This is a genomic window from Nocardia sp. NPDC050697, from assembly GCF_040654395.1.
Classification (GTDB): domain Bacteria; phylum Actinomycetota; class Actinomycetes; order Mycobacteriales; family Mycobacteriaceae; genus Nocardia.
The window spans coordinates 1-225,910 of the sequence record NZ_JBFAHY010000007.1 but is presented as its reverse complement, the minus strand read 5'-3'; the positions used below and the strand labels follow the sequence as shown (position 1 = coordinate 225,910).

The window sequence follows — 225,910 nt, the reverse complement described above, 5'->3', positions numbered from 1 at the left end:
GACGATACCCCCGCCCGGTATGGAACCGCAATGTGCCTGAGCCGGGCATCCGGCCGGGGCACCGGTTAGGCTCGGCTACCGTGCTGTCAGTTGTGCCGAGCCCCCTCACCGTGCGCGCACCCTCCAAGGTGAACCTGCACCTCGGCATCGGCGATCTACGCCCGGACGGCTACCACGATCTCACCACCGTCTTCCAGGCGCTCTCGCTCACCGACGACGTCCGGATCGCCCCGGCGGGCTCGCTCACCGTGAAGGTTTCCGGCGAGGGCGCCGCCGAAGTCCCGACCGACCGCACCAACCTGGTGTGGAAGGCCGCGGTCCGGCTGGCGCACCTGGCCGGGCGGGCGCCGCTGGTGGAGATCGCCATCGGCAAGGGCATCCCGGTGGCGGGCGGCATGGCGGGCGGCAGCGCCGACGCGGCGGCCGCGCTGGTCGGGCTGGACGCGCTCTGGGAGCTCGGGCTCGGCCGCGACGAGCTCGCGGGCATCGCCGCCGAACTCGGCAGCGATGTGCCGTTCGCGCTGCACGGCGGGACCGCGCTCGGCACCGGCCGCGGCGAGCGGCTGCTCCCGGTGCTGGCCAGGAACACCTTCCACTGGGTGCTGGCGCTGGCCAAGGGCGGGCTCTCCACGCCCGCGGTCTTCGCCGAGCTGGACCGGCTGCGCGCGCAGGGCGAGCCGCCCCGGCTCGGCGAGCCGCAGCGCCTCATCCAGGCGCTCGCGGGCGGTGACGCCGCCGCGCTCGCCCCGCTGCTCGGCAACGACATGCAGGCGGCGGCGCTCTCGCTCAAACCCGAGCTGCGCCGCACGCTGCGTGCGGGCGTCACCGCCGGTGCGCTGGCGGGCATCGTCTCCGGCTCGGGCCCCACCTGCGCCTTCCTCTGCGAGAGCGCCGACGCGGCGGTCAACGTCGCCGCCGAACTCGCGGGCGCGGGCGTCTGCCGCAGCGTGCGCACGGCCACCGGCCCCGTCCCCGGCGCCCGCATAGTCCCGGCCGACGACGCGAAGTAGCACCGACGGTGCCGGCAACCGGGGCATTGCGATCCCGGCCGCGGGGACGTCGCACCCGGGTCGGGCCGCACCGAGCGCCGCGAGGTGCCCGGATCGTCCGCGCCGAGCGCTGAGCGCCGCCGCAACCCCGCGCCCACCGGCGCCGAGCGGCTCCTCGGTAATCTGGACCGTCGCCTCTCCCGCATGTCCCCGGAAGGATCCATGTCCAACCTGATCAACCTGGAGCAGGTCTCGAAGAGCTTCGGGATCACGCCGCTGCTCGACGGCGTCTCGCTCGGAGTGCACGCCGGGGAGCGGATCGGCGTCGTCGGCCTCAACGGCGGCGGCAAGACCACCCTGCTCGAGGTGCTGACCGGGCTGGAGCCGCCGGACGCGGGCCGGGTGAGCAGGCTGGGCGGGCTGCGGATGGCGGTGGTGACCCAGCGCGGTGTGCTGCCTCCCGGCGCCACGGTCGGCTCGGTGGTGCTGGCCGGGATCGCCGACGAGGCGGGGTTCGCGCACGCGGGCGAGCTGGCCGAGCACGAGTACGCCGCGAACCCGCGGATCCGCGGCGTGCTGGAGGGCATCGGCATCGCCGGGCTCGGCCTGGAGACCCCGGTCGACTCGCTCTCCGGCGGCGAGCGCCGCCGGGTGGCGCTGGCCGCCGCGCTCGTCCGCGAGCTGGACCTGCTGGTCCTGGACGAGCCGACCAACCACCTCGACGTCGAGGGCGTGCAGTGGCTGGCCGAGCACCTGCTGTCCCGGCGCAGCGCGCTCGTCGTCGTCACCCACGACCGCTGGTTCCTGGACACCGTCGCCACCCGCACCTGGGAGGTCGTCGGCGGCAAGGTGGAGAGCTACGAGGGCGGGTACGGCGACTGGATCTTCGCCCGCGCCGAGCGCGCGCGGCAGGCCGACGCCACCGAATCCCGCCGCCGCAACCTGGCCCGCAAGGAGCTGGCCTGGCTGCGCCGCGGCCCGCAGGCCCGCACCTCGAAGCCGCGCTACCGGGTGGAGGCCGCGGAGGCGCTGATCGCGGATGTCCCCGAGCCGCGCGACAGCGTCTCGCTGGCGAGCTTCGCGCGCAAGCGGCTGGGCCGGGTGGTGGTCGAACTCGAGGACGTCGCGCTGGCCACCCCGGACGGCCGCGAGCTGCTGCACGACCTCACCTGGCGGCTGGCGCCCGGCGAGCGGGTCGGGCTGGTCGGCGTGAACGGCAGCGGCAAGACGACGCTGCTGCGCGCGCTGGCCGGCGACACCGAGCCGACCGCGGGCAAGCGCATCCAGGGCCAGACGGTCCGCATCGGCTGGCTGCGCCAGGAGCTCGACGACCTGCCGGTCGAGATGCGGGTGCTGGAGGCGGTGCAGCAGGTCGCCCAGCGGATCGAGCTCGGCGACGGCTACGAACTCTCCGCCGGGCAGCTCGCCGAGCGGCTCGGCTTCAGCGCCGCGCGCCAGCGCACCCCGGTGCGCGACCTCTCCGGCGGCGAGCGGCGCCGGCTGCAGCTCACCCGGATCCTGATGGCCGAGCCGAACGTGCTGCTGCTCGACGAGCCGACCAACGACCTGGATATCGACACCCTGCAGCAGCTGGAGGACCTGCTCGACAACTGGGCGGGCACGCTGGTGGTGATCAGCCACGACCGCTACCTGATCGAGCGGATCTGCGACTCCACCTGGGCGCTCTTCGGCGACGGCGGCCTCACCAACCTGCCCGGCGGCATCGAGGAGTACCTGCGCAGGCGGGCCGCGCTCGGCGCCGCCCCCGGCCTCCGCGCGGCCGCCGCCACCGCGACCGACGCGCCGAAGTCCGCCGTCGACCCGGCCGCCTACCGGGCCGCGCGCAAGGAGCTGTCCAAGCTGGAGCGCGCCCTGGACAAGCTCACCGAGCGCGAGCGCACCCTGCACGACGCGCTGCTCGCCGCCGCCACCGAGCCGGACCGGCTGGCCGACCTGAACGCCGAGCTACTCCGGGTGACCGCCGAGAAGGCGACCACCGAGGAGCGCTGGATGGAGCTGGCCGAGGAGTTCTAGCTGGATTCCGCGGTGCGGCCGTCCACCACCACGGGCAGGCAGGTGCGCACGAAATCGGCGCCGAAGCCGCTGAGCAGCACGCTCCGGTACTGCACCTTGGCGCCGCGCCCCGATCGCTTGAGCAGGTCCCGCACCACGGCCTGGGCCTCGATGATCTGGTAGCGGTTCGGGTTGCCGACCGGCTCCCGGTCGAACTCGATCAGCCCGAGCCTGCGCAGGTTCGTCTGGTACTGCTGGATCCGGTTCGGGAAGCGCAGCCCGGCGTGCTCGCCGAGCACCGTGATCCCGGTGATCTTGCGGTCCGAGCCGAGCGTGCGCGGCCGGCCGAGCCGGATGTCGATGGCGGGCTGCGGGCCGTCCAGGTGCAGGAAGCGCAGCACCCGGGCCTCGTCGGGGGTGAGTTCGGCCAGGATGCGCGCGAAGGCCGGGTGCATCTCCGTGCTCTCGGCGCTGGTGCTGGCGGAGAGCCGGAGCAGCGCGGCGCCCTGCTCGCGCAGCGTCGGCACCCCACCCTGGCCGCCCGCGTGCTCGGCATCCACCCCGAGCACCCGGCGCAGCCGCTCGCGCACCTCGGATTCCGCCTCGGCCAGCACCTCGCGCGGCGGCGTTCCCGCCATGCTGCCCCTGACCACGGTCGAGGTGACGCCGAGCGCGGTGTCCACGGTCCAGGTGGTGACCTCGGAGGCGGCGGTCCAGGCCACCTTGGCGACCCCGGTGGCGGCGCGCACGGTCTCCCGCGGCGTCACCGGCACGATGCGCCGCTGCCCGCGCAGCGCGAGCTCCCGGCGCGGCGGGGCCCCGAGCACCTCGGGTTCGGCGTCGTTCCCGGCGGGAGCCCCGCCGCTCTCGGGCGCCGCGCGACCCGGATCGCTCACAGCCATGTGGTTGCCACTTCCGTTCCGAAGACCAGAATATGAGCGTATCCGGCAATCAGCCCGAGCACGCCGCCATGGACGAAAAGCAGCCATTCGTCCTGTTTGATCGCGGCGCGCAGCATGTCGACGAAGTCGGGTGGGGAGAGCGCCGACATCTGCTTGGCGATGTACTCGTTGACCTGCTTGCCCTGCTGCTGGTTGAAGTCCGGATCGGCGAAGGCGATCGGCGCGATGGCCATCGCCTCGCTGGTGAAGGTGTTCTGCAGGGTGTCGTAGTCGCGGCTGCCGAGCATGAACTTGACCGCGGGGCGGGCCGGGCCGAGCGCGCGGTCGGCGGCCGGGCGCAGCGTGTCCTCCAGCATCTGCATGGTGCGGTCCGAGCGCGGGCCGTTCAGCAGCTCGTCGCCGATATTGGCGAGTGTGATCACCTGGGTGGAGACCAGCTCGGCGTAGCCGTCGGTGATCTCGTTCTGCCGCTTGATCAGCAGCCCCTGCCGCCAGGGGCACCACCACTTGGGGTAGGCGGGGGCGAAGATCATGTTAAGCCCGACCCAGTTCACCACCCAGCCGATCACGATGCCGCCGATCGGCAGCACCGCCAGGCTGGACCAGCCGGTCAGGTGCAGGATCCCGACCAGCACGACGCCCATCGGGGCGCCGAAATAGAAGCCGAAATTCTGCATGAAGCGCAGTTCCTTGGCGCCGAGCACCTGGAAGAGCTGGTTCAGCAGTTGCGGCCGGGCCTGGAAATAGCGGATGACCATCTGCTTGACGTCGAGCAGCTGATCGATGTTCTCGCCCAATTCCAGGGTGAGCTCGCGGAGAATATCCGGCAGCTGCTGCTTCACCCGCTCGTGCACCTTCTCGCGCACCTGCGCGGGCAGGTTGAACCAGAGCTGCGGATGCTCGCGGCGCAGAATTTCCTCGACGATGTCGCGGATCTGCGCGTCGGCCACCCGGGTGAGATGTTCGGCGAGCTTTTCCGGGTCCAGCTCGCGGTAGAAGTCGGAGACGCTGCCCAGTTTGGAGAGCCCCTTGTCCACCGCGATACTCGCCATCTTGTCGGCGCGCGACGGGACGATGCCCTGCCAGCCGAGCCTGCCGTCGTAGCTGAGCAGCGGCAGGATCTGAATTCGCTTGGGCAGGTAGGGAAACAATGCGCGAAGGCCGGGCAACCGGAAGCCGTGGAACGCGATCGGCTTGAACAGCATGAGGATGCCGGTCCAGTTGGTGATATAGCCGATGACGCCGGTGAAAAGCGGGATGGTCAACAGCTCGAGGAGAATGGTCGGATGGACCCCGAAAGCACTCTCCAACACGACTTCCTCCTGCCGACACACCAGTGACCGCCGCCGCACCGGCTCCTCAAACTAGCACCAGGGCGGCGGCGGAACCGCACTGTGCGCCGAATGCGCGGGTCCGGCATACCGGTCGCGGGTGCGGGGCAATATTCTGGGGACGGTTTCCATCGGCGGTCGAGGAAGTTCGGAGTGGGACGTGGCAGACGACAGAACCGGACGGGCCGCCACCGGGCAGGCCGCACCGGGCCAGAACCTGATTCGGCCGGGCAGCCGCGAGGTGGAGCGCAGCGCTGATGTCGAGCAGCGGCAGATCAGTAACGAGGCGCGGCTGATCCGCGGGGTCTTCCGGGCCGCCGGGGTGGCGGCGGGGTCGGTGGTGCGCGGCGGGCAGTGGGCCGTCGGCACCGGCTACGAGGTGACCCGCGAGATCGCGCAGGCGGCGCTGGACGGTGAGTCCTCCGCCGATATCGCCGAGCGCACCGGCAACGCGCTGCGCTCCATCGCGCGCAGCGCGCTCGGCGTCACCGAGGGGTCGGTGCGCGAGATCGTCAGCTATGTGCCGACGCCGAACGGCGGCGGGGGCAGCACGCCGCAGCCGCAGCAGCAGGCGCTGGTGATCGGGCAGAACCTGCGCTCGGCCAGCTCCCAGGAGCTGCGCAGGCGCGGTGACGCGCTGCTGGCCCGCTCGGCCGACGTCTACTTCACCGAGGACGTGCACCCGGCCTACGACCGGATCCTCGACGAGCTCGCCCCCGACGAGGCGCGCATCCTGCGCTTCATGGCGCTGAACGGCGCGCAGCCCGCGGTGGACGTGCGCACCAACCGGCCGCTCGGCATCGGCTCGGAGCTGGTGCAGGGCGATCTGACCTCGGTGCCGGAGCAGGCGGGGGTGCGCTACCCGGACCGGTCCCGCGCCTACCTGATCAACCTGAACCGGCTCGGGCTCACCCGGACCTCGGACGATCCGGTGGTGCTCAGCCGCTACATGGTGCTCGAGGTGCAGCCGTCGGTGGAGGCGGCGCTCAAGAAGGCCGGGCGGGCGCCGAAGATCGTGCGCAAGAGCCTCCGCCTCACCGAGTTCGGCGAGGACTTCTGCCGCACCTGTTTCACGATCGCGACCTGACCATCGCGGTGCGTCGCCCGCTGCGGTGATAGCGATCTGATACAAATCTTCGCGATTCGGTCGAGCGTGCCCGAGCGGATGGGATCGTGGAGTCATGGACCAGGAGCGCAGCGAGACGGCCGGTGCGGCCGCGCCGCGCGGGGCAACCGCCCCGGGCGGTGCCCGCTCGCGCCCGGCCGCCGTATCCGAGCGGCCGGCGAATCGGGACGGCGCCCCCATCTCCGCCGGTGACAGGCAGGTGGGGCCCGCGGGCCAGGCCGCGGGCGGGCGAATCTCCGCGGACGACAGGCGGGCCGACGCGCCCGGCTCCGCCGCCCCGCGCGAGGAGCCGCGAGCCGACGCGGGCGGCGCTGCCGACGAGCGGCGGCCCGCCGGGGCCGATGGCGGCGCGTGGCCCGACGGGCAGAATCGGATCGGTGCGGACTCCGACCTCTCGCGGGTCGGGCTCGGCACCCCGGCCGGGCCACCGCGCACCGGCGGCACCGCGGACCGCAGCGCGGCCGACGATATCGCCGCGATCGAGCGGCTCAAGTTCCGCTACCTGCGCACCCTGGACACCAAGGACTGGGACGAGTTCGCCGACACCCTGATCCCGGAGGCCACCGCCACCTACAGCGAGTACCTGCAGTTCGAGTCCCGCGAGGCCTTCCTGGCCTTCCTGCGCAACACCCTCGGCCCGCACGTCATCACCGAGCACCGCTGCGACCACCCGGAGATCGACGTGGACGGCGACACCGCCGCGGGCACCTGGTACCTCGCCGACACCGTGCTCATCCCGGCGCACAATATGCTGCTGCGCGGCGCCGCCTTCTACACCGACCGCTACCAGCGCTGCGACGACGGCCGCTGGCGCATCGCGCACACCGGCTACGAGCGCACCTACGAGGTGGTGCTCTCGCTCAGCGACCTGCCCAGCCTGCGGCTGACCTCCAGCCGCTGGGGGCTGCTCGCCCGCGAGGACGGCATCGCCCCGCTGCAGCGCGACCCCGGCGGCACCCCCTAATCGGCGGCGGCGACCAGCGGCTCCAGCGTGAGTCCCTTGTGTTCCTTCTCGATGTACTGCAACCGCCACTTGTCGCTGAAGAGCGCGAGAATCGCGCCGTCGCTGCGGGTGAAGACCTCGACCCCGCGCTGCCGATCCAGCTCCTCGGCGGAGGCGGCGTCGGTGCGCCGCGCGATGGAGTAGCCGAGGAAATCCAGCTTGGTCTCCACGCCGAACTCGGCCTGCATGCGCGCCGTGACCACCTCGAACTGCATGGGCCCGACGGCGGCGAGCACCGGGGAGGCGTCGCCGCGCGCGTCGTTGCGCAGCACCTGCACCACGCCCTCGGAGTCCAGCTGGTCCATGGCCTTGCGGAACTGCTTGTACTTGCCCGCGCTCTCCGCGCGCAGCACCGCGAAGTGCTCCGGCGCGAACGACGGGATCGGCGGGAACTCCACCTTCTTGTCCACGAAGAGCGTGTGCCCCGGCGCCAGCGCGGTGGCGTTCACCAGGCCGACCACGTCACCGGGGTAGGCGGTGTCGACGGTGGTGCGCTCGCGGCCGAAGACGGTGAGCGCGTACTTGGTGGCGAACGGCCGCCCGGTCTGCGCGTGCGTCACCACCATGCCGCGCTCGAACTCGCCGGAGACGATGCGCATGAAGGCGAGGCGGTCGCGGTGCGCGGTGTCCATCCCGGCCTGCACCTTGAAGACGACGGCGCTGAACGGGTCGGTGGTCTCCCGCGGCGTGCCCGCGACATCGGCCCGCGCGCGCGGCGGCGGGGCCAGCTCGATCAGCGTCTCCAGCAGCTGCCTGACCCCGAAGTTCAGCATGGCGGAGGCGTAGATCACCGGCGAGGTCTGCCCGGCCAGGAAAAGCTCCTGGTCGTGGTCCTGCCCGGTGGCGGAGAGCAGCTCGCTCTCCTCGGCGGCGGTGCTCCAGGCCTCGCCCTCGCGCTCGGCCGCGGCGTCCGGGGTGATCGACTCCTCCGGCGCGATGGTGGCGCCGCCCGCGGTGCGGGTGAAGTGGATGTACTCGGCGGCGGCGCCCTCGGGGCCGCGGCGCAGCAGCCCGCGGAAGTCGCCCGCGATGCCGACCGGGAGGAAGAGCGGGGTGGGGGTGAGCCCGATCCGCTCGTCGATCTCGTCCAGCAGCTCCAGCGGAGCGCGGCCGGGGCGGTCCCACTTGTTGATCACGGTGATCACCGGGATGCCGCGGTGCCTGCAGACCTGGAAGAGCTTGAGCGTCTGCGGCTCCAGCCCCTTGGCGGCGTCGATCAGCATGACCGCCGCGTCCACCGCGGTGAGCACGCGGTAGGTGTCCTCGGAGAAATCGGAGTGGCCTGGGGTGTCGACCAGGTTGATCACATTGTCGATGTCCGAGCCCGCGGTGCGGTAGTTGAACTGCAGCGCGGTGGAGCTGACCGAGATGCCGCGGGCCTTCTCCATCTCCATCCAGTCCGAGACGGTGGACTTGCGCCCGGCCTTGCCGTGGATCGCGCCCGCCTCGGAGATCACCCGCGCGTGCAGCGCCAGCGCCTCCGTCAGGGTCGACTTGCCCGCGTCCGGGTGCGAGATCACCGCGAAGGTGCGCCTGCGCGCGACCTCCGCCGGCAGCCCGCGCGGGACGGAGACGACGGCGCCGTCGGGGGAGGCGGTCACGGTGATCGGCCCTTTCGCGTGCGGGATCGGCAACCTGTCCAGCGTACGTGATTGCGGCGTGACCTCCCGATTCCAAGGGCGCTGCCCAGCTGGGGTATGGTGGTCGGGTTGTCTCGGCGAGGGTGACCGCCCAGCGTGCACCGTGATCGACGCGGCTCGGCCTTCCGGCCGTCCGGTCGTTTCCATTCGCCCGACGAGCAGACCATCGCGCAGGACGTCCCGCGCGTAGCCCGTGTCCAGCCCCGGAAAAGCCGTAGGAGTATTTCAGTCATGTCCGACGTCAACGTCCTCGAGGCCGTAGTACGCACCGAGTTCGGTAAGGGCGCAGCCCGTCGCACCCGCCGTGCGGGCAATGTTCCGGCCGTGCTGTACGGCCATCAGTCGGATCCCCAGCACCTGGCCGTGAACGCCAAGGAGTTCGCCGCGATCCTGCGCCAGCACGGCACCAACGCCGTGCTGAACCTGGTGATCGACGGCACCCCGCAGCTCGCGCTGACCAAGTCCGTTGTCGTGCACCCGATCCGCCGCTACATCGAGCACGCCGACCTGCTGATCGTGAAGCGCGGCGAGAAGGTCACCGCCGACGTGAACATCGTCGTCACCGGCGAGGCCGCGGCGGGCACCCTGGTCACCCAGGACGCCACCACCGTGTCGATCGAGTCCGACGCGCTGAACATTCCCGAGTCCATCGAGGTCTCGGTCGAGGGCGCCGAAGAGGGCACCCAGATCACCGCCGCCGACCTGTCGCTGCCGAAGGGCGTCGAGCTGGCCGTCGATCCGGAGACCCTGATCGTCAATGTCATCACCGCGCCCGTGGTCGAGGACCCGGAGGCCGACACCACGGAGACCTCCGAGGCGGCCGAGGGCGACGAGGCCACCGAGGCCGACGCCGAGAGCGCCGAGTAACACCGGGTCGTGTCCGAACCCGCCGCCGGACCGGCGCTCGTCGCCGGCCTCGGCAACCCCGGGCCCGAGTACGAGCGGACCCGGCACAATGTGGGCTTCCTGGTCGCCGACGTGCTCGCCGAGCGCGTCGGCGGCCGGTTCACCGTGCACAAGAAGTCCGGCGCCGAGCTGCTGCAGGCCCGGCTGGACGGACGGCAGGTGCTGGTCGCCAAGCCGCGGTCGTTCATGAACGTCTCCGGGCGGCCGGTCGCCGCGCTCGCCCGCTTCTTCTCCGTTCCGCCCACCGAGGTGGTGGTGGTGCACGACGAGCTGGATCTGCCGTTCGGCACCATCCGGGTCAAGCGCGGCGGCGGCGAGGGCGGCCACAACGGCCTGCGCAGCGTCTCCTCGGCGCTCACCACCAAGGAGTACCTGCGGGTGCGGGTCGGCATCGGCCGCCCGCCGGGCAGGCAGGATCCGGCCGACTTCGTGCTCAAGCCGTTCGCGGCGCCGGAGCGCAAGGAGGTCCCGGTCATCGTCGAGCAGGCCGCCGACGCCGTCGAGCTGCTGCTCCGGGTCGGGCTGGAAGCCGCGCAGAACCAGCTGCACTGAGGGGTCATGGCTTCGAACGCACAGCGCGCCGCCGCACACCGGCTCGCGCCCTTCGTCCTCGGTCCCGTCGGCGGCACCCGCCGGGCGGATGCGGTGCGCCTCGACGGCACCCGCATCCTGCTGACCGGCGCCTCCTCCGGAATCGGCCGGGCCGCCGCGCTGCGCACCGCCGCACGCGGCGCCGAGCTGCTGCTGGTCGCGCGCCGCGCCGGTGAACTCGAGCAGCTCTGCGCCGAGATCGCCGCGCACGGCGGCAAGGCCGAGTACCGCGTCTGCGACATGGCCGACCAGGCCCAGGTCGCCGAGCTGGTCGAGAGCCTGGACGGCCCGGTCGACGTGCTGATCAACAATGCCGCGCGCTCGATCCGCCGCCCGCTCACCGAGTCCTTCGACCGGCTGCACGATTTCCAGCGCACCATGGCGGTGAACTACTTCGGCGCGGTGCAGCTCACCCTCGGCGTCGTGCCCGGCATGCTGGCCCGCGGCGGCGGCCACGTGCTCGACGTCTGCACCTGGACGGTCGCCGCCGACAGCTCCCCGCGCTTCGCCGCCTACCACGCCTCCAAGGCCGCGCTGGCCGGCTTCAACCGCAGCGCGGGCGCCGAACTGGCCGCCGCCGGAATCGCCTTCACCACCATCGGCTACCCGCTCGTGCACACCGCCATGAGCTCGCCCACCGAGCGCTACCGCCGCCTCCCCGGGCTCACCCCCGACCAAGCCGCCGACTGGATCCTCACCGCCCTGCGCACCCGCCCGGTCCGCATGGTCCCGCGCTACGCCGCGCTGCTCCGGGCCGTCAACCAGGTCTCCCCGCGCACCGTCGACCGGCTGCTGGCCCGCCGCTCCTGAAGCTCAGTCCAGGTGCGCGGCGGTGGCGGCGCGGCGCAACTTCCCGGACGAGGTCTTGGGCAGCGCCCCCGGCCCGAGCACGGTGACCGAGCGCGGCCGCACCCCGACCTCGGAGAAGACCGCGTGCACCACCTCGCGCTCGATCCGCTTGACCTGCTCCTGGTCCTCGTGGTCGTTGCTCTCCACCACCACCGCGAAGCTCTCCCGCTTCTGCCCGGCGTCCAGCCGGACCGCGACCGCGTTGCCCGGCCGCACCCCGGCCACCCGGCCGGCGGCGCGCTCGATATCGGTGGGGTAGATATTGCGGCCGCCCATGATGATGACGTCCTTGATCCGCCCGCAGACCACGATCAGCCCGCGCTCGGTGAAGTAACCGATATCGCCGGTGTCCAGCCAGCCGTCGGCGTCCCGCGCCGGGCGGAAGCCGTCGACGGTGACATAGCCTTCGGTCACTGCGGGGCCGCGCAGCTCGATGACGCCGACCGAACGGGTGGGCAGCGGCTGCCGCTCGGCGTCCACGATCCGCCCCTCCAGCTGGTCCACCAGGTAGCCGAGGGTGGGCAGGGCGCGCACCGAGCCGTGGTGCGCGCGCTGGTCGCGGATCGGGACCGCCTTGCCGATGGCCTCCAGTAGATCCGCGTCCACCACGTCGACCACCTGGCCCAACCCGGGGTCGGGGATGGAGACGGCGAGCGTGGTCTCGGCCATGCCGTAGACCGGGGTGAGCGCGGCCGGGTCGAGGCCGAAGCGCTTGCCCGCGACGGCGAGCTGGTCCATGGTGTCCGGGTCGACCGGCTCCGCGCCGTTCCACATGTAGCGCACGCTGCTCAGGTCGTAGGCGCCGTCCTCGGCGCGGGAGAGCCGCCGGGCCAGCAGCGAGTAGGCGAAGTTGGGGGCGGCGGTGACGGTACCGCGGTACTTGCCGATCAGCTCGGCCCAGAGCAGCGGCTTGGCCAGAAAGTCGAGCGGCGTCACGCAGACCACCTCGGCGCCGAGCTGCATGGGCACGCTGAGGAAGCCGACCATGCCCATGTCGTGGAAGAGCGGCAGCCAGCTCACCATGACGTCCTGGTCCAGCTGGAACTTCACCCGGTCGAACATGGCGTAGGCATTGACGAAGAAGTTGCCGTGCGTGATCCGCACCGCCTTCGGCGAGCCGGTGGAGCCGGAGGTCAGCTGCTGCAGCGCGATGTCGTCCTCGCCGGTGGGCAGCGGTTCGGTGTCCGGGCCGTCGTGCAGCCGGTCGATCCGCACCACCGCGATGCCGCGCTCCAGCAGCAGCGGCTCGGCCGCCTCGAAGGGCGCGCCGAGCACCACCGCCTTGGCCTCGATCATGCGCAGCACGGTCTCGGTGTCCTGCGCCCAGACGGCCAGGTCGGTGCGGGGCGTCGGCTGGTGCAGCATGGTGATGGAGGCGCCGCGCATCCAGACCGCCTGGCAGGCGGGCGCGATATCGACCGGCATCCCGGCCAGCACGCCGACCGCGTCGCCGTGCCCGATCCCGGCGGCGGCGAGCCCGCCCGCCATCCGCCTGGCCTGCCCGTGGATCTCCCCCCAGGTCTGCCTGCGCGGCTCGTTCGGCTCGCCGGTGACCAGGCCGCGCTGACTCGCCGCGGCGGTCGCGTACATCTCCTCGGTGAACCTGCTCACGTTCCACTCCCTCGGCTCGGCCCTGCCCTGCTATCCCGCCGCAGCGGGCGGACGTTAACTCCCGGTGGTGATTCGCCCGGAGGTAGCGAGCGGACGAGTCAGCGCCGGGGTGGCAGCGGTACCCGCAGCAGGTCGTGCGCAACCACGAGGTGACCGTCGAAGTGCCGCGACGCCTCCCTGCGGTGCTCCTCCAGGGTGCGGTAGCGCTGCGAGAAATGGGTCAGAACCAGCGTCCGGACCCCGGATTCGGCCGCGACCCGCGCGGCCTGGGCCGCGGTGAGGTGCCCGTACTCGGCGGCCAGGTGCGCGTCGGCCTCCAGGAAGGTGGCCTCGATAACCAGCATGTCCACCCCCGCGGCCAGTTCGAGGACGCCGGGGCAGAGCCGGGTGTCCATGACGAAGGCGAAGCTCTGCCCCGGCCGCACCTCGCTCACCTCGGCCAGCGTGACCTCCCGCTCGCCCACCCGGAGCACGCCGGTGCGCTGGAGCTCGCCGACCTGCGGCCCGCGCACCCCGAGCGCCGCCAGCCGCTCCGGCAGCAGCCTGCGGCCGTCCGGCTCGGTGAGCCGGTAGCCGAACGCCTCGACCGGGTGCGAGAGCGCCGCGGTCGTGAGGGTGAACGGCGCGCCGGGAGCCGCCAGCGGGCCCGCCGCCGCGATCGGGTGCTCGGTGAGCTCGACGGTCCGGCGGAAGGCGCTGGCATCGCAGAGGTTGCGGAACCAGTGCGCGCCGGAGGCCGGGTAGTAGGCGTGCACCGGGTGCGCCACCGCGTCCAGGCTGATCCGCTGCACGATGCCGGGCAGCCCGAGGCAGTGGTCGCCGTGGAAGTGCGTGAGCGCGATCCGGGTGATCGCCGACGCCGCGACGCCGGCGTGCGTGAGCTGCCGCTGGGTGCCTTCGCCGGGGTCGAAGAGCAGCCCCTCGCCGTCCCAGCGCAGCAGGTAGCCGTTGTGGTTGCGCTGCCGGGTCGGCACCTGGCTCGCGGTGCCGAGCACGACCAGCTCGCGGGCCGACATCTACAGCGCGGCCACGGCGGCGACGAACCGGTCCAGCTCGGCGTAGGAGACGAAGCAGTGCGGCGAGGCGCGCACCACCGCGTCCAGCCCGCGCTCGGTCATGTCGAGCAGCGTCGAGCTCGCGCGGCTCACCGTCACGGTGATGTTCCGCTCGGCCAGCCGGTCCCGGATGGCCTCGGGGGCGATCCCCTCCTTGGTGAAGGAGACGATGCCGCCGCGAGCGCCCTGCTCCCCGCCGAGATCGCGCACCGTGACCCCGGCCAGCGCGCCGAGCGCCGCGCGCAGGTGCGCCGAGCGGTCCGCGATCGCCGCGTAGACCGCCTCCGGGCCCAGCTCGAGCAGGTAGCGCACGGCCGCGCCGAGCCCGAGCCGGGCCGCCACATCGTGCTCCCAGAACTCGAAGCGCCTGGCATCCGGGGCCAGCTCGTAGCTCTCCGGCCCGGTCCAGGTGGCGCTGTGCAGGTCCAGCCGCTGCGGCTCGATCGCCGCGACCAGCTCCGGCCGGATGTACAGGAAGCCGGTGCCGCGCGGCCCGCGCAGCCACTTGCGGCCGGTGGCGGAGAGCGCGTCCACGCCGAGTTCGGTCACATCGAGGGGGAGCTGACCGGCGGCTTGGCAGGCGTCGAGCAGGACCAGCGCGCCGCTCCCGCGGGCCAGCCGCGCCGCCTCGGCGACCGGGTTCACCACCCCGCCGTTGGTCGGCACGTACACCAGCGAGACCAGCTTGACCCGCTCGTCCAGCATGGCGGCCAGCGCCTCCAGGTCGAGCAGCCCCGACCCGTCGCTGGGGATTCGCTCCACGCTCGCGCCCGCCGCCCGAGCGCGCTGCAGCGTGGCGATGGCGTTCGCCGCGTAGTCGATGCCGCAGATCAGCACGCGGTCGCCGGGGCCGAGCGGTACCGAGTAGAAGAAGTCGGTCCACGCCCTGGTCGCGGAGTCGCTCAGCGCGATGGCCCCCGGCACCGTCCCGAGCAGCTCCGCGATCGAGCCCCTGACCCCGTCCAGGTCGTCGATCCGCTCGTTCGCCGCCCGGTAGCCGCCGACCTCAGCCTCGCGCCGCAGGTGCGCGATCACGGTCTCGGTGACGACCCCCGGCGGCAGCGAGGAGCCCGCGCTGTCCAGGAACACGTGACCGGAGGCCGGGGCGGAGGGGTCGAGCCCGGAGCCGAGGCCCGGGGTGTCGGCGCGGAGCCTGGCGTCGTCCATGCCGCGACCCTAGCGGTAGCGGCCGACGGAGATTCGGCCCTTTTCTTGTCGGCGGGCGCCGCTACCCTTGACGGTACGACGCGATCCGGCCCCGTCCGCGAACACTCGACCCCGCTGCCCCGAGCTCGAACGACAACCCGCCGACCCCGGCCCATCGCAGTGCCCGCCGGATCGAACCCCTTGCACACAGCAGTACGGATACGAACAACGCACCACGGTGGAGGTTGGTATGTCGGTCACGCTCGAGCACCCGGAGCCGCCCGGTCAAACGGTCGATCAGGAGGATCTGTCGTCCCGCGCGGCGGCCGAGGCGTACGTCGGCGGGGTCTGTTTCAAACTCGGTCCACCAGCGCTGATCGGCGCCGAACTGGAGTGGCTCACCGTCCAGGGTGAATCTTCGGCGTACTCGACGGACGCGCCCCGTCCCGCCCTGGACGATCTCGCGGGCGCACTAGGGCCGCACGCCCCGCGGTCGCTCGCCCCCGGCTCGCCGGAGCTGCCCCTGCCCGGTGGTAGCCGCGTCACCGTCGAACCCGGTGGCCAGATCGAACTCTCCAGCTCCCCCTACCCCGATGCGCAGGCGCTCTCCGCCGCACTGCGCGCCGATGCCGCCGTGCTCCGCGCTCTGCTCGCCACCCGCGGCATCCGCACCGTCTCGCTCGCCGCCGACGCCTCCCGTCCGCCGCGGCGGCTCCTCGAACTCCCGCGCTACCGGGCGATGGAACGGCACTTCGCCGGGATCGGCCCGTTCGGCAAGCTCATGATGTGCAATACCGCGGCCGGCCAGGTCAGCGTGGACGCCGGCGCCGACCCCGCCGAGGTGGCCGCGCGCTGGCACCTGCTGCACGTCGCCGGCCCCGCGCTGGTCGCCGCCTTCGCCTGCTCGCCGCTGCTGAAGGGCGCGCCGGGCGGGGCCTGGGCCTCGCAGCGCATGCGCACCTGGCTGCGGCTCGACCACAGCCGCACCCGGCCGCCCGCCGAGCAGTGGGCCGACCCCATCGCCGGGTACGCGAGCTGGGCGCTCGACGTCCCGCTGCTCTGCGTCCGGCCCTGCGGCCGGGACCCGGAGGCCCCGAAGTGGACCGCACCGCCCGGCGCCACCTTCGCCGACTGGCTCTCCGGCGCACTGGACGACGAGATCGGCCGCCGCCCGGCCCGCGCCGACCTCGACTACCACCTGACCACGCTCTTCCCGCCGGTGCGCGCCTCCGGCTACCTGGAGGTCCGCTACCTCGACGCGCAGCCCGGCGACACCTGGAGCACCCCGGTGCACGTCATCGAGGCCCTGCTCAGCACCCCGGCGGTGGTGGCGGAGGCCACCGCGCTGGCCGCGCCGACCGCGGGCCGCTGGCAGGAGGCGGCACACGCCGGGCTCGCCGATCCCGAGCTGCGCGCGGGCGCCGAGGCGCTGCTGCGGCTGGCCGCCGCGCACTCCGCGCAGCCGGGCGAGGTCGAGTCCGCCGCCGCACGATGTCGCGCGGGGCGCACCCCGCACGACGACGACCCGGGAGTGAAGGCATGACCATCCAGTTCTCCGACAACGCGACCACCGACCGGCTGCGCGGCGCGATCGCCGAGGTGCTCACCAGGGCCCGCGCCCGCACCCTAGCGCTCACCGGCTGCCTGGACGATGCCGAGCTGGCCGCGCAGCACTCCCGGCTGATGAGCCCGCTGGTGTGGGATCTCGCCCACATCGGCAACCAGGAGGAGCTCTGGCTGGTGCGCGATGTCGGCGGCCGGGCCGCCGTGCGCGGCGATATCGACGAGCTCTACGACGCCTTCAAACACGCCAGGGCCGCGCGCCCGGAGCTGCCGCTGCTCGACCCGGCCCAGGCCCGCGGCTACGTCGGCTCGGTGCGCGACGAGGTGCTCGATGTGCTCGCCGGGGCCCCGCTGCACGGGAATCCGCTGGTCGAGGGCGGCTTCGCCTTCGGCATGATCGCCCAGCACGAGCAGCAGCACGACGAGACCATGCTCGCCACGCACCAGCTGCGCAGCGGCCCCGCCGTGCTGGCCGCGCCGCCGCCGCCCGCCGCCCGGGTCGCCGTGCGGGGCGAGGTGATCGTGCCGGCGGGCGAGTTCGTGATGGGCACCTCCACCGACCCGTGGGCGCTGGACAACGAACGCCCGGCGCACCCGGTGCACGTCCCCGGCTTCGCCATCGACGCCGCGCCGATCACCAACGGGGAGTACCTCGCCTTCCTCGCCGACGGCGGGTACGAGCGGCCCGAGCTGTGGTCGCCGCGGGGCTGGCAGCACCGCACCGAGGCCGGGCTGGTCGCGCCGCAGTTCTGGGAGCGCGACGGCGCGGGCACCTGGTGGCGCCGGGCCTTCGGCACGCTCACCCCGCTGCGGCCGCGGCAGCCCGTCGTGCACGTCTGCTACTTCGAGGCCGAGGCGTACGCGAACTGGGCGGGCAAGCGGCTGCCCACCGAGCCCGAGTGGGAGAAGGCGGCGCGCTTCGACCCGGAGACCGGGGTGACCCGGCGCTACCCGTGGGGCGATGCCGACCCCGGCACCGCGCAGGCCAACCTGGGGCAGCGGCACCTGGAGCCCGCCGACGTCGGCGCCTACCCGGCCGGTGCCTCGCCCGCCGGGGTGCACCAGCTGATCGGGGACGTCTGGGAGTGGACCTCGTCCGGGTTCGAGCCGTACCCCGGGTTCCGCGCCTTCCCGTACGCCGAGTACTCCGACGTCTTCTTCGGCGGCGACTACCGGATGCTGCGCGGCGGTTCCTTCGGCACCGACCCGGTCGCCTGCCGCGGCACCTTCCGGAACTGGGACCACCCCATCCGCAGGCAGATCTTCTCCGGCTTCCGGCTGGCGCGCGACCTGCGCTCCGGCGAGGGCCGGTGATCGGGCCGGAGCGGCCCACGTCTCGCCCCGGGCGGCGCTGATGTGCCGTCACCTGGGGTACGTGGGCCCCGCCGTGCCCGTCGGCAGTGTGCTGACTCGCGGGCCGCACTCGCTGCGGACGCAGGCCTGGGCGCCGCGGGATATGCGCGGCGGCGGGACCATCAATGCCGACGGGTTCGGTGTGGCGTGGTGGCGGGAGGTTTCTCCGGCCCCGCCTGCCGGGCGCTCGCCCGCGCCCGGGGGGCCGGATGGTCCGCCGCGTGAATCCGGTGGGCCGGATGGTGCCTCGCGCGAGCCCGGCAGGGCGGACGACGCCCCCCGCGGGGCTGTTGCCGCGCCCGGGCCGGCGGGTGCCGTCGCGCCGGGGGAGACGCCCGCCGACGGGCAACCCCGGCCGGAGCCGGTGGTCACCCGGTACCGCAACCCCGCCCCGATCTGGACCGATCCCGCGGTGGACGAGGTGCTCCCGCAGCTCAGCTCCACCGCGGTCCTCGCGGCGGTACGCTCGGCGACGGTCGGCACGCCGATCGAGCGCAGCGCGTGCGCCCCGTTCACCGACGGCCGCTGGGCCTTCAGCCACAACGGCGTCATCCCCGAGTGGCGGCTCGCGCTCTCCGCCGTCCTCGCCGACCTCGATATCGCCGCCACGACCGCGGGCGCCACCCGCCGCTTCCAGACCATCGACCTGCTCGATGCCGAGGCCCCCACCGACGCCGCCGCGCTCTGGGTACTGCTGCGCGGCCTGCTCGGCGCCCTCGACCCCGGCGACCCCGCGGGCCCGGCCACGGCCCTGCGCGACCTGGCGACCGCGGTACTCAGGCACTCGCCGCAATCCCGGCTCACCCTGCTGCTCGGCAATGGCGAGCGGCTCTGGGCCACCACCGTGCACCACGGAATGAGTGCCCTGGTCACCGCCGATTCCGCGGTACTCGCCTCGGAGCCCTACGACGACGACCCCGGCTGGCAGCCCGTCGCCGACCACATGCTGGTGACCGCCGCCCCCGGCGACCTCACCATCCAGCCCCTCTCCGACCCGAAGGAAGGCGCCCCGCGATGACCGCACCGACGCTGGAGATCCACCTGTCCGACGCCGACCTCACCGCCGCGCTCCGCGCCGACGCGACCACCGGCCTCACCGCGACGCCGAAGACGCTGCCACCCAAGTGGTTCTACGACGCCCGCGGCAGCCGGCTCTTCGAGCAGATCACCGAGCTGCCCGAGTACTACCCGACCCGCACCGAACGCGCCCTGCTCGAGCGCGTGGTCGACGAGATCGCCGCCGCCGCCCAGGCCGAGGTCCTCGTCGAGCTGGGCGCCGGCTCCGCCGCCAAGACCCGGCTGCTGATCACCGCCGCCCGCGCCGCCGGACCCCTGAAAACCTATGTGCCGCAGGATGTCTCCGCCGCCGCGCTGCGCGAGTCGACCCGGGAGATCGCCGCCGAGTTCCCCGACCTCGCGGTGCACGGCGTGGTCAGCGACTTCACCGACACCCTGCACAACCTGCCCGGCGGCGGCAGGCGCATGGTGGTCTTCCTCGGCGGCACCATCGGCAACCTGGTCCCCGCCGAGCGCGCCGAATTCCTGGCGAGCATCCACGACGTGCTGGAGCCGGGGGAGCGGCTGCTTCTCGGCGCCGGTCTGGTCATCGACCCCGCCGTCCTCGTCCCCGCCTACGACGATGCCGCCGGGGTCACCGCCGAGTTCAACCGCAATGTGCTGCATGTGCTGAACAACCGCCTCGCCGCCGACTTCGAACCGGAGAAGTTCGAGCACGTCGCGCGCTGGGATGCCGAGCGGGAGTGGATCGAAATGCGCCTCGCGGCGACCGAGGACATGACCGTCCGGGTTCGCGAACTCGACCTCGAGGTGCGGTTCGCCCGCGGTGAGCAGATGCGCACCGAGATCTCCGCCAAGTTCCGTGTCGACGGCCTGCGCACCGAACTCTCGGCCGCCGGCTTCGACACCGAACACACCTGGACCGACCCCGACAACCGGTTCTGTGTTGTTTTGGCCGAGCGGAGCTCGGCAGGATTCGCGCCTTGATGGCTCACATCCGAGCGGGCGAGACTCGCGCCCGCGGCGCATGCACTTCGCCCGCTCGGATGCGAGCCGGCGCGAATCGGGGCTCGTAAGACTCGCCCCCGGCGGGCTGAGTCGTCAGCGGTCGCCCGCGCCGCCGACGACGGCGGAGAGCCAGTCGACCAGGGGGCGCACGGCCTCCCAGGCGGCTCTGACCTCGTCGGCGGTGCGCGGCGTCTCCAGCCACTCCGGGGCGCCGAACTGCCTGCCCGCGGTGATCGACTTGTGCCGCAGCAGGTCGATCCGCGGGTGGTCGGCGTCGAAGCCCCTCGGCTTGGTCTTGAGCTTCTCACCGCCGATGGTGAAGCCCGCGGCGGCGGTCGCCTCCAGGATCTTGCGCAGCTCGGTGCCGCGCACCTCGTCATCGACGGTGCTCCGCAGCTGCGCCAGCTGCCCGGGCGTGCCCTGGTAGAAACCGCCGCCGACGAAGAGCCCCGGCGCCCCGACCTGCACGTACCAGCCGACGCCCGGCGCGGTCCGCACCACCGCCCCCTGCGCCGTCTTGTACGGCGTCTTGTCCTTCGCGAACCGCACGTCCCGATACGGCCGAAACACCTTCGCCGGGCCGAACTCCGGCTCCAGCAGCGCGGTCAGGGCGAGCATCGGCTCGCGCACCGCGCTCTCGTACACGTCCCGGTGCGCCGCCCAGAACGATTTGGAATTGTCCGCCTCGAGATCCTCGTAGAAATCCAGGCCGGCCAGCGGGAAACCCGAGAAACCGCTCATAGTCGCAAACTACGCCGCGCTCACGGCCAATTCACGCCGGGGATCACGTTGCGCCCGAACGCCAGCTGCACGGCGAGCCCGACAATCATCGCGCACCCCGCCGTGACCGCCGCCCATTTCCCGCGTTCCTCCGCGCGGGTATGACCGGTGATTCCGAGTGCGATACCCGCGGGGCCGAAAACGACGGGGACCAGGAACAGTGCGGCGAAGGCGCAGACGAAACCGAGGATGGCGAAAAGCTGGATCTCCGTCTTCTGCCGTTCCAGGGGTTTGCCGGGCAGGTTCGGGTCCTGCTGCTGCCAGTCGCTGGGAATGCGCACGGTCGCGCCCGCGTCCGGGGTGAGTGCGCCGCGCGGAATGCGCACCGTCTCGCCCGCGCCCTGGTTCAGCCAGTTCCGCTGCGCGGGCCGGTCGGTCGCGCGCGGGGCCGGGGCGCTTGGGCTGCCCAGTTTCCAGCCGGTGGCCGGGGCCGGTGGTGGGGCAGGGGGGTGGGCGCGGAACGCGCTGTGGGGGGTCGGGTCCTTGGTCGGCGGGGGGACCGCGGGGAAGCCGGTCGGTGGGCCCGCCGGCGCCGGTACGCCGATCGCCGATGCGGCCGGTCTTCCCGGCACCGGTCCGCCGGGGCGCAGTGGCGAGGGGCCCGGTCTGCCGGGTACGGACGGGCTGTAAGGCGGGGGCGGCGGGCCGGTCGGAGCCGCGGGTGCGAACGGGGGCGCAGGAAGCGGCGGGCCGGTGGGAGCAGCCGGGGCGGCGGGTGGCGGGCTCGCGGGACCCGCGGGTGCGGACGATGGCACCGGAGGTGGCGGGCCGATCGGAGCCGCGGGTGCGGGGGGCGTGCCACCGAGTGGACGTGCGGGTTGTGGCGCGCCACCGGGCGGGACGGGCCCGCCCGGTCGGCTCGTGGGTGCCGGACGGGCCACCGGCGGGCTGCTCGGTTGTTTCGTGGGCGACTGCGGGCCCGCGGCCGCCGACGGCTGCGGGGGCGCGCCGGGTGGGGGCACCGTCGGATCGTGTCCGATCGGCCCGCCGAAGACCGAGCTCGGGATGAGAACGGTCGGCTCGGCGGTGGCGGCCGGTAGCGCCGGCTTCGGCCCGGCCGGCGGGACGTCGTCCTCGACAGCTCCCTGGGCGACCGTCGGCACGTCGGCCACGTCTCCCGCGGAGAGTTCGACGGTGCCCACATCTTCAGCCGATTCCGTCGGCTCCTGGGGCGTCGCCGCGCTATCCCCGGCCTCGCCGGAGACCGGTGCGTCCTCGGGCGCTGCCGGTACCTCGGATTCCGCCACGCTCGTACTCGCCTCGGCGTCTTCGTCCGGCGCGTCGTGCGCTGCCGGTACCGCGCTGACGTCCGATTTCGCAGCGCTCGCACTCAGCACGCCGTCCTCGGCGCCCTTGTCCGCCGCGTCCGCCTTCTCCGGCTCGGCGGAACCTGTTTCGTCGCTGGTAGAAGCCGGGGAACTCGCACCCGGCCGTGCGGAATCATCGCCCTCGGCGCGCACCGCAGGGTCGGCGCCTGTCACATCCCGGGCAGCTGTCGTTGCGACGCCCGAGACCGGCGCTTGGAAGTCGGATGGAGGCGCGCCCTCCGCCGCCTCGTCGTCGATCGGCGCTGCGGAATCATCCGCAGCCGCGTCACCGCCTGGTGCCAGGTCTTCGGGCTGCGCGTCCGCGCTCAGCGGCTCGTCTTCGACGGGCTTCGCGGGGGCAGCGGTGGGTGGGCGGCCAGGGGTAGGCGCTGCGGCACTCTCCACCGGCGCCCGGTTATCGGCCAGCGGCGCGTCACCCGCCGCACGCTTCTCGTCTTCGACAGACTCCGCCCCTTCAGCGGCGGTTGCGTCGACGGGCGCCGGGGGTTGCGCATCACTCGCCCCCGGCTTCGCGCCCTCGGCAGCCGAACTGTCGGCGGCCGCCGCCGGAGCGTCCTCGCCAGAAACCTCCGCCTTCTCCCCGAGCGCCCCCACTCCCGACGCTCCACGCTCGACGAGCGCACGATCCGGCCCACCACGAGACCCTCCCGCACCGGCCCCGGGCGACGACCCCGGCTCCGGCTCGTGCGGTCGCCGCCCCTGCGGTGTACTCATCAACGCCTCCGTTCGGTCGATCTCCCGGCGGGGTACCCATTCGGGCCGCCACTGTACGTGCGGTAGCTGAGAGCGACCTGGGGCGAAAAACACCGACGGGCCCTGGGTCGCGAACGACCCAGGGCCCGTCGAGGGGAAGAACTCAGGCGTTGCCGTTGAACAACCCCGTCACCGAGCCGTTCTCGAACACCTCGCGGATCGTCCGCGCCAGCAGCGGCGCGATGGAGAGCACCGTGAGCTGCGGGAACTTCTTGTCCTCGGTGATCGGCAGGGTATTGGTCACCACCACCTCGCGCGCACCGCAGGCGGCGAGCCGCTCGGCGGCGGGGGCGGAGAGCACGCCGTGCGTGGCGGCGATCACGACATCGACGGCGCCGGCCTCGCGCAGCACCCGCACCGCCTCGGCGATGGTGCCGCCGGTGTCGATCATGTCGTCGATCAGGATGCAGGTGCGGCCGTCCACGTCGCCGACCGGGCGGTGCGACTTGACCTGGTTCGGCACCAGCGGGTCGCGGGTCTTGTGGATGAACGCGACCGGCGCGCCGCCGAGCGCGTCGGCCCACTTCTCGGCGACCTTCACGCGGCCCGCGTCCGGCGAGACGACGGTGACGTTCTCCAGGCTGTAGTTGGCCCGCACGTGCTCGGAGAGCTGGAAGAGCGCGTGCATGTGGTCGACCGGGCCGTCGAAGAAGCCCTGGATCTGGTCGGTGTGCAGGTCGACGGTGATGATCCGGTGCGCACCGGCGGTCTTCAGCATGTCGGCGACCAGGCGCGCGGAGATGGGCTCGCGGCCGCGGTGCTTCTTGTCCTGCCGGGCGTACGGGTAGAAGGGCAGTACCGCGGTGATCCGCTTGGCCGAGCCGCGCTTGAGCGCGTCGATCATGATCAGCTGCTCCATGAGCCACTGGTTCAGCGGCGCGGGGAAGCTCTGCAGCACGAAGGCGTCCGAGCCGCGCACCGACTCCTCGAAGCGGACGAAGATCTCGCCGTTCGCGAATTCCCGCGCGGTCTGCGGGGTGACGTGGACGTCGAGCTCCTTCGCGACCTGTTCGGCCAGCTCAGGATGGCTGCGCCCCGCGAAGAGCATGAGGTTCTTCTGGTTGTCGGTCGAGAACGCGGTCACTGCTGTTCGCCATCCTTTTGCTCTGTTGCCTGACTCGCTGTGTCGCTGGCCGCGTTGGCCTCCGTCGCCGCGTGCGCCGCCGCGGTTCCCGGCCGGTAGCGCGGCACCCAGTTGTCGATATTGCGCTGCGCTCCGCCCGACACCGCGAGTGCGCCGGGCGGCACGCTTCTGCGCAGTACGGTACCTGCTGCCGTATAGGCGCCGTCACCCACGGTGATCGGCGCGACGAACATGGTGTCGCTGCCGGTGCGGACGTGCGAGCCGACCACGGTGTGGTGCTTGCGCACCCCGTCGTAGTTCACGAAGACGCTCGACGCGCCGATGTTGCTGTGCTCGCCGATGGTCGCGTCGCCGACGTAGGTGAGGTGCGGGACCTTGGAGTGGTCGCCGATGGTGGCGTTCTTGGTCTCCACGAATGCGCCGAGTTTGCCCGATTCGCCCAGTACCGTTCCCGGCCGCAGGTAGGCGAACGGCCCGACCGTCGCGCCGGCTCCGATGGTGGCGCCGGTGCCGTGCGTGCGCACCACCGACGCCCCGTCGCCGACCAGCACGTCGGTGAGCGTGGAGTCCGGCCCGATCTCGGCGTCCTCGCCGATCACGGTGCTGCCGAAGAGCTGCGTGCCGGGCCGCAGCACCGCGTCCCTGCCGATCCGGACGCCGGCGTCCACCCAGGTGGTGGCCGGGTCGATCACGGTGACGCCGGCGCGCATGTGCCGCTCCAGCAGGTAGCGGTTCAGGGTGCGGGTGGCGGCGGCCAGCTGCACCCGGTCGTTGACCCCGGTGACCTTGGCCTCGTCCACCAGCCGGGCGCCCTGCACGGTGTGGCCGTCCTCGCGGGCGAGCCGGAGCACGTCGGTGAGGTAGAGCTCGTGCTGGGCGTTCGCGGTGGAGAGCCGGGTGATGGTGCTGCGCAGCACCTGGGCGTCGAAGGCGTAGACGCCGGAGTTGACCTCGGTGATCGCGGCCTGCTCGGGGGTGGCGTCGGCGTGCTCGACGATCTCCAGCACCTGGCCGTCGGCGTCGCGGACGATCCGGCCGTAGCCGTTGGCGTCGTCCGGGACGAAGGTCAGCACCGTTACGGCCGGGCGCTCGGCGTAGCTGCGGTGCTCGTCCAGCAGCGCGGCCAGGGTGTGGCCGTCGAGCAGCGGGACGTCGGCGGAGGTGACGAGCAGGTCGCCGTCGAAGTCCTCCGGCACCGCGCGCAGTGCGCACTGCACCGCGTGTCCGGTGCCGAGCTGCTCCTCCTGCAGCGCGGGCAGGATCTCCCGCCCCTGCTCGGCGGCGACCGCGGCGACGGCGGCGCCGACCTGTTCGCGGTCGTGCCCGACCACGGTGATGAGGTACGCGGGGTCGATCTCGTTCGCCGCATGCAGCGCGTGCGCGAGCATGCTCCGGCCGGCCAGCGAATGCAGCACCTTGGGGGTCTTCGACCGCATTCGTGTCCCGGCGCCAGCGGCGAGAACGACGACGGCGGTCTGCTGTGGCATGGATCTCCCTCGGCTGCCTGTCATCGTGCTGGGCCAAACGCGGGGCCCACGATAGTCATATGTGCGTGCTCCGCCGCCAGGACTCGAACCTGAACTATCTGAACCAAAATCAGAGGTGCTGCCATTACACTACGGCGGATCGTCACACCGGCCGGCTGTGCCGTTTCGGCACGACCCGCCGCTGTGCCCACGGCACGGCATGAATCCTCGCATGCCGACCTCGCTTCCGTCGAACCCGCGCGGCCGTGAGGGTGTGCCCCGCCGACACGCCCTGGACGCTGTCTGGAACAGTTGGAAGTCTCGGACGACCCGGACGCCGTGACCGCGGTACCACCACATCGCAGGAGGCGAAGCGATGCCATCGGGTGAGCCCCAGCGGCCGCAACGGCCGCGCATGACGGGTACCCAGCGGCGCCAGCAGCTGATCGAGATCGGTCGCGCGCTCTTCGCCGAGCGGGGGTACGACGGCACCTCGATCGAGGAGATCGCGCTGCGCGCCCAGGTCTCGAAACCCGTGGTGTACGAGCACTTCGGCGGCAAGGAGGGGCTCTACGCGGTCGTGGTCGACCGGGAGATGTCGATGCTGCTCGACATGATCACCTCCTCGCTCACCCGCAACCGCTCGCAGGAGCGGCTGGAGCAGGTCGCGCTGGCGCTGCTGACCTACATCGAGGAGCGCACCGACGGGTTCCGCATCCTGGTCCGCGACCAGCCGGCGGCAACCGCCGACGGGCGCTACTCCAGCCTGCTCAACGAGGCCGTCAACCAGGTCGCGCACATCCTCGGCAACGACTTCGGGCGGCGCGGTTTCGACACCAGCCTCGCCACCCTCTACGCTCAGGCGCTGGTCGGGATGGTCTCCACCGCCGCGACCTGGTGGCTGGACGTGCGCGAACCATCGAAGGAAGTGGTGGCCGCGCATCTGGTGAACCTGTGCTGGAACGGTCTGAGCCACCTGGAGGCGGAGCCGCGGCTGACCTCGCAGCGCCGAGCCGATGCCGGGGACGCGGTCGAGTGTTAGCTCGCGAATTGCGCGGTGCGCCCGGGCGAATGCGCGAATTGCCGGGGGCGGTGCCGCCGGGTGGTACGGTTCACGCATCCTCTCAGTGCTGTTCGGGTGGTAAGTCGGTCTACTTCGGGATGTCGGTCTACTTCAGGATGGCTGGTTTTTGGATGACAGGCGGATCTGATGGCTAGGCAAGCGCGCGCGGAGATCACCCGCGATTCCGTTCTGGCGGGCGCTGCCGATGTCTTTCTGCGCTTGGGATATGCGAACGCGAGCCTGAGCGAGATCATCGCGCAGTCGAACGTCACCAAGGGCGCACTGTACTTTCATTTCGGCTCCAAGGAAGAACTGGCCCGTGCCGTCGTCGATCAGGGCAACGAACGGCTCATCAGTTCCTGCCAGGGGTTCTTTGATTCCCGAGTCCCCGCTCTGGAGGCTTGCATCGGCATCACCTACGTGGTTGCCGATCTATCGATGAACGACCCGATGGTCGGGGCCATGCTCAAGCTGACCCACCAGATCGGCGACTACCGCGGCGCCCAGGGTGACAATATCGCCAAGACCTGGGGTGAAACGTACCGCGTCCTGGCCGAGCGGGCCATCGCCCAGGGCGACCTGGAGCCCGGCCTCGACGCCGAGGTGATCGGTTTGCTGCTCCAGGAGATGACGGCGGGCGTGCACATCACCGCCGTCGGCACCGAGTCCATCGACCAGATGGCCGTCCGCATGGAGCGCGCCTGGTACTTCCTGCTCCCCGCAGTGGTCCCCGCGGAAAAGCTCTCCTACTTCCGAGAGTTCGCCGCCCGCCGCCTACGCCGCTACGTCCCGTAGAGGGTTAAACCCCAAGCGTCGAGCGCCCCACCCCTCTCTCCCCGCACGGGGCGAGTCTTACGAGCCCCGGCTCGCGTTCGAGCGGTCGAAGCGCACGCGCCGCAGGCGCGAGTCTCGACCGCTCGAACGCGAGCCATGGGGGCGCGGGCCCGCCGAGCGCAGCGAGGCCAAAAAACACAGCCGGTGAGTTCCGCGCCCAACCTGCCCCGATAAACTCCAGACCATGTCTGCCCACCTCCCACCCCTCGCGGGGCTGGCCGCGGCGGCCGGCGCCGATCAGGCGCTGCGCACCGTCGCCGATCTGGTCGGGAAGTCCTCGGTCGCGCTGGTCGCGCCCGGCCCGGCGCGGCCGTTCGTCGCCACCGCGCTGGCGAACGAGGAGAGCCGCCCGCTGGTGGTGGTGACGGCGACCGGGCGCGAGGCCGACGACCTGACGGTGGAGCTCACCGAGATGCTCGGCGCGAGCGTCGCGCAGTTCCCGTCCTGGGAGACGCTGCCGCACGAGCGGCTCTCGCCGGGCGCCGACACGGTGGGCCGCAGGCTCTCGGTGCTGCGCAGGCTGGCGCATCCGGAGGATGCCGTCTCCGGCCCGCCGCTGCGCGTGGTGGTGACCACGGTGCGCTCGCTCATGCAGCCGATGGCGGCCGGGCTCGGCGATATCGAGCCGGTGGTGCTGCGGATCGGCGCCGAGTTCGATTTCGACGAATTGCTCACCCGGCTGGTGGAATTCGCGTACTCGCGGGTGGACATGGTCGGCAAGCGCGGCGAGTTCGCGGTGCGCGGCGGCATCCTGGATCTCTTCCCGCCGACCGCCGACCATCCGGTGCGCGTCGAGTTCTGGGGCGACGAGGTGAGCGAGCTGCGTGCCTTCGCCGTCGCCGACCAGCGCTCGCTGCCGGAGATCACGGTCGAGACCGTGGTCGCCCCGCCCTGCCGCGAACTGCTGCTCACCGAGGCGGTGCGCGCCCGCGCGGCCGAGGTCGCCATCGACAACGCCGCCGACGCGGCGCTGAGCGAGATGCTGGCCAAGCTCTCCGACGGCATCCCGGTGGAGGGCATGGAGGCGCTGCTTCCGGTGCTGCAGCCGGGCGCGCTGCGGCTGCTCACCGAGGTGCTGCCGGAAGGTAGCCACGTCCTGCTCTGCGACCCGGAGAAGGTGCGTACCCGCGCCGCCGACCTGGTGCGCACCGGCGAGGAGTTCCTGGAGGCGTCCTGGACCGCGGCCTCCTTCGGCGGTACCGCGCCGCTCGGCGGCCACGGCCTCGATCTCGCGGCGTCGGGGTACCGCCCGCTCGAGGTGATCCGGGAGAGCGCCGACCGCAACGGCCTGCCCTGGTGGACGCTGAGCCCGCTCGCCTCCGGCGACCCGGCCGAGGTGGAGCTGCCGATCACCGCGGGCGCCGCCGCGCGCGGCTCGGACGAACTGGTCGCCACGCTCTTCGCCTCGCTGCGCGCGCACCTCGCCACCGGCGGCAGGGCCGTCGTGGTGGTGGCCGGGCACGGCACCGCCCAGCGCGTGCTGGAGCGGCTCGCCGATGCCGAGGTGCCCGCCGCCGCACTGGATCCCGGCGCCGAGCCGGCCGCCGACGTGGTCGGCGTGCTCTGCGGCTCGCTGCACGACGGCGTGGTCTTCGGGGGCGCGGGGCTGGTCGTCGTCGCCGAATCCGACCTCACCGGCAATCGGGTGGCCGCGCCGGGCGAGGGCAGGCGGCTGCCCGCCAAGCGCCGCAACCAGGTGGATCCGCTGGCGCTGAGCGCGGGCGACATGGTGGTGCACGACCAGCACGGCATCGGCCGGTTCGTGGAGATGATCGAGCGCACGGTCGGCGGCGCCAGGCGCGAGTACCTGGTGATCGAGTACGCGCCGGGCAAGCGCGGCCAGCCCGGCGACCGGCTCTTCGTGCCGATGGAATCGCTGGACCAGCTCTCCCGCTACGTCGGCGGCGAGATGCCGAGCCTCTCCAAGCTCGGCGGCTCGGACTGGGCGAACACCAAGCGCAAGGCGCGCAAGGCGGTGCGCGAGATCGCCGGCGAGCTGGTGCAGCTCTACGCCGCGCGGCAGGCGGCGCCCGGCCATGCCTTCGGCCCGGACACCCCGTGGCAGCAGGAGATGGAGGACGCCTTCGCCTTCACCGAGACCGTCGACCAGATGACCGCCATCGCCGAGGTCAAGTCGGATATGGAGAAGGCGGTGCCGATGGACCGCGTGGTCTGCGGCGACGTCGGCTACGGCAAGACCGAGATCGCGGTGCGCGCGGCCTTCAAGGCGGTGCAGGACGGCAAGCAGGTGGTGGTGCTGGTCCCGACCACGCTGCTGGCTCAGCAGCACCTGCAGACCTTCGCCGAGCGGGTCGCCGGGTTCCCGGTGAACGTCAAGGGGCTCTCCCGCTTCACCGACCCGGCCGACGCCAAGGAGGTGCTGCGCGGGATGGCCGACGGCGAGGTCGACATCGTGGTCGGCACGCACCGGCTGCTGCAGACCGGCGTCCGCTGGAAGGACCTCGGGCTGGTGGTCGTGGACGAGGAGCAGCGCTTCGGCGTCGAGCACAAGGAGCACATCAAGGCGCTGCGCACGCACGTCGACGTGCTCACCATGTCGGCCACGCCGATCCCGCGCACCCTGGAGATGAGCCTGGCGGGCATCCGCGAGATGTCCACCATCCTGACCCCGCCGGAGGAGCGCCACCCGGTGCTCACCTACGTCGGCGGCTACAACGACAAGCAGGTCACCGCGGCCATCCGGCGCGAGCTGCTGCGCGACGGCCAGGTGTTCTACGTGCACAACCGGGTCTCCTCGATCGACAAGGCCGCCAAGCACCTGCGCGACCTGGTGCCGGAGGCGCGGATCGCGATCGCGCACGGCCAGATGAACGAGGACACCCTGGAGCGCACGGTGCAGGGATTCTGGGAGCGCGAGTTCGACGTGCTGGTCTGCACCACCATCATCGAGACCGGGCTGGACATCTCGAACGCCAACACCCTGATCGTGGAGCGCGCCGACAACCTCGGCCTCTCCCAGCTGCACCAGCTGCGCGGCCGGGTCGGGCGCAGCCGGGAGCGCGGCTACGCCTACTTCCTGTACCCGCCGGAGAAGCCGCTCACCGAGACCGCCTACGACCGGCTCGCCACCATCGCGCAGAACTCCGACCTCGGCGCGGGCATGGCGGTCGCCATGAAGGACCTGGAGATCCGCGGCGCCGGCAATGTGCTCGGCGCGGAGCAGTCCGGGCACGTCGCCGGGGTCGGCTTCGACCTGTACGTGCGGCTGGTCGGCGAGGCGGTGGAGGCGTACCGGGCCGCGGCCGACGGCAAGCCGATCACCACCGAGGAGGTCAGGGAGGTCCGGATCGACCTGCCGGTCGACGCGCACATCCCGCCGGACTACGTCGCCAGCGACCGGCTGCGGCTGGAGGCGTACCGCAAACTCGCCGCCGCGCAGGACGATTCGACGCTCGCCGGGGTGATGGAGGAGCTGGTCGACCGGTACGGGCCGGTGCCGGTCGAGGTCGGGCGGCTGGTCTCGGTGGCGAAGCTGCGGCTGCTCGCCCGCGAGTACGGGGTGACCGAGATCGCGGTCACCGGGACCACGGTCAAGATCGCGCCGCTCACCCTGCCCGACTCCAAGCAGCTCCGGCTCAAGCGGCTGCACCCGAGCGCGAGCTACCGCGCCGCCTCCGGCATCGTGCAGCTGCCCATTCCGCGGGTCGAGGACAGCGTCGGCGCCGACCGCATGCGCGACGTGCCGCTGCTCCAGCTGATCGCGGACCTGCTGCTCGCGCTGGACGGCAAGGCCGCGGGCGCGGTGGACCTGCGGGTGCGCACCGAGGCGACCGCGCGGTGAGCGCCGATCTGGACGGCGCGGTCGAGCTCATGGACCGGCTGTGGCGGTTCGGCGGGTGGGAGACCACGCAGACGCACGATTCGCTGCGGCCGTACCTGCTGGAGGAGACCTACGAGCTGCTCGACGCCATCCAGCAGGGCGATACCGAGACCATCAAGGAAGAACTCGGCGATCTGCTGCTGCAGGTGCTCTTCCACGCCAGGATCGCCGAGGCGGCGGGCGAGTTCACCGTCGCCGACGTGGCGGCGGTGCTGATCGCCAAGCTGGAGCACCGCAGCCCGCACCTGGGCGCGCCCGAGGCGTTCGCCGGGGTCGCCGAGCGGATCGCGGCGCAGGAGCGGGCCTGGGAGGAGCGGAAGTCCGCGGAGAAGGCGCGGCGCTCCTGCCTGGACGGGATCGCGCTCGCCCAGCCCGCGCTGGCCCTGGCCGAGAAGGTGGTCGCGCGGGCCGGCCGGGCCGGGTTGCCGGACGAGCTGATCCCCGAGGAGCTGCGGGTGGTGCGGCTCGGCGGTGACGAGAGCGCCGAGGAGCGGTTGCGCAAGGCCACGCTCCGCTTCGCGGACACCATCCGCGCCACCGAGGACGCCGCCGAGCGCGCCCGCGACGCCCGGCTGTCGCTCACCCCCGACGACTGGCGTGCCCACTGGCCGGGGTGAATGTCGGGGCCTGTGCGCGCTACCGCGCACGTCGGCGGCGCGCGCAGCGCCCCGTGCGGGGCCGATTCCCGCCGACGGGCGCGGCCTGGAGCGCCTGACCTCCACGCCCCGCGTGACCTCGGCCTCTCGTGCGGCCTGTGCCAGGCCGCGTTAAGGGTCCTTCGCTATCCTGGCCCCAACGTCGAAGCGAGGGCGGCGGAGTCCGCCGGGAGGGACGTTCGGGTCGATGCGCATCGACAGGGTCGCGGAGTACCCGCGACCGGATCACGTTTTATTCCACTTCAGCGATACCCACCTGGTCGCCGAGGGCGACCTCTACGGCGATGTCGACGCCGAGCGCCCGCTGCGCGCCCTGCTCGCGCACGCCGAGGCGACGGGGATCGTCCCCTCCGCCATCGTCTTCACCGGCGACCTCACCGATCGCGGCGAGCCCGGCGCCTACGCCCGGCTGCGCGCCCTGGTCGAACCCTTAGCGGCGCGGATCGGCGCCCCGGTGATCTGGGTGGCGGGCAACCACGACGACCGCGGCGCGCTCCGCCGCGGCCTGCTCGACCGCCCCGGCTCCGCGGAGCCGCTGGACGAGGTGCACCTGATCGACGGCCTGCGCATCATCGCGCTCGACACCACCGTCCCCGGCCACCACCACGGCGAGCTCACCGACGACCAGCTGACCTGGCTGCGCGACGTCCTCGCCGAGCCCGCCCCCCTCGGCACCATCCTGGCCCTGCACCACCCGCCGGTGCCCTGCGTGCTCGACCTCGCCGTCACCGTCGAGCTGCGCGACCAGCGCCGCCTCGCCGCGGTGCTGGACGGCACCGACGTGCGCGCCATCCTCGCGGGCCACCTGCACTTCTCCACCAGCGCCACCTTCGCGGGCATCCCGGTCTCGGTGGCCTCGGCCACCTGCTACACCCAGGACCTCGCGGTCGAGCAGGGCGGGCTGCGCGGCCGGGACGGCGCCCAGGCCTTCAACTACGTGCACGTCTACCCGGACACCGTGGTGCACTCGGTGGTCCCGATCGACGCCGGCCCGACGGTGGGCGAGCCCGCCACCCCGGCTCAGGCGGCGGCGCGGCTGGCCGCGGCGGGCATCGTGATCCCGCCCGCGGCCCGCATCCCGCACGTCATGCGGCGCCCGGCGCGGACTCCGGAATCGGGTGGCGAGGCGGTGCGCTGATCCGCTCCCACGGGGCGGGCTCGGGGAACCAGCCCTGCAGGAAGGCCGCGACCCGCCGCACCCGCTCGGCCTCGGTGACCTCGGGGAAGCTGCCGTCGTTGAGGCAGAAGAAGTCGACGTCCCTGGTCGCGCTGAGCTGATCCAGCAGCGCCAGCCCGGACTCCGAGGTGGTGTCGACGTAGCGCACCCGGGCCGCCTCCTGCGGCACCGCGCGCCCGCTGAGCAGCGCGTAGTAGTGGTAGAGCGAGTTCGTCACCGAGATATCGGTGGCGGCGCGGAAGCGGCTCGCCGCGGTGCGCGCGAAATTCGCGGCGAACTCGCGCTCCATCTCGTGCAGCACGCTGCGCCGCAGCGGCACCGGGGTGTGCTCCAGGTGCCGGGTGATGACGGTGCCGAACCGCTCCGCGAGCAGCGCCCGGTTCACCCGGGCCGCGTTCTCGAATCCACTGCGCCGCTCGGTGTTCCGGCCGGGGCCGATCCGGGTGTCGGCCTCGATGAACCGGCTCACCCCGGCCGGGGTGAAGAACATGGAGGGCCGCACCGGGCGGGCGAAGAACATGTCGTCGTTGGAGTACAGGAAGTGCTCGGCCAGCCCGTCGATGTGCTGCAGCTGGCTCTCCACCGCGTGCGAGTTGAAGGTGGGCAGCCCCGCGGTGTCGGCGAAGTGCGCGAGCGCGGGTACCACGGTGACCTTCGGGTGCTCGGCCAGCCAGGACGGCGGGGTGGAGTCGGTGCAGAGGAAGATCCGGCGGATCCAGGGCGCGTTCTTCGCCACCGCGCGCAGCGCGTACCGCAGCTCGTCGATCTGCCGGATGCGGGCGTCGGCGTCGTCGCCCTCGCCGACCACGACCTGCGCGAGCAGTCCGGCGCGGCGGGCGCGGAACTCCGGGTCGGAGCCGTCCACCCAGGAGAAGACCAGGTCGATGTCGAACTCCACATCGGTGCTGTGCGGCGCGAACATGCCGGTGAGCGTCGGCCAGACCCGGTCGAAGAGCCGCACCTGGCCGAACTCCACGTCGGCGAGGTCGAAGACCGGGCGGGTGAGCGCGTTGGGGCGCGGGCAGGTGACGGTGTCGCCGTGGTAGCCCCACAGCTCCAGCTCCACGTGGTGCGCCGGATCGGCGTCCCGGCCCAGCCGGAACACCGCGGGGCCGAGCGGCTCGACCCGGAAGCCGGCGGCGGCCGCCGAGCTCACCACCCGCGTCACCATGGCGCCGTGCGCGGCGTCGGCGGCCAGGATCAGCCGGTGGTCGCGATCCCGGACCAGCAGGAACGGCACCTCGGCCGCGGCGAGCTCGGTGCGCAGGTGGACCAGATCGGCCAGCGTGGCGTCGGAGACGGCGAGGTTCCCGGCGGTGCGGTGCGCGGCGATCGGCACCGGCGTGATGTCGGGGGACACCTCGCGGGGCAGGTCGGACGAGAAGACCATGGCGCACTCACCTCACTCGGGACGGACGCCTGCGGCGTCGGCTTACTGTCGTGGCCGCTGGTGTTCGCGCAGCCGAGCCTCAGGGTTCTTACCCGTGAGTGGCGCGTCGAATCAGGCGACCGTTGCCGGACGGTCATCGGCCGGTAACCAAGAAGCCCCTGCTGAGCAGGGAACTGTTCACGATGATGCAGGCGTTTCGAGGATCCGTCAATCGGCCCGGAATCGACGGCGCCGGCGGCGGCACGGGCGCGCGCCGCCGAGCCTCGAACTCGCCACGGCCTGAACGCATCTGCCCGGCGAGATCGCACCGGGCGCCAGCGGCGCTGTCGGCCGGGGACTTAAACTGCTGGGGAAGCGCGGGAACAGCCCACCGCGCCGCAGCGATCCCCACGAGGTGACGAAAATGGCAGCAGGAGCGAGCCTGACCGAGCACGACCACTCCGCCGACGAGCATCCGGAACTCGACGCCCTGCCGGTGTGGCCGACCGAGACCATCGCGGTGCTGGTGACGACCGACCCGGCGCCGCACGCCATCCCGGTCTCCTGGCCGGTGCGCGCCGGCGACCGGCGCATTCTGATCAGCCTGAAGTTCGACCGGGGTTCGCTGGCGCGGCTGCGCGAGCGGCCGCAGGTCGCGCTGCTCATCCTCGGCGGCGGCGATGTCGCGCTCTGCGCGCGCGGCACCGCGACGGTGCTCGCCGACGGGATGCCAGGCGCGAGCGACTATGTTCCGGTACAGATCGATGTCGACACCATCGACGATCATCGGCAGTCGGCGTTCACGGTCGCGCAGGGCATCCAGCGCACCGTGCTCGACGAAGCCGAACTCGACGCGCTGCGCGGCCGGGTGGCCACGCTGCGCGAATGGGCGGAGCAGCAGAACCCGAACACGGAAGGATGACATGAGCGTCACGCTGGCCAAAGGCGGCAACGTCTCGCTGTCCAAGCAGGCACCGAACCTGACGAAGGTCTCGGTCGGCCTCGGCTGGGATGTCCGCACCACCACCGGAGCCGACTACGACCTGGACGCGAGCGCGCTCGCCACCGGGCCGAACCTCAAGGTCCTCTCGGACCTGCACTTCGTCTTCTACAACAACCTGCGCTCGCCCGAGGGGACCATCGAGCACACCGGTGACAACCTCACCGGCGAGGGCGACGGCGACGACGAGACGATCAATGTCGACCTCGCGGCGACGCCCCCGCACATCACCAATATCTTCTTCCCGGTCTCGATCCACGACGCCGATGCGCGCGGGCAGTCCTTCGGCCAGATCCGCAATGCCTACATCCGCGTCACCGACGCCGTGACCGGCGCCGAGCTGGCGCGCTACGACCTCTCCGAGGATGCCTCCACCGAGACGGCCATGGTCTTCGGTGAGCTGTACCGGAACAACGCCGAGTGGAAGTTCCGGGCCATCGGCCAGGGGTACGCCTCCGGCCTGGCGGGCATCGCCCGCGACTACGGCGTCAACATCTGAGACGGGTTCGCCGTGACGCACGCGGCTCGTCGGCTCCGACCACTGGGTCTCCGGTCGGGGTCAACGAGCTGCCGATGTTTTCACGGGTACTGGGAAGGCAGTAGCAGGACCGCGATGAAGACCAACGCCGGAATCCCCGCTGTCAGCAGGATCGCGGTCACGGCGCAGCCTCGTGCCGGTTGCTGATCACTGTCGACCTTCCACCTCGGCGCGCACCCGTAAGCCGCCCCAGCCGCATGACCTGCATGTTCCGGGACCGGCGTGGAATCGGAGGCGTCCATCGGCGACCTCGACCGGTGTGGTGCAGGCGATAGCCGGGCATCTCGCGGCGAGCAGGGTGCCATCCCGTCGGTCGAAGGACACCGCACCCAGTTGGGAGGCGAAGACCCAGGGACCCCGGATGAGTTCGCGCGCCTGCGACCAGTGATCGATCGTGCCCTGGACGAGTTCGAGCGGTAGCTGACCCACCGCTATGGCTTCGCCCAGGTTCAACGCTTCGGGGTAGGAGAACTTGGTGCCGTCGGCCGCGCAGACGGCGACGATCCGGAGCCGATCACCGTCGTGGATCCAATGCACGGACCTCCCGGAGGTGAACGACGCGATCCGCACCGGGACGAAACGTCGCGTCGCCCCGGTCATCGGCGTGCTCCCGGCGACTCGAACTCGACGAGCCATTGACGGACGCGGTGCAGAAGCCGGAGACGAGCGAGAGTCGCGCACGCATCCGGATCGCGCCGCTGCTGAGCCGCAGCTTTCGGCACCCGTTTCGGCAGTGCCGTGGGCGCGGTCTTCTCGCGAGCTTCCGAGCCCCGATGCCGTGCTGGTGTCGCCGCCCGACGGTCGCCGATGGTCGAATGTAGCTGGTTCACAATGTATTGCCTCCGTTGCCGCCCGAGGGTGGTGAGCCGTACCTTGAAGCCAACCGCTCGCATCGGTCCTCGACCAGAGCGTCCGCTGTGCACTGACGGGGCGCGAAAGAGGCAATGCAGCGCTGAGCTGGGGTGTTACGGGGAGGAAGGGGAAGCGTGTGGCGGTTGCCGGGCGCCAAGCTCGCCACGAGTTCGCACAGCGTCGCACGGCGTTGGGGTTCACCCAGGAATCTCTGGCTGCGCTGCTGCGGCTGGAGCGGTCGACCGTGGTCCGCTGGGAGGCGGGTAAGAGCCGCCCGCGCGCCGGACTGTGGCCGAAAATTGCCGCAGCGCTCGAAGTCGCACCAGAGCAGCTCGCGGTTTTGCTCGACGGTGGCCCCGCCGACGTGGAAAACAATGCACTGCCCCGGCAATCTGCGCTGACGACCTACGTCAGAGGCAGTGCTTCTTCGGATGATCTGGACGATCGCGATGTATCGCAGCTGCGTCGCGTGATCATGGGCTGTATTCCAGATACGGCGCCGGGCACACCGGTGCGGATTTCCGACGCGGTGGCGCGAGCATGGGAGTTGTTCTTCTCGGCCCAGCTCGGCGAAATGGAGCGGATGCTACCCGTTGCGCTGGCCGGCGCGTACAACGCTGCTGGTGCAGCGGCAGGCGAGTCTCGGCGGCAGATATTTGTCTCGCTCGCGCAGCTGCTGCACGCCGCCTCCAACCTCCTGGGCTACGTGGGCCAAGAGGACTTGGCCGCTATGGCGCTCCTCCGCGCGGACGCACTTGCCGCGGACAGCGGGGACGAGCTAACGCAGGCTGCCATCAAGGGCTCCCACTCGTGGCTCCTCGCCAAACACGGGATGTTCGACGATGCGGCGGGGTATGCCGAAAATGCTGCCGCCGCCATCGAGCCACGATTGTCCACCGCGAGTCCGCGCCACATCGCCATCTGGGGTGAACTCCTGTGCTACGCGGCCTTCGCGGCTTCTCGAACGGGCGACTTCCGCGAGGCACGGCGATATCTCCGGCTCTGCGAATCGGCCGGTACGCAACTGGACGACACGTATGCCGACAGGCCGGAGATATCCAATGTCTTCGGCCCCACCTCGGCTGCCAGTTTCGGCGTCATCAACGAGACCGGCGCCGACCGGCCGCGCGAGGCTCTGAAACTTGCCACGCTTGTCAGTGGTGGTGGCACCGGGATTCCGCCTACGCTGCGCAGTCGCAGGCTCATCAATATCGCACAAGCCCAGCTTCACAACCGGGACGACGCCGAAGCCGTGGATACGCTTCGACGTGCGTACGCCATGGCCCCGGAGTTCGTCCGACATATCCCTCTGGCCCACACGGTGACCGATGAACTGCTCGCTCGTCGAGGTGCGCAACGGCTGACTGGCCTCGTCGGCATTGCCGAACGCCTCGGAATATCTGTAGGGAACCGATCGTGATCGTCAATCCTTGCGCGTTCACCATCCTGTGCTTCGGTGACTCCAACACCTTCGGTCATCCAGCTGAGGGGCGTGGCCGCTGGCCCATCGATGTGCGCTGGACAGGGCGGCTGCAGGAACTTTTGGGTGCCGAGTACGCCGTTATCGAGGAAGGTCTGGGCGGCCGTACCACCGACTTGGACGACCCCGATCGTAATGACCGCAACGGCCGTACCTATTTTCAACCGTGCTTGCGCAGCCACTCACCCTTGGACATGGTGGTCGTCATGCTGGGGAACAACGACCTCAAAACCAAGTTCGGTAGAGAACCAGACGCCGTCGCAAGTGCGCTCGATGGCTATATCGACATCATCGAGAACATCGCTTGGACTCGCGCCGGCGGGGTGCCCGTGGTGTTGCTGGTCAGTCCGATCCATCTCGATGACGACGGGCCCGGGTTCGCCGAACGGAGTTCCGAGTACGACACCGCCTCCGCACGAAAATCGCGTGACCTCGCCCCGTTGATCCGTCGTGTGGCCGAGAACCGCAAGGTCCTGTTCGCGGACGCGGCATCCGTCGCGTGTGCGGGTGACGACGGGGCCCACCTCAGCCGGGATTCACACGAACCACTCGCGCGGCTGATCGCTCGGGAAGTGAGCAGCGCAGCCGCCCGGCTGCGAGAATTTCGCTGAGAAATATTCCGCAACTCCGAGAGTTCTCAGGTGTTGCCCGCGGGCAACCCCAGCGGTGGCGTGGGGATATGCAATCGTTCCCTTTCCTGTTCGCGCTGGTCGACCAGGGCCAGGTAGCGGTGCAGCATGAGCCCCGCGGTTGCGGCGAGCCCCGCGGTGAGGCCCCACCAGATGCCGGCGGCGCCGAGTCCGGCCGGGAAGGCCAGGAGCAGCGCGGCGGGGAGCCCGACGCACCAGTAGCCGACGAGCGAGAGCCGGAACCCGGCCGAGGTCTCCTTGAGCCCGCGCAGCAGCCCGGTGCCGATGTTCTGCGCGGCATCGAAGAACTGCAGCACGATGCCGATGAGCAGCAGGGTGTGCGCCAGCGCGACGGTCTGCGCGTCGCCGGTGTCCAGGAACGGGGCGAGCACCAGGTCGGGGGCGAGGACGTACACCAGGCCGGTCACCACCGCGACCAGCGCGGCGCCCTGGAGCGCCAGCCGCGCCTGGGTGCGCGCGCGGTCGAACTCGTCCCGCGCGGTGGCGTCGCTGACCAGGATGGAGGCGCCGTGCGAGATGCCGATGGCGACCTGGAACACGATGTAGATGATCTGGTAGACGACATTGTGCGCGGCCAGCGCGGCCGGCCCGATACTGCCCATGGCCAGCGCCAGCACCGAGAACATCCCCGCCTCGGAGCCGTAGGTCAGCGCGATCGGGAAGCCGAGCTTCAGCTCGGCGCGCACCGTGCGCGCCCGCACCGGCCACGGCGTGCCCGGCAGCGCACCGGCGAGTCGCCGGTCCCGGCGCACCAGCACCGCGAAGGCCAGGAACATGGCGAGGAAGACCAGCGTGGTCGCGATGCCGATTCCGGTCAGCCCCAGCGCGGGCAGCCCGAGCCAGCCGTGCGCCAGCGGCAGCGCCAGCCCCAGGTTCAGCGCCACCGAGCCGAGCGTCACCAGCAGCAGCGCCTGCGGCCGCTGCATGCCGACGGAGTACTGCCGGAGCACCTGGAACCACAGGCAGGGCAGCAGCCCGGGCGCCAGCGCGATCATGAACGGCCGCGCCGCCGCGAGCACCTCCGCGTCCTGCCCCAGCCACTGCAGCGAGTAGCCGAGCCCGACCAGCACCGCGCCGCCGAGCAGCCCGGCCACGGTGGCGATCAGGAAGCTGCCGCGCACGATATCGCGCACCTCGGCGTCGGCGGAGTCACCGCGCTTGCCCGCGGCGCTCACCGCGCTCGCGATCCGGTTGCCGCTCGCGGTGATCAGCCCGACGCCCATGGTGCGGATCTGGTTGAACAGCACCAGTGCCAACCCGCCCGCCGCCACCGCGCCGACCCCGAGCGAGCCCATGACCGCGATATTCGTCGTGGAGACCGCGATCTGGGCCAGCTGGGTGGCCGCGATCGGGGTCGCGAGCGCGGCCAGCCGCCCCGCGTCCGAGCTGCGCATCCGGTCGATCACCGCGCCGCCACGAGGTCCGCGCCCGCGAGCGCGGGCGACCAGCTGTCGAGCATGGCGCCCACCGCGCGCTCGGCGGCGGGGTCGAGCAGGTCGCGCTCGGCCATCCAGGTGTCGTCGAAGACGGTGTCCAGGTACTTCTCGCCGCCGTCGCAGACCAGCGTCACCACGGTCGAGCCGGGCGGGAACTGCTCCAGCCGGACCAGCGCGGCGTGCACCGAGCCGCCGGCCGAGCCGCCGATCAGCAGCCCGAGCTTGGCGGCGACGGCGCGCGCGGTGGCGAAGGCGTCGGTGTCGCTGACCTTCACGCCCTCGTCGAGCAGCGCGTAGTCGACCGCGGTGCCGATGGTGGCGCCGGGCGGGGTGCCGGTGCCGGACTGCCAGTACGGCCCACCCTGGCCGCCGAAGGCGATCGAGCCCTCCGGCTCCACCCCGACCACGTACGGCGCGTGGCCGAGCTGCCGCAGCCGGGTCGCGGTGCCGAAGAGCGAGCCGCCGGTGCCGACCGCGGAGAGCAGGATGTCCACCCGCTCCACGTCGGCGAGCAGCTCGTCGGCGACGGCGTGGTAGCCGACCGCGTTGGCGTCGTTGTTGTGCTGCTCGGTGAAGTACGCGCCGTCCTCGGCGGCCGCCATCGCCTCGGCGAGATCCTCCCGCGCCGAGGTGGCGAGGCTGTCGTCGCCCTCGTCGGCGACGTACACCAGATTCGCTCCCATGGCTCGCATCGCGCGCAGTTTGTCCTTACAGGCGTGGTGGTCGACGACCGCGGTGAAGCGGTACCCACGTTCGGCGGCGACTACCGCGAGGCCGAGCCCGGTATTGCCGGACGTGGACTCGATAATATGCCCGCCAACTCCCAGCAAACCACGGCGCTCGGCATCGAGCACCATCTCCCGCGCCATCCGGATCTTGGCCGTCCCGGTCGGGTTGAAGGTCTCCAGCTTGAGCAGCAGCCTGGTGCCGGTCGCGGTGCGGGCGAGCTCGAACAGCGGGGTACGGCCGATGAGGTCCGTCACGCGCGTGACGAGCGGCATGGATCTTCTCCTTGGATCTCAGGTGGGGGCCGAGTCGAGGCGCCAGCGCAGCGCCCCCGCGTGCTCGGTGAGCACGATCTTCGGCGGGACGGGGAGGTCGTGGAAGGCGGATTCGTTGGAATCCATCTGGTACCCGGCGGTGTTCGGGTAGACCAGCAGGTCGCCGGGCTCGGCCCGGCGCGGCAGCGGCACCCGGCGGCGGCTGAGCAGGTCGGAGTCGAGGCAGGTGGCCGCGCCGACGCTGGTCGGGGTGCGGACCCCGGGGCGCGCCGGCCACACCACCGGGTCCGGCAGGTACTCGCTGTCGAACCACTGCTCGGAGAGGCTCAGGCTGGTGCCGTCGACGGTGAGCAGGTCGTAGGGCTCGCCGTCCGAGCGCCGGGTCTTCCGGCCCTGGACCCGGAACACGGTGCAGCCGGCCCGGTCCAGCAGGGCGCGGCCCGGCTCGACGGCGAGCACGGTGCCGGTGGCGATCAGCCGCTCGGCCAGCCCGCGGTGGCGCAGGATCGCGGTGAGCATGGCCGCGCCGGGGACCGGGAAGTGGTACGGGTAGTACGAGCCGGGCTCGGCGCCGCCGTGGAACCAGTGCGGCCCGGCCGCGGCGGTGAACTCGGCCCAGGCCGCGGCGGGCACGTAATCCACCCCGAAGCCGCCGCCGATGGAGAGCGTGCGGGCCGGGTGCCCGCTCGCCACCGCGCCCGCCAGCCGATCCAGCAACTCGTGCGCGAACTCCGCGCGCTGCTCGGCGTCGTAGCCGGAGAGGTGGAAGCTCAGCCCCTCCCAGCGGACCCGCCCGGCGAGCCGGTCCAGCCGGGCGTGCGCCTCGTCCAGCTCCGGCTCGGTGAGCCCGAACCGGCTGGTGGAGCCGGCGGGGAGGGCGCGAAGGAGAATGCGCGGCGGCGGCGCGCCGTCGGTGGCGGCGGGCAGCCGGTCCAGCTCGTCCAGCGCGTCCACCGCGATCAGCGCGCCGTGCCTGGCGGCCAGCCAGAGCAGCTCGTCCGCCTTGGCCGGGCCGGTGACCACGAGCTCGCCGCCGCGCACGCCCTGGGCCAGCGCGCCGACCAGCTCACCGGTGCTCGCCACATCGATCCCGGCGCCCGCCCGCGCGCAGGCCCGCGCCACGCAGGCCGCCTTGTTCGCCTTCTTGCCGTAGTAGATCGCGCCGGTGACGCCCGCGGCCTCGAAGGCCGCCCTGAACTCGTGCACCGCGTGCACCACCCGCTCCGGGAAGAGCACGTGGAAGGGGCCGCCGACGATGCGCGCGAGCTCGCCGAGCAGCGCGGGATCGGCCAGCAGCCGCTGCTCCCACCGGTCGCGGTGGGCGGGTAGCGGCGCGGCGGCGATCCCGGTCAGTCCCACAGCGGCACCTCGACGCCGCGGCCCTCCGCGATCGCGCGCTCGGCCAGCGCGTGCGCCACCGCGACATCGGTGAGCACCAGCCCGCTGTTGTAGACGAAGATCTTCTCGTCGTCGCCGCGCCTGGCGACCGCGCGCCTGCTCAGGATGCGCGGCAGCTCCGCGTCGACCGCGCGCAGCACGCCGTCCGGCCCGGCCATGTCGGTGCCGGTGAGCGCCATCTGCTCGGCGCTGGTGGCGATCACCCGGTCCGCCCGCACCAGCGCCGACGGCGCCAGCCCGTACCCGACCAGCACCGCGGTCGACCCCGGCGCCAGATCGTCGGCCTCCAGCGCCACTTCGGTGCCCGGCCCCGCGGTCGCGAGCACCACGTCGGCGCCGCCCGCCGCGGCCACCGGATCCTCGACCACCTCGAGCAGCGCGTGCGGCTGGTGCACCGCCAGGTTCTCCCTGACCGCGGCGAGCCCGTCGGGGTGCGTGCCGTAGACCATGAGCTTGCGGAGCTGCGGATTCGCGGCGAGCAGGTGCGGCAGCGCGTTCCGGCCCTGGGTGCCGGTGCCGATCAGCAGCACGCTCTCCGCGCCGCGGCGCACCGTCTCGCGCACCAGCAGCGCCGAGACCGCGGGGGTGCGCAGCGCGCCGACCCTGGCGCAGTCCATCATGGCGATCGGCGCGCCGGTGGTGTCGTCGTAGAGCGTGATGGTGGTGTAGTACCTCTTGGTGCTGCGGTCGTGGCCGGGATCGAACTTGTACGAGGTCTTCATGGCGACCACCCGGCGCCTGCCGTCCCGGCCGAGCATGGCGTAGGCGACCGACCAGCCGTCCGGATTGGCCACGCTGAGCTTGCGCGGATTATCCGATTCCCCCGCGGCCAGCGCGAGATACGCCTCCTCCACCGCGCGCACCACGTCGCCGGGGGAGATCGGCACATCGGCCAGATCGCTACGGCTCAGCACCCGCAGGGGCGTGCTCCGGTCACGGTTGCTCATCGCGTCCTCGATCATCGGAGGTGTCCCGTTCTGTCACCGCGCGAAACGGGGCAACGATCTGCTGCCCGTATCCATTCTCACGGCTCTCCGCGGCGCGCCTGCGCCGCTCGGGAAGACGAATATTGACGCGTTTGAGCCACCGGTCGGTGCCGTCGTAGCGCGCGGTGAACGGTACCCGGCCGTGCACCGCCACATCGTTGTCGACCAGCAGCAGCTCGCCCGGGGCGAGCACGGCGACCCGGCTGACCCGCTCCAGCTCCGCGCTCAGCCGGGCGTAGGCGCGGCGGTACCCGGCATCGGCGTCGTCCAGCGGGGTGTAGGCGGGGTCGTAGCGGGTGGTGAGACCGGTTGTGGCGGCGTCGGATTCGATATCGCCGTCGTACCAGAGCGTGGGCAGCGCCGGCGCCGTCGCGCGGTCGTGGGTGTCGCCGTAGGAGACGTCGGGCAGGATCGGCAGCACCGGTTCGGCCAGCACCCGGCGCTCGGCGGCGGTGAGCTCGACCTCGCGCACCGAGGCGACGGTGGTGCCGACCCCGTCGTGATTCCGCAGGCAGCCCAGCATGAGCAGGTGCGCGCGGTCGGGGTGGAAGGCGTCCTCGGTGTGCGGGGCGAGCAGCGTGCTGCTGCTCGCGCCGGACTGCTCGTGCTCGTGCCCGGCCGCCGGGACGATGTTGTTCACCAGCCGCCCGCCCTGCTGGCCGCGCCAGCCGAAGGGCTCGCCCGCCGCCGCGGCGAGCAACAGCATGGCGATGTCGAGGCGCAGCGAGGCCGTGGCGGGCGCGGCGGCGCCGTCGCGCCCGGAGGCGATGCGCCAATTCGCCGGGGTGCGGCCGATTTCCGCGTCGCGCAGCGGCAGCCCGCCGACGATGGCAGCGCCCGCGGCGGTGCCCGGCGGGCGCACCGCGGCCGCGACCGCGCCGGGCAACCCGGGTGCGTACCGGCGCACCGCGGCGACCACCCTGGGATCGGTCAGCGTCTCGGCGGCGACCCGATCACCGTCCAGGCCGAGTGTGATGCAGATCGCATCGGCGGCGGCGCGGATCGCGGCGCCGGCGGCCGGCGGGATCTCGCGTCTTTCGATGGTCTGCGGGTGAAACGTCCGACGTTCGGAGAGAACGCTTTTCACCGAGTGGGGTCCCTTCTTCGGATCGAGCCGGAGGCGGATGAGACGAGCCGATGCCGAAGGTAGTGGGTCGGGTATTGGTTAAGCAAGGCTTGCCTAATTTGAAAGAACACACATAGCGGTGTGACATGACCGGAACGGGCGCCGATGATACCCTTTTAGCAACTTTTGGGCGAATCTCGGCGGCGGCGAGTCGCGCATACGCCGGTTGCCGCGATCGCCTCGCCATTAGGCTAGCCTGGCCTTGCCGGTGCGTCGACGGCGCCCGGCACGAGGATGCCTGTCACGCACCGGGTTACGCGACGAGGCGGCCGCACCGCCGAGGGCCAGCGGCCCGGATCGGCGGGTGCTCGCTGACATCGGGCTGAGATCGCAGCTACGGACCGAGGAGTCCGGCGTCTTTTACGCGCACGCTGCCCTCCTCCGGCTCGAACCGCGATGAATCCGCCCTCCGCAACGCAGAATTCGACGCCGCGACCGCGCGACGAGACCACCGCCGCCCTCAGCTACTCCGCCACCGCCCTCCTCACCCTCCGCACCTGGGGCACCGCCCTTCTCGTCATCTCCGACGACATCCCCCTCCACTGCCTGCCTGCCCTCGTCCTCGACCGGGGCAGCGTCGTGGGGCCCGGCCCCACCGCCGCCCTGCTTTCTGCTCCGGCCCACCCCGCCAACCGGGCCCTGCTCGGTCGCGCGAGAATCTCCATCGAGCGGGGATGAGCAGGTAAAATCTAGGGGGAGTAATGGCGGAGGTGACCCGATGGCCAAGCGACCGGCTGACGACCGCACGCGCCGCGCGCGCGTCATTCGCGCTGCCCGGACGACCAGCAAACTGGAGGGTGCCCGGAGTACCGACGCGACCCGGGCCGATCAGGACGCCTACGTCCGCGGAGAGATCGATCTCGCTCAGCTCGGCGCCCGGGTGCGTGCCCGCTACAACCTCGACTGAGGGCGCCCGTGCCCGGCGGTGACCCGCGTCCGCCCTGGGACACCGGCGACGCCGAAGCGAATTGGGTCGGCTATTTCCTGCCAGGCACCGAGGTACTGCGCAATCGGGTCGGCGCCACGACCAGGGACGACCTCTTCGATGCCGAGAACGACTTGGTCGAGATCCGCGTCGCCGAGTTGCGCGAAGCGCCGGAGCTGGTCCAGCGCAGCTACGACCTGGCCCAGCTGCGAGCGGTTCACGGTTTTCCTGTTCCAGGATGTCTACGAGTGGGCCGGAGAATTGCGGACCGTCGGTCTGGAGAAGGGCGGCGAGTCCTTCTGCACCCCGCTCGAAGCGGGTCGCGCGGTCGCGCATGTGGCCGACCGGATCAGGGAGCTCGATCGGTTGCACAGAGTGCGCGATCGGGAAGTGCCAGGGGTGCTCGCCTACCTGTACGACTACGTGAACTTCGCCCACCCGTTTCGGGAGGGCAACGGTCGCGCGCAGCGAGAGTTCTTCGACCAATTGGTCTCGGAGTCCGGTCGCGGCCTGGCCTGGGATCTGATCGACAAGACCGAGCTGCACACCGCCTGCCACACGGCCCGCGCGGAGGGCGATCTCACCCTGCTCGAGGGCATGTTCACCACCATCCTCGACGACCAGCCCGCCTACTTCTACGACTGATCCGCAGCTGACCTGCCCTTTCCCCCACCCCCGGCACAATGGACCGCGTGGTGTGGAGAAGAGCGGGCGCGGCGACGGCCATCGTGGCGACCCTGGTGCTCGCCGGGTGCGGGTTCGGGCCGGAGCGGGAACCGCTACCGGAGGGCATCCCGCCCGGTCCAGGCACCCCGCTGCCGGTGATCGATGTGCACGCACCGGGCCGGGCGGCGCTGCAACTCAGGGGCTGGGCGGAGGAGCAGGCGGATCGGATGGCGATCCCGGTGCAGGCGCTGGAGGCGTACGGGTACGCGGCGGCGGTCATGACGAACTCCCGCCCGGACTGCGGCATCGCCTGGACCACCCTGGCCGGCATCGCGAGCGTGGAGAGCAAGCACGGCACCTACCGCGGCTCGCAGGTGGGGGAGGACGGCGCGGTCCGCCCGCCGATCATCGGAATCTCCCTGGACGGCGCCCCCGGCGTCGCCCGTATCGCCGACACCGACCGCGGCGCGCTCGACGGCGACCGCGAGTTCGACCGCGCGGTCGGCCCGCTGCAGTTCATCCCGGAGACCTGGAAACGCTGGGGCGTCGACGCCAACGGCGACACCGTGGTCGACCCGCAGAATATCGACGACGCCGCGCTCACCGCGGCCCGCTACCTCTGTGCCAGCGGCGGCGACCTCACCTCCGAGCTGGGCTGGCAGCGCGCGCTCATGACCTACAACCAGTCCAACAGCTACCTGCTCACCGTGCGCGACCGCGCCGCCGCCTACAGCATCGGCCGCCGGGTATGAACCGCCCGGAGTGCCGATTACCGAGGTCCGGGCCGGAACGATAGGCTCGCAGCGCACGGGTCCGTCCCGTGTGACCATGCCTGTCAGCTGCCGAAGGAGTTCGTTTTCGTGGCCATCATCGAACAGGTCGGAGCACGCGAGATCCTGGATTCTCGCGGTAACCCCACCGTCGAGGTCGAGATCGCCCTCGACGACGGCACCCTGACCAGGGCGGCCGTGCCGTCCGGCGCCTCCACCGGCGAGCACGAGGCGGTGGAGCTGCGCGACGGTGGCGACCGCTACCTCGGCAAGGGCGTCCAGAAGGCCGTCGAGGGCGTGCTGGACGAGATCGCCCCGGCCGTGATCGGCCTGGACGCGGTCGAGCAGCGCACCGTCGACCAGGTGCTGCTGGATCTGGACGGCACCCCGGACAAGTCCCGGCTCGGCGCGAACGCCCTGCTCGGCGTCTCGCTGGCGGTGGCGCGGGCGGCCGCGGAGTCCTCCGGGCTGGAGCTCTTCCGCTACCTCGGCGGCCCGAACGCGCACGTGCTCCCGGTGCCGATGATGAACATCCTGAACGGCGGCGCGCACGCCGACACCGGTGTCGACGTGCAGGAATTCATGGTCGCCCCGCTCGGCGCGCCGACCTTCAAGGAATCGCTGCGCTGGGGCACCGAGGTGTACCACGCGCTCAAGTCGGTGCTGAAGAGCAAGGGGCTGGCCACCGGGCTCGGCGACGAGGGCGGCTTCGCCCCCGACGTCGCGGGCACCCGCGAGGCGCTCGACCTGATCGCCACCGCCATCGGCAAGACCGGGCTCACCCTCGGCCGCGACGTCGCGCTCGCGCTGGACGTCGCCGCCACCGAGTTCTACAACTCCGCCAGCGGTTACACCTTCGAGGGCACCGCGCGCACCGCGGAGGAGATGGCGCAGTTCTACGCCGAGCTGCTCACCGCCTACCCGCTGGTCTCCATCGAGGACCCGCTCTCCGAGGACGACTGGGACGGCTGGGTCGCGCTCACCGACCTGATCGGCGACAAGGTGCAGCTGGTCGGCGACGACCTCTTCGTCACCAACCCGGAGCGGCTGGAGGAGGGCATCGTCAAGGGCGCCGCCAACGCGCTGCTGGTGAAGGTGAACCAGATCGGCACCCTGACCGAGACCCTGGACGCGGTCGAGCTGGCGCACCGCAACGGCTACAAGACCATGATGAGCCACCGCTCCGGCGAGACCGAGGACACCACCATCGCCGACCTCGCGGTGGCGGTCGGCAGCGGCCAGATCAAGACCGGCGCCCCGGCGCGCAGCGAGCGGGTCGCCAAGTACAACCAGCTGCTGCGGATCGAGGACGCGCTCGGCGATTCCGCCCGGTACGCGGGCGACGTCGCCTTCCCGCGGTTCGCCGCCGAAGGCTGACGACCGGTGATCGGCGGTAGGGGATGACGGAGCGGCGGACGCGCGGCGCCGGCCCCGGTGGCCGGGGCGATCGGCGCACGTCGCGCTCCGCCCGCTCCCGCCCCGCCGCCGATCACGGCAGGGCGCCGCGCAGGCGCTCCGAAGCGGAGAAGAAGCGCGCGCAGAAGCTCGCCGACGGTGGTCGCCGGTCGCGCCGCGCGGACCGGCCGGAGCGCACCTTCCTCGGCCTCTCCACCGGCCGCGCGGTCATCCTGGCGATGGTGGTCTGCGGGCTCGCGCTCACCCTCGCGGTGCCCATGCGCACCTACTTCTCGCAGCGCGCCGAGGCGGTGCAGCTGGCCGCCGAGCGGCAGCGGCTGGAGGACGACGTCGCGCTGCTCCGCGACCGCCGCGTGCAGCAGCAGGACCCCGCCTACATCCGCGCCGAGGCCAGGGACCGGCTGCGGCTCGTGCTCCCCGGCGAGACCCCCTACATCGTGCAGGTGCCCGGTATCGAGGCGCCGCCGGTGGCCGCCGCGCCCACCCGCTCGCGCGAACCCGACCCCTGGTACACCGACCTCTGGCGCAGCCTCGACCGGCCCGCCCCCACCCCGGAAGGACCCCGGTGACCGCCCCCACCCAGCACGACCTGGAGATCGTCGCCCGGCAGCTGGGCCGGGAGCCCCGCGGCGTGCTCGGCATCGCCTACCGCACCCCCGACGGGCTGCCCGCGGTCGTGCGCACCGCCCCCAAACTCCCCGACGGCACCCCCTTCCCGACGCTCTACTACCTGACCGACCCCCGGCTCACCGCCGAGGCGAGCAGGCAGGAGTCGGCGGGCGTCATGCGCGAGATGACCGAGCGGCTCGGCACCGACCCCACCCTGGCCGCCGCCTACCGGGCCGCGCACCGCAGCTACCTTGCCGAGCGCGACGAGATCGAGCCGCTGGGAACGGATTTCACCGGCGGCGGCATGCCGGACCGGGTCAAGTGCCTGCACGTCCTGATCGCGCACGCACTGGCCAAGGGGCCCGGCGTGAACCCGCTCGGCGACGAGTCGGTGGCGCTCGCCGCCGAACACGGGCTGCGCGGCACCGCCATCCCCGCCGACTGGCCCGAGTACCGGGACCTGCGAGAGGAGAACTCATGAGCAACCGGGTAGCGGCCGTGGACTGCGGCACCAACTCCATTCGCCTGCTGATCGCCGACGTGCAGCCGGACGGCACCCTGGCCGACGTGCACCGCGAGATGCGGATCGTCCGGCTCGGCCAGGGCGTCGACGCCACCGGCGCCTTCGCCCCCGAGGCCATCGAGCGCACCCGGGTCGCACTGGCCGACTACGCCGCCGCCATGCGCGAGGCGAAGGTCGACAGGGTGCGCATGGTCGCCACCTCCGCCACCCGCGACGCCTCGAACCGCGAGGAGTTCTTCGGGATGGCCCGCGAGCTGCTCGGCACCGTCGTGCCCGGGGCCGAGGCCGAGGTCATCACCGGTGACGAGGAGGCTCGGCTGTCGTTCGCCGGGGCCATCGGGGAGCTCGCCGCCGACGAGGCGCCGTACGTGGTGGTGGACCTGGGCGGCGGCTCCACCGAGCTGGTCTTCGGCGACGCCGACGGGGTGCGCGCCGCCTTCTCCGCCGATATCGGGTGCGTGCGGATCACCGAGCGAGCCATGCCCGGCAACCCGCCCACCGACGAGCAGGTCGACGCCGCCACCGAGTTCGCCCGCGAGCGGCTGGCCGATGCGTTCGCCGCGGTGCCGGTGGAGCAGGCGCGCACCTGGGTCGGGGTCGCGGGGACCATGACCACCATCGCCGCCGTCGCGCTGGAACTCCCCGAGTACGACGCCTCGAAGGTGCACCTGAGCAGGCTCTCGCTGGACCAGGTGTACGCGGTGGCGGACCGGCTCACCTCGCTCGACCACGACCAGCGCGCCGCGCTCGGCCCGGTGCACCCCGGGCGGGTCGACGTGATCGGCGGCGGTGCCGTCATCGTCCGTGCGCTGGCCGACGAGCTGTCCCGCCGGGCGGGGATCACCGAGCTCGTGGTGAGCGAGCACGACATCCTCGACGGGATCGCGCTCTCCATCGCCTGAGCCGTGCTGCGCTACCTGGAAGCCGTCCGGCACGGTGAGACGCCGATCAATGCCGCTGATCCCGCTGCGGCACGGCCGTACCTGCCGGACTCCGAGGTCTTCCTGACCGAGCGCGGTGAGCGGCAGGCCACCGATGTCGGCCGCCGCTTCGCCGCGCTCCCGGAGCTCCCCGACCTGGTGCTCTGTTCGCCGTACCCGCGTGCCCGCCGCACCTGGGAGCTCGCGGTGGCCGAGCTGCGGTCTGCGCCCGAGTTCCGCATCGATGACCGCCTGCACGATCGCGACCGCGGCCGGTTCCGCGTGATGTCGCAGCAGCGAGCCCGGCTCCTGCACCCCGACGAGGCCGCCGCCGAGGACCGCGACCCGCTCGGCTACCGGCCCCCGGAGGGTGAGTCGTTCCGCGACGTGGCGGATCGGGTCGGCGCCGTCGTCGCCGAGCTGCTCGGCCCCGGCCCGGAGCGGGTCCTGATCGTCGCCCACGACGCCGTCGTCCTCATGCTCCGCCAGGTCCTGGAACACCTCCCGGACGCCGAGATCCTCGCCCTGGCCGAACGCGGCCTGGCCGGCAACGGCTCGGTCACCTCCTGGCAGCGTGACCCCGCCACCGGCTTCCGATTGCTCGCCTACGACGTGCGCACCCATCTGACCAGCTGAAACCCGCCTGGTTTCGACCTGATCATGGGAGGTATTCGCGATCCGTGCGCCTCCTCCGACTCCCGGGCGTCTACCGCCCGCAAGCCGACACCTGGTTGCTGGCACGGGCCCTCGCCGATGCCGCCCTGCCCCGGAACCCCCGGGTGGTCGACATCTGTACCGGAACCGGCGCCCTGGCGGTGACCGCCGCCCGCGCCGGAGCCGCCGAGGTAACGGCCGTCGACATCTCCCGCCGCGCCGTCTCCACTGCCTGGCTCAACAGCCGGGCCCGCGGCCTCCCCGTCGAACTGCTCCGCGGCGACTTCCGTGAGGTGCTGCGCGACCGCACCTTCGACGTGGTCCTCTCCAACCCGCCCTACGTCCCCTGCGCCGACCCCGACCCGGCCCGCGGGGCCGACCGCGCCTGGGACGCCGGCTTCGACGGCCGCTCGGTGCTGGACGACCTCTGCGCGACGCTGCCCACGCTGCTCGCCCCCAACGGCGTCGCGCTGATGGTGCACTCCGAACTCTGCGACGAGCAGCGCACCCTGCGCATGCTCCGCGAAACCGGGCTGAAGGCGTCCACCGTCGCCCGCTCGCTCACCTCCTTCGGGCCGGTCATGCGCGGGCGCGCGGACTGGCTGGAGGAGGCGGGGTTGATCGCGCCCGGGCAGCGGGTGGAGGAGCTGGTGGTGATTCGTGCCGACCGCATCGAGCAGTGAGCGTCGGCGGGTCACCCTGGAGCAGGGTGGCCCGGCGCTGATCGAGGGGCCGGCGGAGATCGTCGGCGAGGACGGGTCAGTCGTGCGGTCCGACCGTTTCCTCGTCGCGCTCTGCCGCTGCAAGCGCAGCGCCATCTACCCGCTCTGCGACACCAGCCACCGGCGGCGGGCGCGTCGCACCGAGGACTGAGCGCAGGCTGAGCGAGCGGACCAGGTCCGGGCAAGCTTCCGCTCGATAAGGGCGAGGGGGCGCGGTGCGTGCAGCGCAGGTTCACGGTCGCCGCTGCCTGATCGTTCCCACGGACGGGGCTTCTCGAAACACACCCCGGCCCGTGCCCCCAGTCGGACTCGAACCGACACTTGGCGGATTTTAAATCCGCTGCCTCTGCCAATTGGGCTATGGGGGCGCCCCGGAGAAGAGTACCGGACCCGTACGCCTGTACCGGAATTCGACCGCTGGGTCCGATACCGAGCTCACACCGCGGGGTCGGCGCGGATGAAGAAGCAGGAGTCGACGATGACGGCGGCGGCGGGGAGGCCGTGCACGTCGGCGACCTCGCGGAGGTCGGGGCCGACGCGCGGGTCGGTGGTGAGGGCGCACAGGGCGATCTGGAGTGCCTCGCCGAGGCCGGTGAGGTGCTCGGCGATCTGCACCGCGTCGGCGGGGCCGAGTTCGTCCCAGCCGAGGGGGGTGCGGGTCTGGGCACGGTGTCTGCGCAGGGTGTCCTCGCCGAGGAGTTTCATGAACTCGATGGCGCCGGTGAGGCAGCGCTGGTGCACGGCGCGGTACTCGGGGCACGGCCTGCCGCGCTCGACCATGACCGCGGCGACGGTGGCGGCGGTGAAGAGGGCGTCGCAGGCGCGGGCGGCGGCGGCCTCGGGTTCGCGGCGGTGGTCGCAGAGGCCGGTGGCGACGGCGTCGATCCAGTCGTTGACCTGCGTCACCCCGGGGAGACGGCGCGCGGCGGGTCGCGGTGCGGGGGAACGCCGTCTCCACAGGTTTCGCATGATGCCTCTATTCCGAAGCGGGACTCGATGTCGCCGTGCGGTTGAGCAGGGAATGCCGTCGTCCGTAGGCAAAATACACCAGCAGGCCGATCGCCATCCAGAGCAGGAAGCGCACCCAGGTCTCGACCGAGAGGTTGACCATGAGCCACAGGCAGGCGAGCACGCCGAGGATCGGGATGAACGGCACCAGCGGCACCCGGAAGCCGCGCTCCAGATCGGGGCGGGTGCGGCGCAGGACCAGCACGCCGATGGAGACCAGCACGAACGCGAAGAGCGTTCCGATGTTCACCATCTCCTCCAGCGTGCCGAACTGTACGAAGCCCGCGAGCAGCATGCACACGACGCCGACCAGCACGGTGAGCCGGGCGGGGGTGCCGAAGCGGCCGGTCTTGGCGAGGCCGCGCGGCATCAGCCCGTCGCGGGACATGGCGAAGAGCACCCGGGTCTGGCCGAGGAACAGCACCATGACGACGGTGGTGAGCCCGGCCAGCGCGCCGATGGAGATCACCGTCTGGGCCCAGTCGGCGCCACGCAGCGCGAAGGCGGTGGCGAGGGTGGAGTCCTCGCCGGCCAGTTCGGTGTAGGGCACCATGCCGGTGAGCACCAGCGAGACCACCACGTACAGCACGGTCACGATGGCCAGCGAGCCGAGGATGCCGCGCGGGACGGCGCGCTGCGGGTCCTTGGTCTCCTCGGCGGTGGTGGCGACGACGTCGAAGCCGATGAAGGCGAAGAACACCAGGCTGGCGGCGGCGAGGAGCCCGTACCAGCCGAAGTTGCTGCTCCCGGCGCCGGTGACCCAGGAGAAGAGCGACTGGTGCAAGCCGCCCTCGCCCTCGCCCGGCTGCGACGGCGGGATGTAGGGCGACAGGTTGTCCTTGTCGAAGTAGGTCAGCCCGACCACGACCACCAGCGCGATCACGCCCAGCTTGATGGCCACCGCGATGGCCGAGACCCGGGACGACACCTTGGTGCCGATCACCAGCAGCACGGTCAGCACCGCTAGCAGAACCACCGCGCCCCAGTCGAATTCGACTGGCCCGAGGTGGACCACCGGCTCGACCCCGGTGAATACCTCGCCCAGGTACTGCGACCACCCCTTGGCCACCACCGAGGCGGCGAGCGCGAACTCCAGGATGAGGTCCCAGCCGATGATCCAGGCGACCAGCTCGCCGAAGGTGGCGTAGGAGTAGGTGTAGGCGCTGCCAGCGACCGGGACGGTGGAGGCGAACTCGGCGTAGCAGAGCGCGGTGAGCCCGCAGGCGACGGCGGCGAAGACGAAGGCCAGCGAGACCGATGGCCCCGCGACATTGCCCGCGGTGCGCGCGGTCAGCGTGAAGATGCCCGCGCCGACCACGACGGCGACGCCGAAGACGGTGAGGTCCCAGGCGGTGAGTTCCTTGCGCAGCTTGGCGTCGGGTTCGTCGGTGTCGCGGATGGACTGCTCCACCGACTTGGTCCGGAACAGCCCGCCGGTGCGGGTCGTGGTCATGGTGACTCCATTCCTCGAATCAATGCACGCCCTCCATGTGCCTGCGCACCCACGGTGCGAGGGCGGCCATGATCAGCCCCGCGACGACGGCGACCGCGCCGATCAGCCCGAAGTACGCGAATTCCCGATCGGTCTCGTAGTACCCAGCCAGCACGCCCGCCATCGAGGTGCCGAAGCCGACGGAGAAGAAGTAGAGCGCCATCATCTGCGCGCGGAACGCCTCCGGCGCCAGCTGGGTGGTGACGGCCAGCCCGATCGGCGAGATCAGCAGCTCCGAGACGGCGAACCCGGCCATGATGAGCAGCACGAACACCGCCGGGGTGCTGCGCCCCTCGCCGCCGGCGAACGGCAGGAAGAGCCAGAACGAGAGCCCCATGCCGAGCACGCCGAGCGCGAACTTGGCGGGGGTGCCCGGCGCGCGGGTGCCGAGCCGGGTCCAGAGCGCGGCGAAGAGCGGGGAGAGCGCGATGATCCACACCGGCTCCACCGAGCCGATCCAGCTGGACGGCGCGGTCCAGCCGAAGATGGACCAGTTCATCCGCTCGTCCGAGTACACCGCGAGCACCGTGAAGATCTGCTGGAACAGCGACCAGAACACCGCGTTGGCGATGAAGAGCGGGATGAAGGCGCGCACCCGGGTGCGCTCGACCGGCGTCACCTTGGGGCTGCGCAGGATGATCGCGAAGTAGACCACCGAGGCGACCGCGATGACGCCGGTGGTGACGTCGGCCAGGTTGCCGAGCCGCACCCAGCCGAGCGCCCAGACCAGCGCGACGAGCACCGCGACCGCGACGAGCGCCCCGGCGATCGGTCCGATGGCCCGGCGCGGCAGCGGGTTCGGCACCTCGCGGCCCGCGGTGCCGAGGTTGCGCCGGAAGATCACGTACTGGGTGAGGCCGAGCGCCATGCCGATCGCGGCGGCGGCGAAGCCGTAGTGGAAGCCCCACTCGCGCTGCAGCAACCCGGTGAGCAGCGGGCCGGTGAAGGCGCCGATATTGATGCCGAGGTAGAAGAGGGTGAAGCCGCCGTCCACCCTGGGGTCGCCCTTGGGGTAGAGCGTGCCGAGCAGCGAGGAGGCATTGGCCTTCAGCGCGCCGCTGCCGAGCGCGACCAGCACCAGCCCGACGCCGACCCCGGCGAGCCCGGGCAGCAGGGCGAGCGCGATGTGCCCGGCCATCACGACAACGCCGCCGTAGAAGACCGTCCGCTCCATTCCCAGCAACCGGTCGGCGATCCAGCCGCCGAGCACCGTCGAGAGGTAGACCAGGCCGCCGTAGGCGCCGACGATGCCGACGGCCGTGTCCTGCGCGAGCCCGAGCCCGCCCTCGGACACCGAGTAGTACAGGTAGTAGCCGAGAATGGTGAGCATGCCGTAGAAGGAGAAGCGCTCCCACAGCTCGACGCCGAACAGATTGGTCAGGCCGATCGGATGGCCGAAGAAGGTGCGCGCCGGCACTTCCGCTTGCTCGATATTCGCTGTCTCGGCCATGAGCCTCACCTTCCCACACCGCCGGACTCGGTTCGGTCACCACTCCCGGCAAGTTTCGTCCGGTCGGGCGGGGGCATTCGGGGCCCGTGATCGAGATCGGTGTCACCGTGGAAGTACCCATCGACGAGGCGTTCGCCACACTTACCGATGGCTGGCTGTACTCGTCCTGGGTCGTCGGCGCCTCGCACATTCGCGCCGTCGACCCGGAGTGGCCCGCCGTCGGCTCGCGCATTCACCACAGCGTGGGGCCGTGGCCGTTCACCATGCGCGACCACACCACCGTTCGCGCTGTTCAGCAGCCGTATCGGTTGGAGCTGGAGGCGCGGCTGTGGCCGTTCGGGGCCGCCTATATCCGGCTGACCCTCCAGGAGGAGGGGCCGGGGCGGACCCGGATCGAGATGGCGGAGAAAGCCGTCAAGGGGCCCGGCGTGTTCGTGCCGGACGTCGCTCAGGGGCTTCTGCTCGCGCCGCGGAACCGGGAGTCGCTGAATCGGCTCGCCGATTTGATGCACGGGCGGGCGGATAAGGGGTCCGGGGTCCGGTAGAGCTGCGTAATCGGGGTAGTCGGCCACTATGACGACCAGCGTTCGCACCCGTCTCGCCCTGCCGCGCGCCCGGGGTGCCCTTTCCGCCGCCGTGCTCGCGGCGCTGCGCTCGGAGCCGGGAAGCTCCATTTCCGTGCCCGCGGACGACGTCGATCCGTACGGCGATGATCTGCACCTCGCGCTCTACACGCTGTACGAGCTGCACTATCAGGGGTTCGACGGGGTGGCGCCGGGGTGGGAGTGGGACCCGGGGCTGCTCGCGGTTCGCGCGGAACTCGAGCGTCGCTTTCTCGCCGCTCTGCGCGCCGATGTCCCCGGTGGGGATGATCTGGATGCCGAGCTGAGCGCGCTGCTGGTGCAGCCGGGAGAACCCGCCGGGGTCGGGGCGTTTCTGCTGGAGCGGGCCGAGTGGTGGCACGTCCAGGAGTACTTCACGCATCGGTCGATCTATCACCACAAAGAGGCGGATCCGTATGCGTGGGCTATTCCGCGGTTGCGGGGTGAGCCGAAGGCGGCGCTGGTTGCGGTGGAGTTCGACGAGTACGGGGGTGGGCATGCGGATCGGGTGCACGCTCGGCTCTATGCGGAGCTGATGGGTGCCGCCGGGTTGAACGACGACTATCTGCACTACCTGGACGTGGTGCCCGCGCCGATGCTGGCGCTGGTGAACATGATGTCGCTGTTCGGGTTGCATCGGGAGTTGCGGGGGGCGCTGGTCGGGCACTTCGCGACGGTGGAGATCACTTCTTCGCCCGGGTCGCGGCGGATGGTTTCCGTACTGGAGCGGTTGGATGCTGCGCCTGAGTGTGTGCGGTTCTATGCGGAGCATGTCGAGGCGGATGCGGTGCACGAGCAGGTGATGCGGCATCAGGTGATCGCGCCGCTGGTGGCGGAGGAGCCGGAGCTCACCGAGTCGGTGGTGTTCGGGATTCAGGTGACGAATCTGCTCGAGGAGCATGTGGATCGGGTGCTGTTGGAGGCGTGGGAGGCGGGAAAGAGTTCCCTGCTCGAGCCGCTGGAGTAGGTGGGTGCATTGCCCGGGGCCGCCACTCGGCGCCTCGTGCACGCGGGAGTTCGATGCCGATTCGAGTCGGCCCGGCGCGCCCTCTCCATGCAGGAGCTGCGCCGGCACCACCCTTCGGTTGCCGCTGCCGCGTCAGCGCACCGCTCGGTGGTCGCAGATGCCCACCATTCGACCGACCGCCGAAGCGCCGCGCGTCCGAGTCCGGCTGCTGCATACTGCGTTACGCGGTTCGACGGTGGATACCACTCAGGCTCGCGGTGGCTGTCGTCCGGTTATCCACAGGCTGATTTTGTCACCAGGTGCCGAATGGCGCAGCGGACTGAATTTCAGCAGGTCAGAAGCCCCTTCTCAAAGCCATGCCGTGACTGGGAGGTGCCAGATTTGTCATCTGTTTCGCCTACAATCAGGACAAACATGAGCACAGTGCACGACGCAGGACACGGCAGGAGAGGAGGTCGCAGCATGGCTCACGTGGTGGACGTTGCCCGCTACATCCTCAGCAAGCGCAGTCCGATGTCCGCGATGAAGCTGCAGAAGCTCGTGTACTACTCGCAGGGTTGGCACCTTGTTTTCGATGGTGAACCGCTGTTCGACGCCCCGATTCAGGCGTGGGCGAACGGTCCGGTGGTGCCCGTGCTCTACGCCCAGCACCGCGGGCAGTTCGTAGTGGACGAAGACACCTTCGCGCCCGTCGGCCAGCTCGCGGAGTCCGAGTTGCAGACCGTCGACGCTGTCCTGGCTTCGTACGGCCACTTGGACGCACACCAGCTGAGCAATCTGACCCACACCGAGCGTCCGTGGATCGAGGCCCGCGAAGGGGTGCCCGACGGGGCTCGCTCAAACGCGGAAATCAGCCTCGCCACGATGCTGGAGTACTACCAAGGCGTCTTCGACGCTGCTCAGTACGGGTAGGCGTTGGGTCGCGACAAGCAGCGCGAGAAGAAGGTCCCAGCTCCGAAGGTCGGAATTCCGGCGAAGGGCAAGTCTGTGCCCCCACCGAACTTCAAGGTCTTCAAGCCGAAGGGCAAGGCCGGGTGCCTGCGTATTCGGCTGACAACGCTCGACGTCGGCGGCCCCTGGTGCCTGAGCGGGATCGGCCGGACCGAGCTGGGTAATCTGCTCGATCGTCTACAGAATTTCGAGACGATGCAGCGTCAGCACGTCTTCGCGCCGGGGCAGGACGAGGGCAAGCAGTATGACGTCGACAAACTGCCTTCGAAGGCCGCACGGGACCGTTTGACGGAGCTGGAGTTCGATGACGAGACCAAAATTGCCAGGCTGCGGATCGGCGGCAAGCCTCGTCTGTACGGATTCCTCCGTGACGGCTCGGACGATTTCTGGGCCCTTTGGTGGGATCCGGAACACGAGATCTGGCCCTCGGCCAAGCGGAACACCTGAGGGACATTCCCGGTCGCCTCAGGGCAGGAACATCGGAGGTCAGCGCGTCAAGCCGGCCGGGCCGCGGCTGTGTAGGTGTCGAACCGCTCCTCGAACGTGGCGACGTGCTTCGACGGATCGTCCGATTTGATCGGCGGTTCTGCTGTTCTCGCAATTTGTGCAGCCCCATACTTTCCCCGCACAGAAACCCGTGTGCCACCCGGGCAGATAGGGAGCGCAACGTTCTGCCTATTTTCGCTGCGATAAAACATTTCAGCGCCGTGGCCGCATGTATCGGAGACTGGTGTCGCAGAATATACGACACCGAGACGAGGCAGGTTTGACCCACTGGCCCGGAGTTCGAAGTTCGGTCGAACGATCGACAGAGCGCAAAGGGATGTCGTGCTAACTTCTCTCGAAACGAAAGGGTTGAATCGGTGGCATGGGGTAACAAGGGACGGACCGATGTGCAAGTTCCGGTCGAGTTCGATATCGCAGGGAGAACGTACCGAGTCGAGATGACAGAGGCTGAAGTCAGCCCGTACTTCGTTGCCAATCAGCTGTTGAAGGAAGTGTCCGTGAAGACGGATCTGCTCACCGGTCAGCAGGTGGTGATCAACTGGTCGCTGGTCGGAGTGATCCGTAGATTGTGACGGGTGTGGAGAGTTCCCGAATTGCTTTATCGACCGGCGTGATGTCGGCACCGATCGGGCGGGCGGTGGAGACGCTGTGGGAGTACAACCGGCTGCGGCACGAGCGGCGGGTGACCGATGTGGGGATCGGGCTCGGTAGCCACGATCCGAGCGTCGCGACCCACGCGGCGGAGCTTTACCACGCGGGGCTGATTCCACTGGTCGTCTTCAGCGGAGCGACTACGCCGATCACCGCGGTTCGATTCCCGCGTGGGGAGGCGGTGCATTATCGCGAGATCGCGCTGGAGCTCGGCGTGCCGGACGGGGCGATTCTGGTGGAGCCCGAGGCCACGAATACCGGGCAGAACATCGAGTTCTCTCGGGAGTTGCTCGCTGGGCGCGACATCCGATCGGTCACGCTGATCACGAAGCCGCAGCAGGCTCGGCGCGGCTATGCGACCTGCCGGAAGGTGTGGCCGGAGGTCAAGGTGGTGTGCTCGTTCACCGCGCTGCCGTTCGACCAGTACGTGGAGTCGATCGGAGACCTGGATCTGGTGCTCACCTCGCTCGTCGGCGAGACGCAGCGGGTTTGGATGTACGCGGAGCGCGGGCTGGCCATCGAGCAGGAGGTACCCGCTGGCGTGCGGGACGCCCTCGACATCCTGGTCGCGGCAGGCTACACGGATCGGCTCATTCGATGAGGGGAGCAAGTGGTGTACGGACTCTGGCGCACCTGCCAGCACTTCGCGGAGGCGAATTCGATCCCGGACGTCACCGCGTCCGAGCGCGACACCGTCCTGGCCGCAGCCGCCACGCTGCCACCGCAGGGGCGCAAGGATCAGTTCCTGGCCAAGCGCGGCGGGTGCGGCTGGGTGGCGGAGGGCTTCGTGCGAGACGGCAACCTGCGCGTCACCTCCGCACCGCAACTGCGTAAATACGAGGCGGTGCGTGAAGGACGCATGAAGTGGTCCAATGACAGTTACTCGCCGCTTCGGACCGCCGACCATCCGCAGCGGACGGTCGACCTGGATTCGTAGCCGAACTGATCGGCCGATCGACTCGAACATATGTTCGCCAGGGTGTAGCGTCGTGCCATGCCTGAGCCATCCCCACTCGATCGGGCCACCGAGAATCTGCGGCAGACGCAGCGGCAGCTGCTGGACGCGGCCGCGTTCGGCAAGCAGCTCTCGCCCGAGCAGCTGGAGCGGGCGGCGGGGCGGATCGGGGAGGCGCTGCGGGCCTATGCCGGGGTCACGCCCGCGCCCGCGCGGCAGGTGTGCGACCGGCCGCGCAGGCATCGGTGATCAGCGGGCGCCGGTGACCTGGGCGTAGGAGTCGGCGACCAGGAAGCCGGAGTGCTCGATCACGACCAGGACCGGCAGCGGGTGGTCGAGGAGCGGGCGGATGCCCTGCTCCAGGCGGTAGTGGAACTCGGCCGCGGCGGGGACGTCGCGCTCGGTGACCGCGCCGTTCTCGTCGCGGTACGAGCGGTGCGGGGTGAGCAGCACGGATTCCGGGCCGCTCTGCACCCAGCGGAACAGGATGCGGTCGGACGAACCGGGCCTCGCGTACGCCACCGAACCCTCACCGTCCGGGCAGAACACCAGCTCTTCGTCCTGCATAGAGGAGTGGTACCCGTAGTCGGAGCTCCAGGTACCGATGAGATCCTCGGTCACTCGGCGAGGTGCTCCGCGGCCTTGGCGAAATCGCTGCGGAGTTTGTCCTCGCGCTGGGCGCGGACGGCTTCGTCCTGGGTGAAGAGGGCCTGCTTGCTGGTGTGGTAGGTAGGGATGACGACGAGTTTGCCCGCGACCTCGGGGTGCTGGCGTTCGAAGCGGCGCCAGGCGGCCTGCGCGTCGAGGCCGTGGGCCAGGACCACCTTCAGCTTGGGGAGCAGGGCGATGACCTGTGCGAGGGGGGCGATTCCGCGGTCGATGTCGGCGGTGGAGGGCTTGCGGGTCGTGTACCAGGGGTAGGCGTTCCAGGTGATGAGGTCGCTGATGCGCAAGCCGGAGGTTTGGAAGAACTCCAGGTAGCGTTCGGCGGCCTGGTCGTCGTTCTCCAGGGAGAGGAGGCCGCTACTTTCCTGGCCGGAGCGGGTCTTGGGGCCCGGGTCGCGGAAGAGGGAGAGGACTCGGGCTTCGGTGCCGCCGTAGATGGGGGCGAGGTGGGGGAGGGGTTCGCCCGACTCCTCGGCGAGGCGGTCGACCAGGTGGTTGAAGGGGGTGATCGGGCCCTCGTAGCGGGTGGCGAGCTGTTCGTCGCGGTAGGTGCTGTCCGCCAGGCGGCGGGGGGTGAGGATGCGCTCCTCCACCGTGGGGGCGGCGGTTTTGCGTGCGGTCTTGCGCGGGGTGGTGGACTTCGCCGCTGCGGTCTTCTTCGCGGGCGCCTTCTTCGCCGGCGCCTTGATTGCTGCTGCCCTGGCCGCGGTGGCCTTGGTCGGCGCTGCTGCCGGGCCGGGCTCGGCGGTTCCCTCGGGCGCGGGCGCCGCTTCCGGCGCGGGTGCCGTGGTCTTGGCCGCGGTGGTCTTCTTGGCTGCGGTCTTCTTGGCCGGTGCGCTCGGGTCGGCGGTCTTCGCCGCTGCCTTCTTGCGCGGAGCTGCCTTCTTGGCCGGGGCGGGCTCGGGCGCTGCGGGCGGAGTGGGCTCGGCCGGCGGTGTCGCGGCGGCAGCGGGGGTGGACGACGGAGCGCTGTCGGCTTCGGGCGCCGGGGTACTCGGCGCCTCCGCCGCAGGGGCGTCACCTGCCGGCTCGGCAGCGGCACCATTGGTCGACGTGGCCCTGTCCGCATCGGCGGCGGGCGCGGCACTCTCCGCGGACTTCGCCGGCGCGACATCGGCCGCTTCGGCACCGGCGGCGGCAGTCGGCGCCGAGGACGAAGCGGAAGCCGGGGCGGGCGCGACCTCGGTGACGGGCGTGGCTGCGGCAGTAGAACCGGTCGGCTCCGCCACGGGGGCAGCCGGCTCGGCTGCGGAACTGGTCGGTTCGGCCAGGGAACTCGCCGGCTCGGCCACGGAACTCGCCGGTTCGGTCACCGGCGCGCCGCCGGCAGCCGCGGTGTCGGCGGGCGCGGCGGAAGACGCGGCGGACCCGGCCGGGTCCACCGCCGCCGGTGCGGCGCCCGCGGAATCGGCACCGCCACCGTCCCCTGCCGACGAATCCTTCTTCCAGAACATCAAGGCCGCGATAGCGCGCTTGGTCACCCCGCGGGGCGCGTTCCTGCCGGTGGACATCGGGTGAAACTCCGTTTCTCGTCGGCGCTCGCAGTCGGTGACACCGACGGGGTATCCGTATCCTCCTGGCGAGAAACCTGGTCGGTACGGACTACGAGGGTAGCCCTGCCGGGGCTGGAATGAACCCCGACATCAGGAATTCCCGGACATACCCTGCCAGAACGTCCCGGTCGACGGGTCGGCGGCGCACGCCGGTGCCTGACAGCATCGCCTGTGTGTGGTCGTCGCGCCAGTCGAGATGCACCGGGAGTCCGGCGAAATCGGTGGTGAGCAGGGCGGCGCGGGTGAGGGTGTCATCGCCGAGCGCCTCCCTGCGCCGGGATTCCCGCTCCAGCGCGTCCCGCACCCGCTCGAGGGGGACGGTCTCCACCGGAACCCCCTGCTCCCGCAGAATCTCGTAGATCGCCTGCACCGCAACGGGTTCCGGGTTCACCAGGTGGTAGACGGTCTCGGTGCCCGCCCGCCCGGCCATGGTGACGACGGCGTCGGCGACGTAATCCACCGGGACCAGCGAGACGGCGGTGTCCCCGAGATCGGGCGCCATGCCGAGAACGGCGGTGGCGCGCAGCAGGTTCCACAGCGCGTCGGAGGTGCTGTTGATTCCCGCCGACGCCGTGCCGCTGATGGTGCCGGGCCGGTAGATGCGGGCGGGCAGCCCGCGCGCGGCGGCCTGCCGCACCAGCTCCTCGGCGGTCCACTTGGACGCGATGTATCCGCTCGCGGGCAGCTCGCCGGCGGTGAGCCGGGTGTCCTCGGTGACCGGCCCGCCGTCGGCGCGGACGGCGGTATTGATGGTGGAGACGAAGTGCAGCGGCTTGATCCGCCCGGTGCGGGCGAAGCGCAGCACCTCGCGGGTGCCGTCGACATTGGCCGCGCGCAGCCGGGCGTACGGCTCGATGTGGTTCACTCGGGCCCCGTTGTGGTGCACCACGTCGATCTCGGCGGCGAGCCGCTCGTAGTCGGCGGGGGCGAGGCCGAGCCGCGGCGCGGCGAGGTCGCCCGGCACCGGCCGGACCCGCTCGAAGCCGTCCTCGCGCAGCCGGTACTGCCGCAGCGCCGCCAGCACCCGCTCCACGGCCTGGGCGTCGGAGCCCGCGCGGACCAGGCAGTACACCGTCGCGGGGGTGCGGTCGAGCAGCGCGCGCAACAGGTGCGCGCCGAGGAAGCCGGTGGCGCCGGTGAGCAGCACCGCGCGCGGGGTCATGGTGAAGGGCGAGATGTCGTCGTCGAGCAGCGCGTCGTCGGCGGGGTTCGCGGCGGCCGCGGTGTCGGCGCCGCTGATGTACCCCGCCACCCCCGCGGCGGTCGGGTCGCCGAGCAGCGCGGCCATCGGCACCCGCCGCCCGAGATCCCTGGTCAGCCGCTGGTGCAGCGAGAAGGCGAGCAGCGAGGAGCCGCCGAGCTCGTAGAAATCGTCGGTCACCCCGACCTCGGGCAGCCCGAGCACCTCGGCGAAGGCGGCGGCGACGGTCTCCTCCAGCGGTGTCCGGGGCGCCACCAGGGAGCGCGAGGCGAAGACCGGGCTCGGCAGCGCCGCCCGGTCCAGCTTGCCGCTGGTGTTCACCGGCAGCTCGGCCAGCACGACCACCGCGGACGGCACCATGTAGGAGGGCAGCGCGGCGGTGACGGCGGTGCGCAGCGCCTCCGGGTCGAGCGCGGCGCCGGGCTCCGGCACGACGTAGCCGACCAGGTGGTCGCCGGTGTCGCCGGTCTTCACCACCACCGCGGCCTGGCCGACCCCGGCCAGCGCGAGCAGCGCCGCCTCGATCTCGCCCAGCTCGATCCGGTGCCCGCGCAGCTTGACCTGGAAGTCGGTGCGGCCGAGGTAGTCGAGCGTGCCCTGCGGGTTCCAGCGCACCAGGTCGCCGGTGCGGTACATCCTGGTCCCGGCGTGGTCGTACGGGTTCGCGACGAAGCGGTCCGCGCTCAGCGCCGCCCGGCCGTGGTAGCCGCGGGCCAGCTGCACCCCGGCCAGGTACAGCTCGCCGACGGCGCCGACCGGCACCGGGCAGAGCCGGGAATCCAGGACCAGCACCCGGGAATTCCACTCCGGGACGCCGATCGGCACCCGCGGCGCGGCATCGCAGGCGGGGTCGACCTGGTGCTTGGTGATGCTCACCGCGGCCTCGGTCGGGCCGTAGACATTGTGGACGCGGGCGGCGCAGCGCTGCGCGAAGGCGCGGGCGGTCTCCGGGGGCAGCGCCTCGCCGATCACGAAGATGTCGCGCAGCGTGCGCAGCTCGGCCGGTTCGCAGTGCGCGGCGAAGGCGGCCAGCATGGATGGCACGAAATCGGTGAGCGTGCAGCGGTATTCGGCGATCAGGTGGGAGAGCGCGCCGGGGTCGCGGTGCTCGTCCGGCCCGGCCAGCACCAGCGTGGCGCCGGAGCGCAGCGGCAGGAAGTGCCCCCAGAGCGAGACGTCGAAGGTGCCCGGCGTCTTCTGCAGGTAGACATCGGCGGCGGTCACCCGGTACTCGTGCCGCATCCACTCGATCTGGTTGACGATGGCGCGGTGCGTGATCACCACGCCCTTCGGCTTGCCGGTCGAGCCGGAGGTGTAGATGAGGTAGGCGGGGTTGTCCGGGTGCAGCGGGGCCGCGCGCTCGGCGTCGGTCACCGGGTAGCGGGCGTAGCCGGCGAGGTCGATGGTGTCGACCAGCACGGCCGGGGCCGCGGTGAAGGCGTCGGCGGTGGTGGAGAGGACGCAGACCGGGCGCGCGGAGTCCAGCACGTAGCCGATCCGCTCGGCCGGGTGGTCCGGGTCGATCGGCACCCACGCGCCACCGGCCTCGACCACCGCGCAGAGCGCGATGTACTGCGCCAGCGAGCGGCGCATGGCGACCGCCACCACCGTCTCCGGCCCGACGCCGCGCCCGATCAGCCAGCGCGCCAACCGGCTGACCGCGCCGGAGAGCTCGGCGTAGGTCAGCGTCCCGCTCGCACCGGTCACCGCAACCGCGTCCGGGCTGGTGGCGGCGAACCGGTGCACTGGCGCGAGCAGCGATTCCGCAGGCACCGGCCGCACCGGCCCGGTCGACCAGGCGCGCAGCAGCCGCAGCTCGCCCGGCTCGATGATGTCGAGATCGCCGACCACCCGGCCCGGCTCGGCGGCGATCTGCTCCAGCAGCCGCAGGTAGCCGCCGACGAAGCGCTCCACGGTGGCGGCGTCGAAGAGGTCGGTGGCGAAGGTGAAGCGGACCACGATCGGCCCGGGCGCGCCGTCGTCGGTGCGCGACTCCACCACGGCGATGTGCAGGTCGGTCTTGGAGGTCCTGGTCTCCAGGTCGAAGCCGGAGAAGGCGACGCCCGCCATCGACATGCGCGCCTCGGAGAAGTTCTGGAAGGCGAAGCCGACCTGGTAGAGCGGGTGCCTGCCGGGCGAGCGGAGCGGGTCGACGGCATCGACGACGTGCTCGAACGGCACCTCGGAGTGCGCGAAGTTCACCAGATCGCGCTCCCTGGTGCGGCCGAGCAGCGCGCCGAAGCTTTCGCCCGGATCCACCCTGGTGCGGGAGACCGTGGTGTTGACGAACATGCCGACCACGTCGTCCAGCGCGGCCTCGGCCCGGTTCGTCATCGGCACCCCGATGGTCACGTCGGTGACGCCGGAGAGCCGGGCCATGAGCACCGCGAGCGCGGTCCGCATGACCATGAAGACGGTGGCGTTGTGGCGCCGCGCGACGCTGCGCAGCGCGCCGTGCAGCGCGGCCGATGCCTCGCGCTGCACCGAGGCGCCGCGCAGCGAGGCCACCGCGGGGCGCGGGCGGTCGGCGGGCAGCTCGAGATCGTCCGGGATACCCGCGAGCTCCTGCTTCCAGTAGGCGAGCTGGCGGGCGAGCGGGGACTCCGGGTCGTCGCGGGAGCCGAGGACGTCGCGCTGCCACAGCGAGTAGTCGGCGTACTGCACGGCGGGCGGCTTCCAGGCGGGCGGGGTGCCCGCGCTGCGCGCCGCGTAGGCCGCCGCGATGTCGCGGGCGAGCGGCGCCAGCGAGGAGCCGTCGGCGCAGATATGGTGCATGGCACAGACCAGCACGTGCCGGTCGCCGGTGCGGAGCAGCCCGACCCGCAGCGGCACCTCGCGCGCGACATCGAAACCGCGCCACAGGATTTCGTCCACCCAGGCGGCGACGGCGGGGGAGTCGGGTTCGGCGGTGGCCTCGTGCACGCGGAGCGCGGAGAGCGCGGCGTCGGCGTCGAGCACCACCTGGTGCGGGCCGTCGGCGTCGGCCGGGTACCTGGTGCGCAGCGATTCGTGCCGGATCACCGCGTCGGCGAAGGCGGCATGCAGCGCGGGGACGTCGAGCGCGCCGGTCAGGGTGAGCGCGAAGCCGAGGTTGTCCACCGCGGAGGCGGTGTCGAACTGGTTGCGCAGCCAGAACCGCAACTGCGCGGGGGAGAGCGGGATCCGGTCCGGCCGCGCCCTGGCCAGCAGCGGCGGCCGGGCCGGGTCGAAGAGCTCGGTGCGCACCGCCACCGCGAGCCCGGCGACGGTCGGGTGGTCGAAGACCAGCCGCGGCGGCACCTGCGCGTTCAGCGCGTCGCCGAGCCGTGCCGCGACCTGGGTGGCGAGCAGCGAATTGCCGCCGACCACGAAGAAGTCGTCGTCGGCGCCGACCCGCGGGCGGTCGAGCACCGCGCGGAACGCCTGGGCGACCAGCTCCTCACCGGCGCCGGAGGGCGGGCGGTAGGGCGACTCGTCCACCGGGCGGGCGCGCAGCGCGGTGCGGTCCGCCTTGCCGGAGGTGGTCAGCGGGATGCGGTCGAGCAGCGTGATGGAGTTCGGCACCATGTAGCGCGGCAGCACCCTGGCCATCGCGTCGGCCAGCGCGGCCGGGTCGGGGGCGGCGCCGGGGTCCGGCTCGAGGTAGGCGACCAGCGCGGTGTCGCCCGCGGCCGAGCGCCGGTCGACGACCACCGCCGCGCGCACGCCGGGCTGCGCGCCGAGCGCGGCCTCGATCTCGCCGAGCTCGATCCGGAACCCGCGCACCTGGACCTGCTGGTCCAGCCGCCCCAGGTACTCGAAATCGCCGGTCCCGCCGCGCCGCACCAGGTCTCCGGTGCGGTAGAGCAGGGCGCCGTTCGCGTCGGCGACGAAGCGCTGCGCGGTGAGCGCGGGCCGCCCCCGGTAGCCGCGGGCCAGCCCGGGACCGCCCAGGTAGAGCTCCCCGGCCACGCCGACGCCGACCGGGCGCAGTTTGGCGTCGAGCACCCGGCAGTGCACGCCGGGCAGCGCGGCGCCGATGGTCACCGGGGCGCCCGGCGTCATCGGGCCGGCGAGCGTCGCGGCGATGGTGGCCTCGGTGGGGCCGTAGGCATTGAAGAGCGCGGTGTGCGCCGCCCAGCGGTCGGCGAGCGCGGGCGGGCAGGGCTCGCCGCCGACCACGAGCACCCGCAGCTCCGGCACGCTCGCGGGATCCAGCGTGGCCAGCGTGGACGGGGTGAGGAAGGCGTGCGTGACCCCGTGCCCGGCCAGCAGCGCGGCCAGGTCGCCGCCGCCGAGCACGGTGGGCGGCGCGATCACCATGGTCGCGGCGGCGCCGACGGCGAGCAGCAGCTCCAGGATCGAGGCGTCGAAGCTGGGCGAGGCGAAGTGCAGCGTGCGGGCGTCCGGGGTGAGGCCGAAACGAGTGACCTGCTCCACACAGAGCCCGGCGAGCCCGGCGTGCGTGACGGCGACGCCCTTGGGTTGCCCGGTGGAGCCGGAGGTGTAGATCACATAGGCCGCGTTGGAGGAGCGCAGCACCGTCGGGCGGTCCAGGTAGGAGATGGGGTCGGCGGGCTCGGCGGCGACCAGCTCCGCGGTCTCCGCGGTGTCGACGGCGAGCCAGGGCAGCCGGTCCGGCAGCGCTCCGGCGTGCGCCCGATCGGTCACGCCGAGCAGCGCGCCGCAGTCCCGCACCTGGTAGTCGAGGCGCGCGGCGGGCAGCGCCGGGTCGATCGGCACGTAGGCGGCGCCGGTCTTCGCCACCGCCCACAGCGCCACCACGGCGTCGATCGAGCGCGGCAGCGCCACCGCGACGGCGGACTCCGGAGCCGCCCCCCTGGCCAGCAGCACCCGGCCCAGCCGGGTGGAGCGGTCGTCGAGCGCGCGGTAGGTGAGCGACTCGTCCCCGCAGCGCACGGCGATACCGTCCGGGTTGCGCTCCGCGGCGGCCGCGAGCAGGGCGGCGAGCGTGGCCGCGCGCGCGGCAAGCGCCCGCTTGCTCCGGGCACGGCGCGCGGACGGTGGCGTGTGCCGGGTACTGCTGGTCACGATGAACGTCCTGTCGAGCGAGGCCTGAGCGCGCCGAATACTACGGCTGTCGACACCCGCCCGCTACTGCGCGCTTCCCCGTGCGGGGGTTTCGGCGGTGCCGATAGTTTGCCGAGGGAAGAATTCCGGCAATAGCCGTTCGGTATGTAGCCAGGAATTCGCGGTGCGATTCGAGCACTTCCGAATGGAGGCGCCGGGCCATGTTCGGGGCGTATTTCGTCAAGGCCGGGGCGGCCGTTTCGCGGTGCCGGGCGGGGGCATCCGGCCGGTACGGCTCGACGAACGAAGGTGTGTGTGATGACCGAAGCGCAATGGGAGATCCCGCCGCTCGACGGCGCCGCCGATATCGCCCGCGGCCGGAGCCGCGGGGCCGGTTCGACGCTCGCGGACTCCAGGAACTGGGCGGGGTTCGGGCTGCTCGGCATCGGTGGCCTTGCCGCCGTGATCGCCGCGATCACCTCGCTTGCCGGCTGGTCGGAGGGGGCGCTCTTCCTGGTGGTGATCGCGGTGGTCGCCGCTCTGACCGGCGCCGCGCTCGTCTTCGAGCAGCGCAGGAAGCAGCGGCAGCGCGAGCGCAGCCGGGAGCTCAACAGCGAGGTGTGGCGGGAGACGGTGCCGCCGCGGGTCTGATCGTCAGCCCCTGAGGTCGCGCGCGGCGGCGGTCTCCGCCTGCCGCGTCGTGACGATCTCCCTGGCCAGTGCCTGGGTGTCGCCGTCTATCCCCGCCGCCAGCTCGGACTGCGCCAGCGCGACCGCGCGGCCGTGGTGCTCGATCACCAGATCCAGCCACTGCCGGTCGAATTCCGCGTCCGAGGCTGCTGCCACCGCGGCGATCCGCTCGGCGCCGAGCAGCGCGAGCTGCCCCGACCCCTCGGTGTTCGCGCCCGCCCGCTCGCCGAAACCGGCGAGCAGCGCGGTGATCCGATCCGTCTCCGGCCCCCGCTGCCGCCGCAGCGCGGCCGCGAGGTCGCGCACCCGCTGATCCGCGGCGCGCTTCGCGGCCAGCCCGGCGATCTCCGCCGACTGCTCCTGCTGCGCGGCCAGGCCGTGCAGGAACTCGATATCCCCGCGCTCCAAGCCGTTTCGCGCGGTGGCCGGGGCGGGGGCAGGGGCGGAGTCGCCGCCACCGCAGCCGGTGGCGAGCAGCGCGGCCGCGGCGACGAGCGCGGCCGAGAGCAGGCGGACGATGATCTTCACCCGGGGTACTGTGCTGACTTCCCGATCCACGGGGAACGGATCGGCGCCGCTCCGGCGGTGAAGATCAATGCCGGTCAGGAGGATGCGATATCCACGATCAGCCGGGTCGGGCCGGTCGCGGTGCGCACCTCGAAGGGCGGCCGGTCGCCGCGCACCCCGATGAAGGACTGCGTCTCGCCCTCGAACACGATGGTCCGGTACACCCCGAGCACGCCGGGCGCCTCCGGCTCGCGCACCGGCTCGGAGTTGTCGAACGGGGTGACCCCGGTGTCGAAGGGGTAGGCGGAGCCGAGGATTCGCACCTCGAGCACCGAGCCGCCCTGGATGTCCAGCACCGTCCCGCTGCCGTCCTGCACCGCCCGGTCGGTGTACTCGACCACCCAGCCGGGGGTGCCGGTGCCGCCGAGGTCGTAGACCACCCGCTCGAAGCCGGGGTGGTGGCCGATCCGGATACCGGTGACGGTGAGCATCGCGCCGCGGCTCTTCTCCCCCTGCTTGGGCTGCGCGTCGGTGGGGGCCGGCTCGGGCGCGGCGGTCGTCGTGGCCGCGCCCAGCGTGTCGGTGACCGCGTTGGGGGCGGGGGCGAGCCCCGTCGGGCCGCTGTCGTCACAGCCGGTGAGCACGGCGGCCACGGCGAGAATCGTCAGCAGCATCGGAGTCCGCATCGGCCGATGCTATGCCCGCGAGCGGGCCGGATCCGGGATTTGGGCGCGCGCCGCGGTTCTCCCGGGCGGGGTCGGTGCGACGCGGGGGCAACGATCCAGCACACTTGAGCCGTGGGCGATGTGGACGACGTGCTGGGCCGGCTGCGCCGGTATCCGGATGTGGAGGCGGCGAACCTCTATGCCGTCGACGCCGCCGACCGCCTCCTGCTCGACGTCGCGGCGGACGCGCTCGCCGGGGCGGGCGCGGGGCAGGTCGCGGTGCTCGACGACGGCTACGGCGCGCTCACCCTCGGCGCCGCCGTCTCGCACGACCTGCACGGCATCCGGGTGCACCAGGACGTGCTCACCGGGGAGCTGGCGCTCGCCGCCAATGCCCGCGCGCTCGACCTCGCCGGGCGCTACCGCAGCCACCCGCTGGACGCCGCGCTGCTCACCGGCGCCACCGTCGTGCTGCTCCGGCTGCCCCGCGCGCTGGCCGGGCTGGCCGAGACCGCCGACGCCATCGCCCGCCACGCCGACCCGGGGGTGCTGGTCTTCGCCGCGGGCCGGGACAAGTACCTGACCCCGGCCATGAACGAGGTGCTCGGCGAGTACTTCACCGAGGTGCGGGCCAGCCGGGGCAGGCAGAAGTCGCGGGCGCTGCTGGTCGCCGGGCCGAAGCCGGTGAGCGAGCCGCGCTTCCCGGTGCGCGAGCACCTGGCCGAGCTCGGGCTCGACGTCGTCGCGCACGGCGCCGCCTTCTCCGGCCCCAAGCTCGATATCGGCACCCGCTTCCTGCTCCGGCACCTGGATCGGATGAAGCCGGACGCCCGCGACGCCGTCGACCTGGGCTGCGGCACCGGCATCCTCGCGGTGGCGCTGGCCCGCTCGCGGCCGCGGATCGCCGTCACCGGCACCGACCAGTCCGCCGCCGCGGTGGCCTCGGCGGTGGCGACGGCGGCGGCGAACGGGGTGGCCGAGCGGGTGCGGGTGGTGCGCGACGACGCCATGGCCTCGCTGCCGCCGCAGAGCGCCGACCTGGTGCTCTGCAACCCGCCCTTCCACATCGGCGCGGCCGTGCACACCGGCTCCGCGATCAAGATGTTCGCCGCGGCCGGCCGGGTGCTCCGCCCCGGCGGCGAGCTGTGGACCGTGTACAACAGCCACCTGAACCACCGCGGCGTGACGGCGCGGCTGGTCGGCCACACCGAGGTCATCGCCCGCAATCAGAAATTCACGGTGACTAGATCGGTACGTGGTTTGCGGGACGTAGAACGGTAGAGTCCGAATTGTCCGCTGACTCCGGAACTGTTTTCCGGGGGCGGACGTTGTACGGAACAGAAGTAGACGCGATCCGGACTCGAGAAAGGGATCCCTTGCGTACCTCCTCCAATCCAGTCTTCCGGCGCCTGCCTCGGCAGGAGGGAGTGGGCGGTTACGCGAACTTCGGTTCCGGCGTAGCCGGTGCCGGCCAGTTCGGCCAGCAGCAGCAGCCGTACGGCCAGTACCCGCCGCAGCAGTACGGCGAGGCGCCGCAGTACCAGGCGCCGCCGGCCACCCGCTCGATGACCATCGACGACGTGGTGACCAAGACCGGCACCACGCTCGCCGTGCTCGCCGTCTCCGCCGTCATCTCCTACGTCCTGACCAATGCCAATACCGCGCTGGCGCCCGCCTTCGTGATCGGCGGCGGGCTCGTCGGGCTGGTCCTGGTGCTGGTCGCGACCTTCGGCAACAAGATGGACAATCCGGCCATCGTGCTGGCCTACGCCGTGGCGGAGGGGCTCTTCCTCGGCGCGCTGTCCTTCATGTTCACCAATGTCGAGTTCGGCGGCGCGGGCGGTAGCGCGCTGATCGGGCAGGCGGTGCTCGGCACCTTCGGTGTCTTCGCCGGCATGCTGGTGGTCTACAAGACCGGCGCCATCCGCGTGACGCCGCGCTTCACCCGGATGATCGTGGGCGCCCTGATCGGCGTCCTGGTGCTGGCGCTGGGCAACCTGGTCGCGAGCTTCTTCATCGACGGCGGCCTCGGCCTGCGCGACGGCGGCCCGATCGCCATCATCTTCAGCCTGGTCTGCATCGCCATCGCGGCGTTCAGCTTCCTGCTCGACTTCGACGCCGCCGATCAGCTGATCCGCGCGCAGGCGCCGGAGAAGGCGGCCTGGGGCGTGGCCTTCGGGCTGACCGTCACCCTGGTCTGGCTCTATGTCGAGATCCTGCGGCTGCTGAGCTACTTCCAGAACGACTAGTCATGACAGAAGCGGGGCGGTCGCCGATCGGCGACCGCCCCGCTTCGCGTTTCAGCTCAGCTGAGGCGTTCGATGATGAGTGCCATGCCCTGGCCGCCGCCGACGCACATGGTCTCCAGCCCGAACTGCTTGTCGTGGGTCTGCAGGTTGTTGATGAGCGTGGTGGTGATGCGGGCGCCGGTCGAGCCGAACGGGTGGCCCAGGGCGATCGCGCCGCCGGAGACGTTGAGCTTGTCCTCGTCGATCTTCAGCTCACGCGCCGAGCCCAGGACCTGCACGGCGAAGGCCTCGTTGATCTCGACCAGGTCGATGTCGTCGATGGTCTTGCCCGCGATCGCGAGCGCCCGCTTGACGGCCTCGATCGGGCCCAGGCCCATGATCTCCGGCGACAGCCCGGACACGCCGGTGGCCACGATCCGCGCGAGCGGGGTGAGCCCGAGTTCCTTGGCCTTGGTGTCGCTCATGATGACCAGGGCGGCGGCGCCGTCGTTGAGCGGGCAGCAGTTGCCCGCGGTCACGGTGCCGTCGGGGCGGAAGACCGGCTTGAGCTGCGAGACCGCCTCGTAGGTGACGCCCGCGCGGGGGCCGTCGTCCTTGGTGATGACGGTGCCGTCGGGCAGGGTGACCGGGGTGATCTCGCGCTCGAAGAACCCGGCGGCGATCGCGGCCTCGGCGCGGTTCTGCGACCGCACACCCCACCGGTCCTGGTCCTCGCGGGTGATCCCGGTCGAGGTGGCGACGTTCTCCGCGGTCTGGCCCATCGCGATGTAGACATCGGGCAGCAGCCCGTCCTCGCGGGGGTCGTGCCAGGCCCCGGCCCCGCCCTTGGCGGTCTCGGCCGTGCGGGCCTGGGCCTCGGCGTAGATCGGGTTCTGGGTGTTGGGCCAGGAGTCGGCGGAGCCGTGCACATACCGGGAGACGGTCTCGACACCGGCGGAGATGAAGACCTCGCCCTCGCCTGCCTTGATGGCGTGGAAGGCCATGCGGGTGGACTGCAGCGAGGAGGCGCAGTAGCGGTGCACGGTGGTGCCGGGCAGGGTGTCGTAGCCCAGCTGGACCGCGACATTGCGGCCGATGTTGAAGCCCTGCTCACCACCCGGCGAGCCACAGCCCAGGATCAGGTCATCGATCGTGGCCGGGTCGAGGTTGGGCACCTTGTCCAGCGCGGCGCGCACGACCTGAGCGGTGAGGTCGTCCGGGCGCAGGTCCACCAGCGAGCCCTTGCGGGCCCGGCCGATCGGGGAGCGCGCGGTCGAAACGATGACGGCCTCTGGCATGAGGACTCCTTTGTCGTGGTGCGAATTCGATTACTCGCCGGTAGAAATCTACGTGGCGCCGGCTCGGTCGGGAATGTGATCCGTGCCGGGCGCGGGTGCGTCCGGCGCCTCGGCCTGGTGCAGCAGCCCGGCCTCGACGCCGAGCGCGTTCAGCAGCGCGGGCAGCAGGTGCTCGGCGGCGAGTTCGTAGCCGGCGGCCGAGGGGTGGAAGCCGTCGGCGGCGAAGAGCAGCTCCGGGGCCGCGCGGAACCGCGGCGCCAGCAGATTGCCCATCGGCACCGGGTGGCCGCCGGCGGCGCGGGTGGCCGCGGTCTGCGCCCTGGCCAGCCGGATACTCCAGTTCTCCACCACCGCGCGCAGCGGCTGCGCGATGGCGGTGACGATGCCGAGATTCGGGCAGGTGCCGACGACCACGATGCTGTCGGCCTCGCGCAGCCGGGTCACCGCGGCGCTGAGCCGGGCGGCCGAGGCGCGGATCGAGTGCTTCTTGGTGACATCGTTGGCGCCGACCAGGATGACGGCGGCGTCCGGCGGCGGGCCCGCCACGAACATGGCGTCGACCTGGCCGGCCAGTCCTTTGGAGGTGGCGCCGGAGATGGCCTTGGTGCTGAGCCGGATGCGCCGGCCGGTCGCCTCGGCCAGGCCGCGGGCCAGCCGCACGCCGGGCACCTCCTCGGCGCTCAGCGCGCCCAGCCCGGCGGCGGTGGAGTCGCCGAAGATCATCAGGTGCAGGTCGAATGCACGGCCGGCGCGCCAGCGCTCGGGCGGCTCGCCGCCGGGGGCGTAGATGCCGTCGGCCTCGGGCGGCTTCGAGCTGTCCCGGCCGATCACGCCGCGCGCCGCGCCCGCCTGCGCCATGAGCATGCGGTACCCGAACCACCAGGCCGTGCCGGCACCGGAACCGGCGAGCACCGCGCCCGCTCCCGTCGCCGCGGCGGTACGCCAACCCATGCGAGGTACACCCACGTTTGTGCATTCTACAAACCGGGCGCCCCGAGCGGCGGTCCCGGTTTGTCCGGGTAGACGGAGGGCGGGTGCCCTCAGCCCGCGACGTCGAAGCTGCCCCTGGCCGGAACGCTCGCGTTGTCCGTGGTCACGGTGACCTCGATGCGGCCGGGCCCGGTGTCCTGGAAGAGCGCGTACTGGATGCTGCCGTAGATCCCGGTGACCACCAGGTTCTCGTACACCCCCGCCGCGCCGGTATTCAGGTTGCGCCACGCGATGGTGGTGCGGACCTCGCAGAGCGGGGCGAACGGGTAGATCCCCGGCCCGACCCCGGCGACCGGCTCGGCCCGCATGTTCAGGATCGCCCGGCCCGGATACTGCGGGCTGGTATCGGCCCAGGTCCGCACGCTGGTCCAGCACAGCCCGCCGCGGGCCAGCGTCGGCACCTGCGGGAACTCCACGGTGGCGGCGGTGGCCTGTGCCCCGGCGCCGAGCGTCGTCGCCACGGCCGCCCCGGCCAGGACGGTCGCGGCGCGGGCGATGGTGAGCTTCCTCATGCCGCCGATCCTAGGGGGTCGGCGGGGTCCGCGCCGGGGTGCCGGGGGCGGTGAGTCCGGGGCTGCCGCGGCCCCCGACAGCGCGGAGACGCCCAACGCGCCCGGCGGTCGCGCGGGAGCGGGGAATGTCGGTCGACGACCTGCTCAGCCAGGCGCCCCGGCGCTGAGCGGAATGCGGAGAAGCAGGTTCCGGCGGCTTCTGCAACGATGGAGCTATGCGCATCGCGGAGCACGTCGTCGACCTCATCGGCAATACCCCGCTGGTCCGGCTGAACTCGGTGGTCGGTTCGGACGCCGGGCTGGTCGCGGCCAAGGTCGAGTACCTGAACCCGGGCGGCAGCTCGAAGGACCGGATCGCGGTCAAGATGATCGAGGCGGCGGAGCAGTCCGGCGCGCTGCGGTCCGGCGGCACCATCGTCGAGCCGACGTCCGGGAACACCGGGGTCGGGCTGGCGCTGGTGGCGCAGCAGCGCGGCTACAAGTGCGTCTTCGTCTGCCCGGACAAGGTGAGCGAGGACAAGCGCAACGTGCTGCGCGCCTACGGCGCCGAGGTCGTGGTCTGCCCGACCGCCGTCCCGCCCGAGCACCCGGACAGCTACTACAGCGTCTCGGACCGGCTGGTGCGCGAGATCGACGGTGCCTGGAAGCCGGACCAGTACTCGAATCCCGGTGGGCCGCAGAGCCACTACGAGACCACCGGGCCGGAGATCTGGGCCGACACCGAGGGCAAGATCACGCACTTCGTGGCCGGCGTGGGCACCGGCGGCACCATCACCGGCGCGGGCCGCTACCTCAAGGAGGTGTCGGAGGGCCGGGTGAAGGTGATCGGCGCCGACCCCGAGGGCTCGGTCTACTCCGGCGGCACCGGGCGGCCGTACCTGGTCGAGGGCGTGGGCGAGGACTTCTGGCCCTCCGCCTACGACCCGCAGATCGCCGACGAGATCATCGCGGTCTCCGACGCCGACTCCTTCGACATGACCCGCAGGCTGGCCCGCGAGGAGGGGCTGCTGGTCGGCGGCTCCTGCGGAATGGCGGTCGTCGCCGCCATCGAGGTGGCCCGGCGCGACCCGGAGGCGGTCGTGGTGGTGCTGCTGCCGGACGGCGGCCGCGGCTACCTCTCCAAGATCTTCAACGACCGGTGGATGAGCTCCTACGGCTTCCTCCGCGAGCGGCTGGACGGCGCGGCCGAGCCGCTCGTCGGCGACGTGCTGCGCGGCAAGTCCGGCGCGCTGCCCGACCTGGTGCACACGCACCCCTCCGAGACGCTGCGCGACGCCATCGAGATCCTGCGCGAGTACGGCGTGTCGCAGATGCCGGTGGTCGGCGCCGAGCCGCCGGTGATGGCGGGCGAGGTGGCGGGCAGCGTCTCCGAGCGCGACCTGCTCTCCGCGGTGTTCGAGGGGCGGGCGCACCTCACCGACTCGGTGGCGCAGCACATGAGCAGCTCGTTCCCGCTGATCGGCGCGGGTGAGCCGATCTCCGCCGCCACCAAGGCGCTCTCCGAGACCGATGCGCTCATGGTGGTGGAGGAGGGGAAGCCGGTCGGCGTCATCACTCGGCACGACCTGCTCGGGTTCCTCAGCGTCGGCGCCATCGGCAAGTAGTCAGCGGCTGCCCACCGACGCCCGCTCGGGCAGGTAGCCCGCGATCAGATCGCTCCACTCGTCGGCGAGGGTGGCCAGCCGATACCACGCGGTGTGCACCCTGGTGTCGGAGACCCGGTCGCAGTGGTGCAGGAGGTGGTCGGCGTGCACGTGCGCCGCCGCCATCCGGTCGAGCAACGCGCCGAGCGAGATGCCGCGCACGCGTGCGGGTCTGGCCGCGCCGACCCAGCGGTCCACGGCGGCGACGAGTTCGGCTCGGCGACAGTCGATTCCGGCGGCGGCGAGCGGATCGCGGTGCCGCTGCCGGTGCAGCTCGGCGAGCATGGCGGCGGAGCGCGTCACCGGCTCGTCGCCGGCTTCGGCGGGAGCGGCGAAGGCGGCCAGGAGTTCTCGGCGGTCCGGGAGTTCGGCGTCACGCATCGGAGACTCCGCGGGCGGGGGGAACAGCGAGCGGCTGTGTGCACATGGTGCACCTCCTGGAACGGCCGGTGGAGCGTGGTCGTTCCAGGATGCGGGAAATTCCCGGCCACCGGGTGACCGCGGGGTGGCCCCGCGATGACGTTCGGTAACACTGTGCTCAGCGGAAGGCATTGCTCCCGGTGAGGGCCTTGCCGAGGGTGAGCTGGTGCACCTCGGCGGTGCCCTCGTAGGTGAGCACCGACTCCAGGTTGTTGGCGTGCCGCAGCACCGGGTAGTCCAGCGTGATCCCGTTGGCGCCCAGGATGGTCCGGCACTCGCGGGCGATGGCGATCGCCTCCCGGGTGCTGTTCAGCTTGCCTGCGCTCACCTGCTCGGCGGTGAGCTCGCCGCGGTCCTTGAGCCGCCCGAGGTGCAGGGCGAGCAGCTGCCCCTTGCCGTACTCCAGCGCCAGATCGGCGAGCTTCGCCTGGGTGAGCTGGTAGGCGGCGAGCGGCTTGTCGAAGACCTCGCGGCTGCGCGAATACTCGATCGCCGCGGCCAGGCAGTCGCGGGCCGCGCCGAGCGCGCCGAAGACGATGCCGAAGCGCGCCTCGCCCAGGCAGGCCAGCGGCGAGGAGAGCCCGCGCGAGCCGGGCAGCACCGCGTCGGCGGGCAGCCGGACCCCGTCGAAGTTCAGCTCGGCGGTGATCGAGGCGCGCAGCGAGAGCTTGCGGTGCATCTCCCTGGCCACGAAGCCGGGGGCGTCGGTGGGGACCAGGAAGCCGCGCACCACCGGGCGGCCGCCCTCCCGCTCGGGGTCGGTGTAGGCCCAGACCACCGCCACATCGGCGACCGAGCCGTTGGTGATCCACATCTTGGCGCCGTCCAGCACCCAGTCGTCGCCGTCCCGCTTGGCCCTGGTGCGCATGCCGCCGGGGTTGGAGCCGAAGTCCGGTTCGGTCAGCCCGAAGCAGCCGAGCAACTCGCCCGCGGCCATCCCGGGGAGCCACTGCTGCTTCTGCTCCTCGGAGCCGTAGCGGTGGATGGCGGTCATGGCCAGCGAGCCCTGCACCGAGACCATGCTCCGGATGCCGGAGTCCACCGCCTCCAGCTCCTGGCAGGCCAGGCCGTAGGCGGTGGCGGAGAGCCCGGCGCAGCCGTAGCCCTCCAGGTGCATGCCGAGCAGGCCGAGTTCGCCCAGCTCGGGGGCGAGTTCCCGGGCCGGGAAGGTGCCCGCCTCGAACCAGTCGGCGACGTGCGGGCGCAGCCGCCTGGCCGCGAAGGCGGCGACGGTGTCGCGGATCTCCCGCTCCTCCGGCCGCAACAGGGCGTCGATCGCGAACAATTCGTCCAGGGTCACGGGTGTGTCGGGCGCCATTCCGTCAGCGTAACGAGGCGGGCGGACGCACCCCCCGGAAAGGGGACGCCGGTGGCCGGTTCTAGGCTGGGGCCATGAGCGAGCTGGGATTCTCCACCCGCGCCGTGCACGCCGGGTTCGAGCCGGACCCGCAGACCGGCGCGGTGAACGTACCCATCTACGCGAGTTCGACCTTCGCCCAGGACGGGGTGGGAGGGTTGCGCGGCGGTTACGAGTACGCCCGCACCGGCAACCCGACCCGTACCGCGCTGGAGGCAAACCTCGCGGCCCTCGAGCTCGGCCGGTACGGCCGCGCCTTCGCCTCCGGGATGGCCGCGACCGACTGTGCGCTGCGGGCGCTGCTGCGCCCCGGCGACCACATCGTCATCCCGGACGACGCCTACGGCGGCACCTTCCGGCTGATCGACAAGGTGTTCACCCAGTGGGGCATCGAGCACTCGCCCGCGCACATCGCCGACCTGGACGCCGTCCGGGCCGCGGTGCGCCCGAACACCAAGCTGATCTGGGTCGAGACCCCGACCAACCCGCTGCTCACCATCGGTGACATCCCGGCGCTGGCCGACGTGGCGCACACCGCGGGCGCCAAGCTGGTGGTCGACAACACCTTCGCCACCCCGTACCTGCAGACCCCGCTCACCCTCGGCGCCGACATCGTGCTGCACTCCACCACCAAGTACCTGGGCGGGCACTCGGACGTGATCGGCGGCGCGCTGGTCACCGACGACGCCGAGACCGATCAGAAGTTCGCCTTCCTGCAGAACGGCGCGGGCGCGGTGCCCGGCCCGTTCGACGCCTACCTCACGCTGCGCGGCGCCAAGACGCTGGCGCTGCGCATGGAGCGGCACTGCGACAACGCCGAGCTGATCGCCGAGTTCCTCTCCCGGCACCCGGCCATCTCCACCGTCATCTACCCGGGGCTGCCCGAGCACGCCGGGCACGGCATCGCGGCCAAGCAGATGCGGCGCTTCGGCGGGATGCTCTCGGTGCGGCTGCACGGCGGCGAGGAGGCGGCGCGCCGGTTCTGCGCCGGGACGAAGGTCTTCACGCTGGCGGAGTCGCTGGGCGGGATCGAGTCGCTGATCGAGCACCCGGGCGCCATGACGCACGCCTCCACCGCGGGGTCGCAGCTGGAGGTCCCCGCCGACCTGGTGCGGCTCTCGGTCGGCATCGAGGACGCCGCCGACCTGCTCGCCGATGTCGAGCAGGCGCTCGCGCAGTAGGGATACCGGAACATGAACAAGCGGCCGCACTCGAGTGTCGAGTGCGGCCGCTGCTGTTCAGGCGGCCCGCTCGGGCGGGGGCGCGGCAGCGCGGGGCCGCCGCGCTCCGCGCCCCCGCGGCGCGGCTCAGCTGTGGTAGGGCTCCGCGCTGACCAGCGTCACCTTCATGGTGTTGCCGTTGGGCAGCGTGTACTCCCTGGTCTCGCCGACCTTGGCGTCGATGAGCGCGCCGCCGAGCGGCGAGTTCGGCGAGTAGGTCTCCAGGTCGGAGTGGCCCAGCCCCTCCTCGCGGGTGGCGATGAGGAAGGTCTCGGTGTCGGTCTCGTCGCCGTCGTAGTAGACCTTGACGACCGAGCCGGGCAGCGCGACGCCGGACTTGGTCGGCGCGACCCCGACCTTGGCGTTGTTCAGCAGTTCCTGCAGCTGCCGGATGCGGGCCTCCTGCTGGCCCTGCTCCTCCCGCGCCGCGTGGTAGCCGCCGTTCTCCTTGAGATCGCCTTCCTCGCGGCGCTCGTTGATCTCGGCGGCGATGACCGGACGGTTGGCGATGAGCGCGTCGAGTTCGCTCTTGAGCCTGTCGTGCGACTCCTGGGTCAGCCAGGTCACATTCTCGGTCATCTCGATCACTCCCTAGTAGTTGTTCCCGGCGCGCCGGGATTCCCTGAACACCGCTGCTGTACCCACCGGGGCAGGCGGGCACGCATCGGCCGACGGCTGGACGCGATCGCCAGGGGTGTCGTGCGTTCTGGAATCCACCGCGTTGGCCGCCAATGCAGCAAACACGGCTCCGGGTTCCGGAACCGTGTGTCAGGCTATTTTAGCATGACTCACAAATATGCAGGTCAAGTCGATTTTGCGCGCCGGGTTCAGCCCGCGCGCAGGTACCCCGGCACGCTGGTGGAGCAGGCGTAGACGCTGCCGGAGGCGGGCCGCGCGGAGGCACGGATCCGCGTGCCGACCTCGACCGTGCCGCTCTCCGATGGCAGCACCAGCACCTCGCGCCGCCCGGTCTCCTCGCCGTCGCGCGACATCGCCCGGACGATGCAGACCACCGGCTGCGCCGGATCGGCCCTGGTCACCTTGATCCGCAGGTCGAGGGTGGAGTCGTCGACGATGACGTAGCCGAGCTGCTCGGCCTCGACATCCTTCGGCCCGAACTTCTGGTACCCCAGGTAGCCGATGCCGACCCCGGCGGCGGCGACCAGCACGCCGAGCCCGGCGGCGACCCGGCGGCGGCCGGACACCCCGCTCCGGCGTGTGCCGTAGCGCTCGGCCCGGCGGGCGGCGCGCCGCTGCTCGTCCTGCGCGGCGTCCGCGCGCGCGTCCGGCTCGGTCATGGTCTCGGTGCTCCCGGGGGTGGTCGGAATACGACGGGGTCTGGATGGAACTATAGGGAAGCGAGGATCGGACGCCCACGGCACCGAGGACGAGACGGCGGAGAGCGCGAGGTAGAGACGGTGAGCGACGGAGTGAACAGGACGTGAGCGGGCTCCGGCTGATGGCGGTGCACGCGCACCCCGACGACGAGTCCTCCAAGGGCGCGGCGACGACGGCCAAGTACGCCGCCGAGGGCAACGAGGTACTGGTCGTCACGCTGACCGGCGGTGAGGCGGGCAGCATTCTCAACCCGGCCATGGACACGCCGGGGGTACTGGAGCGGATCCACGAGATCCGGCGCGAGGAGATGGCCGCCGCCGCGGCCGCGCTCGGGGTGCGGCAGACCTGGCTCGGCTTCGTGGATTCCGGGCTGCCGGAGGGTGATCCGCCGCCGCCGCTGCCGGAGGGCAGCTTCGCGCTGGTGCCGCTGGAGGAGGCGACCGAGGCGCTGGTGCGGGTGGTGCGGGAGTTCCGGCCGCACGTCATGACCACCTACGACGAGACCGGCGGGTACCCGCACCCCGACCACATCCGGTGCTACGAGGTCTCGGTGGCGGCGTTCGAGGCGGCCGGCGACCCGGAGCGGTTCCCGGACGCGGGCGAGCCGTGGACCCCGCTCAAGCTCTACTACAACCACGGCTTCAGCCTGCGCAGGCTGGAGCTCTTCGCCGAGGAGTACGACCGGCTCGGCGAGCCCTTCCCGCTGCAGGAGTGGCTGGACCGCTCGCGCAAGTACGCGGTGGAGCGCGGGGACGTGATGTCGCGGGTGACCACCCAGATCGAGTGCTCGGAGTACTTCCCGCAGCGCGACGGCGCGCTGCTCGCGCACGCCACCCAGATCGACCCGAACGGCGCCTTCTTCGCGATCCCGCTGGAGCTGCAGCGGCGGGTCTGGCCGACCGAGGAGTTCGAGCTCGCGCAGACCCGGGTCAAGACCGCGCTCCCGGAGAACGACCTGTTCGCCGGGATCGGGGACGAGCACCGGTGATGTCCGCGCTACCGCTCGTCACCGCGGTGCTCGCGCAGACGCCGGGCACCCCGACCGGGCCCGAGTTCGGCAAGGCGTCGCCGCTCGGGCTGATCATCGTGCTCGTGCTGCTGGCCGGGACGTTCCTGCTCATCCGCTCGATGAACCGGCACATCAAGAACCTGCCCGCGACCTTCGAGCCGGAGCATCCGGAGCCGGATCAGGAGGCCGACGACGGCACCGAGCACGGCATCACCCGCACCGAACCGGAGTCCGGCGGGAAGCGGCGCGAAGGGTCGGGCTGACCGACAATCCCGGCCTGCCTTGTCAACCCGGGCGGCTGTTCGGTGCGCGCCGCACAATTTCGGGTTCCCATTGGTGAGCGATGCGTATTCCGGGCGGCATCGCCTCGATCGACCAGAAGGATTCCCATGAACCGTGTGCAGGACCCCGCGATCGGCCGCATCGAGACGGAGACGGTGGTCGCCGCGATCGACCGCGCCCTCGACACCGCGGGTGCCGCGGTCGCCGCGCTGGAACCCGGATCGCTCGGCGCGGCCACGCTCTGCGCCGACTGGGATGTGCACACCCTGCTGGACCACCTGGTCGGCGTGATGTACGGCGCGGTGGCCGCGCTCAGCGACATCACCGCAGACACCGAGCTGCCCGATGACGTGCTGGGCTCCGACCCGCAGGGCGCCTTCGCCACCGCCGCCGAGCTGGATCGCGCCGCCTGGAGTCGTCCGGACGCGCTGGAGAGCGCGGTGCCGACGCCGCTCGGCGAGTTGCCCGGCCCGAGCGCGGCGCTCGCGCACCTGCTCGAGCTCGCGGTGCACGGGACCGATCTGGCGCTGGCCGTCGGGCGGCCGGAGCTGGCCGACGACGCGCTCTGTGCCGCGCTGCTGGATGCCGTCGTGGAGGCCGGTGGGCTGGATCCGTACCGGCAGCCGGGTTGGTTCGACGCGGCGGTGCCGGTGGCCGACGACGCCCCCGGACACGTACGGTTACTCGCCTACACTGGCCGCCGCGTCTGACAGCAGGTGTTAGCAGCTGTAACGGCCATCGACACTGGGGTGGGGAATGCGGGGCGAGAGCATTCGGGAGGCCCGTAAAGCGCGGGGATGGCCGGTGCCGGTGCTGATCGCGGCGCTCACCTCGGCCGCGGCTGAGCAGGGGCACAGCCTGATGTCCGCTCCGAGCCTGCGTATCGCGATCTCCCGATGGGAGAACGACAAGGTTCGTCCCGATGAGTTCCATTCGAGGTTGCTGTCCCGGGTTCTCGCGATTCCGTATGGCGGTGATCCGATCAGTGCGGGCACGGCCTACCAACGCGATGTCGTCGATGCGATCGGTCTGCTCGATGATCTGGCAGCGTTGGACGATGTGGCCACGGGCGACCTGCGGGCGGCACCGTTGACCGGAATCGCGGCGTCACAGGTCGTCACCGGGTATTTGTTCGGAGACTCCCCGGACCGCGTCCGGCCCGAGCCGGTGTTCGGTGTCGGTGCGGCACAGCGCATCCGTGATGTCACCGCCGAGATCACCGCGCAGGATTTCGAGCACGGCGGAGGACATGTCCACCCCGGTCTGCTCGAGTTCTTCAGGACCGATGTGGTTCCGGTACTGCACGCTGTTCACTCGGGACAGACCCGCCGGGAGGTCTTCGCGGCTGCCGCCGAGACCGTCCAGCTTCTGGGATGGAGCAGCTATGACGCAGGCCGTCATGCCGTTGCGTCACGGTACTTCGTGCAGGCGTTACGGCTCGCCCAGGAGGCAGGGGATCGTCTGCTGGGTGCGCAGATGCTGGGCAATCTGTCACATCAGGCGAACTTCCTCGGCCGTTTCGACGACGCCTTGATGTACGCGCGTGCCGCGCGCACATCGACGCACCACGGTGGAAGCGCGGTCGTGGAGACGATGTGCGTGATGATGGAAGCGCGTGCTCTGGCGAGCCTGTCCGACCGCCGTGAGGCCGTCGCGGCCATCGTGCGTGCCGAACAGTTGATCCAAGCTCCTCGCAGCGACGAACCGGCCTGGATCGCCTACTACGACCCATCCGAATTGGCAGGCGATTCCGCTCACTGCTTCCGTGACCTCGGCATGCCGATCGAAGCCGCCCGAGTCCTCGAAGCGGCTGTCGTCGACAGCACACCGGCGCGTACTGCCGCGTTCCTGGGGATGGTCGCCTCTGATGTCGCCGTGCTCGCCGGCGACCTCGACACGGCGAGCACGCTGGCGACCGAGGCGCTCACTCGCTCGACCGGACTACGTTCGGCACGTTTCGGTCGCTACGTCAGTGATTTTCGTCAGCGGCTGCCGCGTCACGTCGCCCGGCAGCGTCGTTTCGACGCTTTCCACGAGGGCCTCCGCCGCCACCGTGTGCCGACTTCCTGATCAGAACCCCCGCCACGGCGCGGCCAGGACACCGGTGCGGATGGTCTCGATCCGCTTGCGGTACTCGTCATGGATCCGACGGGAATGCTGGACGTTCTGGGCCAGCCAACTCACCATCTTGACCAGCTGGACTTCCCGTAGAACAGGCCAGCCCGACCAGGTGGTGACGTCGTAGCCGTACGCGGTGGCGAAGTCGTCATAGTGGCGCGGATCTCCCATTCCCACGCTGTATTCGGCCGCGATCTTCGCCAGGTCCCATTCCGCCGGACCCCACGCGAACGCCTCGAAGTCGAGCAATACCGGCCCGCTTTCGACGATCATCAGATTGCCGACGTGTGCGTCCCCGTGCACCGCCGCTGACGGCAGCTGGAAATGTAGCGAAGCCACGTCTCGCTCGAGGTGAGCCATCCGCTCGCGCAGCAGGTCGCTGTCGGCAGACGGAATCGGCGCTGTAGCCAACCGGGTCGCCACCCGGGGAAATGGCCGGACCTCGGGAAGATCGAACGCAGGTCGCTCCAAACCGTGCACAGTGCGCAACAGCGCACCCAGGGCGCGCGAGTCGTCCTCGTCACCGGGGCGGCCCGGCAGCGTCGCCCAGAACGTCACCGGGAATCCATCGACATCGAGCGGTTGCTCGCATCCGGTCTCGAAGACCGTCGCGGCCGCGACTCCCTGCGAAGCGAGCCAGCCGGCTACCGCAATCTCCTTGCGGACGTCCACTCGATACTCTGCTCGTCGCGCGATCCGGACTACCACCGGAGCCGAAAACAGCTGGTAGAGCACGTTTTCACCCAGTCGCAGCAGTGTCGCGCCCTTCGGGTCGAGGCCAGCTCGGTGGCACGCCTCGTGCAACGTTTTCTCAACGGTCTCGGGCAGAAACGGGGAACCGGCCACGCGCCCCAGCCTAGGACGAAGCCGGGGAGCGGCCTGTGTGCCCCCGCAAGCCGGTGCTACCAGGGCCAGGCGGTGCTACCAGCTGCTACCTAGCGACACGCCGGACTGCTCCACCACGGTGATGGCGTAGCCGTAGTTCCCGGCGGTGGCCGGTTGGGGCAAGGGCGGGACGTAGCGACAGGGGAACGCGATGGATTGGCTCACCGATTCGCGGACATTGCGCCGCGTGGCCGCCGGGCTGCGACGGCTCGACATTTATCCAGCCGCGTGTAAGTGGACGGACCCGCTGCGCGGACGGTCCCACGCCCACCACCTGATGGCCATTCACGCGGGGCACCGCTGTCCCCGGTACAGCATGGCCGTGGCGTACCTGGAACAGACGAGCTGGTCGTGATCGCGATCGGATGGGTAATCGTCGTTGGCTTACCGCTGGTCGTGCTGGCGCTGGCGGTGTGGTGGCCCGAACAAGACCGCGACGAAGACCCACCAGATGAGCCCTGACCAGAGAAGCGCGGCTGCGATGCCGGGCGCCGGACGGACAAGGGCTCCGGTACCCCGCACTGGAAGGACCCGTGCGGGGCCGGAACTGCAAGAACTACGAAACCAGCTCCATGGTCCCGCGCGGATCCCACGGCATGGGCCCGGTGGGGAAACCGAAGCGGATCATCCGGTGCGGCGCCGCCACCTCGATGTGCGCCACCGCGGGGGGCAGGAACCCGCTGAGCATCTTCTCCAGCAGCGCGTTCAACCCGGAGAGCCGCGGCCGCAGCCGCACCTGCCAGCACTCCACCTCCCCGGCGGGCACTTCGAGCACCGCCCGCTGCTCCACCTTGGCGGTCACCGGCACGTGCACCGAGAAGGCCAGCCAGAGCGCGAGCTCCGCCTCCAGCCCCTCGGTGAAGTCGAGCCCGCGGAGCAGGGTGAGCCCGCCGGCCAGCGGCATGAGGTCGGCCGGGAAGGGTGCTACGCCGCCGCCGAACTGCAGGTGCGTGGTGCCGACGAAGTTGGCCTCCTCGCGGCTCACCACGGTGCCGCCGGACCTGGTCTCGGCGCGGTAGCTGGCGGCGCGCAGCCGGTCGCCGACGCGCTGGAAGCGCTGCTCGACGGTCACCGCGAAGTCGCCGGAGCCGACCTGGGTGATCGTCCGGTACCCGTCGCGGTCGTGCCCGACCGCATTGACCAGCTCCTGCGCGGAGGGCTGGTTCGCCACCCGCACGCTGTAGACCGACTTCTCCCCGTCGGGGATAAGAGGATCGCGGAACACGGTGTCGATCATGACTTTCCCCCCGAAGCCGCCGTCTCGAAGACGCGCTGCAGCACCGTGACGTACCGCTGTACCGATTCGTGCGCCACCGGGGTGTCCGGGTAGATGACGCTCAGCGTGGTCTCGGTGGCCAGCCGGTTGATCCAGATCAGAACCTGCTCCGAGGCAGCCCGATTGGCGTAGAGACCCGCCGAGGCCGCGTCGAAGAACTCGTTGCCGAGCAGCTCCCTGGCATCCACGAAGGAGATCATGGGGCAGGACCAGCCGGGCTTCAGGTCCAGGTCGGAGTCGGCGGGCAGCAGCTCCACCACGCGCTGGAACGAGGTGGGCGCCAGCCGGAGCCCGTTCTCGTAGGCGTGCTGGGCCAGCTTGACCACCCGGTCGAACGAGGTGGCGCCGAGCGGGAAGGCGACCGGGAGCAGCGTCACGTACCAGCCGACCGAGGCGCGCTCCGCGAGGCTGCTGCGCGTGCTCACCGGGGTCATGCCGAAGTAGTAGTCGCTGTCGATCAGCTCCCGCTCGACCAGCGCGGCGGCGGCGAAGATGCCGCCGACGAACTCGGCGCCATTGGCCCGGCAGCGCTGCTCGAAGCGGGATGCCGTGTCCTCGTCGAAGAGCGTCACCGTGCGGTGCGCGCTGCGGTTGTAGCCGTCCGTGCGCTTCCCCAGGTCGAGCGGGAAGGACGGCAGCCTGCCCTCGTTGCCGCGGATGAGCTCCAGCCACTTGCGCACGCCGGGCGAGGTCAGCGACATCTGCCCGGTGTAGGCGCGCTCGGCGGTGCAGTAGGCCAGGTAGCTGGCGGCCGGTTCCAGCATGTCGGGGGCGTCCGGCCAGACCTCGCGGGTGTAGAGCATGGCGAGGTCGAAGCCGGAGAGGTACTGCCCGAAGCCGTCGGTGTGCAGGTGGTCGACGGCGAGGTAGACGGTGGTCGACTCCGCCCGCTCGATCGCGCCGAAGGTGAAGCAGTCCCACTCGAACGGCCCCGGCGTGGTCTTCTGCACGTGCTCCCGGACGGTGGCCGGGTCGTCGACCCGGCCGTGCTCCACCGGGACGAACTCCACGTCCTCCGCGGGCACCAGGTGCCGCTGGACGGCGCCGCCCTCGATCCGGAACCAGGTCCGGAAGGTGTCGTGCCGCTGCAGGAAGGCGTTGACCGCGGTGGTCATGGCCGCCCGGTTCAGCTCGCCGGTCGGGATCTCCGCTGTCACCAGGCAGAGCCCGGAGTAGCGGAACTCCGCCGCGGCGTGCTGCGCGGCCGCCTTCAGGTACTGCTCCTGCTGGTGCGAGGGCGGGGCCGGGTGGGCCGGCGCCCGCCCGGCCCGCGCCACCGACTCCGGTGACGCGGTCCAGGTGGTCAGCCGGCCCGGTGCCGGTGCCCAGTCGTCGATCAGGCCGAATTCGACCATGGTGCAACCTCGTTTCGACGGGTGCCGGTCACGATGGCGCGCCCACCGGCACCGGCTCGGCCGCGGCCTCGGCGATCAGCTTCGACGGGTCCAGCCCGCCGCCGCTCGCCGACTCCGCGGCCAGGATCAGCTCGGCCACCTTCGGCCCGGCCTGCTCCAGGCTGAACGAGCGCCCCATCTGCAGCGACATCAGGTCGATGCCGAGCGTTTTGGTGACCCGGGCGCCGAGCTCGACCGCCATCAGCGAGTCCAGCCCCAGCTCGGGCACCGGGACCGTCATGTCGATGGACTCCACCGGCACCCCCATGACGACCGCGAGCTCCTCGGCCATCTTGCGGGCGACGAAGGCGCCGCGCTTGCCCTCCTCGATGGCGGCCACCTCGGCGCGCAGCTGCGCCAGCTCCGAGGTGTCCTTCGCCGAGACCTGGGCCAGCGCGATGGTGCGGCCGGTCCGGGTGAGCTGCGGGAAGGTGCCGGTGAGCTTGGACCAGTCGGTCGGGATGATCCCGGCCCTCGGGTCGCCGAGGCGCAGTGTCTGCTCCAGGTAGGCGGTGGCGTCGGCCATGTCGAGCGGGTCGAAGCCGACCAGGTCGAGGTACTTGACCGCGGTCTCGTCGGCCGCCATGCCGCCGGTGGCGCCGGAGAGGTGCCCCCAGCCGATGCAGAGCGCCCGCTCGCCGCCCCGCGCCCACTCCTGCGCCATGGTCTCCACCGCGACATTGGCGGCGCAGTAGTTGTACTGGCCGTAGATGCCGTACATGGAGCCGCCGGAGGAGCAGAGCACGAACATGTCCAGGGTGATCCCGGCCTCCGCCACGGCCCGGTGCAGCACCCGGGCGCCGTGCACCTTGGGCCGGTACACGATGTCGAGCTCGCGGTAGGTCATGGCGGCGAGGCGGTTGTCCGCCACCGAGCCCGCCGCGTGGAACACGCCGCGCAGCGGGTGCTCGGCGGTGTGCGCCCTGGCCACGATGGCCGCGACCGCGGCGGCGTCGGTGATGTCCGCGCGCTCGTCGACCACCTCGACCCCGGCGGCGTGCCAGGCCTCCAGCTGCCGGTGCGCCTCGTCGGTGCTCGGACCGCCGCGGCTGACCAGGACCAGCCTGCGGACCCCGCGCAGCGAGAGCCAGCGCCCGATCGCCATGCCGAAGCCGCCGAAGCCGCCGGTGATGAGGTACGTTCCCGCCGCGTCGAATTCGACCTCCGGCAGGTACGGCCGGACCGCGGGCAGCGGGGAGTCGATGCGCAGCGCGATGCGGCTCAGCCCGGTGGAGCGGATGGTCTCCTCGAAGGCGCTCGCCACCTCGTCGGTCTCGAAGGAGCGGTAGGGCAGCGGGGTGTAGGTGCCCGCCAGCACCTTCTCGTAGACCCGCTGCAGCAGCGAGATGAGCCGCTGGGCGTCCACCGCGACCAGGCGGTCCAGGTCCATGGAGAAGTAGGCCACGTTCTTGTCGAAGTTGGCCAGCTCCAGCAGGCCGCCGGTGTAGATGTCGGCCTTGCCCACCTCGACGATGCGGCCGAACTCGGCCACCGCGTTGAAGTTCTGCCGCAGGATCTCGCCGGGCGCGCTGCTCAGCACCACCTCGACGCCCTTGCCGCCGGTGATCTCCAGGACGTCGTCCACGAAGTTCAGCGAGCGGGAGTCGATGGCGTGGTCGGCGCCGAGCGAGAGGACGTGCGCCCGCCGCTCGTCGGTGCTGGCGGTGCCGATGATCCGCGCCCCGCGGTCCTTGGCGACCTGGATGGCCGCGGTGCCGACGCCGCCGGCGGCGCCGTGGATGAGCACCCACTCGCCCGGCTCGATCCGGGCCAGGTCGTGCAGCGCGTACTCGGCGGTGCCGAAGGCGATGGTGCTGGTGCAGTAGCCGGGGTCGGCGTCGGCGGGCAGCGGGATGGCCCGGTTCCGGTCGGCCAGTACGTAGCGCTGCATCATGCCCTTGGTGGCGATGGCGACCTGGTCGCCGACGGCGATGTCGGTGATGCCGGAGCCGACCCGCACCACCTCGCCGACGCCCTCCATGCCGGGCACGGTGCCGAAGTAGGTGGGGGCCAGCTCGCGCTCGCCGAGCAGCCCGATCACCTTGAGCGGGTCCTTGTAGTTCAGCCCGATGACCTTCATCCGGACCTCGACCTGGTCGGCGCCTGGCTCCGGCCGGGGGCACTCGCGCCAGGCCAGTCCGGAGAGCACCCTGGTGCGCGGCATCTCCAGCGCGAAGTTGGCCTCCGGGTCGGTGAGCGGGGCCGCGGTGTCGAGCGCCTCCAGGCGGTCCGGGAGCGGCTTGGTCACCAGCGGGGCCCAGCGGGTGCCGGACCGCAGCGCGACCTCGTCCAGGTTGTCGTTCCAGAAGGCGCCGGGGACGGCCAGCTCGGTGACGAGATCGGCGGTCTCGGTGGCGGGTTCGACATCGATGAGCCGCCAGCGCAGCGTGGTCTGCTCGTTGAGCAGCACGCGGCGGGCACCGGCCAGCGCGGCCTGGCTGGTATCCGGCAGCGCCGGGTTGTCCGGGATGGCGAAGGCGTGCTCGGTGACCAGCGTGACGTGGCACTCGCCGTCGCCGAAGACGCTGCCCGGCCCCTGCTGCTCGGCGTCGGCCGGGTGCGCGAAGGCGTCGATGGCGACCGCGACCTGCTCCAGCGTCCAGAGGTCGGCGACGTCGTCCTCGACGGCGCCGGCGACCACCACCACGTGCAGCCGCTCGGTGCCGTCCGCGCGGGTGGCCGCGAGGGTGTCGGCGAGCCCGGCGGCGGGCTCCTCGCCGGGCAGCCCGGCCAGGTGCAGCCGGGCGCCGGGGACCGCCTCGGCCAGTGCCTCGGCGCGGCTGTTGGTGCCGCCGAGCGCGACCACGACGGTGCTCACCGAGTCCTGCGGCAGGGCGGTGGGGTCGAGCGGGTCGCGCTGCTCCATGGTCTCGACGTAGAAGAAGTCGGCCATCCGGCGCAGGGGGTCCTGGCCGGGGGTGAGCGCGCCGATCTGCAGCCCGCTCAGCCGCATGACCAGGTTGTGGTCGTCGTCCAGCAGGTCGACGTCGGCGCGCAGCTTCGCCTTGGGATCGCGCCGGGCGACCACGGTGACCCGCTCCGGCAGCGGCGCGACCAGGCGCGCCGCCGCGACCCCGACCGGCACCAGCGTGCCCTCGTCGATCCTCGACTCGGCGAAGAGCAGCGCCGCGGTCTGCATGGCGGCGTCCACCACGGCGGGGTGCGCCAGGTGGCCGGAGCCGGCGGCGATCGAGCCGTCGACGGTGGCGACCACCGCGTCCTGCCCGACGCGGGCGGTGAGCACCCGCTGGAAGGCGGGGCCGTACTGCAGCCCGGCCGCGGCCAGCCCGGTGTAGAACATGGCCGGGTCGACATCGACGCCGACCGCGATCTCCGGCACCTCGACCTTGGTCTGCCGGTGGCTGCCGGTGAGCGTGCGGCCGGTGGCGTGCAGCGTCCAGGCGGTGCCGGTGGCCGAGCGGGAGCGGATGACGAAGCGGCCGCTGGCCTCCTCGATGGTCAGCGCGAGCAGCGGGGTGTCCGGGGCGCCCATGATGAGCGGGGCGACGAAGCGCACCTGCTCCAGCGCGACCCGGTCCACGCCGAGCCGCTTGGCGGTGGCGCTGAGCGCCGCGTCCAGGTAGGCCGCGCCCGGCATGATCTTGATGTTGTTGACCACGTGATCGGCGAGCCAGGGCAGCAGCTCGGTGCCGACCTGCAGCAGGTAGTCCGGCCTGCCCTCGACATCCGGGTCGCCGAGCATGGCGTAGCCGCCCGGCGTGCCGAGCCGGGCCTGCTCGAAGAGCGGCAGCGCGGAGTGCAGCCGGGTGCGCTGCCACGGGTAGCGCGGCAGCGGGGTGTGCGGCACCGCGCCGTCCGCGGCCGGGAAGAGCGCGTCCAGGTCGAGCACGCCCGCGCCGTACAGCCCGATCAGGGTGCGGCGCAGGCTCTCCGAGTCGGGCTGCTTGCGGTCCAGCGTCGGCACCGTGGTGCCGTTGACGTCGGCGCCGAGCAGGATCTCCCGGATATTGCCGGAGAGCACCGGGTGCGGGCCGACCTCGAGGAAGACCCGGCGCTCGGCGATCAGCTTCGCGATGGCGTCGGCGAAGCGCACCGGCTCGCGGACATTGGCGCACCAGTACTCGGCGTCCCAGTCCGGGCCGGTCACCTCGTCGCCGGTGACCGAGGAGTACAGCGGGATCGTCGGCTGCTGCGGATCGAGCTGGGCCAGCACCGTGCGCAGCTCGTCCAGGATCGGGTCCATGAGGCGGCTGTGGTAGGGCACCTCGACCCGCAGGCGGCGCGCGAAAACGCCGTCCTCGGTGAGCTTCTCGGCGATCTCGTCGAGCCGGTCGATATCGCCGGAGAGGGTGAGCGAGCTCGCGCTGTTGATGGCGGCGATATCCACCCGCGGATCGTCCGCGACCAGCTCGCGGGCCTGGTCGGCGCCGAGCCCGACGGCGAGCATGCCGCCGGTGCCCGCGGTGGTGGCCTGCAGCCGGGCGCGGTGGTAGGCCACCAGCACGGCGTCGCGCAGCGAGAGCACCCCGCTGACGTAGGCCGCGGAGACCTCGCCGACGCTGTGCCCCACGATGGCGGCGGGCGCGATGCCGTACTGCGCCAGCTCGCGGACCAGCGCCACCTGCACCAGGAAGTTGGCGGGCTGCGCCACCTCGGTGCTGGTGACCCTGGACTCCTCCTCGGGCTTCAGCAGCTCCTCGATGATCGACCACCCCGCGAGCGCGCGGAACTCGTCGTCGATCTCCTTCGCCGCCTCCGCGAAGGGCCCCTCGGTGGAGAGCAGTTCGCGCGCCATGCCCCACCACTGCGGGCCCATGCCGGAGAAGACGAAGACCGGCTCGGTGGTGCGGGCCACGATGGTGCGCACCGCGTCCCTGCCCTCGCCGCCCGCGAAGGCGCGCAGCTCGCGCACCAGGTCGTCGGTGTCGCCGAGCAGCATGCCGGTGCGGTGCTGGTGGTGGGCCATCCGGGTCCAGGCGGCCTCGGCCAGCCGGGCCGGGTCGGCGCCGCCGGTGATCAGGTCGGCGAAGCGGCCTGCCAGTGCGCGGGCCGCCGCGGTGCCGCGGGCCGAGATCGGCAGCACGCCGTAGTGCTTGGGCTCGCGGGCGGGCTCGACCACGGTGGCGGGCCGGTACTCCTGCAGGATGGCGTGCGCGTTGGTGCCGCCGTAGCCGAAGCCGTTGACCGCGATCGACATCGGCGGGGCGTCCGCGGGCAGCGGCTCGGCCTCGGTCTGGACGTGCAGCCCCAGCTCGTCGAAGGGGATGTCCGGGTTGGGCTGCTCGATCCAGCCCTGCGGCGGGATCGTGCGGTGCTTGATCGCGAGCGCGGCCTTGATCACGCTGGCGACGCCGGCGGCCGCCTCGGTGTGGCCGATGGTCGACTTCACCGAGCCGACGCCGAGCGATTCGGTGCGCCCGGATGGCGAGCCGAAGACCCGCCCCAGCGCGCGCAGCTCGACCGGGTCGCCGACCAGGGTGCCGGTGCCGTGCGCCTCCACGTAGGTGATCGACTCCGGGGCCAGCCCGGAGCGCACGCACACCTGGCGGGCCAGCGACTCCTGCGAGTCCACGTTCGGCACGGTGATGGCGGTGGTGCGGCCGTCCTGGTTCGAACCGGTGGCCTTGACCACGGCGTAGATCCGGTCGCCGTCGCGCACCGCGTCGTCCAGCTTCTTCAGCGCCACCATGCCCGCGCCCTCGCCGCGGCCGTAGCCGTCGGCGGAGGCGTCGAAGGACTTGCAGCGGCCGTCGGTCGCCAGGAAGCCGCCCTTGCACATGAGGACGAAGGTCTCCGGCTGCAGCATAACGTTCACGCCACCGGCCAGCGCCACCTCGCAGTCGCCGTTCGCCAGCGCCTGGCAGGCCAGGTGGAAGGCGACCAGCGACGACGAGCACGCCGTGTCCACGGTGATCGCGGGCCCGACCAGGTTGAGCGCGTACGCGATCCGGTTCGAGAGCATGGTGTACGAGGCGCTGGCCGGGGTGTGCATATCGGTGTGGAACAGCGCGGGGCCGACCACGCCGATCACCGACTGGTCGACCACGAAGCCGCCCACGTACACGCCGACCGAGTTGCCTGCCGCGTGCCGCGCGATCCCGGCGTCGTCCAGCGCCTCCCAGGTGACCTCGAGCATGAGCCGCTGCTGCGGGTCGAGCACGGTGGCCTCGCGCGGCGAGATGCCGAAGAAGTCCGGGTCGAACTCCCACGGATCGGTGGTCATGAAGGCGCCGTGCTTGGTGTAGCTGCGCCCGGGCGTCCGCGGCTCCGGGTCGTAGTAGCGGCGGTAGTCCCATCGGTCCGCGGGCATCTCGACGACACCGTCCCGCTTGTCCAGGACGAAATCCCAGAAAGTGTCCGGTGAATCGATTCCACCTGCAAAACGGCAACCGATGCCGACAATAGCGATATCCGACATGCACATCCTCCCGAGCCGGATTGATTCGAGCGCCATCCATTTCGGGCGACTCGTGAAATTGGCCTGCGCAGCTGGCGACTGGGGTCAGCGTAACCACGCTCACAGGTGCCGCTCGATGTTTCAGGGACACTTCACAACACGGTCTCGAAATGGTTGTGGAATCTCGAACCGGTCGAATCGGGGGGCTGTGGAAGCCGTTGCCGGTGCTTATGTTTCAGGAGTCCGGGAGTGCGGTGCGAGGGTCGGGAGGTGGCTTTGTCCGGTGGATTCGGCCGGTGGATCGCGCTGCTCGTCCGGCGGCGATTCCTGGTGCTCACGGTGGTCGTCGGCGGGCTGCTCGCGCTCGGCGGGTACGGCCTCGGGCTGCCCGCGCACCTCAGCGTGAGCGGCTGGGACGACCCCGGCTCGGAGTCGGCGCGGGCGCTGCGGCTGAAGGACGAGGCGTTCGGCCACAACCACGTCGCCGACGTGCTGCTGGTCTTCGCCGCCCCGGCCGGGAAGACCGTGGACGACCCGGCGTTCGCCGCCACCGTCACCGGCTTCCTGAACGGGCTGCCCGAGCGCTTCCCGGACCGGATCGAGAAGATCAACGGCAGCTACTGGGAGACCACCACGGGGCTCGCGGTGCCCGACGTCTTCGGCACCCCCGACCGGGCGCACGCCTTCGCCTCGGTCGCGGTGCGCGGCCGCGACGACACCGAGGTGCTGAACAACTACCGGCAGGTCGCGGACGAGTTCGTGCTGCCGGGGGTCGACCTCGAGGTGGCGGGCGCGCAGCCGGTCGCGCTGGCGCTCAACGACACCATGGCGCACGACCAGCGGCGGATGGAGCTGGTCGCCATCCCGGCGGTGGCGGTGCTGCTCTTCTTCCTGTTCGGCGGGGTGGTGGCGGCGGCGCTGCCGCTCATCGTGGGCGGGCTCACGGTGCTCGGCGCGTGGGGCGTGGTGCGGCTGCTGACGCACGTCATGGAGGTCAACTCGTTCGTTTCGCCGGTGGTGTCGATGATCGGGCTCGGGCTCGCCATCGACTACGGGCTCTTCATCGTGAGCCGATTCCGCGAGGAGCTGGCCGCGGGCCGCCCCGCGCCGGAGGCCGTCGCCCGCTCGGTGGCGACGGCGGGCCGCACCGTCGCCTTCTCGGCCACCATCGTGGTGGTCGCCTCCGGCGCGATTCTGCTGTTCCCGCACGGTTTCCTGCGCTCCTTCGCGCTCGGCGCCATGATCACGGTGGCGCTGGCCGCGGCGGTCTCGGTGACCGTGCTGCCCGCCATGCTCGCCATCCTCGGCCACCGGGTGGACCGGCTCGGCTTCAACCGCTTCCACACCCGCCGCGCCGATATCGAGCAGCGGAACAACCCGTGGGGCCGGATCGCGGGCCGGGTCATGCGCGGGCCCTGGCTGGTGGCGGTGCCGGTGGTGGCGCTGCTGCTGCTCCTGATCGCGCCGGTGCGGGAGGTGGCGTTCGGCGGGATCTCGGAGCGCTTCCTGCCGCCCGAGCACCCGACCCGCACCGCCCAGCAGCACTTCGACGAGCTCTTCCCGCTGCGCCAGATCAACCCGGTGGACCTGGTGGTGATCACCTTCGACACCTCGGTGATCGGCGAGGTGGTCGAGCGCGCGAACGGCGCGCCCGGATTGGAGGCGCCGTTCCCGGCCGCGCTGCAGGCGCAGTCGGACCTCGGCGTCTTCACCACGAACACCGTGGTCGCGGATGCTCACGATGCCGACGAGACCATCGACTACCTGCGTTCCATGCCCACCCCGCCGGGGACGACGGTGCTGGTCGGCGGGCAGCCCGCGAGCGAGCGGGACAGCGTGGACGCGCTGCTCGACCGGCTGCCGCTCATGGTGCTGCTGGTCTTCCTGATCACCACGGTGCTCATGATGGTCGCGTTCGGCTCGATCGTGCTCCCGCTGCAGGCCGGGTTCCTGAACCTGCTCGGCCTCGGCTCCACGCTCGGCGTGCTGACCTGGATCTTCGTCCAGGGCAACGGCGCGGGGGTGCTCGGCTTCACGCCGCAGCCGATCATGGCGCTGGTCCTGGTGCTGATCGTCTCGGTGATCTACGGCCTCTCCACCGACTACCAGGTGTTCCTGCTGGCCAGGATCGTGGAGGCGCGGGCCGAGGGCGCCTCCAGCACCGAGGCGGTGCGCGACGGCATCGCCCGCACCGGCTGGATCATCACCGCCGCCGCGCTCATCCTGCTCGTCGTCTGCGGCGCCTTCGCCCTCTCCGACCTGGTGATGATGCAGTACATCGCGGTCGGCATGGTGACGGCGCTCTTCATCGACGCCGCGATCCTGCGGGTGCTGCTCGTCCCCGCCGTGATGCGCATCTGCGGCGACGCCTCGTGGTGGGGAATTGGGAAACGTATCGAACCGTCGCGCAGCGGAATTGGTAGCGACCACAAAGTTCCGCGAATTCCGGTCGGGGCGGGTCATGAACACCGTTGACTACTGTCCGGGGGCAGGAGTGGATATGCCGAAGAATCTGCGACGGACGGGCGCCGTGCTGCTCGCTTTTTCGCTGCTGCTCGCCGGGGTGTGGTCGGATGCGCACGCCGAGCCGGAGACCGCCGCGGAAATCGCCGAAATACGGCCCGGCCCCGGCAGGCAGCAGCAGGTGGAGGTGTATTCCGCCGCCATGGATCGAATCGTGCGCACCGCGGTGCTGCCCGCCGCCGATCCGGAAAAACCGGCGCCCGTGCTTTATTTGCTGAACGGCTCCAGCGGCGGCTCCGACGGGAATTGGATCGACCGCACCGATATCGCCGAATTCTTCGCCGGCGAGCAGGTCACCGTCGTCGTGGTGCTGGACGGCGCGGGCAGCTACTTCACCGACTGGCGCGCCGACGACCCGGTGCTCGGCAAGCAGCGCTGGACCACCTTCCTCACCGAGGAGCTGCCGCCGCTGGTCGACGCCGAGTTCGACGGCACCGGCGCCAATGCCATCGCCGGGGTCTCCATGGCGGGCACCTCGGTGTTCCAGCTGGCGCTGGCCGCGCCGGGGTTCTACCGCGCCATCGGCTCCTACAGCGGCTGCGTGCGCACCAGCGACCCCGCCGGGCAGACGATCGTGCAGGCCGTGGTGACCACCCAGCGCGGCACCCCCGCGAACATGTGGGGCCCGCCGACCGACCCGGCCTGGCGCGCCAACGACCCGTACCTGCAGGCCGACAAGCTGCGCGGCACCGCCGTCTACGTCGCCACCGGCACCGGGCTGCCGGGGCCGAAGGAGAACCTCGCCGACGCGGGCGATCTCCCGCACCTGCTGTACCAGCTCATGTTCGGCGCCCCGCTGGAGGTGGTGGCGAACGTCTGCACCAGGCAGCTGCAGGACCGGCTGCGCGCCGCGAATATCGCGGCCACCTTCGACCTGCGGCCCGCCGGCACCCACGCCTGGGGCTACTGGCAGGACGACCTGCACAAATCCTGGCCGATGTTCGAGGAGGCGCTGCGGTGACCCGGCAGGAAGCGACCGTCGCGATCGGGGCCTTCAGCGCCTGCCTGCTCTCGGTCTTCATGCAGATGATCGACGTCACCATCGTCAATACCGCGCTGCCGGTGATCACCACCGAGCTCGGGGCCTCGCGCGCGCAGCAGCTGTGGGTGGTGGCCGGGTACTCGCTGGCCTTCGCCTGCGCGCTGCTCACCGCCGCCCGGCTCGGCGCGATCACCGGGCGGCGCCGCATGTTCCTCTGGTCGGCGGCGGCCTTCACCGCCGCCTCGGTGTGGTGCGGAATCTCCGGCGGCGCACTGGAGCTCGTGCTCGCCCGGATCGTGCAGGGCGTGGCGGGGGCGGGGATGGCGGCGCAGACCATCGCGGTGATCACCGCGACCTTCCGCCGCGATCACCAGCCCTACGCCTTCGCCGTCTACGGCGCGGTCGCCGGGTTCGCGGGGATGCTCGGCCCGATCCTCGGCGGCGTGCTGATCACCGTCGACCCGTTCGGGCTCGGCTGGCACGTCATCTTCCTGATGAACCTGCCGCTCGGCATCATCGCCATCGGGCTCGCGCTGAAGTACCTGAAGATCGGCCCCGCGCCGGAGCGGCCCCCGCTCGATCTGCGCGGCTCGGTGCTCGCCACCGCCGCGCTCTTCCTGCTGCTCTTCGCGCTCGCCGACAGCCAGCAGGCCGGGTGGCGGCTGCCGCACCTCGGCAGCGTCGCGGCGGCGCTGGCGCTCGGGGCGGGTTTCGTCGCCTACGAGCGGGCCACCCGGCGGCGCGGCGGGATCGCGCTGGTGCGGCTCGATCTCTTCGGTGACCGCGGCTTCGCCGTCGGCTCGGTGCTGGTGACGGTGTTCTTCGGGCTCTTCACCGCCTTCGTCTTCACCGTCTCCATCCTGCTGCAGGATGTGCTCGACTTCTCCGCGCTGCGCACCGGCATCGCCATGACGCCGTTCGCCATCGGCGCGGGCGCGGGCGCCATCGTCTCGCCGATCCTGGTGAACCGCTTCGGTATTCGCACGCTCGCCGCCGGGATCGCGTCGTTCGGGCTCTGGGTCGTGGTCGGCGTCTGCTACCTGCACATCACCGGCGGCGCGGTGAACCTGCTGCTGGTCTGCGGCCCGGTCTTCCTGGCCGGATTCGGCGTCGGGGTGTTCGGGATCCCGCTGCAGCCGATCATGCTGGCCGGGTTGAACGACCGCGATATGGGCGAGGCCTCCGGGCTGCTGCCGACCGTCGAGCAGATCGGCAACTCGGTCGGGCTCGCGGTGCTCGCCGCGCTCTTCTTCCGGGCGCACACCCTCGGCGGGAGCATGGTCATGCTCGGCGCCATCGCGGTCGTGGCGGTGCTGCTCGCGGGGGTCACGCTGGCGCTGCCGGAGCGCAGGGCCACCCTCGGGGCCACGCCGTGGGTGCTATCGTCGCGGTGATGACTACCTCTCCTGAGCAAGGAACGGGGGTTTCGTTCGCACACGGGGTGTGCTGATGGACGAAACCCGAATCTCCCTCTGGCTGCGCGTCCGCGAATTCGCGGTACCCGGTGCCATGATCGAAACCTGTACCGCCCGGCGGCTCGCCGGGGACTGGGCCGGGGCGTGCGCCGCGGCCGGGTTCGATCTCGACCTCGATCCGCGTGCCCTACCCCCGCCGGTTCGCGCCGATCTGCGGTATCTCGCGCCCGAGCTGCTGCGCTGGCACCTGCCCCGGATCGCCCCGGACGGGCTGCTGCGGCCCGGGCTGACCATGACGCTGGCCAGGTACGGGCCGGTGCACCTGGTGGTGCGGACCGCGCCCGCCTGGGCCGATGCCGGGCAGCGGGTGAGTCTCGCGCTGTGGGGCAGGGGTGGGGCGGGGGCGCATCCGCACCCGCGGCCCGACCGGCGGTTCCGGCTCGATCTGCACCGGCACCTGTGGGATGTGCGGCGGGCGGGGGAGTTGGGGGTGCGGTGTGGTGCCGATGTCTCATCGGCGTCCGTAATAGCCTGTGGTGCTGTTGATTTCAGGGGACAACCACCCCCCTCGGGCTGCGCGACGAACCGCTGGGCGGACGAGGCGCGCATCCTCCTCGAGGCCGACGACCGCCCGCCCGGACCCGTGCTGGTGCGGCTGGGCGCCCGCCGCCGCGCGATCGTGAACCTCTCACCCGGCGTGCCCTGCCCGCGCGGCTCGCTCACCGCACTCCCCGTCCTCCCGGACGCCGCCACCTGGACCCTCCCCGACCTCGAACTCCTCCGCACCGGAGCCATCACCCCCGACCGCCTGCACCCCCTGGTCGCCGCGGCACTCGCCCCCGGCCACCCCCCGCCCGAAAAGCCGGACGCCCCGGAGCAACTGCTGGTCGAGTGCCGAGGCGAACAACACCGCCTCGGCCTGCGCAACGGCACCCTCACCGCCCTCGACCACACCCCGGCCGAACTCCGCCGCGAGGAACTCCTGATCGCCCTCACCGGCACCCCGCTGCCCTGCCTGCGCGTCATCGACCAAGCGCACCGCAACCCGGATGCCCTCGCAGGCGTCGGGGAACGACTGCGCCACGGCGACATCGCCGGAGCGCTCGCCATGGTCGAGAACCTGCTCGGCCCCGACACCCTGCTCCGCGACGGCCCGCTCCGCGCCGAACTGGACGCCGCCGCCGAACGGCGAATCACCCACGGCCGCTACCGCGCCGGGCTCACCCCGGCCTGCCCGCCACCCCGGCGCACGGAACGCCGGACCACCCGTGCCCACCCGCGGCACGCCACCCAGCGCTGACCCCCTCCCTCCTCTCCCCACGGTGATGCCGACATGTCCCAGCTGAACGCTGCCCGCACCCTCCTCGCCCTGCTCGCCGCGACCACCACCGAACCCCGCCCCGACAGCCAACTCGACGCCCTCACCCTCGCCGTCGCCGCCGACCTCCCGGTCCTGCTCTGGGGCGAGCCCGGCATCGGCAAGACCGCCGCGCTCACCCAGCTCGCCGAGACCCTCGACCTCCCGCTCACCACGGTGATCGCCAGCGTGCACGAACCCTCCGACTTCTCCGGGCTGCCCGTCGTCGGCGCCGACCCCGCCACCGACGGCGTCCCGATGGCCCCGCCGGACTGGGCCGTCCGGCTGGTGCGCGCCGGTCGCGGCCTGCTCTTCCTGGACGAGCTCTCCACCGCGCCGCCCGCCGTACAGGCCGCCCTGCTCCGGCTGGTGCTGGAGCGGCGGATCGGCGCGCTGCGGCTGCCCGACGGTGTCCGGATCGTCGCCGCCGCCAATCCGCGCGCCTCCGCCGCCGACGGCTGGGAGCTGAGCCCGCCGCTCGCCAACCGCTTCGTCCACCTGTACTGGACGCACGACCACGACGTGGTGGTCCGCGGGCTCGGCGGCACCTGGCCGCGGGCCACCCTGCCCACGCTCGACCCCGATAGATTCGGCGAGGCAGTCGCTTTCGCGCGCCGCGCGGTATGCGAGCTACTCGCCGCCCGGCCCCTGTTCGTGCACCGGCTGCCGAGCGGGGAGACGCAGCGCGGCGGCGCCTGGCCCTCCCCGCGCAGCTGGGAGATGACGGTGCGGCTCATCGCCTTCGCCACGGCGGCCGGCGTCGGGCGGGACGTGCTCTCCCTGCTCGTCCGCGGCGCCGTCGGCGACGGCCCCGGCTTCGAGCTGCTCAGCAGCATGGACCGGATGGACCTGCCCGACCCGGAGGCGCTGCTCGCCGACCCGGGCGCCGCCGAGCTGCCGGACCGCGGCGACCTGCGCCAGGCGGTACTGGACGGCGTCGTCGCCGCCGTGCGCAAGCGCCCCGAACGCGCGCGCTGGAACGCGGCATGGGAGCTGCTGGTGCGCGCCGTCGAGACCGGACCGCCCGACCTCGCCGTCGTCCCCGCCACCACCCTCGCCACCCTGCGCCGGGACGACTGGGTGGTGCCCGAGTCCATCGAGCGGCTGGCCGGGTTGGTCGCCGTCGCCGAGCGCGCGGACCGCGCCGCCGCCGAGGTGAGCCGATGACCACCGAGAAGCTGTACTCCGCCCGGTTGCTGGCGGCCAAGGCGAGGCCCTACCTCGCCACCGTGCTCTACGCACTACACCTCGTCGAATCCCGCCGGGTGCCGACCATGGCCGTCGACCGCTACTGGCGCTGCTACATCTCGCCCGCCTTCGTCGAGCGCACCCCCGTGCCGGAGCTGGCGTCGGTGCTGGTCCACGAGGTCTCGCACCTCATCCGCGACCACCACGGCCGCAGCGACCGCTTCGCCCGCGCGCACGACCTCTCCGGCCCGGCCGAGCGGCTCCGGATGAATATCGCCGCCGACGCCGAGATCAACGACGACGCCTTCGGTGACGGGCTGGTCCAGCCCGAAGGCGCCGTGCTCCCCGCGCTGCTCGGGCTGGAGAGCGGCCAGCTGATGGAGGACTACCTGCGCCAATTCCGCCTCGGCAGGCACACCGAGGCCATGGCCTGGCTGGACTGCGGCAGCGGCGCCGACGGCCTCGACCGCGACTGGGAACTCGGCCCCGACGGCGCCGACGCCCTGAGCGAACAGGAGCGCGAAGCCGCCCGCTTCCGGGTCGCGCAGAGTATCGCGGGCCACCCCGGCACCGCCTCGCGCAGCTGGCGCCGCTGGGCCGACGAGGCGCTGCACCCGCCGCAGCCCTGGCGCGACCTGCTCGGCGCCGCCCTCCGCGCCGCCACCTCCGCCGCGGGCACCGGCGACGACTACACCTACGGCCGCCCCGCCCGCCGCTCCGCCGCGCTCCCCGGCCTGGTCCTGCCCAGCCTGCGCCGCACCCCGCCGCGCGTCGCCGTCGTCATCGACACCTCCGGCTCGGTCTCCGACGCCGACCTCGGCAGCGCCCTCCTCGAAACCGCCGCCATCGCCCGCGCCGCCGGCGGCCGCCGCGACCTCGTCACCGTCCTCTCCTGCGACGCCGCCGCCCACATCGCCGCCCCCCTCTGCCGCGCCTCCGCCATCCCCCTCATCGGTGGCGGCGGCACCGACCTGCGCACCGGCTTCACCCGCGCCCTCCGCCTCCGCCCCGACGTCATCGTCGTCCTCACCGACGGATACACCCCCTGGCCCGGCTCCCGTCCGCCCTGCCGCACCGTCGTCGGGCTGTTCGGGGCGCAGCCGCGGCAGTACTCGGAGCATTCTGGCTACTTGCCGAGCCGGCCGCCGCCCTGGGCCCGGGTCGTGCAGATCGGGTAAATGCGCCTGTCGCCCGATCCGAGCGGAACCTATGCTCGTCATATCGCGCGCCGGGGGGTGCCGCCGTGAGGCAGCTGAAGGGGGGAGCAGTGATACCTGCGTTCGACGAGGTGAGCGGTCATCTACCGCCGGGGCGATACGGGTGCAGTCTCGACGAGGTTCGGTCGGCATTGGTGCAGGCACCGGCGTTCGCCGACTCCCGGACCCGCCCGCGGTTGTTCGGTGGCCTGGTTCGCTATCTGGCGAACTGGGAAATGACGGCCGACAGGCTGAGATTCTCCGTCCCAGTGCTCCGCTGCTTCTGGATTGCGGGCAGCTTCGCCTCCGCCAAGGTCGATCCGGGCGACATCGATATCTCCCCGGTCGTCGACGGCATGGTCGCTGATCGGGCCCGCGGCAGACCCGGCTCGAAGATGATCGCCGAACTCACCCAGCACCGGGATGGAATCAAGGGGGAATATGGTCTGGAGGTGTTCCCGCTTCGCTGGTTCCCCGTCGTGCACCCGCACCGTCCGGATGCGGAACTGGATGGCGACCAGCAGGCGTACCTGCACGATCGTGGGCGGCTCGACGACTGGTGGGAACGCTGTCGGATCGGGGAATCCGACCTACCCTCGGTAGCGAGCTGTGCCAGTCGACGCGGCTACCTGGAGGTTCGGCTGTGAGCATTCGCGACCAGTTCTCCGAGTACCTGGACGGGTTCGAACCGGATCCCGACGTGAACGAGGCGGACGACGCTCCCGCTTCGTCGTTTCTTCGTGCCGCGATGCTGGAAGGCTTGCGGAGATTCGACCCGGCCGCTTCGTTACCCGGTTTCGCCAGTATCAGGCTCGTCGGCGAGCGTTTCGACAGAGGCGTGTTCGATGCGGCCGCGGCCGAGATCTTCGGTCTCATCGACCGCGAGGTTCGCGCCGCTGCTCCCGCCGACGTCGCCGACGAATTGGCGATCGGATTCCGGGAGGTTCGCCGGGGCAGCGTCCTGCTGCCGCTGGTGCCGTTCGGCGCCGACACTCCTGCCGAGGGTGAGATCGAGGTATCGGGACCATCGCCCCTTGAAACAGCCCTGGAACGGGTCATCGCACTCCACGACACCGTCGAACAGGGCGAGCAGATCGGCTCCGATTTCTCGTCGGGTCTCTGGCACCGGCTGCGGCTCCTGATCGACTCCCTCGACAAGACCGACGCCGGTGTGGAGATTGATTTGTCCGGGCACGATGGACGGCGGCGGATGTCCCGGCTGACGGAGCGAGGGCGGGTCAATGCGCGTCGCCTGCTCGAACCTGTGCCGCGGGTCGACCTCGGTATCAAAGCCGGGTTCCTGTCCGCCATCAGCCTGCAGGAGGAGTTCGCCCGAATTCAGCTGCTGCACAATCGGCGTAGGACAGAGATCGAGCGGATACCCGCGGCGATCGCGAAGACCCTGCCGTGGGACGCGTTCCTGCGGATCCAGGTGCGTACGGAGATCTCCGCGGACCGATTCGGTGAACGCAAGCGCACCGAGCACCAGTTCATCCGGCTGCTGGAACAGGAGGACCCCATCCCCGAGCTGGACGGTGGGAGCTGACGGGCCGGTGTGTGGGTCCGGCGGGCTGTGTGCACAGCTTGCGAGCTCGTCGTCCGGACCATCGAGGCGGCGTCCAAGTGCCCACCAACCGTGCGTCCAGGTGCCCACGAACCGTGCGTCCAGGTGCCCGAGATATGCGCCGCGCCGGTGCCGATGGAGGCGCTCCGGTACTCGGCCCCGTGAAGGACGTGTGCACCCCGACTTCTGTGGAACGCTGAACGTATGAACCGGCTCGGAACCGCGACCTCTCCGTACCTCCGCCAGCACGCCGACAACCCCGTCCACTGGCGCGAGTGGAGCAGCGAGGCACTGGCGGAGGCGAAGGAGCGGGATGTGCCGATCCTGCTCTCGATCGGCTACGCCTCCTGCCACTGGTGCCACGTGATGGCGCACGAGTCGTTCGAGGACGAGGCGACGGCGGCGCAGATGAACGCGGAGTTCGTCTGCGTGAAGGTGGATCGGGAGGAGCGGCCGGATCTGGACGCGGTCTACATGAACGCCACCGTCGCCATGACGGGGCACGGCGGCTGGCCGATGACCTGCTTCCTGGCGCCGGACGGGTCGCCGTTCTACTGCGGCACCTATTACCCGCGGGTGCCGCGCGGCGGCTCGCCGTCGTTCACGCAGGTGCTCACCGCCATCATCGACACCTGGCGGAACCGGCGCGACGAGGTGGATCAGGCGGCGGCGCAGGTGACGGAGGCGCTGCGGGCGCAGGCGACGGGGTTGCCGGATGCGGGCGGGGCGATCGGCGCCGACCTGCTCGATCATGTGGTGAGCGCGGTGCGGAAGGACGAGGACACGGCGTTCGGCGGGTTCGGCGGGGCGCCGAAGTTCCCGCCGTCGGCGCTGCTGGCGGGGTTGCTGCGGAGCTGGGAGCGGACCGGGGATCCGGAGACCTACGCCCTGGTGCGGCGGACGGCCGAGGCCATGGCGCGGGGCGGGATCTACGACCAGCTGCGCGGCGGGTTCGCCCGGTACTCGGTGGACGAGCGGTGGCTGGTGCCGCACTTCGAGAAGATGCTCTACGACAACGCGCAGCTGCTGCGCGCCTACGCGCACCTGGCGCGCCGGGAGCTCCCGGCCGAGCCGGGCAGCGGCGGGCAGTCGCTGGCCGCGCGGGTGACGGCGGAGACCGCCGCCTTCCTGCTGGACGATCTCGGCACCGAGCACGGCGGGCTCGCCTCCGCGCTGGACGCCGACACCCCGGTGCGGCCGGGCGAGCCCGGCGTCGAGGGCGCCACCTACGTCTGGACTCCGGCCGAGCTGACCGCCGTGCTCGGCCCCACCGAAGGAGCATGGGCCGCAGCGCAATTGGGCGTGACCACGGCGGGCACCTTCGAGCACGGCACCTCGGTGCTCACCCGGCTCGCCGAGCCGGACGACCCGGAACGGCTCGACCGGGCGCGCACGGCGCTGCGCGAGGTCAGGGACCGCCGCCCGCAGCCGGAGCGGGACGACAAGGTGGTCACCGCCTGGAACGGCATCGCCATCACCGCACTCGCCGAAGCCGGAGCGGCGCTGGATGTTCCGGCGTGGATCGCGGCCGCCCGGCGCTGCGCCGAGTTCCTGCTGCGGGTGCACGTGGTGGACGGCCGGGTGCTGCGAGCCTCGCTCGGCGGCGCGGCCGGCACCTCGCCGGGGGTGCTGGAGGATTACGCCTGGCTGGTCACCGGGTTGCTGGCGCTGCACCAGGTGACCGGGGAGCGGGAGTGGCGGGTGCGGGCCGAGCAGCTCCTGGACGCCGCGATCAGGCACTTCGCCGACCCGGACGAGCCGGGCAGCTGGTTCGACACCGCCGACGATGCCGAGACGCTGGTGGCGCGGCCCCGCGACCCGATCGACGGCGCCACCCCGGCGGGGGCGTCGGCGCTGGCCGAGGCGCTGCTCACCGCCGCCGCGCTGGCCGAGCCGGAGCACGCGGTGCGGTACCGGGAGCTGGCCGATCGCACGCTGGCGCGGGGCGCGGTGGTGCTGGCGCGGGCGCCGCGCTCGGCGGGGCAGTGGCTGACGGTGGCGGAGGCGGCGTTCCACGGGCCGCTTCAGATCGCCGTCTCGGTGCCGCCCGATGGTGATGCCGCCGAATTGCTCGCGGCCGCAAGGGCTTCCGCGCCCGGCGGGGCGGTGATCATCGCGGGCGAACGAGACTCGGCCCCGCTGCTGGCGGACCGTCCCCCGGTCGGCGACGAACCCGCCGCCTACGTCTGCCGCGGCACCGTCTGCGACCTCCCGGTCACCGGCGCCATCGACCTCACGGCGGCTCTGGCTCGCCGCTGACCGCATCCGTCCAGCACGGCGTCGGCTCACCCATGCCCCGCAGCTGAATATCGGCGAGATGAACCCAGTGCTCCCGCTCCTCGGCCGCCGCCGCCTCGATCACATCCACGCTCACCAGAATCCGCCGCGGCACCCGCTTCGCCTCACCGGTGAGGCGGGCCGCCCGGTTCACCGCATCCCCGATCACGGTGAACTCCAGCCGGGTATCGGCCCCCACATCGCCGGCGAAGACCAGCCCGCGCGCCACCCCGATCCCGATATCCAGCTCCCCGGCGGCGCGCACCTCGTCGCGGATCCGGCGCGCGGCGCGCAGCGCGGGCGTGGCATTGTCCGGCAGCGCGATCGGCGCGCCGAAGACGCAGAGCGCCGCGTCGCCCTCGAACTTGTTGACCAGCCCGCCGTGCTCCTCGGTCGCCGCGATCACGGTCGCGAGGAGCCGGTTCAGCTTGGCCACGAACTCCTGCGGCGGCAGCCCGGTGGAGAGCGCCACCGACCCGGTGACGTCGACGAAGAGCGCCGAGACCACCCGCACGTCCCCGGTCAGGTCCACACCCCGCGCCACCAGCGCCCGCTCCGCCACCTCGGCCCCGACGTGCCGGCCGAACACGTCGCGCAGCCGCTGCCGGTCGCGCAGGCTGGCCGCGAGCTCGTTCACCGAGTGCTCCAGCCTGCCGATCTCGCCGACGCTGCCCACCGGCACCCGGACATCCAGCTCACCGAGGGTGATCCGGTCCAGCGCGAGCCGCAGCGTGCGCACCGGCGAGGCCACCGCCCTGGCCAGGAAGGCGGTCGCCAGCGCGCCGACCGCGAAGCCGACGGTGGAGAGGTAGAGGGCGGTGCGCACCCGGTCCGGCGCGCCCGCGACCGGGTCGGCGAGCACCGTGATGAGCAGCAGCATCGGCATGGCCGCGGCCACCGCCCAGGTGACGAGCACCCGGGCCAGCACCGAGGAGCTCCAGTGCATGGTCGCGCCGAGCACCGCCGCCACCACCGGGATGGCGGGGCGCACCAGCCGGTCCACGATCAGGAAGGTCAGCGCCGACGACTCGAAGGCGCCGAGCGTGAAGATGGCCGTGGTGACCGCCGGATTGGTGCTGTCGGCGAAGAGCGAGAAGAGCACCGCCGCGATCACCACGCCCGGTATCCACAGCGCGAGCGCGCGCACGGTGATCGCCACCGGCAGCCGGAGCAGCGCGCGCGCCTCCTCCTCGGTGGGTTTGCGCAGGTCGTCGAGCCAGCCGAAGTGCCTGCGCCGATCCCGCACCGCGAGCACCACCCCGGCCAGGAAGCCGATGGCGGGGTAGATCGCCACCAGCAGCAGCGCCGTGCGCCAATCCGGGCCGAGCCGGCCGAGGAAGCCGTTCAGCCACATCGCCGTGACGATCACGCCGAGGCCGCTGAGGTTGGCCGCGATCACGACGACGGCGAGCCCCCAGCGGGCCTGCAGCGCCCACAGCATGAGGCGAGCGATCACGGGGTGAAACCTACCGGGTCAGCGCAGCAGGACCAGCCAGATCGCGGCATAGTGGCTGAGCGCGGCGAGCACGGTGGCGGCGTGGAAGAACTCGTGGTGGCCGAAGACCTCGGGCCACGGATTCGGCCACTTGGTGGCGTAGAGGATGGCGCCGCCGCTGTAGATGAGGCCGCCGATCACCAGCAGGACCAGCGGCGCCGGCCCGACCTGGTCGTACAGCTGCCCGGCCACCGGCACCACCGCCCAGCCGAGCAGCAGGTAGAGCGGCACCCCGACCCAGCGCGGCGCGGTCGGCCAGAGCAGCTTGAGCGCGACCCCGGCCAGCGCGCCCGCCCAGACCACCGCGAGCAGCGTCCGCCCGGTCGAGCCGGGCAGCCCGAGCAGCGCGAACGGGGTGTAGCTGCCGGCGATGAAGACGAAGATCATGGAGTGGTCGGCGCGCTTCATCCGGATCCGGGTCTGCGGGGTGCGCCAGGTGACCCGGTGGTACACCGCGCTCACCCCGAAGAGCGCGCAGACCGTGATGCCGTACACCAGCGTCGCGAAGACGGCCCTCGCCGAGATCGTGGCCGCCACCCCGACCAGCGCGAGCACGGCGATGGCGGCGATACCGACGGCCCAGGTGTGGATCCAGCCGCGCAGCCGTGGCTTGCCGAGCGCCTCGGCCAGCTCCTCGGCGGGCGACGCGGCGGCGCCGACGGTATCGGACACGGAATGCCTCCTAGTGAACTCCTCGGTAACCTACGGAACCGTAAGTTAATGGTGGCAGCAACCCTACCGGCCCGCAATCGGCGGATGCTGTGTTCATGGTCTCGAGGCGTAGGGTGACCCGGGTGGAGCTTGGAAGTCAGGTGCGGGGGTTGCCCTATCGCCTCTACGAGTCCCGGCTGTCGAAGCAGCTCGCGGGCAAGGAGCACCCCCGGCACGTCGCGGTCATGTGCGACGGCAACCGGCGCTGGGCGCGGGAGAACGGGTTCACCGACGTCAGGCACGGGCACCGCGTCGGCGCGCTGAAGATCGCCGAGCTGGTCGGCTGGTGCGCCGACGAGGGCATCGAGATGGTCACCGTCTACCTGCTCTCCACCGAGAACCTGCGGCGCGACCCGGAGGAGCTGGAGACGCTCTTCGAGGTCATCACCGACGTGGTCGAGGAGCTCTCCGCGCCGGAGCAGGACTGGAGCGTCCGGCTGATCGGCTCGCTGGACGGCTTCCCCGAGCTGATCGCCAAGCGGTTGCGCACCGCGGCCGAGCGCACCATCGGCAGGCCGGGGGTGCACGTCAATGTCGCGGTCGGGTACGGCGGCAGGCAGGAGATCACCGACGCGGTGCGCTCGCTGGTGCGCCAGGAGATCGCCGCGGGCGAGACCGGTGAGGACCTGGTGCAGTCCATCACCGTCCCCGCCATCGGCCAGCACCTGTACACCTCCGGCCAGCCCGATCCGGACCTGGTGATCCGCACCTCCGGCGAGCAGCGGCTCTCCGGATTCCTGCTCTGGCAGAGCGCCTACTCGGAGATCTGGTTCACCGAGGCGTACTGGCCGGAATTCCGCCGCGTCGATTTTCTCCGCGCGCTGCGCGATTTCGCCGCGCGGCACCGCCGTTTCGGCGTCTGAGCTGTCGGATATCTCACAATTTCCGGAGCCGGAGCCGATTGATGGTGTGATCCGCGTCCTTGCGCAGCACCAGGGTGGCGCGCGGGCGGGTCGGCAGGATGTTCTCCACCAGATTCGGCCGGTTGGTCGAGTTCCAGATATCCCGGGCCGCGACGACCGCCTGATCGTCGGTGAGCGCCGAGTAATGGTGGAAATGCGCCCTCGGGTCGGCGAAGGCGCCGTCGCGCAGCGTCAGAAAGCGCTGCACGTACCAATTCTCGATGTCCTCGATCCTGGCGTCCACGTAGATGGAGAAGTCGAACAGGTCGGAGACCATGAGCCGGGGCCCGGTCTGCAGCACGTTCAGCCCCTCGACGATCAGGATGTCCGGCTGGTGCACGCAGTGCTTCTCGTGCGGCACGATGTCGTAGGAGACGTGCGAGTACACCGGCGCGCAGACCTCGGCCGCGCCCGACTTCACCTCGGTGACGAAGCGCAGCAGCTTGCGGCGGTCGTAGCTCTCCGGGAAGCCCTTGCGGTGCATGATGCCCCGCCGGGTCAGCTCTGCGGTGGGGTAGAGGAACCCGTCGGTGGTGACCAGGTCGACCCGGGGGTGGTGGTCCCAGCGCGCCAGCAGCGCCTGCAGCACGCGGGCGGTGGTCGACTTGCCCACCGCGACGCTGCCGGCCACCCCGATGACGAACGGCACCTGGCTGTCCGGGTGCGTTTCGCCGAGGAAGGTCGCGGTCGCCGCGAAAAGCCGCTGCCTGGCGGCCACCTGGAGGTGGATCAGCCGGGCGAGCGGCAGATAGACCTCCGCCACTTCTTCCAGATCGATCTGTTCACCGAGCCCGCGCAGCCCGAACAGTTCTTCCTCGGTGAGTACCAGCGGAGTCGATTTGCGGAGTTTTCGCCATTGCTTCCGGTCGAATTCCACATACGGACTCGGCTCGCCCATTCGTGCCACTTCCCGATGCCTCCTCCGTGCAAACACGCTCCGTCGCGCGCCGGCGAGGTGAAAGTCGCCCGTCACTCCTCGCCGCACAGGCGAATTGTGCTCCGCGCCGCGGCCGCACCGCACGCGGGGTCGCGAACGGCGCCGCCCCCGCGGCGTGTTTCGCGCTAGTCTCGGCCGAATGGAAGCGCATCCGCTCGTCACCGAGTACCTGCGGCTCGGCCTCGCCTTCGACCGGCTGGAGGAGGGCTTCGTCGACGCCTTCACCGGCGACCCGGAGCTGCGCCGCGCGGTGCAGAACGCGCCCGCCCCCGAGCCCGCCGAGCTGGCCCGAAGGGCCGCGGCGCTGCGGGCCGAGCTGCCGGGCGCCGGATTGCCGCCGGAGCGCGCCGAATTCATCGACGTGCACCTGCGCGCGCTGGAGTGCTCCGGCCGCAAGTTCGCCGGGGCCGAGATCGGCTTCGTGGACGAGGTGCGGGCCTACTTCGACGTCGAGATCGCCCCCGGCGACGAGGCGGTCTACCGCGAGGCGCACCGGCGGATGGACGAGGTGCTGCCCGGCGACGGTGCGCTGGCCGAGCGGATCACCGCGCACCGGAAGGCCGACGAGATCCCGCCGGAGCGGCTGCGCGACTGCGTGGCGGCCTTCTCCGGCGCGCTGCGCGAGCGGGTGCGCGAGCGCTTCCCGCTGCCGGACAGCGAGCACGTCACCTACGAGGTGGTCGGCGACAAGCCGTGGTCCGGCTTCAACTACTACAACGGCGGCTACCACTCCACCGTCGCCATCAACTCCGACCTGCGCCAGCAGATGGCGAACCTGCCGCACCTGATCGCGCACGAGGCGTACCCGGGGCACCACACCGAGCACTGCCGCAAGGAGGCCGGGCTGGTCGCCGCCGGGCAGGACGAGCAGACGCTCTTCCTGGTCAACACCCCGCAGTGCCTGATGGCCGAGGGCCTGGCCGATCTGGCGCTGCAGGCCATCGTCGGCCCCGGCTGGGGGCTGTGGGCGCAGGAGATCTACGCCGACCTGGGGCTGCGCTTCGACGGCGAGCGCGCCGAGCAGCTCTCCGCGGCCTCGGCCGGGCTGCTCGGGGTGCGGCAGGACGCGGCGCTGCTGCTGCACGACCGGCACCGGGACGCCGACGAGGTGGCCGGGTTCCTGGAGCGCTGGGCGCTCACCACCCCGGAGCGGGCGCGGCAGTCGCTGCGCTTCCTCTCCTCGCCGCTCTGGCGCGCCTACATCAGCACCTACGTCGAGGGGTACCGGCTGCTCGGCGGCTGGCTGGACGAGGCACCCGACCCCGCCGCCCGCGCCGACCGTTTCCGCCGCCTGCTGGACGAACCGCTCACCCCCGGCGCGCTGCGCCGGGAGCTCGCGGCCGCCTGATCAGATCGGGGTGGGGCAGCCCGAACCGGCGGAGAGCGTGCAGATCAGGCTGACGAACAGCTGGAGCAGGCTGCCGAGCCCGCCGTCCTGGATGGGGGTGGCAATGAACACGATCGGTCCTCGATTCGGTGAACGGCACGTGACGGGACACGGTCGTCCCCCGAGATGCACGCCGGTCGTCGGCCGGATGTCCGCTCCGTGAATTCGCGGGCGCCGCGGGCGCACCCGCCGCAGGGTGGTGAGCAGCGGGTCCATAGAATCGGCGGGGTGACGCAGACGACCGCTTCGGTGAACACCCAGTCCCTCGCAGAGCTCGACCCCGAGGTCGCGGCCGCGGTGGCGGGCGAACTCGCCCGCGAGCGCGACACCCTCGAGATGATCGCCTCGGAGAACTTCGTGCCGCGCGCGGTCCTGCAGGCGCAGGGCAGCGTGCTCACCAACAAGTACGCCGAGGGGTACCCGGGGCGCCGCTACTACGGCGGCTGTGAGCACGTCGACGTCGTCGAGAACCTGGCGCGGGAGCGGGCCAAGGCGCTGTTCGGCGCCGATTTCGCCAATGTGCAGCCGCACTCCGGCGCGCAGGCCAACGCCGCGGTGCTGCACGCGCTGCTCGAGCCGGGCGACAAGCTGCTCGGGCTCGACCTGGCGCACGGCGGACACCTCACGCACGGCATGCGGCTGAACTTCTCCGGCAAGCTCTACGACGTGCACTCCTACGGGGTGAGCAAGGAAGACCACCGGATCGACATGGACGAGGTGCGCACCATCGCGCTGGAGTCCAGGCCGAAGGTGATCGTCGCGGGCTGGTCGGCCTACCCCCGGCAGCAGGATTTCGCCGCCTTCCGCTCGATCGCGGACGAGATCGGCGCCTACCTGTGGGTGGACATGGCGCACTTCGCCGGGCTGGTCGCCGCCGGGCTGCACCCCTCGCCGGTGCCGCACGCCGACGTCGTCTCCTCGACCGTGCACAAGACGCTCGGCGGCCCGCGCTCCGGGATCATCCTGGCCAGGCAGGAGTACGCCAAGAAGCTGAACTCCGCGGTCTTCCCCGGCCAGCAGGGCGGGCCGCTCATGCACGCCGTCGCGGCCAAGGCGGTGGCGTTCAAGATCGCCGGCACGCCGGAGTTCAAGGAGCGCCAGGAGCGCACCCTCTCCGGCGCCGCGCTGCTCGCCGAGCGGCTGACCGGCGCCGATGTCGCGGGTCGGGGCATCAGCGTGCTCACCGGCGGCACCGACGTGCACCTGGTCCTGGTCGACCTGCGCAACTCCGAGCTCGACGGCCAGCAGGGCGAGGACCTGCTGCACGAGATCGGGATCACGGTGAACCGCAATGCCGTTCCGTTCGACCCGCGCCCGCCGATGGTCACCTCCGGGCTGCGCATCGGCACCGCCGCGCTGGCCACCCGCGGCTTCGGCGACGCCGAGTTCACCGAGGTCGCCGACATCATCGCCACCGCGCTCGCGGGCGGCGAGCTGGAGCCGCTGCGGGCCAGGGTGCGCAAGCTGGCCCAGGACTTCCCGCTCTACTCCGGCCTGGAGGAGTGGGGCCTGCTCGGCTAGGGCTGTCGCCGTCGCGGGTGACCGCCTATCGTCGGTGCATGGCCGACGATCTGGAGACCACCCGCAACGGCGGCACGGCGCCGCAGTCGCTCAATGGCAGCAGCCCCGGCACGCAGTCGGTGCGCACGGTTCGCGCCTTCCTGGAGGCGATGGAGCGCGGCGCCACCGACGAGGCCGTCGCGCTGCTGCACGCCGACGTGGTGTGGAAGAACACCACGCTGCCCGACGTGCGCGGCGCGCGCCGGGTCGCCGGGGTGCTGCGCGGCCTCGACCGCCCCGCCTTCGGCTTCGCGGTCGAGGTGCACCACATCGCCGCGGACGGCGCCGTGGTGCTCACCGACCGCACCGATGTGCTGCGCTTCGGCCCGGTCGCCATCCGGTTCTGGGTGATGGGCACCTTCGTGCTCCGCGACGGCAAGATCGTGCTCTGGGACGACCACTTCAGCTGGGAGAACTTCCTGCGCGGCACCGTCGGCGGCGTCTTCCGCGCGGTGTTCTCCCGCCGCTGAACCCTCGCTACCCGGAGCGCTCGGTGAGGTACTCCAGGTAGAAGGGCCGCAACTGCTCGGCGACCTCGCCCTCCCCGGCGTGCAGGTAGTCGTCGATCAGCGGCAGCACGTAGGTGATGTCGGCCTCGCTGTCGCCGGCATTGCCCGCCGCGGCCTCGGCCGCCGGAATGCGCTTGAGCAGTTGCCACAGGTACTTCACGTCGCCGTGGCGCACCGCCAGTTTGACGGCCCGGTCGTGCAGCTCCTTGGACGACAGTGCGGCGAGATCCTCTGGTACGGCCATGCCCGCGACTTTAACCGCAGCCTGACCGAAATGCCGCTGCCAGCTCGTTAACGACATATTCACCGCCAGTCCCGCGCTACATGCAGCGCGGTGTCGGGGGTCGGCGGTAACTTCGTTGGTGCGGATCGCGTCGTTGTGATCCGTACGGGAGGTCCTGACCGTGACTGAGGCAATCAGTACGAGGGGGCCGGCACCCGGCCCTCGTGGCGGTTGACGCAAGTCGGCCTTCATCAGGACGGACCGGTCCAGCGCGATCGTTCGTGCGGGTGCCGTGCGAACACTTTAGGAGCCCACCGTGACTGCTGCACGCTCCGTTTCCGCTCCCGCGTCGTCCATTTCACCGGCTGAAGCAGATTCCCCGCGAGGGGAAGCCGGGGACGGCTGCAAGACCTTCGTCATCGACACCTCCGTCCTGCTCTCCGATCCCTGGGCCTTCACCCGGTTCGGCGAGCATCACGCCGTCCTCCCGCTGGTGGTGATCGGCGAGCTCGAGTCCAAGCGGCACCACCACGAGCTGGGCTGGTTCGCCCGCGAGGCGCTGCGCAACCTGGACGATCTCCGGTTGCAGCACGGCAGGCTGGACGAGCGGTTGCCGATCGGCACCGAGGGCGGAACCCTCCAGGTGGAGTTGAACCACACCGACCCCGCGGTGCTCCCCGTCGGCTTCCGCACCGACACCAACGACTCCCGCATCCTCGCCTGCGCGCTGAACCTGGCCGCCGAGGGCGCGCGGGTGGTGCTCGTCTCCAAGGACATCCCGCTGCGGGTCAAGGCCTCCGCGGTGGGGCTGGCGGCCGAGGAGTACCACGCCCAGGACGTGGTGACCTCCGGCTGGTCCGGGATGGTCGAGCTGGATGTCGCCGGTGATCGGGTGGACGCGCTCTACGCGGAGTCCTCGATCGACCTGGAGGAGGCGCGCGAGCTGCCCTGCCACACCGGCGTCCGGCTGCTCGGCCCGAACTCCAGCGCGCTGGGCCGGGTCACGCCGGACAAGCGGGTGCAGGTGGTCAGGGAGCGCGAGGCGTTCGGGTTGCACGGCCGCTCCGCGGAGCAGCGCATCGCGCTGGATCTGCTGCTGGACGAGAGTGTGGGCATCGTCTCGCTGGGCGGAAGGGCGGGCACCGGCAAGTCGGCGCTGGCGCTGACCGCGGGGCTGGAGGCCGTGATGGAGCGGCGCACGCAGCGCAAGGTGGTGGTGTTCCGGCCGCTGTACGCGGTGGGCGGCCAGGAGCTGGGGTACCTGCCCGGCAGCGAGAGCGAGAAGATGGGGCCGTGGGCGCAGGCCGTCTTCGACACCCTCGACGGGCTGGCCAGCCGCGAGGTGCTGGAGGAGGTGCTGAGCCGGGACATGCTGGAGGTCCTCCCGCTCACGCACATCCGCGGCCGCTCGCTGCACGACTCCTTCGTGATCGTGGACGAGGCGCAGTCGCTGGAGCGCAATGTCCTGCTCACGGTGCTGAGCCGGCTCGGCAGCGGCTCAAGGGTGGTGCTCACGCACGACGTGGCGCAGCGCGACAACCTGCGGGTGGGCAGGCACGACGGCGTCGCGGCGGTGATCGAGAAGCTGAAGGGGCACCCGCTCTTCGCGCACATCACGCTGACCCGCAGCGAGCGCTCGCCGATCGCGGCGCTGGTCACCGAGATGCTGGAGGAGTACGGGCCGAACTCCTGAGCCGCTGAGCCGGCCGGCGGTCCCCCGACGGGGACCGCCGGTTGGTGAGCGCCCCTCGCGGAAGCGGGGCCGCGCTGGGGTACTGCCCAGTTTCTGGACCGGGCATCCCCGTATCGGGCGCCGACCCGCTACCTTGTCTGCGTGCACACAGTGTTGACCGACCGCGAGTTGCTGGAGTCGCTCACCGACGAGGTGGAGCTGACCATGCACCGCCACGTCCAGATCGCCGACGGCTGGCAGCCGCACGACCTCGTCCCGTGGTCCGACGGGCGCAACTTCGGCTTCCTCGGCGGCGAGGACTGGGATGCCAGCCAGTCCGAGCTCGGCGAGACGGCCAAGCTGGCGCTCACCGTGAGCGTGCTGATCGCCGACAACCTGCCCTCCTACCACCGCGAGCTGGGCAAGTCGCTGCGCAGCGGGCCGTGGTGGCGCTGGGTCGGCCGCTGGACCGCGGAGGAGAACCGGCACGAGATCGTCATCCGCAACTACCTCATGGTCACCCGCTCGGTGGATCCGGTGGAGCTGGAGCGGCTGCGCATGGACCACATGACCAGGGGTTTCCGCCGCGCCCCGCTGCACCTGCTCGACGTGCTGGCCAATGCCGCCTTCGAGGAGGCGGCCTCCGGGATCCGGCACCGCAATACCGCCGCGCTGAACGAGAACCCGATCGTCACCGCCATCGCCGAGCGCATCGCCCGCGACGACGAGCTGCAGTCCGAGTTCTTCGCCGACCTTATTTCCGCTGCCTTCGACCTGGCCCCGGACCAGACGCTGCGCGCCGTCGCCGACCGGATCGCCGACTTCCGGGTGCCCACCGTGGCGCTGCCGGACGGCCGCAACAGTGACGATGTGCTCGCCGAGGCCGGGATCTACAACCCGGCCGACGAGAACCGGCTGGTTTTCGCCCCCCTGCTGGATCGGTGGAAGGTGTTCACCCGTACCGACCTCGGCGACGAGGGCGAGAAGGCGCGCGCCGAGCTCGCGCACCTGAAGGGCTGATGCTCGTAGTCCCGGCCGGGTAGTTCCCCGGCCGGGGCCGAGCCGCCCGGGTGGGCTCGCTCCCTACTTCTCCTTCACCCGAGCCATCGACAGCACGTCCAGCCGGCGATCAAGCTCCTCCTCGCTGAGCTTGTCCCCGATGAGATCCCGGTCGATCACCGTCTGCCGGATCGTCTTCCCCTCCTTGAGCGCCTCCTTGGCGACCGCCGCCGCCTCCTCGTACCCGATCGCCGAGTTCAGCGGCGTCACGATGGACGGCGAGGACTCCGCCAGCGTGCGCAGCCGCTCGGTATTCGCGACCAGCCCGTGCACGCAGCGATCCGCGAAGAGCCGCGAGACATTCGCCAGCAGCCGGATCGACTCCAGCAGGTTGCGCGCCATCACCGGGATGTAGACATTCAGCTCGAAGGCGCCGCTCGCCCCGGAGAACGCCACCGTGGCGTCGTTGCCGATCACCTGCGCCGCCACCTGGGTGACCGCCTCGGGCAGCACCGGGTTGACCTTGCCGGGCATGATCGAGCTACCCGGCTGCAGGTCGGGCAGCTGCAGCTCGCCGAGCCCGGTGAGCGGCCCCGACCCCATCCAGCGAATATCGTTCGCGATCTTGGTGAGGCTCACGGCCACCGTGCGCAGCGCGCCCGACGCCTCCACCAGCCCGTCCCGCGCGGCCTGCGCCTCGAAGTGGTCCTCGGCCTCGCGCAGCGCCTCCAGATCGGTGCTGCGGCGCAGCTCGGCCACGACCCGCGCGCCGAAATCGGCGGGGGCGTTCAGCCCGGTGCCGACGGCGGTGCCGCCGATCGGCAGCTCGCCGAGCCGGGGCAGCGTGGCCAGCACCCGCTCGATCCCCGCCGCGACCTGCCTGGTGTAGCCGCCGAACTCCTGCCCGAGCGTGACCGGCACCGCGTCCATCAGGTGCGTGCGGCCGGACTTCACCACGGTGCGCCACTCGGCCGACTTGTCCTGCAGCGCCAGCCGCAAATGGTCGAGCGCGGGCACCAGCTGGGTGACGACGGCCTCGGTGGCGGCCAGGTGCACCGCGGTGGGGAAGGTGTCGTTGGAGGACTGCGACATGTTCACGTCGTCGTTGGGGTGCACCGTGACGCCCGCGTTCGCCGCGATCGAGGCGATCACCTCGTTGGCGTTCATATTCGAGCTGGTGCCGGAGCCGGTCTGGAACACGTCGATCGGGAACTGGTCGTCGTGCTTGCCGTCCGCGATCTCGGTCGCCGCGGCCACGATGGCCTCCGCCTTGGCCGGGTCGAGCAGCCCGAGCTCCCTGTTCACCGTGGCGCAGGCCGCCTTGAGCAGCCCGAGCGCCCGGATCTGCGCCCGCTCCAGGCCGCGGCCGGAGATCGGGAAGTTCTCCACCGCGCGCTGGGTCTGCGCCCGCCAGAGCGCGTCCACCGGAACGCGAACCTCACCCATCGTGTCGTGTTCGATCCGATACTGCGTGTCCTCGGTCATACATTCGACCCTAGGCCGCGCTCCGGCGGGATGGGGGAGCCACGGTCGAGAGGAATCGCACAGCCCCGGCGCGGAATGTCCGGGCGCCGGGGCGGTGCCGATCAGAACTGCGGCGGGTTGGCGTTCTCGTCGCCGTCGAAGTCGACCGAGGAGTACTCGCGCAGCTTGGTGAGGCGGTGGTAGGCGTCGATCATGCGCACCGTGCCGGACTTCGAACGCATGACGATGGAGTGCGTCGAGGCGCCGCCGCCGAAGTAGCGGACGCCGCGCAGCAGGTCGCCGTCGGTGACGCCGGTAGCGCAGAAGAAGACGTTCTCGCCGGAGACCAGGTCCTCGGTGCCGAGCACGCGGTCCAGGTCGTGGCCCGCGTCGATCGCCTTCTGCTTCTCCTCGTCGTCCTTCGGCGCCAGCTTGGCCTGGATCTCGCCGCCCATGCAGCGCATGGCGGCGGCCGCGATGATGCCCTCCGGGGTGCCGCCGATGCCGACCAGGATGTCGGTGCCGGAGTCCGGGCGGGCCGCGGCGATGGCGCCGGCCACGTCGCCGTCGGAGATCAGCCGGATCCGGGCGCCGGCGTCGCGGACCTGCTGGATCAGGTCGGAGTGGCGCGGGCGGTCCAGGATGCAGACGGTGAGGTCGGACTTGTGCAGCCCCTTGGCCTTGGCCACCCGGCGGATGTTCTCCGAGATCGGCACCGAGATGTCCACCACACCGGCGGCCTCCGGGCCGACCGCGATCTTGTGCATGTAGAAGACCGCGGAGGGGTCGAACATGGCGCCGCGCTCGGCCACCGCGAGCACCGAGATGGCGCCGGGGGAGCCCTTGGACATCAGCGTGGTGCCGTCGATCGGGTCGACCGCGAAGTCCACGTCCGGCCCGGTGCCGTCGCCGACCGCCTCGCCGTTGTAGAGCATGGGCGCCTCGTCCTTCTCGCCCTCGCCGATCACCACGATGCCGCGCATCGACACCGAGCTGACCAGCTGGCGCATGGCGTCGACGGCCGCGCCGTCGCCGCCCTCCTTGTCCCCGCGGCCGACCCAGCGGCCCGCGGCCATGGCACCGGCCTCGGTGACGCGGACCAGCTCGAGCGCGAGGTTGCGGTCGGGTGCCTCACGGCGGCTCGGTGCGGGCGAAGTTGCCGTCATCGCGGGGTGCCTCCTTGGTTCGGGAAATCCACCGCGATTGTCTCATCACGACCGGTACGCCCGTACACCCCTGTGCGCGGGCTGCGCCGCAGGTGGGGATACTGGGAGCCGTGCCATCTTCGAAGCCACGCATCCTGCACGACTACAAGGATCTGTTCCTCTCGCTGATCCCGCTGGTGCTGATCGCCGTGGTCTTCGCCGGGCTGGCCAGCCAGTGCAGCTTCACCGCGACCGGGCCGACCGCGGGGCGGATCCCGCACTTCGACGTCGACGCGGCGCTCGGCTCGGACGCCCGCACGCTGCCCTTCCCCATCCGCAACCCGGAGCTCCCGGCGGACTGGACCCCGAACTCCGGCAGCCGCGAGACCATCACCGGCGCGGGCGGCGGGCCCATCAGCTCCGTCGGCTACATCACCGGGGAGGGCACCTACCTGCGGTTCTCGCAGAGCAGCGCCGCCGAGGAGCAGCTGGCGCGGTTCGTGCTCGGGTCGCGGTACCCGACCGGGACGGTCGACGTGGACGGCACGAAGTGGGTGGTCTACAGCGAGCCCACCGAGGAGAACGCCTGGGTCGCCGACCTCGGCGCGGTGCGGGTCCTCGTCACCGGCGCCGGGAACGAGGAAGCCTTCCGCACCCTCGCGGGCGCGATCACCGCGGCACAGCCGCTGACGCCGCCCTCCCGCTGACCCGGCTTCACTCCTCCTGGTCGAGGTCCGCGCGGGCGAGTGCGTTCTCGACGCGCTCGCGGGCACCGGCGAGGTGCTCCTCGCAGCGATTCGCCAGCGCCTCCCCGCGCTCCCAGAGCGTGAGCGATTCGTCCAGGTCGAGCCCGCCCTGCTCCAGCATCTTCACCACGGTGGCGAGCTCGTCGCGGGCCCGCTCGTAGCCGAACCCCGCGATCTCGTCGGACTCGTCCGGCACGATCAGGCCCCTCCTGTCCTCTCGGTTCCCAGCGCGGCCGCGCTGATCGCGCCGTCCGCGACCCGGATGCGCAGCTGGCTCCCGGCCGGTGCCTCGTCGACGGCGCGCACCACGTGCCGCTCCGGCCCGCTGACGCGCTGCACGACAGCGTAGCCGCGCGCCATGGTGGCGGCCGGACCCACCGCGACCAGCTTCTCCCGCAGGTGCCGCAGCGTCGTCTCCTCGCGGCCCACCCGGTGCTCCGCGCACCGCCGGGCCGCGCTCCGCAGCCGCTCCACCTCCTCGGCGCGCCGCTCGACCTCGCGCAGCGGGTCGGCGAGCACCGGCCGCGAGCGCAGCTGCGCCAGCGCCCGCTCCTCGCGGCGCACCCAGCCGCGCAGCGCCCCGGCGGCGCGCTCGCGCAGCTCGCGCACCCCGGCGAGCTCGGCGGCGGCATCCGGCACGATGCGCTTGGCGGCATCGGTCGGGGTGGCGGCGCGCAGGTCGGCGACGTAGTCGCTGAGCGGGCTGTCCGGCTCGTGCCCGATCGCGCTCACCACCGGCGTGGTGGCCGCGACGATGGCCCGGCACAGCGCCTCGTCGGAGAAGGGGAGCAGGTCCTCGACGCTGCCGCCGCCGCGCGCGAGCACGATCACCTCGACCGCGGGGTCGGCGTCCAGCTCGGCCAGCGCCCGCAGGATCTGCGGCACCGCCGCCGCGCCCTGCACCGCGGTATTGCGGATCTCGAACCGCACCGCGGGCCAGCGGTTCCTGGCGACGGTCAGCACATCGTGCTCGGCCGCGCCGCCGCGCCCGGTGATCAGCCCGACGGTGCCGGGCAGGAAGGGGATCGGCCGCTTGAGCCGCGGGTCGAAGAGCCCCTCGGCGTCGAGCAGCGCGCGCAGCCGCTCGATCCGGGCCAGCAGCTCCCCGACGCCGACCGCGCGGATCTCGAGCACCCGCAGCGAGAGGCTGCCGCGCGCCGGATAGAACTGCAACTTCCCGTAGACCACCACCCGGGTGCCCTCGCGCAGCGGCACCGGCGCCGACCGCACCAGCTCCGGATCGCAGGTCACCGTGAGCGACATATCCGCCGACGGGTCGCGCAGCACCAGGAACGCGGTCCGCGTCCCCGGCCGCAGCGAGATCTGCGTGATCTGCCCCTCGACCCAGACGCTGCCCAGCTTGTCGATCCACTGCGCGACCTTCATCGAGACGGTGCGCACCGGCCACGGCTGCTCCGCGGAGTTCGCCGGGCTCGAGGTCACTGCGCCCGCACGGTGGCGATCCGGTTGGTGAGCATGGTGAGGAAGGGCGCGCGGGCCAGGGTCTGCTCCTCGTAGGCGAGCAGCGCGGAGAGGTCGTCCACCGAGAGCATGCGCAGCCGGGCGCGCAACTGGGCCAGCGTCATGCCGGGGTAGTCGTACTTGACCGCGACCTCGGGCAGCTCCGGCCCGCTCGGCTCCGGCGCCGCCGGCTCGTCGGCCGGCTGCGGCGCGGAGCCGGTCTCCAGCGGCTGCTCCGGGGTGATATCGGTCACCGTGGCGATGGGCTCGTCCGGCGCGGGCTCGGCCGCGATCTCCGGCGCGCTGTAGCTCGGCACCGCGGCGCCGTGGCCGTTCCCGCTGCCGATGTCGTCGCCGGTGTAGCGGTCGAAACGGCTCACCCCGGGGTCGGCGATCCCGCCGGGGGCGAAATCGTCCCGGTATTCGTCGAGATCCTCGTCGAAGGTCGCCCATTCCGGTTGCTCCACCGGATTGCCGCCGAGGCGCTCGAATACCGCGTCGCCCTTCAGCGCCAAACTGGTGACGAACTGCTGCACGTGCATCGACGTCTGCAGCAGCTGGCTCACCGCGGTGATCGGGAAATGAATTGCCGCGCTCGGCAACCTGCGGCTCTCTTCGAGGGCGTACACGGCGGCGCCGGCCGCGACCCTGGCCAGGAACGGTGGTCGGAACATGGTCCCAGCCTGCCCGAAACGATGTGTGATGCAAAGGACGAGTGTCACGGGGTGTGATTCTCCCGTGCGCCACCGCCGCGGGCGGCACCCGGCTCGGGTCCGTATTCTGTGGGCATGTCCTCGGCTATTTCCCTGAACGTCGGAATCGCGCGCTCCGCCGGTTCCTCCGGTGCGGCCGATGCGAAGCGGGTGCTGCTCGCCGAACCGCGTGGGTACTGCGCCGGCGTCGACCGCGCGGTGGAGACCGTGGAGAAGGCGCTGGAGAAGCACGGTGCGCCCGTCTACGTGCGCAAGGAGATCGTGCACAACCGGCACGTCGTCGAGACGCTGCGGGAGCGCGGCGTGATCTTCGTCGACGAGACCGACGAGGTGCCCGCCGGCGCCCTGCTGGTCTTCTCCGCGCACGGTGTGTCGCCCGCGGTGCACACCGCGGCGGCCGAACGCAGCCTGCGCACCATCGACGCCACCTGCCCGCTCGTCACCAAGGTGCACCAGGAGGCCAAGCGCTTCGCCCGCGACGACTTCGACATCCTGCTGATCGGCCACGAGGGGCACGAGGAGGTGGAGGGCACCGCCGGTGAGGCGCCCGACCACGTCCAGCTCGTGGACGGCCCCGCCGGGGTCGACGGCGTCACCGTGCGCGACGAGAACAAGGTCATCTGGCTCTCGCAGACCACGCTCAGCGTGGACGAGACCATGGAGACGGTCCGGTTGCTGCGGGAGAAGTTCCCGCTGCTGCAGGATCCGCCCAGCGACGACATCTGCTACGCCACCTCGAACCGGCAGACCGCCGTGAAGGCCATGGCGCCGGAGTGCGACCTGGTGATCGTGGTCGGCTCGCGCAACTCGTCCAACTCGGTCCGGCTGGTGGAGGTCGCGCTGAACGCCGGCGCCAGGGCCGCGCACCTGGTGGATTATGCCCGCGAGGTGGACACCGCCTGGCTGGACGGGGTCCGCACGGTCGGCATCACCTCCGGCGCCTCGGTGCCGGAGATCCTGGTCGACGGGGTGCTCGAGCTGCTGGCCGAGCACGGCTTCGCCGATGTGCAGCCGGTGACCACGGCGAACGAGACGCTGGTCTTCGCGCTGCCCCGCGAGCTGCGCCCCGCTCGCCGCTGAGCTCGGAGCGCGCGCATGCCGCTCCTGGAAGCAGGCGGGCGTCGCCGCTCGGTTCCGCTGTGTGTCGGCGTAGTCGCCGCTCGGCTCCGCGCGATGTCGCTCGCGCGTGGCGGCTCCGGCTAGCGTTTGCGCCGGTCGTCGCCGCGATCGCGGTACCGCACCGTCGGCCGCGCCGGCGCGGCACCCTCGCGGCGGCGCGGCGCCTCACCCTCGCGCTCCCGCGTCGCCGCGCGCCCCCGCCCGGACCCGCGCGGCTTGCGCGGCGGCACCGCCTCCGCGGGCGGCGGCGCGGCGGGCCGCCGGGACGGGCCGGGCAGCAGCTCCGTCTTCATATCGCTGACATCGTCCTCCGGCTCGCCCCGCGTCCGCCGCGTGCGCTCCGCCGTGTCGCGCAGCGAGGATCCGCGCCCCCAGCTGGTCCCGCGCCGCCCCTCGCTCGCCTTCGAGCTCACCTCCTCGCGCCGCCGCTGCCAGATCCGCGCGCCGCCGACCGCGAGCGTGAGCACCGTGGCCAGCAGCATGGAGGGGAACCGGTTCACCAGCGGAATCGCCAGGTTGAGCAGGATGTCCTTGATCGAGGTCGAGCCGCCGTCGACGAGGAACTGGTAGGCCAGCGGCACCGAGGCGAAGAGCAGCAGCGGCGGCAGCACCATGGTGGTGAAGAGCCCCCGGTACCGCACCGCGAGCACCGCGGCGAGGCAGCCGAGCACGTACGCCCCGGAGAAGACCAGGGTCAGCTCGCTGCCGCCACCCGCGGCATCGACCAGAAACCCCGCGATCGTGCAGGCAACCGCGATCAGTACCGCCACCGGTGCCGGGACGCCCCGGACCGCGGGCAGGACCGAGCGCTGCGATGCGGGCACGCGGGGTCGCACACGTTGGGAAGCAGCCACGTAGTGCACACTAACCCGCCGTCGGCCGGTGGGACGGAACGGCGGGTCGGTTCCCCCGGACGCCCCGCTCACCGCGTGGATGTTTGAACTGTGTCGGTGCCTTGGCCTAGGTTTCGCGGCATGCGGCTGCTGCACACCTCCGACTGGCACATCGGGCGCACCTTCCACGGCGTCGATCTGCTTGCCGATCAGGCCCGTTCGCTCACCGCCATCGCCGAGCTGGTCGCCGCCGAGTCGGTCGACGTCGTGCTGCTCGCCGGCGACGTCTACGACCGCGCCATCCCCAGCGCCGACGCCATCGCCGTCTGCAACCGCGGCTTCGAGGCCATCCGCGCCGCGGGCGCCCGCATCGTGGCGACCTCGGGCAATCACGACTCCCCGGCCCGGCTCGGCGCGGGCGCCGGCTTCGCCGCCGCGGGCGGGCTGCACCTCTGCACCACCGTCGCCGCCTGCGACCGGCCGGTCCTGCTCGACGACGAGCACGGCACCGTCGCCTGCTACGGCATCCCCTACCTGGAGCCGGAGATCACCCGCGCGGAACTCGACGTCCCGCAGGCCCGTTCGCACGCCGAGGTGCTCGACGCCGCCATGGGCCGGATCCGGGCCGATCTGGCCGCCCGCGGCACCCCGCGCTCGGTGGTGCTCGCGCACGCCTTCGTGACCGGGGGCGAGGCGACCGGCTCCGAGCGCTCGATCGCGGTCGGCGGGGTGGAGACGGTGCCCGCCGCCGCCTTCGCCGGCATCGACTACGTGGCGCTCGGGCACCTGCACTCGCCGCAGACGCTCACCGCGGCGGTGCGCTACTCCGGCTCCCCGCTGCCGTACTCCTTCGGCGAGCGCTCGCACCGCAAGGCCGTCTGGCTGGTCGAGCTGGACGCCGACGGGCTGCACGAGGTGCGCGGGCACGAGCTGCCGGTGGTCCGCGGGCTGCGCGCGCTCTCCGGCACCCTGGACGGGCTGCTGGAGGATCCGGCGCTGGACGGCGCGGTCGACGACTACGTCTCCGCCACGCTCACCGACCACACCCGCCCGGTGGAGCCGCTGCGCAGGCTCAGGACCCGCTTCCCGCACGCCGTGCACGTGGAATGGGTTCGGCCGGAGGGCAATCCGGAGCTGCGCTACCGTGAGCGGGTGCACGGCAGGCGGGACATCGAGATCGCCAGGAGCTTCGTCGGCGACGTGCGGGACGAGCCGTCCGCGGGCGAGGTCCAGCTGCTGGAGCAGGCGCTCGCCGCCGCGGTGACCGAGCGCGACGCCCCCGCGGCCGCCGCCACGGAGCCGGGCGAGCTCTCCGCATGAGGCTGCACCGGCTGGAACTGACCGCCTTCGGCCCGTTCGCGGGCAAGACCGTGATCGATTTCGACGCGCTCGGCGCCGAGGGCCTCTTCCTGCTGCACGGCCAGACCGGTGCGGGCAAGACCACCGTGCTCGACGCCATCGCCTTCGCGCTCTACGGCCGGGTGCCCGGCGCCCGCGCGGAGAGCAAGCGGCTGCACTCCGACCACGCCCCCGCGCAGACCCCGCCCAGCGTGCTGCTGGAGGCCACGCTCGGCGGCCGCCGGGTGCGGATCGGCCGCACGCCGGAGTTCGAGCGGCCGAAGCGGCGCGGCGAGGGCACCACGAAGGAGCAGCCCAAGGCCACGCTGACCTGGCTGGACGGCACGGGCACGAACCTCTCCCGGATCCAGGAGATCGGCGACGAGATCCTCCGGCTGCTCGGCATGAGCGCCGACCAGTTCTTCCAAGTGGTGCTGCTACCGCAGGGCGATTTCGCCCGCTTCCTGCGCGCGGAGAACGAGGACCGGGAGAAGCTGCTGGAGAAGCTCTTCGACACCGAGCGGTTCGGCGCGGCCGAGCACTGGCTGGCCGAGCGGCGCCGGGTGGCGGCGAGCGAGCTGGAGAACAGGCACCAGAACATCGACCGGCTGGTCGCCCAGGTCGGGGTGGCGGCGGGGGAGCCGGTGACCACCGCGGTCGCGCCCTCCGAGGCCGTCGCCTGGTCGCAGGAGCTGCTCGCCGCCGCCCGCGCCGCCGTCATCGAGGCCGACGCCGGGGTGCTTGCCTGCCGCACCGGCTACGACACCGCCAGGCAGGCGCTCGACACCGAGCGCCGCACCGCCGAGCTGCGCGCCCGCGCCGCCACCGCCCGCACCCAGCTGGACGCGCACGCCGCCGACGCCGGCCGCAGGGCCGCGCTGCGCGCCGAGCTCGACGCCGCCCGCAGGGCCGCCCCGGTGACGACCGCGCTCGCCGAGGCGCGCTCCGCCGTCCGTGAGGCCCGGGCCCGGCTGGAGGCCCGCGCCACCGCCGCGCGCGGGCTCGGTGCCGCGCTCACCGAACCCGCGGCCGCCGATATCGCCGGGGTGCGGGAGCTGCCCGTCACCGACGGCGTGGTCACCCCGGCCGCGGATCTGGATGCGGCCGTCCGGGTCTGGAGCGGCCGCATCGGCGCGCTGGACGAGGTCGCCGCCGATGCCGCCACCGCGCAGCGGCTCGGCGCCGAGCTCACCGAACTGCACGACCGGGAGACCCGGCTCGCCCGCGAGCTGGACGAACTCGCCGGCCGCCGCGATGCCCTCCCCGCCCGGCTCGCCGATGCCGAGGTGCGGCTGCGCGAGTCCGAGACCGCGGCCGCCGCGCTGCCCGCGCTGACCTCCGAGATCGACCGGCTCGGCGCGGCCGCGGGCGCGGCGGTCCGGCTGGCCGAGTGCAGACGGGAACTCGATGTCGCGCGGGTGCGGTACGAGACCGTGCGCCCCGCCCACACCGATGCCCGCGAACAGGTGCTCGACCTGCGCGAGCGCCGCCTGGCAGGAATGGCGGGCGAGCTCGCCGCCGCGCTCGCCACCGGGCAGCCCTGCGCGGTCTGCGGCTCCGCCGAGCACCCGAAGCCGGCCGCAGCGGCGGCCGAGGCCGTCTCCGAGGCCGCCGAGGCCGGTGCCCGCAAGGCCGAGCAGGCCGCCGAGCGGGCGCGGGACACCGCGCTCGCGCTCGTCACCGAGCTGGAGCGGGAGGCGGAGGCGCTGGCCGCGCGCGGCGGCGACGCCGACCGGGTCGAGCTCGCCGCGAACCTGCGCGATGCCACCCTGCGCGTCGAGGACGCCCGCGAACTCGCCGACTCCCGCGACCGCACCGCCGCCGAGGTGGAGCGGCTCCGCGCCGAATCCGCCGGGATGCAGGACCAGCTGCGCGAGTACGAAACCCAGCGCGGCGCGGTGCGCTCCGCCATCGCCGCCGGTGAGCAGCGGCTGGCCGAGCTCACCGCGCGGTTGCGCAGCGCCGCGGGCGCCGACACCTCGCTGGACCGCCGCCGCGATCGGCTGCGCGCGCTGGTGCGCGCCGCCGAGGGGTTGCGGACCGCGCGGGACCAGGTGGGGAGCGCGGTCGAGCGGGTGGAGTCGGTGGCGGATCGGGTGGAGGGGCTCGCCAGGGCCGAAGGGTTTCTCGCGCCCGGCGAGGCCGGTGCCGCGGAGCCCGAGTCCCTGTTCGAGCTGCCCGACGAGTCCGGCGCCCCGGCCCTCTTCGCGATCCCGGAGCCCATCCGCCCCGGATCGCCGGTGGTCAGCAAGGCACCGGATTCCACCGCCCGAGCCGCAGCTGTCTCCGACGACCCGGCCGGGGTACCGGAGTTCGACGCCCGACCCGGGGCTGTGTCCGGTGACCCGGCTGAAGTACCGAAGTTCGACACCCAACCTGAGGCTGTCTCCGGTGGCCCGGCCGGATCCCTTCGCGCGGCGACCGCCGACGCTGCCGATCCACTCACCGCGGCGATCACCCGCCTGACCACCGTCTCCGAACTGGTCACCCCGGCCGCACGGGACCCGCGCTGGCAAACCGACACCGAAGCCGAGCTCGCGTCAGCGGACCGCCTGCGCGACCGCGCCGAAACCGTCCTCGCCGAGCCGGAGGTCGGCGCCGCCCTCGGCACCGAGCCGGCCGATCTCGACGCCCTCCGCGCCCACCTCACCGAGGCGCAGGAGCAGCGCGACCGCGCCATCGCCGAGCAGGCCGAGGCGCAGCGCCGCGTCACCCAGCTGGCGGAGCTCGGCAGCCAGCTGTGGGCCGCCGTCGACCTGGTGGCCCCGGTGCAGACCCAGTTCGAGGAGCTGGCCGGGCTGGCCGAGGTGGTCGCGGGCCGCGGCGAGAACACCCGCCGGATGTCGCTGCGCTCCTACGTGCTCGCCGCGCGGCTGGAGGAGGTCGCCGTCGCCGCCTCGGAGCGGCTGCGCCGCATGTCCGGCGGCCGCTACGAATTCGTGCACTCCGACCGGGCGGGGCCGCGCGGCCGCCGCGGCGGGCTCGGCCTCGACATCCGCGACGACTACACCGGCGCCGTCCGCCCCGCCAAGACGCTCTCCGGCGGCGAGACCTTCATGGCCTCGCTCGCCCTCGCGCTCGGCCTCGCCGACACCGTCGCCGCCGAATCCGGCGGCATCGTCCTGGACACGCTCTTCATCGACGAGGGCTTCGGCGGCCTCGACGCCGACACCCTCGACGCCGTCATGGGCGTCCTGGACGAACTCCGCGCCGGTGGGCGCGTGGTCGGCATCGTCAGCCACGTCGACGAGATGCGCCAGCGCATCCCCAGCCGCCTGCACGTCGTCCGCGGCCGCGAAGGCTCCTCCCTCCGCGCCACCGTCGCCTGAAGGCGGCTGCGGCGCAGTCGATCTCGCGCGTGTCCGACGTCAGCCGGTCTGCGAGGCCGCCCAGGTGCGCCCCTACCTCCGCCCGGCCCCGGCGAGCTCACCACTGCCCGCCCCGGCGACCGCCCGCGCCTCGTGCGCGAGCAACCACCGCTTGGCCTCCAACCCCCACCGGAACCCCCCGAGCGCCCCGCCGATCCGCAGGATCCGATGGCAGGGCACGAAGAGCGCCACCGCGTTCCGCGCGCAGGCATTCGCGGCCGCCCTGGTCGCCGCGGGCCGCCCCGCCACCGAGGCGAACTCGGTGTACGTGAGCGGCTCCCCGGCGGGCACCGTCCGCAGCACATCCCAGGCGTGCAGCAGGAACGGCCCCGACCGCTGCCGCACCGGCACCCCGTCGATCACCCCCACCTCCCCGTCGTGGAACGCGGTGATCGCCGCGGTCACCGAACCGAGCCCGTCCCGCGCGCGCAGCGATTCCGGGCGCAGCGCGGGGTGGATCAGCCCGCGCAACCCCTCCGCGTCGGCGGTCCACCCGCTGGCGAGCACCGCGCCGTCCGCGTCGACGAGCGCGGTGAACGGCCCGATCGGCGTCGCGACCACGGCGTAGTCGGCAGTCGAGATCATCACTGAACCTGCACTTTCGAGTCGAGGGAGGCGGCGACCCGATCGCCGAGCGCCACCCGCCACAGATGCATGGAGAGGTACGACCGCCACGGCGACCACCGCGCCGTATCGGCCAGGTCGATGCCGAGCAGCTCCGCGCCGCGCCGCACGATCAGGTCGGTGCCGAGCAGGATGTCCGGGTCGGCGAGCAGCCGCATGCTGACGTAGTCGGCGGTCCACGGCCCGATCCCGGGCAGCGCGAGCAGGTCGCGCCGCAGCTCGGCGGCGGTCCGCCCGGCGTGCAGGACCAGCGCTCCGCTCGCCACCGCTTCCGCCGCCGCGAGCACCGCCGCCACCCGGCGCCCCGGCCCGGTGAGCACCTCGGCGCCGCGCTCCGCGACCACCGCGGGCTCGGGGAAGAGCACCGCCCCCTCGACCCGCTCGCCGAGCGCCGCCACCAGCCGCGCGGTGTGCGTGGCCGCGGCGGCCACCGAGATCTGCTGCCCGATCATGGTGCGCAGCAGCAGCTCGGCGCCGTCCGCGCAGCCGGGCACCCGGATGCCGGGGGTGAGCCCGGGCCGCACCGCGCCGAGCGCCTCGTCGATGCCGACCGGGTCGGCGTCGAGATCGAGCAGGTGCCGCACCCGGGCCACCGTCGGCGCCAGATCGCGCATGTCGCGCAGCGCGAGTTCGGCGCGCACGTGGTCGTCGAGCAGCGTCAGCCGGACCACCGCGTGCCCGTGCGGGGTGCGCAGCGCCCTGGTGTGCACGCCGTCCGCCCAGCTCTCCAGCCCCGGCACGGTGTGCGCGGCGAGGAACCAGGCCAGCCAGGCGCGGTCCAGCGGCGGCCGGAAGGGGAGCCGCAGGGTGAGCGTGCCCGCGGCGGTGTCCGGCGCGGTGCCGCGGCGGCGCGCCTCGGTGCGCAGCACCGTCGGGCTCACCCCGAACACCTCGCGCACCGTGTCGTTGAACTGCCGGATGCTGGCGAACCCCGCCGCGAAGGCCACATCCGAGATGGGCATGGCCGTGGTCTGGATCAGCAGCCGCGCGGTGTGCGCGCGGTGCGCCCTGGCCAGCGCCAGCGGACCGGCGCCGAGCTCGGCGGTGAGCACCCGGGTCAGCTGCCGCGGCGAGTAGCCGAGCCCGGCCGCCAGCTCCGGGACCCCGCCGCGCTCGAGCACGCCGTCCCCGATCAGCCGCATGGCCCGCGCCGCCAGATCCGCCCTGGTGTTCCAGTGCGGCGAGCCGGGCGCGGCGTCCGGCAGGCAGCGCCTGCAGGCCCGGTACCCCGCCTGCTGCGCGGCCGCCGCCGTCGGCAGGAAGGAGACATTGGCCCGCTTCGGGGTGATCGCCGGGCACGACGGCCTGCAGTAGATGCCGGTGGTCCGCACCGCGGTGAAGAACTGCCCGTCGAAGCGGGCGTCCCGGGTGGAGACCGCCCGGTAGCAGCGTTCGAAGTCGAGAGCCGTGTCGTTCACGCCCTCGAGTCTGGCAGTGCGCCGTGGGTCCGGCTAGCGGAAATCGGACGTCACTAGCAGCAGCGCGCGCCCGGATTCCGCTCGGCTTCCGCGTGCCGCTCCCGCCAGTACTCCCGCTCCGACGGCACCGGCCGCCCCGGGTGCGCCCGCCGCAGGTGCGTGACGTAGCGCTGGTAATCCTGGCCGCCGAGCACCCCGTCGAACCACCACAGCACCCCGCGCACGCCGCCCGCCACCCGGCGCAGGACGGCCGGGAGCGCGGTCCGGCCGTCCCGCCGCCCGGTCAGCTCGCCGGCTCCGGCGTCCGCTCCGGCTTCGCCGCCAGCTCGTCCCACTGCCGCTGCACCTCCTTCTCCTCCGCCGACGGGAAGAACCCGCTCGGCGCGAAGAGCTTCGACGGCTCCTCCGGCGATTCCGTGGTCTCCGCGCCGCCGGAGCGCAGCGCCCGCACGCAGACGAGCGCGCCGACCGCAGCCACGATGAGCACCAGCACCGCGAAGACGATGGAGAGCGTGCCCTGGATGAAAGTGTTGCGCACGACGGCGTTGACGGCCTCCGGCGTCTTGGCGGTCAGGCACAGCGTGCCCGCCTCCTGCGCCTGCTGGCAGATGCTGTGCTGCTTCCAGTAGCCGAGCTTGGGGTCGGCGGAGAAGATCTTCTGCCAGGACGCCGTCATGGTCACCGCCAGGTCCCAGACCAGCGGTAGCGCCGGGATCCAGGCCCACTTCACCATCCCCTTCTTGATCAGGATGGTCACCACCACGGTCAGCGCGATCGCCGCGAGCAGCTGGTTCGCGATGCCGAAGAGCGGGAAGAGCGCGTTGATGCCGCCCAGCGGGTCGGTGACGCCCATGAGCAGGATCGAGCCCCAGGCCAGCACCACCGCCGCCGAGCAGAACCAGGCCCCGACCCGCCAGGACGGATCCTTGAACTTGCGCGCCGGCCCGCCGAAGTTGCCCAGCGAATCGGAGAGCATGAACCGCGCCACCCTGGTCCCCGCGTCGATCGTGGTGAGGATGAAGAGCGCCTCGAACATGATCGCGAAGTGGTACCAGAACGACTTCATGCTCGCGCCGCCGAGGAACTGGTGGAACACCTCGGAGATGCCGATCGCCAGCGTCGGCGCGCCGCCGGTGCGCGAGATGATGCTCTCCTCGCCGACGTCCGCCGCCGCCTGGCTGAGCGCCTCCGGCGTGGTCGGCGGCCCGGAGAGGCCGAGCGAGTTGGTGTAGGCGGCGGCCGTCTCCGGGGTGCCGCCGGTGAGCCCGACCGGCGCGTTCATCGCGAAGTACAGGTGCTGGTCGATGATGCAGGCGGTGATGAGCGCCATCACCGCGACGAACGACTCCATGAGCATGCCGCCGTACCCGATCATCCGGGCGTGCGACTCCTTCTCCAGCAGCTTCGGGGTGGTGCCGGAGGAGATGAGCGCGTGGAAGCCGGAGAGCGCGCCGCAGGCGATGGTGATGAACAGGAACGGGAAGAGGCTGCCCGCGAAGGCCGGGCCGTTGCCGCTGATCGCGAACTGCGACACCGCGGGCGCCTTCAGCACCGGCAGCGTCACCAGGATGCCGATCGCGAGCAGCCCGATGGTGCCGATCTTCATGAAGGTGGAGAGGTAGTCGCGCGGGGCGAGCAGCAGCCACACCGGCAGCACCGAGGCGACGAAGCCGTAGCCGATGAGCAGCCAGGCGATGGTCACCGGGGAGAGCGTGAACCAGTCGGCGCCCCATGCGGTCTCCGCCACCCAGCCGCCGGAGACGATGGCGAGCAGCAGCAGCACGAAGCCGATGATCGAGACCTCGCCGACCTTCCCCGGCCGCAGGTAGCGCAGGTACAGCCCCATGAACAGCGCGATCGGGATGGTCATGCCGATGGAGAAGATGCCCCACGGGCTCTCCGCCAGCGCGTTCACCACCACCAGCGCGAGCACCGCGAGCAGGATCATCATGATCACCAGCACGCCGACGATGGCCGCGACCCCGCCGACCAGCCCCAGCTCGTCGCGGGCCATCTGCCCCAGCGACCGCCCGCGGCGCTTGAGCGAGATCCACAGCACCAGGTAGTCCTGCACCGCGCCGGCCAGCACCACGCCGACCACGATCCAGATGGTGCCGGGCAGGTACCCCATCTGCGCGGCGAGCACCGGGCCGACCAGCGGCCCGGCGCCCGCGATGGCGGCGAAGTGGTGCCCGTACAGCACCCGCCGGTCCATCGGCACGAAATCCTTGCCGTTCTCCAGGATCTCGGCCGGGGTGGCGAGGTCGTCGCGCGGCTTCGTGATCTTGCGCTGGATGAAGGTCGAGTAGAACCGGTACGCGATGACGTAGGTGCAGACCGCCGCGATCACGATCCACACCGCGTTCACCGATTCGCCGCGAACCAGCGCCAGAATCGCCCAGGCGACCGCGCCGAGCACCGCGATGACGCCGAATATCCCCTTCTTGACCGGCGTGATCGGACGTTTGTCCACCACGCCGACCGGTGGCAGATCCGGATCCGTCCGCAGATATTCGATCGTCGCCATCTGCTCACTCTCCCGTCGACGCCCAGCCCCGTTGCCGAAACAGCAGCCAACGTATCCGATGGGAGCGCACCGGCCCCTGCTTGTTCCATATTGTTCCCCCGCGGGTCATTCCCCGCGGTAGGTTCCGAAACTCCAGAGATTCCCCTCGGGGTCGCGGACGCTGAATCCGCGGGAGCCGTAGTCCTCGTCGCGCAGCCCGCGCACGAGCTCCGCGCCCGCCGCGGTGGCGCGCTCGAACAGCGCGTCCGGCTCGTCGGTGACCAGGTAGATATTGTCGTTGCCGGTGGCGCGCGAGCAGAACGGGTCGTCCGACTTGTTCGCGGTGCCGTACATGATGCCGCCGCCCGCGGGCCAGCGGAGTTCGCCGTGCTCCACGATCGCGGGATTGTTCTCCCTGGTGTACTCGGCCACCTTGCGGAACCCGAAGGCGCGCACCAGGAAATCGACGGTCTGCACCGCGTCGCGGAAGGAGAGGCAGGGCCAGAGGCCAACGGTGTCTTCGCTCATGGCTCCACCTTCACGCCAGGGGTGCGGTCCCGTCTTGGACGGATGGAATCTCGGTGTCGAGCAGGGTGGTGGGCGCGCACCCCGCCAGCTCCGCGAAGTCCCGGTTCAGGTGCGCCTGGTCGTAGTACCCGCAGGCCAGCGCGACCTGCGCCAGCGAGATGTGGGAGGGAACCCGCTCGACCATCCGCCGCGCCCGCTCGAACCGGGCGATCCGCCCCGCCAGCTTCGGCCCGAGCCCGAACTCGGCGGTGAACTTCCTGGTCAGGTGCTGCCTGCTCCACCCGATATCGTCGGCCAGGGCTTGAATGGAAGCCGGCCCGCGCACCACCGAGCCCCAGGCCACGGCCAGCTCCGGCGTGACCCGCCGCTCGTGATCCGCCAGCTCGCCGAGGACCCGATCGATCGCCGCGAACCGCCCCGCCCAATCCGGCACGCCCTGCAGCTCCACCCACAACCGCGCACCCAGCGGCCCCGCCACATCGGCCAGCTCCAGCGAGAGACTCCACAGCTCCCCGGCGGGCACCCCGAAGAGCGTGCGGCACCCCGGCGGCGTCAGCGCGATCGCCACGCCCTCCTGCGCACCGCCGTGCCGGATCGTGGCCGGCCCCGCCTGCAACCCGCCGAGCACGCAGCCGTACGCGTCCGGCCGCTGCCCCGGATCGGCCTGCGCCACCACCTCGATGCGCGGCCCGATGGCCACGATGAAGGTCAGGTGCCTGGACGGCAGCCCGCGGTGCAGCCCGGGCGGGTACCCGGTCTGCCGATAGCCGAGGTAGTGGTCGACGACGCCGGCCAGCGCGGGCGCGGGCCGGGCCGTCACCACCTCGGAGGTGGGCTGCATGGCTCACAGGCTACGCCGCGTAGACTCTGTTCCTCGTGAGTCTCACCCTCGGAATCGTCGGGCTGCCCAACGTCGGAAAATCGACGCTGTTCAACGCCCTGACCAAGAACGACGTGCTCGCCGCGAACTACCCCTTCGCGACGATCGAGCCCAACGTCGGCGTGGTCCCGCTGCCCGACCCGCGGTTGGAGAAGCTCGCCGAGATCTTCGCCTCCGAGCGCATCGTCCCCGCCACCGTGTCCTTCGTCGACATCGCCGGCATCGTCAAGGGCGCCTCCGAAGGCGCCGGCCTCGGCAACAAGTTCCTCGCCAACATCCGCGAAGCCGACGCCATCTGCCAGGTCGTCCGGGTCTTCGCCGACGACGACGTCATCCACGTCGACGGCCGCGTCGACCCCTCCGCCGACATCGAGGTCATCGAGACCGAACTCATCCTCGCCGACCTGCAGACGCTGGAGAAGGCGGTAGTGCGGCTGGAGAAGGAGGCGCGGGTCAAGAAGGACCGCAAACCCGCCGCCGACGCCGCCAAGCAGGCGCAGGAGATCCTCGACTCCGGCCGCACCCTCTTCGCCGCCGCCGCCGAGGTGGACACCGAGTTGCTGCGCGAACTGAGCCTGCTCACCGTGAAGCCGTTCCTGTACGTCTTCAACGCCGACGAGTCGGTGCTCACCGACGAAGCCCGCGTCGCCGAACTCCGCGCCTCCGTCGCCCCCGCCGACGCCGTGTTCCTCGACGCCAAGGTCGAAGCCGAGCTCCTCGAGCTCGACGACGAGTCCGCCCTCGAGCTGCTCGAGTCCATCGGCCAGGCCGAGCCCGGGCTGCACGGGCTCGCCCGCGCCGGGTTCCACACCCTCGGTTTGCAGACGTACCTCACCGCCGGGCCCAAGGAGGCTCGGGCCTGGACTATCCACCAGGGGGATACCGCGCCGAAGGCGGCCGGGGTTATCCACACCGATTTCGAGCGCGGGTTCATCAAGGCGGAGATCGTCGCCTACGACGATTTGGTTGCGGCTGGGTCCATGGCTGCGGCGAAGTCGGCGGGGAAGGTTCGGATGGAGGGGAAGGACTACGTTATGACCGATGGTGACGTGGTCGAGTTCCGTAGTGGACTAGCCTCAGCTAAGAAGTGAGCGGTCCGAGGCTCGGACCGACGGCAGCGACAGCAGCTGCTGGGGGCATCTTGCAGAAGAGGTAGCTGTGGATGAATGACTTCATCGACGAGTTCATAGACCGTTACACACGCGAATATGACTTCTATGAACAGGTTTCCCGAAAAGCGGCCAACCTACTGCGAGCTGAGCTGAAAAAAGAAGGCGTCCGTTGCATAGTTTCGAACCGTGCAAAATCGGCCGATCGGCTTGAACAAAAATGTCGACAGCGCAACAATAAAAAAGAATCTGGCTACCAGAATGTCCAAGAAATTTTCGACGATATAGTCGACCTGGCTGGAGTGCGGGTTGCCCTCTATTTCCCTGGGCAGCGAGAACTGGTCGAAGGTGCTATTCGGCGCTTATTTCGGGTGCATGCAACAAGATTCTTTCCCGAGCAAAAGCGAAACGAAAACCCCGCCCTGGATTCGCCACGTTTTTCAGGATATTCTGCGTCGCATTTTAGGGCCGGATTGCAGCGGTCGACGCTTTCGGATAACGACAAGCGCTACGCACATGCGAAGCTCGAAATACAGGTTGCTTCCGTATTCATGCATGGTTGGGCGGAGGTTGAACACGACCTTGTTTACAAGCCTCAGGCGGATAATCTCTCCGATGAAGAATTGGCCGCGCTTGACCTATTGAATGGCCTGGCGATTTCGGCTGAGATTGCTTTAGAGAGTCTCCAGAAAGCTGGAGAGCGACGAGTGGCGAGGGATGAGAGAAAGTTCTCCGACCACTTCGAACTGGCATCCCATCTCCTCGGCCTGCTCGATGTGGAGGATCGGCCAATCGCCCAAGCGGGACTGGGTCAGATTGACGTTCTTTTCGACTTTATTACCCGGTTGAATCTCGATACCCCTGTGGCCTTGCGTGGATATGTCAGCGCTATACATATGGATTTCGAGAAGCGTCCACTGTCCGAGCAGGTGGCCGATGCAATTCTCAAGGAAGACAAAACCAGATATAAGCTGTACGATACAGTAAGGGGTGGGCGTCAGAGTCCGGCAGAGGTCCCATCGTCGCGCAATTGGTTGGGAGCTTTCCTGGAAGCGTGGATTGAATTCGAAGACTTGACGCGCGATGCGCTCGATCGATCTCCTCGTGCGGGCAAGGCTAGAACTTCAATTCTCACCGGCGATCTTCTGTGTGCATATGGGATTATCGAGAAGAAAGACGTCAAGATAGTTAATGTCTTGCGCGCTTTCCGCAATAATATTGTCCATGGTCGCCAGTCGTACTCGCATCAGGAACTGGACCTTGCGGTCGGAGAATTGCAGGACCTGACCGAGAAGGTTCGAAAGCGATTGGGTGAAACTGGTCGTAAAAGTTAATGACCGATTGCTTGCAACTGGTACATTCTCCATATCGAGTTCGGCTTCCTTATATTGAACCGAGAAGCTGCGGTAACGGGGTGGGCTGGTGGCGTCGTATGCGGAGGTGGCGGTCTAGAAATCGGCGGCCAAGAGGGGTGGCCCGAGGAAAGCTCGGGCGGGGTGCTGCAGGTGGGTGGTGCGACGGCGCTGGGCGCCGTCGTCCGCGAGCCGAGGGCTCGCGCCTGCTTTCGCCGGGTGTGGTGTGCGGCGCCTCTCCGCTCGGCCAAGACGGGCCTATCACCCGGATAACGGGCATCCGGGGCGCTGCGCGTGGGCTGCGCCAATGGCCTGCGGCCACTCTGGACACCCACCACCCGGGTGATCGAAGATGCCCAGGCCGATCGGAGAGTCACCATCCACCACGCACTACAGCCACGGCTCCACTCCAGAAGACCTGTGCAGCCCGAGGGCTGCCTCGGGGGCGCCTGCCCGGACCCCGGCTGCTCGCCGCAGAGGCAGGCACTCTCAGAGAGTCGGGGGCGCTCAACTTCCGGTCGCGGGTCTGCCGCAGCTATTTCGGAGTTATGGGGCTCGTTACTGGCGAGCGTCGGGCATCTTGCCGGCCGGGCCGGGGTGCGGCATCCCGGCGCCGTCGAGGTAAGTGGTAATTGCGGGCGCCGCTCGGCGCGGCGCCTTCCTGATCCTCGCTTAGGCCGTGTTGCGAAGTGATGCGCGCGAGTCGCACCGATGACTCGGAACCCGTTGACCGGCGGGAGATCCCGGTGAGGTGACGTGGCGAGGTCTCCGGTAGTGGTGTTCAGCGACCAAGCAAAACATGCACCCACCGGAGACCTCGTGGCCAGCGTAACGGCCGCGGGACGAGCGGATCTCTCCGATGCCCAATGGGCACGACTGGAGCCGCTGCTGCCCCGCGCGAAGAAGGCGGGTCGCCCGCCGCAATGGAACAGACGCCAGCTCATCGACGGGATCCGCTGGCGAACCCGGGTCGGTTCACCCTGGCGCGATGTCCCTACCTGCTACGGGTCGTGGCAGGCGGTCTACGGGTTGTTCCGGCGCTGGCAGCACAACGGCTCATGGGTGCTGATCTGGAAGATGCTGCAGGTCTACGCCGACGCGACCGGTTCGATCCGCTGGCAGGTCAGCGTGGACTCCACGATCGTGCGCGCCCACCAGCACGCCGCCGGCGCCCGCCCCGGCACGACCGGTGAGCCCGCTGATCACGGGCTGGGCCGATCGCGGGGCGGGTGGACCACGAAACTCCATTTGGCCTGCGAGCAAGGACTCAAACCCTTGGCGATCCTGCTCACCGCGGGCCAGGCCGGTGACAGCCCGCACCTGCCGCTCGTTCTCGACGCGATCGCGGTCCCACGTCGCGGGCCAGGCCGGGTGCGGCGGCGGCCGGAGCGGGTGCTGGCCGACAAGGCCTACTCCTCGCGCGCGAACCGGGCCTGGCTACGCCGCCGCGGCATCGCGGCCACGATCCCGAGCCCGGCCGACCAGCTTCGTCATCGCCGCAACCGCGGCCGGGCCGGTGGCCGGCCCCCGGCCTGCGACCCGGTCGTCTATCGCGACCGCAACGCTGTCGAACGCGGGATCAACCAGCTCAAACAACATCGAGCCGTCGCCACCCGCTACGACAAACTCGCCGTCCGCTACCTCGCCAGCGTCCATATCGCTGCCATCAACCACTGGCTGCGGGACCAGTGACAGCGACTTCGCAACACGGCCTAGCCGCGGCGGTGTGAGACCCCGCGGCGGCGCCGTCGGTTGGTTGCGGCGGTGTCGAGCGGGTAGGTGGGGTCGAATTGGTCAAGGGGATTGATCGGCTCTGCGGCGCGGTCGGCGCGGGCTTGGCGGGCATCGAGGAGTTGCCGGGCCGGTTTGCCCCATCGCTCGTAGGCACCTTGGCGGGTGAGATCGAAGATCTGTCCGATCTGATCCCAGGTGGCGCCGGCCTCTCGGGCGGTGGCAATCGCGCCGTCGAGGTTGAAGCCGAGGGTCTGCATGAGCCGGATCTCGATGAGGGTCAGCTGGATGTGGGCGCCGACCTGGGAATTCGCGATGGCTTCGTTGTCATCCATCACGTCCGCAAGCAGCAGCGAGGCGGCGTCGCGGACCGAGGTGACCAGCTGCGCCGACAGCTCCTGCGCGGTCGTTGCGATCTCGTCTTGGCTGGGCTCGTCGACCTGGACCAGCGCGTTCTCCGCCTTCGCTACCATTTGTCCAGAATAAGTTGACACGGAACGATACTGCAATCAGTAATTACTGCACCGGCCTAATTTATGGTGACGCTGAACACATAATGACTGTGACACAAGCCATACATTTCTGGTGATATTGGACACGTCCAGGAAGTTTCCTAGGCGAGCTAAGTTCGGGCGTTATGCGCCTTCACCTGTGGCGATCCCGGAACGAGACCAAATAGCTTGTTCCGCAGCGAAGTATGAGTTTCGGCGGGGTGCCTAGGCGCTCGTTACAGTCATGGCCGGGCGACGCGAATCGCGTCGAGCGTGCCCACCCCGGGCAAGGGGGTGGGACACGACAACTCGGCACCGCGCTGCTCAAAACCCGTTGGAAATCCGGTAATCGACCAAGGAGGCACCGGTGGCGAGGATATCGCGCCAGTTCAGCTCGTTCAATTCCAAACGCATCACCTTCACGATGCACGTCGCGTTGGTGGTGCTCGGGGCGGCGGCCGCCATGATGGTGGCGTACTCGCCTCAGCCGATGTGGGGTGCAGCGGTGCTGGCCTTGGTGCTGGGGGTTGAGGTGCCCGTGGCGCTCGCGAACTTCTTCGGAGTCCGCGCCGCGGCGTAGCGGATTCGGGCAGAGCACGAAGTGAAGAACAAGGGAGCCGGGCTCGATCGAGCCCGGCTCCTCTCGTCGACTGCTACCAGGTCCGTGGCACTCGACCGGAGCGCGCTCAGGAGGACGACGTACTGGTCGGCGCCCGGCTCAATTGGCTCACCTCGCCGAGGCCAGCAGCGGCACCCAGCCGCGCGCCGGCACCGCACGGGCGAGTATCCGAGAGCCCAACGCCGAGCTACCGAGGCATAAGGCGAACGGAGCTCGGGTCGAAGGTCTTTCGGCCGTGGGCGCTGGGTTGAGGTGGACCTCGCATAGCAGGTCGACCACCGCGCGCCGAGCAGCCAAGTCGGCGTGACCGAAGGCGTCGACAGGTGAGTTGGCCAGCGGTGCTTATCCAGCGGCATCACCGGCCTGCTCGCCTCTCAGGTCCATGCCTCAGCCGCCGCGACCGGATCGTCGAGGTCGTGGGCGAGTTCGCCGAGGCGAGTCAGGTCGCTGACCGAGACCTCGAGGTGCGGCTCGTGGTCGGTTCGTGCAACGTCATTCGTTGGCCGACGCATTTCAGCCCACTGCCTTCGCAATCAACACCCCCAACCGCTCCTCATCCCCCTCCGACAACTCCGTGATGGCGAACGACGTCGCCCACATCGACCCCTCGTCCAACTTGGCGATCCCGTCGAACCCGAACGTCGCGTACCGCGCCTTGAACTTCGCGGCCGCCTGGAAGAAGCACACCACTTTGCCGTCCAGTGCGTAGGCGGGCATGCCGTACCAGAGTTTGGGGACCAGTCCGGGGGCGTGCTGCTCGACGAGGGCGTGGATGCGCTCGGCGATGGCGCGGTCGGCGTCGGGCATCTCGGCGATCTTGGCGAGGACCTCCGGCTCGGTGTCCTTGCCGCGCTTGCGGGACTTGAGCTCGGTGGCGCGCTGCTTCATGGCGTCGCGTTCCTCGGTGGTGAAGCCGTCGTAGCTCTTGGTCTTGTCGGTCATGAGGGGCTCCTGCCTGGGGTGATCCGGTATCGACCACGCTAGGGCGGCGGCGGGGCGGGGGCTTCTCGAAAACTGATCACTTGTGGCTAGCCCCGGAACTGGGGGCGTAATGCCGGGCGGGGGTTTCCGATTTCGCTGGTGTCGGGATTCCGGAAGGGGAGGCAATGAGGAAGATCTTCGGGGCGGCGGTCGTGGCGATCGGGGTGGTCGCGGCGGTGGCGGGGTGTCAGGGCGATACGGCGTCACCGGCGCCGCCGGGCGCGAGCGGGACGCAGGCGTCGAGCGGGTCGCAACAGCCGGGCGCGACGCAACAGCCCGGCGGAACCCAGCAACCCGGCGGGACGCAGCAACCCGGCGGAACCCAGCAGCCGGGCGGAACCCAGCAACCCGGCGGAAACAGCCCGGGCGTGCCCGCGACGGCAGGCGGCGGGAAGTGCCTCGACCCGGCATCACCGGTGGTGACAGCGGCCGTCGCAACCCTGGGCCGAGCCGGAAACGAGGCACCGTTCCTCCCGGACGGCGCGAGCGCCAACGCGCTCCCCGACTGCCCGCAACTCCTGTGGGCCCGCTACACGGCGGGCGGCTCCGCCAGCTCCCCGTCGCACATCCTGTTCTTCGACCACACCGGCTACCTGGGCACCGCGACCCAGCGCGAGACCTCCTACGCCTCGGTCACCGGCTCGACCGACACCGCCGTGCAGGTGCAGTACCGCTGGCTCGTCGGCGACGAACCGTTCTGCTGCCCGCAGGGCGGCCCGGTCACCGTCACCTTCACGCTCGACGGCGGGGCGGTGACGCCGGACCGCTCGATCCCGAGCGAGGTCACCGACCCGTTCCAGCCGGCCACCGGCTGTCCGGTGGACACCGCGACCCTCGTCACCGCATTGAGCGGCACCGAGGTCGAAACCCGCCTGGCCAAGCCGGTCGAGCTGGAGGACGCGAAGTGCGCGAACGGCTGGGCCTCGGCGCGCAGCGGCTCGCACGGCGGCACCACGCAGCCGGCGCGGGTGCTGTTCCAGTACACCGCGCGGGCGTGGCGCCCGGTCGATGTGGGCAGCGCGCTGCGCTGCGCGGAGTTCGGCGCGCCGGAGCAGCTCTGCGGGTAGCGGCTCAGCGGCGCAGCACCGCCAGCAGTTCGTGCACGCTCACGAACGCCGGGTGCTGCGCCGTGTCGCCGCCGCCCTCGGCCCACAGCTCCACCCATTCGGAGTCGGCGCCGAGCACCCGCTCCAAGGCACGGGCGGCGAGTTCCGGTGTACCGTCGCCGATCTCGAGCGAGCCGCCGCCGCTGAGGAAGCCGGGGCCGTAGGCGGAGGTGACGGGGGTGCCGCCGGGCAGCGTCGAGGCGACGACCGCGGCGGCGGCGACGGCGGCGCTCGCCTCGTCGCTGTCCAGGTAGCCGGTGGTGTCGGCGGCCTCGGTGAGCGCGCCGCGCAGTACGGCCTGCCGGTCGCCGGGCTCGGCGTGGTGCAGCCGCGCGCACCAGTCGGCGGCGTGATCGTTGTCGAACGGTCCGAAATCCCAGGCGCCCATGGGGTCCTCTCTCGTGGTGTCGCGGATCACCGTAGGGCACCGCACCGACAGGGTGTGCCCGGTGATCGCGGGGGCGTAGCGGTGTGGTAGCCGATGAAACAAACGGGGCGGTCGTTCAGTGGCGGCCCGGACGTGCGTCGCCCGCGGGTCCGGGCAAGGGTCCTTGGTCCCTATCTCGAGTCGATATAAGAAGTATTCCGGAAATGAATACCAAGAGGTTTCTAATACCGATAAGTCTGAATACCGGCGAGTATATTCTCCGGTGCCGCGGTTGCCCGGGATTATCTGCCGTTCGGCGTGCGATCACCGGCGCCGGTGTGTAGCGTCTGGAATTCGTAACCTACGCAAGGAACAGGCCGGGGGATCGGTGATCGGGATCGATGGCTGCCTGCAACGCATCATGGACATTCCTGGTGCGCGCAGCGTGACACTGGTGGACGGGGCCAGTGGCTTGGCGATCGCAGCTGCAGGGCAGCACGACCTCGTCGACGAGCACGAGGACGCCGCGGCGACCACGGACGTGGTGCGCGCGGTGCTCGGTTGCCCGGCGCTCGCGACCGACGGCGACGACGTCAGCGAGATCATCGTCTACGGCACCAGCGGATATCACTTGCTGAATCTCGTGAACGGCGATTTCGACGGAAGACTTTTCGTTCACGTCCTCTTCGACGAGGAAAACGGGAACTTGGCAATGGCGCGATTCCGGCTCAAGAATATCCTCGGCGAAATGGCCGGCGAACCGGCATGAGTACTGATCTCGAGCTCGAACTGCGGCGGCTGGAAAAGGCGGGGAGCACCGGCGTGCTGCGCGCGAGCGACGGCGAGTTCCACCTGGCCGAGGGCGCGATCGTCTCCGCGGAATGCCGCTGGACCACCGGGCTGGACCGGCTCGTGGTGGAGGCGGGGGTGGCCACCGAGGAGGACTGGCGGCGCGCCGGCGCGGGCGATCCGGCCCCGGTGCTGGGCCGACCCCGGCTGGAAACCCTGGCGTTGCTGTCGGTCTTCGACGCCGCCTACTTCCTGCTCGCCACCGCCGAGCGCAGCGAATTCCGCCCGGCGCCCGCGCACTGGCTGGCCCCGGTCTGCCACGTGCCGCCGCAGGCGCTGGTGCGCGAGTGCGCGCGCCGCGGCGATCCGCGCTCGGGGCCGTGGCCTGCCGCCCTGGTCGACCGGGCCGCCGTGGTGCCGGTGCGCCGGGTCCGGCGCAGGCGCGTGGTGCTCACCGGCGGCCAGACCGAGGTGCTCGCCATCGCGGACGGCCACCGCACCATCGCCTCGATCGCGCGGGCGCTCGGCCGCACCGCCTACGGCGTGCTGGAGGCGGTGCGCGAGCTGACCGCCGCCGAGCTGGTCGAGCACCCGGTCCCGCTCCCCGAACCGTTCGGCGCCGAGACCACGACGCTCCCGGTGACGCCGCTGCCCGGGCCGTTCGCCGCCGACCTGGTCGAGCGCCCGCTGCCCGCGCCGCCGACGCTGTCGACGCCGCTGCCGCGCCGCGTCGCCCAGCCGGTCGAGCCACTGGCCCCGTACGACCGGCTGGAGCCGGTCGACGCCGAGGTGCTGATCCGGCTGAAGGCGGCGCTGGAGGAGCTGAAGTGGTGACGGCGGGAAAGAAGCTGCTCGGCGACCTGATGGGAAGGAAGAGCAAGGTGTCGATGTCCGGACCCGAACCCGACGCCGTGGTACTGGCGGAGCTCAGGGCGCTGCGCGAGCGGGTGCCCCGGCTCACCGGCGCGCTGGTCGCCTCCAGCGACGGTCTGCTGGTCGCGCACGACCTGCCCCCGCACATCGAACCCTCCCGGATGGCGGCGCTCGCCGCCTCCCACCTCTCGCTCTCGCACCGGCTCGCGACCACCGCGCACGGCGGCGGGTTCCACGAGGTCGTGGTGAACGGCACCGGCGGCCACGTGGTCATCTACGCGGCCGGCTGGACCTCGCTGACCGTGCTCGCGGGCCCCGAGGTGAACGTCGGGCGGCTGCACCTGGAGAGCCGCCCCGTCGCCCGCGCCATCGCCGACCACCTCACGGCGATCACGAACGATCCCGGAAAAGACCGGGCAACGAAAACCCAGTGAAAGGAAACCTGTGTCCACCACCATGGATCTCGCCCTGAAGGACATGATGGTCATCGACGGCGCTGTCGGCGCCGCGGTGGTCGATTACAACAGCGGCATGGCGCTCGGCATGCTCGGCAGCTCGAAGGCGCTCGACCTGCAGGTCGCCGCCGCGGGCAATACCGAGGTGGTGCGGGCCAAGATGCGCACCATGGAACAGCTCGGGCTGAACGAGGACATCGAGGACATCCTCATCACGCTGCAGGGCCAGTACCACATCATCCGCCCGATGACCGGGCGCAAGTCCAAGGGGCTCTTCCTCTACCTCGCGCTCGACCGCAACCGGGCCAACCTGGCGCTGGCCAGGCACCGGCTGCGCGGCATCGAAGAGGACCTCGAGGTCTAGCACCTCGCCCGCCCGCGGAGCCCGGCACCGGGGCCGGGCATCGCGGGAATGAATCGGCACCCCGCGGCGCTGCAGTCGGTAGAATTTGAACTTTGAAATACCGACTCCCCGAGGTGCCCCGTGACCACGTCCCGCCTGCTCGATCCGTCGGCGTCGCGCACCGCGGCGGCCGACGCGCTCGTCCCCGCCGCGCACCCCTTCGCCGGACACCTGCGGCACGCCGCCGCGGGCACCGAGCCGCACCGCGGCTGGACGCCGGGCGACGGCCCGCTGCCCGCGCTCTACCTCAGCCACGGTGCGCCGCCGCTGCTGGAGGACACGCCGTGGATGCGGCAGCTGCACGACTGGGCCCGCGCGCTGCCGCGGCCGCGCGCGATCCTCATCGTGAGCGCGCACTGGGAGTCGGACGCCGTCGGCATCACCAGCACGGCGCCGACCGAGCTGGTCTACGACTTCGGCGGCTTCCACCCGCTCTACTACCGGATGCGCTACGACACACCGGAATCCGGCGTGCTCGCGGAGCGGCTGCGGGCGGTGCTGCCGGACCGCACGCACGTCTTCGAGCACCGCGGCCGCGGGCTCGACCACGGCGCCTGGATTCCGCTGAAGGTCATGTACCCGGAGGCCGATATCCCGGTGCTGCAGCTCAGCCTGCCCACCGACGATCCGGCCGGGCTGCTCGCGCTCGGCGAGCGGCTGCGCGCGCTGCGTGCGGAGGGTGTGCTGGTCATCGGCTCCGGCTACATGACGCACGGCCTGCCGTACGTGGACTGGGCGCACCCGGAGCGGGTGCCTGCCTGGTCGCGGGAGTTCGACGAGTGGGCGGCGACCGCGCTGGCCGCCGGTGACCTGGCCGAGCTCGGCGATTACCGGCGCCGTGCGCCCGCGCTGGCCTACGCGCACCCGACGGTGGAACACTTCACACCGCTGTTCGTCACCCTCGGCGCCGCGACCGAACCGGCCGCCGCGGTCACCACCGTGATCGACGGATTCGCCATGGGCCTGGCCAAGAGGTCGGTCCAGACCGCCTGAGAGCCGAGGTACGCGTGCCCGATCCACACTGGCTGGACGACCGCGAGATGGCGGCCTGGATGCCGCTGATCAAGCTCATCCACCTGCTGCCGCAGGCGCTGGACCGGCAGCTGCGCGACGAGGTCGGGATCGGGCACAGCTACTACTCCATGCTCGCCTCGCTCTCCGACGCGCCCGACCGCACCATGCCGATGGGCGAGCTGGCCCGGTACACCGCGACCAGCCCGTCCCGGCTCAGCCACGCCATCTCGGTGATGGAGGAGCGCGGCTGGGTCGAGCGCAAACCGTCGCCGTCGGATCGCCGCATCCAGTACGCGACCCTCACCGGCACCGGGCTCGACGTGCTGCGCACGGTCGCGCCGAGCCACGTCGCCGAGGTGCGCAGGCTGATCTTCGACCGGCTCACCCCGGAACAGGTGGATCAGCTGCGCGACCTGGGTACTGCGTTGCTGGACGGGCTCGACGGCGCTGGAACAGCCGGGCGCTGAGCGTGACCCGTCCGCAGGCGAGAGGACGGCGATGAGTATCCGCATGCACGCGGCGGCGGGCTACCTGCGCGCGACCAGGAAGCGCGGGACCAGCACCCCCGCCCGCACCCGCTCCCGGCTGAACGCGCCGAAGGGCACCGCCATGCCGCCCGCCACCCTGATGGGCAGGCACGACGTGCGCGAACGCACCGTCGAGGGGTTCCGCTGCGTCAGCGTGACCCCGCGCGGCGGCGCCGAGCGCGGTGCGCTCTACCTGCACGGCGGCTCCTACATGGCCGAGATCATCGCGCAGCACTGGGAACTCGTCGGCCGGCTCGCCGACGCCGGGGTGCGGGTGGAGGTGCCGATCTACGGGCTGGCCCCGGACTACACCTACCACGCGGCGTATCCGCTGGTCACCGCGGTTTATCAGGAGCTGCTCGATGATCTGCCCGCCGAGCGGGTGACGATCGCGGGCGACTCCGCGGGCGGCGGGCTCGCGCTCGGCTTCGCGCAGAGCCTGCTCGGCGCCGGGCTGCCGCAGCCGGGCCGGAACCTGCTCATCTCGCCCTGGCTCGACCTCACGCTGGCCAACCCCGCGGTGCGGTACGTGCGCGACCCCTGGCTGAACCGGGTCGGGCTGGTGGAGTGCGGGCTGGCCTGGGCGGGCGGCACCGACCCGGCCGATCCGCTGCTCAGCCCGATCAACGGCCCGCTCGCCGGGCTGGCGCCGACCGATGTCTACATCGGCACCCGCGACCTGCTCTACCCCGACGTGCTGCGGCTGCGCAGCCGCGCCGAGGAGGCGGGCACCGCGGTGCGGGTGGATGTGCAACCCGGCGGGGTGCACGTCTACCCGCTGCTCCCGGTGCCGGAGGGGCGCTCGGCCACCGAGCGGATCGTGCGCACGCTCGGGAACCTATGACGAAAGCCCCGGCCCGCGAATCGGATTCGCGGGCCGGGGCCGGTCGTGCGGTTCGGTTACTCGCCGAGGGTGAGCAGCTTCTGGAAGAAGGTGCGGTAGTCGCGCAGCGCCTGGCGCAGGTTCTCGGTGTCGCCGTCGGTGCCGCGGGACCAGCGGCCCTGCAGCTGCTGCTGGTGCTCGGACCAGCGGGTGGTGATCTGCTCGACGGTCTCGGCGACGAGCAGGTCCGCCCTGGTGACGGCGTCGTGCGGGTTGTCGACGAAGGAGCCCTGGACTTCCTTCCAGCGGGTGTTCAGGACGTCGAGCAGGTCGCGGTCGAAGAGCGGCTTGCCGGTGTCCGCGGACTCGGGGGTCGTCGCCGTGGTGGCGGGGACCGCGGGTTCCCGGGAGACCGTGGCGGAGTGCGGCTCCACGTCGCCGGGCTCGTGGTCCGGGTGGTGGCCGGTGCTCGGCTCGCCGGATACCGCCGGGTCGGCGGTGATCGTCGGCTTGCCGGAGAGGCCGTCCGCGGTGGCCGCGTCGTCGGTGACCACGGTGGAGTGGTGCTCGTCGTGCGAGCGGCCCGCGATGTGATCGTCCGGGTCCAGTGCGGAGCCGGTCGAGGAGTGCGTGCCGTCGGCATCCGACCCGGTAGAGGTGTACGTCCCGTGGGTGGCGTCGTGCGTTCCGTCGACGTCCGACGCGGTGGAGGTGTGCGTCCCGTGGGTCCCCGAGGCGGTGGCGTCGTGCGTGCCGCCGACGTCGGAGGAGGTCGCGGTGTGCGTCCCGTCGGTGCCGGGATCGGTCGGCGCGTGCTCGTCCCGCGTTCCCGGCGCACCGGCGTGGAAATCGTCCGGGTGCCGGTCGTCCTCGGTCACCGAAGGCTCGGTGGTCGAACCGGGCGCTCCCGGCCCGCCGCTGATCCGAACCTGGTCCCTGGACCGGTCGCGGGTGCTGTTCTGGTCGGTGCTCATGCGTTCACGTCCTTGGTGCTGTAGGTGCCATCGTCGAGCAGGTCGCGGAAGATTTCGCGGAAGTGCACGATGGCGGTGCGCTGGTCCTCGGTGGAGGCGTCGCGCCCGGCGATCTCGTGCCCCTTGCGGTAGTGCTCGAGCACCGCGGTGTGCCGCACCGAGAGGTGCGCGGCCTGCTCCTCGTAATCGCCGGTGGGGTAGCCGCGTTCGGCCATCACCTCGGTGACCAGGCGGTCCGCCTCGCGGACGGCTCCGGCCGGGTCGTCCACGAACTGTTCCTGGACGCCGTTCCAGCGCTCCGAGTACCGCGCGGCGCGCGCGGGCTCCAGCGGCCGCAGTTCGAGCTCCGCGTGCTTGCGCTCGCGGTCGAGTAGTTCGTGCTCGCCGCTGCGCTTGTCCGGGGCCGCGGTCACCACGCGGTCGTACTCCGGGCCGAATCTGCGCTTCAGCTTGTTGCTCCGTAGCGCGGGGCGCACCAGTAGCGCGATCCCGGCCACGGCGATGATCACCACGAGCACCACGATGGCCAACACTCCAGCAGACACCCGATTCCTCCTTCGCCGAACCCGATGTGTCGGAAACGGGAATGCCTCGCTCACGCGATCCGAAACGGTGCTGTCCGCGGCGGATCCGAAGTGAGCGCGGAGTTTTCGCCGGGCGGCGGAGAATTTACGGTCGCGGCCCCGGTTCGGCGATCGATTCGGCACCGGGGCGCGGCCACGGATTCTCCTCGCGCTGCTCGATATCCCGGTTGAAGCGGGAGATCAGCGCGCCGAGCTGGGCCAGGTCCGCCTCGGACCACTCGGAGACCACGGTGCGCAGCCCCTCGTGCGCGAGCGCGCGGTCGGCGGCGAGCAGCTCCAGCCCCTTGGCGCTGGCCCGCACCTTGCGCGCCACCCCGCCCTCCGGATCCGGCACCCGCACCACGAGCTGCTGTTTCGACATCGCCGCGACCTGGCGGTTCAGCGTGGAGATGTCGAGCCGGAACGCCTCGGCGAGCTCGCGCAGGCTGAGCGCGTGCTCCAGCTCCAGCCGGGTCAGGATGAGGAACGCCGAGCGCTCGAGCTGGTGCCCGGCGCGCCGGGGCGTGGCGCCGGTGTAGTGCCGGGAGAGCAGGGTCAGCTCGAACGAGAGCCGCTCGACCGCGTCGTACTCGCCGGAACCGGAATCGGACATTCGACCACTATGTCCCGGCGACCGGGGGAGCGCCAAATTGTGCACGATGCACATCGTATGTACCGTACATACGTGAGTATCACCGCCGAACCCGAGACCGGGTCCCTGAGCGCCGAGCGGCGCCTGCCGCCGCCCGCCGTCCTGATCGCCACGCTGAGCATGGTCGGTGTCGTGGTCTCGCTCATGCAGACCCTGGTGATTCCGATCGTCCCGCTGCTGCCCGGGCTGCTCGGCACCTCGGCCACCAATGCCTCCTGGGTCATCACCGCCACGCTGCTGGCCGGCGCGGTGATGATGCCGATCAGCGGCAGGCTCGGCGACATGTTCGGCAAGCGCCGGATCCTGCTGCTGTCGTTGCTGCTGCTGGTGGCCGGGTCGCTGGTGTGCGCGCTCTCCTCCTCGCTGGCGCCGGAGATCGTGGGCCGGGCGCTGCAGGGCGCGGCCAGCGGCGCGATTCCGCTCGGCATCAGCATCATGCGCGACGAGCTGCCGCCGCAGCGGGTGGGCTCGGCCATCGCGGTGATGAGCGCGACGCTCGGCGTCGGCGGCGCGGTCGGGCTGCCGCTCGCGGCGGTGATCGCGCAGAACGCGGACTGGCACGTGCTCTTCTGGACCTCCGCCGGGCTCGGCGCGCTCTGCGCGGTGCTGGTCTTCCTGCTGGTGCCGGAGTCCGCGGTGCGCACGCCGGCGCCCTTCGACTTCCTCGGCGCGCTCGGGCTCACCGTCACGCTGGTCGCGCTGCTCGTCGCCATCACCAAGGGCACCGACTGGGGCTGGAGCAGCGGAAGCACGCTCGGGTTGCTCGCGCTGGCGCTCGTCGCCGGGCTGGTCTTCGGCTGGTACGAGCTGCGCCGCACGGCCCCGCTGGTGGATCTGCGGGTCTCCGCGCGGCCCCGGGTGCTGCTCACCAACCTGGCCTCGATCGCGGTCGGCTTCGCGCTCTACGGCATGTCGCTGACCTTCCCGCAGCTGCTCATGGCGCCGGAGGCCACCGGCTACGGCTTCGGCCTCTCCATGGTCGCGGCCGGGCTGGCGCTGGCGCCGGGCGGGCTGATGATGCTGCTGCTCTCGCCGGTCTCGGCGCGGATCTCGGCGGCGCGCAGCCCCAAGCTGACGCTGGGGCTCGGCGCGACGGTGGTCGGGCTCGGCTACCTGAGCGCGGCGGTCTGGATGGGCGCGGTCTGGCAGATCGTGCTGGCCGCCAGCATCGTGGCCGGCGGGGTCGGGCTGGCCTACGCGGCCATGCCCGCGCTCATCATGGGCGCGGTGCCGATCAGCGAGACCGGCGCGGCCAACGGCCTGAACGCGCTCATGCGCGCCATCGGCACCTCCACCTCGGCGGCGGTGATGAGCGTGGTGCTCGCGCACCTGACGACCGAGCTCGGCGGCCACCAGCTGCCCTCGCGCGACGGCTTCCTGCTGACCTTCTACATCTCGGTCGCCGCGGCCGCGGTGGCGGTGCTCATCACCGCCTGCATCCCGATGAAGCGCGCGGCGGACGCCGCTACCCCTTCGTGACGAAGCCCTGCTCGACCATCCAGTCCCGCGCCACCTCGGCCGGCTCCCTGCCGTCCACGTCGACCAGCCGGTTCAGCTCGGTCACCGACTCGTTGGTGAGCAGCTTCGTGATCGGCTCCAGCACGCTGATCACCGCCGGGTGCGCGGTGGCGTAGGCCTCGGTCAGCACCAGCGCGGCGTTGTACTGCGGGAAGAAGGCGCGGTCGTCGGTGAGCAGCAGCAGGTCCAGCGCCGGGATCCGGCCATCGGTGGCGGCCACCGAGCCGAACCGGCAGGAGCCGCCGTCGGCGACCGCGTTGAACACCACCGCGTCCTGCACGATCTGCTTGGGCGCGCTGCCGTTGTCGATGCCGTAGGCGCGGGCCATGCCGGGGTAGCCGTCCTGCCGGACATTGAACTCGGTGCCGACGCAGGTCACGGCGGCGCCGGGGTCGGAGTTCAGCAGCTTCGCGTAGTCCGAGAGGCTGCGCACCCCGGTTCGGTCCGCGTAGGCCGCGCTGGTGACCAGCGCATAGGTGTTGTTCACCGGGGCCATGGCGGCCCAGCGCATGCCGTTGGCGGCGAGATCGGCGTCGCGCACCGCCTCGAACTGGCCCTGCGCGTCCGGGATCGGCTTCTCGTTGCCGAGGTAATTGATCCAGCCGGTGCCGGTGTAGTCGAAGGCGATATCGATCTGCTCGTTCAGCTGGGAATCGCGCAGGCTGTTCGAGCCCTGGATATTGGTGAGGTCGCGGACCTCCATCCCGGCCGCGGTGAGCGCGTACTCGATGATGTAGCCGAGGATGAGCTGCTCGGTGAAGTCCTTGGAGCCGACGGTCACCGCCACCCCCTCCAGCTCCGGCACCGGCTGGATGCTGCCGGGGCCGACGCTCAGCGGCACCGCGCCGCCGGACTCCAGCCCGCACCCGGTCAGCGCCAGTACCGCCGCGACAAGCAGTGCCGTCGCTCCCCGCCGCCTACAGCAGCCCGCCGTCATCGCAGGCCCTTGGGCCCCAGGTACTGCTCGGCCAGCGCGCCGAGCCAGTCCACCAGCAGCGCCAGCGCGACCGCGAGCACCGCGCCGAGCACCAGGGTGACATCGTCGCGCAGCTTGTAGCCGGTATCGATGAGAATGCCGAGCCCGCCCGCGCTGACCAGGAAGGAGAGCGTGGCGGTGCCGACCGCGAGCACCAGCGAGGTGCGCAGCCCGGCGAGGATGTACGGAATGGCGAGCGGGAACTCGATGCGCCGCAGCACCGTCCACTGCGACATGCCCTGCCCGCGGCCCGCGTCCACCACCGCCGGATCGACCTGCTGGTAGCCGAGGATGGTGTTCCGCAGCACCGGGAGCAGCGAGTAGAAGGCGATCGGCGCCACCCCGATCCAGAACCCGGTGGTGGTGGTGACCAGGTAGAACAGCACGATCAGGCCGATCGCGGGGGCCGCGGCGCCGATATTGGCGATGCCGACGAAAATCGGCGCCAGCCTGCGCCAGCCGGGGCGGGTGACCAGGGTGCCGATCGGCACCGCCAGCGCGACCACGATCAGCACCACGGTCACGGTGATCAGGATGTGCTGCCAGGTCACGGTGGCGACATTGGCGGCATTGACGCTCGCCTGCTGGGTCGCGGTGAGATCCTGGCCGAAGGCCCAGATCAGCACCCCGGCGACGAGGAGCGCGACCAGCAGCGGCTGGGCGAGCAGCCGCAGCCGCTCGGCCCTGCGCTCGGCGCCGGTGGTGGTCGCCGTGCTCACGATGGCTCCGGGGTGCCGTCGGCCCGCGTGCCGGTGCCGCCATCGGCCTTCGCGTCGCCCGCCGTCGGCTCGCCGGCCTCGGCGGAGTCGCCGTGGGCGTTGCCCGCGGGGACCTTTGCCGCCTCGTGCTCGGGCGATTCGGCGGCGTGCCGGACCGTGGCGAGGTGTGAGACCAGGGTGTCGACGGCGATGGTGCCGAGGTACTCGTTCCGGTCGCCGGTGACGATGGCGGTCGCGGTCGGCTCGGCGAGCAGCGCCTCCAGCGCGTCCTGCAGCGTCGAGCGGCGCGCGACCCAGTCGGCCACCGGAGTGCCCACCGAGGCGAGCGAGGCGGCCCGGTCCAGCTGGTCGGCGGTGACCCAGCGCAGCGGCCTGCGGCGGTCGTCGAGCACGAGCGCCGCCGGGTCCCCGCTGCGCGCGAGTTCGGCGCGCAGGGTGGCGATGTCGTCGCTCTCCAGCGCCGCGGGCGTCGGGTGCAGCTCGATATCGGCCACCCGGGTGAGCGTGAGCTGCCGCAGCCCGGCGCCCGCGCCGACGAAACCGGCCACGGTGTCGTCCGCGGGCGCGGCCAGGATGGCCTCGGGGGTGTCGTACTGCAGGATGCGGGACTGATTGCCGAGCACCGCGATCCGATCGCCCAGCTTGACCGCCTCGGCGAAATCGTGGGTGACGAAGACGATGGTCTTGTGCAGCTCGGACTGCAGCCGGAGCAGCTCGTCCTGCAGGAAGCCGCGGGTGATCGGGTCCACCGCGCCGAACGGCTCGTCCATGAGCAGCACCGGCGGGTCGGCGGCGAGCGCCCGCGCCACCCCGACGCGCTGCTGCTGGCCGCCGGAGAGCTGGCGCGGGTAGCGGTCGCGGAAGGTCGCGGCATCCAGCCCGACCAGGTCCAGCATCTCCTCGACCCGGGCCGCGATCCGCTTCCGGTCCCAGCCGAGCAGCCCCGGCACGGTCGCGATGTTCTTGGCGACGGTGAGGTGCGGGAAGAGCCCGGACTGCTGGATGGCGTAGCCGATCTTGCGGCGCAGCTGGTCGCCGTTGATGCTCAGCGCGTCCTCGCCGCCGATGGTGATCTTCCCCGAGGTGGGCTCGATCAGCCGGTTGATCATCCGCATGGTCGTGGTCTTGCCGCAGCCGGAGGGGCCGACCAAGACCACGATCTCACCGGGCGGCAGCGTCATCGAGACATTGTCGACGGCGGGCTTCTCGGTGCCGGGGTACCGCTTGGTCACCGAGTCGAGCACGATCTCGACGCCGGAGACCGCGTCGGTGCCCGCGGACTTGTGCAGGTCGGTGTCGGTCACGTCGTTCCCCTCGAGATGGTGAGTCGTCCGACGAGGACGAGGATCCCGTCGAGCAGCAGGGCCAGGATCACGATCAGCACGGTGCCGGTCAGCGCCATCGGCACGGCGGTCGGGCTGCCCAGCCTGGCCAGCCCGGAGAAGATCAGGTTGCCGAGCCCGGGGCCCTTGGCGTACGCCGCGATGGCGAGAATTCCCATGATCATCTGGGTGCTGACCCGCATGCCCGCGAGAATGGCGGGCCAGGCCAATGGCAGCTCGATCCGGGTGAGCACCCGCAGCGAGTTCATCCCGACGCCGCGTGCCGCGTCGGTCACCGCGGGATCCACCGAGGCCAGCCCGACGATGGTGTTGCGCAGGATCGGCAGCAGCGCGTAGAGCACCAGCGCGATCACGGTCGGCACCACGCCGAGCCCGAAGATCGGGATCAGCAGCCCGAGCAGCGCGAAGGAGGGAATGGTGAGGACGGCGCTGGCCAGCGCGGTCGCCACCGAGGAGCCGAACGGGCTGCGATAGACCAGGATCCCGATCAGCACCGCAATCAGGGTGGCCAGGAACACCGACTGCACCACCGCCGAGACATGCAGATAGGAATCGGTGAGCAGCTGCGCGCGCCGGTTCACCACGAAGGTCCACAAGGTGTCCAGGATTACCTCCCACGGCCCGGTGATCGGAGTGCAGACTAACCCGTCCGGAGCCGCGAAGCGGGTGATTCCGCCGCTGCGGAGTGGCGCGCCCGAGGTCGGGAGCGTGCCGAGGGTTTCGGTCACGGTGCGGAAAACTCTTGCCGCTCAAGCTGTGTGGCCGATGCGCGGGTGGCGGAGCGGGCCGTGGGCATTACGATGGAAGCGCGGCGCCCGGCAGCGTCGCCTTCGGGCCCTGTCCTGCCTCCCCCTCATCGGCAGGACAGGGTTCCTCTCCGGTCGCGTAGCGTATTCGGTGTCCGCTGCCCAGCTCGAGGTTCTTTCGGAAGACGAGATGCGACCGACCGACGAGACACCGTCCGCCCCGGCCCTGCGCGCGGAGCGGGAGCCCGCAGGCGAGCAGGGGTGGCTGGAGTACGCCGAGTTCGGCGAGCGCTTCGTGGCGCACGCCGTCACCGAGGAGCGGGTGGCCGCCGCGGTCGCCGGGGTCACCGGGCGCAAGATCACCTTCGGGCCGTTCTCGCTGGGCCCCGCCGGACTGGCCGGGTTCGTGGCCGAGGGCAAGGTGGGGGAGCCGCGGATCGTCCGGCACGGCCCGCACGTGCACTACACCGTGACGGTTCCGGTCTCGCTGGCGCTCAAGGCGCTGCTCGGCGGGCGCAAGCTGCGGCTGGAGGCCGTGGTCAGGGTGGAGGTGGCGCTGCACGCGCGCACCGCGAGCCCGCTGCTCGTGGTCATCGACATCCCCGCGATCCGCCCCGACGACGTCAGCGTGGTGCTGCGCACCCAGGCGGGCGACGCGGTCAGCGAGATGCTGCTCGACCCCATCGCGGGCGTGGTGCAGCGCGAGGTCGCCAACCGGGTGAACCCCATGCTCGCCGACCCGCAGACCCGCCGCCGCCGGGTCTTCGACATCGAGGCCATCGTCGCCGGCGTGGAATCGCCGCACCGGCGGAGGGCCGAGGCGGAGTGGGTCTTCGAATGGATCGATTACGCCGAATTCGGCAGGCGCTTCTTCCCGCTGCTCGTCACCCCGGAGCGGGTGAACGCGGTGCTGACAGAGCGGCTGGCGGGCCGGCCCATCGAGATCGGGCCGCTGCGCACCGGCCCCGGCCGCCGGGCCACGGTGACGGTGCGCGGCGCCGTCCGGCTGCCGACGCTGCGCCCGCGCGAGCCCGCGCCCGGCCACATCGAGCCGGTCGTCTACGACATCACGCTTCCGGTGGCGCTGGACATCACCGTCGACGTGCTCAAGGCCAACCGGTACCGCGCCGAGCTGGAGGTGCCGCTGGTGCTGGCCGCCCGGGCCGCCGACCCGCTGCTGCTGGTGATCGATGTCGAGCCGCCGGACCCGGCCGAGATCCGGCTGGAGCTCGCCGCCGAGGGGGTGCGGGCGGCGACGCTCGGCGCGCTCGCCAAGATCCGCAAGCAGGTGGTGGCGCAGGTCGCGGCGGTGATCCGCAAGGAGCTCACCTCCGGCACCGGCCGGGTGATCGACGTGGGCGCGCGGATCGGGAAGGCCGTCTGAACCCGGTGTGACCGGTGTTGTGGGTGAGTCTGGCGGTTCGGATGGGGTTTGTGGTGGAATGAGTCCACGTTCGAGGCTCCCGGCGCGTGTGACTTGGGGAAGGTGCGCCGGGCACGCTGCTCCACCGCGTTCGACAGGGTGCACGGGGGGTCACGAAGGAGTCCTTCCATGTGCTCGTCCCCGGCGTTTCCCGCTGCCCGCCTCCCGCTCTCCCGCCGCGGCCTCTTCGGGCTGGCCGCCGCCGGTGCCGCCGTCGCCGCCCTCGGGGTGCGCGCGCCAGGCGCCTCGGCCGCTCCGCTCGGCACCCTGATCGACTACTCCGGCGGTGTCCCCTCGGCCGCGGCCATTGCCGAGGCCGGGCACGCGGGCGTCATCCGGTACGTCTCCGACCGCAGGCCCGGCGCGGAGTGGATGGCCGGGAAGCCGCTGCTCGCCGGGGAGGTGGCGGAGTTGCGGGACGCCGGGCTGGAGATCGTCTCCTGCTACCAGTTCGGCAAGGGGCCGACGGCCGACTGGCGCGGCGGCCTCGCGGCCGGGCGGAAGCACGCCGAGCGCGGGCTGGAGCTGCACCGCGCGGCGGGCGGCCCGGAGGATCGGCCCCTCTACGCCGCCATCGACGACAACCCGACCCCGGTCGAGTTCGCCACCCTGATCGCGCCCTACCTGCTCGGCTGGAACGGTGTGGTGGGCAAGAGCAATACCGGCATCTACGCCAATGCCCCGACCATCGAGCTGGCCCGGGTCGCCGGGCTCGCCACCTGGTTCTGGCAGCACGACTGGGGCACGCCCAAGGGGTTCGTGCACCCCGCCGCGCACCTGCACCAGTTCGAGATCGACAAGCGCGCCATCGACGGCGTCGGCATCGACCGCAACCACATCCTGCGCCCGCAGTACGGGCAGTGGTGAGGGCCTAGGTCTGGCTGTGCCGCACCGGATCCGGCTCCGCGTCGGGGACGACGCGCAGCACCGGCCTGCGCTCCGGCTCGGCGTGCACCCCGCGCCAGGACAGCAGGGACCAGCGGGAGAGCCCGGAGAGCGCCGAGCCGAGGCTGAGGAACGACCCGGACGAGAGCAGCGAGCCGAACGACCCCACCGAGCCGACCGAGAGCACCGACCCCACGCTCCCGACGGACAGGATGGAGTAGGCCGAGCCGATCGACAGAATCGACCCCTCGGAGCGAATGGACAGCAGCGACCGCCTGCTCCGGATCGACCGTTTGGTGCTCACCATGTCTGTGGTCTATCACACATCACAACGCCCCGCGAGCGTGGCTCGCGGGGCGCGGCGATGGCGGGAAATATCAGGCGACGGTGAAGAATCCGAGCGTCGGCAGGAATGAGCAGGTGCGCGGCTCCGATGCCTCGTCGGCCTGGGTGGTCAGCGAACCGGAGACCACGGCGGCGACCCGGCCGCGGCCGGTGTCGACGATGGCCGAGAGCGTGGCAGGCCCACCCGGGTTGATCTTCGCCTCGTCGGTGAGCACCTGCACCCCGGACTGCCTGGTGTCCAGGTTCAGCCACTGCACGGTGAACGGCGGGTTCTGCACCGGGGTCGGCGACTTGGTGCCGAGCGCGGTGAAGACGAAGCCGGTCTGGCCGCTGGCCGGGCCGGGCGGCGGCAGCTGGGCCGGGCCGGGGACCGCGAGCGCGGTGCCGATGGAGTCGGCCGAGGCGCTGATGCAGCCCTTGCCGATCGACGGGTAGAGGAACTGCGCGATGACCGGGCCGTCGTTCGGGATCTCCGGGCCGCCGCCGCCGCTGCCGTCCAGGAACGTGATGATCCGCTCCAGCGTCGAGCGGATCTGCGGCGGCAGGTTCAGGCTCGCGAGCAGCGCCTTCGCCTGGTCCAGGATGGCGGCCTGCGGTCCGGCGGCGATATCGGCCGGGCCCGCGATGGCGCCGGCGATGGCCGGGGCGAGGGCGGCGAGCGCGTCCACCGGGACACCCTCGGGAACCATCGGCACGCTGTAACCGGCCGCGGTCGCCGCCGGAGCCGGGGCGGCCACCGAGGTTGCGGGCACGGCCAGAGTGGCGCTCGCCGTGAGGGCGAGCGCGGAAAGGGCGATCCGCGATCGGGTGCGAAGCACTGGGCTAGCCGTCCTTACCTTCGGGTACATCGGGGGACGCGAAGGCGAGAACGCCATCGTGTCGGGGTCACTTTAGGGACAACGTCGCCGTGTGTACAGCGCCACCGCCCCGATGCGCGCGTCGAGCTGTGCCAGTGCTGGATGGGACACTCGAGCGTCTGTTACCGGAGTTGACAGTGTGACTGATGTTACAGCCCGTCGGAAGCGGGACGGGCACGCCGCGCCGAATTCGTCCCCGCTAAGGTGAAGCAGCCCTTCCCGCCGTCGCGCCGGATCCCGCCGCGGCTATATCGAAAGCTCGCGATGTGAATCGACACCTGCGCTGGGCCGTCGCGGTGCTCGGGCTCTCCGTGCTCGCCCGCCTCTCCTGGCTGCTCTTCGTCCCGAACGGGATGAACGTCGTCGACCTGCACGTCTACGTGGACGGCTCGGCCGCGCTGCTGAACGGCACCCTCTACGACTTCACCTACGCGGAGAAGACCCCCGACTTCCCGCTGCCCTTCACCTACCCGCCGTTCGCGGCCCTGGTGTTCCTTCCGCTGCACTACCTGCCGTTCACGCTGGTCGCGGTGGGCTGGCTGCTTGCCATCGTGGCCGGGCTCTACGGCGTCATCCGGATCAGCTTCGAACTGCTGCTCGGCCGGGAGGCGGCGGCCGAGCCGGGGTGGCGCACCGCGGCGATCTGGTGGACGGCGATCGGGATGTGGACCGAGCCGGTGCGCACCACCATCGACTACGGGCAGGTGAACGTCTTCCTCGTGCTCGGCGCCATGCTCGCGGTGCGCAGCACTCGGTGGTGGGTCTCCGGCGGGCTGGTCGGGCTGATCGCCGGGATCAAGCTGACCCCGGCCATCACCGGCCTGTACTTCGTGGCGCGCAGGCGGTGGCTCGCCGCGATCTTCTCGGCGGTGGTGTTCGGCGCGACGGTCGGGCTCAGCATGCTGGTGGCCCCGGCGGAGGCGCGCCGCTACTTCGGCACGCTGCTCGGCGACGCGGACCGGATCGGCCCGGTGGGGTCGGTGTGGAACCAGTCGCTGCGCGGCATGCTCAGCCGGCTGCTCGGGCACGACGTGCAGAGCGGGCCGGTGTGGATCGCGGCGGTGCTGGTCGCGGCGGTGCTCGCATTCCTGGCCTGGCGCGCGCTGGACGCCGACGACCTGCTCGGCACGCTGATCGTGGTGCAGATCTTCGGGCTGCTGGTCTCGCCGATCTCGTGGTCGCACCACTGGGTGTGGCTGGTGCCGACGGTGCTCTGGCTGCTCTACGGCCCGCTGCGGCGGGCGGCCGGGGCACGGCTCCTGGCCGGCTACTGGCTGGTGACCACCCTGATCGGGGTGCCCTGGATCCTCTCCTTCTTCCAGGACTCCATCTGGACCATCCCGCGCCCGGCCGTGCTCTCCTGGCTCGGCGCGGTCGATGTGCTCGGCGCCGTGGCGACCTACCTGTGGGTGATCCGCTCGGGGCGGCTCAGCCGGCGGACCGAGCCAGCCGATCGATCTCCCGAGCCAGCGCCACGTCCTGTGCCGTGAGCCCGCCCGCGGAGTGCGTGGAGAGGGTATAGGTGACGGTGCGCCACCGGATGTCGATGTCGGGGTGGTGGTCCGCGCGCTCGGCGGCCTCGGCCACCCGGCGCACCAGCTCGATGCCGGCGAGGAAGGACTCGGCCTCGACGGCGCGGGTGATCGCGTTCCCCGCGCGGTCCCAGCCGTCCAGCTCGGAGAGTGCCGCGGTGATCTCGGATTCGGAAAGCAGTGCCATGAACCCTGGGTACCCGCTGCGCGGGGGAGAAGCTAGGCGGCGCGCGCGGCCTTCAGCCCCTTCTTCAGGTCCTTGCCCGAGACGCCGGCGGCCTCCAGCTTCTTCATCCGCATGACGACCACGGGGCATTTCACGCAGCGCGTCTTCTTCCGACAGCACTTCTTCTTCGGTTTCAGCGTGGAAACCTTCTCCGCCTTGATGCCCACGTTGGTTAGCTTAGCCTAACTTTGCGTGGGGGAGAACACCCCGCACGCGACCGTGAGCCCGCGGCGACCTGCCGGTAGTGTGTGACCCGGCCGTGTGCCCGGCGAGTTCTGTCCTCGCCCTTATTTTCGCGGCGGCCGGCACCGCACACCAACAGCAGGAGGATCCAGGCGTGTCGTCTGCACGCGATTTTCGCAACGTCGCCATCGTGGCCCACGTCGACCACGGCAAGACGACCCTGGTCGACGCCATGCTCCGGCAGTCGGGAGCGTTCGCCGAGCGCGCCGAGCCGGTCGATCGGGTGATGGACTCCGGTGATCTCGAGCGCGAGAAGGGCATCACCATTCTCGCCAAGAACACCGCGGTGCATCGCCACCACCCGGATGGCTCCGTCACCGTCATCAATGTCATCGACACCCCCGGCCACGCCGACTTCGGCGGTGAGGTCGAGCGCGGCCTCTCCATGGTCGACGGCGTCGTGCTGCTGGTGGATGCCTCCGAGGGGCCGCTGCCGCAGACCAGGTTCGTGCTGCGCAAGGCGCTGGCCGCCTCGCTGCCGGTGATCCTGGTGGTCAACAAGACCGACCGCCCCGACGCCAGGATCGAGGAGGTCGTCGAGGAGAGCCACGACCTGCTCCTCGACCTCGCCTCCGACCTGGACGACGCCGCCGCCGAGGCCGCCGAGCTGGCGCTCGACCTGCCGGTGCTCTACGCCTCCGGCCGCGAGGGCAAGGCATCGAAGGAGCGCCCGGAGAACGGCAACGCGCCCTCCGCCGAGAATCTGGACGCGCTCTTCGACGTCCTGCTGGAGAACATCCCGGCGCCCAAGGGCGACCCGACCGGCCCGCTGCAGGCGCACGTCACCAACCTCGACGCCTCCGCCTTCCTCGGCCGCCTCGCGCTGGTCCGCATCTACAGCGGCGAGCTGCGCAAGGGCTCGACCGTGGCGTGGATGCACGCCGACGGGGTCAAGCAGGTGCGCATCACCGAGCTGCTACAGACCATCGGCGTCGAGCGCACCCCCGGTGAGGTGGCGGTGGCCGGCGATATCGTCGCCATCGCCGGCATCCCGGACATCATGATCGGCGATACCCTCGCCGACCCGGAGAACCCGGTGGCGCTCCCCCGGATCACCGTGGACGAGCCCGCCATCTCGGTGACCATCGGCACCAACACCTCGCCGCTGGTCGGCCGGGTGCAGGGGCACAAGCTCACCGCCCGCATGGTGAAGTCGCGGCTGGACCAGGAGCTGGTCGGCAATGTCTCGCTGCGGGTGCTCGACATCGGCCGCCCGGACGCCTGGGAGGTGCAGGGCCGCGGTGAGCTGGCGCTGGCCATCCTGGTCGAGCAGATGCGCCGCGAGGGCTTCGAGCTCACCGTCGGCAAGCCGCAGGTGGTCACCAGGAATGTCGACGGCAAGGTGCACGAGCCCTTCGAGGAGCTCACCATCGACGCGCCGGAGGAGTACCTCGGCGCGATCACCCAGCTGCTCGCCGCCCGCAAGGGCAAGATGGTGCAGATGACCAACCACTCCGCGGGCTGGGTGCGGATGGAGTTCATCGTCCCCTCGCGCGGCCTGATCGGCTTCCGCACCGACTTCCTCACCGAGACCCGCGGCACCGGCATCGCCAATGCCGTCGCGCACGGCTACGCGCCGTGGGCGGGGGAGATCCGGGCGCGGCACACCGGCTCGCTGGTCTCCGACCGCGCGGGCAGCGTCACCCCGTTCGCCATGATCCAGCTCGGCGACCGCGGGCAGTTCTTCGTCGAGCCGGGTGCGGACACGTACGAGGGCATGGTGGTCGGGATCAACCCGCGCGCCGAGGACCTCGACATCAATGTCACCCGTGAGAAGAAGCTGACCAATATGCGCAGCTCCACCGCGGATGTGATGGAGACGCTGGCCAAGCCGCTGCAGCTGGATCTGGAGGCGGCGATGGAGTTCTGCGCGGCCGACGAGTGCGTCGAGGTCACCCCCGAGGTGGTCCGGGTGCGCAAGGTGATTCTGGGCGCCACCGAGCGCGGTCGCGAGCTCTCCCGGCGCAAGGCTCGGGATCGCGCTGCCGCGCAGTAGCGGGTTTGCGGTGGCCGCGCGGACAGGTAGCGCGGCCGCCGTCCACGGGGTTGTGCCCGCGCTGGAGCGGCCGCCCTCTCCTGCGCACCGGCCGTCGCCCCCGTGCCCACGAGGGGCCGTGCCTGCCGTGGCCCCGGGCGGGGTGCCGTCCCGCGCCGCGCCCGGTCGCGGGGAGCCCAGTAGAGTCCGGGGCGTGGTGATGGGTGGGAGCAAGCGCGCACGCCGTCGTGCGCGGATCCGGCACCGGGGAGCGGCGCGCACCGCGCTCGCCCTGGCTGCCCTCGTGGTGCTGCTCGGCGGCTGCGCGGCGAACCCGCCGCCGCCGATCGAGAGCACCAACAGCCCGCAGACCACCCCGGTGAAACCGGCCGCCACCACCGTCGTGGTGGCGCTGGACAGCATCGGCAGCGCCTTCAACCCGCACCTGCGGGCCGACCAGTCGCAGGCCACCTCGGCCATCGCCTCCATGGTGCTGCCCAGCCCGTTCCGTCCGATCCCGAGCCTGGCCGCGCCCGGCGCCACCGACTGGGTGCCGGACTCCGCGCTGGTCACCGCGGCGGACATCTCCGCGCAGGAGCCCTTCACCATCACCTACAAGCTGCGCAACGAGGCCAGCTGGTCGGACGGCGCCCCGATCGCCGCCGAGGACTTCCGCTACCTGTGGCAGGAGATGATCTCCCAGCCCGGCGTCACCGACCCGGCCGGCTACCGGCTGATCGACGACGTGGAGTCCTCCGCGGGCGGCAAGACCGTGACCGTCACGCTCACCCAGCCCTACCCGGCCTGGCGCGAGCTCTTCGCCAACCTGCTCCCCTCGCACCTGCTCAAGGACGCCCCCGGCGGCTTCGCGCGCGGGATGAACGGCGAGGTCAACGGGGTCAGGGTCTCCGGCGGGCCCTTCGGCATCCGCTCGGCCGACACCGGCCGCGAGGAGATCCTGCTGGAGCGCAACGACCGCTACTGGGGCACCCCCGCGGTGCCGGACCAGATCCTGCTGCGCCGCGGCGGCACCCCCGCCCAGCTGGCCGGGTCGCTGCGCACCAACGACACCCAGATGGCGCTGGTGCACGGCGGCGTCGCGACCCGCGCGCAGCTCGCCGCCATCCCCTCGGTGCGGACCGGCATCATGCCGCAGTCCCGGGTCATGCAGATGGTGCTGAACGGCCGCTCCGGCGATCTCGGCGATCCCCGGGTGCGCGCCGCCGTGCTCGCGCTGCTCGACCCGACGCTGCTCGCCACCGTCGGCGCGCAGACCGGCGACTGGTTCGAACCGGCGAAGGCGCAGATCCTGGCGCCCTCCGACCCCGGCTACGCGCCCACCGCCCCGCCCCGGCCCAGCACCGAGCAGGCCTTCGCCATGCTGGCCGAGGCCGGGTTCGGCCGGGCCCCCGAGCCGCCGCCGAACACCTCGGTCACCTCGCCCGCCCCGCAGCCGCGGACCGTCGGCAAGAACGGCAAGGCGCTCACCGTTCGCATCGGCGCGGTGCAGCAGGACTCCAGCACCCTCGCGGTCGCCAATACCGCCGCCGACCAGCTGCGCAGCGCCGGCATCGACGCCACCGTGCGCAGCCTCCCCGCCGACGAGCTGTACGGCAGGGAGCTGGTGAACGGCACCGTCGACGTCATCGTGGGCTGGGAGGTCGCCGGCTCCGACCCGGCGACCGTGCTCGCCTCCCGCTACGGCTGCCCGCCGCCGCGCCCGCAGCTCGGCGACGGCGAGGACGAGCCCGCCGACGTCGAGGCCGCCAGGCAGGCCCCGAGCAACCTCTCCGGCGTCTGCGACCCCACCCTGCAACCGGCCATCGACGCCGCCCTGCGCGGCATCGATGTCGGCGCGGTGCTCGCCGACGCCGAGCCCAAGCTGTGGGCGCTCAACACCGTGCTGCCGATCATGCAGGACAACGTGGTCGCCGCCGCGGGCCCGCGGGTGGACGGCGCCTCGCTGAGCGGCGCCATCCAGGTCGGCATCTTCGGCGACGCGGCCATGTGGCGGCGGCTCCCGTGATCGCCACCGGCGGGCTGCTGCTGGTGCACGCGCACCCCGACGACGAGACCATCACCACCGGCGGCACCATCGCGCACTACCGCAGGCGCGGCATCCCGGTCGCGGTGGTCACCTGCACGCTCGGCGAGGAGGGCGAGGTGATCGGCGAGCGCTGGGCCCAGCTCACCGCCGAGCACGCCGACCAGCTCGGCGGGTACCGCATCCTGGAGCTCACCCGCGCGCTCGCCGCGTTGGACGCGGGCCCGCCGGTCTTCCTCGGCGGCGCCGGGTGCTGGCGGGATTCCGGCATGGTCGGCACCCCGTCCGCCTCGAATCCGCGCGCCTTCATCCACTCCGGCCAACCCGCGGTGGACGCGCTCACCGCCGAGCTGCTGGAGCGCAGGCCGCGCGTGGTCGTCAGCTACGACCCGCACGGCGGTTACGGCCACCCCGACCACATCCGCGCGCACGAGATCACCACCGCCGCGGTGGCCGCCGCCGCCGAACAGGGCTGGGACGTGCCCAAGTTCTACTGGACCGTCACCGACGCCGACCTGCTCCGCCAGCACACCACCGCGCTGGCCAGGCGCACCGTCGACGGCCTGCCCGGCAAGCTGCCGCGCGGCTGGCGGCTGCCCGCCGAGGACGAGCTGCCCGGCGTGCCCGGCAGCACCGTCACCACCGCAATCGACGTCGCCGAGGAGCTGGCCACCAAGCGCGCCGCGCTGCGCGCGCACGCCACCCAGGTCACGGTGGCGCCGTCGGGCCGGGAGTTCGCGCTCTCCAACGGCGTCGCCCAGCCGGTGCTGCCGGAGGAGCACTTCGTGCTGGTCCGGGGCGAACTCGGCCCGGCCGGCCCGGACGGTCGCGAGGACGACCTGTTCGCCGGACTTGCCGGGTTCCCGGATTCCGCCGAACCGGCGACGGGCCCGGCGTGACCCGCGCCACCGGGGCATAGACTTCGGCTATGTACAACTGGGACCTCCAGAACGCCATCATCGCGTTCGTCGACACGCTGCGGCCGAACGCCGCGCATCAGCACGAGATGTACATGTCGGCGCTCTACGCCTTCGCCGACATGCAGAGCCACCTGCTCGAGCTGCTCGGGTACCCGCCGGTTCCGTGACCGCGGAGACCCGGCCCCTCTTCAACGCCCTCGCTCCGATCATCCTGGTGGTGCTCGCCGTCGACGCGCTGCTGACGCTGGTGCTCGAGGTCCTGTACCTGCCCACCTATCTGGGATCGGTGGCCTTCCCGATCTCCGCGCTGGTCGCGGGGGCGGTGAATGTCGGGCTGGTGTACGCGGCGGGCACGGTGAGCACGCGAGCGAGCCTGCGGCTGCTGCCGCTGCTGGTGTGGACGCTCGGGTTCCTGATCTGCGCGACCAGCGGGCCCGGCGGTGACGTGCTGCTCGGCAGCAACTGGCAGACCCTGCTGCTGCTCTTCTGCGGGCTGGTCCCGCCGATGATCTACGTCGCCCGCACCTGACGGGTTCCGGCGAGGCCCGGCGTGACCTGCTCGATGATCTCGTGCGCACGGGCGATCGGCACATCAAGCACCAGGTAGCGCTTCTTGCCCGCCGCCGAGGCGGCGACCAGCGTGGCCAGCCCCGCGCGGCGCTGGAAGAACGTCTGCCGGATGGTCCAGCCGAGGATGCCGGGGGCGGCGAGGCAGTCGCGCTCGCGGTCGAGCGAGCCGGAGCGGGTGACCAGCCAGGTCGGGGCGAGCGGGGTCGCGGGGAGGACCGCGTGGCCGAGGCCGCGGTAGCGGTCCTCGGCCAGGGCGATCGCCGCGACCGTGAGCACGACCGGGACCAGCCACCACCAGGGGGAGAAGTCGACCCCGGCGATGCTCGCCCCGAGCGGGATCAGGGCGGTGGCCGCGGCCGGGTTCACCGCGTGGGTATACCGGCGATATCGCGCCGCCGGGCCGTGCTGAGTGAGCTCCACCGATCCCGGTGCCCGAGCCGCCGCGGTGTCGTCGGCAGGTGACGTCGCGCTCACGCCGAAATCGACCGGTGCCGTCCCGTCCCGGTTCGCGCTCGCCACCGCTTGTTCCGGCCCGAGTTGCGCGGCGGCCCGGCTTACGCCCTGCCGCGCCGACGAATCGTCCGCGTCGGCGAAATCTTCCGGCTCCCCCGAAACCAGAACGGGCGCATGCGCCCCGACCCTCCGCTTCGCCGGCGTCAGCAAATGCGCCAGCGTGTGATGCACCCGCACCCCCGGCGCCTGCGGCAGAATCCGCTGCCGCGGATTCTCCCCGGTCATGATCGCCTCCAGCTGCGCCCCGCCAGCCGCCCGCAGCAGCAGCGGCTCCTTCACCGTCGCCCCGCGGAACCGCGCCAGATCCAGCGTGATCTGCCTGGTCGTGAAGAACCCGTGCCGCAGGTGCAGCGTCCGCCCGTCGTCGAGCACCCGCAGCCCGTAGTAGGTCGCCAGGTACTGCCCGCACGCCGCCGCGCTGACGACGAGCATCACCAGCAGCACCACCCCCGTGATCCCGAGTATCGGATTCCCGCCGGTCACGCCGTGCGCCGCCGTCCGGAACACCCGCTGCCCGAACCCGTACTGGAACCCGAACCCCACCACCGGCACCACGATCGCGAACCCGGTCAGCGAGAGCGGCGCGTACCGCACCCACCCCGCCCGCCAGTGCCCGATCTCCCGCCCCGAGGGCTCCTCGACCGTCTTCTCCGGCTCCACCGGACTCGCCAGCAGTTCGGCCCGCAATCCCGGCACCAGCCGAGCGTCCAGCGAGTCCAGCCTGAACCGCTCCCCGGCCTCCGCCTGCTGCCCGGTCCCGATGGCGAGCACCGCCAACCCCAGCGCCCGATGCAGCAGGTCCGCCTCGATATCCACCGACCGGATGCGCGACCGCGGCACCGAGAGGCTCCGCCGCTGCACCAGCCCCGTCCGCAGCTCCACATGCGTCGGCCCGACCCGGTACGTGGTGGTGAACCACCGCGTCAGCGCGAGCCCGACCACGATCGCGGTCGGAATCAGGCTCCACGCGTGATTCCCGCTGCTCGCCCCGAGAATGACCGTCCCGATGAGCACCGGAACGTACTTGACCACCTCGTTCACCGGATGCACCAGCAGCATCCGCTTGTCCAGCCGCAGCCACGGATTCACGTGGCGTCCCCCCGATGCAGCGCCGCGATCTGTGTGAGCCGCGCCACAGCGTCCTCCGCGACCGGCAGGTCCAGCCCGGTGATCGGCACTGCCCCCGCCGAGGACGCCGTCGTCACCGTCACGGTGGCCAGCCCGAACGTCCGGTCCAGCGGCCCGCGCTCGATCTCCACCGTCTGCACCCGCGAGATCGGCGCCACCCGGCTCTCCTGCGTCAGCCACCCCACCCGCGTGTACACGGCCTCCTCGGTGATCTCCCACCGATGCACCGCGTACCGCCACACCGGGATTACCGCCACCGTCGCCACGACCGCGATCGCCAGCACCGTCCCGACGACGGCCTGCCACCCGCGCCGCCCGTCGTCCAGGAAGACCCACACCGCGAACCCGATGATCGGCAGCAGCCAGCTCAGTACCAGTTCGGTGCCCCACAGCAGCCGCGCCCGCGGGTCCGGCCGCCAGGCGGGCTCGGCCAGAATCGTCCCGGTCCCGCGCGCGCGCCTGCCGCCGTCCACCCCTCGACCGCCCGACAGCCCGGGCACGCCCTGGTCCTCGGCGCGACCGCTCGCACCACCTCGGCCTTCGGCGACGCCGGCACGATGGCTCTCAGCGGACCCGGCCGCACCCTCACGCCCCACGGGCGGGACGAGCGGATCCCCGGCGGGCGACGAGTGCGCCCCCGGCCCGTCCCCGGCCGGGCCGGGCAGGTTCGGCGTCATGGCCCCATGGTGGCACGGGAATACCGGCCCCGGTGCCCACGGTTGCCACCCGGAAGCACTCTCGTGCCGATCGACACGGAGGAGACAGCGACGGATGGGTAGCGCATGATCGAGGACGTGACCGACCTTCCGAACCCCGGTGTCCCGCCCGCCCCGCCCGCGCCGTCGGCGATGCGCCGGGCCCTGCGCCGGGCCCGCGACGGGGTGACCCTGAACGTGGACGAGGCCGCGGTCCTCCTGCACGCCCGCGGCGACGACCTGGTTGACCTCACCACCAGCGCCGCCCGCGTCCGCGACGCCGGCCTCGAGTCCGCGGGCCGCCCGCGCACCATCAGCTACTCCCGCAATGTCTTCATCCCGCTCACCCACCTGTGCCGGGACAAATGCCACTACTGCACCTTCGTCACCGTGCCCGGCAAGCTGCGCGCCGAGGGCAAAGGCATGTTCCTGGAGCCCGACGAGGTCCTGGAGATCGCGCGGCGCGGCGCCGAACTCGGCTGCAAGGAAGCCCTCTTCACCCTCGGCGACCGCCCCGAGGCCCGCTGGCCCGAGGCCGCCCAGTGGCTCGACGAACGCGGCTACGACTCCACCCTGGATTACCTGCGCGCCGTCTCCATCCTGGTCCTGGAGGAGACCGGACTCCTCCCGCACCTGAACCCCGGCGTCATGAGCTGGGCCGAGATCTCCCGCCTCAAGCCGGTAGCGCAATCCATGGGCATGATGCTGGAGACCACCAGCACCCGCCTCTTCACCGAGAAGGGCCAGCCCCACTACGGCAGCCCCGACAAGGACCCCGCCGTCCGCCTGCGCGTCCTCACCGACGCCGGCCGCCTCTCGGTCCCGTTCACCACCGGCATCCTGATCGGCATCGGCGAGACCATCCCCGAGCGCGCGGAGTCGATCATGGCGATCCGCAAGCAGCACAAGGAGTTCGGCCACATCCAGGAGGTGATCGTGCAGAACTTCCGCGCCAAGCCGGACACCGCCATGCGCGACACCCCCGACGCCGGCCTGGAGGAATTCCGCGCCACCATCGCCGTCACCCGCCTACTCCTCGGCCCGGATGTGCACGTCCAGGCCCCGCCCAACCTCGTCTCCGCCCAGGAGTGCCACGACCTGCTGGATGCCGGAATCGACGACTGGGGCGGCGTCTCCCCGGTCACCCCCGACCACGTCAACCCCGAGCGCCCCTGGCCCAACCTCGACACCCTCCGCGACATCACCGCGGAATCCGGCTTCGAACTGGTTGAACGCACCTCCGCGCACCCGAAGTACGTCCGCGCAGGCCACCCGTGGACCGACCCCCGCATCGCCGTCCACGTAGCCGCCCTCACCGACCCCGCGACCGGCCTCGCGAACCCCGACGTTCTCCCGGTGGGCCGCCCTTGGCAGGAGCCGGACGAAGCCTGGGACTCCACCGGCCGCACCGACCTGAACACCGCCATCGACACCGAGGGCCGCAACACCGAGTCCCGCAGCGACTCCGGCCTCGGCCAGGAGCTGGTCGGCGCCTTCGGCGACTGGGACACCATCCGCGAGCACGCCGCGGGCCTGGCCGTAGCGCCGGAACGCCTCGACACCGACGTCCTGGCCGCCCTGCGCGCCGCCGAAGCCGACCCCGCCGGTCTGACCGACGACCAGTACCTCGCCCTCGCCACCGCCGAGGGCCCCGACCTGGAAGCCGTCACCGCCCTCGCCGACCAGCTGCGCCGCGACACCAACGGCGACGACGTCACCTACGTCGTCAACCGGAACATCAACTTCACCAACATCTGCTACACCGGCTGCCGCTTCTGCGCCTTCGCCCAGCGCAAGGGCGACGCCGACGCCTTCACCCTGAGCGCCGAGGAGGTCGCCGACCGCGCCTGGGAGGCGTGGGTCGACGGCGCCACCGAGGTCTGCATGCAGGGCGGCATCGACCCGGAGCTCCCCGTCACCGGCTACGCCGACCTGGTCCGCGCGGTCAAGAAGCGGGTCCCGGAGATGCACGTCCACGCCTTCAGCCCCATGGAGATCGTGAACGGCGCCTCCCGCGGCGGCCAGAGCATCCGCGACTGGCTGGTCGCGTTGAAGGAAGCGGGCCTCGACACCATCCCCGGCACCGCCGCCGAAATCCTCGACGACGAGGTCCGCTGGGTCCTCACCAAGGGCAAGCTCCCGGCGTCCGCCTGGATCGAGGTCATCACCACCGCCCACCAGGTCGGCCTCCGCTCCAGCTCGACCATGATGTACGGCCACGTCGACAACCCCAAGCACTGGGTGGGCCACCTCCGCGTCCTCCGCGGAATCCAAGACGAAACCGGCGGCTTCACCGAATTCGTCCTCCTGCCCTTCGTCCACCAGAGCGCGCCGTTGTATCTAGCGGGCGCCGCCCGCCCCGGCCCCACCCAGCGCGACAACCGCGCAGCCCACGCCCTCTCGCGCATCATGCTGCACGGCCGCATCGACAACATTCAGACCAGCTGGGTGAAGTTGGGAACCGCGGGTACCCGCGTCATGTTGAACGGCGGCGCCAACGACCTAGGCGGCACCCTCATGGAGGAGACCATCTCCCGCATGGCCGGCTCCCAGCACGGCTCGGCGAAGACCGTCGCCGAGCTCCGCGAGATCGGCGAGGGCATCGGCCGCCCGGTCCGCGAACGCACGACCGTCTACGGAATCCCCCCGCACCGCCCCGCCGTGCTCCCGCTCACAGTGGGTTGAGCGGCACGAGTTAGGGCAGGCTCACCACGAGTAGCGTTGAGGCAGCCGGGATACTGATGCGGGCGAGATTTCCCCAGTGAGCATGATGAGGAGAGCGGCAGTGACGTACATCATCGCGGAACCGTGCGTCGATGTGAAGGACAAGGCCTGCATCGAGGAATGCCCCGTGGATTGCATCTACGAGGGCGGCCGGATGCTGTACATCCATCCCGACGAATGCGTCGACTGTGGTGCTTGCGAGCCGGTGTGCCCGGTGGAGGCGATCTTCTACGAGGACGACACTCCGGATCAGTGGTCCGGGTACATCAATGCCAATGTGGACTTCTTCGACGAGCTGGGGTCGCCGGGTGGGGCGACCAAGGTCGGGGTTGTCGAGTCCGATCCGGCGTTCATCAAGGCACTGCCGCCGATGGGCGAATGACCGTGCCCGCGCGTACCCGGGTGAGCAGTTTGCTTCCCGATTTTCCCTGGGACACCATCGCCGAGGTCAAGGCTCGTGCTGCCGCCCATCCTGACGGCATTGTCGATCTGTCCGTCGGGACGCCGGTGGATCCGGTGGACCCGCTCATCCGGGACGCGCTGGCTTCGGTTTCCGAGGTTCCTGGGTATCCGACTACCCACGGGACGCCTGAGTTGCGGGCTGCTGCTGTGGAGGCGTTGAAACGTCGGTATGGCATTACCGGGTTGTCCCCGGCTGCTGTTCTGCCTGTGATCGGCACCAAGGAGCTCATCGCTGGGTTGCCTCGGCTGCTTGGTCTCGGTGCCGGTGATCTGATGGTCATTCCCGAGATCGCGTACCCGACCTATGAGGTCGGCGGGCTTTTGGCTGGCTGCGAGGTCCTTCGCGCTGACTCTCTGACCCAGATCGGGCCGCGGAATCCGGCGCTGATCTTCATCAACTCCCCGTCGAACCCCACCGGCAAGGTCCTCGGCGTCGACCATCTCCGCAAGGTCGTCTCCTTCGCCCGCGAACGCGGTGCCATCATCGCCTCCGACGAGTGCTACCTGGGCCTCACCTGGGAAGGCCGAGCGCTTTCGTTGCTTGACCCGGAGGTCTGCGACGGCGACCACACCGGCCTGCTCGTGGTGCACTCGCTCTCGAAGACCTCGAACCTGGCCAGCTACCGCGCCGGCTTCGTCGCTGGCGATCCCGAGCTGGTGGCTGAACTGCTGGAGGTCCGCAAACACTCCGGCATGATCGTCCCCTTCCCCATCCAAGCCGCCATGACCGCCGCCTTGGGCGACGACGCGCACGAGTCCCGCCAACGCGACCGCTACCGAACTCGACGCGAAGCACTGCGAAAAGCGCTAGAAGACGCTGGCTACCTGATCGATAACTCGGAGGCTGGTCTCTACCTTTGGGCCACTCGTGGCGAAAACTGTCGCGCGACACTGAACGCGTTGGCAGAACTCGGGATTCTCGCTGCACCTGGCGATTTTTACGGACCGTCGGGAACTCGGCACTTTCGTGTGGCGCTCACCGCCACCGATGAGCGCATCGCTGCCGCCGCAGCGCGTCTGTCCGTCAGGTCACATTGAACTAATCCGACCGTCTGGGCCAGTGCGTGGTCTCGTTGGCCAGCTAACGATGGTCTCTTGACCAGAGCTCGACTCCCGAACCGCCAGCCTCCCAACAAGGTAGGGATTTGAGATTGAAGCTCATAGGCGCCCCAAGCCTGCTGCTGTCGGACCCTCGGTATAGCGTCGGACGCATGAGGACGACACCCCCGTCGGGCGGATGCTTGGAACGCGAAATCACAGCGCTGGCTAATCGTTTCCTACCGAGTCCCCGGGAGGCTGACCCAACGCGCGTCACGTGTACCCAGTTCGATAGCACGACAGAAGAAGCTGCCATCCGTTGTGATATCAGCCTGCCGGAGTCCACCGGAGTGCCTAGGGTTGCCGAAGAGCTGAGTTTCGCCGGTCACGCGGAAGGGATCGTCTGATGGCACCAAGACCGAAGCGGTACGCTGCAGTGTCGCTGTTCGCTGGCTGTGGCGGCATGGACCTCGGGGCTGAGCAGTCAGGCCGGGTACGCACCGTCTGGGCCATCGACAATGAAAACTGGGCGGTGGAAACGTACCGTCGCAATCTCGGTAGCCATATTGTCAAGGCAGACATTACTCAAACTCTCGTACCCGATGTTCCGTGCGATATCCTTCTCGCTGGCCCGCCCTGCCAGGACTACTCGACCCTTTGGAACCACGACGGACTAATGACTGCGCGCGGCAATCTCTTCAGAGAGGTCGCTCGCTATCTCGACGCCCTGCAGCCAGCCGCGTTTGTCCTCGAAAATGTACCCGGACTACTGTCCGCAAACCGGGGCGTGGCTTGGACCCTCGTTCGACACGCACTGAAGTCACCGAGTAGCTTTGTCGATCGAGGATCCCGTTCTGTGGATCGAGGACGTGGCGTTCACTATGATTTGAGTGCGCAGGTCATAGATATGGCTGACCTAGGCGTTGCCCAGCACCGTGAACGCCTCATCGTGATTGGTGTTCGGCGTGATCTTGGCGTACGGCCGCCGATTGTGCCAGCACCTTTTCAAGGATGCCCGCGCACGGTCGGTGAAACCCTGGACATCCATCCACTGCCAGAAAACGCTCCCAATCACGAAATGGGGATGGATAGCAAAGACGTAGTGGAGCGGCTGAAGCTGATCCCGCCAGGTGCCAACTACGAGGCCATTCCCTCCGGTCATCCTTTGGCAGTGAAAGGATTGATCAGTCACGTCTATCGAAGGCTGGATCCTTCCAAGCCGTCCTACACAATCATCGCCGGTGGAGGTGGAGGAACGCACGGTTACCACCATGCGGAGCCGCGTCGACTATCCAATAGAGAGAAAGCTCGATTGCAGGGTTTTCCGGATGACTTTATATTCGAGTTCGGTAAGGGTCCGCGTGACCGGCGGTCGGCTTATCCTCGAGTTCGCAGGCAAATTGGCAATGCAGTACCACCGCCGGCAGCGAAGGTGATCGTCGAGACGCTCTCCAGCGTGCTCCTCGAAGCTGGGGTTCCTACCCGGACAGGCGCGGAATTGCTAGCGGCGAGGCGAGGGCAGCAGCCGCTGCCACTGGGCGAACTGACCGCGATTCGGCGGAAGGCTGCGAACCAATGACCGACCTCTCTGCCGCCCTGGCAGAAGAACTTCCGGCTGTCGCCGCGCTCCGATCACTGTCTGTCTTCAGTGCTGACCAGGCCGGCGCGTACCGCGAGCACTTTACGCACCTTGCAGCCATCTTGGGTGACGACGTTGAAACCAAACTTAGTCGATACGTGAAGTCGTGGGCCACCGGCCGGGAGCCGGGTGTGGTCATCTTGACCGGCAACGCTGGCACCGGAAAAACTGCAGTTGCTGAAGCATACTGTAAGTCCGCAGGTGGCGAGTTACCCACGCAGGACGAGCTTGTCGAAGTAGTGCCAGGACAGCGCGTTGTGAAAGATCTGTCTGGGCTACCCAATCCAGTGGCCCGAGCAGCGGCATTGCGCGCTGCAACCGAAACACCTGACGCACAGACATTGCTTTGTGCTAACGAGGGCGTACTGCGTGATGCGCTCGAGGATATCGGCGCTACTAAAGTGAGGGACATTCTCGACACGGCCTTGCGAACGGGTGCGGCAACGCGAGACGGCGTCACCATTATCAATGTGAATCGTCAGCGCCCGACCAGTGAAGGTGTTTGGGGCCAGTTGACGGACTATGTTACCCGAGAGGTTCTTTGGGGTGGCTGTAGTCAGTGCCCGTTCGAAGCCGGCGGGTGCCCCATGCGTACGAACGCTGAACAGTTGCGCCGCCAAGATGTGAGAGAGCAACTGCGAACTCTAGTGCGTCTCGCAAGTGGTGAAGCAGTCCCAACTCTACGTGAAGTTCTTGCGATTCTGGCGTGGGCTATTGTCGGGTCACACACCTGCAGGCAGGTCAAGAAAGACAACCGTGACCGCGCGACTGAAGCCTATACGGCTGCCGACGGCTACTACAGCCGCGTGCTTGGCGGAGGGTTATCATCTCACGCGGCCGAGCGATCGCCCTTGTTGACAGGGATGAAGAACTCCGGTCTGGGAACCGTTAGCGACCTTGAAGTCGATGGTTGGCTCCGTGACTCAAGCGGAGCCCCGAGAAACGTGCGTTACATTGCAGGCGACCCGCACGTCACTCGTCCGGAGCAATCTGGAGCGGGCCGCCAGCCAGCCCTTATTGGTTCGGATTCTCCACTGGACCGGATTCGCACAGCTCAGGGAGCTATGACTTTCTATGCGCTCGGTGAAATGGTTAGCACCGACGAGGACCCAACCCGAGTGGAAGACGGTCTCGATGCGCTTGTCCGCGGGGACGGTGTCACAAATGCGCCAGCTGAAAAGCTGTGGCGCCAGCGAGTCTTTTTTGAGAGCTGTGTTGATCTCGGTGGCCCAGATGCAGCGGCTCGACGGCTACTGAATTTCCGCCATATCGCGGAGTTAGTTGCGCTCGCGGCGAAGACTGCGCAAGGCGGTGACACAGTGATCGAACTCAAGGCTATTGTGCGCGGTCTCAACTTTCTTGTGACAGGATTTTCGAGTCCGAACGAAGGACTAATTGTCCCTGACCCGGCGTGTCTGTTCGCACGTGACCCCGGCTCCTTTCGCCCTGCGAGGCCGTCCTTGGTGCACGGTCAAGTTCAGCTGGATGGTCTTCAGCTGCGCGTGCCAGACACGGGTTTAGTTGAAAAGCTTCTCGATGTCGACCATGTGGACGTTCAGTTGGTAGTCGCGGTTGGTAGCGAAGAGCTTACGCTACGTATCGCCCCCAGGATGTATGAGGCAATTCGCGAAGCAGCGGACTTCCGAGGGCCGGTTGGTCAAGGTGTAGCTGAGATGAACGATCTCCGTGGCTTTTATGGACGCCTGGCCAGCCAGCTTGAGGCGGACCAAATTTTGCGCGTAGCCGATCCCGACTCTAACCCGCCCGCGCTAGTAACGGTATCGCTACCGCACCTCACGAGGCGAGGAGCGGGCGAGTGAGCAGGCGGTCGATTCAGCGTCACCGGCTCAGTCCAGGTTCAATTGCGGAGAAGTTATTTGGTCTCGCTCCCGATCGCGACGAGCGCGCACCTCAATTATGTGCTGAAACGCTGCTCACTTTGACGCAAAACAACTATCAGGCGCCGAATGGAGAAGGAGACTTACTCTCGCCTAAACGGCAGCGCTTCGCGATTCGTAGCCTCGCTGTAGGGGAGAATTTCCTTGGCGGAAGAAAGTCGGGGCACGTCGGCCAGACCGGGACCTCGCCCGAGGAGTTCGGTGCACGCCTGGCTTCGGGAGAGGATCTCCGCGGCTCGGCCAACCTGCATCTAGCGCAGCAAGCTCTCCAGGGACTTATTGACCCCGAAACGCAACGCGGTCAAGCGGGAGCATGGCTCTTGAGGCCTTTTCACGAATCTCTTTTATGGTACGACTCCAGGAAACCTAGCCCGCGAAGCAGCGAGTACAGCGTCCGAAAAGTTTACATGCGAGGAAGTGGTATTACACTTGCTCGGCTGCTCTTAGCACCGGCTGGCGCCGAGGATGCAAAACTAGGAGAGGCCGCAGTCTCCCAGATAAGAGTTGCGCTCACTTCATCCAGCCCGCTATCGGAGATAGCGCGGACCTTAGAAGAAGCTCTGCCGCGCAGAGAATCCTGGTCTGACGGCGCAATCGGTCTGGAAGACGACGAACTCGAGGCGTGGAGGCGCGGAACTGATCCGAAGCTGACAAGCCTGGCGAGTAGTCTGTGTCGCCATGCCGAGGGCGTAATGATGCAGAACCACACGAGTGGCCCGGCCAGGCTTTGGCAGCTGCGAGGAATTCTTGGTTTGGATTTGGCTCTATACCTTCTGCGAACTGCATGGGAAGTCACCAGTACACCAAGAGAAGACCGATATCTGTTGCTGAACTTCGGGTCGTCGCCCCGCGCGCAGGACCCAGTGCGCCAAAGGTCTGAAGAGTCGTACCGGCGTGCCCGGATTCGCCTTGCAGACGCAACGCTCAAAACACTCGCTAAACGAATGCGAGAGCTTAAGGTAGATGAAGAGGTAGTCGCGTTTTCGACGGAGTTTAGCGATAAAGCTCTAGCTGAAAGTAGCGAAGAAAGTGTAAGTACGCGCCTCGGCCGCCTAGGCCTCGACGCGAGCGATGATGATTACACGAGTCTCGCCCGTCTTGCGGTCGAAACCGCGAACTACAGTCGCGGTTCAGAAGACGGCTTTCGCGTCCTGCTCGAGTCAGTTGGCATGTTGGTCGGAACGGGCGCATACCGATATCTCACTGCCAGCCCAGAGCTTCTCGCTACATTGGTAGGTGGCCTCTCGGCTCGCATGCCGATGTCCAGCCGTGAGTTCTTTGCAGCGGTCCGAGAAGAATGGGGCCTAGTGATCAATCAGGAATCGGCTACTGCCACAGCGCTCGTTGCCCAACTTGACGGCGCGCGTCTCGCACAGAACGCGCGAGACGCCGAGCGCCTGATGAGCGACGCTGGCCTTGCGATCGGCTTGTCTGATCGCACCACGGTGATCGGTGAGCGCGTCGCGAGGAGCAAGGGATGAGCGTACGACTCGGTTCGGCCCTGGCTGAGCATCTGCGCCGTAATCTTACGGCGGGCGTACAGAGCTATGTTCTAGTCGAGGGTGTGCCCGCCTCCGTGGCTGAAGGCATGAGCGCGGCGTGGGACGATGCTTTGCCTCGACTTGCGGTCGTTTCCGCGACGCCTGCTCTGTTCGGTGCTCATGCAATGGTCGACGTTTCCGGGACGCAACTGCGTAACGAAAGTTCCCACGGAGTAGTGCTTGTATTGTGTGACGGGGAACAGGTAGCAGATCGACAGTCCCTCAACCTCTTCGAGTCAGTGACTCCAAGCGTTCTTCTCAGTACGGCTGAAGGGATGGGTATCCTTTCACAGCAACTTCCGCCAGTTGCTCTCGACGGTCCTGTTCGGGCTGTCCGCGAAGCAATAAACCAAGCCACTGTGGCTGCCAGACCCAGCGCCACAGCGGTTGCTGCCTATCTTGACCAAGTGGCTGCTGGGAAAGATGCACTCGAAGAACTGCCAATCCTGGGTGCCTTTATGGACAGGCTGCCACCAGGAGTTCGGGCAGATTCTGCACGCGTGGCAGACAACTTAGTATTGGCAGCTCGACGAACCAGTGACGAGATGTTGAGGCCGAATGCCTTCGCGGATATTCGTCGTCGAGCTGAAGGCGTGCTTGCGCGTCGCCCAGAGATAGGTTCGGGTGGCGCCTCCGCTGCTGCAGACAAGGTTATGGCTCAGCTTCAGGCAGGTAGCACAGAGTTACTCAGAACCCTCTCGTTTGAAGAAGCGCGAGAAGTGTTCGAGAAGCGTGCGCAAGACCTCGTAGAGGTGGTGCGGCAGGAGATGGACGCTTTCCGCGCCGGCCTCGATGCTGGTAGTCAGGCTGCTGCATTGCCGTGGTCGACCTATGAGCGGCGAGCAGAGGAACTCCGTCGCGGACCGTCGCAGCGCTTCGCTGCGCAGGAGCTGTGCAACCTTGATCTAGCGCAACCGGAGCGGGTGTTCAGCCGACCGACACGCAGTAAACTCGAACATTTATTGCGAGACAAAGCTGTCAGCGGGAGCAATCCGTCGTGTCCGGAGGCTGCGATCCTTCGAGCCACCTTGCAATTGGGCGGTGCAGTTAAGCGCGTACATGTTCTCTTCCCTTCGCCACCTCAATCGGGTTCGGCAGCTTCAAATCGCACTAGCGCAGGAAAGATTCTCACCCTTGCGTGTGCTCGCCTCCGACTCGGCGGACTCATGCGAGCATGGAACTCAGCACGTGTTGAGATTGACGGGTTGCTACTCCGCGCTGCAGACGACGGAGACCTCGGGGATATTCTTGGGGCCTTCGGCGACGCGGCCCTGGCCGCGGGCGCACCGCTGCCGGCGCTGCAATTGCGTCTGTATGGAGCGGACGGGGGTACAGTCCAAGTCGACTGGAAGCCAGATCTGGACGACGCAGCGACACTGCGTGCAGCGGTATTGTTTGCTGAAGCTCCGGGGCTGGGGCTGTCGTTGCGTGGCGAGCCCACGCTGAACCAATTCTGCGGTCCTTCGGACGCAAGTCCAGCGCAGCCTGTCCCGCCTTCCCTGCTCTCGACTGCTCAAGCCCTTCAAAATGTTGCACGCTCATCGCTCGATGATGGCCTGCAGCCATCCGCTCTTTTATCTTGGGTAAGCCATTGGACTGCTGTCTGCCAAGATTGCGAGGCTAGCGGGGACACTGCTTCCGCCGAGCACCTGGCCCTTGCCGGCGCCATCCGTGGCAGTGAAGAGACGGTTGCACTGACAGCCTTCGCCCCGATGAAGGCGGAATGGCTTGCGCAATACCTACAGGCGTTGTGGGATCTTGTCGCCTGTGTGGAAGGCTCAGATGAGCCCTCGGATTCGGGCGATGCTGTGGCTACATCGGCCAGCATTGCGCGCACGACTGCCGCGCATCATCCTGCCTATCTGCAGCTGTCAACTCAGGATCGAGCACTCTTGCCGACAAGCGAGGGGCGCGTCTGGAGTCTGTACGGCGGTCGGTCGAACCGAGATGAGAGCGGTTTTGCCGGTGGAGCCTTGAGTTCGGTGATATTGCAGTTACTCACTCTCCAGCCGGAAGCGGCCGGGCACCTCCGGTGCCTTGCATGGGGCGCTGGTGCTGCCGACCTCTTGGCGGGCGAAGCGGTCAAGTTGATAGGCCAGCAGGTGGGTAAGACCACCATTCGCAAGATCGAAATTTTCTGTATCGGAACAGCCGACAAAGATCGGCCTCGCCCTGAAACGTTGGCACTGGCTGATGATCAGCTACGCAACGAACGCGACGTTCTCGAACTTCGCTACCTTGCTGACCTGCAGACGGCCCGTTCTCTATTGCGTCCAGGCAAGGATGTGCCAGCAGTTCATTTGGCCTTGGTAACTGGACTCACGGATGGCCCGAATGCACTGCAGATCGAATCACGTGAGGTGTCGCCTCCCGCGACGGATCAAGAGGTCCTTTTTGCGCCGCGTGTCTGGCAGCGGCCAAAGCAGGACAAACGTACTTTGCTCATGCCCCCGACGGCATCGCCTGCGGGACAAGTCTGGCTGAGACTTCAAAACGCAATTGAGGATGCGTGGCCTGATTCTGATGTGCCGCTTCAGGTACCCGAGGTCCGCACGACTGCTCTAGATATCGCGGGTAAGCTGCGCGAGATTCACGAGCTGTCGCTGTGGGTGGCCACGCTTGATCGCTATGCAACCCGTGACAGTCTTGAGCATGCGCTGGGAGCCGACAATGTTGCCATTTTGCACCAGGAGCGTCGTCTGGGGGGTGAGAGTCCGCTCTCACTCGTTCTGAGTCAGAAGTCAGGCGGGCCAGCCGATCGGGCAATTGGGCGCAGTCTTCGAGCCGCTGGCATTGTTAAAGAAGTTGACGTCGCACAGTCGATTGGCACACAACTCCGGCAGGTCGCGAGTCAGGGTTATGGGATTCTTGCCCTTCAAGCGGCAACCAGTGGCGCGGGAATCAATGAGCTAGTTGGACATGTGGTGGCATTCAGCCTGCTCGCGACGACGACGACGCCTTGGCCGCTGCCGCCAGGTTGTCGTGTGCTCCTGGTCAGCCTCGATGAGTACCGGCACTGGTTTCCAGGGAAGCGGGCAGATCTTTTGGCCATCGCCTTGGATACTAAGGATCAGGGTGTCCACATAGCGACCATCGAAGTGAAGGCGCGACGCAGTGGCGAGAGTGATGCCGTTGCCGGGGCGTTGGACCAGCTGTATCAAAGCCTCGCAGCTACAAAATGGGCCGCTTATCCGGAAGCTGGCAATGTGCATAGCCGATTGTGGCTCAACCGTATCGCTGAGGCCGCGTACGCCGTTGCGCGAGAATCGCGATTCAAGCTCGATGTTGCAGAGATTGAAGCCCTTGAGTCTTTCCGCCGCGGTACAGGGTCTCTGGAGTGGGCGGGAGTTGGGCTCGTATTTGGTCCCAAGGTTGAAGAGCAGCGCCGCAACTTTCGAAAAGGCATCGCCAACGACATCGTCCCTATAGTTCTTCACAGCATCCCGCTTACCGAAAAGCTTTTGAAGCAAGCCACGTCGACGAGCCTGACAAAGCTGCGGACAGTCGAAGCGGTCCAACCTCCGCTGGAAACTACCCGCAAGCGCCGTCGACCCGAGAACGGCGGGGGCGCGAACCCGCCCGTACTTGACACGGAGACCCCACAGGAGCTTGTCGGCGTGGCTGATCCGGATCGGGAGGCTAGTCCAGGGCAGGATGAGCCATCGACCGATATGCTTGCTAGCAGCGCTGTCGCTGACGTAACCGGCATCGAGTCTGGGGAGGGGACGAGCACCGTAACGCGACCGGCAGAGGAGTATGCGTCGGCTACGGGGCCGACCACCCCCGCCACCCGTGAGACTCCCAATTTTTCCGCTCCACTGCTTGGCTGGGACGCCCAGACTGGCGATGAGGTGAGATGGCACCCGGCGGGAACTGGTCAGACTAAGCTGCAGAATGGCCATGCCGAAATTTGGGGGTCTTCCGGTATGGGCAAGACGCAATTCACGATGAGTCTGCTCGGCCAGCTTTCGAAGTTCAGTGGCGTCAAGTTCGGGATCGCTGACTTCAAGAATGACTACAGTGACGAAATAGGGTTTCCGTCGTTTGCGGACGCCAAATTTGTGGATCTATGGAATGAAGGCGCCCCTTACAATCCCTTGGCGTTGGACGACGACAGCGACCGCGCGATTCAAAGTGCTGTTATCGAACTGAGAGACACAGTCGATGAGGCTGTAAGATCCTTGAGCGCCCGTCTCGGGGTGCGGCAGAAGGCGAAGCTTGAGCAGGCACTGAAAGAGGCGTACGAGATTGGACGCAGCGAGCGTCGGTGGCCGACATTGCGCACCCTCGATGACCGATTGGATGCTGACCTTTCGGGAGTCATCGGCGACTTGACTCACAATGACCTTTTCAGGTCCGGAGAGCCGCTCGGCGACATCGTCGAGTCAAATGTGATTTTTGGGCTTTCGAAGATTCCAGGTAATGGGCAGACCACAGTGCTGGCCGCTGGTTTTATTTTTTCTGCCCTTCTGCTTCGCGTCCAGAGTCTGCCGCCGATATCGAACGCGGTGCGCTATGTCACCGTCGTCGACGAAGCGCATAGAGTCGCTCCATTTCGCGCAATCCAGACCATGATTCGTGAGGGCCGCTCGAAAGGGTTGGCGGTCATATTGGCCACTCAAGGCCCCCTGGACTTGCCGGACGTTGTGGCAGCGAATGCCCAGACCAAAATCTGCTTCGGACTGCCTGATGCCACTGTGGCAACGATGGCAGCGCGGAAGCTGCAGCCCGACAACCCGAGATTGCCGGAGCAAGTTCGAACTCTCGGCAAGGGAGAGGCATTCGTGAGTTTCGCTGGCGAGGCGCCTAGGCTGGTGCGAATGACGCAAGCCTATCGAGATGCGGCTGAGCTGGGCTTGTCTGACCTTAGGCCGGCGTAATGACTCATGTCTAGAAAGGCGGGTAGGCCCGAGTCGGCGAGGCGCACGGCTCGGGCTGGCGTCTCGTGGGCGAGCAGCCCATCTGTACGTCGCCGTATGCAGCAGCAGAAGACGCGGGACACCGGTCCCGAACTGGCGGTCCGAAGGCTTCTCCACCGGGCGGGGTTGCGCTACCGCATCGACGTTGCTCCACTCCGTAGTTTGCGGCGACGGGCCGATATTGTCTTCGGGCCTTCTAGGGTAGCTGTTTTTATCGACGGCTGTTTCTGGCACGGCTGTCCCGAGCACGGCGTGCGTAGAGCCAGTGCCAACTCTGACTATTGGGCCGAAAAGATAGCGCGCAACAGAGCGCGGGACCAGGACACAGACAATCACCTACAGGCCGAAGGATGGCTTCCCATTCGGTTCTGGGAACACGAGCCTCCTGATGCGGTCGCTTCACTGATTACTGACTACGTGCGGCAGCGACGACCGCGCTCGCCAAGCTGAGGTCGCCACTTGCGTTGTTCACACCTATTGAGGATTGTAGAGCCGAAGCGGTCGGCGTAGCCTCCGCCACCACGGTCGTGACGTACGGTCGGAGCCGGGTTCAGGGACGGCCGAGTCCGACGCCGAGCGTCCAGGTAGAAGCCTGCAGTTCATGTGGGATAGGGATGTTGTAGGTCCTTGAAAGGCGGTGCACTATTAAGCCGATTTCTTCGCGCATGGTTTCCAGGTGCACATTTGCGTGCACCTGGCCTCTGCGCGGCTGCCCGTCCTCCTCGACAGTCACATCTTTCATAAACCTCATCGCCGCATTTCGGATAGCGCTCAGAGCTTTCCGCAGTCGATTGTCTTCGGAGATTTCGCTGAGGGCGCGGGTAATCTCTAATCGTAGGTCTTGTAGCGACGTGATCACGTGTGACCAGGTCTCTAAGTCGACCGAGAAGTGCAGTGAGCGTTTGTTGGCAAGGATATCGAAGACCTGAGCCACTACTTTCGCGTTGTGCTGGAGTCGCATGAGTTCGGGAAGTAGGGGAAGATGCGGGCTGCTGAGGAGTTGTCGAACTTTCGCAGTGTGTTCCTCTCGCCATCGGGTCAAGACTGCCTCTGGGTACGCGGGACCGCCGTTGTTGTCGACAAGATCGTGGCACGCGCCGCATAAAAAAATTGCGTTGGTAGGAGCGGATCGTTGTTCATCGGTCATGCCAGGGTGGTATCGGGCGCTCCCGGATTCTCTGCCTTGGATATGTGCGAACTTTCCGATGTTGCTCTTGAGTAGCGCATCCCCGGTCTTGACTTCCGGGCCTACGAGTAGCCGATTGCAATCGGGGTTGGTGCACATATAGCCTGCGCATGCTGCTACCAGAGCTTTGGTTGGGGCGGAGAATCTACCGTTTGCCATTGAACCCCCGTTTGTCGGATTTCATTATCCTTTGGGAAATGTTGCCCGCCCGCCGAAAATCCGAATCTCCATGGCAGCAGACTAGGCTTCCGGGCTGCTGCACGAAAAGCGATATGGAGTAGGCAGACTGTTAAGCTTTAAGGATGATGTCGTTCTCGTATTCGGTCCAGTTTAACCGCCCGAGCTGGTCCTGGTGTAACCAACAGTCGCAGGTGCCTCCTATTTGGGATCGCGCCACTACGCCTGGTCGAAGCCACCGCTTGCGAGCTTGGCCGTGAACGCGACCCAGGCGCTAGTGGGGAACGTAAGGTGCCCCTGGGCGATGTCCTTGGAGTCTCGTACACCGACCTGAGTGCCTGCGAAGGCAACCTCGACGCAATCCCTGTCGCCACTTCTGGAAGACTTGAACCAACCAGCACCAGCGAACTCAGCGTTCATCGCACATACCTCCTTGCCACCTGCCGGAGCAGGTCACGTGTCTGCTGCGGATTCAACGCTACGCGGGACAGGGTTTGGTGCACCATCCGGTATCGCTCGACGGTTTCGGATTGCTCCAGATACAGGCTGCCGGTGAAGCTCTCGACGTGCACGACTGAGGGTTCGTACGTGCCCTTTGCGTCCTGTGCGAAATCGAGAATGATGTAGGGACCGGCGACTTCTCCCAGTGGCGGTGACGAGGTGAACGGCACCACCCTAATCTCTACGTTGTCCCGTGTGCTGAGGTCGGCGAGGTGCTTCAGCTGCTGGGACATGATTGCGGGACTACCGATGATGCGGTGTAGTGCGTGCTCATCCAACAGTGCGGTCACGCGCATCGGCCGCCAGGTCCGCGTGACGAGCTTCTGCCGGTGCAACCGCATTTGTACTCGTCGCGAGATATCCGAGGACGCGTTGTCCGGGTAGACCGTGCGGATCATGACCTCGGCGTACGACGGCGTCTGTAGCAGACCGGGAACGATGATGCCGAAGGACGTCGACTCGGTGGCCGCTGCCTCCAGACCGATGTAGACATCGAAGCCCTCGGGGATGAGATCGCCGTACTCGTGCCACCAGCTCCGGTCATTGCCTTGCCGAGCCAATCCCATCAGCGCATCGGTCATCGTCTGATCGGCGTGCAGCACGCGGCACAGCGCCTCGATGTCGAGCAGTCGGATGCGGTGCGGCGTCCCGGTCTCAAGCCGCTGCACCGTCCCCGCACCGCGTTCGATCAGCCGAGCAACCTCCGCGATCGTCAGCCCGGACTCCTGCCGTAGCTCGCGCAGATGCCGCCCCAACTGCCTGCGCGGCACTGTCGACCCCGCGTGAGCATCAGGCCGCCCCACACTTTTGGATTCCCCGTTTTGAACACTGGGGCCCCTATTTTTGGATGCCACAGATCTCCCCTTTGGATGAAGGAAAACTCCTCACACACAACGGTTTACATCATATCCGGAGATCGCTCCGGTGGATCGACCCGATTGCCCCGGATCATCCGGATCCCCTCGGAACGCGCCTGCTGATGCGGTCTTCTATCCCCGGCGCCCGGCCCGGGAGGAACGTCAGGGGGTTCCTCCCGCACACCGGACCCACCGCCCCGGTCCGGGGCCGGGCGCCCTCGCATCCGAGGGCCAGCAACCGAGGGGGAAACCGAATGCATGTCGCTACGCCACCGTGGGAAACGACGCTTGAGGAGCTCTGCGACTACTACCGCGAGGTGTGCGGCATCCCGGCCTTCGTCATCCCCGACGGGGTGAACGCCATCCGGGCCGGCGGCGGCGACTTCTGCGTGGTCACCACTCCACCACACCTCGGCGCCGCTGTGCGATCACGCATGGACGACGTACCAGGACGATGCGGCCCGGTCTCGTCGTCCACGCTCAGCGGCCGCTGGATGTTCCTCGCCCGAGTCGGCCCCCTCGACACCTACGCCGACCTCGAACTCGCCGCGTTGAACGTCGGAATCACCGATGCCGCGACCTTCCCCCTGCCCACACCCAGCACCAAGCAGCGCACATGGGTCGTTCCACCCACCGACACCTACCTCCCCACCAGGGACTGGATCGTCGACGCAATCCGCTGGTGCCACCCCCGAACCCACCGCTGAACGAACCACCGCCCTCCCCCTGCCCGCAAGACCCCTTCGCCCGATTGCCACCCCACCCCACGGAAAGCGCTCCGATAACCCAGTCCACGGAGGCGACCCCAATGCCCCCTCACCGCACCACCGACGACCAAGCTCACACCGGCCGCAACGGCTCAGCCCCGACCTCCCCACACCCCGACGAACCCGACATCTGGCTAACCCTCACCCTCGGCGGACTCGAATTCCACTTCGTCGCCTGCCTCACCGCCGCCCTCATCTTCGTCTGCGACCTGCAACGCCACCGCCTCGCGGAACACGTCCACATCGCCGCGTACGGTGCACACGAGACACCGCGGCTCCCCAACGAGTGCCTGTTCCTCGAGCCGTAGCCCCCGCATTGCAGGTAGCAGGTATTCCGAATGGGGGAGAGCCGCCACCGGAATCCCCTGTCAGCGGTGGCGACGCCGGACCCCGGATCGGCGAAAGTTCACAGCATGACGACAATGCTCTCCACCTCGTGCGACACCGCCTTCGAGGAACTGTCGTGGCGAGCCGACGGACTGTGCGCGCAGACCGACCCCGACGCCTTCTTCCCGAGCCAGGGCGAATCGGCGCGCGACGCCAAACGTATCTGTGCCGGGTGCGGGGTGCGTCAGCGCTGCCTGGAGTACGCCATCGCCAAGGACGAGCGGTTCGGCATCTGGGGAGGCCTCAACGGGCGGGAGCGCAGGCGGATCAGCGGTCGCGGTAGGTCTCCAGGAGGCGCAGCCAAATCTCGCTGATGGTCGGAAACGCAGGGACGGCGTGCCAGAGGCGGTCGATCGGGACCCGGCCGGTGATGGCGATGGTCGCGGAGTGCAGCAGTTCAGCGACGCCGGGGCCGGCAAAGGTGACGCCGACGATCGTCCGCTGGTGCGGGTCGATCAGGAGCCGCGCCAGGCCGCGGTAGCCGGGGAGGTACTGCTGGGCGCCGATGACGCGGCTCAGGTCGTAGTCCACGACATCCACCGGGCGGCCAAGCCGTGCGGCGTCTGCGACGGTCAGGCCGACCGAGGCGATTTCGGGGTCGGTGAAGATGACCTGCGGTACCGCTACCGCATCGGCTGTGCCGACGTGGCTACCCCACGAAGCAGTGTCGACAACCCTGCCGAGAGCCCGATCGGCGATGACGGTTCCAGCGATCCGGGCCTGGTATTTGCCCTGGTGGGTGAGGAGCGCGCGGTGGTTCACGTCGCCGACCGCGTACAGCCAATCCGTGCCGGGGACGGCATAGGTGTCGTCGGTATCGAGCCACTGGCCGGGGCGCAGGCCGATGATTTCCAGACCGAGATCATCGGTGCGGGGTGCGCGGCCGGTGGCGAGGAGGAGCTCGTCGGCGACGAGCTGGGTGCCGTCGGTGAGGGTCAGAAGAACGGCGTCGGTGCGTTCGGCGTGATCGATTCCGCTGGTGAAGTGGAGGTCGGCGCCTGCGGCGCGCAGCCGTTCGGCCACCAGCTCGGTGGCGAAGGGTTCGACGCGGGGGAGTAGCCGGTCCTCGCGGACGATCACGGTGACCTGCGCGCCGAGCGCCTGCTATGCGGTCGCCATCTCGACGGCGACCACGCCGCCGCCGAGTATCGCGAGCCGGGCGGGGACGGTGCGGGCGCTGGTTGCCTCGCGGCTGGTCCAGGGGCGGACCGCTTCCAGGCCGGGCAACAGCGCCGCGCGGGTTCCGGTGCAGATGGCGACGGCGTGCCGGGCGGTGAGCGTGCGCGGGCCGACGGTGACCTGGCGTGGGCCGCTGATCCGGGCGTGGCCGCGGATCAGGTCGATACCGGCCGCTTCCAGCCAGGCGACTTGCGAGCTGTCGTCCCAGTCGGAGGCCATGCGGTCGCGGTGCGCCAGGACGGCGGCGGTGTCGAGCGGGCCCACGGTGAGGCCGGGGAAGCGGGCGGCCTCGCTGCGCAGGAGGGCGGGGCGGAGCAGGGCCTTGCTGGGGTCGCAGGCCCAGTAGGAGCATTCGCCGCCTGCCAGTTCGGCTTCGATGATGGCGGTGCGTAATCCGGCGGCGGCGGTGCGGTCGGCGACGTTCTCGCCGACCGGGCCTGCGCCGAGCACGATGACGTCATAGTCCACTGTGGGTCTCCGTCTTCGTCAGCGGCCGGGGTGGCGCTGGGTGACTTCCTGTAGGAACCAGGCGTTGCCGTCCGGGTCCTCGAAGGCGGCGAACGAGCCGTAGCTGGCTCGCGCCGGGTGAACGCCGTCAACGCGGTGCGCGGCTCCGGCGTGGTGGAAGGGGCCGGTGTCGTCGTGGAACGGGCCGTCCACGGTGACGCCGCGTTCGCGAAGAAAAACAACGGCTTCCGAGATATCGGTGACCACCAGGTGCAGGCCGCGCACCGAGCCGGGGGCGGCGTCGGTGACGCCGGTGCCGAAGAGGATTGAGCAGCCCGAGCCGGGCGGGGTCAGGTGCACGACGCGATAGCCCTCGGCGGCGTGGTCGACATCGAGGCGGAAGCCGAGGCGGTCGGCGTAGAACTGTTTCGCGCGGTCGACGTCGGTGACGGGCAGGACGACGACCTCCAGTGCGAACTGCATGGTCAGCCTTTCTCGGAGCGGGCGGCCTCGGCGATGACGTCGGCGACCACGTCGGGGTGCGAGACCGCCACGGAGTGCGAGGCGGCGACCTCGACGGCGTGCGCGCCGGCCCGGCGGGCCATGAAGCGCTGGGCCTCGGCGGGGATATTGCGGTCTTCGGTGGTGATCAACCCCAGCTGGGGATGGTGTGCCAGGCGGCGGGGTGGGCTCGGTCAGTGCGGACTGCGCACGAGGTCATCCAGCGCCTCACCCGCGACCGGTACCGCATCATCGCCGCGGCCAACCCGCTCCGCGGCGTGGCCTCCGACGCGGCCGCGCTCAACTGGGGCCGGTGTGCGCGACCGGGGTGGTCGCGGCTATTGACGGTAGGGAGTCGGATGGGTGGTTCACCCCCGTCGAATGACCCAATCGATGACTGTCCGGCGATTCCTATTGGCCGTCGAACCAGCGGTTACTCCGCGACCATTACGCCAGGGTTGGGATCGAAGCGGAATACCGTATCCGGCGTGAGGAATTCCCGGCTCCCGAAATCCAGGCTCGGATTCTGGCCGGTCCACAGCTCGGCCTGGATCGGCTGCCCGTTGAACAGGAACAGGCTCATGTACGGGCTGGCCATGTCGGGATTGTCGTCGTTGTACTGCGGTCGCCCGGTGAAGCACGCCAGTTCCAGGTTCGAGCCGGACATCTGCTTCAGGTCCGCGTCGGTCATACCGGCGCCGAAATAGATCGCTCGATCCCAGTCACCGGACCACCCGGCGCGGTTCACCATCTCGGCCATGGTCACGGATTCCAGCTGCTGATCCACGGCGTCGTTGAAGGCCGATACCAGCTCTTTGGGCGGGCCGAGCGGTGCCGCCGACCGATCTTTCAGATCGAATGTCTGCCCGGAGCAGGCGGGGCCGGTGGGCTCATCACCGCTCAGCTGACATCCCGCGCAGGTCACGATCGCGGCGAGGGTTACCGCTGCGAGCCGGGCAATGGAAAGTCGCATGTCATCTTCCGTTCAAGGGGAGGTCGGCCCCGGGCTGAATCGGGTTCGTACCGGGCGTGACAGAGTTGCTGAAAGCGATCTGAGTACCTCCGGGAGCTTCTTGGAGGACCACCGCCCGGTTGTTGTCGATGGCCTCCAGAACCTTCCGCTGCAACTCCTCCGGCGAGGCGTCCCTGTTCTGTGTTCCGATTTCCCGGCCCCGCTCGTTGTTGTAGAGGTCCATCGCCTCCCTTGCCGCGGGGTTGCTGCCCACCATCTCGTGCGCGCTGGTGAAGGTGCTCGTCCACTCGGGACCGAACTCCTGGGTCATGCGCGCGTTCCAGTACATATGCCGGAACGCGTCGGAATGCCCGTCCGCGAGAGACCTTCTGTTCTCCGTCGTGTCGAGGTCCGGGTAAGCGGACTTCGCCACCTCCGCTGCCTCATCTTGAATGGCGTAGAAGGTCTCGAGGTTGAACACCCCATGCGGTGGTTTGGTGGCGAGCAGCGCCAGCGCCGCCGCCTCCTCCTGCGTCATTGCCTTCGGCTGGATATCCGGTAGATAGAGGCGCAGTGTGTCCAAGAGAACGCCGGACGGGAAGACGACCGTCGTGTCCGAGGCGTCGACCTGGTATTCGCGCAGGATACGGGCCAGTTCCGGATCGCTGGGTATCGGGATAAGCGTTTCGCGGACCGCCTCCGGCAGATTTTCGAGCACCTCGTTGAGGGTGGCGTTGTAGCGGAGATCGGCTGTCCAGACATCGTTCAACGCCTCCTGCAGCGCCTCCTGGTAGTCGCGTCGTACTCGCTCGACGGACATTGACCGGGTCAGGCCGGTGAGCAGGCTGCCGGTCATCCAATCCAGCACCGATTTCCTCGACAGCACCTGACCGTCCTCGGTGTAGAACAGTTCGTACTCCGAGGCCTCGATCTTGCGGACGGTGTCCACGATGGTTGTCTTGGCCGAACGAAAGATTTCGGCCACCTCTTGGATGGGGGCCTTCATCGAGGCGATCGCGTCCACGGTGGCGAGCGCGTTCCGTCGTTCGGTCTCGAACCGGGTCCGAAGGGCATCACCTGCCTCGCCTTCGAAGTAGTCGCGTGAATTCTGTACGTCGCGACTGGCTGCCTCGACATCGGTCTCGATGGTGTTGGCGAGGGAGTCGAGTTCGGTCGGCAGCCGTTCGGCGGGGCTGATCGTCCACCCGAGCACGGTCGAGATCTCGATCGAACTGCCGTCCGTCATCGCTGGCCCGCCTGCTCCATCGACGCGGCGCTGGCCGCTTCCTGGGCTTCGTAGGCCGCGGCGGCGGTGTCGAGATCCGCGGCGACGGTGGTGATTCGGCCGGCGTGGTAACGGACGACCCGGTCCAGCGCCCCGAGCACTTCCTGGACCCGGACGAACGTCTCGGACTCGTCGATGCCCTCGCGAGCGGCATCTCGGGTGGCCTTGGCCAGCGGCTGATGGCCTTCGATAGTCCCCGCCCGCGTCCGCAACCTCGCTGCCAGCTCCCGCACCTTGACCGAATCGACGTTCACCGCGCACCCCGCGAATCCTGTTGCCTGCGAATTCGACCCTCGGTTTCCCGCGCCTCCGCCAGCGCCGCCGTGTGCGCCCGCTCGTGGCAATCCCGGACGAGCTGGGCGAAGTGCTCCGGACCGCGTTCCATCGCGAACTCCGTCAGGCGCAGGTCGGTGATGGTGCCGTAGATGTCGACCTCGATAGTGATCGAGCCATCGGGCGAATAGGCCGCGCCCCGGACCTTCGCGACGGCGGTATTGAGTTCGGCGACCTGTCGGGCCACCTGCTCCAGGTCGTCAGACACCGCTGTCTCCCGGGTTCGGCGCTGCCGGGTCGAGAATGCGCACGGCGTGGTCGATGGCGGCGGTGTGTGCGTTCCGATGCTGCCCGACGAGGACTGCTGCCAGCTGCGCGGGGCCGTCGTCCATGGCGTAGTCGGCGACGTGCAGGCGGGTGATCCGGCCCGCCGGGTCGGTCTCGATGGTCACCGTTCCGTCGGCCGATCGCGATTCCCCGCGAACCGCCGCTATCTGCTGGTCCAGCTCCGATTCGGGTTCCGCACCGTGCACGCTCCGCCCCGCCTTCACATCGTCGGGACAGCCCACAGTGGTCTCCCCCGGCGCTACCGTATACGAATGCTCGAGTGCCGCGAAGGCTGTGGCTCTCGGGAATTCACCCGAGGTCGGGGGCCGAGGGGTCAGATGAGCTCTGGCGGCAACGCCAGCGACGGGACGAGCGTGGTCAGGTCGACGAGCTCGATATGCGCGCCGTGCTCCCGAGTGAAATCGGCGACGGTGTGGGCGCTCGCGGGTCCGAAGCGTGCTTCGAATCGGGCTCTGGTGTGTGGAGACGATCTGCCGAGCGCCCATTCGATCGTCGACTTGGATGTCGTCAGGAAATGGATGGGAAGAGTGCCGACAACGAATAGTTGAGCACGCCGATCGCGGTCAGCGAGCGCCAGGTGGACCAGGTCGGCAACGACGCCTCGCTTGCGCATGGTGTCGGCGCCCTTCCACTGCGCGACCTTGAATTCGGCTATTCGCCTGTTGGTTTCGAGATCGAAGGGGCGCGCAGGATCGTTGCCCGCTCCGAGGGACGGCCTTCGCGCGACCACCTCGCCGGGTTCGAGGATGGCAGGCAGCACGCGCGCTATGACGGTCGCGTGAATGACGTCGCTGAGGCGACCGACGTGTGCTCGCACAGCCAGCGCGGCGTCGAGAAGGTCGTCGCTGAATCCGTACTCGGTGGTCACCGCGGCGCTCATGGTCGAATCGGCGTGCTCGAGGGCGGCCTCCGCGTCGGCGAGGTGCAGCGTCAGGTCGCGGTCGGTGAGGAATTTCAGCAGCGTGGCGAACGATTCGGCTGGTTGGCTGCCGCTCGTGGAGTTCTCGACCGGTTCCGGGTGGCCAGCCCGTTGAGGGGTGTAGACGCTGGTGGTCAGCCCCGATCTGCGCAGCTCGGCGAGCGCGCGATGCGAGGTGAACGCCGACCGCGGTAGCCCGGTGATGAGCTGGTAGACCTGCTTGGGTGGGTAGCGCTTGTTCGCGACGACCACCCAGTGCTCGCGGATCGGCTCGGGCGTGATCGCGCTGATCGCCTCGAGCGGTAGAGGTCCGCTCCCCTCCTCCATGCGGGAGAGCGCGGAGTCCAGCGCTTCGGCGGGGAGGGCAGCGCGTGCGCCGCGAATTTCGATGCCGATGAGCAGACCGTCGCGGTCGAAGTCGACGATGATGTCGCCGCGATCGACGTCGACATGCTGCTGCCGGACCGCTTCGCCGTTCGCTATCTCCTTCAGGGAGATGTAGGCGGCGTTGGCGGCGGGGTCGTAGGTCATCTGCATGAGAACGAATTCTCCAGCCTGCGCGGCCTCCCTGCCGGACCGGCCATCCGGCGCTAGCCTGAGATATGGACGCTGTCACGGTTGTCCCCACCCCGGCCAACGAGCCGATCCACACCTACGCCCCGGCCACCCCGGAACGCGAACGCCTCCGCGCGAAACTCACCGAGATAGCCGAGCAGCAGGTGGAGATCCCCCTGGTCATCGGCGGCAAGCACCGCCCGGGTACGGGGACCAGGCATGAGATCGTCACCCCGCACCGGCACAGCCACGTGCTCGGCACCTACACCGATACCACGCACGAGGAAGCCCAGTCGGCGATCGATGCCGCGCTGACCGCGGCCGAAGGCTGGCGCGCCCTCCCGTTCGACGAGCGCGCGGCCGTCCTGCTCCGCGCCGCCGACCTCCTTTCCGGCCCGCACCGGGAAACCCTGGCCGCCGCGACGATGCTCGGCCAGTCCAAGTCCGCCCAGCAGGCGGAGATCGACGCTCCGTGCGAGCTCATCGACTTCTGGCGCTTCAACGTCGCCTTCGCCCGCGACATCCTCGCCCAGCAACCGCAGTCGAGCGCGGGCACCTGGAACCGCATGGACTACCGCCCGCTGGAGGGCTTCGTCTACGCCATCACCCCGTTCAACTTCACCGCCATCGCGGGGAACCTGCCCACCGCGCCCGCGCTCATGGGCAACACGGTGGTGTGGAAACCGTCGCCGACGCAGACGCTCGCCGCGTTCTACACGCTGAAGCTGCTGGAGGAGGCGGGGCTGCCGCCGGGGGTGATCAACCTGGTCACCGGGGATGGGCAGGCGCTGTCCGAGGTCGCGCTCCGCGATCCGAACCTGGCGGGGATTCATTTCACCGGGTCCACGAAGACGTTCAAGTACCTGTGGCAGCAGGTCGGGCAGAACCTGGAGCGGTATCGCGGGTATCCGCGGCTGGTCGGTGAGACCGGGGGGAAGGACTTCGTGGTCGCGCACCCATCGGCCGATCCGGCGTCGCTCGCTACCGCGCTGGTCCGCGGTGCTTTCGAGTACCAGGGGCAGAAGTGCTCGGCGGCCTCCCGCGCGTACCTGCCCAGAAGCGTCTGGAACACCATGCGGGACGACTTCCTGCACGCGACAGCCGGCCTGAGCTACGGCGACGTACAAGACCTGACCCACTTCGGCGGGGCGCTGATCGACCGTCGCGCCTATGACAAGAACGTGGCAGCGCTGAACAGGGCGAAAGACGCGGGGATCGAGATTCCGGTGGGCGGCCGAGCGGACGACAGCGAGGGGTACTTCGTGCAGCCGACCGTCCTGCTGGTCGACGACCCGCGCGACGAGGCGTTCGGCACCGAATACTTCGGCCCGATCCTCGCGATCCACGTCTACGACGACAACGCCTGGCCCACCGTCCTGGACGAGGTGAACGACGCCGCACCGTACGCCCTCACCGGCGCCGTCTTCGCGCGCGACCGGCAGGCGATCAACCAGGCGAGCGAGAGGCTGCGGTACGCGGCGGGGAACTTCTACGTCAACGACAAGCCGACCGGCGCGGTGGTCGGGCAGCAGCCGTTCGGCGGCGCCCGCGGCTCGGGCACCGACGACAAAGCGGGTTCACCGCTGAACCTGCTGCGCTGGGTCGCGCCCCGGACCATCAAGGAGACCTTCGTCCCGCCCACCGACCACCGCTACCCGCACATGGACACGCCGTGAACCCGCTGCGCCCGGTGATCCTCGCGGCGGCGGGGTCGCCCCGGCTCGCGAAGGCCGTCACCACGGTGCCGATCACGGCGGCGGTGGTGCGCCGCTTCGTGGCGGGGGCCGACCGGGCCGCGCTGCTCCCGGTGCTGCGGGGGTTGCTCGCCGACGGGCGGCGGGTCAGCGTCGACTTCCTCGGGGAGAACACCACCGACCCGGCGCAGGCGGACGCGGTCGTCGCCGAGTACCTGGCGTTGATCGCGGACCTGGCGACGCTGGCCGATGCGCCCGGCACCGAGCTGGGCCCGGAGTGGGCGGTGCCGCTGGAGGTGTCGGTCAAGCTCTCGGCGCTGGGCCAGGCACTGCCCGAGCCGAAAGCGGTGGACCGGCTGCGCACCATCTGCGCAGCCGCCGAGCGGGCGAACATCTGGGTGACTGTGGACGCCGAGGACCACACCGCCACCGCGGGAACCCTTGCCACCGTGCACGCCCTGCGCGCGGAATTCCCCTGGCTCGGCGTGGTCCTCCAGTCCTACCTGCACCGCACCGAAGCCGACTGCGGCAGCTTCACCGATGCCAGGGTCCGGCTGTGCAAGGGCGCGTACAACGAGCCGCCCGAGGTCGCCTTCCAGCACAGCGCCGAGGTCACCGGCTCCTACCTGCGTTGCCTCGACGTGCTCATGCACGGCGACGGCTACCCTATGGTCGCTACGCATGACCCGGCGCTGGTCGAGGCCGCCATCGAAGCCGGCAAATCCCGCTACGAGCACCAGATGCTCTACGGCGTCCGGGAGCTGGAGCAGCGCAGGCTGGCGGCAGAAGGCCGGGCGGTGCGGGTCTACGTACCGTACGGCACCGAGTGGTACGGCTACCTGACCCGTCGCCTGGCCGAGCGCCCGGCCAACCTCGGATTCTTCCTGCGAGCCCTGGTCAGCCGCGGCTGACTCACACCAGCGGCTTGCCCAACCGGCGGCGCAGCCGGAAATCGGCGAGGTAGAAGTTCATCGGGAAGAGCCGCAGCGCCGTCGGCAGCTTGCGCTGGCTCGCGCCGATGGCCCGCATGAGCAGCGCGAGCCGCCGCTCCTCGCGCTCCGACCAGGTCATCCCCATCTGCTCGCGCAGCCGCGGCGGCAGCAGCCCGGTCACCAGGAAACGCTGGACCGGGGCGAAGGCGCGCAGCGGTTTGGGCAGCATGTGCAGGTCGATGAGGGTGTCGAAGTACTCGCGGGTGCGGTCATCGATGGCGCGGGCGGCGAGGCCGGTCTCCCAGTACTCGGCGAAGGCGGCGCGGTCGGCGGGCCACATGTCGGGGCGCATCTGCAGGGAGGTGCCGAGGCGGGCGGCGTAGCGGTAGAAGGTGTCGGCGGTGGCGTCGTCCCACTCGCCGTGCAGGCGGCGCTCGATGTCGATGACGCCGTAGTAGAGGCAGGCGGCGACCCAGAGCTGCAGGTTCGGGTCGAAGGCGTTGTACTTCACCGGGCTCTGCGCCGAGGAGCGGACCGAGCGGTGCGCGGTGTTCACGGCCTCGCGGTAGACGGCGCGCTCCTCGTCGGTGCCCATGAGCGCGACAGCGAGGTAGGTGAGCGTGGTGCGCAGCCGCTTCAGCGGGTGCAGCATGACCTTGCCCGAATCGACCGAGCTCTCCAGCACGCCGTAGGCCACGGGGGCGTGGCTGAGCTGCATGATCACATTCGCGGTGCCGCCGAGGAAGGCGCCGGCGCCGGTCCAGCGCGCGGCCATGTCGAAGTCGTCGACCGGGGTCGGCGCGGGTGCCGTGAGTGGTGCTGGCATCGTTGCCCGCCTTCCGTGAGAAGATTCGGCGTCAAAGTTCTCATCATCTCGCAATGCTGTCAATCGGGGCTGCAACCATGCGATGCTGAAGCTGTCATCGTTTCGCGGATGGATAGGGTGGCCCACATGGCGAAGCTGACCCGACTGCTGCATCTGGTGCGGTCCGCGGGCCCGGAGGACCGCAACCAGGCCCGGGTGCTCGACGCGGCGCTCGTCGCCTTCCTCGACTTCGGCATCAAGCGGACCAGCATGGTCGAGGTGGCGCGGCGGTGCGGTCTCTCGCTGGCCACGCTGTATCGGCGCTTCGCCAGCAAATCCGATCTGATTCAGGCTGTGGGGTTGCGGCAGGCTCGGCAGTTCGTCGAGGACGTGGATGCTGCCTTGCAGCGGCAGGTCGATCGGGATGCGGGGGCCGAGGATCAGATCGTCGAGTTGTTCGTCGTTTTCCTGGAGGGGTTGCGGGGGAACAAGTTGCTGGATCGGTTGTTGCAGACCGAGCCGGAGATCGTGCTTCCCTATCTCACCGTGCAGGGGGCGCCGGTGATCGAGCTGGGGCGGGATTACCTGGTGGAGTTCATTGCTAGGTTGCAGCGGGAGGGGAAGTTGCCGGAGTACGATCCGGCGCCCATTGCCGAGATGATCGCTCGGACGTCGCTGTCTTTGGCGCTGACGCCGCAGACGGTTATTCCGTTCGAGGACAACAGGGCCGTGCGCGAATTCGCGCGCGATCACATCGCTGTGTCGTTCCGGGTGCCGGGGCGGTTGGCGTAGGGCTGAACGCCGTGCCGATCATTCGACGGACAGATTTGCTTTGCGGTAACTGACACGCTGGGTGGCCCTACGTCCAGAACCAGTCAAGGTCAGGTCATGACTCAGCCGCCCTATCCGCAGCAGTCCAACGGGCCGCAGTATCCCCAGCAGCAGCCGTACGGGCAGCCGTACCCGCCGCCGCAGCCGCCGAAGAAGAAGCCGGTGTGGCCCTGGGTGTTGATCGGCGCCATGGTGTTGCTCTGCGGCGGCTGCTTCGGCATCGTCGGGTTGGCGAGCAACAGTGCCGACGAGGACGAGTCGACGGCCACGTTCACGTCGGCGGCGCCGGGTGCCGAACCGGCCGGGGGCGCGCCGAAACCGGCCGCTCCGGAGGTCGCCTCGGCCGGGGCGACCGTGCGGGATGGGAAGTTCGAGTTCCGGGTGACCGGTGTGGATGCCCCGGTGAAGACGGTGGGCAGCAATCCCTATCTGAAGGAGACCGCGCAGGGGCGCAGGTTCGACAACGACACCTCGGCCGAGATCAATGTCAACGACGAGATCGTCACCGAGGTCAACCCGGGGAACAGCGTCGATGTCACCGTGGTCTTCGACGTTCCGGCGGGGTCGGTGCCCGCCACGCTGGAGTTGCACGATTCGGCGTTCTCCGGCGGGGCGAAGGTCGCGATCGGTTAGACCAGCGGGAGTCCGTGCTTGCGACGGAAGCGCAAGTCGCTGAGATAGATGCCCAGGGGCAGGCGGCGCACCGAGTAGGGGAGGGCGTTGTCGACGTGGCCGAGGAGGCGGAGGGTGCGGGAGAGGAGCCATTCGTCGCGCGACGTCCAGCGCAGCCCCATCTGCTCCCGGACGTGCGGCGGGAGCATCCCCGCCACCAGGTAGCGGTGCGGGCGGCCGAGCAGGACCTGCACCGGCAAGGGAAGCATCTTCAGGTCGACCAGGTCGCGGAGGTAGCTGCGGACGGCGGGGGAGACGGTGGTGGCGGCGAGGTTCTCGGACCAGTAGCGGTCGAAGGCGGCGCGGTCGGGGGGCCACATGTCGGGGCGGACCTGGAGGGTGGTGCCGAGGCGGGCGGCGTAGCGGTAGAAGGCCTCGGCCTCGGGGCCCTCCATCGGGCCGTGCAGGCGTTCGTGCAGGTCGGCGAGGCCCCAGTAGAGGCAGGCGGCTACCCACAGCTGGAGCCGGACGTCGAAGGCGTTGTACTTCACCGGGCTCGCCGCAGTCGACCTGACCTGACGGTGCGAGGTGTTCACGGCCTCGCGGTAGGCGGCGCGCTCCTCGTCGGTGCCGAGGAGGGCGACGGCGAGGTAGGTCATGGTGGTGCGGAGGCGTTTGAGCGGGTGGATCATGACGTTGCCGCTGTGCACGGTGCTCTCCAGCACGCCGTAGCCGACGCCGGGGGTGGCGAGTTGCAGGATGACGTTGGGGGCGGCGGCGAGGCCGCCGGCGACCACCGGGAGGAAGGCGGCGATCTCGAAATCGTCGGCTGACTCGGGTGCTACGGGCAAAGGTCGGGACATCACGACCTCCGATCTCGGCGCTGAGACGGATACACACCTACGGTGTCACTGTTTCGCGGCCCGCGTCGGCGAGTCCGGCGAGCGGTGACCGATCTGTGATCAGTAGCGTGGTCGGGGTGCTGCTGCGATCGCTCAACCCGGCCGCCGTCGCCGCCGGCGACGACCTTCCGGATGCCCTGACCATTGCCGGGGAGACGCTCTCCCGCTCCGATCTGCTCGGGGCGGCTACCTCGGTGGCGGAGCGGGTGGCGGGGGCTGAGCGGGTCGCCGTGCTGGCGCGGCCGACCGTCACCACCGTGCTCGCGGTGACGGGGGCGTTGCTGGCGGGGGGGAGTGTGGTGCCGGTGCCGCCGGATTCGGGTGCCGCGGAGTTGCGGCACATTCTCAGCGACTCGGGGGCGCAGGCTTGGCTGGGGGACGCTCCCGAGGGGAGCGAGCTGCCGCGGATTCCGGTGCGGAAGCACGCGCGGTCCTGGCATCGCTATGCCGAGCCGGATGCGGCGGGGATCGCCTTCGTGCTCTACACCTCCGGCACCACCGGTGCGCCGAAGGGTGTACTGCTGAGCCGGGGTGCCATTGCCGCGGGGCTGGATGCGCTGGCCGAGGCTTGGGCGTGGACCAGGGATGACACGCTGGTGCACGGGCTTCCGCTGTTCCACGTGCACGGGCTGATCCTCGGGCTGCTCGGTCCGCTGCGGGTCGGGAGCCGGTTGATCCACACGGGGAAGCCGACGCCGGAGGGGTATGCGGCGGCGAAGGGCACGCTCTACTTCGGGGTGCCGACGGTGTGGTCGCGGATCGCGGAGGACGAGGGGGCGGCGCGTGCGCTGGCGAAGGCGAGGCTGCTGGTGTCCGGGAGTGCGCCGCTGCCGGTGCCGGTGTTCCAGAAACTGGAGCGGCTCACCGGGCGGGCGCCCGTGGAGCGGTATGGCATGAGCGAGACGATGATCACGCTTTCGACCAGGGCCGATGGTGAGCGCAGGCCGGGGTGGGTGGGGTTGCCGGTGCGCGGGGTGGAGACCAGGCTGCTGGACGAGCGCGGTGCCGAGGTGCCGCATGATGGGGAATCCATCGGCAGCTTGCAGGTGCGGGGGCCGATGCTCGGCGACGGGTATTTGAACCGGCCGGACGCCACCGCCGAAAGTTGGCTCGCTGGCGGGTGGTTCGCGACGGGGGATGTGGCGGTGATCGATGCCGGCGGGTTCCACCGGATCGTCGGGCGGGAGTCGGTGGATCTGATCAAGTCCGGGGGGTACCGGGTCGGGGCGGGTGAGGTGGAGACGGCGCTACTCGGGCATCCCGAGGTGGCGGAGGTCGCCGTCGTGGGGCTGCCGGACGACGATCTGGGCCAGCGCATCGTCGCCTTTGTGGTCCCGCGCGGCAGCGCGCCGGACGAAGCGGAGCTAGTGGCGCATGTGGCGACGGAACTGTCGAACCACAAGCGCCCGCGCGAGATCCGCTTCGTCGAGACGCTGCCGCGCAACGCCATGGGGAAGGTGCAGAAGAAGCAGTTGAGCTAGTTGTGCGCGTGCAGCGCGGAGTTCAGCTCGATGCCCGTGCCCGTGCGGGAAACCACTTCCACCGCACCGGACTGCGAGTTCCGCCGGAAGAGCAGGTTCGGCTGTCCGCTCAGCTGCGCCGCCTTCACGATCGTCCCGTCGGGGGTCGACACCTTGGTGCCCGCGGTGAGGTAGAGCCCCGCCTCGAGCACGCAATCGTCGCCGAGCGGGATGCCGAGCCCGGAGTTGGCGCCGAGCAGCGAGCGGGCACCCACCGAGATCACGGTGGTGCCGCCGCCGGAGAGCGTGCCCATGGTGGAGGCACCACCGCCCACATCCGATCCGTCCCCGACCACGACCCCGGCCGAGATCCGCCCCTCGACCATGGAGGTCCCGAGCGTCCCGGCATTGAAGTTCACGAACCCCTCGTGCATGACGGTGGTCCCGGCGGCCAGGTGCGCCCCCAACCGGACCCGGTCGGCGTCGCCGATCCGCACCCCGGTGGGCACCACGTAATCGACCATCCGCGGGAACTTGTCGATGCTGTAGACGGTGACCGGGCCCCGGCTGCGCAGCCGCAGCCGCACGGTCTCGAAGCCGTCCACCGCGGCGGGGCCGTGGTTGGTCCACACGACGTTGGCGAGCAGCCCGAACTGCCCGTCCAGGTTCAGCCCGTGCGGCTGGACCAGGCGGTGCGAGAGCAGGTGCAGCCGCAGGTAGACGTCGTGCGCGTCGACCGGCGGCGCCGCGAGGTCGGCGATGGTGGTGCGCACCGCGACCACCTCCACGTCGCGCGCGTCGTCGGGGCCGAGCAGGGTGGAGTACTCGGCGGGCGGCGCGTCCAGCCGCTCGGTGCCGGTGCTGTCGAAGCTGCCGAGCTCCGGGGCCGGGTACCAGGTGTCCAGAACGGTCCCGGACGAGGTCACGGTGGCGATGCCGACTGCTGCTGCTCCCTGAGTGCTCACGTCGAGAGAGCGTACCCATCGTGCCCGGCACGTGGTGCCGCCACGTCCGCCGACCGCGCGACCAGCGCCGAGCGCAACTTCCAGATGTCGGCGCCGCAGGTGGGGTCGAGCCCGGTGAACTGGGCGATGCGCTTGAGCCGGTGGTCGACGGTATTGGCGTGGATGCGCAGCTGCCGCGCGGTCAGCTGGCGGTTGAAGTCGTTCTCCAGGTGGGTGCGCAGCGTGCTGAGCAGCTCGGGGTGCTCGTCCAGCGGGTTCAGGATGGCGGCGAGGCAGTCGCGGGCGGGGCCGGGGCGGGTGAGCTGGAACTCCAGCGCCATGCGCTCGAAGCGGTGCAGGCCGCCGCGGGTGCCGATCAGGGTGACGGTGTCGAGCAGCTGGTGCGCGCGGTCGGCGGCGTCCGGGATGGCGTGCCGGTCGGCGTGCACGAGGGTGGCGGTGATCGGGACCCGCGCGGCCGCGGCCAGCTCGGCGATCAGCGCCTCGAGCGAGGCGTCGGTGACGGTGTGCGCGGGCAGCAGCACGGTGCCGCCGTCCACGCTGAGCAGGGCGAGCGTGTGCGGCCCCGCGTGCGCGGCGAGCGCGGCCTGGGTGCGGCGCAGGGTGCGCCGGGCCACCACGTCGCCGTCGAGCGCCGGGTCGGCGGCGTCGGGGTGGGTGGGGATGTGCAGCGCGAGCACGGCGTACCGCTCGGCGGGCTCGATACCGCACTCGCGAGTCATGGTGCTGGTGGAGTAGCCGCCGAGCAGCGCGGAGGTGAGGGTGTGCACGGCGGTGTGGTGGTCGGCGGCGGCGGAGCGCAGCTCGCGGACGTAGGCCATGCTGATCGCGGTGGTCATCCGGTCCAGCGCGGTCAGCATGGCGCGCATGCCGGCCACCAGGGTGTCGTAGTCGTCGCGCCGCACCTCGCTTTCGGTGCGGCGCGCGGCCACCAGGTCGAGCCCGATCCGGTAGCCGGCGTGCACGGCGTGGTGCACGGCGTCGATCGGGACGCCGGTCCTGGCCCAACCGGCCGCGGCGCGCTCGATCTCGGCGAGGTGCTCGGTGGTGTCGTCGCCGTCGGCGGTCGCCAGCGCCGCGGCCAGGCACTGCCGGGTCAGCGCGGTCACCTCGTCCGGGGCGTCGAGCGACGCGATCTCGAGTAGTTCGCGTTCCGGCAGGGTCACGGTCACGACAGGCTCCTCCACTGCTCGGCGCCTACCAGGCGGTAACGGTGTTACTCGGAGACGTTACGCGCGTAACCGGCGCATATCAACGGGGTGCGCCGAGTTCGCGCAGTGCGCCCGCGGTGTCCAGATCGGCGTAGGCGGTGGCGTACCGCTCGGCCAGCGCCAGCGCGATGTCGGGGCGCTGCCACAGCTCGCCCGCGCTCGCGGTGCAGAGCCAGAGCGTGAGGCCGTGCGCGACCGAGGCGCGGTAGCCGGCCTCGATCTCGGACGCCGACGGCAGCTCGGCGGCCGGGAGGCCGAGTGCGGCACGGTACTCGGCGAGCAGCCCGGCCTCGGCCGCGCGGCGGTCGGCGATGGTGAGCGCGCCCTGCAGGAAGTAGCCGAGATCCAGCGACCAGGAGCCGCGCCGGGCCACCTGCCAGTCCAGGAAGCCGACCCGGGCGCCGTCCAGCAGGTAGGTGTTGCCGATGTGCGCGTCGCCGTGCAGCAGGGTCTGCGGGCCGGTGGTGAGGCTCGCGATGTAGGGCTTCCAGATGTCGTCGATGAGCCGGCCGATGGTCAGGTCGAGCACGGCGGGCGGGGCGTCGGGGAGCCGGTCGAGCGCGGCCTGCAGTGGCGCGATCTCCATGCCGTTCCACGGGACGAAGGGCTCCAGCCACGAGAGCTCGGGGTGGGCGTCCAGCCGGGCGCCCCAGTAGTGGCCGTGCAGCCGGGCCAGGGCGCGGACGCCGTCGGCGGCCTGGTCGACGGTGAGCGGGCGGGTGGCGTCGCGCGGGTCCGCGCCGCGCTCGGTCAGGTCCTCCATGACCAGCAGGAAGTCCTCGCGCTCGGGATCGATCAGGGCGGTGTACACGGCCGGGTGCTCGATCGGCAGCGCGGCGCCGGAGCGGAAGAGGTTCGGCTCGTGGAACATGCCGCTGGTGAGCTTGATCAGCTCTCGGTGCGCGGGGTCGGCCGCCTTGACGAAGACCGAGCGTGGTCCGGGCGCGCCGTCGTAGGTCAGCGCGAGCCGGGCGCGCCGGTTGGTGCCGTCGTCGCGCAGGGCGACGGTCACCGCGGCCACCCTGGCGCCGGGGAAGTGGCCGGCGAGCGCGGTGGTCATCCAGGCCGGGGTGAGCTGTGCCCAGTCGGTGGGAATCGGCAGGTCGGCGGTCATGGTTACCCTCTTCCGGAGTGCGAGGAGAATTGCATTCTCAGGAGAGGTTACGCGCGTAACCGTCGGCTCAGGTGGATTCCCGGACCACCAGCACCGCGAGATCCGCGCCGGTCGCCTCGGCTTCGGTGGGGTAGCCGAGCGCGGACATGAAGGACGCCGTCGCCACCTCGACGATCGCCTCGGCCTCGAAGGCGACCGAGGTGAGCGGCGGCGCGGCGACCTCGCCGAGCGGGATGGCGTCGACGCCGATCACCGCGAGGTCGCGTGGGCACTCCAGCCCGGCTTTCCGCATGCCGTGCTGCACCACGAACGCGGTGTCGTCGTTCTGCGCGCACACCGCGGTGATCCCGCGCTCGTGCCAGCCGGTGACGATCCCGGCCGCGTCGGCGGCGCGCAGCTCGACGAGTTCGGGCTCCGGCAAGCCGCGGGCATCCATGGCGGTGCGCAGCCCGGCGAGCCAGTACTCGCCGAACAGGCGCAGTGCGGGGTCGGGGGAGAAGGCGTAGGCCAGCCGCCGGTGGCCGCGCGCCACCAGGTGCGCGATCCGCAGCTCGCCCGCGGTCAGGTGCAGGTTGCCGAGGTCGGCGAGGCGGCTGCTGCCGAGGTGGAAGTTGGGGATGCGGGCTGCCTCGACCGCGGCCAGCGCGGCGCCCTGCAGCGGGTAGACGCCGGTCACGGCGACCGGGTCCAGGTCGGTGATGGCGTTCACGACGGCGGCCTCGTCGCCGGTGTCGAAGAGGAGCACCTGCATGACGCCGCGGCGCGCCAGCTCGGTCGTCATCCTGGTGCTCACCTCGATGGCCAGCGCGTTCAGCGCGACCTGCGGCAGCACGAAGAGCACGACGCCGCTGCGCCGGCGGGCCAGGTTCCTGGCCGCCAGGTTGGGGCGGTAGCCGAGCTCGTCGGCGGCGCGGCGGACCGCGGCCCTGGTCTGCTCGGAGATGGAGCGGCCGGGGACGTCGTTCAGCACGTAGCTGACGGTCGCGGTGGAGACCCCCGCGTGCCTGGCCACATCCGCTTTCGTCGGTCTCGCGGTCATCACACCCCTTCTCCTCGCCCCGGCCGCGACCATGATGGCATGGCATCCGTCCGGCGAACGGCCCGTAGGCTGGCGGCGTGAGCATCGATTTGCGCGCCGACCCGATCGAGCTGACCGCCGCCCTCGTCGACATCCCGAGCGTCTCGCGGGACGAGGCGGCCATCACCGACGTGGTGGAAACCGCGCTGCGCGAACAGACCTCGGGCTTCACCGTGCGACGGCACGGCAATGTCGTCCTCGCACGTACCGACCGCGGCAGGCGGGATCGGGTGATCCTGGCCGGGCACCTGGACACCGTCCCGATCGCGGACAACCTGCCCAGCCACTACGTCATGGAGGACGGCCACCGGGTGCTGGCCGGTTGCGGCACCGTGGACATGAAATCCGGCGACGCGGTCTTCCTGCACCTGGCCGCCACCGTGGCCGATCCGGTCTGTGATCTCACCCTGATCTTCTACGACTGCGAGGAGATCGCGGCCCGCTACAACGGCCTGAACAGCGTCGAGCGGGACTTCCCCGAGTGGCTGGAGGCCGATCTCGCCATCCTCGGCGAGCCGTCGGCGGGCTGGGTCGAGGCGGGGTGCCAGGGCACGCTGCGCGCGAAGCTCAGCACGAAGGGCGTGCGGGCGCACTCGGCCCGATCCTGGCTGGGCGACAACGCTATTCATCGGCTTGCCCCGGTGCTGGAGCGGCTGTCGGGCTACCGCGGCCGCGAGGTCGACATCGACGGCTGCGTCTACCGCGAGGGGCTCTCCGCGGTGCGGGTGGGCGGCGGGGTCGCCGGCAATGTGGTGCCGGACGCCGCCGAGGTCGAGGTGAACTTCCGCTTCGCCCCCGACCGCTCGGTGCAGCAGGCCGCCGAGCACGTCGCCGAGGTCTTCTCCGGGCTGGAGCTCGACCTCGAGGTCACCGACTCGGCGGCGGGCGCGCTGCCGGGGCTGAAAGCGCCTGCGGCCGCCGACCTCATCTCGGCGGTGCGCAAGCAGGGCGGCGGCGGGGTGCGGGCCAAGTACGGCTGGACCGATGTGGCCCGGTTCGCGGCCCGCGGCATCCCGGCGGTGAACCTCGGCCCCGGCGATCCGAACCTGGCGCACAAGCGCGACGAGCGGGTGCCGGTGCGGCAGATCACCCAGGTCACCGAGGTGCTCAGGGGGTACCTGACCGACGGCGCGTGACGCCGCGGCAACGGCCGGGCGAACAACGCGGTCCCGGCGCTCGGGCCGGGGCGCGGCCGGTAGCGTGGGGCGCATGTCCACCGACGCCGAAGCTGCCGGTCCGCGCAGGCCATCCACCAGATTCCGCGGGCCGCTGGTGTTCCGCCGGGCGCGCCGCGACGGCAGCACCGCCGACCGCAACCTGCTCGACCAGCGCGGTGATTCGGATTGGGTGCACACCGACCCGTGGCGGGTGCTGCGCATCCAGGCCGAGTTCGTCGAGGGGTTCGGCGCGCTCGCCGAGGTGCCGCGCGCGGTCACCGTCTTCGGCTCGGCGCGCACCGGCGAGGAGCACCCGGAGTACCAGGCGGGGCTGGCCATCGGCGCCGCGCTGGCCGAGGCGGGGTACGCGGTGATCACCGGCGGCGGGCCGGGCGCGATGGCGGCCGCCAACCGCGGCGCCTGCGAGGCGGGCGGCTACTCGATCGGGCTCGGCATCGAGCTGCCGTTCGAGCAGGGGCTGAACGAGTGGGTCGACCTCGGCATCAACTTCCGCTACTTCTTCGTGCGCAAGACCATGTTCGTCAAGTACTCGCAGGCATTCGTCTGTCTCCCCGGCGGTTTCGGCACCCTGGACGAGCTCTTCGAGGCGCTCACCCTGGTCCAGACCCGCAAGATCACCCGGTTCCCGATCGTGCTCTTCGGCACCAGGTACTGGGGCGGGCTGGTGGACTGGATCCGGGATTCGCTGGCCGCCTCCGGCAAGATCTCGCCGGAGGACCTCGACCTGCTCTACGTCACCGACGACGTCGCCGAGGTGGTGCGGATCATCCGCACCTCCGGCGGCACCGGCGGCGTCGACGCGCTCGGCACCGAGGACGAATGGTGACCGCTGCGAGCGGGTACGCCGTCTGTGTGTACTGCTCGGCCAGCACCACCGACCCGGAGCACGTGCGGCTCGCGGCCCGGGTGGGCACCGAGATCGCCCGGCGCGGCTGGCGGCTGGTCTCCGGCGGCGGGCACGTCTCCATGATGGGGGCGGTGGCCACCGCGGCGCGGGCGGGCGGCGCGCACACGCTCGGGGTCATCCCCAAGCACCTGGTGCACCAGGAGGTCGCCGACGTGGACTCCGACGAGCTGATCGTCACCGACACCATGCGGCAGCGCAAGCAGATCATGGAGGAGCGGGCCGACGCCTTCCTCGCGCTGCCCGGCGGCATCGGCACCCTGGAGGAGTTCTTCGAGACCTGGACCGGCGGCTACCTCGGCGAGCACGGCAAACCGGTGGTGCTGCTGGACGCGGGCGGCTTCTACGGCGGCCTGCTGGACTGGATCGCGACGCTGCGCGACCGCGGTTTCGTCACTGCGGCCGCGCTGGACCGGGTGGTGGTCGCCCCCGATCTGCCGTCGGCCTTCGCGGCGCTGGAGTCCGCGCGGGCCTGAGAGGAGAACCGCAGTGAGCACATCGACGGTCGGGCTGTTCGACATCGTCACCCGGCTGCCCGGGATGTTGCCGGACGCGCCGGTCATGCTGCGCAACGCGCTCGGGCTGCTCACCGGCGGCCGCTCGGTCGGGTTCGCCTTCCAGCAGGTGGCGCACCGGGTGCCGGATCGGGTCTTCCTGCGCTTCGAGGGCGCGGCGTTCACCTACCGCGAGGCCAATGCCGAGGTGAACCGGTACGCGGCGGTGCTCACCGCGGCCGGGGTGCGCTCCGGCGACGTGGTCGGGATCCTGCTGCAGAACCGGCCGGAGGCGCTCTTCGCGGTGCTCGCGACGGTCAAGCTCGGCGCCACCGCGGGGCTGCTCAACCACCACCAGCGCGGCGAGGTGCTTGCACACAGCATCGGGCTGCTGGAGAGCCGGGTGCTGATCGCGGGGGCGGAGTGCGCGGAGGCGCTGGACTCGCTGGACGAGCGGCCGGGCAACCTGCTCGCGGCCGAGGAGCTGGCCGAGCGGGCGCGCGCCGAAGCGGCCGACGATCCGGCCGCGTGCGCGCGGGTGCGGCCGAGCGAGCGCGCCTTCCTGATCTTCACCTCCGGCACCACCGGCATGCCGAAGGCCAGCGTCATGACGCACGCCCGGTGGGGCAAGGCGATGGCCGGGCTCGGCGGGTTCGGGGTGCGGCTGCACGGTTCGGACACGCTCTACTGCTGCCTGCCGCTCTACCACAACAACGCGCTCACGGTCGCGCTCTCCTCGGTGCTCGCGGGCGGCGGGACGCTGGCGCTCGGCCGGAGCTTCTCGGTCTCCCGGTTCTGGGACGAGGTGATCCGGGAGCGCGCCACCGCCTTCGTCTACATCGGCGAACTGTGCCGGTACCTGCTGAATCAGCCGGAGCGCGCGGAAGATCGGGGGCACCGGGTGCGGCTGGCGGTCGGGAACGGGCTGCGGCCGGAGCTCTGGGACGATTTCCAGCGCCGCTTCCACGTGGGGCGGATCGTCGAGTTCTACGGCGCCAGCGAGGGCAATATCGCCTTCATCAACGGTTTCGGGGTGCCGCGCACCGCCGGGTTCGGGCCGCTGCCGTACGCCGTGGTCGAGTACGATGAGGAGGCGGGCGGGCCGCGCCGGGGCCGGGACGGGAAGCTGCGCCGGGTGCGCACCGGCGAGGCCGGGCTGCTGCTCGCCAAGGTCACCCGGCTCACCCCGTTCGACGGGTACACCGACCCGAAGGCGGGCGAGGCCAAGCTGGTGCGGGACGGCTTCCGCCGCGGCGACGTCTGGTTCGACACCGGCGATCTGGTGCGCGACCAGGGCTGGTTCCACATCGCCTTCGTCGACCGGGTCGGCGACACCTTCCGCTGGAAGGGCGAGAACGTGGCCACCACCGAGGTCGAGGGCGCGCTCGGCGCGGCCCCCGAGCTGGCGCAGGCCGTCGTGTACGGGGTCGAGGTGCCCGGCGCCGACGGCAGAGCCGGGATGGCGGCGGTGGTGCTGCGCCCGGATGCCGAGTTCGACGGCGCCGCGCTGGCCCGGCTGGTGCACGACCGGCTGCCCGCCTACGCCCGCCCGCTCTTCGTCCGGGTGGTCGGTGAGCTGGAGCAGACCTCGACCTTCAAGAGCCGCAAGGTGGAGCTGCGGAAGCAGGGCTTCGACCCGGACGCCGACGGCGAGCTGTACGTCCTCGACGGCCGGGAGGCGGGGTACGTGCCCTTCCACGACGACTACCCGGCCGAGGTAGCCGCCGGCCGGGCCCCGCGCGGCTGATCCGGACACCACCGACCGGTCGCTATCCCCGTCGGTACAGTCGGAGCATGATCAGCCCCGCCGCGGCCCCGCCGCCCACCCTCTGCGGCAGGCCGGTGGCGACGGATCGGGCGCTGGTCATGGCCATCGTGAACCGCACCCCCGACTCCTTCTACGACCGCGGCGCCACCTTCACCGACGCCGCCGCCATGGATGCCGTGGCCCGCGCCGTGGACGAGGGCGCCGACCTGGTCGATATCGGCGGTGTCAAGGCCGGGCCGGGCGCCGAGGTGGACGCCGCCGAGGAGAGCCGCCGGGTGGTGCCCTTCGTCGCCGCCATCCGGGCCCGCTACCCCGAGCTGCTGATCAGCGTGGACACCTGGCGCGCCGAGGTGGCGCTCGCGGCCGGGAAAGCCGGCGCCGACCTGGTGAACGACACCTGGGCGGGCGCCGACCCGGAGCTGGTCCTGGTCGCCGCCGAGCGCGGCATGGGCATCGTCTGCAGCCACACCGGCGGCGCCGTGCCGCGCACCCGCCCGTTCCGGGTGCACTACGCCGACGTGGTGGCCGAGGTGACCGCGGTGGTCACCGCGGCGGCCGAGGCGGCGCTCGCGGCGGGGGTGCGCCGGGACGGCATCCTCATCGATCCGACCCACGATTTCGGCAAGAACACCTACCACGGGCTCGCTCTGTTGCGCGGAGTGGACGTTCTTGTAAAGACCGGATGGCCCGTCTTGATGGCGCTGAGCAACAAGGATTTCATCGGGGAGACTCTTGGTGTCGGACTATCCGAACGGCTGGAGGGCACATTGGCGGCGACAGCGTTGTCGGCGGCACAGGGCGCCCGAGTCTTCCGGGTCCACGAGGTCGCCGCGACCCGGCGGGTCGTGGACATGACCGCGGCGATCCAGGGCATCCGGCCGCCGGCGCGAACATTGCGAGGACTGGTATGACGAACCGCTATCGCGAGCACGGCTGGGCGGCCACGCACACGTGGGACGCCCCCGACTGGACCGTCGACGAACTGGTCGACGCCAAGGACGGGCGCACGGTCTCCGTCGTGCTGCCCGCCCTGAACGAGGAGGAGACCGTCGCCGACGTGGTGGCCAGCATCCGGCCGCTGCTCGGCACGCTCGTGGACGAGCTGGTCGTCCTCGACTCCGGCTCCACCGACGCCACCGCCGCCCGCGCCCGCGCCGCCGGGGCCAGGGTGGTGAGCCGGGAGCAGGCGGTGCCGGAGCTGGAGCCGGTGCCGGGCAAGGGCGAGGTGCTGTGGCGCTCGCTCGCCGCCACCGGCGGCGACCTGGTGGCCTTCGTCGACTCCGATCTCATCGACCCGGACCCGTCCTTCGTGCCGCGGCTGCTCGGGCCGCTGCTCACGGTGCCGGACCTGCACCTGGTGAAGGCGTACTACCGGCGGCCGCTGCGGCAGGGGGGCACGGTCGACGCCACCGGCGGCGGGCGGGTCACCGAGCTGGTGGCGCGGCCGCTGCTGGCCGCGCTGCGGCCGGGGCTCGGGCCGGTGCTGCAGCCGCTCGGCGGGGAGTACGCCGGGACCAGGGAGCTGCTCACCTCGGTGCCCTTCGCGCCGGGCTACGGCGTCGAGATCGGGCTGCTGCTCGACACCTACGACCGGCTCGGCCTGCACGCCATCGGCCAGGTGAACCTCGGCGTGCGCACGCACCGCAACCGGCCGCTCTCCGATCTCGGGGTGATGTCGCGGCAGATCCTCGGAACGGTGCTCGGCCGCTGCGGAATCGCCGACTCCGGGGCGGCGCTCACCCAGTTCCCGCTGATCGGTGACGAATTCACCGCGCACAGCACGCACGTCTCGCTCGCCGACCGGCCGCCGATGAACACGCTGCGCCCGGCCGAGGTCGCGGCCTGAGATCGGTTACCGGTCCGCCGAGTCGGGTTCGTCGTCCGGCGGCTCCGATTCGGCGGCGATGCGGGCGCGCAGTTCGTCCACGGTCACCTGCTCGTGCTCCCGCGGGCGGCGCAGCCGCAGGATCAGTGCGGTGCCGAGGGCGAGCGCGGAGACAGCAAGCGCGAGCAGGACGAAGAGCGACTCGCTCACTGCCCGGTCCCGCGCAGCTGGAAACCGGCCGGGACGTCGCCGCTGTGGAAGTACTCGGTGAAGACCTCGGCGGCGTGCGCGGCGGTGAAGACCTCGTCCGCGTGCACGTACCGGTCGGCGGCGCCGCACGGGATGGGTACGCTCGGCGCCCCGGTCCGCGCGCCGGGCAGGCCGAGCACGTAGTGCCGGGGCAGCCCGCCGCCGCCGGTGCGGCACAGCTCCAGGGTGAGCGCGTCCGCCGCGCCGAGGCACTGCACGAAGTTGCCGCCGAAGGCGGTGCTGTCGGCGAGCGTGATCCCGGTGGCGCGCAGCGGCATCGGGAGCCGGGCCAGGTTCAGCGAGTACCGGCGCTTGCCGTCGAGGCCGCGCAGCGGGCGCAGGTACCGCGCCACCGCCTCGCCGGGGCCGAGGAAGACGCGGAGCCGGTCGCTGTAGGTCATCCGATGGGTCACCAGCGCGCCGGAATCGCGCTCCACGGCCGGGACGCGGAATCCGCCGTCGTCGGAGGTCGCCACCACGGAGTTCACCTTACTGCCCATCAGTTATCGCCCAGCAATTCAAACACGGACGTAGGAAAGGCGGGCCGGAAGCGGCGGTGAACTCCAACACAATCGAGCGCGGCCGGGTATGGCCGGATCAGCGCCGCGCCCGTGCCGGGCGCGGGTCGGCATCGTGCCGGTAGACCGGGGTGAGCAGGTCGGCGTCGACCGGCTCCCCGGTCGCCCGTTCGTATTTGACCGCGATCAGCACGGAGAACAGGTGGCTGTCGGCCCGCTCGTGCAGCGTCGCCAGCCGGGTGGCGAGCAGCCGCACGGCGCCGAGCGAGCCGGGCGGGTGCAGCCCGTCGATCACCAGGATCGTGCCGCGCCCGTCCGGCCGGGGTAGCCGGGCCAGGTACGCGATGTCGTGCGGCTCGGGGCCGCCGGGGCGGTAGACCCGCCGTGCCGCGCGATCCTCGATCCCGCGCCTGGCATCACCGGCGCGGGTGATGGTGCGGCGCAACCGCGGATCGGCGGTCACCAGCTGGCGCAGGCTGGGCGAGAGCTCGGGGCCGCCGAGCACGATCAGCCCGTCCCGGTTCAGATCGAGCGGGCGCCCCGGCAGGAAGTTCTCCACCACCACGGCGAATCCCAGCTGGCGCAGCAGCTCCGCGAGCCGCTGCGCGGCCGCCGGGTCGGGTGCGCCGAGCACCCGCCCCGCCCTGACCTCGGGGACCAGCACGCGCAGCGCACCGTGTCCGAAGAACAACCCCTCGGGCGCCGGGCCCTGGGTACTCACCTGGTGGATCCTGGCCCGGGAAAGACCCGCGGCGGCACCGATTCTCGCGAACGTCCAGCCCTCGTCGTGCAACTCGCGGATGACCGCGCGGCGGATCCGGGTGAGCTCGTTGATGGTCTGCTGGGCCGCCGCGACTCCCTCGGTAGCCGCCTTGAGTCGATCGACCTTGTCCTCGATCGCAAAGACCCGTGCCACGTCATCGGCCGACATGTGCGAAGTCTAGACAGATGACCAGCATCCTGCGTCTAGCCTGCTTGACGCTTCCCGGCCGGTCAGCGGGGTGTTCAGGTGGCGTCGGTGTCGATCGGCGGACGCTCGTTGTGCCCCAACGCTTTGTCGCCCTTGGTGAGGCTCGGACCGGTCGGTTTCGGGTAGTCCGGCATGGCGCCACCCGTACCGAACAGGTCGTTCGTGTCCGGGACGGCCCGCTCGATATCGCGGAAGATCGAGTCGTCGCCGTTCAGCAGGTGCTTGGTGACCATCGATCGCGGCGTCATCCCGCGCAGCTCGTTCAGGTCGGCGAGCGGCTTGCGCAGATCGTCGAATTCCGGCCCGAGCTCTTCCCGGAGCTGGGAGGTGGCGCCGCTGGCGTAGTCACGCACCTGCCTGAGGCTGCGCGTGGTCCAGCGCACGGCGCCGGGCAGCCGCTCCGGACCGAGGATCACGAGGGCGGCGACGATCAGAATGACGAACTCGCCCCAGCCGATATTGCTGAACACCGCTCCAGGTTACCCTCCGCGCGCGGCCGACCGGTCAGTCGGATTGCAGCGTGACCGGAACGTCCACCTGCCTGCCGTCCCGGATCAGGGTGACGTTCACCGTCTCGCCGATCTTGCGCGTCTGCACCGCGACCACCAGCTCGTCCGGCCCGGTGACCTCGCGGTCGCCGACCTTCACGATGACGTCGCCCTCCACGATCCCGGCCTTCGCGGCCGGGCCGTCCGGCTGTACGTCGGCCACCGCGGCGCCGCTCATCACCTCGTTCGCGACCTGCCTGGTGTTGGCGCTGACGCCGATCATCGGGTGGTGCATGGAGCCGTCCCGGATCAGCGTCTGCGCGACCTGGGTCATGACATCCACCGGGATGGCGAAGCCGAGCCCGACCGAGCCGCCGGTCTCCGAGCGGATGGCGGAGTTGATGCCGACCACCCGGCCCTGCATGTCCACCAGCGCGCCGCCGGAGTTGCCCGGGTTGATCGAGGCGTCGGTCTGCACCGCGTCGATCACGGCATTGGTGTCGCTGCCCTCGCCGGAGAGCTTCACCGGCCGGTGCAGCGCGCTGACGATGCCGGAGGTGACGGTCTTGCTCAGCCCGAGCGGCGAGCCGACGGCGAGCACGTCGTCGCCGACCTGCACCTCGTCGGATTTGCCGAGCTGGGCCACGGTCAGGTTGTCGGCGTCCACCTTGATCACGGCCAGGTCGGTCTTCGGGTCGCGCCCGACGATCCGGGCGGGCACCCGGGTGCCGTCGTTGAAGGTGACCTGGATGGCGGCGCGGCCGCTGGTGTCCTGCGCGGCCATCGAGATGACGTGGTTGTTGGTCACCACGTACCCCGCGCCGTCGATCACCACGCCGGAGCCGGTGGCGCCGTTGTCGCCGACGGTGACCCGGATGGAGACCACCGACGGCAGCACCGCGTCGGCCACCTTGGCGATCTGGCCGTGCGGCTCCTCGCCGCCCTCGGTCTGCTCCAGCGTGACCTTGCGCGAGGTCAGGGTGGAGGCCGTCTCCGCGGTGAGCCTGCCGACCACCCCGCCGACCAGCCCGATCACCAGCGCGACGGCGGCGAGCAGGGCCAGCGCGCGCGGCGCGACCCTGGAGCCGAAGAGCACCTGGCGCGCGGTCAGCCGCTCGGCGGCGGGGAGCGTCTCCGGCTTCGGGGTGGGCAGCGCGGGGGCGCCGAGCCTGGCGCCCGCGGCGGGGTCGCGCCACGGATCCTCCGGGCCCGCGATCCGGTCGTCCCGCTCGGCGGCCTCCGGGTCGCGCTGCAGCAGCTCGGCGGAGCCCTCCGGCCTGCCGAACGCCTCGGCCAGCACGGCGTCCGGCGGGCGGTGCGGCACCGGCTCCGGGCCGGCCGCGGCGGCGCGCGCCCGATCGGGCTCGGCGAACGAGCCGCTGAGCCCCGACGGCCTGCGGAAGGCGGAGGCGGTGTGCGTATCGATGTGCGGCCGGTACACCGGGCGCGGGCCGAGCACCGGGGCGTCCGGCGGCCGTAGATTCCCCCGGTTCGCCGCCGAATCCGAGGTGTCGGCCGCTCCGGAATTCGTCGATTCGGTGGTCACCCGCTGAACTCTACTTGCGCCACCAGGTTGTCCACCGGGTCGCGGTGAACGATTCCGACAGGAAGCCGAAGACCGCCTCGTCACGGCGGTTCTCCCGGTGCGCGGCGCCGGGCTGCGGCTCGGCGAACGGAATCCGGCTCAGGCTGTCGTGCAGCCCGTGCGGCGCCGAGACCGCGCCGGAGCGGCGCAGCGCGATCCGCGCCTGCTGCTGGGCCTCCACCTCGGCCGCGCACTCCGGGCAGGCCGCGAGGTGGTGGGCCGCGCGCAGGTAGGCGTTCATGCGCAGCTCGCCGTCGACATAGGCCGCGACCGCCTCGCTGGCGAGGTGCTCGGTGGCGTGGAACCGGGGACGACGGCCCGACGCGCTGGAGTCGCCACTCATTCGGTGCTCACCCTTCCGACTATCGACATCGACCACGGCAGGTGGGTGACGCCGACCCTGCCGGGTCACCCGATCGTCGAGTCAGCGGCGGACCGCTGCTGTGCTCCATTATGCGCAAGGTGATCCCGGATGGCCTGACGGCCGCGGTGGATCCTGCTGCGCACGGTACCCAGCTTGACGCCGAGCGTGGCGCCGATCTCCTCGTAGGAGAGCCCCTCGATGTCACACAGCACCACGGCGGCGCGGAACTCGGGGGCCAGCGAGTCCAGCGCGGACTGCAGGTCGGGGTCGAGCCGGGCGTCGTGGTAGACGTCCTCCGGGGTCGGGCCGATGGCGGGCACCCGGTCGTAGTCCTCCGGCAGCGCCTCCATGCGGATGCGGTTGCGCCTGCGGACCATGTCCAGGAAGAGGTTGGTGGTGATGCGGTGCAGCCAGCCCTCGAAGGTGCCGGGCTGGTAGCTCTGCAGCGAGCGGAACACCCGGATGAAGGTCTCCTGGGTGAGGTCCTCGGCGTCCTGGGCGTCGCCGGAGAGGCGGTAGGCCAGCCGGTAGACCCGGTCGGCGTGCTCGCGGACGAGCTCCTCCCAGGACGGCATGGCGGCGCGGTCGCCGGTCGCGTCGAAGGCGGCGGTTCCGGTCAGGTTTTCCGGCGAATCCTCGGCAACCGCAGCGGTGGCATCGAAGTCGCCCGGCTCGGGATGTTCCGGCAGGGTGGCGTATTCTCTCGCCGCATCGACCATGTGGATGGGGCTACCTCCTACTAGGGACCGTAAACGCCGCGGGTCGTCGTCCAGGGACAACCGACGTGGGGTACATCGTTGTTCCCGGCGCCCGCGTTTACCGTCGTGCGGTTTCCGCGTGCTTCACACTCTGTCCTGCCGCCATATGCCCTGGATATAAAGAGGCTGAGGGTGAGCTGAGAAAATGCGCGGCCGCGTGGAGCCACCCGGTACCGCCTGGTCCGCACTAGCCTCATGGTCGTGGCATCGAACCTGGAGCGCACCCTCGCCTACGTCGAGGACTCGGTCGTGGAGGACGAGATCCTCGTCGGCGCCCGCGAACGGGCACTCGAGCTCGGCGCGGCGCCGGTGCCGCCGTCGGTGGGCGCGCTGCTGAGCATGTACGCCCAGCTGCTCGCCGCCCGCGCGGTGGTCGAGGTCGGCACCGGGGCAGGCATCAGCGGGCTGTGGTTGCTGGACGGCATGCGGGAGGACGGCACGCTCACCACCATCGACCCGGAGGCCGAGCACCAGCGCGCCGCCAAGGAGGCGTTCCGCGCCGCCGGCATCCCCACCGGGCGCACCCGGCTGATCAACGGCCGCGCGCTCGACGTGCTGCCCCGGCTCGCCGACGGCGCCTACGACCTGGTCTTCGTCGACGCCGCGCCGATCGAGCACCCGCAGTACGTGGAGCAGGCGGTGCGGCTGCTCCGCGACGGCGGCGCCATCCTGCTGCACAACGCGCTGCTCGGCGGCCGGGTGCCGGACCCGGCGCAGCGCGACGCCACCACGCACGCGGTGCGGGCGGCGCTGCGCGCGGTCGCCGAGGACCCCCGGCTGACCAGCGTGCTCATCCCGGTCGGCGACGGCCTGCTCTGCGCCAGCCGGGGCTGAGCCGGGCGATTTCCGCTCCCGCGCGCGGGTATTCGCCCCGTAAGCTGTCGAAGTGACGGCCGGGCAACGAGATCGGGGTGCAGCATGATCTGGGGACGCGGCGGCAGTACGTACATCGCGGTGGAGACGACCGAGGCCGCCGCCGGCAACAGCGGCGGGGACGGGCTGCAGCGCTGGCTGATCCGCGCCTTCATCGGGGTGCTGCTGGTGGTGGTGATCGCCATCGTGCTGGCGATCATGCTCGGCGGCGGCAACTCCAGCGATCGGCCGCACACCAATACCACCATCCCGAGCCAGCCGGGCAACTGCTACCCGTTCGCCTGCCGGTAGCGCTAGACCCAGACGCCCTTGCCGACGGTGACGACGCCGCCGTTGCTCACCGCGAAGCGGTCGCGGTCGCGCTCCAGGTCGACGCCGATGATCTCGCCCTCGCCGACCACCACGTTCTTGTCCAGGATGGCCCGGCGCACCACCGCGCCGCGGCCGATCCGCACGCCGGGCATGAGCACGCTGCCCTCCACCGTGGCGCCGTCGTCGATCATGACGTTGGAGCTGAGCACCGAGGTGCGCACGGTGGCCGCGGAGAGGATGCTGCCCGCGCCGACGATCGACTCCTGCGCCAGCCCGCCCTGCGCGAACTTGGCGGGCGGCAGGTTCTCCGCCGCGCCGCGGATCGGCCAGTGCCGGTTGTAGAGGTTGAAGACCGGGTGCACCGAGACCAGGTCCATGTGCGCGTCGTAGAAGGCGTCGATGGTGCCGACATCGCGCCAGTAGCCGTGGTCGCGGGCGGTGGCGCCGGGCACCTCGTTGTCGGCGAAGTCGTAGACGCTCGCCTCGCCCGCGGCGACCAGCGTGGGGATGATGTCGCCGCCCATGTCGTGGTCGGAGTCGGAGTTCTCCGCGTCCGCCTTGATGGTGTCCACCAGCACCTTGGTGGTGAAGACGTAGTTGCCCATGGAGGCGAAGGTCACATTGGGGTCGTCCGGGGTGCCGGGCGGGTGCGCCGGCTTCTCCAGGAACTGGGTGATCCGGCCGGACTCGTCGGAGTCGATGCAGCCGAAGGCGCTGGCCTCGCTGCGCGGCACCCGGATCCCGGCGACGGTGACGCCGGCGCCGGAGTCGATGTGGTGCCTGACCATCTGCTCCGGGTCCATCCGGTACACGTGGTCGGCGCCGAAGACCACGATGTACTCCGGGTCCTCGTCATAGATGAGATTCAGCGACTGCATGATGGCGTCCGCGCTGCCGGTGTACCAGCGCGGCCCGAGCCGCTGCTGCGCGGGCACCGGGGTGATGTACTCGCCGGCGAAGCCGGAGAGCCGCCACGTCTGCGAGATGTGCCGGTCCAGCGAGTGCGACTTGTACTGCGTCAGCACACAGAGCCGGAGGAACCCGGCGTTCACCAGGTTGCTCAGCACGAAGTCGATGAGTCGGTAGGCCCCTCCGAACGGAACGGCCGGTTTGGCACGATCCGCGGTGAGGGGAAATAGTCGCTTGCCCTCGCCACCGGCGAGCACGATCCCGAGTACGTGCGGCTGGCTCCTCACAATGCCAAGCTACCGTGTCGCCGCCGTGCGAGTGGCCCGGGCAGGCGGCAGCGTCTAAGTTTGGACCAGTGAGTCTCGGCACGAACGGCGGACGCTCGGCAGCTGGCTCCGACGGGCAGGAGCACCCCGACCCGCGGCTGCGGGTGGCGATGATGACTCGGGAGTACCCCCCCGAGGTGTACGGCGGCGCCGGGGTGCACGTCACCGAGCTGACCGCGCGGCTGCGCCGGTTGGCCGAGGTCACCGTGCACTGCATGGGCGTTCCGCGCACCGATGCCGTTGTGCACGATCCCGATCCGGAGCTGGCCGGGGCCAATGCCGCGCTGCGGATGATCTCCACCCAGGTCCGGATGGCGGGCGCCGTCGGCGACTTCGACGTGGTGCACTCGCACACCTGGTATACCGGGCTGGCCGGGCACCTGGCGGCCACGCTCTACGGCATTCCGCACGTGCTCACCGCGCACTCGCTGGAGCCGCGGCGGCCGTGGAAGGCGGAGCAGCTCGGCGGCGGGTACCGGCTCTCCTCGTGGTCCGAGCGGAACGCCGTCGAGCTGGCGGACGCGGTGATCGCGGTCAGCGACGGTATGCGGCACGACGTGCTCGACGCCTACCCGGCGCTCGACCCCGGCCGGGTGCACGTGGTGCGCAACGGGATCGACGCGACGCTCTGGCATCCGGGCGCCCCCGCCGCGGGGGCGCCGGTGGTGCTGGACGGGCTCGGGGTGCGGCGGGACCGGCCAATCGTCGCCTTCGTCGGGCGGATCACCCGGCAGAAGGGGGTCGGGCACCTGCTCGCCGCCGCGCGCGGCTTCGACCCGGAGATCCAGCTGGTGCTCTGCGCGGGGGCGCCGGACACGCCCGAGCTGGAGGCCGAGGTCACCGCGGCCGTGGCCGAGCTGCGGGAGCGGCGCGGCGGGATCTTCTGGGTGCGCGAGATGCTGCCCACCGAGCAGATCCGGCAGATCCTCGCCGCCTCGGCGGTCTTCGTCTGCCCCTCGGTGTACGAGCCGCTCGGCATCGTGAACCTGGAGGCGATGGCGGCGGGGACCGCCGTGGTCGCCTCCGACGTGGGCGGGATCCCCGAGGTGGTCGTGGAGGGGGAGACCGGCAACCTGGTGCACTACGACCCGGCCGCCGCCGACGAGTACGAGCGCGGGCTGGCGGAGGCGGTGAACCGGCTCGCCGCCGATCCGGAGCTGGCGGCGCGGTACGGCGCGGCCGGGCGCGCGCGGGCCATCGCCGAATTCGACTGGGCGCGCATCGCCGAGCAGACGGAAGCGATCTACCGCAGCGTTCGGTAGGTGCCGATGCGGACGGAGGCGGTGACCTCGAGTTCGGCGGGGAGGGCCGCGAGTTTCGCGGCGGTCTCGGCGCCCGCGTGGAAAGCGGACGGGCCCATGTGGACCAGGAGTGCGGTGTCGGCGCGGGTGAGCGTCATCGGGTACTCGACGAGTTCGGCGCCGAGCGGCGCGAAATCGGCGTCCAGCGCGGCTTCGAGCTTGCGCTCCTTGCCGGGGTCGACCCGGACCAGCCCGAGCGGGCCGATCAGCTCGGCGAGGTGCCGCTCGGTGGGCGTGGCCACGACGAACCGCCCCTCGGGGGCGAGCACCCGCGCCACCTCGGCCGGGTTGCGCGGGGCGAAGACGGTGAGCACGGTGTCGAGCACCGCCGCGCGGAGCGGGAGCCCGCGCCACACGTCGGCGAGGACGGCGGCGCCGCGCGGGTGGGCGCGGGCGGCGCGGCGCGCGGCCGGCTTGGCGATGTCGAGCGCGATACCGCGGGCACCGGGCGCGGCATCGAGCGCCGCGCCGAGAAAGTAACCGTTGCCCGCCCCGATTTCGAGCAGCACACCGTTTCCCTCCGGTGGCGCCGCGGCGGTGGCGACCGCCGCGGCGACCGGAGCGAAATGACCCCGCGCGTGGAAATCGGAACGGGCCAGGAGCATGTCGGCCGTATCACCGGTGAACCGGCTGGCGGCACCGGTGAGCAGGCTGACATATCCCTGGCGAGCGAGGTCGAAACTGTGCCCGCTGCCGCACCGCAGCGCGCGGCCGGCGGCGGTGAGCGCGAGTCCGCAATTCGGACACGCGAGTACCTCGGCGAGCTCGGCGAGTACCGCGCTGCTAGCTGGTGACACTCTTCAGTTCGTCACCCAGTGCAGCCGCTTCATCCGGTGTGAGCTCGACGACCAGCCGTCCGCCACCCTCGAGTGGAACCCGCATGACGATCCCACGCCCTTCCTTGGTTGCCTCGAGGGGACCGTCCCCGGTACGGGGCTTCATGGCCGCCATCCTCTGCTCCCTCCAGATCTGCGCGATATTCCCGCGCACTTCTCGGAACTCCAGTTGTCACCAACCGGCGCACCCGCCGACAATCGGCGAGATACACCGGCTTCTATTCTTCCCTATCCCGCTTCTTCTCGGACAGGTGAGTTCGAAAACGAGTCCTCGAACCGCACCCAGCAGTCCGCGACATGGTCGTCCACCATTCCCACCGCCTGCATCAGGGCATATGCCGTCGTCGGGCCCACGAAGCGGAATCCGCGCTTTTTCAGCGCGCGCGCCATGGCGGTGGATTCCGGGGTCACGGCGGGAATCTCGGCGCCGGTGCGCGGCCGCGGCCGGGCGGGCGGCGCGAACGACCAGAGCAGCGCGTCCAGCCCGCCGTCCAGCTCCGCCGCGACCCTGGCATTGGCGATGGTGGCCTCGATCTTCGCCCGGTTGCGCACGATGCCGGCGTCCGCGAGCAGCCGCTCGACGTCGGCGGGGCCGAACTCGGCCACCCGGTCGATCGCGAAATCGGCGAAGGCGGCGCGGAAGGCGGGGCGCTTGCGCAGGATGGTGATCCAGGCGAGGCCGGATTGGAATGCCTCCAGCGACATCCGCTCGTAGAGCGCGTCGTCGCCGTGCAGGGTGCGGCCCCATTCGGTGTCGTGGTAGTCGAGGTAGAGCTGGGAGCCGAGGGGCCAGGGGCAGCGGATGCGGCCGTCGTCCGGCGGTGCGCTCACGGATTCTCCGATTCGCCGGTGCGGGTGATCCGGCGCGGGCGGGCCGGTTGTTCCGCGATCCCGGCCGGAATGTCGCCGGTGCCGGGCGCGGTGAATTCGCCGGTGCGGAAAACCGGATTCCGGGGGAATTCCCCGGTGCCGGGCCGCGAGACGGCGGGGACCGCGGACTCCGCGCCGCGGCCGGTACCGGCCCGGCTCTCCGGCGCGAAGCCGGTGTCGACACGGCCGTCGGACGGGGGACCGGCGGCGGTCCGGCCGTTCCCAGCGGGAGCCGGCCGGGAGCCGGGGGCGGGGCGGGGCGCACCGTCCGGCCCGGTGCGCGCCAGCGCGAGCTCGTGCTGCAGCTCGTCGATCCGCTCGGCGAGCCGGGCCAGCGCCCAGTCCACCTCGGCGGCCTTGTAGCCGCGGACCACCTGCTGGAAGCGGAGCGAGCGCACGTCGGCGCCGGCGATCTCCACCGCGGGCAGCACGGTGGCGGTCGTCCCCTCGGGCAGCGGCCCGAGCTCCTCGGCCCGGCCGAAGACGGCGCCCGCCAGCAGGAAGAGCACCGCGGCCACCAATCCGACGATCAGTACGTACAGCAGCAGCGTGAGCATGCCCCGAGCTTATTGGTGCGGCCGGACTACAGGTGCCGGGTGGTGTCGATGCCGAGCGACATCCCGGCCAGCCCGCGCCTGCGCACGGCCAGCTTGTCCGCGACCTCGAGCAGCGCCTTGGCCGCCGGGTTGTCCGGGTCGCGCAGCACGATGGGGGTGCCCTCGTCGCCGGATTCGCGCAGCGCCTGCTCGATCGGGACCTGCCCGAGCAGCGGCACCGTGGCGCCGACGGCGCGGGTGAGCCGGTCGGCCACCGCCTGGCCGCCGCCGGAGCCGTAGAGCTCCATCCGGTTGCCGTCCGGCAGGTCGAGCCAGGACATGTTCTCCACCACGCCGGCGATCCGCTGCCTGGTCTGCAGCGCGATGGCGCCCGCCCGCTCGGCCACCTCGGCGGCGGCCGGCTGCGGCGTGGTGACCACCAGGATCTCCGCGTTCGGGATGAGCTGGGCGATGGAGATGGCGACGTCGCCGGTGCCGGGCGGCAGGTCGAGCAGCAGCACGTCCAGATCGCCCCAGAAGACGTCGGCGAGGAACTGCTGCAGCGCCCGGTGCAGCATCGGCCCGCGCCAGACCACCGGCGTGTTGCCCTGGGTGAACTGCGCGATCGAGATCATCTTCACGTCGTGCGCGATCGGCGGCATGATCATCCGCTCCACCTGGGTGGGGCGGGCGTCGGTGCCGAGCATGCGCGGGATGGAGTGGCCGTAGATGTCGGCGTCGAGCACGCCGACGGAGAGCCCGCGCGCCGCCATGGCGGCGGCCAGGTTCACCGTGACGCTGGATTTGCCGACGCCGCCCTTTCCGGAGGCGACGGCGTAGACCCGGGTGAGCGAGCCGGGCTGGGCGAACGGGATGACCGGGTCGGCGGAGTCACCGCGCAGCGACTTGCGCAGCTCGGTGCGCTGCTCGTCGTTCATCACGTCGAGTTCGACGGTGACGGCGCCGACGCCGGGGACGTCGGAGACCGCGCGGCTGACCCGCTGGCTGATCTCCGTCCGCATCGGGCAGCCCGCGGTGGTCAGGTAGACCTCGACGTGCACGTCACCGGAGTCCGCGACCCCGATGCTCTTCACCATGCCCAGTTCGGTGATCGGTTTGCGGATCTCCGGGTCGTCCACCTTGGCGAGGGCGCCCCGCACGTCCGCTTCCGTTACCACTGACATGGGAACCGAGTCTAGTGCGGTCAGATGCGGGGCAGGTCCGCGGGCTTGGGCGCGACATTGCTGCTGTACGAGTTGGCCCAGGCCATGACGTTGGCGACGTAGGCCATGGAGTTGTTGTAGCGCAGGATCGCCTTGGTCTGCTGCGAGAGGTCGCGCATGTCGAGTCCGCCGTGGCAGAGGTACTTGCCCGCGGTGAGCGCGGCGTCGAAGAGGTTCTGCGGGTCGGCGATGCCGTCGTTGTTGCCGTCGGCGGCGAACTTGGTCCAGGTCTCCGGCAGGAACTGCATGGGGCCGATGGCGCGGTCGTACCCGCCGAGGTTGTCGAGGACGCCGCCGTCGCTGTCGTGGATGACGTTGTTGCCGTAGAGCGAGCCGTCCAGCACCGGGCCGTAGACCGGCTTGAGCGGGTTGCCGTCCTTGTCGGCCTTGCCGCCGTAGACGTGCGTGGACTCGACCCGGCCGATCCCGGCCAGGGTGGACCAGCCCATGTGGCAGTTCGGGTTCTCGATGGCGAGCCGATCCTCGGCGTTCTGGTACGCCGCGATCGCGATCCCGGGGATGCCGAGCGAGCCGGCGGGCAGATCGGCCTGGGCCCGGTCGCCGGCGAGCGCCACCGTCTTGACCACGGGGGGCGCGGCGGGCTTGGCCATGGCGTGCTCGGCGGTGGCCACCGCGGCGACCGGCTGGGCGCCGACGACCTCGGCGGCATCGGGGGCCGCGGTCTCCGGCTCCAGCACGTCGCCCGCCTCGTTGTTCAGCAGGTCGCGCGGGTTCGGCAGGTGCTGCGCGACGGCCGCCGGGCTGACGTTCGTGGTGGCGGTGACGGCCGCGAGGCCCGCCGGTACCAGGCCGGTCAGCGCGAGAACCGAGCTGCGCTTGAAGGACGCGGTTTGCTGCTTACGGTGACGCCCCACGGTGCGCTGACCCTCCATGCTCGACGCTCGGACGATCAGAGGCTACCGCAGCCGAGATGTTTTTGTTACCCCTTCGTGATGCGTCTTGCGTTTAACTGGGCTGACCTGTGGTTTTATTCGTGATCCGATTGTGATCGGCGGTTTCTGCCGATCACGGCACCGGCGGGGCGGGCGGCGCGGGCAGCGGGATGGTGATCCCGAAGGGGAGCACCAGCCCGGGCGGCGGCGCCGCCGGGTCCTGCGCGGGGGCGACCGGCTGCCCGTCCGGGCCGCACACCTGCGGCTTGCCGTCCGGGCCGAGCGGGCACTCCGGCTGGGGTGCGGCGGCTTGCGGCCCCGGCAGCGGCTCGGCCTGCGGGGCGCGCGGCCCCGGCTGCGGGAGGTTCTGGCCCTGCGGTGCCTGCGGCCCGGCCTGGGGCAGGTTCTCGCCCTGCGGCGGCTGCGGTCCGGGCTGCGGCAGCGTGCGGCCCTGCGGCTGCGCGGGCGGGCAGAAGATGCCGCACGGGATGGGCGGCAGCCCGGGGATGGTGATCATCGGCTCCGGCACCGGGGTGCTGGTCGTCGCGGGGGCGGGCTCCTCCAGCGGCAGGCCGTCCGGCCCCGGGATCGCGGCCGGCATCGTGGTGCCGGGCGCGGAGGCGGCGAGCACGCCGGGCGCGGTGCCCCAGCCGCCGGACCCCGGCGCGATCGCCTCCGGCGAGATCCGCCCCGCCGCCGGCGCCCCACCCGTCCGATACGCCGCCGACCACGACAA

211 protein-coding genes, 2 tRNA genes and 6 pseudogenes are annotated in these 225,910 nt (G+C 70.8%); 115 read left to right on the top strand and 104 right to left on the bottom strand.

Translation table 11 applies throughout. The annotated features are described in order from the left end of the window. Window positions 1-80 precede the first annotated feature (80 nt). On the top strand, window positions 81-1,010 hold the full coding sequence (locus tag AB0H71_RS24345; protein WP_357025104.1) for a 4-(cytidine 5'-diphospho)-2-C-methyl-D-erythritol kinase: 930 nt from the start codon (window positions 81-83) through the stop codon (window positions 1,008-1,010). A gap of 201 nt (window positions 1,011-1,211) precedes the next feature. After that, the gene (locus AB0H71_RS24340) at window positions 1,212-3,023 is read left to right on the top strand and encodes an ABC-F family ATP-binding cassette domain-containing protein (RefSeq protein ID WP_357025101.1); all 1,812 of its coding nucleotides are present in this window, start codon (window positions 1,212-1,214) and stop codon (window positions 3,021-3,023) included. Here AB0H71_RS24340 and AB0H71_RS24335 read toward each other — a convergent pair. After that, entirely contained in the window at window positions 3,020-3,898 is an 879-nt protein-coding gene (locus AB0H71_RS24335; protein ID WP_357025098.1) for an Abi-alpha family protein, read from the bottom strand. The genes AB0H71_RS24340 and AB0H71_RS24335 overlap by 4 nt on opposite strands. Further along, a complete protein-coding gene (locus tag AB0H71_RS24330) occupies window positions 3,895-5,169 on the bottom strand; it encodes a hypothetical protein (RefSeq protein WP_357025095.1) in 1,275 nt (424 codons plus the stop codon). The genes AB0H71_RS24335 and AB0H71_RS24330 overlap by 4 nt, the downstream gene beginning before the upstream one ends. A gap of 307 nt (window positions 5,170-5,476) precedes the next feature. Here AB0H71_RS24330 and AB0H71_RS24325 point away from each other — a divergent pair, with 307 nt between their 5' ends. Next, a complete protein-coding gene (locus AB0H71_RS24325) occupies window positions 5,477-6,322 on the top strand; it encodes an Abi-alpha family protein (protein ID WP_357025566.1) in 846 nt (281 codons plus the stop codon). Between the two features lie 508 nt (window positions 6,323-6,830). Continuing rightward, window positions 6,831-7,325, top strand: coding sequence for a nuclear transport factor 2 family protein (locus AB0H71_RS24320; RefSeq protein WP_357025563.1), 495 nt, complete (start codon window positions 6,831-6,833; stop codon window positions 7,323-7,325). On the opposite strand, the gene AB0H71_RS24315 is transcribed toward AB0H71_RS24320, so the two are convergent. Then, complete coding sequence (locus tag AB0H71_RS24315; RefSeq protein WP_357025092.1) at window positions 7,322-8,965, bottom strand: peptide chain release factor 3; 1,644 nt, start codon at window positions 8,963-8,965, stop codon at window positions 7,322-7,324. The two genes, AB0H71_RS24320 and AB0H71_RS24315, sit on opposite strands and share 4 nt — an antisense overlap. A 270-nt stretch (window positions 8,966-9,235) precedes the next feature. Here AB0H71_RS24315 and AB0H71_RS24310 point away from each other — a divergent pair, with 270 nt between their 5' ends. The 3 genes from AB0H71_RS24310 to AB0H71_RS24300 are packed head-to-tail and all read left to right on the top strand — an operon-like array spanning window position 9,236 to window position 11,311. Then, window positions 9,236-9,871 carry a 50S ribosomal protein L25/general stress protein Ctc gene (locus AB0H71_RS24310; protein ID WP_357025089.1) on the top strand — a complete coding sequence of 212 codons (636 nt, stop codon included), beginning with the start codon at window positions 9,236-9,238 and terminating at the stop codon, window positions 9,869-9,871. Between the two features lie 9 nt (window positions 9,872-9,880). Next, window positions 9,881-10,462 carry an aminoacyl-tRNA hydrolase gene (gene pth, locus AB0H71_RS24305; protein ID WP_357025087.1) on the top strand — a complete coding sequence of 194 codons (582 nt, stop codon included), beginning with the start codon at window positions 9,881-9,883 and terminating at the stop codon, window positions 10,460-10,462. A 6-nt stretch (window positions 10,463-10,468) separates the two neighbouring features. Then, window positions 10,469-11,311: an SDR family NAD(P)-dependent oxidoreductase gene (locus tag AB0H71_RS24300; RefSeq protein WP_357025084.1), complete on the top strand. Its 843-nt coding sequence runs from the start codon at window positions 10,469-10,471 to the stop codon at window positions 11,309-11,311. A gap of 3 nt (window positions 11,312-11,314) precedes the next feature. Here the strand turns inward: AB0H71_RS24300 and AB0H71_RS24295 are convergent, their stop codons facing one another. The 3 genes from AB0H71_RS24295 to AB0H71_RS24285 all read right to left on the bottom strand — a co-directional run bounded on the left by AB0H71_RS24295 (window position 11,315) and on the right by AB0H71_RS24285 (window position 15,183). Beyond that, entirely contained in the window at window positions 11,315-12,961 is a 1,647-nt protein-coding gene (locus tag AB0H71_RS24295; RefSeq protein ID WP_357025081.1) for a fatty acyl-AMP ligase, read from the bottom strand. A gap of 98 nt (window positions 12,962-13,059) precedes the next feature. Continuing rightward, window positions 13,060-13,977, bottom strand: a complete 918-nt coding sequence (locus tag AB0H71_RS24290) for a ribonuclease Z (protein WP_357025078.1) — start codon at window positions 13,975-13,977, stop codon at window positions 13,060-13,062. Beyond that, window positions 13,978-15,183, bottom strand: coding sequence for an aminotransferase class V-fold PLP-dependent enzyme (locus AB0H71_RS24285; RefSeq protein ID WP_357025075.1), 1,206 nt, complete (start codon window positions 15,181-15,183; stop codon window positions 13,978-13,980). It lies immediately after the preceding gene. Window positions 15,184-15,412: 229 nt separating this feature from the next. Between AB0H71_RS24285 and egtA the strand changes: the two genes are divergently transcribed. The 5 genes and pseudogenes from egtA to egtD all read left to right on the top strand — a co-directional run bounded on the left by egtA (window position 15,413) and on the right by egtD (window position 20,082). Next, window positions 15,413-16,705 carry an ergothioneine biosynthesis glutamate--cysteine ligase EgtA gene (egtA, locus tag AB0H71_RS24280; RefSeq protein WP_357025072.1) on the top strand — a complete coding sequence of 431 codons (1,293 nt, stop codon included), beginning with the start codon at window positions 15,413-15,415 and terminating at the stop codon, window positions 16,703-16,705. Beyond that, a complete protein-coding gene (egtB, locus tag AB0H71_RS24275; protein ID WP_357025069.1) occupies window positions 16,702-18,039 on the top strand; it encodes an ergothioneine biosynthesis protein EgtB in 1,338 nt (445 codons plus the stop codon). The genes egtA and egtB overlap by 4 nt, the downstream gene beginning before the upstream one ends. A gap of 40 nt (window positions 18,040-18,079) precedes the next feature. Further along, window positions 18,080-18,232, top strand: a pseudogene (locus AB0H71_RS24270) (ergothioneine biosynthesis protein EgtC); the annotation flags it as partial. 210 nt (window positions 18,233-18,442) lie between these two features. Beyond that, on the top strand, window positions 18,443-19,096 hold the full coding sequence (locus AB0H71_RS24265; protein ID WP_357025561.1) for an ergothioneine biosynthesis protein EgtC: 654 nt from the start codon (window positions 18,443-18,445) through the stop codon (window positions 19,094-19,096). Continuing rightward, window positions 19,093-20,082 (top strand): L-histidine N(alpha)-methyltransferase, encoded by a 990-nt coding sequence (gene egtD, locus AB0H71_RS24260; RefSeq protein WP_357025066.1) that lies wholly within the window; start codon window positions 19,093-19,095, stop codon window positions 20,080-20,082. The genes AB0H71_RS24265 and egtD overlap by 4 nt, the downstream gene beginning before the upstream one ends. A gap of 114 nt (window positions 20,083-20,196) precedes the next feature. On the opposite strand, the gene AB0H71_RS24255 is transcribed toward egtD, so the two are convergent. The 5 genes from AB0H71_RS24255 to AB0H71_RS24235 form a co-directional block, all read right to left on the bottom strand. Next, window positions 20,197-20,844: a DUF2461 domain-containing protein gene (locus tag AB0H71_RS24255; RefSeq protein WP_357025063.1), complete on the bottom strand. Its 648-nt coding sequence runs from the start codon at window positions 20,842-20,844 to the stop codon at window positions 20,197-20,199. 20 nt (window positions 20,845-20,864) lie between these two features. Further along, complete coding sequence (locus AB0H71_RS24250; protein WP_357025059.1) at window positions 20,865-21,209, bottom strand: hypothetical protein; 345 nt, start codon at window positions 21,207-21,209, stop codon at window positions 20,865-20,867. 1,858 nt (window positions 21,210-23,067) lie between these two features. Continuing rightward, on the bottom strand, window positions 23,068-24,048 hold the full coding sequence (locus tag AB0H71_RS24245) for a ribose-phosphate diphosphokinase (RefSeq protein ID WP_357025057.1): 981 nt from the start codon (window positions 24,046-24,048) through the stop codon (window positions 23,068-23,070). Continuing rightward, entirely contained in the window at window positions 24,045-25,535 is a 1,491-nt protein-coding gene (glmU, locus tag AB0H71_RS24240) for a bifunctional UDP-N-acetylglucosamine diphosphorylase/glucosamine-1-phosphate N-acetyltransferase GlmU (RefSeq protein WP_357025054.1), read from the bottom strand. Before glmU ends, AB0H71_RS24245 begins: the two co-directional genes overlap by 4 nt. A 68-nt stretch (window positions 25,536-25,603) precedes the next feature. Beyond that, window positions 25,604-25,674, bottom strand: a tRNA-Gln gene (locus AB0H71_RS24235). Window positions 25,675-25,929: 255 nt separating this feature from the next. Here AB0H71_RS24235 and AB0H71_RS24230 point away from each other — a divergent pair. The 5 genes from AB0H71_RS24230 to AB0H71_RS24210 all read left to right on the top strand — a co-directional run bounded on the left by AB0H71_RS24230 (window position 25,930) and on the right by AB0H71_RS24210 (window position 33,046). Next, entirely contained in the window at window positions 25,930-26,556 is a 627-nt protein-coding gene (locus AB0H71_RS24230; protein WP_357025051.1) for a TetR/AcrR family transcriptional regulator, read from the top strand. 168 nt (window positions 26,557-26,724) lie between these two features. Next, window positions 26,725-27,372 (top strand): TetR/AcrR family transcriptional regulator, encoded by a 648-nt coding sequence (locus AB0H71_RS24225; RefSeq protein WP_357025046.1) that lies wholly within the window; start codon window positions 26,725-26,727, stop codon window positions 27,370-27,372. A 223-nt stretch (window positions 27,373-27,595) separates the two neighbouring features. Continuing rightward, the gene (gene mfd, locus AB0H71_RS24220) at window positions 27,596-31,213 is read left to right on the top strand and encodes a transcription-repair coupling factor (protein WP_357025044.1); all 3,618 of its coding nucleotides are present in this window, start codon (window positions 27,596-27,598) and stop codon (window positions 31,211-31,213) included. A gap of 29 nt (window positions 31,214-31,242) precedes the next feature. Further along, entirely contained in the window at window positions 31,243-31,869 is a 627-nt protein-coding gene (locus AB0H71_RS24215) for a MazG family protein (RefSeq protein WP_357025558.1), read from the top strand. Window positions 31,870-32,095: 226 nt separating this feature from the next. After that, window positions 32,096-33,046 (top strand): phosphodiesterase, encoded by a 951-nt coding sequence (locus AB0H71_RS24210; protein WP_357025041.1) that lies wholly within the window; start codon window positions 32,096-32,098, stop codon window positions 33,044-33,046. On the opposite strand, the gene AB0H71_RS24205 is transcribed toward AB0H71_RS24210, so the two are convergent. Beyond that, window positions 32,994-34,475 carry a stealth family protein gene (locus tag AB0H71_RS24205; RefSeq protein WP_357025038.1) on the bottom strand — a complete coding sequence of 494 codons (1,482 nt, stop codon included), beginning with the start codon at window positions 34,473-34,475 and terminating at the stop codon, window positions 32,994-32,996. The genes AB0H71_RS24210 and AB0H71_RS24205 overlap by 53 nt on opposite strands. Before the next feature lie 403 nt (window positions 34,476-34,878). On the opposite strand from AB0H71_RS24205, the gene AB0H71_RS24200 reads away from it, so the two are divergent. Continuing rightward, window positions 34,879-35,376, top strand: a complete 498-nt coding sequence (locus AB0H71_RS24200) for a pyridoxamine 5'-phosphate oxidase family protein (RefSeq protein WP_357025036.1) — start codon at window positions 34,879-34,881, stop codon at window positions 35,374-35,376. Window position 35,377: 1 nt separating this feature from the next. Beyond that, entirely contained in the window at window positions 35,378-35,953 is a 576-nt protein-coding gene (locus tag AB0H71_RS24195) for a TerD family protein (RefSeq protein WP_357025033.1), read from the top strand. Window positions 35,954-36,139: 186 nt separating this feature from the next. Here the strand turns inward: AB0H71_RS24195 and AB0H71_RS24190 are convergent, their stop codons facing one another. Further along, complete coding sequence (locus tag AB0H71_RS24190) at window positions 36,140-36,592, bottom strand: hypothetical protein (protein WP_357025030.1); 453 nt, start codon at window positions 36,590-36,592, stop codon at window positions 36,140-36,142. Between the two features lie 388 nt (window positions 36,593-36,980). Here AB0H71_RS24190 and AB0H71_RS24185 point away from each other — a divergent pair, with 388 nt between their 5' ends. Both AB0H71_RS24185 and AB0H71_RS24180 read left to right on the top strand, forming a co-directional pair. Continuing rightward, window positions 36,981-38,264 (top strand): helix-turn-helix transcriptional regulator, encoded by a 1,284-nt coding sequence (locus tag AB0H71_RS24185; protein ID WP_357025028.1) that lies wholly within the window; start codon window positions 36,981-36,983, stop codon window positions 38,262-38,264. Beyond that, the gene (locus AB0H71_RS24180; protein WP_357025023.1) at window positions 38,261-38,935 is read left to right on the top strand and encodes an SGNH/GDSL hydrolase family protein; all 675 of its coding nucleotides are present in this window, start codon (window positions 38,261-38,263) and stop codon (window positions 38,933-38,935) included. Before AB0H71_RS24185 ends, AB0H71_RS24180 begins: the two co-directional genes overlap by 4 nt. A gap of 26 nt (window positions 38,936-38,961) precedes the next feature. On the opposite strand, the gene AB0H71_RS24175 is transcribed toward AB0H71_RS24180, so the two are convergent. Genes AB0H71_RS24175 through AB0H71_RS24155 form a run of 5 tightly spaced genes read right to left on the bottom strand, consistent with a single transcriptional unit; the run spans window position 38,962 to window position 44,882 of the window. Further along, the gene (locus AB0H71_RS24175; RefSeq protein ID WP_357025555.1) at window positions 38,962-40,368 is read right to left on the bottom strand and encodes an MATE family efflux transporter; all 1,407 of its coding nucleotides are present in this window, start codon (window positions 40,366-40,368) and stop codon (window positions 38,962-38,964) included. Between the two features lie 8 nt (window positions 40,369-40,376). Next, on the bottom strand, window positions 40,377-41,411 hold the full coding sequence (locus tag AB0H71_RS24170; protein ID WP_357025020.1) for a cysteine synthase family protein: 1,035 nt from the start codon (window positions 41,409-41,411) through the stop codon (window positions 40,377-40,379). Window positions 41,412-41,429: 18 nt separating this feature from the next. Then, on the bottom strand, window positions 41,430-42,770 hold the full coding sequence (locus AB0H71_RS24165; RefSeq protein WP_357025017.1) for a Y4yA family PLP-dependent enzyme: 1,341 nt from the start codon (window positions 42,768-42,770) through the stop codon (window positions 41,430-41,432). After that, window positions 42,761-43,771: an ornithine cyclodeaminase family protein gene (locus AB0H71_RS24160; RefSeq protein WP_357025014.1), complete on the bottom strand. Its 1,011-nt coding sequence runs from the start codon at window positions 43,769-43,771 to the stop codon at window positions 42,761-42,763. The genes AB0H71_RS24165 and AB0H71_RS24160 overlap by 10 nt, the downstream gene beginning before the upstream one ends. After that, a complete protein-coding gene (locus AB0H71_RS24155; protein WP_357025011.1) occupies window positions 43,743-44,882 on the bottom strand; it encodes a TauD/TfdA family dioxygenase in 1,140 nt (379 codons plus the stop codon). Before AB0H71_RS24155 ends, AB0H71_RS24160 begins: the two co-directional genes overlap by 29 nt. A gap of 435 nt (window positions 44,883-45,317) precedes the next feature. Here AB0H71_RS24155 and AB0H71_RS24150 point away from each other — a divergent pair, with 435 nt between their 5' ends. The 11 genes and pseudogenes from AB0H71_RS24150 (at window position 45,318) to AB0H71_RS24100 (ending at window position 52,277) form a co-directional block, all read left to right on the top strand. Beyond that, window positions 45,318-45,599, top strand: a complete 282-nt coding sequence (locus AB0H71_RS24150) for a hypothetical protein (protein WP_357025008.1) — start codon at window positions 45,318-45,320, stop codon at window positions 45,597-45,599. A gap of 40 nt (window positions 45,600-45,639) precedes the next feature. Next, window positions 45,640-45,828, top strand: a complete 189-nt coding sequence (locus AB0H71_RS24145; RefSeq protein WP_357025005.1) for a hypothetical protein — start codon at window positions 45,640-45,642, stop codon at window positions 45,826-45,828. 8 nt (window positions 45,829-45,836) lie between these two features. Beyond that, window positions 45,837-46,491: pseudogene (locus AB0H71_RS24140) on the top strand (Fic family protein). A gap of 38 nt (window positions 46,492-46,529) precedes the next feature. Next, window positions 46,530-47,264 carry a lytic murein transglycosylase gene (locus AB0H71_RS24135; protein ID WP_357025002.1) on the top strand — a complete coding sequence of 245 codons (735 nt, stop codon included), beginning with the start codon at window positions 46,530-46,532 and terminating at the stop codon, window positions 47,262-47,264. Between the two features lie 108 nt (window positions 47,265-47,372). Then, window positions 47,373-48,659 carry a phosphopyruvate hydratase gene (gene eno / locus AB0H71_RS24130; RefSeq protein WP_357024999.1) on the top strand — a complete coding sequence of 429 codons (1,287 nt, stop codon included), beginning with the start codon at window positions 47,373-47,375 and terminating at the stop codon, window positions 48,657-48,659. A 23-nt stretch (window positions 48,660-48,682) separates the two neighbouring features. After that, entirely contained in the window at window positions 48,683-49,267 is a 585-nt protein-coding gene (locus AB0H71_RS24125; RefSeq protein ID WP_357024996.1) for a septum formation initiator family protein, read from the top strand. Further along, complete coding sequence (locus tag AB0H71_RS24120) at window positions 49,264-49,788, top strand: DUF501 domain-containing protein (protein ID WP_357024993.1); 525 nt, start codon at window positions 49,264-49,266, stop codon at window positions 49,786-49,788. Before AB0H71_RS24125 ends, AB0H71_RS24120 begins: the two co-directional genes overlap by 4 nt. Next, window positions 49,785-50,732: a Ppx/GppA phosphatase family protein gene (locus AB0H71_RS24115; RefSeq protein WP_357024990.1), complete on the top strand. Its 948-nt coding sequence runs from the start codon at window positions 49,785-49,787 to the stop codon at window positions 50,730-50,732. The genes AB0H71_RS24120 and AB0H71_RS24115 overlap by 4 nt, the downstream gene beginning before the upstream one ends. Before the next feature lie 3 nt (window positions 50,733-50,735). After that, window positions 50,736-51,386 carry a histidine phosphatase family protein gene (locus tag AB0H71_RS24110; protein WP_357024987.1) on the top strand — a complete coding sequence of 217 codons (651 nt, stop codon included), beginning with the start codon at window positions 50,736-50,738 and terminating at the stop codon, window positions 51,384-51,386. Between the two features lie 44 nt (window positions 51,387-51,430). Continuing rightward, window positions 51,431-52,087 (top strand): HemK2/MTQ2 family protein methyltransferase, encoded by a 657-nt coding sequence (locus AB0H71_RS24105; protein WP_357024985.1) that lies wholly within the window; start codon window positions 51,431-51,433, stop codon window positions 52,085-52,087. After that, window positions 52,065-52,277: a CDGSH iron-sulfur domain-containing protein gene (locus tag AB0H71_RS24100; RefSeq protein WP_357024982.1), complete on the top strand. Its 213-nt coding sequence runs from the start codon at window positions 52,065-52,067 to the stop codon at window positions 52,275-52,277. Before AB0H71_RS24105 ends, AB0H71_RS24100 begins: the two co-directional genes overlap by 23 nt. 143 nt (window positions 52,278-52,420) lie before the next feature. Here the strand turns inward: AB0H71_RS24100 and AB0H71_RS24095 are convergent. From AB0H71_RS24095 to AB0H71_RS24080, 4 genes are all read right to left on the bottom strand, one after another. Further along, window positions 52,421-52,494: transfer RNA gene (locus tag AB0H71_RS24095), tRNA-Leu, on the bottom strand. Window positions 52,495-52,561: 67 nt separating this feature from the next. Continuing rightward, window positions 52,562-53,032 carry a hypothetical protein gene (locus tag AB0H71_RS24090; RefSeq protein WP_357024979.1) on the bottom strand — a complete coding sequence of 157 codons (471 nt, stop codon included), beginning with the start codon at window positions 53,030-53,032 and terminating at the stop codon, window positions 52,562-52,564. 70 nt (window positions 53,033-53,102) lie between these two features. Next, complete coding sequence (locus AB0H71_RS24085; protein ID WP_357024976.1) at window positions 53,103-54,587, bottom strand: amino acid permease; 1,485 nt, start codon at window positions 54,585-54,587, stop codon at window positions 53,103-53,105. A gap of 19 nt (window positions 54,588-54,606) precedes the next feature. Then, on the bottom strand, window positions 54,607-56,076 hold the full coding sequence (locus AB0H71_RS24080) for a peptide MFS transporter (RefSeq protein ID WP_357024972.1): 1,470 nt from the start codon (window positions 56,074-56,076) through the stop codon (window positions 54,607-54,609). Window positions 56,077-56,162: 86 nt separating this feature from the next. Here AB0H71_RS24080 and AB0H71_RS24075 point away from each other — a divergent pair, with 86 nt between their 5' ends. The 8 genes from AB0H71_RS24075 (at window position 56,163) to AB0H71_RS24040 (ending at window position 60,958) form a co-directional block, all read left to right on the top strand. Continuing rightward, complete coding sequence (locus AB0H71_RS24075; protein ID WP_357024969.1) at window positions 56,163-56,621, top strand: SRPBCC family protein; 459 nt, start codon at window positions 56,163-56,165, stop codon at window positions 56,619-56,621. 28 nt (window positions 56,622-56,649) lie between these two features. Beyond that, on the top strand, window positions 56,650-57,645 hold the full coding sequence (locus AB0H71_RS24070) for an iron-containing redox enzyme family protein (protein ID WP_357024965.1): 996 nt from the start codon (window positions 56,650-56,652) through the stop codon (window positions 57,643-57,645). Between the two features lie 462 nt (window positions 57,646-58,107). Next, window positions 58,108-58,557 (top strand): type II toxin-antitoxin system antitoxin SocA domain-containing protein, encoded by a 450-nt coding sequence (locus tag AB0H71_RS24065; RefSeq protein WP_357024962.1) that lies wholly within the window; start codon window positions 58,108-58,110, stop codon window positions 58,555-58,557. A gap of 3 nt (window positions 58,558-58,560) precedes the next feature. After that, window positions 58,561-59,043, top strand: coding sequence for a hypothetical protein (locus tag AB0H71_RS24060; RefSeq protein ID WP_357024960.1), 483 nt, complete (start codon window positions 58,561-58,563; stop codon window positions 59,041-59,043). 497 nt (window positions 59,044-59,540) lie between these two features. After that, window positions 59,541-59,675, top strand: a complete 135-nt coding sequence (locus AB0H71_RS24055) for a hypothetical protein (RefSeq protein ID WP_357024958.1) — start codon at window positions 59,541-59,543, stop codon at window positions 59,673-59,675. A gap of 5 nt (window positions 59,676-59,680) precedes the next feature. Further along, the gene (locus AB0H71_RS24050) at window positions 59,681-60,355 is read left to right on the top strand and encodes a YdcF family protein (RefSeq protein WP_357024955.1); all 675 of its coding nucleotides are present in this window, start codon (window positions 59,681-59,683) and stop codon (window positions 60,353-60,355) included. 9 nt (window positions 60,356-60,364) lie between these two features. Then, complete coding sequence (locus AB0H71_RS24045) at window positions 60,365-60,691, top strand: hypothetical protein (RefSeq protein WP_357024952.1); 327 nt, start codon at window positions 60,365-60,367, stop codon at window positions 60,689-60,691. 57 nt (window positions 60,692-60,748) lie between these two features. Then, complete coding sequence (locus AB0H71_RS24040; protein WP_357024949.1) at window positions 60,749-60,958, top strand: DUF6374 family protein; 210 nt, start codon at window positions 60,749-60,751, stop codon at window positions 60,956-60,958. Here the strand turns inward: AB0H71_RS24040 and AB0H71_RS24035 are convergent, their stop codons facing one another. Both AB0H71_RS24035 and AB0H71_RS24030 read right to left on the bottom strand, forming a co-directional pair. Then, window positions 60,959-61,330 (bottom strand): hypothetical protein, encoded by a 372-nt coding sequence (locus AB0H71_RS24035; RefSeq protein ID WP_357024946.1) that lies wholly within the window; start codon window positions 61,328-61,330, stop codon window positions 60,959-60,961. It lies immediately after the preceding gene. After that, window positions 61,327-61,968 (bottom strand): uracil-DNA glycosylase, encoded by a 642-nt coding sequence (locus tag AB0H71_RS24030; RefSeq protein ID WP_357024943.1) that lies wholly within the window; start codon window positions 61,966-61,968, stop codon window positions 61,327-61,329. Before AB0H71_RS24030 ends, AB0H71_RS24035 begins: the two co-directional genes overlap by 4 nt. Here AB0H71_RS24030 and AB0H71_RS24025 point away from each other — a divergent pair. After that, on the top strand, window positions 61,955-62,893 hold the full coding sequence (locus AB0H71_RS24025) for a hypothetical protein (RefSeq protein ID WP_357024940.1): 939 nt from the start codon (window positions 61,955-61,957) through the stop codon (window positions 62,891-62,893). The genes AB0H71_RS24030 and AB0H71_RS24025 overlap by 14 nt on opposite strands. Window positions 62,894-62,977: 84 nt before the next feature. Here AB0H71_RS24025 and AB0H71_RS24020 read toward each other — a convergent pair whose 3' ends face one another. Then, complete coding sequence (locus AB0H71_RS24020) at window positions 62,978-69,139, bottom strand: amino acid adenylation domain-containing protein (RefSeq protein WP_357024936.1); 6,162 nt, start codon at window positions 69,137-69,139, stop codon at window positions 62,978-62,980. A gap of 297 nt (window positions 69,140-69,436) precedes the next feature. On the opposite strand from AB0H71_RS24020, the gene AB0H71_RS24015 reads away from it, so the two are divergent. Then, entirely contained in the window at window positions 69,437-69,769 is a 333-nt protein-coding gene (locus AB0H71_RS24015; RefSeq protein WP_357024933.1) for a hypothetical protein, read from the top strand. A 3-nt stretch (window positions 69,770-69,772) separates the two neighbouring features. Here the strand turns inward: AB0H71_RS24015 and AB0H71_RS24010 are convergent, their stop codons facing one another. Continuing rightward, entirely contained in the window at window positions 69,773-70,336 is a 564-nt protein-coding gene (locus tag AB0H71_RS24010; protein WP_357024931.1) for a DUF305 domain-containing protein, read from the bottom strand. Window positions 70,337-70,410: 74 nt separating this feature from the next. Then, window positions 70,411-71,001, bottom strand: coding sequence for a hypothetical protein (locus AB0H71_RS24005; RefSeq protein WP_357024928.1), 591 nt, complete (start codon window positions 70,999-71,001; stop codon window positions 70,411-70,413). A gap of 111 nt (window positions 71,002-71,112) precedes the next feature. Between AB0H71_RS24005 and AB0H71_RS24000 the strand changes: the two genes are divergently transcribed. After that, window positions 71,113-72,261, top strand: coding sequence for a methyltransferase (locus AB0H71_RS24000; protein ID WP_357024925.1), 1,149 nt, complete (start codon window positions 71,113-71,115; stop codon window positions 72,259-72,261). Between the two features lie 95 nt (window positions 72,262-72,356). Continuing rightward, the gene (locus AB0H71_RS23995) at window positions 72,357-73,229 is read left to right on the top strand and encodes a Bax inhibitor-1/YccA family protein (protein ID WP_357024922.1); all 873 of its coding nucleotides are present in this window, start codon (window positions 72,357-72,359) and stop codon (window positions 73,227-73,229) included. Window positions 73,230-73,285: 56 nt separating this feature from the next. Here AB0H71_RS23995 and AB0H71_RS23990 read toward each other — a convergent pair whose 3' ends face one another. From AB0H71_RS23990 to AB0H71_RS23980, 3 genes are all read right to left on the bottom strand, one after another. Then, the gene (locus tag AB0H71_RS23990) at window positions 73,286-74,506 is read right to left on the bottom strand and encodes an acetyl-CoA C-acetyltransferase (RefSeq protein WP_357024919.1); all 1,221 of its coding nucleotides are present in this window, start codon (window positions 74,504-74,506) and stop codon (window positions 73,286-73,288) included. Window positions 74,507-74,554: 48 nt separating this feature from the next. Next, window positions 74,555-75,457, bottom strand: a complete 903-nt coding sequence (locus tag AB0H71_RS23985; RefSeq protein WP_357024916.1) for an SGNH/GDSL hydrolase family protein — start codon at window positions 75,455-75,457, stop codon at window positions 74,555-74,557. An 89-nt stretch (window positions 75,458-75,546) separates the two neighbouring features. After that, window positions 75,547-76,008, bottom strand: a complete 462-nt coding sequence (locus AB0H71_RS23980; RefSeq protein ID WP_357024913.1) for a hypothetical protein — start codon at window positions 76,006-76,008, stop codon at window positions 75,547-75,549. 215 nt (window positions 76,009-76,223) lie between these two features. Between AB0H71_RS23980 and AB0H71_RS23975 the strand changes: the two genes are divergently transcribed. Further along, a complete protein-coding gene (locus AB0H71_RS23975) occupies window positions 76,224-77,612 on the top strand; it encodes a cystathionine beta-synthase (protein WP_357024910.1) in 1,389 nt (462 codons plus the stop codon). Here the strand turns inward: AB0H71_RS23975 and AB0H71_RS23970 are convergent, their stop codons facing one another. Both AB0H71_RS23970 and AB0H71_RS23965 read right to left on the bottom strand, forming a co-directional pair. After that, window positions 77,613-78,032, bottom strand: coding sequence for a DUF4254 domain-containing protein (locus AB0H71_RS23970; protein WP_357024907.1), 420 nt, complete (start codon window positions 78,030-78,032; stop codon window positions 77,613-77,615). A 157-nt stretch (window positions 78,033-78,189) separates the two neighbouring features. Continuing rightward, window positions 78,190-79,389: an acyl-CoA dehydrogenase family protein gene (locus AB0H71_RS23965; protein WP_357024904.1), complete on the bottom strand. Its 1,200-nt coding sequence runs from the start codon at window positions 79,387-79,389 to the stop codon at window positions 78,190-78,192. Between the two features lie 74 nt (window positions 79,390-79,463). On the opposite strand from AB0H71_RS23965, the gene AB0H71_RS23960 reads away from it, so the two are divergent. Next, window positions 79,464-80,609 carry a cystathionine gamma-synthase gene (locus AB0H71_RS23960; RefSeq protein ID WP_357024901.1) on the top strand — a complete coding sequence of 382 codons (1,146 nt, stop codon included), beginning with the start codon at window positions 79,464-79,466 and terminating at the stop codon, window positions 80,607-80,609. Window positions 80,610-80,735: 126 nt separating this feature from the next. On the opposite strand, the gene greA is transcribed toward AB0H71_RS23960, so the two are convergent. After that, complete coding sequence (gene greA, locus AB0H71_RS23955) at window positions 80,736-81,227, bottom strand: transcription elongation factor GreA (protein ID WP_067653570.1); 492 nt, start codon at window positions 81,225-81,227, stop codon at window positions 80,736-80,738. 248 nt (window positions 81,228-81,475) lie between these two features. After that, on the bottom strand, window positions 81,476-81,946 hold the full coding sequence (locus AB0H71_RS23950) for a DUF4307 domain-containing protein (protein ID WP_357024898.1): 471 nt from the start codon (window positions 81,944-81,946) through the stop codon (window positions 81,476-81,478). A gap of 143 nt (window positions 81,947-82,089) precedes the next feature. Between AB0H71_RS23950 and mca the strand changes: the two genes are divergently transcribed. The 4 genes from mca (at window position 82,090) to AB0H71_RS23930 (ending at window position 85,347) form a co-directional block, all read left to right on the top strand. Then, complete coding sequence (gene mca / locus AB0H71_RS23945; protein WP_357024895.1) at window positions 82,090-82,974, top strand: mycothiol conjugate amidase Mca; 885 nt, start codon at window positions 82,090-82,092, stop codon at window positions 82,972-82,974. Continuing rightward, complete coding sequence (locus AB0H71_RS23940) at window positions 82,974-83,258, top strand: hypothetical protein (RefSeq protein ID WP_067653009.1); 285 nt, start codon at window positions 82,974-82,976, stop codon at window positions 83,256-83,258. The genes mca and AB0H71_RS23940 overlap by 1 nt, the downstream gene beginning before the upstream one ends. Window positions 83,259-83,384: 126 nt before the next feature. Further along, entirely contained in the window at window positions 83,385-83,987 is a 603-nt protein-coding gene (locus tag AB0H71_RS23935) for a TIGR03086 family metal-binding protein (protein WP_357024891.1), read from the top strand. Window positions 83,988-84,081: 94 nt separating this feature from the next. Next, a complete protein-coding gene (locus tag AB0H71_RS23930) occupies window positions 84,082-85,347 on the top strand; it encodes a hypothetical protein (RefSeq protein WP_357024889.1) in 1,266 nt (421 codons plus the stop codon). Here the strand turns inward: AB0H71_RS23930 and AB0H71_RS23925 are convergent, their stop codons facing one another. The 4 genes from AB0H71_RS23925 to AB0H71_RS23910 form a co-directional block, all read right to left on the bottom strand. After that, window positions 85,348-86,241: an aminoglycoside phosphotransferase family protein gene (locus AB0H71_RS23925; RefSeq protein WP_357024886.1), complete on the bottom strand. Its 894-nt coding sequence runs from the start codon at window positions 86,239-86,241 to the stop codon at window positions 85,348-85,350. 595 nt (window positions 86,242-86,836) lie between these two features. Then, window positions 86,837-87,517, bottom strand: a complete 681-nt coding sequence (locus AB0H71_RS23920; protein WP_357024883.1) for a hypothetical protein — start codon at window positions 87,515-87,517, stop codon at window positions 86,837-86,839. Next, a complete protein-coding gene (locus AB0H71_RS23915) occupies window positions 87,514-88,911 on the bottom strand; it encodes a condensation domain-containing protein (RefSeq protein WP_357024880.1) in 1,398 nt (465 codons plus the stop codon). Before AB0H71_RS23915 ends, AB0H71_RS23920 begins: the two co-directional genes overlap by 4 nt. Before the next feature lie 28 nt (window positions 88,912-88,939). Next, window positions 88,940-95,329, bottom strand: a complete 6,390-nt coding sequence (locus AB0H71_RS23910; protein WP_357024877.1) for an SDR family NAD(P)-dependent oxidoreductase — start codon at window positions 95,327-95,329, stop codon at window positions 88,940-88,942. Window positions 95,330-95,578: 249 nt separating this feature from the next. Here AB0H71_RS23910 and AB0H71_RS23905 point away from each other — a divergent pair, with 249 nt between their 5' ends. The 9 genes from AB0H71_RS23905 to AB0H71_RS23865 all read left to right on the top strand — a co-directional run bounded on the left by AB0H71_RS23905 (window position 95,579) and on the right by AB0H71_RS23865 (window position 107,792). Beyond that, window positions 95,579-97,783 (top strand): MMPL family transporter, encoded by a 2,205-nt coding sequence (locus AB0H71_RS23905; protein WP_357024874.1) that lies wholly within the window; start codon window positions 95,579-95,581, stop codon window positions 97,781-97,783. A gap of 25 nt (window positions 97,784-97,808) precedes the next feature. After that, on the top strand, window positions 97,809-98,792 hold the full coding sequence (locus AB0H71_RS23900) for an alpha/beta hydrolase family protein (RefSeq protein ID WP_357024871.1): 984 nt from the start codon (window positions 97,809-97,811) through the stop codon (window positions 98,790-98,792). Further along, entirely contained in the window at window positions 98,789-100,207 is a 1,419-nt protein-coding gene (locus AB0H71_RS23895; protein WP_357024869.1) for an MFS transporter, read from the top strand. Before AB0H71_RS23900 ends, AB0H71_RS23895 begins: the two co-directional genes overlap by 4 nt. 55 nt (window positions 100,208-100,262) lie before the next feature. Beyond that, entirely contained in the window at window positions 100,263-101,528 is a 1,266-nt protein-coding gene (locus tag AB0H71_RS23890) for a hypothetical protein (RefSeq protein WP_357024866.1), read from the top strand. A 33-nt stretch (window positions 101,529-101,561) separates the two neighbouring features. Then, window positions 101,562-102,752, top strand: coding sequence for a MoxR family ATPase (locus AB0H71_RS23885; RefSeq protein WP_357024863.1), 1,191 nt, complete (start codon window positions 101,562-101,564; stop codon window positions 102,750-102,752). Then, a complete protein-coding gene (locus AB0H71_RS23880) occupies window positions 102,749-103,951 on the top strand; it encodes a VWA-like domain-containing protein (RefSeq protein WP_357024860.1) in 1,203 nt (400 codons plus the stop codon). The genes AB0H71_RS23885 and AB0H71_RS23880 overlap by 4 nt, the downstream gene beginning before the upstream one ends. A gap of 65 nt (window positions 103,952-104,016) precedes the next feature. After that, window positions 104,017-104,616 (top strand): hypothetical protein, encoded by a 600-nt coding sequence (locus AB0H71_RS23875; protein ID WP_357024858.1) that lies wholly within the window; start codon window positions 104,017-104,019, stop codon window positions 104,614-104,616. After that, window positions 104,613-105,515, top strand: a complete 903-nt coding sequence (locus tag AB0H71_RS23870; RefSeq protein WP_357024855.1) for a hypothetical protein — start codon at window positions 104,613-104,615, stop codon at window positions 105,513-105,515. The genes AB0H71_RS23875 and AB0H71_RS23870 overlap by 4 nt, the downstream gene beginning before the upstream one ends. Window positions 105,516-105,737: 222 nt before the next feature. After that, window positions 105,738-107,792 (top strand): thioredoxin domain-containing protein, encoded by a 2,055-nt coding sequence (locus AB0H71_RS23865; RefSeq protein ID WP_357024852.1) that lies wholly within the window; start codon window positions 105,738-105,740, stop codon window positions 107,790-107,792. Here AB0H71_RS23865 and AB0H71_RS23860 read toward each other — a convergent pair. Next, entirely contained in the window at window positions 107,767-109,266 is a 1,500-nt protein-coding gene (locus AB0H71_RS23860) for an adenylate/guanylate cyclase domain-containing protein (protein ID WP_357024849.1), read from the bottom strand. The genes AB0H71_RS23865 and AB0H71_RS23860 overlap by 26 nt on opposite strands. Before the next feature lie 18 nt (window positions 109,267-109,284). Continuing rightward, window positions 109,285-109,977, bottom strand: a complete 693-nt coding sequence (locus AB0H71_RS23855; protein ID WP_357024846.1) for a hemolysin III family protein — start codon at window positions 109,975-109,977, stop codon at window positions 109,285-109,287. Between the two features lie 95 nt (window positions 109,978-110,072). Here AB0H71_RS23855 and AB0H71_RS23850 point away from each other — a divergent pair, with 95 nt between their 5' ends. Continuing rightward, window positions 110,073-110,879, top strand: a complete 807-nt coding sequence (locus AB0H71_RS23850; protein WP_357024844.1) for an isoprenyl transferase — start codon at window positions 110,073-110,075, stop codon at window positions 110,877-110,879. 13 nt (window positions 110,880-110,892) lie between these two features. Here AB0H71_RS23850 and coaA read toward each other — a convergent pair whose 3' ends face one another. Then, window positions 110,893-111,825, bottom strand: a complete 933-nt coding sequence (coaA, locus tag AB0H71_RS23845; protein ID WP_357024841.1) for a type I pantothenate kinase — start codon at window positions 111,823-111,825, stop codon at window positions 110,893-110,895. A gap of 169 nt (window positions 111,826-111,994) precedes the next feature. Here coaA and AB0H71_RS23840 point away from each other — a divergent pair, with 169 nt between their 5' ends. The 3 genes from AB0H71_RS23840 (at window position 111,995) to AB0H71_RS23830 (ending at window position 115,272) form a co-directional block, all read left to right on the top strand. Then, on the top strand, window positions 111,995-113,203 hold the full coding sequence (locus tag AB0H71_RS23840; protein WP_357024838.1) for a DUF885 domain-containing protein: 1,209 nt from the start codon (window positions 111,995-111,997) through the stop codon (window positions 113,201-113,203). Between the two features lie 267 nt (window positions 113,204-113,470). After that, on the top strand, window positions 113,471-114,763 hold the full coding sequence (gene glyA, locus AB0H71_RS23835) for a serine hydroxymethyltransferase (protein ID WP_357024835.1): 1,293 nt from the start codon (window positions 113,471-113,473) through the stop codon (window positions 114,761-114,763). Between the two features lie 38 nt (window positions 114,764-114,801). Beyond that, window positions 114,802-115,272 (top strand): limonene-1,2-epoxide hydrolase family protein, encoded by a 471-nt coding sequence (locus AB0H71_RS23830; RefSeq protein ID WP_357024832.1) that lies wholly within the window; start codon window positions 114,802-114,804, stop codon window positions 115,270-115,272. 7 nt (window positions 115,273-115,279) lie between these two features. Here AB0H71_RS23830 and AB0H71_RS23825 read toward each other — a convergent pair whose 3' ends face one another. Then, entirely contained in the window at window positions 115,280-115,555 is a 276-nt protein-coding gene (locus tag AB0H71_RS23825) for a hypothetical protein (protein WP_357024829.1), read from the bottom strand. 295 nt (window positions 115,556-115,850) lie between these two features. On the opposite strand from AB0H71_RS23825, the gene AB0H71_RS23820 reads away from it, so the two are divergent. Both AB0H71_RS23820 and AB0H71_RS23815 read left to right on the top strand, forming a co-directional pair. Then, a complete protein-coding gene (locus tag AB0H71_RS23820) occupies window positions 115,851-117,227 on the top strand; it encodes a PhoH family protein (RefSeq protein WP_357024826.1) in 1,377 nt (458 codons plus the stop codon). Between the two features lie 141 nt (window positions 117,228-117,368). Beyond that, window positions 117,369-118,226: an acyl-ACP desaturase gene (locus AB0H71_RS23815; RefSeq protein ID WP_357024823.1), complete on the top strand. Its 858-nt coding sequence runs from the start codon at window positions 117,369-117,371 to the stop codon at window positions 118,224-118,226. 63 nt (window positions 118,227-118,289) lie between these two features. Here the strand turns inward: AB0H71_RS23815 and AB0H71_RS23810 are convergent, their stop codons facing one another. Both AB0H71_RS23810 and glpX read right to left on the bottom strand, forming a co-directional pair. Next, window positions 118,290-119,690, bottom strand: a complete 1,401-nt coding sequence (locus AB0H71_RS23810; protein WP_357024820.1) for a class II fumarate hydratase — start codon at window positions 119,688-119,690, stop codon at window positions 118,290-118,292. Window positions 119,691-119,791: 101 nt separating this feature from the next. Further along, window positions 119,792-120,835 (bottom strand): class II fructose-bisphosphatase, encoded by a 1,044-nt coding sequence (gene glpX / locus AB0H71_RS23805; RefSeq protein WP_357024818.1) that lies wholly within the window; start codon window positions 120,833-120,835, stop codon window positions 119,792-119,794. 110 nt (window positions 120,836-120,945) lie between these two features. Between glpX and AB0H71_RS23800 the strand changes: the two genes are divergently transcribed. Beyond that, on the top strand, window positions 120,946-121,521 hold the full coding sequence (locus tag AB0H71_RS23800; protein WP_357024815.1) for a DUF4245 domain-containing protein: 576 nt from the start codon (window positions 120,946-120,948) through the stop codon (window positions 121,519-121,521). A gap of 7 nt (window positions 121,522-121,528) precedes the next feature. Here the strand turns inward: AB0H71_RS23800 and AB0H71_RS23795 are convergent, their stop codons facing one another. Genes AB0H71_RS23795 through AB0H71_RS23785 form a run of 3 tightly spaced genes read right to left on the bottom strand, consistent with a single transcriptional unit; the run spans window position 121,529 to window position 123,695 of the window. Continuing rightward, window positions 121,529-121,756, bottom strand: a complete 228-nt coding sequence (locus AB0H71_RS23795; protein ID WP_357024812.1) for an exodeoxyribonuclease VII small subunit — start codon at window positions 121,754-121,756, stop codon at window positions 121,529-121,531. 2 nt (window positions 121,757-121,758) lie between these two features. Further along, on the bottom strand, window positions 121,759-123,003 hold the full coding sequence (xseA, locus tag AB0H71_RS23790; protein WP_357024810.1) for an exodeoxyribonuclease VII large subunit: 1,245 nt from the start codon (window positions 123,001-123,003) through the stop codon (window positions 121,759-121,761). Next, entirely contained in the window at window positions 123,000-123,695 is a 696-nt protein-coding gene (locus AB0H71_RS23785; RefSeq protein ID WP_357024807.1) for a lipid droplet-associated protein, read from the bottom strand. Before AB0H71_RS23785 ends, xseA begins: the two co-directional genes overlap by 4 nt. Window positions 123,696-123,809: 114 nt before the next feature. On the opposite strand from AB0H71_RS23785, the gene AB0H71_RS23780 reads away from it, so the two are divergent. Then, window positions 123,810-124,814, top strand: coding sequence for a 4-hydroxy-3-methylbut-2-enyl diphosphate reductase (locus AB0H71_RS23780; RefSeq protein WP_357024804.1), 1,005 nt, complete (start codon window positions 123,810-123,812; stop codon window positions 124,812-124,814). Between the two features lie 119 nt (window positions 124,815-124,933). Here the strand turns inward: AB0H71_RS23780 and AB0H71_RS23775 are convergent, their stop codons facing one another. Continuing rightward, window positions 124,934-125,677, bottom strand: coding sequence for a DUF6542 domain-containing protein (locus AB0H71_RS23775; RefSeq protein ID WP_357024801.1), 744 nt, complete (start codon window positions 125,675-125,677; stop codon window positions 124,934-124,936). A gap of 150 nt (window positions 125,678-125,827) precedes the next feature. On the opposite strand from AB0H71_RS23775, the gene AB0H71_RS23770 reads away from it, so the two are divergent. Next, window positions 125,828-127,006 carry an exonuclease SbcCD subunit D gene (locus AB0H71_RS23770; RefSeq protein ID WP_357024798.1) on the top strand — a complete coding sequence of 393 codons (1,179 nt, stop codon included), beginning with the start codon at window positions 125,828-125,830 and terminating at the stop codon, window positions 127,004-127,006. Then, entirely contained in the window at window positions 127,003-130,353 is a 3,351-nt protein-coding gene (locus AB0H71_RS23765) for an AAA family ATPase (RefSeq protein WP_357024796.1), read from the top strand. Before AB0H71_RS23770 ends, AB0H71_RS23765 begins: the two co-directional genes overlap by 4 nt. A gap of 72 nt (window positions 130,354-130,425) precedes the next feature. On the opposite strand, the gene AB0H71_RS23760 is transcribed toward AB0H71_RS23765, so the two are convergent. The 6 genes from AB0H71_RS23760 to AB0H71_RS23735 all read right to left on the bottom strand — a co-directional run bounded on the left by AB0H71_RS23760 (window position 130,426) and on the right by AB0H71_RS23735 (window position 136,309). After that, window positions 130,426-130,977, bottom strand: coding sequence for a methylated-DNA--[protein]-cysteine S-methyltransferase (locus AB0H71_RS23760; RefSeq protein ID WP_357024794.1), 552 nt, complete (start codon window positions 130,975-130,977; stop codon window positions 130,426-130,428). Next, window positions 130,977-132,434: an Ada metal-binding domain-containing protein gene (locus AB0H71_RS23755; RefSeq protein WP_357024791.1), complete on the bottom strand. Its 1,458-nt coding sequence runs from the start codon at window positions 132,432-132,434 to the stop codon at window positions 130,977-130,979. Before AB0H71_RS23755 ends, AB0H71_RS23760 begins: the two co-directional genes overlap by 1 nt. A gap of 53 nt (window positions 132,435-132,487) precedes the next feature. After that, window positions 132,488-132,658, bottom strand: coding sequence for a YbdD/YjiX family protein (locus AB0H71_RS23750; RefSeq protein ID WP_357025553.1), 171 nt, complete (start codon window positions 132,656-132,658; stop codon window positions 132,488-132,490). A 59-nt stretch (window positions 132,659-132,717) separates the two neighbouring features. Further along, on the bottom strand, window positions 132,718-134,961 hold the full coding sequence (locus AB0H71_RS23745; protein ID WP_357024789.1) for a carbon starvation CstA family protein: 2,244 nt from the start codon (window positions 134,959-134,961) through the stop codon (window positions 132,718-132,720). A gap of 105 nt (window positions 134,962-135,066) precedes the next feature. After that, complete coding sequence (locus AB0H71_RS23740; RefSeq protein WP_357024786.1) at window positions 135,067-135,468, bottom strand: VOC family protein; 402 nt, start codon at window positions 135,466-135,468, stop codon at window positions 135,067-135,069. Window positions 135,469-135,478: 10 nt separating this feature from the next. Then, window positions 135,479-136,309, bottom strand: coding sequence for a helix-turn-helix domain-containing protein (locus AB0H71_RS23735; RefSeq protein ID WP_357024784.1), 831 nt, complete (start codon window positions 136,307-136,309; stop codon window positions 135,479-135,481). Between the two features lie 35 nt (window positions 136,310-136,344). Here AB0H71_RS23735 and ychF point away from each other — a divergent pair, with 35 nt between their 5' ends. From ychF to AB0H71_RS23720, 3 genes are all read left to right on the top strand, one after another. Further along, the gene (gene ychF, locus AB0H71_RS23730; RefSeq protein ID WP_357024782.1) at window positions 136,345-137,439 is read left to right on the top strand and encodes a redox-regulated ATPase YchF; all 1,095 of its coding nucleotides are present in this window, start codon (window positions 136,345-136,347) and stop codon (window positions 137,437-137,439) included. A 71-nt stretch (window positions 137,440-137,510) separates the two neighbouring features. Then, window positions 137,511-138,791 carry a RelA/SpoT domain-containing protein gene (locus AB0H71_RS23725; protein ID WP_357024779.1) on the top strand — a complete coding sequence of 427 codons (1,281 nt, stop codon included), beginning with the start codon at window positions 137,511-137,513 and terminating at the stop codon, window positions 138,789-138,791. A gap of 837 nt (window positions 138,792-139,628) precedes the next feature. After that, window positions 139,629-140,501, top strand: a complete 873-nt coding sequence (locus AB0H71_RS23720; protein WP_357025550.1) for an IS5 family transposase — start codon at window positions 139,629-139,631, stop codon at window positions 140,499-140,501. Window positions 140,502-140,521: 20 nt separating this feature from the next. On the opposite strand, the gene AB0H71_RS23715 is transcribed toward AB0H71_RS23720, so the two are convergent. Beyond that, on the bottom strand, window positions 140,522-141,013 hold the full coding sequence (locus AB0H71_RS23715; protein ID WP_357024777.1) for a hypothetical protein: 492 nt from the start codon (window positions 141,011-141,013) through the stop codon (window positions 140,522-140,524). A 385-nt stretch (window positions 141,014-141,398) separates the two neighbouring features. Here AB0H71_RS23715 and AB0H71_RS23710 point away from each other — a divergent pair, with 385 nt between their 5' ends. Then, entirely contained in the window at window positions 141,399-141,611 is a 213-nt protein-coding gene (locus tag AB0H71_RS23710) for a hypothetical protein (protein WP_357024775.1), read from the top strand. Window positions 141,612-142,163: 552 nt separating this feature from the next. Here AB0H71_RS23710 and AB0H71_RS23705 read toward each other — a convergent pair. Further along, complete coding sequence (locus tag AB0H71_RS23705; RefSeq protein ID WP_357024772.1) at window positions 142,164-142,592, bottom strand: DUF1801 domain-containing protein; 429 nt, start codon at window positions 142,590-142,592, stop codon at window positions 142,164-142,166. A gap of 164 nt (window positions 142,593-142,756) precedes the next feature. On the opposite strand from AB0H71_RS23705, the gene AB0H71_RS23700 reads away from it, so the two are divergent. Beyond that, complete coding sequence (locus tag AB0H71_RS23700; RefSeq protein WP_357024769.1) at window positions 142,757-143,698, top strand: LppP/LprE family lipoprotein; 942 nt, start codon at window positions 142,757-142,759, stop codon at window positions 143,696-143,698. Between the two features lie 4 nt (window positions 143,699-143,702). Here the strand turns inward: AB0H71_RS23700 and AB0H71_RS23695 are convergent, their stop codons facing one another. Beyond that, a complete protein-coding gene (locus AB0H71_RS23695) occupies window positions 143,703-144,155 on the bottom strand; it encodes a DUF4259 domain-containing protein (protein ID WP_357024766.1) in 453 nt (150 codons plus the stop codon). Window positions 144,156-144,492: 337 nt separating this feature from the next. Between AB0H71_RS23695 and AB0H71_RS23690 the strand changes: the two genes are divergently transcribed. From AB0H71_RS23690 to AB0H71_RS23660, 7 genes are all read left to right on the top strand, one after another. After that, on the top strand, window positions 144,493-144,873 hold the full coding sequence (locus AB0H71_RS23690) for a hypothetical protein (RefSeq protein WP_357024763.1): 381 nt from the start codon (window positions 144,493-144,495) through the stop codon (window positions 144,871-144,873). Continuing rightward, window positions 144,870-145,727 (top strand): hypothetical protein, encoded by an 858-nt coding sequence (locus AB0H71_RS23685; RefSeq protein ID WP_357024761.1) that lies wholly within the window; start codon window positions 144,870-144,872, stop codon window positions 145,725-145,727. Before AB0H71_RS23690 ends, AB0H71_RS23685 begins: the two co-directional genes overlap by 4 nt. Continuing rightward, on the top strand, window positions 145,724-146,200 hold the full coding sequence (locus AB0H71_RS23680; protein ID WP_357024758.1) for a roadblock/LC7 domain-containing protein: 477 nt from the start codon (window positions 145,724-145,726) through the stop codon (window positions 146,198-146,200). The genes AB0H71_RS23685 and AB0H71_RS23680 overlap by 4 nt, the downstream gene beginning before the upstream one ends. A 22-nt stretch (window positions 146,201-146,222) precedes the next feature. After that, entirely contained in the window at window positions 146,223-146,585 is a 363-nt protein-coding gene (locus AB0H71_RS23675) for a hypothetical protein (RefSeq protein ID WP_357025549.1), read from the top strand. A 327-nt stretch (window positions 146,586-146,912) separates the two neighbouring features. After that, window positions 146,913-147,617 carry a class III extradiol ring-cleavage dioxygenase gene (locus AB0H71_RS23670; protein WP_357025547.1) on the top strand — a complete coding sequence of 235 codons (705 nt, stop codon included), beginning with the start codon at window positions 146,913-146,915 and terminating at the stop codon, window positions 147,615-147,617. Window positions 147,618-147,631: 14 nt separating this feature from the next. Next, the gene (locus AB0H71_RS23665; protein ID WP_357024756.1) at window positions 147,632-148,105 is read left to right on the top strand and encodes a MarR family winged helix-turn-helix transcriptional regulator; all 474 of its coding nucleotides are present in this window, start codon (window positions 147,632-147,634) and stop codon (window positions 148,103-148,105) included. A gap of 31 nt (window positions 148,106-148,136) precedes the next feature. After that, the gene (locus AB0H71_RS23660; RefSeq protein ID WP_357024753.1) at window positions 148,137-149,009 is read left to right on the top strand and encodes an alpha/beta hydrolase; all 873 of its coding nucleotides are present in this window, start codon (window positions 148,137-148,139) and stop codon (window positions 149,007-149,009) included. Between the two features lie 56 nt (window positions 149,010-149,065). On the opposite strand, the gene AB0H71_RS23655 is transcribed toward AB0H71_RS23660, so the two are convergent. The 3 genes from AB0H71_RS23655 to AB0H71_RS23645 all read right to left on the bottom strand — a co-directional run bounded on the left by AB0H71_RS23655 (window position 149,066) and on the right by AB0H71_RS23645 (window position 151,138). After that, a complete protein-coding gene (locus AB0H71_RS23655; protein ID WP_357024750.1) occupies window positions 149,066-149,962 on the bottom strand; it encodes a hypothetical protein in 897 nt (298 codons plus the stop codon). Beyond that, complete coding sequence (locus AB0H71_RS23650) at window positions 149,959-150,507, bottom strand: hypothetical protein (RefSeq protein ID WP_357024747.1); 549 nt, start codon at window positions 150,505-150,507, stop codon at window positions 149,959-149,961. The genes AB0H71_RS23655 and AB0H71_RS23650 overlap by 4 nt, the downstream gene beginning before the upstream one ends. Window positions 150,508-150,631: 124 nt before the next feature. Further along, entirely contained in the window at window positions 150,632-151,138 is a 507-nt protein-coding gene (locus AB0H71_RS23645; RefSeq protein WP_357024744.1) for a MarR family transcriptional regulator, read from the bottom strand. Window positions 151,139-151,210: 72 nt separating this feature from the next. Here AB0H71_RS23645 and AB0H71_RS23640 point away from each other — a divergent pair, with 72 nt between their 5' ends. After that, window positions 151,211-152,656: an MFS transporter gene (locus AB0H71_RS23640; RefSeq protein WP_357024741.1), complete on the top strand. Its 1,446-nt coding sequence runs from the start codon at window positions 151,211-151,213 to the stop codon at window positions 152,654-152,656. Here AB0H71_RS23640 and AB0H71_RS23635 read toward each other — a convergent pair. The 4 genes from AB0H71_RS23635 to AB0H71_RS23620 are packed head-to-tail and all read right to left on the bottom strand — an operon-like array spanning window position 152,643 to window position 156,338. Further along, window positions 152,643-153,632, bottom strand: a complete 990-nt coding sequence (locus AB0H71_RS23635) for a glycine betaine ABC transporter substrate-binding protein (RefSeq protein ID WP_357024738.1) — start codon at window positions 153,630-153,632, stop codon at window positions 152,643-152,645. The two genes, AB0H71_RS23640 and AB0H71_RS23635, sit on opposite strands and share 14 nt — an antisense overlap. Continuing rightward, complete coding sequence (locus tag AB0H71_RS23630) at window positions 153,629-154,390, bottom strand: ABC transporter permease (protein WP_357024734.1); 762 nt, start codon at window positions 154,388-154,390, stop codon at window positions 153,629-153,631. Before AB0H71_RS23630 ends, AB0H71_RS23635 begins: the two co-directional genes overlap by 4 nt. After that, window positions 154,387-155,694, bottom strand: coding sequence for an ABC transporter ATP-binding protein (locus tag AB0H71_RS23625; RefSeq protein WP_357024731.1), 1,308 nt, complete (start codon window positions 155,692-155,694; stop codon window positions 154,387-154,389). The genes AB0H71_RS23630 and AB0H71_RS23625 overlap by 4 nt, the downstream gene beginning before the upstream one ends. Beyond that, entirely contained in the window at window positions 155,691-156,338 is a 648-nt protein-coding gene (locus AB0H71_RS23620; protein WP_357025544.1) for an ABC transporter permease, read from the bottom strand. Before AB0H71_RS23620 ends, AB0H71_RS23625 begins: the two co-directional genes overlap by 4 nt. Window positions 156,339-156,669: 331 nt before the next feature. Between AB0H71_RS23620 and AB0H71_RS23615 the strand changes: the two genes are divergently transcribed. Together AB0H71_RS23615 and AB0H71_RS23610 are read left to right on the top strand one after the other, a co-directional pair. Next, window positions 156,670-157,863 (top strand): hypothetical protein, encoded by a 1,194-nt coding sequence (locus AB0H71_RS23615; RefSeq protein WP_357024728.1) that lies wholly within the window; start codon window positions 156,670-156,672, stop codon window positions 157,861-157,863. 168 nt (window positions 157,864-158,031) lie between these two features. After that, entirely contained in the window at window positions 158,032-158,769 is a 738-nt protein-coding gene (locus AB0H71_RS23610; RefSeq protein WP_357024725.1) for a DUF1906 domain-containing protein, read from the top strand. A 4-nt stretch (window positions 158,770-158,773) separates the two neighbouring features. Here the strand turns inward: AB0H71_RS23610 and AB0H71_RS23605 are convergent, their stop codons facing one another. Both AB0H71_RS23605 and AB0H71_RS23600 read right to left on the bottom strand, forming a co-directional pair. Next, window positions 158,774-159,094, bottom strand: a complete 321-nt coding sequence (locus AB0H71_RS23605; protein WP_067652867.1) for a hypothetical protein — start codon at window positions 159,092-159,094, stop codon at window positions 158,774-158,776. A gap of 70 nt (window positions 159,095-159,164) precedes the next feature. After that, window positions 159,165-159,950, bottom strand: a complete 786-nt coding sequence (locus AB0H71_RS23600) for a hypothetical protein (RefSeq protein ID WP_357024722.1) — start codon at window positions 159,948-159,950, stop codon at window positions 159,165-159,167. 305 nt (window positions 159,951-160,255) lie between these two features. Here AB0H71_RS23600 and AB0H71_RS23595 point away from each other — a divergent pair, with 305 nt between their 5' ends. Continuing rightward, the gene (locus AB0H71_RS23595) at window positions 160,256-161,479 is read left to right on the top strand and encodes a mannosyltransferase (protein ID WP_357024720.1); all 1,224 of its coding nucleotides are present in this window, start codon (window positions 160,256-160,258) and stop codon (window positions 161,477-161,479) included. Here AB0H71_RS23595 and AB0H71_RS23590 read toward each other — a convergent pair. Both AB0H71_RS23590 and AB0H71_RS23585 read right to left on the bottom strand, forming a co-directional pair. Continuing rightward, window positions 161,418-161,708 carry a 4a-hydroxytetrahydrobiopterin dehydratase gene (locus AB0H71_RS23590; protein WP_357024717.1) on the bottom strand — a complete coding sequence of 97 codons (291 nt, stop codon included), beginning with the start codon at window positions 161,706-161,708 and terminating at the stop codon, window positions 161,418-161,420. The genes AB0H71_RS23595 and AB0H71_RS23590 overlap by 62 nt on opposite strands. 32 nt (window positions 161,709-161,740) lie before the next feature. Beyond that, a complete protein-coding gene (locus AB0H71_RS23585; protein ID WP_357024714.1) occupies window positions 161,741-161,914 on the bottom strand; it encodes a hypothetical protein in 174 nt (57 codons plus the stop codon). Window positions 161,915-162,084: 170 nt separating this feature from the next. On the opposite strand from AB0H71_RS23585, the gene typA reads away from it, so the two are divergent. The 5 genes from typA to AB0H71_RS23560 all read left to right on the top strand — a co-directional run bounded on the left by typA (window position 162,085) and on the right by AB0H71_RS23560 (window position 167,458). Continuing rightward, window positions 162,085-163,986, top strand: coding sequence for a translational GTPase TypA (gene typA, locus AB0H71_RS23580; RefSeq protein WP_357024711.1), 1,902 nt, complete (start codon window positions 162,085-162,087; stop codon window positions 163,984-163,986). 199 nt (window positions 163,987-164,185) lie between these two features. Then, a complete protein-coding gene (locus AB0H71_RS23575; RefSeq protein WP_357025541.1) occupies window positions 164,186-165,991 on the top strand; it encodes an ABC transporter family substrate-binding protein in 1,806 nt (601 codons plus the stop codon). Further along, the gene (mshB, locus tag AB0H71_RS23570) at window positions 165,991-166,908 is read left to right on the top strand and encodes an N-acetyl-1-D-myo-inositol-2-amino-2-deoxy-alpha-D-glucopyranoside deacetylase (protein WP_357025538.1); all 918 of its coding nucleotides are present in this window, start codon (window positions 165,991-165,993) and stop codon (window positions 166,906-166,908) included. Before AB0H71_RS23575 ends, mshB begins: the two co-directional genes overlap by 1 nt. Window positions 166,909-166,937: 29 nt before the next feature. Further along, window positions 166,938-167,096 carry a hypothetical protein gene (locus AB0H71_RS23565; protein ID WP_357024709.1) on the top strand — a complete coding sequence of 53 codons (159 nt, stop codon included), beginning with the start codon at window positions 166,938-166,940 and terminating at the stop codon, window positions 167,094-167,096. Continuing rightward, window positions 167,093-167,458 (top strand): hypothetical protein, encoded by a 366-nt coding sequence (locus tag AB0H71_RS23560; RefSeq protein WP_357024706.1) that lies wholly within the window; start codon window positions 167,093-167,095, stop codon window positions 167,456-167,458. The genes AB0H71_RS23565 and AB0H71_RS23560 overlap by 4 nt, the downstream gene beginning before the upstream one ends. On the opposite strand, the gene AB0H71_RS23555 is transcribed toward AB0H71_RS23560, so the two are convergent. Together AB0H71_RS23555 and AB0H71_RS23550 are read right to left on the bottom strand one after the other, a co-directional pair. Beyond that, window positions 167,440-169,071 (bottom strand): PH domain-containing protein, encoded by a 1,632-nt coding sequence (locus AB0H71_RS23555; RefSeq protein WP_357025536.1) that lies wholly within the window; start codon window positions 169,069-169,071, stop codon window positions 167,440-167,442. The two genes, AB0H71_RS23560 and AB0H71_RS23555, sit on opposite strands and share 19 nt — an antisense overlap. Before the next feature lie 26 nt (window positions 169,072-169,097). Further along, a complete protein-coding gene (locus AB0H71_RS23550; protein ID WP_357025533.1) occupies window positions 169,098-169,631 on the bottom strand; it encodes a PH domain-containing protein in 534 nt (177 codons plus the stop codon). A 291-nt stretch (window positions 169,632-169,922) separates the two neighbouring features. Between AB0H71_RS23550 and AB0H71_RS23545 the strand changes: the two genes are divergently transcribed. From AB0H71_RS23545 to AB0H71_RS23510, 8 genes are all read left to right on the top strand, one after another. Next, window positions 169,923-172,520, top strand: a complete 2,598-nt coding sequence (locus tag AB0H71_RS23545; RefSeq protein WP_357024703.1) for a bifunctional FO biosynthesis protein CofGH — start codon at window positions 169,923-169,925, stop codon at window positions 172,518-172,520. Window positions 172,521-172,620: 100 nt separating this feature from the next. Then, complete coding sequence (fdxA, locus tag AB0H71_RS23540) at window positions 172,621-172,941, top strand: ferredoxin (RefSeq protein WP_233020317.1); 321 nt, start codon at window positions 172,621-172,623, stop codon at window positions 172,939-172,941. After that, window positions 172,938-174,059, top strand: a complete 1,122-nt coding sequence (dapC, locus tag AB0H71_RS23535) for a succinyldiaminopimelate transaminase (RefSeq protein WP_357024700.1) — start codon at window positions 172,938-172,940, stop codon at window positions 174,057-174,059. Before fdxA ends, dapC begins: the two co-directional genes overlap by 4 nt. A 436-nt stretch (window positions 174,060-174,495) precedes the next feature. Continuing rightward, entirely contained in the window at window positions 174,496-175,638 is a 1,143-nt protein-coding gene (locus tag AB0H71_RS23530; protein ID WP_357024698.1) for a DNA cytosine methyltransferase, read from the top strand. Next, entirely contained in the window at window positions 175,635-177,518 is a 1,884-nt protein-coding gene (locus tag AB0H71_RS23525) for an ATP-binding protein (RefSeq protein ID WP_357024695.1), read from the top strand. Before AB0H71_RS23530 ends, AB0H71_RS23525 begins: the two co-directional genes overlap by 4 nt. Then, window positions 177,515-179,077, top strand: coding sequence for a hypothetical protein (locus tag AB0H71_RS23520; RefSeq protein WP_357024692.1), 1,563 nt, complete (start codon window positions 177,515-177,517; stop codon window positions 179,075-179,077). The genes AB0H71_RS23525 and AB0H71_RS23520 overlap by 4 nt, the downstream gene beginning before the upstream one ends. Beyond that, the gene (locus tag AB0H71_RS23515) at window positions 179,074-184,017 is read left to right on the top strand and encodes a type IV secretion system protein VirB4 (protein ID WP_357024690.1); all 4,944 of its coding nucleotides are present in this window, start codon (window positions 179,074-179,076) and stop codon (window positions 184,015-184,017) included. Before AB0H71_RS23520 ends, AB0H71_RS23515 begins: the two co-directional genes overlap by 4 nt. A gap of 6 nt (window positions 184,018-184,023) precedes the next feature. Next, complete coding sequence (locus tag AB0H71_RS23510; protein WP_357024688.1) at window positions 184,024-184,506, top strand: very short patch repair endonuclease; 483 nt, start codon at window positions 184,024-184,026, stop codon at window positions 184,504-184,506. Between the two features lie 100 nt (window positions 184,507-184,606). Here the strand turns inward: AB0H71_RS23510 and AB0H71_RS23505 are convergent, their stop codons facing one another. The 3 genes from AB0H71_RS23505 to AB0H71_RS23495 form a co-directional block, all read right to left on the bottom strand. Then, a complete protein-coding gene (locus AB0H71_RS23505) occupies window positions 184,607-185,203 on the bottom strand; it encodes a hypothetical protein (RefSeq protein WP_357024685.1) in 597 nt (198 codons plus the stop codon). Between the two features lie 435 nt (window positions 185,204-185,638). Next, window positions 185,639-185,839 (bottom strand): DUF397 domain-containing protein, encoded by a 201-nt coding sequence (locus AB0H71_RS23500; RefSeq protein ID WP_357024682.1) that lies wholly within the window; start codon window positions 185,837-185,839, stop codon window positions 185,639-185,641. Beyond that, complete coding sequence (locus tag AB0H71_RS23495; protein ID WP_357024680.1) at window positions 185,836-186,690, bottom strand: helix-turn-helix transcriptional regulator; 855 nt, start codon at window positions 186,688-186,690, stop codon at window positions 185,836-185,838. The genes AB0H71_RS23500 and AB0H71_RS23495 overlap by 4 nt, the downstream gene beginning before the upstream one ends. Window positions 186,691-187,031: 341 nt before the next feature. Between AB0H71_RS23495 and AB0H71_RS23490 the strand changes: the two genes are divergently transcribed. The 3 genes from AB0H71_RS23490 (at window position 187,032) to AB0H71_RS23480 (ending at window position 188,245) form a co-directional block, all read left to right on the top strand. Further along, window positions 187,032-187,484, top strand: coding sequence for a hypothetical protein (locus AB0H71_RS23490; protein ID WP_357024678.1), 453 nt, complete (start codon window positions 187,032-187,034; stop codon window positions 187,482-187,484). 101 nt (window positions 187,485-187,585) lie between these two features. Then, entirely contained in the window at window positions 187,586-187,852 is a 267-nt protein-coding gene (locus tag AB0H71_RS23485) for a hypothetical protein (protein WP_357024675.1), read from the top strand. 30 nt (window positions 187,853-187,882) lie between these two features. After that, window positions 187,883-188,245, top strand: coding sequence for a WhiB family transcriptional regulator (locus tag AB0H71_RS23480; RefSeq protein WP_357024672.1), 363 nt, complete (start codon window positions 187,883-187,885; stop codon window positions 188,243-188,245). Here AB0H71_RS23480 and AB0H71_RS23475 read toward each other — a convergent pair. The 9 genes and pseudogenes from AB0H71_RS23475 to AB0H71_RS23435 all read right to left on the bottom strand — a co-directional run. Then, window positions 188,199-189,625: pseudogene (locus AB0H71_RS23475) on the bottom strand (NAD(P)/FAD-dependent oxidoreductase); the annotation flags it as partial. The gene AB0H71_RS23480 and the pseudogene AB0H71_RS23475 sit on opposite strands and share 47 nt — an antisense overlap. Further along, window positions 189,597-190,040, bottom strand: coding sequence for a VOC family protein (locus AB0H71_RS23470; protein WP_357024669.1), 444 nt, complete (start codon window positions 190,038-190,040; stop codon window positions 189,597-189,599). The pseudogene AB0H71_RS23475 and the gene AB0H71_RS23470, both read right to left, overlap by 29 nt. Window positions 190,041-190,042: 2 nt before the next feature. Next, window positions 190,043-190,210 carry a hypothetical protein gene (locus AB0H71_RS23465; protein WP_357024667.1) on the bottom strand — a complete coding sequence of 56 codons (168 nt, stop codon included), beginning with the start codon at window positions 190,208-190,210 and terminating at the stop codon, window positions 190,043-190,045. Between the two features lie 281 nt (window positions 190,211-190,491). Continuing rightward, on the bottom strand, window positions 190,492-191,031 hold the full coding sequence (locus AB0H71_RS23460) for a hypothetical protein (RefSeq protein ID WP_357024664.1): 540 nt from the start codon (window positions 191,029-191,031) through the stop codon (window positions 190,492-190,494). A 1-nt stretch (window position 191,032) separates the two neighbouring features. Beyond that, entirely contained in the window at window positions 191,033-192,256 is a 1,224-nt protein-coding gene (locus AB0H71_RS23455; protein WP_357024661.1) for a hypothetical protein, read from the bottom strand. Next, entirely contained in the window at window positions 192,253-192,549 is a 297-nt protein-coding gene (locus AB0H71_RS23450) for a type VII secretion target (RefSeq protein WP_357024658.1), read from the bottom strand. Before AB0H71_RS23450 ends, AB0H71_RS23455 begins: the two co-directional genes overlap by 4 nt. Next, window positions 192,546-192,836, bottom strand: coding sequence for a YbaB/EbfC family nucleoid-associated protein (locus AB0H71_RS23445; protein WP_357024655.1), 291 nt, complete (start codon window positions 192,834-192,836; stop codon window positions 192,546-192,548). The genes AB0H71_RS23450 and AB0H71_RS23445 overlap by 4 nt, the downstream gene beginning before the upstream one ends. Continuing rightward, a complete protein-coding gene (locus tag AB0H71_RS23440) occupies window positions 192,829-193,020 on the bottom strand; it encodes a hypothetical protein (protein ID WP_357024652.1) in 192 nt (63 codons plus the stop codon). Before AB0H71_RS23440 ends, AB0H71_RS23445 begins: the two co-directional genes overlap by 8 nt. Before the next feature lie 209 nt (window positions 193,021-193,229). Next, entirely contained in the window at window positions 193,230-194,372 is a 1,143-nt protein-coding gene (locus AB0H71_RS23435; protein ID WP_357024649.1) for a DUF2283 domain-containing protein, read from the bottom strand. A gap of 65 nt (window positions 194,373-194,437) precedes the next feature. Here AB0H71_RS23435 and pruA point away from each other — a divergent pair, with 65 nt between their 5' ends. Continuing rightward, window positions 194,438-196,066 (top strand): L-glutamate gamma-semialdehyde dehydrogenase, encoded by a 1,629-nt coding sequence (gene pruA, locus AB0H71_RS23430; RefSeq protein ID WP_357024647.1) that lies wholly within the window; start codon window positions 194,438-194,440, stop codon window positions 196,064-196,066. Next, window positions 196,063-196,995: a proline dehydrogenase family protein gene (locus AB0H71_RS23425; protein ID WP_357024644.1), complete on the top strand. Its 933-nt coding sequence runs from the start codon at window positions 196,063-196,065 to the stop codon at window positions 196,993-196,995. Before pruA ends, AB0H71_RS23425 begins: the two co-directional genes overlap by 4 nt. A gap of 1 nt (window position 196,996) precedes the next feature. Here the strand turns inward: AB0H71_RS23425 and AB0H71_RS23420 are convergent, their stop codons facing one another. Continuing rightward, on the bottom strand, window positions 196,997-197,842 hold the full coding sequence (locus AB0H71_RS23420) for an oxygenase MpaB family protein (protein ID WP_357024641.1): 846 nt from the start codon (window positions 197,840-197,842) through the stop codon (window positions 196,997-196,999). Between the two features lie 126 nt (window positions 197,843-197,968). Here AB0H71_RS23420 and AB0H71_RS23415 point away from each other — a divergent pair, with 126 nt between their 5' ends. Together AB0H71_RS23415 and AB0H71_RS23410 are read left to right on the top strand one after the other, a co-directional pair. Next, window positions 197,969-198,613: a TetR/AcrR family transcriptional regulator gene (locus tag AB0H71_RS23415; protein ID WP_357024638.1), complete on the top strand. Its 645-nt coding sequence runs from the start codon at window positions 197,969-197,971 to the stop codon at window positions 198,611-198,613. Between the two features lie 96 nt (window positions 198,614-198,709). Then, window positions 198,710-199,285, top strand: a complete 576-nt coding sequence (locus AB0H71_RS23410) for a DUF4352 domain-containing protein (RefSeq protein WP_357024635.1) — start codon at window positions 198,710-198,712, stop codon at window positions 199,283-199,285. Here AB0H71_RS23410 and AB0H71_RS23405 read toward each other — a convergent pair. Beyond that, complete coding sequence (locus tag AB0H71_RS23405; protein WP_357024633.1) at window positions 199,282-200,127, bottom strand: oxygenase MpaB family protein; 846 nt, start codon at window positions 200,125-200,127, stop codon at window positions 199,282-199,284. The two genes, AB0H71_RS23410 and AB0H71_RS23405, sit on opposite strands and share 4 nt — an antisense overlap. 116 nt (window positions 200,128-200,243) lie before the next feature. Here AB0H71_RS23405 and AB0H71_RS23400 point away from each other — a divergent pair, with 116 nt between their 5' ends. Continuing rightward, window positions 200,244-201,647, top strand: coding sequence for an acyl-CoA synthetase (locus tag AB0H71_RS23400; protein ID WP_357024629.1), 1,404 nt, complete (start codon window positions 200,244-200,246; stop codon window positions 201,645-201,647). Here the strand turns inward: AB0H71_RS23400 and dapD are convergent. The 4 genes from dapD to AB0H71_RS23380 form a co-directional block, all read right to left on the bottom strand. Next, window positions 201,644-202,591 (bottom strand): 2,3,4,5-tetrahydropyridine-2,6-dicarboxylate N-succinyltransferase, encoded by a 948-nt coding sequence (gene dapD, locus AB0H71_RS23395; RefSeq protein ID WP_357024626.1) that lies wholly within the window; start codon window positions 202,589-202,591, stop codon window positions 201,644-201,646. The genes AB0H71_RS23400 and dapD overlap by 4 nt on opposite strands. Further along, window positions 202,588-203,763, bottom strand: a complete 1,176-nt coding sequence (locus tag AB0H71_RS23390) for a helix-turn-helix domain-containing protein (RefSeq protein ID WP_357024624.1) — start codon at window positions 203,761-203,763, stop codon at window positions 202,588-202,590. Before AB0H71_RS23390 ends, dapD begins: the two co-directional genes overlap by 4 nt. A 79-nt stretch (window positions 203,764-203,842) precedes the next feature. Beyond that, a complete protein-coding gene (locus AB0H71_RS23385; protein WP_357024620.1) occupies window positions 203,843-204,916 on the bottom strand; it encodes a phosphotransferase in 1,074 nt (357 codons plus the stop codon). 67 nt (window positions 204,917-204,983) lie between these two features. Beyond that, complete coding sequence (locus AB0H71_RS23380) at window positions 204,984-205,955, bottom strand: LacI family DNA-binding transcriptional regulator (RefSeq protein ID WP_357024618.1); 972 nt, start codon at window positions 205,953-205,955, stop codon at window positions 204,984-204,986. A 77-nt stretch (window positions 205,956-206,032) separates the two neighbouring features. Between AB0H71_RS23380 and dapE the strand changes: the two genes are divergently transcribed. The 6 genes from dapE to AB0H71_RS23350 all read left to right on the top strand — a co-directional run bounded on the left by dapE (window position 206,033) and on the right by AB0H71_RS23350 (window position 212,184). Then, a complete protein-coding gene (dapE, locus tag AB0H71_RS23375; protein ID WP_357024615.1) occupies window positions 206,033-207,130 on the top strand; it encodes a succinyl-diaminopimelate desuccinylase in 1,098 nt (365 codons plus the stop codon). 73 nt (window positions 207,131-207,203) lie between these two features. Beyond that, window positions 207,204-207,998 (top strand): TIGR00730 family Rossman fold protein, encoded by a 795-nt coding sequence (locus AB0H71_RS23370; protein ID WP_357024612.1) that lies wholly within the window; start codon window positions 207,204-207,206, stop codon window positions 207,996-207,998. Next, a complete protein-coding gene (locus AB0H71_RS23365; protein WP_357024609.1) occupies window positions 207,992-208,552 on the top strand; it encodes a TIGR00730 family Rossman fold protein in 561 nt (186 codons plus the stop codon). Before AB0H71_RS23370 ends, AB0H71_RS23365 begins: the two co-directional genes overlap by 7 nt. A 64-nt stretch (window positions 208,553-208,616) precedes the next feature. Further along, window positions 208,617-210,317, top strand: coding sequence for a long-chain-acyl-CoA synthetase (locus tag AB0H71_RS23360; RefSeq protein WP_357025531.1), 1,701 nt, complete (start codon window positions 208,617-208,619; stop codon window positions 210,315-210,317). Window positions 210,318-210,364: 47 nt separating this feature from the next. Then, window positions 210,365-211,249, top strand: a complete 885-nt coding sequence (gene folP / locus AB0H71_RS23355; protein ID WP_357024606.1) for a dihydropteroate synthase — start codon at window positions 210,365-210,367, stop codon at window positions 211,247-211,249. After that, the gene (locus AB0H71_RS23350) at window positions 211,246-212,184 is read left to right on the top strand and encodes a glucosyl-3-phosphoglycerate synthase (protein WP_357024603.1); all 939 of its coding nucleotides are present in this window, start codon (window positions 211,246-211,248) and stop codon (window positions 212,182-212,184) included. The genes folP and AB0H71_RS23350 overlap by 4 nt, the downstream gene beginning before the upstream one ends. A gap of 6 nt (window positions 212,185-212,190) precedes the next feature. On the opposite strand, the gene AB0H71_RS23345 is transcribed toward AB0H71_RS23350, so the two are convergent. The 7 genes from AB0H71_RS23345 to sigE all read right to left on the bottom strand — a co-directional run bounded on the left by AB0H71_RS23345 (window position 212,191) and on the right by sigE (window position 217,056). Then, entirely contained in the window at window positions 212,191-212,373 is a 183-nt protein-coding gene (locus AB0H71_RS23345; protein WP_357024600.1) for a hypothetical protein, read from the bottom strand. Beyond that, the gene (locus AB0H71_RS23340; protein ID WP_357024597.1) at window positions 212,370-212,891 is read right to left on the bottom strand and encodes a hypothetical protein; all 522 of its coding nucleotides are present in this window, start codon (window positions 212,889-212,891) and stop codon (window positions 212,370-212,372) included. Before AB0H71_RS23340 ends, AB0H71_RS23345 begins: the two co-directional genes overlap by 4 nt. A 118-nt stretch (window positions 212,892-213,009) precedes the next feature. Next, window positions 213,010-213,861 (bottom strand): hypothetical protein, encoded by an 852-nt coding sequence (locus AB0H71_RS23335; protein WP_067652791.1) that lies wholly within the window; start codon window positions 213,859-213,861, stop codon window positions 213,010-213,012. Between the two features lie 74 nt (window positions 213,862-213,935). Then, window positions 213,936-214,370 carry a Sec-independent protein translocase protein TatB gene (gene tatB / locus AB0H71_RS23330; protein ID WP_357024594.1) on the bottom strand — a complete coding sequence of 145 codons (435 nt, stop codon included), beginning with the start codon at window positions 214,368-214,370 and terminating at the stop codon, window positions 213,936-213,938. 34 nt (window positions 214,371-214,404) lie between these two features. Further along, on the bottom strand, window positions 214,405-215,934 hold the full coding sequence (locus tag AB0H71_RS23325; RefSeq protein ID WP_357024591.1) for a trypsin-like peptidase domain-containing protein: 1,530 nt from the start codon (window positions 215,932-215,934) through the stop codon (window positions 214,405-214,407). Window positions 215,935-215,944: 10 nt separating this feature from the next. Next, entirely contained in the window at window positions 215,945-216,316 is a 372-nt protein-coding gene (locus tag AB0H71_RS23320) for a hypothetical protein (protein WP_357024588.1), read from the bottom strand. Between the two features lie 65 nt (window positions 216,317-216,381). Beyond that, window positions 216,382-217,056 (bottom strand): RNA polymerase sigma factor SigE, encoded by a 675-nt coding sequence (gene sigE / locus AB0H71_RS23315; protein ID WP_357024585.1) that lies wholly within the window; start codon window positions 217,054-217,056, stop codon window positions 216,382-216,384. A gap of 234 nt (window positions 217,057-217,290) precedes the next feature. Here sigE and AB0H71_RS23310 point away from each other — a divergent pair, with 234 nt between their 5' ends. Both AB0H71_RS23310 and AB0H71_RS23305 read left to right on the top strand, forming a co-directional pair. Beyond that, a complete protein-coding gene (locus AB0H71_RS23310) occupies window positions 217,291-217,929 on the top strand; it encodes an O-methyltransferase (RefSeq protein WP_357024583.1) in 639 nt (212 codons plus the stop codon). 84 nt (window positions 217,930-218,013) lie between these two features. Further along, entirely contained in the window at window positions 218,014-218,259 is a 246-nt protein-coding gene (locus tag AB0H71_RS23305) for a hypothetical protein (RefSeq protein ID WP_357024581.1), read from the top strand. Window positions 218,260-218,261: 2 nt separating this feature from the next. Here AB0H71_RS23305 and glgC read toward each other — a convergent pair whose 3' ends face one another. Further along, window positions 218,262-219,476: a glucose-1-phosphate adenylyltransferase gene (glgC, locus tag AB0H71_RS23300; RefSeq protein ID WP_357024578.1), complete on the bottom strand. Its 1,215-nt coding sequence runs from the start codon at window positions 219,474-219,476 to the stop codon at window positions 218,262-218,264. A 137-nt stretch (window positions 219,477-219,613) separates the two neighbouring features. Between glgC and glgA the strand changes: the two genes are divergently transcribed. Further along, a complete protein-coding gene (gene glgA, locus AB0H71_RS23295) occupies window positions 219,614-220,777 on the top strand; it encodes a glycogen synthase (RefSeq protein WP_357025528.1) in 1,164 nt (387 codons plus the stop codon). Here glgA and AB0H71_RS23290 read toward each other — a convergent pair. The 8 genes and pseudogenes from AB0H71_RS23290 to AB0H71_RS23255 all read right to left on the bottom strand — a co-directional run. Further along, the gene (locus tag AB0H71_RS23290) at window positions 220,759-221,325 is read right to left on the bottom strand and encodes a methyltransferase domain-containing protein (protein ID WP_357025525.1); all 567 of its coding nucleotides are present in this window, start codon (window positions 221,323-221,325) and stop codon (window positions 220,759-220,761) included. The two genes, glgA and AB0H71_RS23290, sit on opposite strands and share 19 nt — an antisense overlap. A gap of 183 nt (window positions 221,326-221,508) precedes the next feature. Beyond that, a pseudogene (locus AB0H71_RS23285) lies at window positions 221,509-221,613 on the bottom strand (methyltransferase type 11); the annotation flags it as partial. Continuing rightward, window positions 221,600-221,767, bottom strand: coding sequence for a DUF3117 domain-containing protein (locus AB0H71_RS23280; protein WP_011211259.1), 168 nt, complete (start codon window positions 221,765-221,767; stop codon window positions 221,600-221,602). The gene AB0H71_RS23280 and the pseudogene AB0H71_RS23285, both read right to left, overlap by 14 nt. A 113-nt stretch (window positions 221,768-221,880) precedes the next feature. Next, on the bottom strand, window positions 221,881-222,483 hold the full coding sequence (locus AB0H71_RS23275; protein WP_357024575.1) for a DNA-3-methyladenine glycosylase I: 603 nt from the start codon (window positions 222,481-222,483) through the stop codon (window positions 221,881-221,883). Between the two features lie 317 nt (window positions 222,484-222,800). Further along, a pseudogene (locus tag AB0H71_RS23270) lies at window positions 222,801-223,079 on the bottom strand (DivIVA domain-containing protein); the annotation flags it as partial. 26 nt (window positions 223,080-223,105) lie between these two features. Then, the gene (locus AB0H71_RS23265; protein ID WP_357024572.1) at window positions 223,106-224,242 is read right to left on the bottom strand and encodes an Mrp/NBP35 family ATP-binding protein; all 1,137 of its coding nucleotides are present in this window, start codon (window positions 224,240-224,242) and stop codon (window positions 223,106-223,108) included. 20 nt (window positions 224,243-224,262) lie between these two features. Further along, on the bottom strand, window positions 224,263-225,156 hold the full coding sequence (locus AB0H71_RS23260; RefSeq protein ID WP_357024569.1) for a lytic murein transglycosylase: 894 nt from the start codon (window positions 225,154-225,156) through the stop codon (window positions 224,263-224,265). 151 nt (window positions 225,157-225,307) lie between these two features. After that, window positions 225,308-225,910, bottom strand: a pseudogene (locus AB0H71_RS23255) (lytic transglycosylase); the annotation flags it as partial.

What these genes read in the sequence shown, in the direction of transcription:
- AB0H71_RS23470 (WP_357024669.1), bottom strand. Translation starts at nt 190,040, where the DNA reads ATGCAGTTCGCACTGGAGGTCGTCGTCCTGCCCGTCACCGACGTCGAC.
- AB0H71_RS23280 (WP_011211259.1), bottom strand. Translation starts at nt 221,767, where the DNA reads ATGGCGGCCATGAAGCCCCGTACCGGGGACGGTCCCCTCGAGGCAACC.
- AB0H71_RS23350 (WP_357024603.1), top strand. Translation starts at nt 211,246, where the DNA reads ATGACGAACCGCTATCGCGAGCACGGCTGGGCGGCCACGCACACGTGG.
- AB0H71_RS24160 (WP_357025014.1), bottom strand. Translation starts at nt 43,771, where the DNA reads ATGATCGAGGACGCGATGAGCAACCGTGACCGGAGCACGCCCCTGCGG.
- AB0H71_RS23320 (WP_357024588.1), bottom strand. Translation starts at nt 216,316, where the DNA reads ATGAGTGGCGACTCCAGCGCGTCGGGCCGTCGTCCCCGGTTCCACGCC.
- AB0H71_RS23405 (WP_357024633.1), bottom strand. Translation starts at nt 200,127, where the DNA reads ATGTCCCGACCTTTGCCCGTAGCACCCGAGTCAGCCGACGATTTCGAG.
- AB0H71_RS23420 (WP_357024641.1), bottom strand. Translation starts at nt 197,842, where the DNA reads ATGCCAGCACCACTCACGGCACCCGCGCCGACCCCGGTCGACGACTTC.
- AB0H71_RS23410 (WP_357024635.1), top strand. Translation starts at nt 198,710, where the DNA reads ATGACTCAGCCGCCCTATCCGCAGCAGTCCAACGGGCCGCAGTATCCC.
- AB0H71_RS23810 (WP_357024820.1), bottom strand. Translation starts at nt 119,690, where the DNA reads ATGACCGAGGACACGCAGTATCGGATCGAACACGACACGATGGGTGAG.
- AB0H71_RS24255 (WP_357025063.1), bottom strand. Translation starts at nt 20,844, where the DNA reads ATGAGCGGTTTCTCGGGTTTCCCGCTGGCCGGCCTGGATTTCTACGAG.
- AB0H71_RS24310 (WP_357025089.1), top strand. Translation starts at nt 9,236, where the DNA reads ATGTCCGACGTCAACGTCCTCGAGGCCGTAGTACGCACCGAGTTCGGT.
- AB0H71_RS23370 (WP_357024612.1), top strand. Translation starts at nt 207,204, where the DNA reads ATGTCCACCGACGCCGAAGCTGCCGGTCCGCGCAGGCCATCCACCAGA.
- AB0H71_RS23365 (WP_357024609.1), top strand. Translation starts at nt 207,992, where the DNA reads ATGGTGACCGCTGCGAGCGGGTACGCCGTCTGTGTGTACTGCTCGGCC.
- AB0H71_RS23525 (WP_357024695.1), top strand. Translation starts at nt 175,635, where the DNA reads ATGACCGACCTCTCTGCCGCCCTGGCAGAAGAACTTCCGGCTGTCGCC.
- AB0H71_RS23480 (WP_357024672.1), top strand. Translation starts at nt 187,883, where the DNA reads ATGGGGGAGAGCCGCCACCGGAATCCCCTGTCAGCGGTGGCGACGCCG.
- AB0H71_RS23990 (WP_357024919.1), bottom strand. Translation starts at nt 74,506, where the DNA reads ATGCCAGAGGCCGTCATCGTTTCGACCGCGCGCTCCCCGATCGGCCGG.
- AB0H71_RS23700 (WP_357024769.1), top strand. Translation starts at nt 142,757, where the DNA reads ATGAGGAAGATCTTCGGGGCGGCGGTCGTGGCGATCGGGGTGGTCGCG.
- AB0H71_RS23500 (WP_357024682.1), bottom strand. Translation starts at nt 185,839, where the DNA reads ATGAACGCTGAGTTCGCTGGTGCTGGTTGGTTCAAGTCTTCCAGAAGT.
- AB0H71_RS23745 (WP_357024789.1), bottom strand. Translation starts at nt 134,961, where the DNA reads ATGGCGACGATCGAATATCTGCGGACGGATCCGGATCTGCCACCGGTC.
- AB0H71_RS24300 (WP_357025084.1), top strand. Translation starts at nt 10,469, where the DNA reads ATGGCTTCGAACGCACAGCGCGCCGCCGCACACCGGCTCGCGCCCTTC.
- AB0H71_RS24340 (WP_357025101.1), top strand. Translation starts at nt 1,212, where the DNA reads ATGTCCAACCTGATCAACCTGGAGCAGGTCTCGAAGAGCTTCGGGATC.
- folP (WP_357024606.1), top strand. Translation starts at nt 210,365, where the DNA reads ATGATCAGCCCCGCCGCGGCCCCGCCGCCCACCCTCTGCGGCAGGCCG.
- egtA (WP_357025072.1), top strand. Translation starts at nt 15,413, where the DNA reads ATGTCGGTCACGCTCGAGCACCCGGAGCCGCCCGGTCAAACGGTCGAT.
- AB0H71_RS24175 (WP_357025555.1), bottom strand. Translation starts at nt 40,368, where the DNA reads ATGCGCAGCTCGGACGCGGGGCGGCTGGCCGCGCTCGCGACCCCGATC.
- AB0H71_RS23935 (WP_357024891.1), top strand. Translation starts at nt 83,385, where the DNA reads ATGAACCGTGTGCAGGACCCCGCGATCGGCCGCATCGAGACGGAGACG.
- AB0H71_RS24210 (WP_357025041.1), top strand. Translation starts at nt 32,096, where the DNA reads ATGCGCATCGACAGGGTCGCGGAGTACCCGCGACCGGATCACGTTTTA.
- AB0H71_RS24065 (WP_357024962.1), top strand. Translation starts at nt 58,108, where the DNA reads ATGGCTCACGTGGTGGACGTTGCCCGCTACATCCTCAGCAAGCGCAGT.
- egtB (WP_357025069.1), top strand. Translation starts at nt 16,702, where the DNA reads ATGACCATCCAGTTCTCCGACAACGCGACCACCGACCGGCTGCGCGGC.
- AB0H71_RS23645 (WP_357024744.1), bottom strand. Translation starts at nt 151,138, where the DNA reads ATGTCCGATTCCGGTTCCGGCGAGTACGACGCGGTCGAGCGGCTCTCG.
- AB0H71_RS23265 (WP_357024572.1), bottom strand. Translation starts at nt 224,242, where the DNA reads ATGTCAGTGGTAACGGAAGCGGACGTGCGGGGCGCCCTCGCCAAGGTG.
- AB0H71_RS23920 (WP_357024883.1), bottom strand. Translation starts at nt 87,517, where the DNA reads ATGATCGACACCGTGTTCCGCGATCCTCTTATCCCCGACGGGGAGAAG.
- AB0H71_RS23880 (WP_357024860.1), top strand. Translation starts at nt 102,749, where the DNA reads ATGACCACCGAGAAGCTGTACTCCGCCCGGTTGCTGGCGGCCAAGGCG.
- AB0H71_RS23785 (WP_357024807.1), bottom strand. Translation starts at nt 123,695, where the DNA reads ATGTTCCGACCACCGTTCCTGGCCAGGGTCGCGGCCGGCGCCGCCGTG.
- AB0H71_RS23970 (WP_357024907.1), bottom strand. Translation starts at nt 78,032, where the DNA reads ATGCGTGACGCCGAACTCCCGGACCGCCGAGAACTCCTGGCCGCCTTC.
- AB0H71_RS23515 (WP_357024690.1), top strand. Translation starts at nt 179,074, where the DNA reads ATGAGCGTACGACTCGGTTCGGCCCTGGCTGAGCATCTGCGCCGTAAT.
- greA (WP_067653570.1), bottom strand. Translation starts at nt 81,227, where the DNA reads ATGACCGAGAATGTGACCTGGCTGACCCAGGAGTCGCACGACAGGCTC.
- AB0H71_RS23940 (WP_067653009.1), top strand. Translation starts at nt 82,974, where the DNA reads ATGTCCGCGCTACCGCTCGTCACCGCGGTGCTCGCGCAGACGCCGGGC.
- AB0H71_RS24170 (WP_357025020.1), bottom strand. Translation starts at nt 41,411, where the DNA reads ATGCCGCTCGTCACGCGCGTGACGGACCTCATCGGCCGTACCCCGCTG.
- AB0H71_RS23385 (WP_357024620.1), bottom strand. Translation starts at nt 204,916, where the DNA reads ATGACCGCCGACCTGCCGATTCCCACCGACTGGGCACAGCTCACCCCG.
- mfd (WP_357025044.1), top strand. Translation starts at nt 27,596, where the DNA reads ATGTCTGCCCACCTCCCACCCCTCGCGGGGCTGGCCGCGGCGGCCGGC.
- AB0H71_RS23980 (WP_357024913.1), bottom strand. Translation starts at nt 76,008, where the DNA reads ATGAGGAAGCTCACCATCGCCCGCGCCGCGACCGTCCTGGCCGGGGCG.
- AB0H71_RS23840 (WP_357024838.1), top strand. Translation starts at nt 111,995, where the DNA reads ATGGAAGCGCATCCGCTCGTCACCGAGTACCTGCGGCTCGGCCTCGCC.
- AB0H71_RS23660 (WP_357024753.1), top strand. Translation starts at nt 148,137, where the DNA reads ATGAGTATCCGCATGCACGCGGCGGCGGGCTACCTGCGCGCGACCAGG.
- AB0H71_RS24055 (WP_357024958.1), top strand. Translation starts at nt 59,541, where the DNA reads ATGACAGAGGCTGAAGTCAGCCCGTACTTCGTTGCCAATCAGCTGTTG.
- AB0H71_RS23915 (WP_357024880.1), bottom strand. Translation starts at nt 88,911, where the DNA reads ATGGTCGAATTCGGCCTGATCGACGACTGGGCACCGGCACCGGGCCGG.
- AB0H71_RS23575 (WP_357025541.1), top strand. Translation starts at nt 164,186, where the DNA reads ATGGGTGGGAGCAAGCGCGCACGCCGTCGTGCGCGGATCCGGCACCGG.
- AB0H71_RS24040 (WP_357024949.1), top strand. Translation starts at nt 60,749, where the DNA reads ATGCCTGAGCCATCCCCACTCGATCGGGCCACCGAGAATCTGCGGCAG.
- AB0H71_RS23715 (WP_357024777.1), bottom strand. Translation starts at nt 141,013, where the DNA reads ATGGTAGCGAAGGCGGAGAACGCGCTGGTCCAGGTCGACGAGCCCAGC.
- AB0H71_RS24200 (WP_357025036.1), top strand. Translation starts at nt 34,879, where the DNA reads ATGGCAGCAGGAGCGAGCCTGACCGAGCACGACCACTCCGCCGACGAG.
- AB0H71_RS23760 (WP_357024794.1), bottom strand. Translation starts at nt 130,977, where the DNA reads ATGATCTCGACTGCCGACTACGCCGTGGTCGCGACGCCGATCGGGCCG.
- sigE (WP_357024585.1), bottom strand. Translation starts at nt 217,056, where the DNA reads ATGGTCGATGCGGCGAGAGAATACGCCACCCTGCCGGAACATCCCGAG.
- AB0H71_RS23885 (WP_357024863.1), top strand. Translation starts at nt 101,562, where the DNA reads ATGTCCCAGCTGAACGCTGCCCGCACCCTCCTCGCCCTGCTCGCCGCG.
- AB0H71_RS23770 (WP_357024798.1), top strand. Translation starts at nt 125,828, where the DNA reads ATGCGGCTGCTGCACACCTCCGACTGGCACATCGGGCGCACCTTCCAC.
- AB0H71_RS23830 (WP_357024832.1), top strand. Translation starts at nt 114,802, where the DNA reads ATGGCCGACGATCTGGAGACCACCCGCAACGGCGGCACGGCGCCGCAG.
- AB0H71_RS23635 (WP_357024738.1), bottom strand. Translation starts at nt 153,632, where the DNA reads ATGACGGCGGGCTGCTGTAGGCGGCGGGGAGCGACGGCACTGCTTGTC.
- AB0H71_RS23670 (WP_357025547.1), top strand. Translation starts at nt 146,913, where the DNA reads ATGCGGCAGCTGCACGACTGGGCCCGCGCGCTGCCGCGGCCGCGCGCG.
- AB0H71_RS23910 (WP_357024877.1), bottom strand. Translation starts at nt 95,329, where the DNA reads ATGTCGGATATCGCTATTGTCGGCATCGGTTGCCGTTTTGCAGGTGGA.
- AB0H71_RS23705 (WP_357024772.1), bottom strand. Translation starts at nt 142,592, where the DNA reads ATGACCGACAAGACCAAGAGCTACGACGGCTTCACCACCGAGGAACGC.
- AB0H71_RS23675 (WP_357025549.1), top strand. Translation starts at nt 146,223, where the DNA reads ATGGATCTCGCCCTGAAGGACATGATGGTCATCGACGGCGCTGTCGGC.
- AB0H71_RS24080 (WP_357024972.1), bottom strand. Translation starts at nt 56,076, where the DNA reads ATGGCCGAGACAGCGAATATCGAGCAAGCGGAAGTGCCGGCGCGCACC.
- AB0H71_RS23890 (WP_357024866.1), top strand. Translation starts at nt 100,263, where the DNA reads ATGGACGAAACCCGAATCTCCCTCTGGCTGCGCGTCCGCGAATTCGCG.
- AB0H71_RS23825 (WP_357024829.1), bottom strand. Translation starts at nt 115,555, where the DNA reads ATGGCCGTACCAGAGGATCTCGCCGCACTGTCGTCCAAGGAGCTGCAC.
- AB0H71_RS23510 (WP_357024688.1), top strand. Translation starts at nt 184,024, where the DNA reads ATGTCTAGAAAGGCGGGTAGGCCCGAGTCGGCGAGGCGCACGGCTCGG.
- AB0H71_RS23735 (WP_357024784.1), bottom strand. Translation starts at nt 136,309, where the DNA reads ATGCAGCCCACCTCCGAGGTGGTGACGGCCCGGCCCGCGCCCGCGCTG.
- AB0H71_RS23360 (WP_357025531.1), top strand. Translation starts at nt 208,617, where the DNA reads ATGTTGCCGGACGCGCCGGTCATGCTGCGCAACGCGCTCGGGCTGCTC.
- AB0H71_RS23950 (WP_357024898.1), bottom strand. Translation starts at nt 81,946, where the DNA reads ATGACCGAGCCGGACGCGCGCGCGGACGCCGCGCAGGACGAGCAGCGG.
- AB0H71_RS23765 (WP_357024796.1), top strand. Translation starts at nt 127,003, where the DNA reads ATGAGGCTGCACCGGCTGGAACTGACCGCCTTCGGCCCGTTCGCGGGC.
- AB0H71_RS23380 (WP_357024618.1), bottom strand. Translation starts at nt 205,955, where the DNA reads ATGACCGCGAGACCGACGAAAGCGGATGTGGCCAGGCACGCGGGGGTC.
- dapC (WP_357024700.1), top strand. Translation starts at nt 172,938, where the DNA reads ATGACCGTGCCCGCGCGTACCCGGGTGAGCAGTTTGCTTCCCGATTTT.
- AB0H71_RS24070 (WP_357024965.1), top strand. Translation starts at nt 56,650, where the DNA reads ATGACGACCAGCGTTCGCACCCGTCTCGCCCTGCCGCGCGCCCGGGGT.
- AB0H71_RS23590 (WP_357024717.1), bottom strand. Translation starts at nt 161,708, where the DNA reads ATGGCACTGCTTTCCGAATCCGAGATCACCGCGGCACTCTCCGAGCTG.
- AB0H71_RS23865 (WP_357024852.1), top strand. Translation starts at nt 105,738, where the DNA reads ATGAACCGGCTCGGAACCGCGACCTCTCCGTACCTCCGCCAGCACGCC.
- AB0H71_RS24190 (WP_357025030.1), bottom strand. Translation starts at nt 36,592, where the DNA reads ATGACCGGGGCGACGCGACGTTTCGTCCCGGTGCGGATCGCGTCGTTC.
- AB0H71_RS23605 (WP_067652867.1), bottom strand. Translation starts at nt 159,094, where the DNA reads ATGGTGAGCACCAAACGGTCGATCCGGAGCAGGCGGTCGCTGCTGTCC.
- AB0H71_RS23960 (WP_357024901.1), top strand. Translation starts at nt 79,464, where the DNA reads ATGAGCGAGCTGGGATTCTCCACCCGCGCCGTGCACGCCGGGTTCGAG.
- AB0H71_RS24145 (WP_357025005.1), top strand. Translation starts at nt 45,640, where the DNA reads ATGGCCAAGCGACCGGCTGACGACCGCACGCGCCGCGCGCGCGTCATT.
- AB0H71_RS23655 (WP_357024750.1), bottom strand. Translation starts at nt 149,962, where the DNA reads ATGAGCACCGACCAGAACAGCACCCGCGACCGGTCCAGGGACCAGGTT.
- AB0H71_RS24285 (WP_357025075.1), bottom strand. Translation starts at nt 15,183, where the DNA reads ATGGACGACGCCAGGCTCCGCGCCGACACCCCGGGCCTCGGCTCCGGG.
- AB0H71_RS23850 (WP_357024844.1), top strand. Translation starts at nt 110,073, where the DNA reads ATGGTCTCGAGGCGTAGGGTGACCCGGGTGGAGCTTGGAAGTCAGGTG.
- AB0H71_RS23975 (WP_357024910.1), top strand. Translation starts at nt 76,224, where the DNA reads ATGCGCATCGCGGAGCACGTCGTCGACCTCATCGGCAATACCCCGCTG.
- AB0H71_RS24115 (WP_357024990.1), top strand. Translation starts at nt 49,785, where the DNA reads ATGAGCAACCGGGTAGCGGCCGTGGACTGCGGCACCAACTCCATTCGC.
- AB0H71_RS23435 (WP_357024649.1), bottom strand. Translation starts at nt 194,372, where the DNA reads ATGCAGATGACCTACGACCCCGCCGCCAACGCCGCCTACATCTCCCTG.
- AB0H71_RS24230 (WP_357025051.1), top strand. Translation starts at nt 25,930, where the DNA reads ATGACGGGTACCCAGCGGCGCCAGCAGCTGATCGAGATCGGTCGCGCG.
- AB0H71_RS24025 (WP_357024940.1), top strand. Translation starts at nt 61,955, where the DNA reads ATGCGCTCCTCCACCGTGGGGGCGGCGGTTTTGCGTGCGGTCTTGCGC.
- AB0H71_RS24205 (WP_357025038.1), bottom strand. Translation starts at nt 34,475, where the DNA reads ATGGTCTTCTCGTCCGACCTGCCCCGCGAGGTGTCCCCCGACATCACG.
- AB0H71_RS24005 (WP_357024928.1), bottom strand. Translation starts at nt 71,001, where the DNA reads ATGCGGACTCCGATGCTGCTGACGATTCTCGCCGTGGCCGCCGTGCTC.
- AB0H71_RS23505 (WP_357024685.1), bottom strand. Translation starts at nt 185,203, where the DNA reads ATGACCGATGAACAACGATCCGCTCCTACCAACGCAATTTTTTTATGC.
- AB0H71_RS23780 (WP_357024804.1), top strand. Translation starts at nt 123,810, where the DNA reads ATGTCCTCGGCTATTTCCCTGAACGTCGGAATCGCGCGCTCCGCCGGT.
- AB0H71_RS23485 (WP_357024675.1), top strand. Translation starts at nt 187,586, where the DNA reads ATGCCCCCTCACCGCACCACCGACGACCAAGCTCACACCGGCCGCAAC.
- AB0H71_RS23555 (WP_357025536.1), bottom strand. Translation starts at nt 169,071, where the DNA reads ATGCTGCTGGTGCATCCGGTGAACGAGGTGGTCAAGTACGTTCCGGTG.
- AB0H71_RS23615 (WP_357024728.1), top strand. Translation starts at nt 156,670, where the DNA reads ATGCGACCGACCGACGAGACACCGTCCGCCCCGGCCCTGCGCGCGGAG.
- AB0H71_RS24015 (WP_357024933.1), top strand. Translation starts at nt 69,437, where the DNA reads ATGACCGAAGCGCAATGGGAGATCCCGCCGCTCGACGGCGCCGCCGAT.
- AB0H71_RS23455 (WP_357024661.1), bottom strand. Translation starts at nt 192,256, where the DNA reads ATGACGGACGGCAGTTCGATCGAGATCTCGACCGTGCTCGGGTGGACG.
- AB0H71_RS24085 (WP_357024976.1), bottom strand. Translation starts at nt 54,587, where the DNA reads ATGACCACGACCCGCACCGGCGGGCTGTTCCGGACCAAGTCGGTGGAG.
- glpX (WP_357024818.1), bottom strand. Translation starts at nt 120,835, where the DNA reads ATGACGGCAACTTCGCCCGCACCGAGCCGCCGTGAGGCACCCGACCGC.
- AB0H71_RS23415 (WP_357024638.1), top strand. Translation starts at nt 197,969, where the DNA reads ATGGCGAAGCTGACCCGACTGCTGCATCTGGTGCGGTCCGCGGGCCCG.
- AB0H71_RS23685 (WP_357024761.1), top strand. Translation starts at nt 144,870, where the DNA reads ATGAGTACTGATCTCGAGCTCGAACTGCGGCGGCTGGAAAAGGCGGGG.
- pruA (WP_357024647.1), top strand. Translation starts at nt 194,438, where the DNA reads ATGGACGCTGTCACGGTTGTCCCCACCCCGGCCAACGAGCCGATCCAC.
- AB0H71_RS23490 (WP_357024678.1), top strand. Translation starts at nt 187,032, where the DNA reads ATGCATGTCGCTACGCCACCGTGGGAAACGACGCTTGAGGAGCTCTGC.
- AB0H71_RS23335 (WP_067652791.1), bottom strand. Translation starts at nt 213,861, where the DNA reads ATGTCGGCCGATGACGTGGCACGGGTCTTTGCGATCGAGGACAAGGTC.
- AB0H71_RS23725 (WP_357024779.1), top strand. Translation starts at nt 137,511, where the DNA reads ATGAATGACTTCATCGACGAGTTCATAGACCGTTACACACGCGAATAT.
- AB0H71_RS23900 (WP_357024871.1), top strand. Translation starts at nt 97,809, where the DNA reads ATGCCGAAGAATCTGCGACGGACGGGCGCCGTGCTGCTCGCTTTTTCG.
- AB0H71_RS24225 (WP_357025046.1), top strand. Translation starts at nt 26,725, where the DNA reads ATGGCTAGGCAAGCGCGCGCGGAGATCACCCGCGATTCCGTTCTGGCG.
- AB0H71_RS23545 (WP_357024703.1), top strand. Translation starts at nt 169,923, where the DNA reads ATGATCGAGGACGTGACCGACCTTCCGAACCCCGGTGTCCCGCCCGCC.
- egtD (WP_357025066.1), top strand. Translation starts at nt 19,093, where the DNA reads ATGACCGCACCGACGCTGGAGATCCACCTGTCCGACGCCGACCTCACC.
- AB0H71_RS23310 (WP_357024583.1), top strand. Translation starts at nt 217,291, where the DNA reads ATGGTCGTGGCATCGAACCTGGAGCGCACCCTCGCCTACGTCGAGGAC.
- AB0H71_RS23460 (WP_357024664.1), bottom strand. Translation starts at nt 191,031, where the DNA reads ATGCGACTTTCCATTGCCCGGCTCGCAGCGGTAACCCTCGCCGCGATC.
- glmU (WP_357025054.1), bottom strand. Translation starts at nt 25,535, where the DNA reads ATGCCACAGCAGACCGCCGTCGTCGTTCTCGCCGCTGGCGCCGGGACA.
- AB0H71_RS24195 (WP_357025033.1), top strand. Translation starts at nt 35,378, where the DNA reads ATGAGCGTCACGCTGGCCAAAGGCGGCAACGTCTCGCTGTCCAAGCAG.
- AB0H71_RS23565 (WP_357024709.1), top strand. Translation starts at nt 166,938, where the DNA reads ATGTACAACTGGGACCTCCAGAACGCCATCATCGCGTTCGTCGACACG.
- AB0H71_RS23305 (WP_357024581.1), top strand. Translation starts at nt 218,014, where the DNA reads ATGATCTGGGGACGCGGCGGCAGTACGTACATCGCGGTGGAGACGACC.
- AB0H71_RS24290 (WP_357025078.1), bottom strand. Translation starts at nt 13,977, where the DNA reads ATGTCGGCCCGCGAGCTGGTCGTGCTCGGCACCGCGAGCCAGGTGCCG.
- AB0H71_RS23610 (WP_357024725.1), top strand. Translation starts at nt 158,032, where the DNA reads ATGTGCTCGTCCCCGGCGTTTCCCGCTGCCCGCCTCCCGCTCTCCCGC.
- AB0H71_RS23740 (WP_357024786.1), bottom strand. Translation starts at nt 135,468, where the DNA reads ATGAGCGAAGACACCGTTGGCCTCTGGCCCTGCCTCTCCTTCCGCGAC.
- AB0H71_RS24150 (WP_357025008.1), top strand. Translation starts at nt 45,318, where the DNA reads ATGAATCCGCCCTCCGCAACGCAGAATTCGACGCCGCGACCGCGCGAC.
- AB0H71_RS23985 (WP_357024916.1), bottom strand. Translation starts at nt 75,457, where the DNA reads ATGGGTTGGCGTACCGCCGCGGCGACGGGAGCGGGCGCGGTGCTCGCC.
- AB0H71_RS24125 (WP_357024996.1), top strand. Translation starts at nt 48,683, where the DNA reads ATGACGGAGCGGCGGACGCGCGGCGCCGGCCCCGGTGGCCGGGGCGAT.
- AB0H71_RS24215 (WP_357025558.1), top strand. Translation starts at nt 31,243, where the DNA reads ATGGACCGGCTGTGGCGGTTCGGCGGGTGGGAGACCACGCAGACGCAC.
- AB0H71_RS23965 (WP_357024904.1), bottom strand. Translation starts at nt 79,389, where the DNA reads ATGGCGCCCGACACACCCGTGACCCTGGACGAATTGTTCGCGATCGAC.
- AB0H71_RS24135 (WP_357025002.1), top strand. Translation starts at nt 46,530, where the DNA reads ATGGACCGCGTGGTGTGGAGAAGAGCGGGCGCGGCGACGGCCATCGTG.